The organism is Rhodococcus sp. 14-1411-2a, assembly GCF_002259485.1.
Taxonomy (GTDB): domain Bacteria; phylum Actinomycetota; class Actinomycetes; order Mycobacteriales; family Mycobacteriaceae; genus Rhodococcoides.
The window spans coordinates 1-230,686 of the sequence record NZ_NPGA01000014.1 but is presented as its reverse complement, the minus strand read 5'-3'; the positions used below and the strand labels follow the sequence as shown (position 1 = coordinate 230,686).

Genomic DNA, 230,686 nt, shown 5'->3' with positions numbered 1-230,686 from the left:
TCCAACGTGACGGCCAGGGTGCAGCCTTCGAGTCGCCAACCGTCACCGTGAACAGCCGCTGCTCGACGCAACGCGATCACTTCTGCATGTCCGGTGGGGTCGCCCGACGCCTCCCGCGCATTGCAGGCCCGGGCTATCTCACGTCCGGTGGCGTCGAACACGACGGCTCCGACGGGGACGTCAGCATCCGATGCCTCGGCCGCAGCAGACAGCGCTGCTCGGATCATGTCCGCGTCGGACATCGGCATCGGTTACCGCCGCAGCTTGTCCACCGCTGCGGCGAACTCGCTTTCGAAACCCAGTCGTTCGGCAATGGACTGCAGTTGCTCGTCCGGATAGTCGTCGGTCTCGGCGACGATGATGCCGAGCACGGCCTCGGGTAGTCCGAGGTCCGCCAATAGGGCGAGGTCGCCCTCTTCGTAGGGCTCGATGTCGTCGAGTTCATCGGGGTCGACGTCGGGGATCTCGATGTTCAACGCATCGAGAACATCCGCGGCGATTTCGTAGTCCACTGCGGCGACCGCGTCGGACAGCAGGAGTCGGGTGCCGTTCGGTGCGGGACGCAGGATGACGAAGAATTCCTCGTCGACGTCGAGCAGCCCGAACACAGCTCCCGAGCTGCGAAGTTCACGCAGTTCGGTCTCTGCCGCCGACAGGCTGGTCAATGCGTCGTCGGACAGCGGCGTGACAGTCCACTTGCCTTCCTCTCGGACAACTGCAACGCCGAATCCCTCGAGGTCGTCGTACTCCGGTGCGGATGCGCGGTTGTTGTTCGCGCGCTGTGCGGCCATGCGCGCAACGGTAGTCCGGTAGGGGCCTGTATTCGAAGTCCACCTCCCGTCGACGTCACCCACCTGTGCCAATCTGATCCGGTGACTTCTTCCTCGGTGTGCGTTCTGGGTCTCGGATTGATCGGCGGGTCGATCCTGCGCGCGGCTCACGATGCGGGTCGTCCGGTGTGGGGATGGAACCGATCGGCCGACGCGATCGCCGGTGCTATCGCCGATGGCTACGACGTCGGCACAGACCTGACAGCCGCTCTGAGCAGGGCCGCAGCACAGGACGCGTTGATCGTCATCGCGGTTCCGATGCCTGCCGTCGACTCCGTTCTGGCGGCAATCGCCGAGCACGCGCCCGCTGCTCCGATCACCGATGTGGTCAGCGTCAAAGCCGAGGTGGCCTCGGCAGTAGCGGCTCGCGGACTGCAGGCCCGCTACGTCGGTGGGCATCCGATGGCCGGCACCAACCAGTCCGGCTGGTCGGCCACCGATCCCACGTTGTTCGTCGACGCGGTGTGGGTGGTGGCCACCGACCCGGGAGTAGACGCCGACGTGTGGGTGCGGGTGGCCCGGCTCGCGCTGGATTGCGGTTCGGTGGTGGTGCCGGCCGAGAGCGTCGAGCACGATCGCGCCGTCGCCAGAATCTCGCACCTGCCGCACCTGCTGGCCGAGGCCCTGGCAATCGTCGGGGCGGCAGGAGGGCCGTTGGCGTTGGGCCTGGCTGCAGGCTCGTTCCGCGACGGGACGCGGGTGGCGTCGTCGTCGCCGAATCTCGTCCGCGCGATGACCGAGGGCAACGCGGCCGCTCTACGCACCGCGCTCGACGAGGCACTGCATGCGCTCACCGAAGCGCGCCAAGAACTGGACGAGAACTCGACGAAAACACTGGTCGACGCCGGAAACGCAGCGCGGCTGCAGTACGAGCAGCACCAGCGTTTCGAGATCACCGACATCACCCCGGGCGAGCCGGGGTGGCGAGAAAAACTGCAGGACGCGGGTCGGCGCGGTGGCGTCGTACGTCAGATCCGTTCGGCCAGTCCCGGGTAATCGAGGACGAATCCGTCGGCGTCGACCGTGACGGACGACGTCGACACCGGTGAGATGACGTGGATGCCCTCGGAACCGCTGCTGTAGGTCAGCGTGGCCTCTTGAATGCTGAGGTCGAGCACGTTCACGTAGACCGTGGGCACCTCGAGGTCCTGGACCTGAGTGTGCAGACCGAATCGACGGATCGGCAGAGTGTTGAAGAAGGGGCTGAGCACCATGTCGACGTCGAGTGCGCCACTGTAGGTCGAGCGCTGATGGCTGGTGCTGTTCTCCACCATCCAGTAGCCCTCGTCGTCGCGGCTGACGGACGCCTGCCGGTCACCGGAGGCGAGCGAGGTGCGCACCGAGAGCCGCTTGGTGACGCCGTATTCGTCGGTCACCAGGTCGTAGGACGCGCTGAAGGCGGGGTGATCGCTGCACGCAGCGCCGATGATGCGTCCGGCAGCCTTGATGCGATTGCCGGAGAGCTGTACTCGCACGGACTCCATGCGGGGAACATCGTGGGCTCGCCACGTCAGGATCGAGGGCCAGGTTTTCGCGTCGGTGGAATCGGACGCGGGGACGGAGGCATGCTCGGCACCCGATGCTTGAGTGATCACCCACCTACGGTAGGCGACGAGGCCCCCAGAAGATCAAGCGGACGTGCCTTTTCTCGCAGTTCATTAAGGTTGTGCCCGTGACGACAGAGAACACCGGCGGCGGTCAGTTCGATTTCGCGCATTCCGAACAGGCCGCGAAGAGTCGACAGGACAAGGCGACAGCCCTCGCGCGTTACGTGTGGGATCGCGGCATCACCGGTGCCGAGCTCCTCGACCTCACCGACGCCGTCCGTCGAAAGCTGGCCCGCGCCGCCGATCTGCATCCGCCCAGCACGATGGAGACGTGGACCATCGTGGCCGAGCTGCTCGACCGCAAATCGGCATGGGCGGCAGAGCACCCCGGTCACGACGGTGCGACGCCCCAGCATGCGGACGAGAAGATCATGTGGGTCAGGCCGCCGATCACTCCCTGGACCTAGACGAGCGAGTCCTCCCACGCCTCGTGCAGGTGTGCGAAGCGTCCCTCTCCCGCGATCAGGTCCTCGGGGGTTCCGTCCTCGACGATGTTTCCGTCGGCCATGACGAGCACTCGATCAGCGATGGCCACCGTCGACAGGCGGTGCGCGATGATCAGCGCAGTTCGTCCCTGCAGGATCGTCTCGAGTGCGCGCTGCACCAGCCGCTCGCTCGGGATGTCCAGACTCGACGTTGCCTCGTCCAGCACGATCACCGACGGCGCGGCGAGGAACACTCGTGCAAAGGCCACCAATTGCCTTTGGCCCGAGGACAATCGACCTCCGCGCTTGCGCACGTCGGTGTCGATTCCCTCCGGTAGCGTCGCGATGAACTCCGTCAGTCCGACGGCGTCGGCCGCTGCCCTTACCTCCGCATCGGTCGCGGTGGGGCGTCCGAGTCGGATGTTGTCCGCCACCGAACCGGAGAACAGGAACGACTCCTGTGTCACCATCACGACGTTGCGACGCAGGTCCTCGTCGCTGATCTCCCGCATGTCGATGCCGTCGAGTCGGACGGCTCCGGCCGTCGGATCGTAGAAGCGCGCCAACAGCTTTGCCAGTGTCGACTTGCCTGCTCCGGTGGCTCCGACCATCGCGACCACTTGTCCGGCGGGTACGTGCAGCGAGAATTCCGGCAGCACGACGCGTTCGGGGCCGTAGGCGAAGTGCACGTCGTCGAACGTGATGTCGCCCTTTGCCGTTCCGATCTGCACCGGGTTCTGCGGTGCTTTCACCGACGGCTCTTCCTCGAGCACACCGGAGATCTTCTCCAGCGCAGCGGCGGCGGACTGGTAGGCGTTGAAGACCATCGCCAACTCGTCGAGCGGTCCGTAGAACCGGCGCAGATACAGCACGTAGGCGGCGAGCACACCGATGTCCATGTGGCCGTTGATCACTCGCCAGCTACCGAACACCAGAATGATGGCGAGCGTGACGTTGCCGATCCAGCGCACGATGCCGGTGTAGCTCGCCATGCCGCGCAGCGCTGCGGTGGTGGCGTCCCGGTACTCCGAGTCCTCGGTACTGAGAATGGCGTCGTTGCGGCCCTCGCGTCGGAACACCTGCACCGCGCGGATGCCGCCCATCGACTCCACGAAATGGACCACCACGCGCGCGATCGCCACCCGTGTTCGACGGTAGCCCTGGCGTTGTCGGCGCTGTGACCAGCGGGTGACGAGGACCAGCGGAACGAAGCCGGCCAGCACGATCATCGCCATAGGAACGTCGAGGTACACCAGGATGATCGCGATCGACACCATCGACAGGATCGCCGTCAAGGCATCGTTGAGCGCGCTCTCGAGCAGTGTCTGCAGAGATTCGACATCGCTGGTCAGTCGCGAGATCAGCCGTCCCGAGGTGCACTTCTCGTGGAACGACAGACTCAGCTTCTGGGCATGGTCGAACACCCGTCCGCGCAGGTCGTACAGGATGTTCTGACTCAGCCGACCGGAGACGGTGAGAAACGCGTAGGTGGTGAGCATGCCGAGCAGACCGAAGCCGGTGTACCCGCCGACCGCCCACAGCAGCGGACCCCAATCGCCCTGTCCCGCAGCGCCGACGCCGTTGTCCAGCGCGTAGGCGATGAACAGCGGACCGGCGACGTAGGTGATGTTGTCGACCAGAATGATCAGGAACGACAGCAGGGCCTGCTTCTTGTACGGGCGCACCAACGAGACGAGCAACCGGCGAGAACGCCCGGCCAGCACCAGGTTTCCGGTCGCGTCGACCTCCGATTCCTCACCGCCGACGCCGCGCCAATCCGCAGCTGCAGTTTGCTCAGCCATGAATCGACCCCATCACCTCGCGGTACCGCGGCGACGACGCCAGCAGTCCCTCGTGTGTTCCCTGCTCCACAATTCTTCCGTTCTCGAGATAGAGCACGCGGTCGGCCAATGCAGCGGTCGACGGCCGGTGTGCCACCAGCACCGTCGTCGAATGCGCCAATACGCGTCGCAGTTCCTTCTGCACTTTCGCTTCGGTGTCCACGTCGAGCGCGGACAGCGGGTCGTCGAGCACCAGCACCCGCGGCTTGCCGAGCACCGCCCGCGCCAGTGCGAGCCGCTGCCGCTGCCCACCGGACAGACTCATGCCCTGCTCACCGATGCGAGTGGCCAGACCCCACGGCAACTGCTCGACGAAATCCGTTGCGTGCGCGATCTCCAACGCCTCGGCCACCTCGGCATCGGACGCGTCGGGTGAACCGAGCGCGATGTTCTCGCGCGCACTGGCCGAGAACAACACCGGATCCTCGAACGCCACCGTGACGATCGAGCGAAGATCGGCCAACCGCATCGAGGCCACGTCGATACCGTCGATCGTGATGGTGCCCTCGGTGGCGTCGAACAGTCGGGGCACGAGGTTCGTCAGCGCAGTCTTTCCGCTACCGGTGTTGCCGACCAGCGCGACGGTCTCCCCCGGCTCGACGACGAAGCTGACGTCGGTCAGAAGCGGCGAGGACGCGTCGGGAAAGGTGAATCCGACGCGATCGAATTGCACTCGGCCACAGATCTTTTCGGGTAAATCGACGGGATTGACCGGATCGGTCACGGTTTCGGAAGTGTCCATGATCTCCCAGTACCGATCCGCTGCCGTGCGCGCGTTGTTCAGCTCGGCCAGCAGGTACCCGAACGATTCGATAGGCCACAGCAAGAAGGTGACGATCGCAATGGCGGCGACGAGCGTGCCGACCGTCATCGTGCCCTGCACGATCGAGTACGTCCCCACCGCCAGGATTGCGCCGATGGTGATGGGCTGCAATCCGACGATCACCGCCCAGATGATCGCCAGGTAGCGCACCTTCTTCAGTTCGGTGCCGCGCAACGTACGAGCCTGACGGAGAAACTGCTTGCCCAAGTGCGCACTTCGACCGAATGCCTTGAGGACGCGAATACCCTGGATGGACTCCTCGACCGTCGTCGTGACGTCGCCGGCCTGATCCTGAGCGTCACGGGCCACGACGCGGTACAGCGTCTCGAACTTGGTGCAGGCGATCACCAGCGGCACCGACGTCACCAGCATGATCAGCCCCAATTGCCAGGACTGGACAAGCAGTACGCCGATACCCACGACGAGTGTCACCGCGTTGATGATGATGAACGGGCCGATGAAGGCCATGAACCGACGCAGCGAACCGAGGTCTGCGATGGCACGAGAGAGCAGCTGACCCGATTCCCAGCTCTCGTGAGCCGAGACCGACAGTCGCTGAAGCTTGTCGAATACCGTTGCCCGCGCTGATATCTCGAATTGGCTCGACGGCCGCGAGACCAGGTAGCGACGAACCCAGATGCCGAGTGCATCGATGGTGCCGAGCAGCAGGACGAAAGCGGCGGGCCACCAGACTGCCGAGAAATTGCGGTCGGTGATGGGGCCGTCGATGACACGCTGCATCACCAGCGGAATCACCAGACCGGTCAGAGTCGCGATCAGCGAGACCACGATCGAGGCGATGTAGAACCACTTGTACGGCAGCAGAAACGGCGCGAAACGGCGCAGTGAACTGGTCGTCCGCACTGGGTTCGGATATGGCTGATCGACCGTTCCGGTTTCGGGATCGAGCACACCCGTAGACACAGTTCTTCTCCTTATTGCTGTGCTCGAATGATTTCATTGCACAGGCTCAGTTTCCAACCGATTTTTGGGCCAGCGCATTCCAGTGTGAAACCTCGAGCAAGGTCGAGGTCAAGTTCAAGAGCCCTCGAGTAACGTAGGACCGTCGGGCGAGGGAAGGGCACACGTGAGCGCACGGTCGATGGTCGGGTTGTTCGCGGGGATCGGCGGGCTCGAGCTGGGTTTGGCCGAGGCGGGCTGGTCGACGCAGTTGCTGTGCGAGATCGATCCCGGAGCCGGGGCCGTCCTTCGAGCGCGTATGCCCGAGACACCGCTGCACACGGACGTCACCACTCTCCGCGGCCTGCCCGGCGACACCGAACTGGTGGCAGCGGGCTTTCCTTGTCAGGACCTGTCCCAGGCCGGACGCACTGCGGGCATCACCGGTGCCCGCTCCGGCTTGGTGGACGAGGTGTTTCGGCTCGTCACGCGGCGGCGGGGCCCGCGCTGGCTGCTGATGGAAAACGTGCCATTCATGCTGCAGCTCAGCCGCGGGGCTGCCATGCGACACATCACCGACGCGCTCGAGGACCTCGGCTACATGTGGGCCTACCGCGTCGTCGATGCCAGAGCGTTCGGATTGCCGCAGCGTCGCCAGCGGGTGGTGATGCTGGCCTCACGCACCGACGATCCGCGCGAGGTGCTGTTCTCCCAGGATGCAGGCCCGTTGCCCGACGGCGATCCGAGCACCCAACCGTGCGGCTTCTACTGGACCGAGGGCATTCGCGGTCTGGGCTGGGCGGTCAATGCGGTCCCGACGCTGAAGGGTGGATCGTCCCTGGGCATCGCCAGTCCCCCGGCGGTTCGTCTGCCGTCCGGGGAGATCGTCACGCCCGGCATCCTCGGGGCCGAACGTCTGCAGGGATTCGATCCCGACTGGACGCTGCCTGCTGTCCAGCAACCCGGCGTGCGCAGCGGGCATCGTTGGAAGCTCGTCGGCAATGCCGTCAGTGTGCGGATGGCGTCATGGGCCGCGCGTGCACTCGACGATCCGAAGCCGTACGACGCGTCGAACGATCTAGCTCTACTTCCAGGCCAGGCCTGGCCGACCGCCGCCTGGGGACGCGATCGAACGTCGTTCAAGGTCGCCGTGTCGACCATGCCGGTGCACGAACCCTACGAGGACCTCATCGACTTTCTGGACGACTCGAAGCTGCTGTCGGCGCGGGCCACCGCGGGATTCCTCAAGCGCGCACGCACCGGCAACCTTCGCTTCGCCGACGGTTTTCTCGACGACCTCGACGCCCACCTCGAGCGCATGGGCGGGTACGCCGAGCAGGTTCCGGTATGAGCGCAGACCGCCCCGTCACCGACGCGAAAACCAGTGCGCGCCTGAGCAAGCAGAAGCGACGCGACACCAAGCCTGAGGTGGCGCTGCGGCGAGCACTCCACCGGCGAGGCCTGCGATATTTCGTCGATCGCGCTCCGTTGAAGGGCATGAGGCGTCGAGCAGACCTGGTGTTCCCCAGGCGCAAGGTCGCGGTCTACGTCGACGGCTGCTTCTGGCACAGCTGCCCGATTCACGCGACCGCGCCCCGAAACAACGCGCAGTGGTGGGCCGACAAACTGGCCGCCAACGTGGCCCGCGATCGCGACACCGACGAGAAACTGCTCGCGGAGGGCTGGCGTGTGGTGCGAATCTGGGAACACGAGGACCCTGCCATCGCCGCCGACCGCGTGGTCGACGAACTTTCAGGAGCCTGAAACCATCTCGAGCCCCCGCGCGTCCAACCCCATGATCGGTCGAATCGAGTTCGGGGGAAAACGGTGCGTAGAAATTTGTTGCTCGCGGCGGTGGCGCTGGCGATGTCCGTATCGACGAGCGGATGCGCGGTGGTGTTGCTCGGCAACGCTTTTCCCGCAGGCAGTTCGTCGCCGCAGAGCCGGTACGGGTTCGAGATGTCGGAGGCAGACCGATATCTGGCCGATTCGGCAGAATTCGTGCGCAGTCTCGATCCTTGCGGCTTTCTCACCCAGAACGATCTCGCCGCCCTCGGCACAGTGGTGCAGCTGCGGCCCGACGGCGAATTGAGCACGTGCTCGGCCAGCCTGAATCCCGCGGGGTCGAGCGCCACCGACTCCATCTCCGTCGATCTGAACGGATATCGGCCGAGTTCCGACGACAAGGGCACCGAGCAGATCACGATCGGTGGCGAACAGGTGTATCGCGAGAACGCGTCGCACGGGTCGTGCCGCATCAGCTTCCCGCTCCGCGACGAGTTCGACGGTGCCACCGCGGGGGCCATGGACGGCTACCTCACCGAGTCCGGTCGTAGTTTCGCCGCCATCGAGGTGTTCCGCAGTGTGGGGGACGCGTGCCCCGCAGCGATATCCGTCACCGAGACAGCGCTCGCGCTGCTGGACGACCCACCACTGCGTGCCGATTCCAAGTACAACCTTCCGCTTGCCATGAAAGACCCGTGCGCGGTCCTGGAACACTTGCCCGCAACCTGGACGGTGGACCGCTGGAACCCTGCGTCCGATCCGTACCGTTGCCATTTCACGGCGTCCTCGGCAACATTCGAGGACAACTTGGCGATGCTCGACGTCTCGCTCGGCTACGTCGACGGCGACCTGCGTTCGACGGACCGCGAGCCCATCCAGCAAGGCGGCTACACCGTCGAAACACGCGGTTCCGACTCGGCGTGCTTCGCCGACATCGTGCTGGGCAACCCCGTGCTCGGCATGCCCGAGGAGGACAACACTGCCGCGCGCTATGCCCGCACAGTTCCCACCCTGACCGTCCTGGCCGACCACTGCGACTCCGCGGTCGCCCTGGCGGTGGCAACCGCCGATGTACTGACTGGCTAGCCTTGGTCGGTGCGTTCGAGAACCGAAGGCGTGGATATCCGCCGTGTCGTAGGGGCAATCTGCTTGATCCTCGCCGGACTGCTGTATTCCGCGTGGGTGGCCGAATTCTTTCTCGATACCGGACTCGACCCCACCACATCCTTCCTCAGCGAACTCGACGCCCGCGATCAGCCGTACCGCGAATTCTTCTCCACCGCAGACGTCGTCACGGGTTCGCTGATGATTCTCGCCGCGGTCCTCGGCTTCCTGGCAACCCCGCGTCGACGGCTCCTCGTCACCGGCTGGGTGGCGTCGGGCATCTTCGGTGTCGCGACCATCGCCGACGCGAAACTCCCCCTCGAGTGTGTCGCGGCCGACGATCCGAGTTGCCCGATCGAACCCAGCGGGCTCTTCCCGCAACTCCATCATCTTCATGCTCTGACCAGCACCGTCGCGGTGTTCGCGATCTTCACCGTCATGGTTGCGTTCACGCTGGCCGCGTTCCGCTACCGGCTGTACCCGCTGCTTCGCACACTGGGCCTTGCCGTCCTGATCCTCACGACGCTGGCCACCGCGTGGCTGTTGATCGCCGATAATCTGCCCGGTCAGTACGGTCTCGGCATCGCGCAACGGATTCAAGTGGGCGGCATGTCGGCGTATCTGGTGGTGCTGGGCTGTGCGCTTAGACTCGGCGTATGTCCTTCACCGCGACCGAACTGAACGGATCCAAGGTCGAGCAGTACCAGCAGCTCACCGAGCAGGCCCGCGGCCTGGTCTTCGAAGAACCGAATTTGATCGCGAACGCCGCCAATCTCTCCGCGTTGGTCTATCACGCTCTGCCCGAGGTCAATTGGGTCGGTTTCTACCTGTACGACGGCACCGAACTGGTGGTCGGGCCGTTTCAGGGTCAGCCTGCCTGCGTGCGCATCGCCCTGAGCAAGGGTGTCTGCGGAGCGGCAGCAACTACCCGTGAGACACAGCGCGTCGCGGACGTCCATGCCTTCCCGGGCCACATCGCGTGCGATGCCAACACTCGCTCCGAGGTCGTCGTACCGCTGTACCAGGGCGAGACCCTGATCGGTGTGTTCGATCTGGACAGCCCTGTCCCCGACCGCTTCGACGCCGACGATCAGGCCGGCCTCGAAGCGATCGCGGCGGTTTTTCTCAACTCTCTGGGGTAGAACCAGCTGCCGCCTCGAAGAACCAGGCCATGACCAGCGCACCGGGGTCGACGACGCCGCGTGCGGCCTCACCGACGTAGCTGGCGCGGCCGCGGTTGGCAGTGATGTCGTTCGTCGATTCGGCTCCGGATTTCGCCGCGTCGGCAGCGTCCTGCAGGGTGCCGCCGTCCTTCTCGAGCGCGTCGACGGCCGGGGCGATAGCGTCGACCATCGTCTTGTCGCCCACCCGGGCACCACCGAGTTCGGTGATGCTGTCGAGTCCTGCCCTGGCGGCCTGTCCGATAGCCGCGAGATCCGGCTCGGTTTCGAGCATCGTCCGGTAGAACTGGCGGAACCAGATGCCGAACAGCGCTCCGGACGTACCGCCTGCGTGGCCGAGGTAGGCCTCGCTCACCGCCTCGAATACCGTTGCTGCCGAGTAGCTTTCCTTCACAGCGTCCAGATCGAGCTGTTCGAGGGCGGCCACCATGTTGGTTCCGAAATCGCCGTCGCCTGCCTTGCGGTCCAGCTCGGTCAGGGCCGGTTCCTCGTCGAGTACCCGCTGCGCCCACGACCCGATCCACTCCGAGACGAACGCCGATCGGTCGCCGGTGTCGGACGGCGTGAAGGTCGGTCCGAATGCGCCGCGTTCGGCCACCGGTTTCGCACCACGGCTCGATGCGTTGGGCCAGCCGGGTGCGTCGGTGGGTGCATCCCAGAGTTCGAGCATCTCGTCGTCTGCGCGGACCAGGGTGATCGAGGCTCCGCCCATGTTCAGCGCGGTGACGAAGCTCCCGACCAGCGAGCGGGAAATCTCGATCCCTTTGCCGTGGAGGTATTCCGAGAGTTCGCCGAACAGTAGATGCAGTTCGAGCGGATGCGTTGCCCCGAGCCCGTTGACGATCGCGATCACCGTTTCGCCCGAGTTCAATCCGAGCGAATCCACGATGGGCTCGGTCAGCTTCTCCACGATTTCCCGAGCGGGCAGCTGGGACACACGGTCGGTGCCGCGTTCTCCGTGGATGCCGATGCCGAGTTCGATCTCCTCCTTGGGCAATTCGAAGGACGGTTCGTCTGCTCCCGGCAAGGTGGGCGGGTTCAGCGCGACCGCCATGCTGCGTGCGTTCTCCGCGGTTCGACGCCCCAGCGCGACCACCGCCTGCAGGCTGTCGCCGCGTTCCGCTGCTGCGCCGCACACCTTTTCGACGACGATGGTTGCTGCGGTGCCGCGTCGACCTGGACCGTCCTCGCTCTCACTGGCCACGTCGTCGTCGACGAGAACGACGTCGGCCGCAATACCGTCTTCCTGCAACAGCTCTCGGGCGATCATGAAGTTCATCACGTCGCCGGTGTAGTTCTTCACGATGTGCAGCACTCCGCCGCCGGAGTCCACGGCCTTCGATGCTTCGTGTACCTGGAGAGCGTTGGGTGAGGTGAAGATCAGACCCGGGCACGCGCCGGTGAGCATGCCGCGTCCGATGAAGCCGGCGTGCAGCGGCTCGTGGCCCGATCCCCCACCGGACAGCAGGGCGACCTGACCGTCGGAGATGCGGTAGCGGCGGGTCAGAAATCCGGGATCGGCATGCCACGTGACGTCGTCGGTGGCGGCGACGAAACCGCGGAGGGCGTCGGCGACGAATGTTCGAGGGGAATTGGAGAACATGGCTCCACCCTAACCACCTGCGCCGCGTCCCTTCATCGGTTCTGCAGGACCGATACAGTCGGGGCATGAGTACCGAGACCTGGACGCTCGACGCATCGCACGGCGGACAGTTGGCTGTCCGGACGGATGTCACCGGAAAGGCATCCAAGATGGGGCATCGCCTCACGATTGCGGTGACCTCCTGGACCGCCACCGTCGAGTGGTCCGGGGACGCACCCACCGCGGTCACCCTGGACGCCGAGGTGGGATCGATCGATGTGATCGACGGCGAGGGTGGACTGACGCCCTTGATCGGACCGGAGAAGATAGTAGCGAAAGCCAACGCGCTCAAGAGCTTCGACGCCGGCCGATACCCGTCGATCACATTCCGATCGACCGACATCACCGCCGTCGACGCCGGATTTCGACTGACCGGCATAACGGAGATCCACGGCGTTTCGAGGGAGGTCACCGTGGATGTGAACGTCACCGACCTCGGAGATCGGTGGCATCTCGTTTCGGAAACTGTTGTGCGTCAATCGGATTACAAGATCACTCCGTATTCACAGATGTTCGGAGCCATGAAAGTAGTGGATGAGGTCACCGTGACGTTCGACGCCGAGTATCGCAAGCCCTGAGTCTTTCCAATTCGCCTGTCATGGTGGACACTACGGCGATGAGTCGAAATCGATGGATGTTCGGATCGTGCGTGTCGGCCGTAACGCTGGCTGTGGCGTTGACCGCGGGCTGCAGCAGTCCAGCGACCTCGTCTGCCGATGGACCTCCCGGAGTGAACGTCAACGGCGTCGGAGAAGTGCAAGGTGCGCCGGACACGTTGACGACCCAGATCGGCGTCCAGGCCACGGCCGAGGACGTCACCGCCGCCATCGAACAGGCGAACGCGGCCGTGAGTGACGTCACGGACGCGGTTGTCGCGGCCGGTGTCGCCCGCGAGGACATCCAGACTCAACAGGTGTCGATCGATCCGCAGTACTCCGGCGCACTGCCGGGCGGCACCTCCGCGATTTCCGGTTATCAGGCCACCAACACCCTGCAGGTGACGGTTCGCGACCTGTCGAAGGCATCTGCAGTCCTGGGCGACGCCACGTCGGCCGGCGGAAACGCGACCCGCATCTCCGGGGTCTCCTTCAAGATCGACGACGATTCCGAGCTGATCGCCGATGCCCGGTCCAGGGCGTTCGCCGACGCCCGCGATCGCGCCGAGCAGTACGCGTCACTCGCAGGCGGAGAACTCGGGGACGTTCTGTCGATCACGGAGTCGATCACCGGCCAGGAGCAGCCGAGGTCGTTCGGCGAGTCCGCCACTTCGTTCGACACGGCAGTGCCCATCGAGCCGGGACAACAGACCGTCAGCGTGTCCGTGTCGGTGAAGTGGGCGTTGAACTAGGTCCCGGCCGGCGGTGGCAGGCGGTAGTTCACCGGGGTTGCCGAGAAATCCAGAGGATTGCGGACGCCCTCGGCCGCTGCTCCCGGAACCTGGACTCGCGGTTCGAGCCCGAGCGACTCCGCGAAGGCGAAGGCCTCGTCGATCGAATTGACCGGCCCCGCGGGGACGTTGCGGGCCATCAGTTCTCGGTACCATTCGTCGGCTGTACGTGATCGCAAAGCCGAGTTCAGGATGTCGACCAACTGATCTCGATGTTCGACGCGAGCAGAGTTGGACGAGAAGCGCTCGTCTGCAGCCAGTTTCGGCATAGCCAGCACCTCCGCAAGCTCCGAGAATTGCCGGTCGTTGCCCACTGCCAACGCGAGCGGACGGTCTGCGGTCTCGAACACCTCGTACGGTACGAGCGATGGGTGCTTGTTGCCCATCGGCCGCGGTACGACGCCTGCCCCGAGATAAGCCGAGGACTGGTTGCTCAACGCGGACAATACCGACGCCATCAGTGAGGTATGCACCTGCTGACCCGCACCGGTGCTCGATCGATGATGCAGTGCCGCAAGGATTCCGCTGAGTGCGTGCAGTCCGGTGACGATGTCGACCATCGCCACTCCCACTTTGGTGGGCGTCGAGGAATCGGGGCCGGTGACGCTCATCAGACCGCCGACGGCCTGCACCACCAGATCGTATCCGGGCAGGGCGGAGCCTCCACCGGTGCCGAAGCCGGTGATCGAACAGTAGATCAGACCGGGATTTGTTCGAGCCAGATCCGAGTAGCCCAGTCCGAGCCGGTCCATTGCACCGGCTCGGAAGTTCTCGATCAGAATGTCTGCGCCCGAAACGATCTCCCGCGCCTCGGCTACGCCGCCCTCGGATTGCAGGTCGATGAACCTCGACGTCTTGTTGCGATTGACCGAGTTGAAATACGTTGCCGTACCGGCAGAGTCGTACGGTGGTCCCCACGATCGGGTGTCGTCACCGATCCCGGGCCTTTCGATCTTGATGACCTCGGCGCCCATGTCGCCGAGCATCATCGTCGCGTACGGGCCTGCGAGTACGCGAGAGAAATCCGCGACGACAAGTCCTGCGAGCGGACCGGTGGCATCTGTCATCGGTCCACTGTATTGCGCGGCAGGCTGCAGTTCAGTTCAGGTCCGGAACAAAGGCTCCGAGCACGGCGACCATCGTCTCCACTATGCGCTCGATGGGCGGGCGGGGAGGGTCGGTGCGGGACCAGTCGGAGACGATCTCGGTGAGCGCACCGAGGAATGCCGTTGCGGCCAAATGATATCCACCTGGCGGAACGAAGTCGGAACCGATTTCGGAACGTAGCGTGTTCTCGAAGAAATCAACCCACTGTGCACGACGGCGTGTCCGGTGCTGTTCGACGGCGTCGCTGACGCCCAGCATCTCCAGATAGGAAATTCGCGCCCGTCGCGGGTCACCTCCGATCGATCCGACCAAGGCCGTCATCGCAGCGGCGACGAGCGCGCGGCGATCTCGATCGATGTGTCCGTCGAGCGCTGCAACGACTGCCGCCAGCGCATCGTCCTGGATCAGGTCGTACACGTCGATGAGCAGTGCCTCACGGTTGGCAAATTCGCTGTAGAACTGACTGCGCGCCAGACCGGCAGCAGTGCAGATATCCGCTACCGAGGTGGCTGCATAGCCACGTACCCCGATGACCTCGATCCCGGCGTGCAAGAACCGTGCGCGGCGATCGGCTTTTCGCGCGGCGGACGATTGTCCGGCGTACATGCGGCCCTTATCGTCGGCGACAGTCACCGGCGGAGTCTACCGCCGGTGACTCCGTCGCCCGCCGTGCGCCGATCGGTCTTTTCACGCCCCGATCGGCTTACCGAACAGTCCGGCAATTATCTCGCCTACCGCATCGACGAAGAGCGGGTGTGCATTCGTGTCGAGTGCCATCGAACCGACATCGTTCGTTCGGCAACCCGGTTCCACCGGAATACCGGCAAAGCGGTCGCGCATCCACAACACCGCGCTCGGAAAGGCGATCAACTCCAGAGTGATGTGCTCACTGAAATGATCGCGAGTGTAGGTGACATCGGCACCCGGACGGCTGCAGTACGAATCGACCATCGCATTGACCGGTCCTATCGGCACCAGCCAGTCCGGGTTCGAGTGGTAGACGTAGAGCGGCATGTTGGGAGTGGTGTCGCCGAGCCGCATCGCGGACAGCGCCTTTTTCACCACCGGTTGTTGGATCGGGTCGCCTTCGGTACGGAGGAATCCTTTGAGATTGAGAAACGGCAGTAGTGCAGAGGTGTATCCGACACAGAGATTGTCCTTGGCCGCGAACAGTGTCCTGCCGACCGGATCGATGTGTTCGTCGATGAATCGCGCCAGCTCGGGATCCTCACGACTGGCACCGATGATGCCGGCCGCGACGATGCCCGAGCCCAGGGTGTTGTTGGCGTTGTCGACCAGTGCCCCGAGCTCGGCGGGGGTCCCGCCCTCGGTGACTCCGACGATGTCGAGCTCGGGGGCATAGCTGCCGGCCAGTTCGGCCGCATGTCCGGTGGCTATCGCGCCGCCCGAGTAACCGCTCATCCCTACCTTGGTGGCCTCCCCCGCCAACTGCATAGGCGCGAAGTTCTCGGCCGCTCGGATGCCGTCGAGTGTGATCCGACCGGCCACCGGCCCTGCGGCGAACGAGTTGTTCGGCCCTTGATGATCGGGAACCGACACCGCCCAGCCCTGCGCCAACGCTGCCTGCACCTCGAGGAATTGAGCACCCGACGTGACCGCACCCGTGACCGGCCACGGAATTGCGCCCGCTCGCATCGCGTACGAGGGCGCGCAGTAGGCGGCGAGAGAATCCTCGGCCAATTGGATGGAGATCAACGGGCGCGGTGCGGCGGACGCGCCACGTGGCTTCATGACCGTCGTCACCGCCGCTATCGGCTCGTCGCGACCGTTGTTCGACCGAAACGACAGCTGCCACGCGTCGACCTGCGTGGGGATGACGTTGAGAGTAGCCAGCTCGACGGGTCGTGCGGCGATGATCTGGCCCGGGGCCGCCGCGGCCACCACGTCGGCAGGAGGGAGGTAGAAGTCGGTGTCGAATTCCGGAATCTTCGGCCACGTGAACGGTGCCAGAGGCGGCTGAATTTCCACCTCAGGCGAATCGGGTGCAGCAGCAGCGGGCGTCGTCATGGCGGCGAAAGCCGCTGCGGCGGTCATCACGCTGATCGCTGTACGCAGCGTCCAAGATCGGGCAGAAGACACGGGTGTACTCCTTCGCGCCGGAGGACGGGATCCACAGGAGGCGCGCCCGGCGACGGTTCGTACAGCGCATCCGACAATCTTGGACACCGATGTCCGAGATGGTGCTCAGAACTGTAGAGCGAAGTGGCGTGGATAACAATCCCCGAATCGAAAAAGACTCAGAAGTGAGCCGATTCCAGCTTCAACCGATCGCCTCTCCTGGTCAGGCGACCGCGAACGACCGCTTCGCCAAGCCGAATTGAAAGCCGGTGATGGCTGTGGTCACCGGCGCTTCCGGGTTCTCCGCGGCACCGAGCGTGACGAACAGAGGCGTGAAATGTTCGACGGTCGGGTGCGCATACGGCATTCCCGGTGCAGCGCTCCGGAAGTCCGCAAGTGTGTTGACGTCACCACGCGCCAACGCGTCGGCCGCCCAGAGATCGAAGTCCTCCGACCACGTCGGCACGGTGTTGGTAGCGAAGTTCTCCCGCGAGAGAAACGGCAGTCCGTGCGTCATGAATCCGGAACCGATGACCAGCACACCCTCCGCGCGCAATTCTTTGAGCGCTGCGCCGATGGCCATCAGCCGGTCGGGAGCATGCGTCGGCAGGCTCAACTGGAGAACGGGGACGTCGGCGTACGGGTACATGACCTTGAGCGGAACCCAGGCACCGTGATCGAGGCCGCGGGAGCTGTGGCGGTGCAGGTTCTCCGACGCCGGGAGTGCCGCGGCCACCCGTGCGGCCAAAGCCTCCGCGTCGGGCGTCCGGTATTCCATCGAGAAGTAGCGCTGGGCGAAACCGCCGAAGTCGTAGACCAGAGGGGGCGCAGCCGCCGATGCGGACAAGCTCAGCGGGGCCTCTTCCCAGTGCGCGCTGACGATGAGGATCGCCTTGGGCTTGGGCATCGACTGCGACCAGGTGAACAGCTGGTCCATCCAGAGTGCGTCGTCGAAGACCGGGGGTGCGCCGTGGCTGATGTACAGGGCGGGCATCGGACCGTCGCTCGGAGTCCACAGTTCCTGTGACCTGCTCGCGGGTGCGGTATCGGCGAGAAATGCATCGAACGCTGCACCGGCGACGGGCGGGTTGATCACGGATGTCATGGCGGGTCCCTCGAATGCTTAGGTTGAATCTTCAACTTAGCACCGATTGGGCCCTGCGGCCAGCATGGCTAGGCTCGAGTGCATGTCGGATGCCGTCTATCGCGCTCCCATGCCGAACGGTGTCGAACGCGCCCTCACCTACGGACTGTGTGGAATGGCGGCCGACGACGAACGCTCGATACGACGCGTCGAGCGCTTCGGGCAGGTTCCGGACGGATCTTTCGTCTGGACGCGCACAGAGCGTGGCGAGTTCTTTCTCGGGCGAATTTCCGGTCCTCTACGTGAAGATCGCAGCGCCGACGCGGTGGCGTCGAACATGATCTTCGTCTGGGACTGCCAGTGGACGAGCGAACCCGTTCCCGAGCGCGAGGTTCCCGCGGCGACACTGCAGACCTTCGCGCGCGGTGGCCGCAATTTTCAGCAGACTCACGACCCGCGGGTCGGTGCGGAGTCGGCTAGCGTGTGGCGAGCGCGAGGTCGTTGACCTGGGGATCTACCTGCACGACGGAGTAGCCCTGAATCTCGAACTTGTTCTCGCCCTCGGGCGGCCCGAGCACGGCACGGACGATCAGCGTCGCGGCGGCAGCGACGAGTGCGATCACGATGACCACTGCTGCCACGATCAGCAGGGTCCGGGGGCCGCCGAACAGGTTCTTCGAGCTCATGCGTCCATCATGACCCCTCCGGGATGAGACACGAATCGCGCCTGCCCAAGTAGTAAAGGTGTTGATCAGATGGGTTCGTGGCTACAGTGAATCCGTGACCGACGCACCCGAGCCCGATTTCTGGTCGTTCATCGACACCGCCAACTCCACGCTGGCCCGGGACTACGGGTTCGAGCATCAGCTGGCCACCGAGGTTCTACTGACGCTCAACCGGGCGTCGAACATCGTCACCTACGACCTGGAGGCGACGGTTCATCGCCCCCGAGGCTGGTCGTGGTCGTCGTTCCGACTGATGTTCGTCACGTGGTTGGCAGGCCCGATCGAACCGCGCCGAGCCGCAGAACTGACCGGCATGAGCCGGGCAGCCGTCTCGAACCTGTCCAAGACACTCATCTCCGGCGGCCTGCTCGCCAGTACGCCCGACGAGAAGGACGGCCGTTCGGTGCGCCTCGCCCTCACCGCGCAGGGGCACGACGAGATGGTCGAGGCGTTTGCGGAGCAGAACGAACGGGAGAACGCGTGGGCCAGCGCGCTCACCGAACCCGAACAGCGGATTCTGGTGATGCTGTTGACCAAACTCATCACTCACCGCAGCCAGTTCGACGTCCGGGGACGCAACTGAAGGTTGCGTAGATCACGTCAAAGTAGTTAATGTGTTTACTACAAGCGGTGAACACAACTCAGGAGCGATGACGTGGCCTACTACCGGCAGCTCGGATCGGTACCGCCGAAGCGGCACACCCAGCACCGAACCCCGGACGGCAACCTCTACTTCGAGGAGTTGATGGGTGAAGAGGGCTTCTCCTCGGACTCGTCTCTGCTCTATCACCGCCACATACCCTCGGCGATCGTCGATGCCACGGTCTGGGAACTCCCCGATCAATCGACGACGCCCAACCATCCGCTCGTGCCGCGGCACCTGAAGTTGCACGAGCTGTTTCCCGAATCCGCGGTGGCGGACACCGATGTCGTCACCGGCCGACGCCTCGTTCTCGGCAACGCCGACGTCAGACTGTCCTACGTCGTCGCGTCGAAAACCTCACCGCTGTACCGTAATTCGATCGGCGACGAGATGGTCTACATCGAATCCGGTTCTGCCATCGTCGAAACGGTGTTCGGTGCCCTCCAGGCACAGCAGGGCGATTACGTGCTCATTCCGCGCGCGACGACGCACCGTTGGATTCCCGACGGCCCCCTTCGTGCCTACGCCATCGAAGCCAACAGTCACATCGCGCCGCCCAAGCGCTTTCTGTCCAAGTACGGCCAGCTGCTCGAGAACGCTCCCTACTGCGAACGCGATCTGCACGGCCCCACCGAGCCTCTGGTCGTCGATGACGAAGACGTCGAAGTGCTTGTCAAACACCGCGGTTCGACGGGCATCGTCGGAACCAGATACGTCTACCCGCAGCACCCGTTCGACGTGGTGGGGTGGGACGGCTGCCTGTACCCGTACACCTTCAACATCTCCGACTACGAACCGATCACCGGCCGTGTGCATCAACCGCCACCCGCGCACCAAGCGTTCGAGGGGTCCAATTTCGTGATCTGTAATTTCGTTCCGCGCAAGGTCGACTACCACCCGCTGGCAATTCCAGTGCCGTACTACCACTCCAACGTCGACTCCGACGAGATCATGTTCTACGTCGGCGGCGACTACGAGGCCCGCAAGGGCTCGGGCATCGGGCAGGGTTCCATCTCGGTGCATCCGGGCGGTCACGCTCACGGGCCGCAACCCGGTGCGTACGAACGCAGCATCGGTGCCGAGTTCTTCGACGAACTGGCTGTCATGGTCGACACCTTCCGCCCCCTCGAACTCGGCGAAGGTGCCCGTGCATGCGAGGACACCGGGTACGCGTGGACCTGGGCCGGTCGGGGGCCGAATCGATGATCCCGGAGTTGTTCCGTCGCCTGTGCGACGACGCCGCCGCCTTCCCTCCCGGCAATGCGCCGCTCGATGTTGCTGTGGCACAACACCTCGAGTACCGGGCCAGTGCGTTCGCAGACCTCGTCGGCCCGTTGGTCGTTCCGATGGACCGGGTGAACGAGCTGGATCTGGGTGCTCGGATGGAGCTGGCGTTGACCGCACCCGCCGGGCCGGGAAGTGTGGAGGCAGGCCTGCGGGTCGCCGATCGTACAGCCGGCGTGACGGTCGTGTCCATCGAAGTGGCCATGCCCCACGGCACCGACATCGATGTGCTGCGCGGCATCACCCAGGACATCGACATCTATGTCGAAATTCCCCGAGACTCCCGAAAAGACGACATCTTCGACGCCGTCGACGAGTTCGGGTATCGCGCCAAGTTTCGGACCGGCGGCGTCACGGCCGACCAGTATCCGGACGAACACGAGCTCGCCGCGTCCATCTATCGGGCGGCCCAGCGCGAGGTCCACTTCAAGGCCACCGCGGGTCTGCACCATGCCGCCCGTAACACCGATCCCCACAACGGATTCGAGCAGCACGGTTTCCTCAACGTGCTCCTCGCCGCGCAGGCCGCACACAGTGGCGCACGGGTCGGTGAGCTCGAGAAGATACTGGCGATTCGAGACGCAGACGTCCTCGCCGGGCTCGTCGCCGGGATCGAGGGACAGCGCGCCTTTGCCTCCTTCGGCACCTGCAGCATTCGTGAACCCCTGCACGATCTCGTCCGACTCGGACTCGTCCCACCTCTGTGACCTAGGAGCGCCGCTCATGACGCACATCGACATTCCCGCCGATTCCGAGTTCGGAATCGACAACCTCCCCTACGGCATGTTCAGCACTCCGGGCACGAACGCCCGTGTCGGAGTCCGCTACGGCGACAACGTGATCGACCTGTATGCGGCTCTGGGTGACGCAGACTTCGCGTCGACGAGCCTGAACGCATTCATGGCTCGCGGACGCGGTCGGTGGGCGGAGGTCCGCTCGTCGGTCACCGACATGCTCACCGGTGGCACGACCCCCGCGGAAGCAATCGTGCCCGTTTCCGACGTGACGATGCACCGGCCGTTCGAGGTGGCCGACTACGTGGACTTCTACGCCTCCGAGCATCACGCAGCCAACCTCGGCCGACTCTTTCGCCCCGATGCCGAACCGCTGCTACCGAATTGGAAGCACCTGCCCGTGGCGTACCACGGTCGGTCCGGCACGGTCGTCGTCTCCGGCACCGACATCACCCGGCCTCGCGGCCAACGTAAGGCGCCCGACGAGGCGTCGCCCACCTTCGGTCCGAGTCGGCGACTGGACATCGAGGCCGAGATGGGCTTCGTCGTCGGCGTTCCATCGGACGGGCCCATATCGCCGGATCGGTTCTCGGACCACGTGTTCGGAGCCGTCATCGTCAACGACTGGTCGGCGCGCGACATCCAGGCCTGGGAGTATGTTCCGCTGGGGCCGAACCTCGGCAAGAGCTTCGCGACGTCCATCTCGCCCTGGGTCGTTCCGCTGCTCGCATTGGAGCAGGCACGAACCTCGACGCCGGTGCAAGACCCCGAGCCGCTCGAGTACCTCCGCGAATCTCGTTCCTGGGCTCTCGATATCGACTTGACCGTCGTGTGGAACGGGCATGTCGTCTCGCACCCGCCCTACAGTGCAATGTACTGGTCGCCCGCTCAGATGCTGGCGCACGAGACCGTCAACGGCGCGACATCGCGAACCGGTGACTTGTTCGCCTCGGGCACCATCTCCGGGCCGGAGAAGAATCAGCGTGGCGCGTTCATCGAATTGACCTGGGGTGGAGCCGAACCCGTGAGCCTCGGATCGGAGACCCGAACCTTCCTCGAGGACGGTGACGAGGTTGTCATCGCCGCCAGCGCCCCAGGACCCAACGGATCTCGCATCGGATTCGGTGATGTCCGGGGTCGCATCAAGCCGGCCTGAGTGACAGCTACCAGTCCGACCGCACGATGAGGGACTGCTCGATTTCGAGTGCTGCGTCGCGCACGGCCTGCCCCCACAACACGCCGGCCGAGGTCGACACACGCTCGATCGGTCCCGCGACGCAGACGGCGGCCACGATGCGCTCGTCTCGGCGAACCGGGGCGCTCACCGAGGTCAGTCCCGGGGTTCGCTCGGATACAGATTCCCACCACCCGAGTTCGCGGCTCTCGGAGTCGGCGTCGAGATCGCCGGCCAACACGTGACCGGCCGACCCCGCTCCGAGCGGAAGTAGCGCCCCCACCGGCAACGACGCGCGGAGTTCGTGCTGGGAATCCTCGGAGACCAGGCACAACCGATGCGATCCCCGCAATACCCACAGCTGGGCGGATTCTCCGGTCTCTTGCCGCAGGCGCCTGAGAATCGGTACCGCGAGCCCGCTGAGAGTGGAGGTGCCGAAGCGGTCACCGGGATGAAGAAGACCGTCGTTGTCCCGGCGGAGCATCGAGTACCGCACCATCTCGCCGACCAGTCGATAGACCGTCGATGCAGACAGGCCCAGTATTTTGGCGAGGTCACCGGTGGTTCGCGGACATGCCTCGACGGCATTGAGAATCGCCGCGGCCCGGGCCAGCACCCCGGTAGTGGTGTCGGCGCTACCGTCCGTCACTGCTGTCGACCTCCGTTTTCGATTCCCGTACAGCATCGGCTACATGGCCGACACTGCTTACGCAGCATAGGTGTCGGACCGGTCCGTGACGCTGTCAGCAGGGCCGAGCGCCACGATGGACGCCGGCCAGATCGCGGTAGGTGAGCGCGTTGGCTGTGCAGTGCTCCACCTCCTCGTCGGTCAGTTCCCGCCGAACCTTGGCAGGGACACCGGCGACCAATGATCTCGGCGGGATCTGTGCACCTTCCGTCACCAGTGCACCTGCGGCAACGAGACAGTCCTCTCCCACCACGGCACCGTTCATGATGACGGCAGCCATGCCGACCAAGGTTCCGTCGCCGACGGTGCAACCGTGCAAGACGGCATTGTGTCCCACACTCACGTTGCGTCCGATCGTAAGCGGGAAGCCCGGATCCACATGTGCGACAACACCGTCCTGAATGTTGGACCCACCACCGATTGTGATCTCCTCCGAGTCGGCCCGTAGAACGGCCTGGTACCAGACACTGCTGTCCGGACCGAGATTCACTCGCCCGACGAGCGTCGCAGTGGGGGCGAGCCACGCGGATGCGTCGACGGTAGGAGATCCGCACTCGAGCGCGAGCAGCATCGACCCTGGGTTCTTGTCGGTCATGAGTTCCTGTTTCCTTCCAGCGGCACGAATATCTGAGAAATCCACATCACAGTGGTTGTCATACGTGATCCAGCACACTATGGTCATTCCTACCAGAAGATAATGTCTTTATCAAATAATGATAATTGGCCATCTTCACTCTGACTTACTACGTACTGCAGGGAGTGACCACCGGTGTCCATCACCACTGAGAACGGCCCTTTGCACGGAATCCGTGTGATCGAGCTGGGCAATTTCATCGCTGCACCCTTCGCGAGTCGCCTTTTCGCCGACTTCGGTGCCGACGTCATCAAGATCGAGCGCCCCGGCGTCGGCGACGAACTTCGCGGCTGGCGTCGAAGCCGTGGAGACACCTCCATGATGTTTCGAACCATTGCTCGCAACAAGCATTCGGTGACTCTCGATCTGCGTACCGACGAAGGCCGCGATCTCGCGCTGAAGTTGGTCGAGACCGCCGATGTCGTCGTGGAGAACTTCCGGCCCGGCACCCTCGAGCGGTGGGGACTGGGACCCGACCGACTACAGGAAGCCAATCCCGACGTGGTCATGGTCCGTATCTCGGGCTACGGCCAAACCGGCCCGCATCGAGACCGGGCCGGATTCGGCGGGGTAGCAGAAGCATTCGGCGGATTGCGCCACGTCACCGGTCACGCGGATCGCGAACCCGTTCGGCCCGCAGCGCCCATCGGCGACGTACTGGCCGGATTGCACGGTGCCGTCGGCGCTCTCGTGATGCTCCTGGCTCGCGAACGAAGCGGAGATCATTCCCGGCCCAAGGTTGCCGACGTCGCACTCTACGAGGCGGTGTTCATGGCCATGGAATCGCTGGTCCCGGACTACGACGCATACGGCACGGTTCGCCAGCGCACAGCAGGCAATCTCCCCGGCGTGGTCCCCAGCGGCATCTATCCGTCCCAGGACGGCAGCGTCATGATCGCCGGAAACTCGAGTAGCGTGTTCGGACGGCTCATGACCGCGGTGGGCCGAGCAGACCTGGCCGCCGACCCGGAACTGGCGAACGGCGACAAACGATTTGCGCGCGAGGCCGAACTCGACGGAGCCATCTCCGACTGGACGTCGGTAAGGCCGACAGCTGTTGTCGTCGACGAACTCGGTGCCGCGGGCATTCCCGTCGGAGAGGTGTTCGACGCAGCTCAGATCGCCGACGACGAACACTTCGTTTCACGCGGGATGGTCCAACCTCTGAAAGTCTCTGTGGAACAGGGCAGTACCGAGGAAGTACGCTTTCCCGGAGTGGTTCCACGCTTCGGCGACGAACCCACCGCCGTGAAGTGGGCCGGACCGGACCTCGGCGAGCACACGGACGATGTTCTCGGCCGCATGCTCGGACTCACCGAGGAGCAGCTCGACGATCTCCGCGCCAGGAAGGTGATCTGACATGCCTCGCGTACACATCACCGACGTTTATCTCCGCGACGGACTGCAGGACGAGAAGTGCATCGTCCCCACGGAGGACAAACTCGCCGTACTCGACGCCACCCTCGCGTCGGGCATCACGACCGTCGAGATCGCCTCGTTCGTTTCCCCCACCCGAGTGCCACAGATGGCCGACGCCGAAGAGGTCGTTTCGCGTGCGCCGCGCCGATCCGATACCCGCTACACCGCATTGACATTGAACGGACGGGGAGTGCACCGGGCCGCCGAGACCGACATCGATGTGATCCAGGTCGTCACCTCCGCCAGTGAGAGCCACAGCCGCGCGAATGCCGGACGGTCGTCCGAGGACGCTCTGCAGGATCTGCACCGTGCAGTCGCGGCGCATCCGGATCGGACGTTCATCGGCGGAGTCAGTACCGCTTTCGTGTGCCCGTTCGATGGCATCATCACGCCCGCACGGCTCGTCGAGGTCTGCACGCGCATGGCCGACATCGGCGTATCGAGCCTCGGTCTCGCGGATACCCTCGGCATCGCGACCACCGACCAGGTACTGGCCGGAGCCGACGCCGTCCGAAAGGCGTTGCCCGAGTTGACGATCAGCCTGCACCTGCACAACGCCCACGACCAGGCCCTCGAGACAGCGGTACGTGCAGTGCTCGACCTCGAGATCGAGCACTTCGACAGCGCGCTCGCCGGTTACGGCGGTTGCCCCTTCGCCCCGGGCGCGCACGGAAACCTGGCCACCGAGCAGCTCGTCGACAGGTTCCATCGCGCCGGAATCGACACCGGTATCGACACGGCTGCTCTGGCCGCCGCTGCCGATCTCGCTCGTTCAGTGGTCGATCGCGCTCTCCCTCTCCCCACTTCTGCTTCCGCTCTCTGATCAGGCGGGCTCCGGTCCGCGCATCGCCGATTCCCCTACGGCACAACCTCATCCTCCGTCCGAAAGGCCAGCCATGGTCTACGCAATCTCGATCATCGCCCTCATCGCAATCTTCACGGTCGCGACGATCACTCCCATCAACATGGGCCTACTGGCCTTCGCCGGCGCCTTCCTCATCGGTGGCGCGATATCCGGCATACCTATCGAAGACATCATCGACGCATTCCCAGGTAGCACCTTCATCATCGTCGGTGGCATCACCTTGTTGTTCGCCATCGCCAAAGCCAACGGAACCATCGACGTCGTCATCGATCGATCCCTCCGGCTCGTGGGCGGACGGCGCTGGGCCATCCTGTGGATGATGTTCCTGCTGTCCGGCCTGTTGATGGCCCTCGGATCCGTGCTCGCCGTCGGCATGCTGGCACCGATCGCGATGCCGCTGGCCAAGCGCAACAACATCAATCCCTTCCTGATGGGCATGGTCGTCAGCCATGGCGCGCTCGCCTGCTGCTTCTCCCCGATCAACCTCTACGGCGCTTTCGTCAACGGCTTGATGGACTCCACCGGTGTGGGCTCACATCCGCTCGCGCTGTTCCTCATCCCGTTCGTTCTCAACACGCTGATCGCACTGGTGCTCTTCCTCGTTCTCGGCCGCGACCTGATCAAAGACCGCACGCGTGCGTTCGATGTCCAGGATCTCCGCGACCAGGAGGGCGGGCTGCCGGTGCCGTCAGGACCGCGTCCGGGCAACACCGGGTTGCCCGAGGGCAGCGGTGGCGGCACCGCCGTGCAAGTCGAAGCCGATCCGATCGAAGCAGCCTCGGTCACAACGGTTCCCGATCAAGCCGTTCCCCTGACTCGAGTGCGCGTACTCACGCTTCTCGGTATTGCCGCCCTGGTTCTGCTGTCCGTGACCTTGGGCGTCGACATCGGCGTCAGCGCGATCTGCGTGTCGGTCGTGTTGTTGCTGCTGGCACCGAAGACTCATCCGAAGGTGGTCGACAACATCGCCTGGCCTGCCGTGGTTCTGGTCTGCGGTGTTCAGACGTACATGGCGGTCATGACCCAGAACGGTACGCTGGGATTCCTCGGCGACGCCGCCTCCGCCCTGGGATCACCACTGCTGACGGCACTCATCCTGTGCTACGCGGTGGCCATCATCTCGGCGTTCGGATCGTCGATCGGCACCATCGGTATCGCCCTTCCACTCGCTGCACCCATGCTCGCCGCCGGCGAGCTGGGAGCCATCGGATTCGTTGCCGCCATTGCATTCTCGGCGACGGTGGTGGACGTGAGCCCGTTCTCCACCAACGGCGTGATGGTCCTGGCCGAAGCACGAGTGAACGACAAAGCCCGATTCCAGCGAAAGATGTTGGGTTACTGCGGACTCGTCGTTCTCCTCGCTCCGCCGACCGTATGGTTGCTGACGGTGGTCGGGCCCTCGATGACCTGATTCGAGAGCCACTTCGGCCCCTGCCTCGACGCGGACGTGCTCAGTCGCGCGTTCGTCGATAGGCAGGGGCCTTCGGCGTTCTCTCTGGCTCGGCGGTGTTCAGCAACGGCATCGCTCGAAACTCGACCAGTTCCGAGAGCACGACCACACTGGTGGACCGTGCGATCGTACGAGACTGGTTGAGCACGATCAGAGTTCGCTGCAGATCGTCGTGCGAGGCGGCCGCGACCCGGCACAGTACGTCGCCGGCACCGGTCGTTGCGAATGCTTCCAACACCCCGGGTATTTGCTCCAGAACAGCGACGACGTCACCGAGAGCGCCCTGGGCGATCTCCAACGTCACGAACGCCTGAACGCCGTAACCTGCTGCAGCCAAGCCGATTCGAGGTTGATACCCCCTGATGACACCGGTGTCCTCCAGTCGCTGCAGACGGGCCGACACAGTGGCACGCGCAACGCCGAGCGTCCGCGACAGCTCGAGCACGCCGATCCTCGAATTGTCATGCAGCGCAGCGAGCATCGCCCGGTCCAACTCGTCCAATGTGGATTCCATCGCGCACCTCCAGTTTTCTGTACGAATTGTATAGCACGCCGCGCATTCTCCTGGCCCATCTGTACAGCTCAGATAGCAGAAGGTCGGTCGATTGACACCTCTCACCGGCAATGTTTGAGTCATCAGGACAGTTCGCTCAGCTCGAACCGAAGGCGGCCGATCCCCTCGTCGCCGCGCCCGAGCCATCACACCAACCAGGGAGCCTTCATGAGCCTCGACAGCATCCTCAACGACGACGAAAGATTGGCCGATCTCGATGCAGATCAGCTTCGACAGCTCGTCGGCCTTGTCGAGTACGACGACAAGAAAGATCCCTTTCCGGTCAGCGGCTGGGACGCCATCGTGTGGGTCGTCGGCAACGCGACGCAGACCGCACACTTCTTCCAGTCCGCGTTCGGCATGGAGCTCGTTGCCTACTCGGGCCCGACAACGGGCCAACGTGACCACCACGCGTACGTGCTCAATTCCGGCGCAGTGCGTTTCGTCATCAAGGGAGCCGTCGATCCGGACAGCGATCTGGTCGCCCACCACACCCGCCACGGTGACGGCGTCGTCGACATCGCGCTGGCCGTACCGGATGTGGATCGATGCATCGAACATGCGCGGGCCCAGGGCGCTCGGGTACTGCAAGAGCCGACCGACATCTCCGACGAGCACGGCACAGTCCGCACCGCGGCCATCGCGACCTACGGCGACACCCGGCACACGTTGGTGGACCGCTCCCGCTATACGGGCACCTACCTCCCGGGCTATGTACCGCGAACGTCGACGTTGCAGCGACCGGAAGGCGCTCCCAAGCGCATCTTCCAGGCCCTCGATCACGTGGTCGGCAATGTCGAGCTCGGCAAGATGGACGAGTGGGTCGACTTCTACCACCGCGTCATGGGTTTCACGAACATGGCCGAGTTCGTCGGGGCCGATATCGCCACCGATTACTCGGCGCTGATGAGCAAGGTCGTCTCCAACGGCAATCACCGCGTGAAGTTCCCACTGAACGAGCCAGCCATCGCCAAGAAGCGTTCACAGATCGACGAGTACCTGGACTTCTACCGAGGCCCCGGAGCACAGCATCTGGCGCTCGCGACCAACGACATCCTGTCCTCGGTCGATGCCCTCCGCGCAGCGGGCGTCGAATTTCTCGCCACACCCGATTCGTACTACGAGGACCCGGAACTGCGGGCCCGTATCGGCAACGTCCGGGTACCGATCGAAGAGCTGCAGAAGCGCGGCATTCTCGTCGACCGTGACGAGGACGGGTATCTGCTGCAGATCTTCACCAAGCCACTGGTCGATCGCCCGACGGTATTCTTCGAGCTGATCGAACGCCACGGCTCACTCGGCTTCGGCATCGGTAACTTCAAGGCACTGTTCGAGGCCATCGAGCGGGAGCAGGACGCGCGCGGAAACTTCTGACTCGTGATCTGTTCGACGCCGCCCACTGTCAGCGTTCGGTGGGCGGCGTCGTGCGTCCCAGACCGCCTCGGTCCTCGTCGAAAATCAGCCATGTGCGGGTCGCCCGAACGCCGTCGAGCGATTGCAGGCCCTCGAGCACCACCAGCCGCAGGCTCTCGTTGTCGGGAGTCCTGATGAGTACCAATACGTCGAAATCCCCCCCGAGCAAGCTGAAATGGTCGACGAATTCCATCGCCCTCAGCCCCTCCGACACGGTCCGCCACGAATCCTGACGGATGGACAACGCGATGAACGCCGAGGTTCCGAGCCCGGACGCCGCGTGATCCACCTGCACGGTGAACCGTTCGATGACACCGGAATCCTTGAGTCTGTCCACCCGCGTATAGGTATGTGCCCGCGAGAGATTCAAACGATCGGCCAGTACCCGCATCGAGACCCGGCCGTCTGCGGTGAGCTCGGCGAGGATGCGACGATCCGTGTCGTCCAACTCCACACGCCTCGAAACGTCGTCCATTCGTCCGCTCCTACCTCGTGGTTTGTTGCGCCGATCGGACAGATTCTGGTTTCGCGCGGCGATCGGCGGCCATATGTCTGCAATTCTACGACCTTCGGGCTTGTTCATCACAAAATCGGCCAGAATCGCCGTACAAGCCGATTTCAGGAGAGTGCGTCATGACGACCGTCGAGAAGGTAGCGGCAACGTCCTACCAACAGTTCATGCCCGCCGACCGTCCCGTGCAGTATCTCGCGCCGGACGGGACGGGCGTGGACAGTGCCGCCCGCTACGCACACCCGTCCAACGAGCGCCTGCTCGAGATGTACCGCTCGATGGTGCACGGTCGCCGATTCGACCAGCAGGCAACAGCTTTGACCAAGCAGGGCCGTCTCGCGGTCTACCCGTCCTCGCGCGGACAGGAGGCCTGCCAGATCGCCGCAGCCCTCTGCCTGGGCGAGCAGGACTGGATGTTCCCCACGTACCGTGACTCGATGGCTCTCGCGGCGCGAGGCGTCGACCAGGTGGAGTTGCTCGGCATGCTCGCCGGCTACTGGCACTGCGGCTACGATCCGACCGCCTACAAGGTCGCTCCCCAATGCACCCCACTGGCAACACAATTGCTCCACGCGACCGGCTTCGCGTATGCCGAGGCCAAGCAGGGTCGCGACACCATCGCCCTCGCGTTCTGTGGAGACGGAGCCACCAGCGAGGGCGACTTCCACGAGGCCCTCAACTTCGCCGCGGTGTTCCGGGCCCCGGTCATCTTTCTGGTGCAGAACAACGGCTTCGCGATCAGCGTTCCACTGGCACGTCAGAGTGCGGCTCCGTCGTTGTCGCACAAGGGAGTCGGCTACGGAATCGGCAGCGAGCAGGTCGATGGCAACGACCCGATTGCCATGATGGCCGTGATGGACGAGGCCGTGAAGTACGTCAGAGCAGGCAAGGGACCGGTGGTCGTCGAGGCGCACACCTACCGCATGGACGCGCACACCAACGCCGACGATGCCACGCGCTACCGCAAGGCCGACGAGGTCGAAGGGTGGCTGGCCCGAGATCCGCTCTCGCGCCTCGATTCCTACCTCGAAGGCCAGGGGCTACTCACCAACGAGCTGCGCGAGCAGATGACGGTATCGGCCGACGCCGACGCCGCTGCGCTTCGCGCCGGCATGAACGTCGAGCAGGAAGTCGACCCCAAGGATCTGTTCCGGTTCGTCTACTCCTCCCCCACACCCGCCCTGATCGAACAACGCGATCAGGTTGCCGCCGAAATCGCTGCAGGAGAACTGTCATGACCACGATGACCATGGCCGGAGCACTGAACGCCGCCCTGCGCGACGCGTTGACCGAGGACGAGAAGGTCGTCGTGTTCGGCGAGGACGTCGGCACACTCGGCGGCGTCTTCCGCGTCACCGACGGACTGACCCGAGACTTCGGTGACGATCGCTGCTTCGACACCCCGCTGGCGGAGTCGGGTATCGTCGGATTTGCAATCGGAATGGCGATGTCGGGTTACAAGCCCGTCGTCGAGATGCAATTCGACGCCTTTGCCTACCCGGCCTTCGAGCAGATCGTGTCTCATGTGGCCAAGCTGCGCAACAGAACTCGTGGCTCACTCACCGCGCCGATGGTCATACGCATCCCGTTCGCCGGCGGTATCGGCGGCGTCGAGCATCACTGCGACTCGTCCGAGGCCTACTACGCCCACACCCCGGGCCTGAAGGTCGTCTCGCCGTCCACTGTCGCCGACGCGTACTCGCTCATGTGCGACGCCATCGCCGATCCGGACCCGGTGATCTTCCTCGAGCCGAAGCGGCTGTACTTCTCCAAGGACGACATCGAATTGACCAAGACCGAGCCGATCGGCACCGCCGTCGTCCGCCGTGCCGGTACCGACGTCACTCTTCTCGCCTACGGCCCCACCGTGTCGGTGGCCATGCAGGCCGCGGAGTTCGCAGCCGAGGACGGCCGGAGCGTCGAAGTGATCGATCTGCGATCGCTCAATCCGTTCGACGACGAGACCGTCGCGGCCTCGGTACGTAAGACCGGACGCTGCATCGTGATCCAAGAAGCGCAGGGATTCTCCGGTGTCGCCGCAGAGATCGCCTCACGCGTATCCGAGCGCTGCTTCCATCACCTGCACGCCCCTGTACTCCGCGTTGCCGGACTCGATATTCCCTACCCGGCACCGAAACTCGAGCACTTCCACCTGCCGTCCGCCGACCGTGTGCTCGACGCGATGGACCGGCTGCAGTGGAACGATGCTCCCGATCTCAGCAAGGCGGTCACGGTATGAGCATGCAGGTGTTCCTGCTCCCCGATCTCGGTGAGGGACTGACCGAGGCCGAGATCGTCGAGTGGAAGGTCAAGCCCGGCGACATCGTCACCATCGATCAGGTCGTCGTCGAGGTCGAAACTGCAAAAGCGTCCGTCGAGGTGCCCTGCCCGTTCGAGGGTGTGGTCGGCGAACTTCATGCGGCCGAGGGCACTTCACTGGCCGTCGGTGCTCCGCTGATCAGCATCACCGGCGGTGCTATTTCCGATACGCCTGCCGCCCATGAGCGGTACCGCGAGGAAGAACGCGCCGGCTCGGGCAATGTGCTCATCGGCTACGGCACAGGACACGGCCCGACCGGTCGTCGCAAGCGGAGTGCGGCTCCGCCGCAGCAGAGAGCGGCTGCGCCGCAGGTGAGCGGAAGCTCGACCCCGGCTACGAGTTTCCGCTCACATGCACCGAAGGTGCTCTCCCCCATAGTTCGGAGCATGGCGTTGCAGGGTGGGCTCGATCTGGCCAGTATCGAGACAGCCGGCGGCCACGGAGTTATCACCCGCGCGGACGTCGAGCGAGCCTTGGCCGGTTCGACGGTTACTTCCTCGCCGGAGGGCGTCACGCGAATCCCTATCACCGGCATTCGGAAGACCATTGCAGACAAACTCTCTCGCAGTCGATCGGAGATCCCCGAGGCCACAGTCTGGGTCGACGTCGACGCGACCGCTCTGCTGCAGGCCCGACGCGACCTCGATGCCTCCATCGACGGAGTCAAGGTCACGCTGCTGGCGGTCCTCGCCAAACTCACCATGATCGCGTTGGCCAAGTTCCCCGAGCTCAACAGCACGGTCGATACTGCCGCCGGCGAGATCCTGCGCTACGAGAACGTCGGACTCGGCATCGCCGCTCAGACCGATCGGGGATTGATGGTTCCCGTTGTGCCGCAGGCAGATAAGGCCGATCTGAAGGAACTCTCCGAGCGGCTGGCCGAATTGACCGAACTCGCACGGACCGGTTCCCTACCCGCCGCCCGCCTGAGCGGAGGAACGTTCACCCTCAACAACTATGGCGTGTTCGGGGTCGACGGCTCGGCCGCGATCATCAACCACCCCGAGGCCGCGATCCTGGGCATCGGCCGCATCATCGACCGTCCCTGGGTGGTCGACGGCCAATTGGCCGTCCGCAAGGTCGCGCAGTTGTCGTTGGCGTTCGATCACCGCGTGTGCGACGGCGGAGTGGCCGGCGGGTTCCTGCGCACCGTTGCCGATTTTGTCGAGAACCCCGTCGTGGCATTGGGATCCGTCCGATGAGCGACGTGGACGTTCTCATTCTTGGTGGAGGGTCGGGCGGCTATTCGTGCGCCCTGCGGGCCGAGCAACTCGGCCTGACGGTCGCGCTGGTCGAGGAAGACAAGCTCGGTGGCACCTGTCTGCATCGCGGATGCATCCCCACCAAGGCCCTGTTGTACACCGCCGAGGTTGCCGACGCGGTGCGCGGCTCGGCGCATGTCGGCGTCACCGCATCGTTCACTGGTGTGGACATGCCCGCGGCACTGGGCTATCAGCGCAGCGTCGTCGCCGGCCTGTACGCAGGTCTGCAGGGATTGCTGAAGCGTCCGGGTATCGAAATCGTGTCCGGTCGTGGACAGGTGGTCGGTCCTCGTACCGTCGAGGTGGAGGGTCGACGCATCACCGGGGGCTCGCTGGTTCTCGCCACCGGCTCGTATTCACGCACCATCCCCGGTATCGAACTGGGGCCGCGCGTGCTCACGAGTGACGGGGCATTGTCCCTGGATCGGGTTCCGGAGTCGGTCGTCGTGCTCGGCGGCGGTGTGATCGGTATCGAGTTCGCCAGTATCTGGGCATCGTTCGGCGCGAAGGTCACCGTCGTCGAGGCGCTCGATCGCATCGTTCCCGGTGAAGACGAATGGTCCTCGAAGCAGTTGACCAAGGCATTACGCAAGCGCGGCATCGACATTCGTACCGGCACCAAGGTCGAGTCCGTCACCGAATCTCCCGACGCAGTCTCTGTGTCACTGTCGTCCGGGGACACCCTCTCGGCCGACCTCGTCCTGGTGTCCGTCGGACGTGGACCCCGCACCGACGGTCTCGGTCTGGCTGAGCAGGGCATCGCCACCGAACGCGGCTTCGTAACCGTCGACGACAACCTCCTCACCACCGTGGACGGCGTCTATGCCGTCGGCGACATCGTGGCGGGGTATCAGTTGGCTCACCGCGGATTTCAGCAAGGCATCTTCGTCGCCGAACACATCGCCGGCCTGGCACCGGCACGCATCGACGGCGATCTCATTCCGCGCGTGACCTATTCACACCCGGAGGTCGCGTCGGTGGGACTCACCGAAAAGGCCGCGGAGCAGACATACGGCACCGTGACCTCCGTTGTCTACGACCTCGGCGGCAACGGCAAGAGCCGCATCCTGTCCACCGCCGGTGGAGTCAAAGTGATTCGAGCCCGTGACGACGGCCCGGTTGTCGGTGTTCACCTCCTCGGTGACCGCGTGGGCGAGCTGATCGGCGAGGCACAACTCGCCGTGGCATGGGAAGCACTGCCATCTGAAGTCGGGAGTTTCGTGCATGCTCACCCCACGCAGAACGAGGCACTCGGTGAGGCGATGATGGCGCTGTCGGGACGTCCGCTGCACGCGCATAGCTGAGCGGGAACGGCAGGTCCCAGGGCCATGGCCATTTCGAGGTGAGGATTCGGTCGGTGCCGGTCCGTAAACTCGCCGCCCATGCTGACTGCGTGGGGTGACGAGAGCGGGTCTCAGCCCGGCCGAGATCCTCACACCTATCTGATGGCGGCGGCCCTGTGCGACGAAAGTGATGTGCCGGAATGGCGCAACACCCTGGAACAGGTCCGCCTCGTGACCGAGCCCAAGGTGCACTGGCATGGAAGCAGTCCCGAGCGCCGCCACCTTCTCGTGGACGCAATCGCCTCACTGCCGATGATGGGCTTGGTTGTCGTACACACCACCGAAGCAACCGATCGACGGCATCGCCGAAAATGCTTGGAATTCCTGTTACCGAACCTCGCCGAGATGCAATGCGAACGCGTCACCCTGGAATCGCGAGGCAACCAGGACCGAAGCGATCTCGATCTACTTCAGAAGTTCCGCGCACAAAAAGTGGTTACCTCAGGTCTACGTCTGCATCACAGCGTCGGTCGAATCGAACCTGCGCTCTGGGTGCCCGACATCGTGTGCGGAGCGGTGGTACAAGACCGCGTGGGAAACAGCAGCTATCTGGACAAAATCAGCGATGCTGTCGAAATTCACCACCTCTGACCCTGAAACGACGCAAGCCACAGACCTCGTCATCCGGCGAGTGATTCTGTGGCTCACTTCCAGCCCCACCTCGATGGGGCGGCAAGAACTTCAAAGTATCAGGGCGAGTTACGTCGGCGCAACCATCGACAGCTGACACGAAGTCCCGCTGTCTCGATTATTCGACGTCGCTACTTCATCAGGAATCGCATCAGAGCAATTCTGCACCACGGTGGCCCGCTCAGTAAACAACGAAGGCCCCGAAACCGCGCCGGCTTCGGGGCCTTCGTCGATGCGACGTCAGACGTTCAGATCCTCGTCTTTACGGTTTTTGATTCGCGAGGTCGCAACGAAGGAGATCGCGGCCAGGATCATCAGGTAGATCGAGATCGACATCGAGGTGCCGGTTCCGTTGAACAGTGCCTCGGAGATGGTCGGGACGAATGCTCCACCGAGCACGGTTCCGATGGCATATCCGATGGACGCTCCACTGAATCGGACTGCTGCGGGGAACATCTCGGCGTACAGGGCCGGCTGTGGTCCGTAGGAGAGGCCGAGTCCGACGGCGAAGAGCCCGAGGGCCACGTAGATCCAGTGCAATTCACCGGTGTCGACGAGTAGGAAGAACGGGATGGCGCACAACACCATTGCCGCGTTTCCGACGTTCATGATCGTGGTTCGGGCGTAGCGATCGGACAGGTGCGCTCCGAGCAGAGTGAACACTCCCCAGACGATGGCCGCGAACAAACTGGCCACCAACACATCCACGCGAGCGAGTCCGTGTTCGCGCGTCGAGTACGCCACGATGAAACCGCCGACGATGATGTAGCCGTTTCCGTTGGTGCCGATGAACGACAGCGCAGCGAGCATGACCTGTTTCTTGTTGGTGCGCCACAGTGCACGAACCGGAGTGTGGTTGCGCTCCTTGCGTTCTGCGAGCTCCTTGAACACCGGAGTCTCCTCGACGCGGCGTCGGATGTAGAAACCGACGAGGATGAGCACGAAGCTGATCAGGAACGGGATGCGCCAGCCCCAGGCCTCGAACTGCTCCTCACTGAGCAAGCCGGTGCACAATGCCAACGTTCCTACCGCGATGAGCATGCCGAGCGGAACGCCCATCTGGGTTGCGGCACCGTAGATTCCGCGCCTGCCCTTCGGGGCATGTTCGACGGCCATCAGCGCCGCGCCGCCCCACTCGCCGCCGGTGGAGAATCCCTGCAGGATGCGCAGCACGATCAGAATGATCGGGGCCCAGATGCCGATGGTGGCATAGGTCGGCAGCAGTCCCATACCGACGGTGGCCGCACCCATCAATGTCAGGGTCGCGATGAGGACTTTCTTGCGGCCGATCTTGTCACCGAAGTAGCCGGCGACGATGGCCCCGAGTGGACGGAAGATGAAGCTGATGCCGATCGTGACATAGGCGACGAGCTGTCCGGACGAACCCATGGGCGCGAAGAACAGTTGCGCGAAGATCAGCGACGCCGCCTGCGCGTAGATGAAGAAGTCGTACCACTCGACGGTGGTGCCGACCATGCTGGCCATGGCGGCGCGGCGATGCTCACGCGACACCCCGGTGGGCGTCTCGACCTGGGTTGACATCGACTTGTCTCGTTTCGTTCGGGCTCCGGCACTCGGGCATCGAGCGGCAGTTCGGAGTGATGTGGGGCGGGGTTGTGATGGGTGAAGGTCGGTGATTCCTGCAACCGCAGAAGCGGATGAAACTCACCGTCCATTCGGTCGGTAATTACTGTGACCGGCGCCACCACAGTTTGTCAAGGTGGTAGCACGCATAACAAGACCGTTGACGCAGTTCGTCGGAAACTACCGATCCGAGCCCTCGGGTTCGTTCGAAACGACGCAGACATCCGAAGTGACGGAAGGTCATACTCGAACTCATGTCTGCACCGACGTCGACTCTCGTTCAGCGCTCTCCGATCATCGACGAACTGATGCGTGCGCTGGGTGCCGACGCGGTGATCACCGACCCCGATATCCTCGAGAGCTACCGTCACGACGCAGCCGCTCTGTGTGAATCCGCGCTTCCGCTGGCCGCGGTGCTGCCGACCACGGAATCGGACGTCCAGGCAATCATGAGCATTGCGTCGGCGCACCGCATTCCCGTTGTCCCGCAGGGAGCGTTGACCGGCTTGGCCGGAGCCGCGAACACCAGCGTCGGAGCCATTGCCCTCAACACCCGGCGCATGAACAAGATCATCGAGCTCGACGTCGTCAACCGCGTCGCCGTCGTGCAACCCGGCGTGACGAACAAGGAACTCAAAGATGCTGCCCTGCAGCAAGGGTTGACGTATCTACCCGACCCGTCCAGCTGGGAGGCGTCGACGATCGGTGGGAACATCGCCACCAACGCCGGTGGCCTGTGCTGCGTGAAGTACGGCGTCACAGCACGATTCGTGCGTGGACTGCGTGTTGTTCTCGCCGATGGCCGGGCGACCTTCGTCGGCCGACGCACCGTCAAGGGCGTGGCCGGGCTGTCGCTCGCCGATCTGTTCGTCGGGTCCGAGGGCACACTCGGCATCATCACCGAGGCCATCGTCGGCCTCGACTTTCCGGCTGCCACTCCGCTGACGATGGCCGCGACGTTTCCCTCGACCGTCGCTGCCGGAGAGGCGGTGACGCGGATTCGTGCCGCCGGTATCACCCCGAGCCTGTTCGAGCTGTTGGACCGCACCACCATCGCCGCGATCGACGCCTACGCCCGGATGGACTTCGGTACCGATGCCGCGGCCGTGCTGATCGCCCAATCCGACATCGGCGCAGGCGCTGTGGAGGAGCTCGAGGCCATCGCCGCACTGTGCACCGAATCCGGCGCGACCGATGTGGCCGTTGCCGAGGACGAGGTGGAGTCGGAGCAACTCGTGCAGGCCCGTCGGCTGGCGTACCCCGCACTCGAGCGTCTCGGTTCTCCGTTGGTCGACGATGTGTCCGTTCCGATTTCGCACCTCGCCGCGATGATCGACGAGGTCGGACGCATCGCCGAGCGCATCGGAATCGTCATCGGCGTCGTCGGTCACGCGGGGGACGGAAACATCCATCCCACGGTCATCGTGAACCCGACGGACCCACAGTCGTTGACGGACGCTCACCGCGCGTTCGACGAGATCGCAGCGTTCGCCCTCTCGCTCGGCGGAACCATCACGGGCGAGCACGGAGTCGGGCTGCTCAAGCGGGACCTACTCGAGACCGAACTCGATTCGGTTGCAGCAGAACTGCAGCGTGGCATCAAGGAATTGCTCGACCCGCACTACCTGCTCAACCCAGGAAAGGTCCTCACCGCCCGGACGTGAGCCGGAGCGCCATCCACACCAGCAGTCGGGTGTCCGCGTCGTCGAGATCGAGGCCGAACAGCTCCTTGGTACGCCGCAGTCGATAGCGAAAGGTGTTGGGGTGCAGATACAGCGATGCAGACGCGGCGGCAACATTGGACTCGTGCGCCAGCAGCGCCAGCACCGTCGCGGAGTACTCGGTACCTTCGGCTGCGTCGCAGGCGAGCATCTTCTCGACGGCCGGTATGGCCAACGGGACGTCCGACAGCGCATCAGACGCTCTACGTAGTGTGACCGACAGCCGACTCTGCCGAAAGGTCGTCGTCACACCGTCCCCGACCGCGTCGAGTACCCACTGCGCATGTCGACGTGCCACTGTCGGCCGGGCGTCCGGACCGCCGATCGCAAAGGTGACCGATACACCGAATGCGGCCTCCGCCTTGCGTCGAACATCCTCGGCCGCAACGGCGACACCGCGTTCGTCCTCGGCCGCCGTGACCAGCAAAACGGTGCGATCCTCGATGACACAGCCCGAATCCGCCGCAGTGCCGAACGTCAGCTCCAACAGATCGGCCAACTGCACCAGCTGAGCCTCCGATTGCGCAGACTCGACCCTCCCTGCCAGCACGACGTAGAGGCTGCCGGGCGGTGTGACGGTATCTGGGTCGGTCAGGAGCGCACGCGCCCTCGGATTGTCGGCACCGGCCGGATGACGCCGGGCCAGCAGCAGGGGCACCGCAGCTGCTGCCGCACGCGTCATGGCCGCCATCACGCTGGAGTCAGGCGGACATAGGGAAACCCCGGTGGCAATACTCCAGATGGAGCCGAGATACTCCCCGTCCACCGAGACGGCCACCGCCAGTCGCGGGAGCACTCCGGGAACGTCGACCACGTGCACCGTCGAGCTCCGCCGGAAGTCGGGGTCGAGGTGATGCACCATGTACTCGGCCGGAACCTGCTTCCCGAGGATCCCGTCTCGACGGACGTCGTCGATCGGCTGGCCCGGTACGGACGAGTAGGCGATGACGAAGCCGAGTGGATCCATCACCGACACAGCGCCGCCCACCGCGGTGGCGGTTGCGTCCGCCAGCGCCGAGAGATCCGCAGTGCTCACCGATTCACAGTACTTCCATGTGCGGTGCCGTTACCGGGCCACGGTGCGACTGTCACCTCGGAATTCGGCGATCAGCTCGTCTCGGCACGTGACCGACACGTCGTACAGACCGTTGCGGCCGAACCTCGCACGCTCGACGGCGTCGGCGACCAGGACGTCACCGGCCTTCGTCGGACGGAGATAGCGAATGTCGCATCGCGCTGCGACGGCCGAGTCCTCGTGTGAATTGCAGGCCATCGCGAACGTCGTGTCCGCCAACAGAAAGACATAGCCGCCGTGCGTGATGGCGTAGCCGTTGACCATGTCCTCGGTGACGACCATGGACATTCTCGCGTGCCCGGGTGAGAGCTCGATCAATTCGATTCCGAGCTTGCGGGACGCGGCGTCGAACTCGAACATCTCTCGCGCGATCATCGAATCATTCACGACTGCAACACCGATCGCTCATTCTGGGTGAACATGACGGCCCCACCGGTCGCGAAGTTGCGCAGATCTTTGCCTGCCGCCTTCATCTCGGGCGAGGACAGTCCTGCCTTCAGCGACGCCTCGTCCGCGAAGTACAGGCTGGCGATCGCGTAGTACGGCGGTGGTGAGTCGTCGAGCGAGTCCAGGGTGCCCCAGGTGAAGTCGACCAGGCCGGGAACGGCACAAGCGAGGGGCACGTGCACGTCGGCGTAGTGCCGATCGAATGCGGCAGGGTCCTCGGGCATTCCGTAACAGACGGCAACGCGAATACTCATGATGCGTCCTCGGGCTTCGCAACCAGGGTCAGCACGTCGTAGGTGGCGACCGATTCGTCGTTCTGGTTCACAACCACTGCGTCCCAACGCACCTCACCGTAGTCGGCGCTCTGACGCGGGGTGATCAGCTTGGCCGTGAGCGTCACCGTCAGCGAATCCTCGGCCTTGACGGGTGTGAGAAAACGAAGGTTGTCGACGCCGAAGTTCGCGAGCACGGGACCTGGTGCCGGGTCGACGAACAGTCCGGCTGCAAGCGAGACCACCAGGTAGCCGTGCGCGACGATACCGCCGAACAGCGGGTTGGCGGCTGCCGCTTCGGGATCGGTGTGTGCGTAGAACGTGTCGCCGGTGAACTCGGCAAAGTGATCGATGTCTGCTCGGGTGACCTGCCGGGGTCCACCGACGATGGTGTCGCCGAGCTTCAGCTCGCCCAGGTTCTTGCGGAACGGATGCACATCGCCGGTGATGCGCGCAGAACCGGCTACCCACTTGTTGCCCACCGCAGTCAGCACGTCCGGGGTTCCTTGAATTGCTGTGCGCTGCATGTGATGCAGTACGCCGCGGATACCGCCGAGTTCTTCACCGCCGCCGGCCCGTCCGGGACCGCCGTGCACCAGGACCGGCAGCGGAGATCCGTGGCCGGTCGATTCCTTCGCATCCTCGGAGTTCAACACCAGGATGCGCCCGTGGTACGGAGCGCACCCGAGTACGAGCTCGCGTGCGATGGCCGAATCTTTGGTCACGACAGAGGCGACCAGCGAGCCCCTGCCGCGGGCGACGAGATCGAGGAGGTCTGTGGTGCTGTCGTAACCGATGACGGTAGAGACGGGCCCGAAGGCCTCGATGTCATGCGGTTCGGTCGCGGTCTTGTCTCCGGCCTTCAGCAGCACCGGTGCCATGAACGCGCCGGCCCGCTGATCCACCGTCTCCGGATCGCCGAAGACCACCGAAGCGGACTTGGTCAGTCCACGAATGGATTTGAGTACCTCGTCGCGTTGTTCGATGCTCGCCAGCGCACCCATGGTGACGCCCTCGTCTGCCGGATCACCGACGACGACCTTCTCCAGCTTTGCCTTCAGCGCCTCGATGACGGGCTCGACCGAGTCCTGCGGGACCAACACGCGCCGGATGGCCGTGCACTTCTGTCCCGCCTTGGATGTCATCTCGGCGAAGACGCCCTTGACGAACAGATCGAACTCCGGATCGCCCTGCGCAACATCGGAAGCCAGAATCGACGCGTTCAGAGAGTCGGCCTCGGCCGTGAAGTGCAGTCCCTCGCCGACGACCTTGGGGTGCGAGCGCAGAGTCGCTGCAGTATCGGCACTTCCGGTGAACGCTACGGAGTCCTGACCGCCGAGGTGATCGAGGACGCCGCGGGCACTACCGCACAGCAGCTGTACCGATCCCTCGGGCAAGAGTCCCGATTCGATGATGCGGCGGAACACCAGCTCGGTGAGGTACGCAGTTTGGCTGGCGGGCTTGATGATCGACGGCACGCCGGCGATGAACGCGGGTGCCAGCTTCTCCAGGAATCCCCAGACGGGGAAGTTGAAGGCGTTGATCTGCACCGCGACACCGCGCCGCGAGGTGTAGATGTGCTGACCGAGGAAGGTGCCCTTCTTGCCGAGCTGTTCGATCGCACCGTCGAGATAGACAGTGTCGTTGGGCAGCTCGCGTCGAGCCTTGCTCGCGTAGCTCAACACGGTGCCGAAGCCGCCGTCGATGTCGACGCCGGAATCACGGACGGTGGCTCCGGTATGTCGGGAGAGTTGATAGAACTCCTCCTTGCCTGCCATCAGCGTCAGGCCCAACTGCTTCAGCAGCGCCGCGCGCTCGTGGAACGTCAAGGCGGCGAGGGCCGGGCCGCCGACAGTTCTGGCGTAGTCGACCATGCCGGCAACGTCGAGACCGCTGGAGGACACCCGAGCTATCTCGCTGCCGTCGACGGCGCTCAGCAGCGGCGTTCCCTCGTCGGTCGCGGAATACCACGCTCCCTGGGCATAGCTTTCCAGAAGTCTGCTCACAACGCCTCCATCTCACCGTACGTTCGGTCGGTAATTACCATCGCCGTCGAACGCCGAGATGTCAAGACTTGTCCGGCTACGTGCGACGCAACCCGTCGAAGGTCAGCGCCACGACCGCGTCGGCCAATTCCTCGACCGATCCGCCGGTGCGCGGGCGATACCACTCGATGAGCGAATTGACCGTGCCGAACACCAGCTTCGATGCCAGCGCCGGATCCACTCCGGGACGCAGATCGCCTTCTTCGGCCGCAGCCACCACGAGCCCGGTGACAAACGAGTCGAATTCGCGGCGACGGGCGAGGGCGCGCCGCTCGACATCCGTGTTGCCTCGCACGCGCAGCAGCAACGTCACGTAGGGCAGTTCCGCACACAGGATGTCCACGCTGCGTCGCACCAGGTATTCGAGGCGGTCGATGTATCGCCCGGTTGTCGCCCGATCCTCGGTCGTGACGGCGAACAGTGCATTGAGGGCCCGCGACAGCGCGAGTTCGAGCAACTCGGACTTGCCGGACACGTGGTGATAGATCGAGGACTTGGTGATACCGAGCCGCTTCGCCAGAACCTCCATGCTGGTGCCGTCGTATCCGCGGTCGTTGAAGACCTTGACCGCCACTGCCAGGAGGGAATCGAGGTCGTATCCCGGCCGCCCTGGCTGTCCGGTCTTGCGCGGCGCGCGTGCGGTTGTCATTGCCACATCTTCTCAGCCGATGGCCGATTCCACAGCACCACGGGCAGCAGACCTTGCCAAACGACCGAATGTTCGGTTATCAATGACGCAACCGTACGAAGGAGTTCGAAGTGGGCGAAGTATTTCTGGTGGCCGGCGCACGCACCCCGCACGGACGCTACGGCGGTGCGCTGTCGACCGTGCGCCCCGACGACCTGGCCGCGATCGTCGTCGCCGAGGCGGTCCGGCGCACGGGCGTTCCCGTCGACCGAATCGACGAGGTGATTCTCGGTGCGGCGAACCAGGCAGGCGAGGACAATCGCGATGTGGCCAGAATGGCAGTTCTGCTCGCAGGACTCCCCCACACCGTGCCGGGTTACACCGTCAACCGTCTGTGCGCGAGCGGACTGACCGCAGTCGCCAACGCCGCGAGCACCATTCGGAGCGGTGAGGCCGAGATCATCGTGGCCGGTGGCGTCGAGTCCATGACGCGCGCGCCCTGGGTCATGGCCAAGCCGGGAACCGCGTGGGCCAAGCCGGGCGAGATCTTCGATACCTCCCTCGGCTGGCGCTTCACCAATCCGACCTTCGCTTCCCACGACGCGGGGACCGACCCCAAGATCACCCTGTCGATGGGCGAAACCGCCGAGGAGGTCGCGCTCAGCGAGGGCATCACCCGCGAAGAGTCCGATGCCTTCGCATTCCGCAGTCAGCAGCGTGCCATCGCCGCCCAGGATGCCGGACGCTTCGCCGATGAGATCGTGCCCGTCACGACCAAGAACGGCGAGGTCACCGAGGACGAGACACCGCGACGCGGAACCACACTCGAGAAGCTCGGCACGCTGAAGACCGTGTTCCGCAAGAACGGCATCGTCACCGCCGGAACGTCCTCACCGTTCACCGACGGTGCGTCGGCGCTGGTGGTGGCCTCCGAGGAGGCCGTGAACAAGTACGGCCTCGAGGTACGGGGCCGCATCGTCACCAGTGCGAGCGCAGGCATCGCACCGCACATCATGGGACTCGGGCCGGTGCCGTCCACACAGAAGGCACTCGCTCGCGCCGGGTGGTCTGCCGACGATCTCGGTGCCGTCGAGCTCAACGAGGCCTTCGCGGCGCAGTCACTCGGCGTCATCCGCCAGTTGAAACTGAACGAGGACATCGTCAATGCCGACGGCGGGGCCATCGCCCTCGGCCACCCCTTAGGTTCCTCCGGTGCTCGAATCCTGTTGACGCTGTTGGGCCGCATGGAACGTGAGAAGGCGTCCCGCGGGCTCGCAACGCTGTGCGTCGGCGTCGGGCAAGGCGTGTCGATGTTGATCGAGGCACCGTGAACACACTTGTCGTGGAGGAGCTGACCGACCGGGTTGTCGTCACACTGAATCGCGAGAAGCAGCGCAACGCAATCGATTCCGAGATGATCGGCGAGTTGCACGAGGTGTGCGCGCTCGTGGAGCAGGATCCCAAGATCGTCATCCTGACGGGGCAGGGCGAGCATTTCGCCGGCGGTGCCGACATCAACCAGCTGCGCGCCCGCACCCGCGACGACGCATTGCGCGGCATCAACCGAAACCTGTTCGACCGCATCGCCGCACTACCCCTGCCGACGATCGCCGCAGTCCGGGGGTACGCCCTCGGCGGTGGAGCAGAACTGTCCTACGCCTGCGACATCCGTATCGCGTCGCCGACGGCGGTGTTCGGCAATCCCGAACCGGGACTGGGCATCATGGCTGCTGCCGGGGCCAGCTACCGGTTGCCGACTTTGGTGGGAGTGTCCGTCGCCAAGCAGGTACTCCTCGGTGGCCGCACGCTCGACGCCGAGGTGGCACTGCGCTCCGGACTGGTACTGGACGTCGTCGACGAGCCGTTGGCTGCGGCGCATTCCCTCGCGGATCGCATTGCCAAACAAGCACCGCTGGCACTGAAGCTGACCAAGAAAATTCTCGATGCGCCCGGTTCACACCCGTGGGCCGACGACATCGCGCAGGCTGTTCTGTTCGAGACCGAAGACAAACAACGCCGAATGACGGCATTTCTGGAGAAGAAGAAATGACAGCTCCATCAAAGGTGGCAGTGGTCGGTGGCGGCCGCATGGGTGCAGGTATCGCGCAGGTGTTCGCGGCCCTCGGTTCCACCGTCGTCATTGCCGAGGCCGTCGACCAAGAAGCAGCCCTCGGTCGAGTCTCGACCGGGTTGGATCGGGCGCACGAGCGCGGCAAACTCAGTGAGGATCCCGCTGCGATTCTCGCGCGGGTCTCCACCGTCGCCGGGCCCGCGGACCTACCCGCCGACCTCGACCTGGTGGTCGAAGCCGTGCCCGAGATTCCGGCGCTCAAGGTCGAGGTGTTGGCTCTGATAGACAAAGTCGCATCGGAAAATTCGGTCATCGCGTCGAACACGAGCTCTATCTCCATCGCCGAACTCGGCGCAGCACTGAGTGATCCGAGCCGCTTCATCGGGATGCACTTCTTCAACCCGGTTCCGGCGTCGACTCTCGTCGAGATCGTGCGCGCTCCCGCCACCTCCGCGGACGTGGTGCAGCGAGTACAGCAGTGGGTGTCGCTCCTGGGCAAGACCGAGGTGCTCGTCAACGACTCCCCCGGCTTCGCGACCTCGCGGCTCGGCGTCTGCCTCGGACTCGAGGCCATTCGGATGTTGGAGGAGGGCGTCGCCGACGCCGAATCCATCGACCGCGCCATGGAACTCGGCTACAAGCATCCGATGGGACCGTTGCGGTCGACCGATCTCGTCGGGTTGGACGTCCGGCTCGCCATCGCAGAACACCTGGCGTCGACCCTCGGCGACAGGTTCACTCCCCCGCAGTTGTTGCGAGACATGGTTGCTCGCGGCGACATCGGACGCAAGTCCGGTCGCGGCTTTCACGATTGGACGAACACATGACGGTACGGTTCGACATCACCGACGGCTTGGCGACCATCACCCTCGCGCGCTCCGAGGCACACAACGCCCTCGACGTCGCAACGAAGGTTGCGTTGGCGGAGGCCGTCCAGAACGCCGCTGCACCCGAGGTGCGCGCCGTGCTGATCACCGCAGAGGGGAAGAACTTCTGCGTCGGCCAGGATCTCGGCGAGCACGTCGCCGCACTCGAGGCCGATCCGGCCACGGCGATGGATACCGTCGGTGAGCACTACAACCCGGTGATTCGCGGACTGGCTGCGCTCGAGGTACCGATCGTCGTGGCCATCCCCGGTGCATGCGTCGGCGCAGGTCTCGGGATTGCCTTGGCCGGAGATATTCGGGTTGCGGGCACCAAGTCCTCATTCGCGACGGCCTTCACCGGAATCGGCCTGGCCAGCGACTCGGGGTTGAGCTACTCGTTGGTCGAGGCGCTGGGATCGAGCCGGGCCGCGGGTCTGATGCTGCTCGGTGACAGGGTCACCGCCGTGCAGGCCCTCGACTGGGGTCTGGTGCATCGCGTCGTCGAGGACGGGGACGTACTCGAGACCGCGAGCACGCTCGCCACCTCCCTCGCTGCAGGCCCCACCCAGGCCTACAAGCAGGTCAAGTCGCTGATCGCTCGATCCGGACTGTCCGACGCACTGGACCGCGAGGCGCAAGCGCAGACCGCTCTGGGCCAGACGCAGGACCACAAGGCCGCCGTCGACGCGTTCCTGGCGAAAAAAAGAGCCTCCTTCGTCGGCATGTGAGCGGGAGTGGAGCCTGCGGAACGACCCATGTGAACAGAAACTCGACCCCTGCTACGAGGTTTCGCGCACGTGCGGCGCAGCCGCTCTTGTGCCCGGGGTCACTTCGAGGCATACTGGTTACCAACCGATCATTCGGTAATGAAAGTAGGACTTATGACCACGTCAAACACCCTGTCCGCCGAAACGCTGCGGGACGGATTCGACGAGACCATTGCCCATGAGCAGCGCGTCGAGCCGCGAGACTGGATGCCCGACGGCTATCGCAAGTCACTCATTCGGCAGATCGCCCAGCACGCGCATTCCGAGATCATCGGAATGCAGCCGGAGGGCAATTGGCTCACCCGCGCGCCGTCGCTGCGCCGCAAAGCGATTCTGATGGCCAAGGTGCAGGACGAGGCCGGCCACGGCCTCTACCTCTACTCCGCCGCGGAGACGCTCGGAGCGGACCGCGCAGACCTGACGGTCAAGCTCATCGAGGGCAAGCAGAAGTACTCCTCGATCTTCAACTACCCCACCCTGACGTACGCCGACGTGGGCACCATCGGCTGGCTCGTCGACGGTGCGGCTATCTGCAATCAGGTTCCCCTGTGCCGCAGCAGCTTCGGTCCCTACGCACGCGCGATGATCCGCGTGTGCAAGGAAGAATCCTTCCACCAGCGCCAGGGCTACGAACTGCTGGCAACGATGATGCGCGGCACCGACGAGCAGCGGGCCATGGTTCAGGAGTCGGTGAATCGCTGGTGGTGGCCGGCACTGATGATGTTCGGTCCGCCGGACGACGAGTCTCCCAACACCGAGCAGTCGATGAAGTGGGGCATCAAGCGCCATACCAACGACGAACTACGCCAACGCTTCGTCGACATGTCGATCCCGCAGGCGAAGGCTCTGGGCGTCACATTCCCGGACCCGGATCTGAAGTGGAACGAAGAGCGTCAGTCGCACGATTTCGGCGAGCCCGATTGGTCCGAGTTCATGCAGGTAATCAAGGGCAACGGTGCCTCCAACGTCGAGCGCATCGCGAATCGTCGCGCAGCGCACGACGGCGGTGCCTGGGTCCGTGAGGCCGCAACCGCATTCGCAGCAAGGAACGCAGCATCATGAGCGAGTTCACCGCCGAGGGCGGCCACGGAGCAGTTCCCACCGACAACGTTCCGGTCGAGCCCAAAAGAGAAGCCGTCAAGGCTGATTGGCCGTTGTACGAGGTGTTCCTGCGCGGCAAGCGCGGCCTGAACCACGTGCATGTCGGATCACTCCACGCTGCCGACGACCACATGGCCCTGCGGCACGCTCGCGACGTCTACACCCGTCGCAACGAGGGCGTCAGCATCTGGGTGGTTCCGTCCAACTCGATCGTCGCGTCGTCCCCGTCGGAGAAGGATCCCTTCTTCGCACCGAGCGGCGACAAGGTGTATCGCCACCCGACGTTCTACGAGATCCCCGACAACGTCCCCCACATGTGAGACCCATTCTTCAAGAGGACAAGCACTCATGACTGATCACGACAGCGCCTACGAGGGCCTCGTCGACGAGGATTCACACGGGCAGTGGGCATTCGGAACGAGTTTCGACGACCCGCTCGCCGGAGTCGACACCACCGTCCCCGACGACGTCGACCTGAAAGCCCTTGCCGCATACTGCCTCATGCTCGGCGACGACGCGCTGATCAGCTCGCAGCGACTGGTGCAATGGAGCACCCGCGCACCGGAGCTCGAAGAGGAAGTGGCCCTGGCCAACGTCGGCCTCGATCTCCTCGGCCAGGCTCGGCTGCTGCTGGCCCGCGCCGCCAAAGCAGACCCGACGGTGGTGCCGTTCATTTCGGACACCTCCCCCGCACCGGCCGAGGATGCACTGTCGTTCTTCCGCGACGAGGCAGATTTCCGGTGCGTTCGACTCACCGAACTCGACAACGGCGACTTCGCGAAATCCCAGGTCCGCCTGCTGGTGTTCGCGACGTGGCGGCTCGCCGTCTTCACTCGTCTGCAGGAATCTCGCGATCCGGTTCTGGCCGCTGTCGCGAGCAAGGGCGTCAAAGAGCTGACCTACCATCGTGATTACGCCGCACGCTGGGTCGTGACGCTGGGTTGCGGAACCGATGAATCCAAGCAACGAGTGCGCGACGCCGTGACCAGAATCTGGCCGTATGTCTCCGAGCTGTTTCTCCCCACGGACGAGGAGATCGCCCTGGCCGAGGTCGGCGTCGCCGTCGACCCTCGGGATGTCCGCGAGGAGTTCGATTCCGTCCTCGCACAGGTCCTGCACGCCGCGGAGCTCGAGGCACCCGAAGGCAAGTCCGTCGGCACCATCGGCGGCCGCGGTGGTCGTCGCGGCGTTCACACCGAAGCATTCGGACCGCTGATCGCCGAGATGCAGGTCGTGGCGAGAGCGCATCCGGAGGGAGTCTGGTGACAACGATGGAACTCTCGGCACGCGAGATCGCGGCCACCGTCATGGACCCCGAGATGCCACTGCTCACGCTCGACGATCTCGGCGTCCTGCGCGACGTCGAGGTACGCGAGAACGGCAGTGTGCTCGTCACGATCACTCCGACGTATTCCGGATGCCCAGCCATGGCGACGATGCGCGACGACCTCGTGCACAAGCTCGAGGATCACGGTTACGCGGACGTCGAGATCGTCACCAGCCTCTCCCCCGCGTGGAGTACCGACTGGATCTCCGAGGAGGGCCTGCGCAAGCTACGCGAGACCGGTTACTCCACACCAGGACCGGCTCCCGCTCGCACATCCGGCCCGGTCCCGTTGACCCTCACCGTGAAGCCACGCCGAATCGACTGCCCTCAGTGCGGTTCCGCGAACACCCGTCTCACCTCCGAATTCGGTGCCACCCTGTGCAAGGCCCAGTATCGGTGCGACGACTGCCTCGAACCCTTCGACCACGTCAAGGAAATCTGATGACCGTCACCGCCGAGCCCGTACAGAAGACCCAGCGCAACAAGCCGTTTCACCCCCTGACCGTCGCCGATGTGGAATCACTGTGCGACGACGCAGTGGCCGTCACCTTCGACGTACCGGAGGATCTGCGCGAGGAATTCGACTTCAAGCCGGGTCAGTCGCTGATGCTCAGCCGCACGATCGACGGTGTGGAGCATCGTCGTTCGTACTCGATCTGTGCACCGGCGGGCTCGCGTCCACGCGTCGGCGTTCGCGAGGTCAGCGATGGCCTGTTCTCGTCCTGGCTCGTCCGCGAGGTCAAGGTCGGCGACCGCATCGACGTTCAGGGCCCGACCGGCAACTTTCACGCCGATCCCGCTGTGGCGGGCAGGCACGTTCTCATCGCGGCCGGATCCGGCATCACCCCGATGCTGTCGATCGCGGCCTCCGTGCTCGCCAACCCCGATGCCGAAGTGGTTCTGCTGTACGGCAATCGGCGCACACGCACGGTGATGTTCGCCGAGGAGATAGCCGACCTCAAAGACCAGTACGGCAGTCGATTCGACATCATTCATGTCCTGTCCCGCGAACCGCGTGAGGTCGAGTTGTTCAGCGGCAGGCTCGATGCCGAGCGCTTGCGCGAGATACTCGACACTGTCGTCGCCACACCGGACATCGATCATTTCTGGTTGTGTGGCCCGTTCGGAATGGTCAACGACGCACAGGACGTGCTGAAGGAACTCGGCGTCGCCAAGAGCAGCATTCACCACGAACTGTTCTACGTCGACGACGTACCGCCGCCGCAGGAGAAGCACCGCGAGCCCGGCGTCACCGGGCCCAGCAGCGAGGTCGCCATCATCCTCGACGGCCGTGAGGTGAAAGGCGCACTGCCTCAGGACGAGTCGATTCTCGACGCGGGCGAGCAGCTGCGCTCCGATCTTCCGTTCGCCTGCAAGGGCGGAGTGTGCGGCACGTGCCGCGCGAAGGTGACCTTCGGCGACGTCGACATGCGTCGCAACTATGCGCTCGAGGACAACGAGGTCGACGCCGGCTTCGTGCTCACCTGCCAAACCTTCCCCGTCAGCGACACCGTCACCGTCGACTTCGACGCCTGATCCCCCGGAGACTGCCATGACCAGCGTCTTGTCCACCCCCACCGACACCCCCGACATCGAGTTCGCTTCTCGCGACCGGATATCCGCTCTCCAGTTGGAGCGTCTGCGGTGGTCGCTGCAGCATGCCTACGACAACGTGGTGCACTACAAGAAGGCATTCGACGATGCCGGAGTGCATCCCAGCGATCTGAAGGACCTGAGCGATCTGGCGAAGTTCCCCTTCACGTCCAAGCAGGACCTGCGGGCCAACTACCCGTTCGGCATGTTCGCCGTGCCGCAGAACCAGGTCTCGCGCATTCACGCGTCCTCGGGCACCACCGGTCGTCCGACCGTCGTCGGCTACACCGCCAAGGACATCGACAACTGGGCCGATCTCATCGCCCGTAGTCTCCGCGCAGGTGGGGTCAAGCCGTCGGACAAGGTGCACGTGGCCTACGGGTACGGACTGTTCACCGGCGGGCTCGGCGCGCATTACGGCGCAGAACGACTCGGCTGCACGGTCATTCCGATGTCCGGTGGCATGACCGATCGTCAGATCCAACTGATCCAGGACTTCGAGCCCGACGCCATCCTGGTCACCCCGTCCTACATGCTGACGATCGTCGACGCCATGGTGAAGAAGGGGATCGATCCCGCGAAGATGTCGCTGAAGACCGGAGTGTTCGGTGCCGAGCCGTGGACCGAGGAGATGCGCACCGAAATCGAGAACACTCTGGCGATGGATGCCGTCGACATCTACGGCCTGTCCGAGGTGATGGGACCGGGTGTGGCGATGGAATGCGTCGAAACCAAGGACGGACTACACATCTGGGAGGATCATTTCTACCCGGAGATCATCGATCCGGTGACCGGCGAAGTTCTGCCCGACGGCGAGGAGGGTGAATTGGTGTTCACTTCCCTGTCCAAGGAAGCGATGCCGATCGTGCGGTATCGCACCCGGGATCTGACGCGTCTGCTGCCCGGCACGGCCCGCACGATGCGTCGGATGCAGAAGGTCACCGGCCGGACCGACGACATGATCATCCTGCGCGGCGTCAATCTCTTCCCGACGCAGATCGAGGAGCTCATCCTGGGTGTCCCCGCGCTCGCACCTCAGTTCCAGTGCGTACTCGATCGTGCAGGCCGAATGGATTCCCTGACGGTGCGGGTCGAGGCCAGGCCCGATGTGCCGTCCGATCAGTACGCCGGCCTTGGCGTGACGCTGCAGAAGCTGGTCAAGAATCGGATCGGTGTGACGGTGAACGTCGACGTACTGCCGCAGGCGGCGTTGGAGCGTTCGATCGGTAAGGCCCGCAGGCTGATCGACAACCGCCCGGCCGTATGACATGAGCCCGGTGGCACAGGATTTCGAGCAATGGCGCGAGAACGTCTCGACGGCGTTCGTGCCGCTGGACGCTGTGTCCACCGGGCAGTCTCCGTTCCAGGGCACCCTGGTGTCGTCGACGTTGGGATCGCTGCAACTGAGCGAGGTGGCGGGGCGCGAGGTGGACGTGCGGCGCACCCGCGCCACCATCAAGCGCGCCGATCCCGGCCTGATCAAGGTCGGACTGCAATTGACCGGCCGCGGCACGCTGGTTCAGAACGACCGCGAGGCCGTGCTGGAGCCGGGCGACTTCGCGGTGTACGACACCAGTGCCCCGTACGATCTTCATTTCGTCGGAGACTTCGAGATGTTCGTGGTGATGTTCCCCCGCGACGCGCTCCGCATCGATTCCCGTGAGTTGACGACTGTTGCCGCGCGTCGCATCGAGGGCGATCACGGCGTCGGCGCGTTGGTTTCGCCGTTTCTGTTCAATCTGCGCCGCAACGCCGCAGACGGAACACTGCCGGCGACGCCGATGCTGGAGAACGCGGTGCTCGACCTTCTCTGTGCTGCTCTCGACGACGCGGCTCCCCATGATGCGCCGGGTTCCACGCTCCTGATCGAGGCCAAGAGCCTCGTCGAGTCGCATCTGTCCGATCCCACACTGTCCACGGCGTCGATCGCTGCGCGACTCCATATTTCGACGCGCTACTTGCAGAAGTTGTTCGAGTCCGACGGCCGTACCGTGGCCGGCTGGATCAGATCCAGGCGACTCGAACGATGCCACCGCGAACTACGCGACCCCCGCTTCGCGGCAGACAGCATCGGAACCATCTGCGCGCGAAACGGTTTGATCGATTCCTCGAACTTCTCGAAACTGTTCAAGGAGACGTACGGCATGTCGCCGCGCGAGTATCGCGCCGGGTGAGGGCGTACCCGCCGCCCTCACCCGACCACGAATCACGCCCCGAGAATCAGATCCGAGGCCCGCTCGCCCACCATGATGGTCGGCGCGTTGGTGTTGCCCGACGGCACCGTCGGCATGATCGACGCATCCGCGACCCGTAGGCCGTCGACACCTCGCACTCGAAGATCAGCTCCCACAACCGCATTCGCGTCCGAATCGGCACCCATCTTGCAGGTCCCCACCTGATGGTGATACGTGCCGGCGGTCTGGCGAACGTAGGCTCGCAGGTCGTCGCGGGTACGCGCACTCGGTCCCGGAACCACCTCGGCCTTGCGCCACGGCGCGAACGCGTCGGAGGCACCGATCTCGCGGCAGATCTCCACCGCGTCGACCATCGCTTCGAGGTCGTACGGATCGGCCAGGATGTTCGGATCCGCCAGCGGTAGTTCGCTCGGGTCCGAGGACGCCAACCGGAGGGTGCCGCGCGAGCGCGGTGCGACGATGCCGGGTGCGATGGTGTAGCCGTTCTCGGGCACCGGGTATCCGTCGGCGGGATAGGGAATGTGCATGAACAACGGCTGCAGATCCGGTGCAGCGCCTTCCCATCCGGCACTGCGGGCGTACAACTGCGCCTCGAGCAGGTTGTTGGTACCGGCCGCGAGCGGCTCGAGTGCCTCGTAGATGTTGCTCAGTAGCAGATGGTCGTGCAGGTTCTCGCCGACGCCGGGCAGGTCCACCACCGTGTCGATACCGTGTGCACCTAGATGATCGGAGGGGCCGATTCCACTGAGCATCAACGTTTTCGGTGAGCCGAGGGCTCCACCGCACAGGATCACCTCGTGGTCGGCGAACGCACGCTGTACTTCGGAGCCGCCGCGACTGAACTCGATTCCCACCGCTCGTCCGTTCTCGAGCGCCACCTTGTGGACGAGCGCACCGGTGGTGACGGTGAGATCGGGATTGTTCAGCACCGGCCCGACGAAACTCTTCCACGCGCTCATCCGCTCACCGTCACGGGTGGTGGTGTGGTTGTAGCCCGCGCCGACCATCTCGTCGGCGTTGAAGTCGTCGATGAGCTTGTGGCCGTGCTCGACGGCCGCGTCGACGAAGGCAGCCGCCAGTGGATGCGGGGTGCCCATGATCGACACCGGCAGTGGCCCGTCGCCGCCGTGGAACTCGTTGGCCCCGAGCTCGTGTGACTCCGAGCGCTTGAACAGGGGCAGTACGTTCTCCCACGACCACCCGGCATCGCCTGTCGCGGACGCCCACCCGTCGTAGTCGCTGGAATGCCCTCGGACGTAGATCATTCCGTTGAGGGACGAGCTGCCGCCGAGTACGCGTCCACGCGGCCAGAAGATCCGCCGATCGTTGGCGTGCTTCTGCGGGGTGGTGAACAGTCCCCAGTCCTGCGGTCCGCCGAGCAGTGTCGGCCAGCCCTGGGGTGAGTGGATCGCCGGGTCGGTATCCACCGGTCCGGCTTCGATCACGTGCACGGTATGCCCGGCATCGAGCAAGCGCCGGGCGATGACGCTTCCTGCTGATCCTGCTCCCACTACGATGTAATCCGTCGACATGCGCTGCCTCTTTCTGTTGTGACCGTCGACACAACAGTGGCCGAATCCGCGAACGCAAACATGTCGCTGAGCGCACACATTCTGGGTCAGATGCGCACCGGGAGCGGAGCCGGCAGGAGCGACCACGTGGGGGAGTCTCCGTCAGAGGATCATCGGTGCCATTCCGAGGATCATCAGTGCGGAACCTGCCGTCACTCGTCGTCCGGGCGGGTTGGTGCGCAACAGGTGGATCGTCACGGCCATCCACCCCACCAGGAGCAGCGCGGCGATGATCCTCGGATCGGCCTCGACTCCGTGCCGGTGCCGCGTCGTCGCCTGCGATTCCGCGTGGGAGTGCATGGGCGGCAGCATCATCAGCAGCACGGCCATGCACGTCAGGTCCACCGCGCATGGAATAGATCGGGTTCTGTTCGGCACGTCTGCGGTGACGTGTACGGCAACCGCGACGAGAGCGAGTATCGATATCAGCGCCATGGATGGGTCGGTACCGAAGGCCACCATGGCTGCCATGACGGTGCCCATACAGAGGTGAGCCCACCGCACCCGCCCCGTGTGCTTGCCACGTCCGAGCAGCGGAAGAACAGCACCCACTGCACCGAGCGCCATCAGCACCGTCATGACCATCGGTGTCAGACCTCCGTCGTCTCGAGAGTTCGACTCCGAGTCGCTCGTGCCGTCATTGTTCCTCCCACGAAGAATGCCACGACGACGATCAACAGAAGGGCGGCGAGCACTCCCGAACCACCGATCAGCAGCGTGAAGTTGTCCAGCACGAGACCCAGAATCGCCACCAGCCCCACGGTTCCGAGTGCCGGGGCGACGACGGTGTGCCAGGTGCGCGCATCCACGGTCGATCGACGGAAGAACGCGATGATGGCGCCGCCGGTGAGGATCATCAGAACCAGGATGCTGACTGTAGCCAGTCCTGACATCCAGGTGAACAGTTGCAGCACCGGGTCTGCGCCTGCCACCGCGAATACCGCGAGAACCACCGCGGCCGAGCCGGTCTGGAACAGTGACCCCATGTGCGGGGAGCCGTGCCGAGAGTGGGTGCGCGCCAACAACGAGGGGGCGACGCCCTTCCGTGCCAGTGCGAAGACGTACCGCCCGATTGCGTTGTGGAACGCCAGCAGAGCGGCGAAGAGACTGGTGACCAACATGATTTCCATGATGTCCGCCGACATCGGGCCCAGATACTGGGCGGCAGCGGCGAAGGTCAATCCCGCCGTGTCGTCGGCAGCGGCCTGCGCGACGGACGCGCTGCCGAAGGCGAGCACGACGGCCCAACTCGACACCGCGTACACCAGTCCGATGGTGACGACAGCGGCGTAAGTCGCGATCGGAACGGTACGCGTTGGGTTACGCGCTTCCTCGCCGTAGATCGCGGTGGCCTCGAAGCCGATGAACGACGCGATGGCGAACATCAGGGCGATTCCCGGCGATCCACTGAAGAAGGCCGAGGGAGTGAACGATTCGACGTCGATGCCCGCGGCACCACCCTTGGCGAACACCGCGACCGACAGGATCACGATGATGCCGATCTCGAGCACCAGCAGCACCCCGAGCACCTTGGCACCGAGATCGATGCTGCGGTAGCCGAGCAGCGCCACGATCGCGACGAGACCGAGCGCCCACAACCACCACGGCAGGTCGGGTCCGCCGTACTTCACGACCAGGCTGTCGACGGTCGATGCGGCGAGGCCGTAGATGCCCGCCTGAATGGCGGTGTACGTCAGCAGCGCCAGACCCGCGGCACCGAGGCCCATGGTTCTCCCGAGCCCCTTCTCCACGTAGGCGTAGAACGCACCGGTGTCCACCATGTGTCGGCTCATGGCCGCGTACCCGACGCTGAAGATCAGCAGGACGACAGCCGCGACGATGTAGGCGAGCGGAGCGCCCGCTCCGTTACCTGTCGCGATCATGACCGGCAGGGCCCCACCGATGGCGGTCAGCGGCGCTGCAGCGGCGATGACCAGGAACACGATTCCGACGACGCCGATGGAACCGCGGAGCGCACCGGCCGTCGAATTCGATTGGCTATCAGACATTCTGTTCCCCGCCCGCGCAGCTCGAGACGGCACAGTGCGCAGAGGTCGTTCTGGGCACATCGAGGGTGGGGTTGCGATCGAAGAATCCCGCGGGCTTCAGTTTGAAGCCGGTGTAGTCCACCGGCATGATCGGCCAGTCCTCGGGTCTCGGGAAGTGGGTGAGCCCGAAGGTGTGCCACAGCACGATGTCCTCGTCGACGAGGCTACGGTTCGACGCCACGAACGCCGGCAGACCCGCTCCCCCATGATGCTGGTTGACGAAATCGCCTGCGGCATAACGTTCGCTTCGGTCGAACTGCGTCACCCAGAGATGCTTGGTGGCGAACGTGGCACGTCGCGCGATCGACGAGTTGTCGTCGGCCAGCAGCAATGGCTGGCCTTCGGGGTGCAGCGTGTATCCGACGGGCTTTCCGAGCCGGCTCAGCGAGGTCGGATTGGTGACGTGCCAGACGCGGCCCACCGTGCCGTCGGCGATACGTTGCGCCTCGGCTTCCGTGGCCAGTGGGGTGTGTTGCAGAGCAAAGGCGTTGCCGTGCAGGTTGTCCGGTCCCATCGGTACCCGGCGGGTCTCGATCTCCTCGACGGAGTTGCCGATACCGTCGACCATCATGTCGAGTCGCGCACTGAACAGATGCTGGTGGCACGGCGCTCCGAGTCCCGGGGCGATCTCTGTTGCGTAAGGGTAGTCACCACCGGGATGCCCGGACGTGAAGACGATTCCGGTTGCTTTGACCTCGAATTCGATGGTGCCGTCGAGGTAGAGGTACCAGAAGAATCCGTAGTCGTAGTTGCCGATGGTGGTGAAGAAGGAAATCACGAGTCGGCGCTGGCGGCGGGTCTCCTGCGAGCCCGACCACAGATCGGTGTGCTTCCACAGCACCCCGAAATCCTCCTCGTGCATGCACACGGCATTCGTCAGCGTTTTCGGATTGCCGAATTCGTCGGCGATCACGGCGTCGAAGTACGTGATATCGCCGACGCAGTCGCACCCGAGTTCGAGTGAGTTCGCGTACCGTCCCACCAGGTACTCACCGGTGTCGAAGTAGTTCTGCCACGACCGTACCGGGGAGGGATCACCATAGGGCACAACCATTTCAGCGATCGATGCACGGTGGATGATCGGACGCACGGCACCCCCGTCCTCGAAGCCGATCTGGTGCAGCACAAGACCTTCACGCACATCGAAGCCGACTCTGAACGACCACTTCTCCCAGTCGACGCGATTGCCTCGAACCGTGAAGCTCGGGCCGTCGGGTTGGGTGATCTCGATGGGCTTCTGCGTGCTGCGGAGCGGGCCGGTGACGGACAGATCGTCGAAGTTTCCCGACTCCTCCGGAATGGGAACCACACCCAGGTCGACGACCTTGTCCACCGTCCGATTCATCACGTCCACGAAGGCGACCAGGCCGTCGATGGGATGCGCCCACGCGTGATCGGCGGGGTAGTCCTGCCGAAAAGCCAAGCCGCGCAGTATGCGTCGACCATGCTCGCCCGGGTAGTCGAATACGCCTGCCGACAGGGGTGCCACTCGAACGTGTGCCACGTCCAGTCCGCGCGCGGCCAACGCGGCAAGCCAGTCCGGGTCGGTGGAGAGCACACTCTCGACGAGCTCGAATTCCTCGTCGAGCACCGGCATCTGGCCGTCGCGGATCGCGTCGAGCCGGATGGAGCCGATCACCTGACGCTCGTCGAGGGAGACGAGAAGGTCGACGGCATCGGGTGTCGAGATGTCGTGCAACAGCACCCGAAAGGTGCGTCGGGTGGACGGTTCGGCGACGTACAACTCGGCCTTGTCCGGTTCGTCCAGTCCGACGTAGACGAACCGCGTTGCAGCGGTGACGAATCCGGCGGCGTCGACGATGTCTCGAACCTGTGCGATCTCGTCTCCGGTGGGCAACGACAAGGCGTGGTCGATTGCGTGGGGCGTGAGGGTTGGCATGGATGTTCCTCGAGGTCGGGTGTTGGTTCTACATACGTTGAATAACGAAGGCATGCGGGACCGTGAGTCGCCCGCACACAGGGTGGTTACAGCTGAGCTATGAACCGGTCGAGCATCTCGAACTGCCGGCCGGCAGTGGTGTCATCGGGGGTGAGCACGCCCAGAATCTGCATACCCATCATCATGTTGAGCAGCATTTCGACAGCGAGATCGACATCGAAGTCGCCGGCGTCGCCTTCTGCGCGAGCCTGCTCGAGAAACTCCGCCATCCGCGCCCGCCACGACACCAGGGATCGATGGTTCGTGTCGTCCATGTGCTCGTCGTACATCGCGCGCTGCCAGAGCGAGACTGCAATTCTCGCCTCGAGCAGAGTCTCTTCGGTCGTCGGCATCACTTCTCGACAGAAGATGCGGAGGGCTTCGAATCCCGTTGCGTCGCCGAGAGCTTCGTCGATACGGCGGTTCGTTGCCTCGAAGACGTGCTCGAATGCGGTGCGGAGTATCTCGTCCTTGCCCGCGAAGTAGTGGCTCAGCGCGCCGTTCGTGTATCCCGCCTCGGTCGCGATGTCCCGCATGTTCGCGGCATCGATCCCCTTGGCAGCGATCAAACGCCAGGTTGCCGCGGTGATCGCGCGGCGGCGTTCGTCGTGATCCACGAGCTTCGGCACAGCCCTACGGTAGCGGCTCCCTGCTGGGACCTAGGGTTCGGGCATCGTCATCATCGCCTTCCGATCCGTTCGGACGTTGTTCTACGTCCGTTGAACTAAATCTTGCGACCTGCTCGTTACGAATCGCGTGTCCTTCCGTAAACACCGCGTTACCCCAGGTGAGCGGAAACTCGACCCCTGCTACGAAGTTCCGCTCACCTGGGTCGTTCCGCAGGCTCCACTCCCGCTCACCTGCGTCAGCTCTACAGAACGATCGTGACGACTTTTTCCTCGGTGTTGGCCTCGATACCGGCCCATCCGAGTTCACGGCCCGTGCCACTGGATTTCATGCCACCCCAGGGGAGGGCGGGATCGATTGCGGCCCAACCGTTCACCCACACCGCTCCGGAACGAACCTGCGCAGCAAGGGTGTGCGCCCTCGACACGTCTCGGGTCCAGATGCTCGCGGCCAGTCCGTACACCGTGCCGTTGGCGATGGCGATGGCCTCGTCGGCGGTGTCGAACGGAATCACCGTGCCGACGGGACCGAAAATCTCCTCCTGCGCGATCTTCATGTCGTTGTCGGCGTCGGTGAAGATCGTCGGCTCGACGAAATACCCTGCGCCGTCGGGCCGTCCGCCACCCGCCGCCACTCGTGCTCCGCCGTCGCGTCCGGCCTGGATGTACCCCAGCACGCTGTCGCGCTGCTTCGCGTTGACCAGCGCGCCCATCGTCGTCGACGGATCGAACGGGTCACCCAGGACCTGAGCCGACGCCGCAGCGGCCAGACCGTCGACCACCTGCGAGTACAGCGAGCGATGCACCAGGACCCGCGTACCGGCCGCACACACCTGGCCCTGGTTGAAGAACAATCCCATCGCGGTTCCGTTGATCGCCGCCTCGAGATCCGCGTCCTCGAGAATGATCTGCGGGGACTTGCCGCCGAGTTCGAGCGTGGTCCGCTTGAACGTATCGGCAGCTTTCTTGGCGATGAGCTTGCCGACCCGAGGGCTGCCGGTGAAGCTGATCTTGTCGACGTCCGGATGCCCGACCAACGCGTCGCCTGTCACTTCTCCAAGCCCTGGAACAACATTGACCACTCCGGCAGGCACGCCCGCCTCGTCGATCAGACGAGCCAGATGCAGGATCGACAGCGGCGCATCCTCCGGCGGCTTGATCACCGCGGTGTTTCCGGCGGCCAACGCGGGCGCGAGCTTCCACGCGGCGATCATCAACGGGGTGTTCCAGGGAACGATCATGCCGATGACGCCCACCGGCTCACGGACGGTGTACGAGTGCGTCGGCTGCCCGAAGTAGCCTGCAGTGGGGATGGAGCTGCCGGTGATCTTATCGGCCCAGCCGGCGAAGTGCCGGAACGTGGCTGCGGCATTGGGGATGTCGAGCATGGCCGGTTGACCCACGGGCTTGCCCACGTCGAGAGCCTCGAGCCGTGCCAGCAGGTCCCCGTCACGTTCGATGAGATCGGCAATCCGGTTGAGCAGCTTCCCGCGCACTGCTCCGGGCGTCGCGCCCCATTCACCACCGAGCTGGGCACGGGCGGCACGCACTGCTGCATCGACGTCCGACGCGGTGGCCGCCGCAACCTCGGCCAGCGGCTGTTCCGTCGTGGGGTTGATGTCGGTGAACGTGCCTCCGTCGGAAGCGCCGTGCCACTGCCCCGCGATGTAGAGCTCGGTGGCGGTGTCGGTCGGCAACGACGGTGCGGCCGATTCCTGGACTGCAGTCATGTGTGTTGGCTCCTTCTCGGGTGCCGTCGCGGCACCTGTGGCGTGTCCGGTCCAGACTGCGCCCGGACAGGCGAGAAGGTCTTGTGTGATCGCGCACACATTGTGCGGTAGATGCGCACCGCCGATCGACCTCCGCGCGTGACGATCGTGTGTCGACACACCGGGCCCCGGTTACCGCCGTGTTTCACCGCCCGGGCATGCGACGGAGAGTCAAATATCTCGACACTTCGAGGCCATCCATCGGCCTCTCAGCAGGCAAAACTGGTGCCCTCCCACACGAAAGGCCCGCAATGACACACCACCAGTTTCGCGCCGCGGCAGTCCAGGCCGCGCCGGTATTTCTCGATCTCGACGCGTCGATCGACAAGGCGATCGGCCTGATCGAGGACGCGGCCCGCGCCGGAGCCGAACTCATCGCATTTCCCGAGACCTACCTGCCCGGCTACCCCTGGTACATCTGGCTCGACGCACCGGCGTGGGGATTCCAGTTCACGCAGCGCTACTTCGACAACTCGCTGGAGTACGGAACACCTCAGGCGGCTCGAATTGCGCAGGCCGCCAAGGACAATCACATCATGGTCGTGATGGGCCTGAGCGAGCGATACAAGGCAAGCCTCTACATCGCCCAGTGGATCATCGACGCCGAAGGCAAGACCGTCGCGATGCGCCGCAAGCTCAAGCCGACGCACGTCGAACGCACCGTGTACGGCGAAGGTGACGGCTCCGACCTGTCGGTATACGACACCGACCTCGGACGCGTCGGCGCACTGTGCTGCTGGGAGCACCTGCAACCGTTGTCGAAGTACGCGATGTACGCCCAGAACGAGCAGGTGCACATCGGTGCCTGGCCCAGCTTCTCGCTCTACACCGGCGCGGCCTATGCCCTCGGGCCGGAGGTCAACACCGCCGCCAGCCGCATTTACGCCGTCGAAGGCGGCTGCTTCGTCATCAGTCCCTGCGCGACCGTCTCCCCCGAGATGATCGACATCATGTGCACCGACGACGCCAAGCGCGCGATGCTCACCGCAGGCGGCGGTCATGCCCGCATCTTCGCGCCCGACGGCCAACTGATGCACGAGCCGCTCGCACCCGACGCGGAAGGCATCGTCTACGCCGACATCGACACCAGCCTCATTTCGATCGCCAAGGCTGCCGCCGACCCGGCCGGCCACTACTCCCGCCCAGACGTGACACGGTTGTGGCTCGACAAGACGCCCGGCGACCGCGTCGTGTCGGGAGCGCAGCCCGTCGCGAACGCGCGGTACGACTTCACCGAGGACGTCGCGGCCGAGCTACGTCTGGAGATCACCGAACAGCTCGCTCGCGACGAGGACGCCGCCCGTGTCTGAACTCGAATCCGCGATCCCCGATCATCTCGTCGTTCCCCGGTCGTGTCCGCGTCGCACACCCGAGGGCTACCAGCCACCCTTTCCGTCCTACGTTGCCCGCTTTCCGGTATCCACCGAACGAGTAGTGATGGGCTACTTCGGAATACAGGGCCTGCCCGACGCCTCCCCGTGGGGTGACGAGGGTCCGTCCCGAACGGACCGGGCCCGCTACACCGACGAGGAGGGTATCGACACGACGGTGTTCATCGGCTACTGGGACGACGTCGCGGTGTTCGATCGCTGGTTCGATTCCGTCGGTCAGCACTGGACGAGCGTCAGAGGCCGTTTCGTCGAAATCATCAGACCGACCGTCGACCGCTACGAGACGCTCTTCTCCTCCACCGGCCGCATGGAAGGTGTTGCCACTCTGACGGATTCACTCAGTGGAACCATCGAAGAGCATGCCTACTGGGGCGGGGTCCGGGATCGAATCCCGTTGTCGCAGAGCGACTCACTTGCGCCCAGCGGGGAGCCTCAGGTCGTACGCGACGGCGACAGAGTCACAATTGTGCCGCAGGAGAACCTCTGCCTCATCCGATCCGGGCAGGATTGGGCCGATACGGCCGGGTCCGAACGAGAGATGTACCTGCGGGACGTCGAACCGGTGTTGCGCGCCGGCATGGACTTCCTCCGCGACGACGGACTGGCCATCGGTTGCTTCGCCAACCGATACATGACGGTGGTCGACGACAACGGCGTCGATACCGACAAGTCCTTCGGCATGAGTTGGTGGCGCAGTCTGAGCGACCTCGAAGCATGGGCCGAGTCGCATCCGACGCATGTCGCCATCTTCGGTGCCGCGCTGAAGTATCTGTCGACGATGGGGCCCGCGGCCTCCCTGAGGCTCTATCACGAGGTGACCGTCGCGGCGGCGGACGAACAGTACTTCGAATATTTCGGCTGCCACGACCGCACGGGTCTACTGCGTACCGCTGCGGAGCGTTCTACCCTGTGAGAAGACGGGAGGTACCTGACATGGTCGATCCGCTGCGCACCGACTCCGTCGACCTGGCCGACAGCGTCGACTTCTGGACCGCTGCGGTGAGTCGGACGTACGTCGATCTAGAGTGCACGATTCCCGAGAACGCGTCGGCCATCACCGGGCATATCGAGTCGACCGGACTTGCGACCCTCGGATTGTCGCGAGTGTCTGCGACAGCTCAGACCGTCCTACGAACGCCCGCAGGTATCTCCCGAACCAGTGACGACTACTTTCTGGTCAGCGTCCAGACGTCGGGAACAGGGTTCGTCGTGCAAGACGACCGAACGGCGGTCCTGCAACCGGGAGATTTCGCGCTCTACGACACCACCCGGCCGTACAGTCTTCGCTTCGACGATCCGTTTGCCCAGTACGTGCTGATGCTCCCCGGCGCAACGCTGCGAACGCTCGTCCGCGACACGGGTTCACTGACCGCACGGGCGGTGTCCGGACGGCAAGGGGCCGGGAAACTGCTCGTGAGCATGATCTCGTCGATCATGGACGACGCCGACATGAGTACCGCGTCGGCCGAGGCCGTGTCGCAGAGCGTCGAGTACATCCTGGTCGCAGGCCTGGTCGGGCTGACCGGGGTCGAGAAGCCAGCACCGTATGCCGCGTCCGAGAGACTCGGCGAAATCAAGCGTGCGATGACGGCGCGGCTGCGAGATCCGGATCTGACCGTGACGGAAGTGGCGGCCTCCCTGCACTTGTCGCTGAGTACGGTGCATCGAGCGTTCGCCGGTGAGCCGTGTACCGCCAGTGAGTGGATCTGGATGCAGCGACTCGACGGCGTCAAACGGGCTCTGTGCGAGCCACAGAATGCTCGCACCACGATCGGCGCCCTGGCGGCATCGTGGGGATTCACCGACCCGGCGCACTTCAGCCGCGCCTTTCGGGCGCGCTTCGGGTGCACTCCCAAGGAGTTTCGCGACACCAACCGCGGGTGAGCTCAGATCCCGAGCGACCTGGCCAGTGTCGGCCAGCTCTTGGGCAGTTGTTCCACCCAGTAGGGCCAGGAGTGGGTTCCGGTTTCGGTGAAGTCGAACGTCGCGGGGATGTTCAGCAGACTCAGTCGATCCGCCAGTCGATGGGTGCAGTAGTTCGCGCCCACCTCGATGAGACCACCGACCACCACCACGTCGAGCGCCGACGCGCTGTCGAAACTTTCGTGGCGACCCGGCGCTCCCGTTCCCACCGAGACGTACACGTCGGTGCCGCGCAGGCTTTCGGCATTGACCACCGAATCATGTTGCGCCCAGGCAGGATCGAGAGGACCGCCCCACATGTTGTCGGCATTTCCGCCGAATGCTCCGACGATCGCGCGGATACTCGCCTGCCCCATCGGCTCCGAGGAGGCGAAACACCCGCTGTACGACGCCACCCCGGAGTAGACATCGGGGTTACGTGCGGCCAGCATCATGGCCGACTGTGCCCCCATCGACAGCCCGGCAATCGCGTTGCGTCCGTTGCCGTCCACGGCCGCGTCGATCAGCGGCGGAAGCTCCTCGGTCAGGAACGTTTCCCATTGATAGCGGCCGAGTTTCGGATCGTCTCGTTGCCAGTCGGTGTAGAAGCTGCCCGGTCCGGCGAGCGGCAGTACGACGTTGACGTTCTTGTCGGCGAAGAATTCCGCTGCTCCGCCCTTGCGGAGCCACATGCTGTTGTTCGGATCCTCTTCGCCGATTCCGCTGAGCATGTACAGCGTCGGCCGCGATCCGGTCTTCGCTGCCGGAGTCAGCACCTGCACGTCGACAACGGCCCCCATCGCAGGCGATTCGACGCTCAGCGTGCGCAGGGTGTCGGACGCGATCGACGTGTCGACAATCCGTGCCGCCGAGACAACAGGATCGGCGGAGACAACGCCGACCGAGGACACGGACAGCGCGGCGGCGACGGCGAACGTGGTGAAAATGCGTCGACGACGCATGGCGATCCTCTCGGGATGTGTCACAGGGGAACGGCGAATTGCATGCAGCATTGCACAGCAACCGACCGGATGGAACGCCGTACGAACATCCACCCGATTCGGACCGACCGGGACTCTGACAACACATCACCGCACGAGCATTCACCCTTCTTTGCAACGCTTTTCGGGCATCCAGTTCCGTATTCTGAGCATCGCTTCGTCCACTAATAGTTAGTGCACTAACCAATACTGGTAGCCTTGGCACCGTGACGACCACCGAAGATCCACTCGCGCTAGACCGCCAGGTCTGCTTCGCGCTCGCCGTCGCCAACCGCGCCGTGCTGTCGGTGTATCGGCCACTGCTCGAGCCGATGGGACTGACGCATCCGCAGTATCTGGTGATGCTGGCGCTGTGGGGCGAATCGCCGATGTCGGTCAAAGCCATCGGATCGGCCCTGCAACTCGACTCCCCCACCCTCTCGCCGCTTCTCAAGCGTCTGGAGTCGATGGGGTTGCTCACCCGCAATCGAAGCACCGAGGACGAGCGCGTTCTACTCGTCGCGCTCACCCCGGCCGGGGCCGCGCTTCGCAAGAAGGCCGAGAAGATTCCACCCACCGTCGTTTCGAAGCTCGGAGCGTCACTCGCCGAACTCGACGAACTACGACGCGTCCTCACCCGCGTGAACGACGCGGCCATCGCAGCAGGAGCACTGTCGTGAACACTCGTCCTACCCGCACCCGCCCGCGCTTCGGTCAGTGGCTGGGCTACGCCGTCCTCGGCCGCAAACTGCCTGACTCCATGCAGGATTGGGTTCGACGCGACTTCGTCGGCCCAGGAGCGACACCGCGTCACATCCTGCGGTCGATGATCCCGTTCCTGCCGATATTCATCGGATTCTTCGTTCTGTTTCCGGGAGCGATCTGGCTACGCGCGTCGATGGTGTTGCTCAGTTTGCTGCTCGCGCTGTTCTACACCGCCGCCTACATGGATCAGAATCGCGCTCGACGCCTCGAGATCCACGGGCTACCGGCCGATCTGAAGAGCCCGAAGAAGATGGCCGAGATGGAACGCGAGCGAGAGAACTACCGCCGCAATCACTGACGCTCTCGGTCGAGCCCGGCGGTGAAATCGTCGGCGATCATCGCCGCCAAGTCGCGGGTCTTGCGGTTGGTGTTCTGTGAGAGCTCGGTCAGTTGTGCGAAGGCAGCGTCCGCGTCGATGCGGTACACCGACATCAGGATTCCGACGGCTCGGCCGATGGACCCGCGGGTGTCGAGCGCAGTCCGTAGTGTCGCGGCCTCGTTGCCGCTTTCTTGGATCAGTTGTTCGCGCACGCGCGAGAGTTCGAGATGCACTCGAATTCGAGCCACCAGCTCTCGATCGTGGAACGGTTTGACGATGTAGTCGTCGGCCCCGCGCCCGAGCCCGTCGAGCACGAAGTCGGTTCCCGCTCGCGCGGTCAGCAGGATCACCGGCACCCGCTGCAAGGCGTCGTCGCGGCGGATCTCGTCCACGAGTTCCAGACCGCTGCGTCCGGGCAGCAGAACGTCGGAGAGCACGAGGCCCGGCATCGTCGATCGAGCGCTGTCGAGTGCGGTCTCGATGTCGCCTGCGGTGGTGACGGACCAGCCCTCGTCGGTCAGCAGGCGCACCAGGTAGTTGCGCATGTCGACGTTGTCCTCGACGAGAAGAATGTCCGCGCGCTCGGTGGTCATCGCCGCCGAGTCGCTCGCAGCGAAGATCGCCGACACCGAATCGGCGGGGGCGGCCGGCAGATCGACGGCTGCAGCCGCCTCGGCGGGTAGCCGCGGAACCACGACGGTGAAGGTACTGCCACGGCCCGCCTCGCTCTCGACGTCGATACGACCGCGCAAGACGGTGAGCAGGTCCGACACCAGCGCCAGTCCGATACCGGATCCTTCGATGCTGTGGGCACCCGATCGTTCGACTCGATGGAATCGATCGAAGATCAGCGGCAGGTCCTCCGCGGGGATCCCGAGGCCGGTATCCGCAACGACCAAGCGGACGACGTCGCTGTCGGTCCGCAGGCGCACGGAGATCCGACCGACCGGCGTGTATTTGACGGCGTTCGCGACGAGGTTGAACACGATCTTCGTCCACATCTCACCGTCGGTGAGGACGACGACGTCGTCGGCTACGTCGACCACGAGCTCGAGACCCTTGCCCGACGCCACCGCCTCGAACAGCGACGCGCAGTCACGCGTCACCGCTCCCAGGTCGGTGGGTTCGAGCCGGGGACGCAGCTGACCGGCATCGGCGCTGACCACGTCCAAGAGATCGTCGACCAGTCGACGCAACCGAGTCGACGCACGATGAACGACGTCCAACGACTCACGATCGACGTCGGTCAGCGTCGAGTCGACACTCTCGCGTACCGAATCCAACGGGCCGGCGAGCAAGGTCAGCGGCGTGCGGAACTCGTGTCCGACGTTCTCGAGCAGCCGCGTCTTCGCCTCGTCGGCTTCGGCGAGTGCCGCGACGCGTCGCCTCTCCATCTCGAAGGCATGCGAGGCGGTCAAGGCCGTGGACACCCGCTCGGCCACCGCGATCGAGAAGGACACGACGGAGTCGTCGCGGGCGCGAAATTCGTCGACGCCGACCAACAGGGCCCCGATGGGCTGAGCATGTCCCGCGAGCGTCAGCGGAACGATGACCGCCTGCGCGACGGATCCGGCAATCTCGACCGTCGAGCAGGGAACGCGTCCGTCGCACACGTCGAGAACGTGGGCAAGGTCCCAGGTCGCGTCGTCGCAGCCGAGTGCGCCCGAGGTCGCGATGTGATCGAGTTGCCCGTCTTCGGCGAGGTCGCGGCGCAGGTAGGCCGCGACGAGGGGAAACTCGCGGGCCTCGTCACCCAGAGTCTGGACCGCTGCGCGACAGATGCCTACCGGCCCCTCGGTGCCGTCACCGGTCAGTGAGCCCAGGGCGAGCAGCGCGTGCATGCGGCGTTCGCCGAGTACCTGCATCGTGACCTCGGTCGTGGCGACGAACACGCCGAGCACCGTCCGTCCGGCCCCGAAGATCGGGCTGTACGAGAAGGTCCAGTACGTCTCCTCGGGGTAGCCGAAGCGATTCATGACGAACAGCTGCCGAACGCCGTGCACGGGCTTGCGGTCCTCGACCACGTGGGTGCAGAGACCGCCGACGTCGTCCCATATCTCGGACCAGCTCTCGCTGGCCCGCTGACCTGCGGCCTGCGGAAACTTGTCCCCGAGAAAATCGGTGTACGTGTGGTTGAAGATCTGCACCAGATGCGGGCCCCACCAGATCAACATCGGGATCGTCGACGGCATGACGGTGCGGACGGCGGTCACCAACTCCTGCGGCCAACTCTCCACCGGCCCCAGATCGGTCGCCGTCCAGTCCAGTTCCCGGAATCGCGCGTCGGTGGCGTTGTCACCCGGGAACAGCTCGTCCAGCTGGGCCGAACTGCCATCGGGTTGTGGGGAATTCATCGCCTCGTCCTTCGTACTGTCGTTCCGCTCCAGTCCGGCGGGTGCGATCTCGGCATCAATACTAGCCGAACGACCGGTATGCAGGCGTTTCGCTGATCCCTCACGGGGGTACTGCCGCGAGCATGCCCCTCTCATCAAGTCTCCCGTACCCCTTGGGCGTCTCGCGTCTGTCGAACGACGGTGCCAACCTTGCCGTCTACTCCGAAACCGCGGACTCGGTGTCCGTGGTCGTGCTGAACGACGACGGAACAGAGCGCAGTACAACGCCGTTGACGCTGCGTACCGGCCACGTTTTTCACGATCTGGTTCCCGACGTGACGCCGGGTGCACGCTACGGACTGCGCGTCGACGGTCCATGGGATCCGGCGTCGGGGCTGCGGCACAACTCGGCGAAGCTGCTCCTCGACCCGTATGCCACCGCCATCACCGGTCAGGTCGACTGGAACGAATCGGTGTTCAGCCACCTCCACGCCGAGCCGGAGACCCGCAACGACGAGGACTCGGCCCCGCACATGCCGTATTCCGTTGCCGTGGAGTCGAACTTCGACTGGTCCGGCGACGAGTCACCGCGCACACCACTCGATCGCACGGTCGTCTACGAGGTACACGTCAAAGGTTTCACTGCCACCAATCCCGATGTGCCCGAGGATATTCGGGGAACCTACGCCGGTCTGGCGCACCCCGCCGCGATCGCTCATCTCAAGCGCATCGGCGTCACCGCGGTGGAGTTGCTGCCCATCCACCAGTTCGTTCAGGACTCGCATCTGCTCGAGGAGGGGCGGCGGAACTACTGGGGCTACAACTCCATCGGCTTCTTCGCACCGCACAACGAGTACAGCAGCAGCGGCGACACCGGCGGCCAGGTGGAAGAGTTCAAGGCATTGGTCAAGGCCATGCACGAGAACGGCATCGAGGTCATTCTCGACGTCGTCTACAACCACACCGCCGAGGGCAATCATCTCGGACCGACGCTCTCGCTCAAGGGAATCGACAACGGCTCGCACTACCGTCTGGTCGACGAGGACCGCAGCGCGTACTACGACACCACCGGCACCGGCAACAGCCTCAACGTCGGCCACCCCGCTGCCCTGGCACTGATCCTGGACTCGCTGCGCTACTGGGTGACGGAGATGCACGTCGACGGGTTCCGCTTCGACCTCGCCAGCACGTTGACGCGTCAGGACTCGGACCTGGACGTGCACAGCGCATTCCTGAGCCTGGTACACCAGGACCCGACGCTCGCGCCGGTCAAACTGATCGCCGAACCGTGGGACACCCAGGGCTACCAGGTGGGCGGCTTCCCGGCCCGCTGGTCCGAGTGGAACGGCAAGTTCCGCGACGACGTCCGTGACTTCTGGCGCGGAGAGAGCGGCGCGCTTCCGGCACTGGCTCAGCGCGTCACCGGCAGCCCGGACGTCTACGAGAGCACTCGTCGACCCACGTTGGCCAGCGTCAACTTCATCACCGCACACGACGGCTTCACATTGGCCGACTTGAACTCCTACGACGACAAGCACAACGAGGAGAACGGCGAGGACAGTCAGGACGGCGAGTCCGACAACCGTTCGTGGGGTTGCGGAGCCGAGGGCCCGACCGACGACGAGGGCGTCAACGCACTGCGGGCCCGTCAGCAGCGCAATCACCTTGCGACGCTGTTGCTCTCGGCCGGCGTGCCGATGATCCTCGGCGGCGACGAACTCGGCCGGACGCAGAACGGCAACAACAATGCCTACTGCCAGGACAACGAGGTCTCCTGGTTCGACTGGAGCACAGCCGATCAGGACCTCATCGACTTCACCACCCACTTGATCGCGCTACGCGACGAACACCCGGCTCTGCGCCCCACGTGGTTCCGCCACGACAGCGATTCCGACGAGGAAGGAGCCGGACCGGACACCGTCGACTTCTACCGCGCCGACGGCGAGAAGCTCTCCGACGAGGATTGGTCGGACGGCAATGCTCACAGCATTCTGGTCCTCATGCGTGCCGGTGAGTCCGATGCGTCGTTCGCGTGGATGGTCAACGCCTCGCCCGGCACCGTGGAATTCACTCTGCCGAAGGGACATTGGACTCAGTCGACCTCGAGCGACCCCGATCAGGCATACGAGGCAGGCGGACCGTCGATTTTGATTCGCGAACACTCGTTCACGTTGCTGCAGGGCTGACCCCGCAACAGCCGACAATGGCGGCAGTCCTCGTCACGAGAACTGCCGCCATTGTTCGTCTCAGCTCACCCCGGCGCGCACGTCCGGTGCTCCGAGCCGAGCTGCATCGGCGGTGTCGTCGTCGGGCTGCTCCTGCGAATCCCGTTCTGCCAGAACACGGAGCCGGTAGTGCTCGATTTCCTCGGCAACATGCTGATCGTCCCACCCGAGGATGGGTGCAACCAGACGAGCCACCTCGATGGCCGCCGCTTCACCACGATCGGGAACTTCGATCGAGATTCGGGTCCGACGGGTCAGAATGTCGTCGAGATGCTGCGCACCTTCGTGACTGGCCGCATAGACCACCTCTGCCTTCAAGTACTCCGGTGCACTCTCGAGAGGCTTGCCGAGCTCTGGATCGGCGTCGATCAAGTCCAGCAGCTCACCCATCAGAGTGCCGTACCGACCGAGCAGATGCTCGACGCGTGAGACGCGCATACCGGTGCGTTCGGCCGTCAGAGCGCGGGAGTTGTACGCGCCGAGGTAGCCGTCGGCACCGACGAGCGGAATGTCCTCGGTGACGCACTTCGGTACCGTGCGTTCGAGTCCGTGCACCGCGGAATCGACTGCGTCCTTGGCCATCACGCGATAGGTGGTGTACTTGCCACCGGCGATGACCGTCAGTCCGCGGACCGGGCTGGACACCGCATGTTCCCGGGAAAGGGTGCTGGTGGAATCGGATTCGCCGAACAGCAACGGGCGGAGTCCGGCATACACGCCGACGACGTCGGTGCGGTCCAACGGATCGGCGAGCAACTTGTTCACGTGGCCCAGGATGTAGTCGATGTCGCTCTGGCTCGCGGCCGGGTGAGCCAGGTCGAGCTTCCAGTCGGTATCGGTGGTCCCGATGATCCAATGACTACCCCACGGGATGACGAACAGCAGACTCTTCTCGGTCCGCGTGATGATGCCGGTGGCACTGTTGATGCGGTTGCGCGGCACCACCAGGTGCACCCCCTTGGAGGCGCGAACCTGGAATTGGCCACGGCCACCGACCATCTGCTGCACCTCGTCGGTCCACACCCCGGCGGCGTTGATGACCTGCTTGGCCCGCACCTCGAAGGAACGGCCCGTTTCCAGGTCGCTCGCCACGACGCCGACGACCTTGTCGTCCTCCCGAAGGAAGCCCGTGACGCGAGTGCTGTTGGCACACAATGCGCCGTAGGCGGCCGCGGTACGAGCGAGCATCATCGTGTGCCGAGCGTCGTCGACCTGGCCCTCGTAGAACTTCACCGCACCGCGGATCGCCGAGCGCTTGCCCGACGGGAAGGACTCGAGCGTCTTCTTCTTGCCGAGGTGCTTGTGGTGACTCGGGACGCCGCGTCCGGCACCCATGACGTCGTACACGCCGATGCCGAGCCCGACGTACGGACGGTCGATCACCTTCTCGAGCGGATAGATGAACGGCACCGGGCGAGCGAGGTGCGGACACAGCTTGTTCAGTACCAGCGAACGCTCCTTGAGCGCCTCGAACACCAACGCGAAGTTGAACTGCTCGAGGTAGCGCAAACCGCCGTGGAAGAGCTTGCTCGAGCGGCTGGACGTGCCGGCCGCGTAGTCACGCGCTTCGAGCAGACCCACTTTCAATCCGCGGGTCACGGCGTCCAGTGCAGTTCCGGCACCGACGACGCCGCCGCCGATCACCAGAATGTCGAGCTCTTCGGCTTCCATCCTCGCCAGCGCATCTGCGCGTGCCTGAGGACTCATGGCCGTTGTGGTGGAACTCATTCTTCATCAACCCAATCGAGAGTTCGTGTTACTGCCTTCTTCCAGCCGGCGTACAACTTCGCCCGCTGGTCTTCGTCCATGGACGGGGTCCATGTCTTGTCCTCGGCCCAGTTCTGGCGAATGTCGTCTTCGCTCTCCCAATAGCCTACGGCCAGTCCGGCGGCGTAAGCCGCTCCGAGAGCAGTGGTTTCGGCCACGACGGGACGGACCACGTCCACGTTCAGGATGTCGGACTGGAACTGCATCAGCAGTTCGTTGACCACCATGCCGCCGTCGACCTTGAGCACCTCGAGATCGACACCGGAGTCGGCGTTCATGGCCTCGATCACCTCACGCGTCTGATACGCGGTGGCTTCGAGGACGGCACGCGCCAGGTGCCCCTTGTTGACGAAGCGCGTCAATCCCACGATGGCACCGCGGGCGTCCGATCGCCAGTGCGGGGCGAACAGGCCGGAGAAGGCGGGGACGAAGTAGGCACCGCCGTTGTCGTCCACCGACCGTGCGTCGGTCTCGATGTCCGCGGCCGAGGAGATCATGCCCAGGTTGTCGCGCAGCCACTGCACCAACGAGCCCGTCACGGCGATGGAACCTTCGAGCGCGTACACCGTCGGCTGGTCGCCGATCTTGTAGCAGACCGTGGTCAGCAGACCGTTCTTGCTCATCACCTTTTCGGTACCGGTGTTGAGAAGCACGAAATTGCCTGTGCCGTAGGTGTTCTTGGCTTCACCGGGAGACAGGCAGGCCTGCCCGAAGGTCGCTGCCTGCTGATCGCCGAGGATTCCGGCGATCGGCACTCCACTGAACGGTCCGCGCTCACGGCCGGTTCCGTACACCTCGGAGCTCGAGCGGATCTCGGGCAGCATCGACATCGGAATGCCCATGTCTGCACAGATGCTCTCGTCCCACTGCAGGGAGTCGAGATCCATCAGCAGGGTGCGTGAGGCGTTGGTCGGATCCGTGTAATGCAACCCGCCGTCGACACCGCCGGTCATGTTCCACAGCACCCAGGTGTCCATGTTTCCGAAACACAGTTCTCCCGCTTCGGCTTTCGCCCGTGCACCGTCGACGTTGTCGAGGATCCACTTGATCTTGGGGCCGGAGAAGTAGGTGGCCAGGGGCAGACCGGTCTTGGCGGTGTACTTGTTGGCATCGCCCCCGCCCAGCGCGGTGGCGATGCGATCGGTACGGGTGTCCTGCCAGACGATGGCGTTGTAGATCGGCTTGCCCGTTGCGCGATCCCACACCAGCGCCGTCTCGCGCTGGTTGGTGATTCCCACGGCGGCGATGTCCTCGCGCGTCAGATCCGCTGCGGCCATGGCACCGGCCGCGACGGCGCGCACGTTGTCCCAGATCTCCGACGCGTCGTGCTCGACCCAACCGGCCTGCGGAAAGATCTGCTGGTGTTCCTTCTGATCGACCGCGACGACGGTGCCCGCGTGATCGAAGATCATGCAGCGTGAAGACGTGGTTCCCTGATCGATCGCGGCGACGTACTTTCCTGCGAACTCGGTCATGGCTTCTCTCCTGTGGTCTGGGTGTCTGCTGGGAGTCGTGATGGCGGCTCGGGCGTCGAACCTTCTTGTTTGCGTAGGTTCTTTCCGATGAGCAGGTCGTACAGGAACACTCCTATCGGTCCGCCTACGAGAGGTCCGACGATCGGGACCCAGAAGTACAGGCCGCCGTATTGATCTCGCCAGGCTCCACCGTATCCGGTGATGTACGACGCCAGGCGAGGTCCGAAATCTCGGGCCGGATTGATCGCGTAGCCGGCGTTGGTGGCCCACGCGAAACCGATGGCGACGACGATGAGGCCGACGATCAGCGGTGCCATGTTGGCCATCGGCGCGGTGCCGAGCGAATCGGTCACGGCCACAATGAGGAACAGCAGGATCGCGGTGCCGATGATCTGGTCGATCAGCGCCGAGGACACGCTGACCGGCAGAGTTCCGTTACCGGGAAGCGTCGAGAAGATCGTCTGGGTGGCGGTGGTGTGGCCGGGGTCCACTGCGTTGATCATGTCGTTGTAGTTCCAGCGCACCAGCAGTGCGGCCACGAAGGCACCTGCGGTCTGCGCGAGGATGTACGGCGCAACCATCTTCCAGCTGAATCCGCGGAAGAGTGCGAACGTGATCGTGACCGCGGGATTGAGGTGCGCGCCGGTGATCCGACCCGCGACGTAGATGCCGAACATCACGCCGAGCCCCCAGGCCCAGGCGATCGAGTCGTGGTCTCCGAGACTTCCCGATTCACCGCCCGAGACGACCTGCGCGACGACGCCGACGCCGAACAGAATGAGAATCATGGTTCCGGCGAACTCGGCAGCCATGTGCGCCGGCAGTCCCCATTCCGGTTCCTTACGAGCCATTGTGTAGCCTCCGCAAAGTTGGTGATGCACGCCACATTGCGTGCTGTTTGCCACGGTAGACGGCCTGCACTGCGTTGCACAGCTGATGCACATATGTGCAAAGCGGTCGTACACTGGCGATGGTGACGGACCAACGCATCGCACCCGAATCGGATCTGCGGACCGGCCATGCCACCCAGGCAGCGCGCCTCTACTACTTCCAGGACATGACGATGGCGGCGATCGGTCGTGAGCTGGGCGTATCTCGTTCGACGGTCTCCCGGCTCATCACGTTCGCGCGGGCATCGGGACTGGTGGAAATCAAGATCTCCACCCCTTTGGGTCAGGCACCACGAATCGAGCGGGCTTTCGCCGACCTGTACGACATTCGTGCACATGTCGTCCCCGTATCGGAAACCGTCGACGAATTGCAGCGCCTCGACCGCGTCGCCACCTTCGCAGGCCGATTGCTGACGTCGTTCTTCGAGTCCGACATGGTGATGGGCGTCGCGTGGGGAACCACCGTCAGCGCCGTCAGTCGCAAGCTCGCACCCAAACGAACCCATAACTCGACCGTCGTGCAGCTCAACGGCGCAGCGAACACCCGCACCACCGGGGTCTCCTACGCCACCGACATCGTCCGAACCTTCGCCGACGCCTACGGCGCTGTGGCGCAGGGCTTTCCGGTTCCCGCGTTCTTCGACTACCCCGAAACCCGCCGACACCTGTGGCGCGAGCGGAGCATCAAGCGAGTACTCGAACTGCAGGACCGGATGAACCTCGCCGTGTTCAGCATCGGCGTCATGAGCAGTGCGGTTCCGAGTCACGTCTACAGCGCCGGCTATCTCGAGCGCGAGGATCGAGCCGAGCTACAGCGCGACGGCGTCGTCGGAGACATTGCCACCGTCTTCCTGCGCTCCGACGGCAGCCACGATCGAATTGCGTTGAACGACAGATCGAGTGGACCGAGCCTGGACCGACTCAAGGTGGTGCCACGCCGAGTCTGCATCGTCGCCGGGGCGTCGAAACTCGATGCCCTCACCGCCGCGCTGCGCGGCGGATTGATCACCGACCTCGTCATCGACGACATCAGCGCGGCCCAGTTGATTCTCCGCTCGCGCGGCTGACCCACGTGAGCGGGTAGGAGTGGAGCCTGCAGGAACGACCAAAAGACACCTCGACCCCTGTTACGAAGTTTCGTGCACGTGCGCCTTGCGCTCAGTGGATTCTCGTGTCACTCTTTTCTTCATGACAACCGGAAAGGCGGACACCGCCTCCCTCACGTGAGCGCCGTGCCGATGCCGTCGACATTTCCCCGTCGCGGCACATTCAGTGACAATCCCGAAGATTATGCCGAGAGCATTCGCGCAATCTGCGCGCAACGCGATCGATGGCTCGCCTACGGCCTGAAGGCCGGCCCCTCCGACAGAACAGCCGCGGAATCGGCTGTGGCACAACTGTATCGAAGATCGGGGCGTCCTGAGCCGAAATTCTCATGGGTGGCATCCCCTGTAGCCGCCGCGGAATTCATGACATCTCGACCGATAGCGGACAGCGCAGGTGCAGGCTCCCTCATCGCAACACTGCTGTCGAGTTCACGCCGACGAATGGACCAGCGAATCGATCGGCGACAGATCGAATGGCCACAGCAGTACTACTACTCCGACAACAATGCACAGCGTGATCTGCAGGCGCGTATCGATGTCGCACGCCGTTCACCGACAGACGCGGCCCGCGCCGACATCAGTCCCGATCCGATCATTCGCCGAACCGTACGAAAGTCTCTGCACACCAGCCTCTTCGACGGAGTGGCCACGGCTGTCCGAACCCTCGCTCCGCGCCCCTTCGGCACCGTCAGCTGGTACGGACAACAAGAAGCCCATCGCGTCGCCTACTACGACACCTATCGCTCTTTCGGCCTCATGACGTTCGGCCGCGAGGACAACGAGCTTCTCGACATTCAATCCGCCCTCATCGAGTCGACGGGATGGTGGTGGGCGTTCGACGACATCGCAGTGATGTCAGAACGGCCGACGGCTCTGCACACCGAACCGATTCCCGATCCGGTGCACGGCGAAGTGCGACTGCATCATTCGACCTCCCCCGCGGTGGAGTTCGGCGACGGCAGCGGTGTCCATGTCCTCAACGGGACGGTGATTCCCGCTTGGGTGATCCACGATCCGACCGTCGAACGCATAACCGTCGAACGCAACGTCGAGATCCGGCGAAGCGCCATCGAACGGATCGGCTGGGATTCGTATCTGGACCAGGCCGGTTTACGACTGATCGACACCGACGACGACCCGGGTAACCCCGGCTGCATCCTGCAACTGTTCGCCACCCCCGCAGGATGGGGCGACGAGGGTCGAATACTGCTTGCCGTCAACGGTTCTCGCGAACGGGACGGGGAGCGCCGACGCTACGGGCTTCGCGTTCCCGGCGCGTTCTCGTCCGCGGTCGACGCCGCGGGCTGGACCTACGGTCTGGCCGGAGCCGATTACGGCCGACTACTCCGCAGAACCTGACCCCACACCCCGACCACACACCCTTACAACACACCCAAGGTGACAAACATGAACTCGAACATCACGCTGTCTGCACTGACCGACCTCACCGGCCTCGACGTATTCGACTATCTCGACAAGGAGATCTCCGTGCCCGTCATCGACGGCCTGCAAGCCCAAGGCGATCTGATCGTCGTACCGTACGTACTGCTCGACGGCATAGTCGTCCCCACCGAGCAGACCCGTCGCGAGGATGTGCCCTTGACGGGAATCGAACTGTTGCGCAGCGCTGCGGGCGGCAACCCGCACAGCCTGGTCGCCGACGGCGGCATCTGCACGTGGCTCAGTCCCGTCCACGACGTCCGAGGTCTCGCCCTGGGAATTCTGGCCAACTCGCAGACGGCGTACCTCATTCACCCCGAACACGGAGCCACCGGAATCGCTCCCGGTCGATATGTCATCGGCCGTCAGCGTGAAGGCGGACAGGGCGGTTGGTTCCATGCACCTCAGTTGATCGCCGACTGAGAGCCAGTGGCTCGCATCACATTGTTGCCGAAGTGCTAGGTCCATCTCACAAAGCAATTTTCGGTAGTAAGTGTGACGTTGTGTACCACTAAGGTTCGCGACATGACTGCTGTCGTCGTTGCGACTCATCCATGACCGGATCCCCCTCACCGGTCCAGAACCGACTCCTCGGAATCGGTCTCGTCGTACTCATCGTCATGTTCGTCGGGTGGAGCGTCACCTCGTACAACAAGACGTTCAAGGACGTCGTGACGGTCTCCCTCGAGACCGATTCCGTCGGTAACGCGCTTCCCCGCAACGCAGACGTCAAGGTTCGCGGCATGATCGTCGGCGAAGTGCGATCGGCGACGACGGCCGGTGGCGTCGTGACCTCGGAGTTGGCCATCGAACCGGACATGGCCGAGATGATTCCGTCGAACGCCACCGCGCGACTGCTGCCGAAGACACTGTTCGGCGAGCGGTACGTCGCGTTGGAGTTGCCGGACGGCAGGCCCGGGTCGCCGATCACCGAGGGCACGGTGTTGAAGCAGGATCGCAGCGGCAACGCCATCGAGGTCGGACAGGTGCTCGACGGCCTGTTGCCGCTGCTCCAGGCCGTGCCGCCGGAGGATCTGTCGAACACCCTCGGTGCGCTGGCACAGGGTCTGAGCGGTCGCGGCGAGGAACTCGGCCTCACGATCGACCGACTCGAGAACATATTTGCCGGGCTCAACACCGAGCTTCCGGCCATCCAGGAGGACCTGCGCGGACTCGCCGACTTCTCGCAGACCTACGCCGACGCGGCACCCGAACTGATCGACGCGCTCGACAACCTGCGGACCACCGGCAACACCGTCGTCGAGAAGCGCCCGGCACTCGAAACGCTGTACTCCTCGGTCACGTCGGCCTCGAGCACGACTACTGACTTCCTCGACGCCAACTCCGCCGACATCATCGGACTGGCCGCGAACTCACGCGAGGCGCTCCAGGTGTTCGCCGAGTTCTCCCCGGCTGTCGGCTGCACCGTTGCCCAATTCGCCGAGGGTGCCAGACGCGGCCGAATCGTCACCGGCGTCGGCGACGAGTATCCCGGCATCAACGTCTCGATGCCCTTCGTCAACCCGAAGGGGCGGTACCTGCCGAACCAGGACGAACCGCGACTGTTCGAGCAGAACCGGCCCCCGAGCTGCCCCAGCCCCCTCGACCGTTCGGCGGGCGAATACTTCCCGCAGTACCCGGGCGGCTCCCCCAACGACGGCTCGTACCAGGTGCCGTCGAGAAACCCCGGGCAGCAGGACCTTCCGTCACTTCCGGCTCCGCAGCTCTCCCCCGTACCGGCTTCGTACGCGAACTCGGTCACCGAGCAACAGACCTTGGCCGTCGTCTACGGCGGGGCCACTGGAATCGAGCCCGACGCAGTGCCGTCCTGGACCACGACGGTCGGCGCTCCCGCACTCAGAGGAACGCAGGTCACGTTCAGGTAGGACCTACTGATTGAATGGACCGAAGACCCCGTCGACGAGCGCGGCGGGTAACGATTCAGGAGTACACACATGCCAGCCGATACGAACACCGCCGGATTTTCCATCCAGTCCAGCAACGACGGGCGCGCAGCCGTCATCGCGGTCGCCGGTGAACTCGACGTCACCACGGCCCCCGCGCTGTCGTCCGCGATCGAAGCGCAGATTTCCACCACACCGGCTGCCCTGATCGTCGATCTGAGCAAGGTCTCGTTCCTGGCCTCGGCTGCCATGACCGTGCTGGCGTCGACGCAGAAGGATCACGGAGACACCGTTGCCTTCTCGGTCGTCGCCGATGGGCCGACCACCAGCCGTCCGATCAAACTGATGGGTCTCGATCAGGAATTCGCGCTGCACGCCGATCTCGCGTCAGCCCTCGCCGCTCTCGACTGACTCCACTCCCAGCGCCATCACTGCTGCGTCGTCGGCCAAGCCGTCGCCGAAGCTGTTCAGCAGTACCCGTAGGTCCTCGACGATGACTGCAGGCGACGCCGGGGCGTGGGCAGTCGCGAATTCCAACAGCGCACCCTCGTCGTCGTATCGACCTGTGCCCACCTTGGCCTCGGTGAGGCCGTCGGTGTAGAGCATCAGGGTGTCGCCCGCGCTCAACGTCACGGTGGCAGGCACGAAGCGCGCATGACGCAGAATCCCGACGAGTTGCCCGCCCGTCATGTGGACGTAGTGCGCACTGCCGTCGGCACGCATCACCAGTGGCGGCGGATGACCGCCACTGGCCATGCACACCTCGAATCCATCGGCCGAACGACTGAGCACCCCGAACACCGCCGTGCAGAACTGCGCGTTGTTCTCGCGGAATTCCTGTCGCAGAACCGAATCCAGATTGTGCAGTACAGCGACCGGGTCGTGGTCGTACACCGCGGCAGCGCGCAGGGTGTACCGCGTCAACGACGTCACGGCCGCAGCCGATGCACCCTTGCCACACACGTCGCCGAGAAAGAATCCCCAGCGATCGTCCGACAGCGGGAACAGATCGTAGAAATCTCCACCCACCTCGTCGCTCGATGCCGCGTGATAGTGCGCGGCAGCGGTCATTCCCGACGGCGGCAGCAGGGCGGGCGGCAGCAGTGACCGCTGCAGTGTCTTGGCCAGCAGCTCCGCTCGCGTCCGGGACTCGAGCAACTCGCGTTCGTAGGTGCGACGGTCCCTGGCGTCGAGCGCGGTGATGCGAATGAGCACCGGCGTGTCCGACTCGTCGGTCTTGACGTTCGCGGTCATGAACACCGGCAGCCGACGTCGATCGGACGTCACGAAATCGAGCGCGATGCCGTCGAGCTGACCGTACATCCGCAGAATCGGACCGAAATGGGTCTCGTAGTGGATGCGGCCACCGGCGGTGAGAAGTTGGGTGAAGTCGGTCCCGATCAGGGCGTCGACCTCGAAGCCGAGCCAGCCCGCCAGCGTCGCGTTCAGCCTCGCGATCCGCATGTCGGGATAGACCGACAGGTAACCGCACGGCGCGTTCTCGTACAGATCCTCGATGTCGAGCTCGTGCATTACGCCGGTCTCACGAAGGCCGCAATCGCCTCGGCGGTCTGTTCGGGTTGGGTGACGTGCGGGCAGTGCCCGCTGGCGTCGAGCGTCTTCAGAGTGCTGCCGGCGATATGTTCGTGCACGTATCTGCCGACCTGAGGCGGAGCCAACGAATCGCGTGCGCAGTCGACGATCATCGTGGGCAGGGTGACCCCGGCCAGATCGGCGCGATTGTCGGACAGAAAGGTGGTGCGCGCGAACACCCGTGCGCACTCGGGGTCGGTTCGGCAGAAGCTCGCGGACCACATGTTCTCGAGATCCGGCCGATCCGGCGCATTGACCACGATCGGCGCCATCGAAGCGGACCAGCCCAGATAGTTGCTGTCCAACGACTCGAGCAGCTCGTCGATGTCCTCGCGGCTGAAACCCCCGCGATAGTCACCGTCGTCGATGTATCGCGGAGACGGCGTCAGGAGAAAGAGCTTGGAGAATCGCTCGGGTGCCGCCTGAACCGCGAGAACGCCCATCATCGACGCCACCGAATGCCCGACGAACGTGACGTCACGGAGGTCGAGTTCCCGGACGATGTCGATGATGTCGTCGGCATAGGCGTCCAGCGGCGCGTACTTGTCGGCATCCCAAGCAGCCGGGTCCGACGCTCCCGATCCGACGTGATCGAACAGCACGACCGAAAAATTCGGGGCCAGGATGTCGGTGACCGAGCGCCACAGCGTCTGGTCGCATCCGAAGCCGTGAGCCAACATCACCACGGGACCGTCGGCAGCCCCCACGACCTTGACGTTGTTCCTGATGCGCGCACTCACCCGCACAGTCTGTCACCTGGCTACGACAGCGGGGAGTGAGACTGCCCCGACCGGGTATGGCCTGTATCTACAGAAACGAGAAATCTCATGCGAGTACTGGTCACCGGTGCAACCGGATACATCGGATCCCGGCTGATCCCGGTCCTTCTCGAGCAGGGCCACGAGGTGCACGCGGCCATGCGCGATCCGAGCAAGAAGTCGCGTTTCGCCTGGGGCGCGCACGTCACCGCGGTGCACTTCGACCTCGACGATCACGAGACCTTCGACACCGCGACCGAGAATGTCGACGCCGTCGTCTACCTTGTGCACTCGATGGACGAGGGCGACTTCGTCGAGAAGGATCGCCACGCCGCGCAGTCCATGGCCGCCGCCGCCGAGCGCAACGGCCTGCGCCGGATCGTCTACCTCTCCGGCCTGATCCCCGACGACGGCACCCCGTTGTCGGATCATCTGCGCTCTCGCCTGCAGGTCGAGGAGGTGTTCCTCGACAGTGCGGTCGACGCCACCGTGCTGCGCGCGGCGATCATCCTGGGTTCCGGATCGACGTCGTTCGAATTGGTGCGTCGCATGACCGAGCGTCTACCGCTGACACCGATTCCGACGTGGATGCGCAGGCAGGTGCAGCCCATCGCCGTCGTCGACGTGGTCGCCATCATCGGCCGCGCCCTCGGCGACACCGCACGCCCAGGAACGTTCGACATCGGCGGAACCGAAACGATGAGCTACCCGGAGCTGCTGCGGGCGTACGGCAGCGTTGCCGGTCTGCGTCGCGCACAGATTCCAGTGCCGCTGTTGCCGACGGGATTGGTGGGGCGCGCCGTCGCCATCATCACCGGCATGCCTCCCGGCACGGTGATCTCGTTGGTCGACAGCCTCACCCACGACATGGTGGTGCGCCGCGGGAACGCGGCAACGGAGGTGTTCGCCGAACCCGGTACCTCACTGATGAGCGTCCGGGAGGCCCTGGAGCGTTCGATCACCGTGACCGCCGAGGAGGGCACCGATGCCCACGCCGATCCCCAGGCTGCCGCCGACACCGATCCCGAGTGGGCAGGAGGGGTCGTCGACATCGTCGACGGCCAGGTGCGGCAGCGGCCGTCGGGCATCCTCGGAAAGGCTCAGCTCGGGGCTACCCGCTGACCGATATCGGCATAGTGGTGAGCCCACGGCACGGCTCGTTCCAACTGTCCGGCCAGTTGGACGAGCAACGCTTCGCCGCCCAGCGGAGCGGTGAAGTGCGCACCCATCGGGAGTCCGCTCGGCGTCCAGTGCAGCGGAAGCGACAGCGCCGGGCGGCCGGTGACGTTGGCCAGTTGGGTGTACGGAATCCACGAGATGTTGTCGTCGATCATCTGGTCGACGATGCCGGTGTGCCGAAGCAGACCGGCGGTTCTACTGCGCAACAACAAGTCCGACGCTATTCCCAGTGGCTTCGCGAGATCGAATGCACCGATCTTCGGCGGTAGCTCGGCAATCGTCGGGGTCAGCAGCAGATCGTAGGTCTCGAAGTACGTGGCCAGAGCCCGCACGTGCACGTGGCGACCTTCCACCGCCTGGAGGTAGTCGACGCCACTGGCGGATCTTCCCAGCGCCGCCATGATCCGGGTATCTCGCTCGAAAGAGTCGTCACCGCAACCGGTTCGACGCTTGACCTCGTCCATCTCGTAGGCCAGATAGGTGAACCAGGCCAGCAGGAACTCGCGATTGAGGCTGGCATCGTCGTACGGCGGGGCGTCGAGAAGTTCGACGGTGTGGCCGAGTTCGGTCAGTGTCTTGGCGGCAGACTCCATCGCAGCGACGGCCTGCGGATCCGGACTCGGATTCACCGACGTCGCCGCATACATGCCGATTATCAAGGCCTTGGGGTCCTGCTCCGTCCGTGACAGGAAGCTCCCGTCCGGCCGGGCGGGCGAGTAACCGGATGTCGCCTCGCCACCGGCCAACACGTCGAGCATCGCGGCGGTGTCGCGTACCGATCTCGACACGACGCCCTGCACTGCCGCTCCGTGCATCGCCTCACCGAACGTCGGTCCCGACGGCACCAGCCCGCGGCCGGGCTTGAGGCCGACGAGCCCGCAGCACGACGACGGAATGCGAATCGAACCGCCACCGTCGCTCGCCCCTGCCACCGGGACGATCCCGGCCGCGACCGCTGCGGCAGATCCGCCCGACGAGCCACCGGGAGTTCTACTGTGGTCCCACGGGTTTCGAGCCGGGCCGAACACGGTCGGCTCGGTGATTCCCTTGGCACCGAACTCCGGGGTGTTGGTCTTGCCGAAGATGACCAGGCCTGCGTCGAGCCAGCGCTGCACCACCGTTGCGTGCTCGGGCATCGGCAGATTCGTCAACGAGCGGGATCCACTCGCGGTGGGCACCCCGGCATAGTCCTGCGAGAGATCCTTGATCAGAAACGGCACACCGGCGAACGGCCCGTCGAGCGTTCCCGCCAGTTGCTCGTCCGCCTGCTCCGACATGAGGCGAACGATCGAATTGAGCGACGGGTCGATCGATGTGGTCTGCGCAAGAGCACAATCGAGCAACTCGCGCGGCGTCACCTCACCGTTCGCTACCAGTTCCGCCAGGCCGAGGCCGTCGTACTTGCGATACTCGTCGATACGCATGGCGTCAGCCTAGGTCCCGGGACCGTCGCCGGAGTGCCGAACTCGCAGTTGTGCGGGGATTTCGGCCCAATATCGTGCACAACTGCGAGTTCGACGAGGCGGGAGGTTGATTTCACCCCGCGGCGATGTCCGACGGGTGCCCGGCGAGTGGAGTCACCTCGATGCTCATGTACGGAAACAGCGGCAGATTCCACAGAATCTCGTGGAGTCGCTCGTTGTCCCGCACATCGAAAATGCTCAGATTCGAGTACTGGCCCACCAGCCGCCAGATGTTCACCCATTCACCGTCGCGCTGCAACTGCTGCGAGTACGCCTTCTCTCGGGCGAGAGTGTCGGTTCGCACGTCCCCATCGAGATCCTGCGGGAGCGCGACGTCCATCTTCACTGCAAACAGCATGTCGCTCAGGCCTTGTCGAGAACGAAGTCGTAGGTGACTTCCTGTCCGCCGTCGACGTCGTGCGGGTCGAGAATGAGCTCGGGCTTGACCGCACTCGCGACGTCGTCGTCGTTGTGGGCGTCACCGGGGAAATAGAGCTGGGTGGTGATCTGCTGATGACCTGCTGCCGCGACCTTGAGGTGCAGGTGCGCGGGACGCCACGGATGCCAACCGGCAGCCGAGATCAGGTTTCCGCACGCTCCGTCGGTCGGAATCTGGTACGGCGCAGGCTTCATCGTGTGAATCCAGAACTGCCCCTGATCATCTGCAGTGACCGTGCCGCGCAGGTTCCACTCCGGGATGCCTGGTGCGAACTGCGAGTAGAAGCCGTCGGCGTCGGCATGCCAGATCTCGATGACTGCATGGGGCAGCGCGGCCCCGTCGACGCCGCGCACCTGCCCCTTGAACAGCAGCGGGGTGCCTTTCTCGCCGTCGCGGGTGGGAAGGATCGCCGCGGAACCGAGTTCGGGTGCATCGGGAACGTAGTAGGGGCCCTCGATGGTGCCCTTGCTGCCCTCGCGGGACTCTCCGGCCACCTCCTCGACGACGTGTTCCACCCATACGTCGAGGAAGAGCGGCCACTCTCCGGTCTGCCCGACGTTGATCAGCCATGCCTTGAGGGCGTTGTACTCGTCGTACGTGACCTTGTGTTCGCGGACGGTGTCGTGGATCGCCGAAATGACCTGGCGAGCAAGCAGACTCACGCGCTCGGGTGGGGTGTCGGCAGCGGCCTGCTTGTCGGAGGTGAAGCGCTGGGTGGCGTTCGCGCCGGACGCGGCGGCGGTGGCCACCTCCGCGGACAGATCTGTCGATGCTGCGTGGTCGATACTCATGGTGAAACTCCTCGTTCTCGGGGCTAGGTGTCGATGCGGTAGGTGGAGAGTTTGTGAGGGTCGATGTCGATGCCGTGACCGGAACCGGTGGGGACGGTGAGTTCTCCGTCGCGGATCTCGAGCGGCTCGGTCACCAGGTCGTCGCTCATGTCGAGGAAGTTCGAAAGTTCCCCGGCTCGACGCGACGTCAGGTCGAAGGCGGCCCCGAAGGCAACGGTGCAGGCCGAGCCGAGTTGACCGTCGATCTGATTGCCCATCACCACATCCAGGCCGAGGCCCTCGCACAGGTGATGGATGCGCGTCGAGTCGGTGAACCCGGTGCGGGCGGTCTTGATGCTGACCGCCGTCGCCGATCCCCCGAGGATCTCGCGAGTCACTTCGGCAGGCGTGGTGGCCGATTCGTCTGCGACGAAGGGGACATCGAGTTGCTGCACCAGCCAGCGGCGACCGAGAACATCGTCGGCCGGGCACAGTTCCTCGGCAAGGGTGAGTCCGAGATCGGCCATGTCCTTCATGGCGCGTGCCGATTCTGCAGCAGTCCAGCCGCGATTGCCGTCGACGTACAGTTCGACGCCCTCGCCGAGACCTTCCCTGAGCGCGCGCACGACGGCGGTGTCGAGGGCTACGGGTCGGCGACCGACCTTGATCTTGAACACCTCGATTCCGTAGGTCTCGCGCATTCGAGTCGCCTCGTCGACCATCGCTGCAGGAGTGTCGAATCCGAGCATATGGCTCACCCGCATCCGGTCGGTGTATCCGCCGAGCATCTCCGTGACGGACAGGTCGAGGGTGCGGCCGAGCGCGTCCCAGACGGCCATGTCGATCGCAGCCTTCGCCACCGGGTTGCCCACGGTGCGGGTCAGCCTGGAGCGGATCACTTCCCGATCGAGCAGGGTGAGTCCGAGAACTGCAGGGGTGAAAAGGCTTCCGACTACCGCGACGATTCCGCGCTGAGTTTCGCCGTAGGTGAAGGGACGTGGGGGCGCGTCTGCGGTGCCGACGATACCGTCGTCGGTGTGCACTCGAACCAGCACGTGATCGGCGGCATGCACCTCTCCGCTGGCGAACTTCAACGGCTTGACATACGGAATGCTGTACGGAATCGCCTCGACTGCAACGATCTTCATAGAACTGCCTTCGGGTCGGGTGGTGGAGAAAGTGTGTCGACGCGGGGCAGGACCCCGGCCTCTTCGAGAGCGCCGACCAATGCGTCGACGAGGGCCGACGGTCGGTCGCGATGCCAGGCCAATGCCAGATCTATGGTGCTTGCGCCCGCGATGTCCCGGAAGACGACCCCGGTGAGTTGCAGTGCTCGGACGGATTCCGGAACGAGCGCCACCCCGAGCCCGGCAGCGACCAGGGCCAGCAACACGGACGTGTCGGGGGCCTCGTGCTCACGTCGGGGGCTGAAACCCGCTGCGCGGCAACTACGTAGAACTGCCTCGTTGACCACCGAATGCGAGTCCGCGTACATCACGAAGTCCTCGTAGGCGAGGTCTGCTACCTCGAGTGCGGCCTCGGCGGCGTACCGATGGTCGACGGGCACTGCCAGCAAAAGAGATTCGGTGGTGATGGTGCGGATGACCAGATCGTCGCCCGCCACCGGCGGCCGCAGTACCGCCACGTCGAGTTGTTCGGAGCGCAGCCCCTCCACCTGAGCGGGAGTGAGCAGATCCCCGTGCACCTCGAGTGCGAGGCCGGGCAGGCGCTGCTTGATCGCTCTGGCGATCGGCGGCAGCTGATCGAAGGCAGCGGTACCGGTGAAACCGATACGAACCAGCCCGTAGCGCCCCTCGGCGATGCGTCGAACACCGTGGGTGCTTCGCTCGATGTACTCCAGGTTTCGGACCGTCTCGCGGTAGAAGAACTCGCCCGCGGGCGTCAGGCTGACCTGCCGTGTGGTGCGAGTGAGCAGCGTGACGCCGAGTTCTGCCTCGAGTTGACGAACCGACTGGGAGAGCGCCGGCTGCGCCAGATGCAGGCGCTTGGCAGCCTGACCGAAGTGGCACGTCTCGGCCACCGCCACGAACTGATACAGGTGCCGCAGCTCCACGGTGACTTCCTCTCCGATATTGCGTTCCGAGCCGATGTACTCCTCGGCGTGACCCTGCCCACAGTAAGCCGCACATCCATCGACGGCAAAGACCTATTTCCGGTCGATTGATAAGTGGACGCGATCAATAGGCACCCTGGTCGAGCCTAGACAAAGCCCTGGTGTGACCGATGCCACTCGGTGTCAGAGTCGGAGACAACCGCCACGCGACTTGCACCGCCGCGGAATCGAACGACAGCGAGGACACGACCATGACGGAAATCTTGGATCAGGCGCACGCCGCCATCGACGGAGCGGTGATCGACGATGCCGACGCCGGCATCTATCGAGCCAATCGGAGCATCTTCACCGACGAGGAGATCTTCGAGCTCGAGATGAAGCACATCTTCGAGGGCAACTGGATCTACATCGCCCACGAGAGCCAGATTCCGAACAACGGTGACTACTTCACCGTGCACATGGGTCGTCAGCCGGTGGTCATCACCCGCGACAAGGACGGGGAGCTGCACTGCCTGATCAACGCCTGTGCGCACCGTGGCGCGATGCTGTGCCGCCGGAAGACCGACAATCGCCCCACCCTCACATGCCCGTTCCACGGCTGGACTTTCCGCAACGACGGCACACTCCTCAAGGTCAAGGATCCCGAGGGTGCCGGCTATCCGGACACGTTCGATGTCGACGGCTCGCACAACCTCACCAAGGTGCCGAGGTTCGAGAGCTACCGAGGGTTCCTGTTCGCCAGCCTGAACGACGACGTCTCGACGCTCGCCGAGCACCTCGGCGACACCACCAAGGTCATCGACATGCTCGTCGATCAATCACCGGACGGTCTCGAAGTACTGCGGGGGTCCTCGACCTACACCTTCGACGGCAACTGGAAGGTGCAGGCCGAGAACGGTGCCGACGGATATCACGTCAGTGCCGTGCACTGGAACTATGCCGCGACCACCTCGCGGCGCAACAACGGCGAATCGAAGAACACCACCAAGGCCCTCGACGCAGGCGGCTGGGGCAAGTCCGGTGGCGGCTACTGGTCCTACCCCAACGGGCACCTGTGCCTGTGGACGTGGGCCGCCAACCCCCAGGATCGGCCGCTGTGGGACCAGATGGATGCGCTCAAGGAGCAGTTCGGCGATGCCAAGGGCGAATTCATGGTGAAGGGCTCACGCAACCTGTGCCTCTACCCGAACGTCTACCTGATGGATCAGTTCAGCACCCAGATCAGGCACTTCCGCCCGATCGCGCCGAACAAGACCGAGGTCACCATCTACTGCATCGCACCCAAGGGTGAATCGAAATCTGCTCGCTCGCACCGCATTCGGCAGTACGAGGACTTCTTCAACGCTTCCGGCATGGCCACCCCCGACGACTTGGAGGAATTCCGCTCCTGCCAGCTGACGTTCCAGGCGACCAATGCGCCGTGGAACGACATGAGCCGCGGTGCCGAGCACTGGCTGACCGGGCCGGATCCAGTGGCCGAGGCACTGGACATGCACGGGGTGATCTCCGCGGGAGTCAAGAACGAAGACGAGGGACTCTTCCCCGTTCAGCACGGCTACTGGCGCAGCACCCTGCTCGCTGCCATCGACAGGACAGCTACCGAGAGCCGGGTGAAATGACATGACCTCCACCGAAACTCGCATCACGCAGAGCGCGATCGAGCAGTTCCTCTACCGCGAGGCCCGATACCTCGACGACCGGGAGTTCGAACTCTGGCTCACCTGCTACGCCGACGACGTCGAGTACTGGATGCCCTGCTGGGGCGACGACGATCTGCTCACCGAGGATCCGCAGACCGACATCTCGCTGATCTACTACGAGAACAAGGGTGGCCTCGAGGACCGGGTGTTCCGCATCCGCACCGAGCGCTCCAGTGCCACCTCGATTCCCGAGCCGCGCACGAGTCACAACATCAGCAACGTCGAGGTGATCGAACGCCGAGGCGACCTGGTCGATGTGCGTTTCAACTGGCACACGATGTACTTCCGGTACAAGACGATCGATCCGTACTACGGGACGTCCTTCTACACCATCGACTTCTCGGGCGAATCCCCGCTGATCCGCCGCAAGACCGTGGTGCTCAAGAACGACTACATCCACCACGTCGTCGACATCTATCACTTCTGATCAGGAAAGGAGACCCCTCGTGAGCCATTCCGTCGCACTGTCCTTCGAGGACGGCGTCACCCGATTCATCACCTGTTCCGACGGCCAGACCGTCGCCGACGCCGCCTATCGGTCGCGAATCAACATCCCCCTCGACTGCCGGGACGGGGCGTGCGGAACCTGCAAGGCACTGTGCGAATCCGGCGACTTCGACGGCGGCACGTACCTCGACGACGCGCTCAGCGCCGGCGAATCGGAGCAGGGCTACTGCCTGCCGTGCAGCATGACTCCGAAGTCCGACCTCGTACTCCAGATCGCCAGCACCTCCGCGGTTGCGAAAACCCGAGCGGCGACGCACGAAACCGTGGTCACCGCAGTCGATCGACTCTCACCGACGACGGTCCGCCTGGCCGTCGAGGCACCGCAGGGCGACGAACTCACCTTCCTACCGGGCCAGTACGTCAACATCACCGTGCCCGGGTCGGTGCAGACCCGGTCGTACTCGTTCAGCTGCGTGTCCGGATCCGACGAGCTCGAGTTCCTGGTGAAGCTGACCCCCGACGGGTCGATGTCGACCTACCTGGCCGACGCCGCAGCCGTCGGGGACAAGATCTCGTTCACCGGGCCGCACGGCAGCTTCTTCCTTCGGGAAGCGCAACGGCCCGCGCTGCTGTTGGCCGGCGGAACCGGCTTGGCTCCCATCCTGTCGATTCTGCGCACCTTGGCGGCCGAATCATCCTCGCGTCCTGTGCATCTGGTCTACGGCGTCAGCACCGACGAGGACGTCGTACTCCTCGACGAGCTGGCCGCACTCGCCTCGCAACTCGATGCGTTCACTTTCGATCACTGTGTGTCGGATCCGAACAGCACGGCCGCGAACAAGGGCTATGTCACGTCGCTGCTGAGGGAGGAACACCTGTACGACGGCGATGTTGCCGTCTACCTGTGCGGTCCTCCGCCGATGGTGGAGGCCGTGCGTGCGCACTTCGCCGAGTCGGGAATCGAACCGACCGGCTTCTACTACGAGAAGTTCGCACCGTCTGCCCCGGCCGTCGAGCGTCCTGATCCCGTCGAGAAGCCGACTGCAGCGGACACCACGCCCGTTGCGGTCGAACGGGTTCCCGCGACGGGTGCGGAGGAGCACGACCTCGTCACCGAGGACCGGCCTGCCACCGACGCTCGATCCGTCTGCGGCCAAACGCTCTTCGATGCTCGCGACGAGAATCCCCTCCGCGCCGGCACTGCGATCTCGGCGAGCGACGAAGCCCTTGCCATCACCTCGATCGCCCGCCAGCGCATCGTCTCCCACGGCACCGGTAATGCCGACCCCCTCGACGAGGCATCGGACGGTCTCGCCGTCACACCCGATGCCCAGTCGGTCGCCGGTCAACGCATATGGCCGGACCGAGATATCGAGCCGTTGTTCGACCGGGTCGAGCCTGCCGCACCCACCGTCGACTACGAGATCGGCGAGGAACATCCTTCGGTGCACGAATCCGATGCGGTGTTCGAGGCCCGACGCGCACTCGAACTCGGCGCACTGGAGTTGGTCATCGGCAGGCTCAGCTCCCAGCAGATCGCGGGCTACCGATTGCTCGCGGAGGCCACCACGCGCTACGTGGACGGCGATCGCTTCGTCGACGCCGCCGCGTACACCGAAACCAACGCCGCCTTCCACGACTACCTGTTCACCCAGACACGCAACGAGCATCTGCTGCAGGCATATCGGGCCCTCGGGGTCGAAGCTGCAATGGAGGACGTGCTCCGCAATGCGACGTGGTGTGACCCGTTGTGCGCCCAGGATCACCTCGACATCGTCGACGCTTTCGAGGCAGGCGACCGAGAACGCGCCCGCACCTTGATCGCCGACCATGCCGACCGCTCCAAGACCACGATGAAGCGCGCCATGCACGACTCCGCCGCGAGCAAGCGGCCCAGATTCGTCAGCCCGGGCCGGTTCGCCGGGAAGGTCGTCCTGATCACCGGTGCGGCGCAGGGCATCGGAGAGTGCGTCGCACGCAGGATCGCCGCGGAGGGCGGCACCCTGATGCTGGCCGATCGATCCGAACTCGTCGAAGAACTGAGCGCCGAGCTCGGCCGCGACGGCACCGAATCATCCAGTGTGCTGGCCGATCTCGAAACGTGGGCCGGTGCGTCGAGCGCAGTGGACGCGGCGCTGGCAGCGCACGGACGAGTGGACGTGTCGATCCACGTGGTGGGCGGGACCATCTGGGCGAAGCCGTTCGCGGAATACCCACCGGAGCAGGTCGAGAAGGAGATCTCGCGCTCGCTGTTCCCCACACTCTGGTCGTGTCGCGCGGTGATCCCGCACATGATCTCGAAAGGCACCGGAACCATCGTCAACGTCTCCTCGGTCGCGACCCGCGGAGTGCACCGAGTTCCCTACGCCGCAGCCAAGGGTGGAGTCAACGCCATCACCTCCGCACTCGCACTGGAGGCGGCTCCGCACGGGGTCAGGGTGGTCGCGACCGCGCCCGGAGGGACCGAGGCACCGCCGCGCCGCGTCGCTCGCGGACCTGCGCCGAGCACCGATCAGGAACAGCAGTGGTACCAGGCCATCGTCGATCAGACCGTCGACTCGTCCCTGCTCAAGCGCTACGGGACGCTGGACGAGCAGGCCGCGGCGATCTGCTTCCTGGCTTCCGACGAGGCGTCGTACATCACCGGTACGGTGCTCCCCGTCGCCGGCGGCGACCCGGGCTGAGTGTGCGCGATGTCGGTTCGATTGCCGGACGTACCCGCACGTCACCGCTACGGTGAGCTCATGTCCCCCGCGCCGCTCGTTGCCCGTGGCGAGCTGCTCGATGCGCTGGTGGACGAGGTGCAGGACGCCGACGCCCGATCGAGGTTCGTCGTCGTGGACGGCGCGGCGGGTGTCGGCAAGACCGCTGTGCTGCGAGAGCTGGCTGCCCGCCTCGACGCGGCCGAGCCTCGCCCGCGCGTCCGGCAGGTGTCCGCCGTACCGTGGGAGACGAGCAGACCGTGGGAGATCGCGCATCAGTGCTTTCCCGAGATCGACGTCGCCGACGGCCGGACGCTGCCGGAGCGAATCGCAGGCAGCAACGGACCCTCGGTGACCGCCGTGTTGATCGACGACGCTCAGGACGCCGACGCGGATTCGCTTCGCGTGCTTGCCTCTACCGTCCGACGCCACCGCGACTCGAAGATTGCCGTGGTGTGCATCCGTCGAGTTCTGCCCGCGGGGAGCATCGAATCGCACGACATACTCGATCGCGCAGCCGATACCCGGTTCGTCGTCGAACCGCTGGGAAGCCACAACGTCGCAGAACTCGCTGCGCTGCGCGGCGTCATACTCTCACCGTCGTCGGCCGCGCACCTGACCGCGCACACGGGTGGCCGCCCGAAACAGGTGTCGGCGCTGCTGTCCGAACTGCCCGGCCACATGTGGACGGGCGTGCGGCCCGAACTACCCGCACCCGAGTACGTGCAGGCATCGGTGCGAGCGGCACTGAGCGAGAGCTCCGCGGAGACTCTTCGGTTGGTGCAGGCCGTGGCCGTGCTCGATGGCGCTCGACCGGTCTCGACGGTGTGCGAGGTAGCAGAGATCGACGATCCCAGTGCTGCACTCGATCTGGCGGAGGCATTGGGTCTTGTTCTCGTGCGCCGTCGATCGGGTGTCACTCTGCTCGAGTGCCCGGACGGGATGATTCGCGCAGCCGTACTGGCCACCATGAGCAGAACCGGCGTCGCCGACGTCCATCGAGCCGCGGCGTCCGCCGAATCCGACCCGGCCGATCGGCTTGCACACCGCGCCGAGGCGGCGCTCCTACCCGAGCCGCACATGGCCGGCGAGCTCGAATCACTTGCCGCAGAACGCGCGCGGACCGGAGAATGGGCTACCGCTGCCAGGCTCTTCATGCTCTCGAGCCGAGCGTCCGGCGACGCAGGCCTGCGCGAGGATCGACTCGTGCGCGGCGTCGACGCCCTCATCGGTGCCGGTGACGTTCGCGGAGCATCGGACTACATCGCCGAGATCGAGAGTCTGCACGAAACACCGAGCCGCAACGCCGTTCTCGGCTATCTCGCAATTCTGCGGGGCCGCCCGCAGGAGGCCGACGCCCGATTGACACGGGCGTGGCAGCTCGTCCGAACCCGCCACGATCGCGACGTCGCCGCCGTCATCTGTCATCGCCAGGTACTGCACAATCTCGCCCGTTGCGACGGCGGCGCACTGGTGTACTGGGCCGACCGCGCCGTCGAACTCGTCGGCTCGGACCATCCGACTGCCGTCGAAGCACAGGCCATCCGGGGGCTCGGCCTGGCCGGAACCGGCCGCGTCGCAGAAGCATTGGCCAGCTACGAGGATCTGTGGGGACAGGCCGGTACCGGAGCCGTGGGACAGCGAGTGCAAATGGGTGCCGGCTGGCTGCACCTGGCCACCGACTCGGTGGAGCTGGCGAGGTCCGAACTGGAAGCCGCGGCACCGACGGACTTCCTCGGCGGCTCCACCCGAATCGCACTGTGGGCCAACGCCTGGTTGGCCCGCACGTATTTCGTCACCGGAGAATGGGACGCGGCGCTGCGGATAGTCGGGCGCGCCTCCGACCTGGCCGACAGTTCCGGTGCCGCCCTCATCGTCCCGCTCCTGCAGTGGACGGCCATGCAGATCCACGCGCTTCGGGGTGACTGGGATGCCGCCGCGGCGAGTTCACGACGAGGTGAATCCGGCGCTCGAGATTACGAGATCATGCGCGTCCCCACTGCCCTGGGCCGCGCAGCGATCTCCGAGGCTCGGGCCGACTACGCCGGTGTCCTGCGCGCCCTGAGTCCGCTGACACAGCAATGGGCACACGCCGACGTCTCCGAGCCGGGCTTCTGGGCCTGGCCGGACGTGTACGCCAACGCGCTGATCGTGGAGGGCAGGCTCGACGAAGCCGATGCCTTCCTCACCCCCCACGAAGCCCGGGTGGCAGAGCGCGGCCACCGATCGGCACATGCCCGGCTCGCGTGTGCGCGCGGTAGATGGCACGGCGCAACCGGCGACATGGATTCTGCACGAGCCTCTTTCGAGGATGCACTGGATTCGCTCATGCCACTGCCCCTGGTGTACGACCGCGCCCGGGTGAACTATGCCTACGGCCAGACGTTGCGGCGGGCAGGCAAGCGACGCGAAGCCGACGTGGTGGTCACCGCGGCCCGCGACGACTACCTTTCCCTCGGCGCTACGACGTACGTCCGGCGGTGCGACCGCGAGCTCAAGGCAGGTGGAGTGCACGCAATCCTCAAGGACAGGCCGCACAACGCGCTGACGCCACAGGAGGACGCGGTATCCACCCTCGTCGCAACGGGTCTGACCAATCGAGAAGTGGCCGCGGAACTGTTCCTGTCGGTCAAGACCGTGCAATTCCATCTCACGCGTGTCTATGCCAAGCTCGGCGTTCGATCCCGTTCCGAACTCGCCGCGGCCCGCGCATCCGAGAGCACGCCACCATGATTGTGCAACAGCGCTTTTCGGCACGAACCCTGGGTCGATCCTAGGCATTTACCCGGTGTGACCCAGGGCACAGTGCGACACACTTGCCGTACTGCACCGACCGGGTGCCGCATTCGCCCGCCACGACGGGCCCTCTACCGAAGGACAGTCGATGACCTCACCGACAATTCCGACGCCCCGCAGCGCAGCCGCCGGCTGGGCCAGTGACCGTCACCGACGTAGCGTGATCTGGATCGTCGCACTCTCCACCGCAGCAATCGTTTTCGACGGATACGACCTCGTCGTGTACGGAACCGTCCTGCCGACACTGCTGGCCGATACGACCCAACTGGGTGCTCTCAGCCCCGAGCAGGCCGGTGCCCTCGGTTCGTACGCTCTCATCGGAGTCATGGTGGGTGCATTGACGGCCGGAGCCTTCGGCGATCGCATCGGGCGTCGGCGCACGATGCTGACGTGCATCGTGTGGTTCTCGGTCGGGATGGGGGCCACCGCACTGGCCCAGAACATCACCGCTTTCGGAATCCTTCGATTCGTCACCGGAATCGGAGTCGGCGGACTCGTCGCCACGGTCGGCGCGATGATCGCCGAGTTCGCACCGGCAGGCCGTCGAAATCTGTTCAACGCCATCGTCTACAGCGGTATCCCCGCCGGCGGCGTTTTGGCTTCTCTAGCCGCAATCGCCCTGCAGGACAGCATCGGCTGGCGCGGACTGTTCTGGATCGGAGCACTGCCGCTGGTCATCCTGCTGCCCCTCGCGGTGCTCCGTATGCCGGAATCACCGCGATGGCTGTTGGCGCACGGACGCGTCGCCGATGCCCAGCAGATCTGCGCGAAGACCGGAATCCCGATGCCCGAGCCCGAGCCCGCAGTCGCCGGCGATCGCGTCGGATTCGCCGCGCTCGCCCGCAAACCACTGCTGCGCCCGACGGCACTCCTCGGGTTGATGAGCTTCTCCGGCCTGCTGCTGACCTACGGACTCAATACTTGGCTCCCGCAGATCATGTCCGAGGCCGGATACAACGCCAAGGGGTCACTGTCATTCCTGTTGGTGCTCAACGGTGGTGCCATCATCGGTGGATTGATCGCCTCTCGCGTCGCCGATCGGACCGGACCACAGCGCGTCATCGCCGCCACCTTCTGCCTTGCCGCACTGTCGTTGGTGTTGTTGACGTTGAACTTCCCACTCGGCGTACTGCTCGTCGCCGTGGCCGGTGCCGGAATCGGCGCTATCGGCACCCAGGTGCTGATCTACGGCTTCGTCTCCAATTACTACCCAACGACCGCCAGGGCGGCGGGCGTCGCATGGTGCGCCGGTTTCGGACGCCTCGGCGGCATTCTCGGACCACTGCTCGGCGGTATCCTGCTCGGTGCGGGGATCGCGTCCTCACAGGCGTTCTACATCTTCGCCGTCGTTGCCCTGCTCGGAGCTCTCGTCACCACAGCCGTTCCTGCGGTTCGGGCACTGCGTCGATCCGATCCAGCAATCAAAGAACCGGTGAAAGTGGCTGAATGACAGATATTTTCCAGAGGCCGACCTCGAGCGACCTACCGGAACGTCGCCCGCCGAATCTGCGTGCTCTGCGCGCGGACTTCGGCGGGCTGTACGTCGGTGCAGGGGCGACCGGCGTGCTGTTCAGCGCGACCGGGCCCGTTGCGGTGATCATGGGTGCCGCGGCAGCAGGCTCGCTCACCGCCGCGCAGACGGCGTCATGGGTGTTCGGGGTGTTCGTGCTCAACGGCATTCTCACCGTGGTGGCAAGCTGGGTGTACCGAATGCCGTTGAGCTTTTTCTGGACCATTCCGGGCACCGTTCTGGTCGGTCAGTCGCTGGCGTCGCTGACCTGGCCCGAAGTCGTCGGGGCTTATCTCGCGACCGGGGTTCTCATCATCGTGCTCGGTGCCACCGGCGTCGTCGCGAAGCTGATGGCCTTTCTGCCGCACAGTGTGGTGATGGCGATGGTTGCCGGCGCGTTCCTGTCGTTCGGAACCGGACTGGTGCAGTCCGTTTCGTCGAACGTACTGGTCGCGGGCACCATGGTCGTGGCGTGGTTGGCCCTGACACGATCCGATGTCTGGTCGAGGCGCATACCTCCGGTGCTGGCGGCATTGGTGGCCGGTCTCGCTGCGCTGGCGGCGACCGGCGGATACACCCCACTGACCGGCCCCGCGGCCGAGCTCCCTCTGATCGGTCTGCCCGAACTCGTTGCGCCGTCGTTCAGTGGGGCGGCAATGGCGCAGTTGGTGATACCGCTCGCCATCACCGTGGTCGCGGTGCAGAACGGTCAGGGCGCTGCCGTCCTGAGCTCCGCGGGCCATCGACCTCCGATGACCGCTGTCACCATCGCGTGCGGGGTGTGGTCGCTTCTCGTCGCACCGCTCGGTGCGGTGTCGACGTGTCTCGCCGGTCCCACCAACGCACTGCTCGTCGCTGTGGGTGAACGGTCGCGGCAGTACATCGCCGGAATGACCTGCGGCGCACTGGCTGTCGTCGTGGGTGTACTGGCACCGGTGTTGGTGCGCGGACTGGCAGTGGTACCCGCAACGTTCATCGCCGCCCTCGCCGGTCTGGCCATGCTCGAGGCACTGCGCGGAGCCTTCACCGCCGCATTCTCCGACTCGACCGGCCGTCCGGTACTCGCGCCGCTGATCACCCTGCTGGTCACCGTCTCCGGAACCGACGTCGCGGGCCTGGGGGCTCCGTTCTGGGGACTGGTCGCCGGTGTGGCGGTGACCTACGTGTTGGATCGTCGACGGTAGTTCCCGCCGAACTCGAAGTTATGGATGGATTCCGGGCATATTCCGTCCACAACTTCGAGTTCGGCAGAGTTCGAAGGTCAGAATCCGATCGGCAGACCGGCGTAGTTCTCCGCCAGTCCCGTTGCCCCGGCCTCGCTGGAAGCAACCCATTTCAACTGCGAGAGCTGCAACTGCGCGTCGAACGGGTCGTCGCCGGTATGCAGCATCGTCGTCATCCACCAGGAGAAGTGCGTGCAGCGCCAGACGCGTCGGAGTGCGTCGTCACTGTAGGCATCGGCGGCGCGGGAATCGTTCTTGCCCAGCAGTGACGTCAGTGCCGGTGCCAGCAGGGCGACGTCCGCCACTGCGAGGTTGAGGCCCTTCGCCCCGGTGGGCGGCACGATGTGCGCGGCGTCGCCGGCCAGAAAGAGGTTGCCGTGTCGCATCGGCGTCTGCACGTAGCTGCGCATCGGCAAGACGCTCTTCTCGGTGATCGGTCCAGGAGTGAGCTCCCAACCGTCCTGACCATGACCGAGCCTGCGTGCCAACGCATCCCAGATTCGGTCGTCGGACCAGGTGGCGATGTCGGTCCCGTTCGGCACCTGCAGGTACAGCCGACTGACCGTCGACGATCGCATGGAGTGCATCGCGAATCCGTCCTGATGCCAGGCATAGATGAGCTCGTCGGTCGAGGGCGCGACGTCAGCCAGCACCCCGAGCCAGGAGAACGGATACGTTCGCTCCCAGGTGTTGCGCACCGAGTCCGGCATCGCAGCGCGGCTCGGACCGAACGAACCGTCGCACCCGGCAACGACATTCGCGTCGATCCGCATCGGAGTACCCGAGGCATCGGTGAACGTGACGTACGGGGAGTCGGACTCGACGTCGTGCAACGCGGTATCGGAGACGTCGTAGAAGATCTGCTGTCCTGCTTTCTCCCGGGCCGCAACGAGATCCTTGGTCACCTCGGTCTGCCCGTACACCCACACACTTCGGTCCACCAGGTCGCGAAAGTCGATGTGGTGCCGCTCTTCCGGCCACTGCAGATAGATTCCGCGATGCTCGTGGCCTTCGCGATGCAACCGCTCCCCCAGGCCGTGGTCGTCGAGCAGCTGAACCGTCGAGTGTTCGAGGATGCCGGCGCGAATGCGCGAGAGCACGTACTCCTGCGTGCGCGATTCGATCAGAACGGAGTCGATTCCCTGCTCCCCGAGCAGGTGGGACAGCAGCAGACCCGCGGGCCCTGCACCGATGATGGCGACCTGTGTACGCATGCATCGAGTACACCGCGCATCGGGGCCGCGAACAAGACCATGTTTCCACTCAGCGAAAACATCGATCTCATCCCTGCAGACTTCGCTCGATTCCTCGGGCGGCAACCTGCAGAGCGGCAACCAGTCTGGCTCGATCTCGTCCGATGCTCGGAACCACGATGCCCAACGCCGCCACCACTCGTTCGCCCTCGCCGCGGACCGGTACGGCCACCGAACACGCCCCCAGCGTCATCTCCTCGACCGTCTGCGCATACCCCTCGCGATGCACTCGGCGTAGTTCGCTGTCCAACTTCCCCGGATGAGTCACCGTGTACGAGGTGATGCGGGTCAGGTTCCTCAGCACGCGATCGTGCACCTCGCGCGGGGCGTAGGCCAACAACACCTTGCCGACTCCGGTCGCATACAGGGGCAGGCGCGCTCCGACCCGGCTGACCGCAGGCACCGACGCGTGCCCGGCAAGCCGGTCGAGATAGAGCACCTGGTCGCCGTCGCGAATGGCCAGATGCACCGTGGCGAGTGTCGCGCCGTAGATGTCGTGCAGAAACGGTGAGGCGATCTCCCGCAGATCGGCTTGATCCGGTGCCAGCAATCCCAGCTTCCACAGTCGACGCCCCACCACGTAGCGGCCGTCCTCGCCGCGAACGAGCGCGCCCCAGTCGACCAGTTCACGCACCATCCGATGCGCGGTGGCGATGGGCAGGCCTGCGCCGTCGGCCAGTTCGGACAGCGTCAGCGAAGGGGTCTTCTCGTCGAACACAGCCAGAAGCGCGAGCAGCCGCGAGGCCACCGACACCCCCGGATCCCGCGCATTGCCCGCCACCCGGACGACGATAGCCTCCCCGACCACCCGCCGAACTCGAAGTTATGGATACATTTCGGCCGAAAACCGTCCATAACTTCGAGTTCGGCGGGAATTACACCGCGGCCGCCGCGAAGCCGATTCTGTTGAATCGCTTCTCTCGGGCGATCATCCGCATCGACGGGTCCTGAGCGATCAGTTCGGCGAGCTCCCGGTGCAGTACCGCACCCACCCGGTCGCAGAACTGCTGCGATTCGTCTGCCGCGTCGGGCAATTCGGGAATGATGATGTCGACAACGCCGGCCCGGAACAGATCGAGCGAGCGCACTCCCTGCTTCGTCGCCATCTCCGCGGCATGGGCGGTGTCGCGGTGCACGATGGCCGACGCACCCTCGGGCGGCAGCGGCGAGAGCCACGCATGCTGAGCGGCGAGAACGCGGTCCGCGGGTACCAGAGCGAGTGCGCCGCCGCCGGTCCCCTGCCCCAACAGCAATGACAGCGTGGGGGTTTCGAGGTCGACCATGTCTGCGATGCACCGTGCGATCTCGCCGGCCAGGCCACCTTCCTCCGCCTCCTTCGACAGTGCGGCACCCGCCGTGTCGATGACGGTGACGAGCGGAAGCTTCAGATCCTGGGCCAGACGCATACCGCGTCGAGCCTCGCGGAGCGCTGCCGGACCGAGCGGCGTTTTCGTCGTCTGACCGCGTCGGTCCTGCCCGAGCAGAACACAGGGCATGTCGCCGAACCGGACGAGGGCAAGAATCAGACCCGGGTCCCACTCGCCCTGGCCGGTTCCGTTGAGCGGCAGCACATCTGCCGCGGTACTGAACAGCAGCTCACGGACCCCGGGGCGATCGGCTCTGCGCGAGGCCAGAATGGACGTCCACGCGGGTACGTCCTCGATCTTCCATTCGAGCGCCTCGACGGTGCGTGGGCGGTAGGGCGGGATGTCGGTCATGATCCGCAGTGCTCGATCGACGATCTCGCCGAGTTGTTCGGGCGGACGGATGGCATCGATGAGCCCGTGGGCCTGGAGGTTCTCCGACGTCTGCACACCGGTGGGGAACTTCGCGTCGTAGAGCGCCTCGTACACGCGGGGGCCGAGGAATCCGACGAGAGCACCGGGCTCGGCGACGGTGACGTGACCGAGCGATCCCCAGGACGCGAACACTCCGCCGGTGGTGGGGTGCCGCAGATAGACGATGTACGGCAGGTTCGCCGCCTTGTGCGCGGTGATCGCGGCGGTGATCTTGACCATCTGCAGGAACGCGACCGTGCCCTCCTGCATTCGGGTTCCGCCGGACGTCGGCAGCGCCAACAGCGGCAGCCGCTCGTCGGTCGACCGGTGTACGGCGTTGACCAGGCGCTCGCCCGCCGCGACCCCGATCGAGCCGGCCAAGAACGCGAACTCCCCGAGCAGGATGGCCACCTTGCGGCCGCGGATGGTCGCGGAGCCGGTGAGCACGGACTCGTCCAGGCCGGTCTTCTCACGTGCCGCGGCGAGTTCGCTCGCGTACTCGTCGTCGACGACGTAGTCGGCCGTCGGGGTGTCCCAGGGGGCGAAGCTGCCTGGATCGATCACCAGATCGAGGAGTTCGAGGGCGGTCATTCTGGTCATCGTGTCGCCTCTTTCAGCCAGTCGCGGACGAGCTCGTCGTCGGCACCGAGCACCGGCGGCGCCAGGTGATTGGTTTCGGTGACCTCGGTGCCGTCGGATTCGAAGAACCGCAGTGGCGGTCCCGGCAGTGTCACCGTGCCCAACGTCGCGTGTTCGACGTCCACCAGCAGGCCCTGGGATTTGGTCTGCTCCCACTCGTAGACTTCCTGGACGTTGCGCACTTTGCCTGCGGGAACACCGATCTCGTCGAGAAGGGCCAGCAGCGGCTCGGTCTCGTAGGTGCGGAAGATCTTGGACACCAGTTCGATGACGTCGTCGCGACTGTTCACCCGTTGCGGGTTGGTGGCCATGCCTTCCAGATCGGGGTCGATGCCGAAGCCCTCGCAGAACCGATGCCACAGTCCCTCGCTGCCCACCGAGATCTGCACTGCGCCATCCGATGTCGGGAACAGGCCGTACGGGCAGATCGACGGGTGGTGATTGCCCTGCGCCGCGCCGACCTCGCCTGCGACGGTCCATTTGGTGCCCTGGAAGGCGTGCACTCCGACGACGCTGGCGAGCAGCGAGGTACGGACGACCTTGCCGCGGCCGGTGCGGTCGCGTTCACGCAGTGCAGCGAGAACGCCGAAGGCTCCGTACATTCCGGCCAGCAGATCCGCGATGGGGACGCCGACGCGCTGGACGTCCTCGGGACCCGAGCCGGTGAACGACATCAGCCCGGCCTCACCCTGGGCGATCTGGTCGTAGCCGGAGCGGCCGCCCTCGGGTCCGTCGTGACCGAAGCCGCTGATCGACAGCACGACCGTGCGCGGGTTGATCTCGGCGATGCGCTCGGGTGAGAAACCGAGGCGGTCCAGCACGCCGGTGCGGAAATTCTCGAGCAGTACGTCTGCCCGTTCGATCATGTGCTCCAACGCTTCTCGGCCGTCGTCGGTCTTGAGGTCGAGCGCGATGGACCGCTTGTTGCGATTTGCCGAGAGGAAGTACGTCGACTCGCGCTCGGCATCGCGCGGAGTGACGAAGGGGGGACCCCAGACGCGGGTGTCGTCGCCGCCCTTCGGGGTCTCGATCTTGATGATGTCTGCGCCGAGATCGCCGAGCATCATCGCCGCATGCGGGCCGGCCAGGGCGCGGGTCAGATCGACCACCACGGTGCCTTCGAGCGGTCCGGTTCTGCCTGTCGTGTTGAGGGGCATCGAATTGATCCTTACGTCGAAGCGAGGTGGGAGCCGGACCCGAAGTCCGATTGGATTACTGGGCCAGTGGCCTAGCCAATTCAATTGGACCAGCGAACCACGGCGATGTCAAGTAACGATGTACGCGTCTTTGCCCAGCTCAGACGCGTGATGGCGGCACGTCGAACACACGTGCCGCCATCATCGAGCGTCTGTTCTGAGCTGCAGTGCCGCTACATCCAGCCGGGTACGACCAGCAATGCCCAGGCGATCAGCGGGCCGATGACCACCACCAGTGCGCTGTACTTGAGGATCTGCTTGTAGAAGACGTCGCGGTCGATGTCCTGGGCATTGGCGAGCACCAGGGCTCCGTTGGTCGAGAACGGACTGACGTCGACGATGGTCGATGCGATGGACAGAGCCACGATGACTCCAATGGCTCCCACCTCACCGGCGAGCAGGAACGGAACCGCCAGCGGGATGGTGACGCCGAGGATCGCGGTGGACGACGCGAACGCCGAGACGATGGCACCGATGTAGCAGAGCAGCAGCGCCACCAGAAGCGGGATGCCGATGCTGGCGACCGAATCGCCGACGTACTCGACGGTTCCGGCTTCCTGCAGCACCCCGACGAACGTGAGCACGCCACCGATGAGCAGCACCGTCGACCAACTGATCTGGTTGATCGCGCCCTTCTGGGCCTTGGGCGATGCGAGAGCGAGGATCACAGCCACCGTCATCGCGATGAATCCGACGTCGAGGTCGAGCACGAGGGCGAACAGAGCCAGCGAGGCCAGGCCGACGAGCGTGAGAATCTGATCGAAGGTGATGGCCTTGACCGCGGTGGCCAGAGGTGGCGCGTTCTCGACCGTGACCGTCTGACCGGACGGACGAGGCGTCGACGCACCGAAGCCGCGCATGACCGTCCGCGAACCCGAACCGCCGACTCCGCCGGTGTCACCGTCGGGACGCGTGCCGTCCTCGTCGTGCACGCTGCGTCCGATGAGGGAGCGGCCACCGAGGAACATGAACAGCAGCGCGCCGATCGCGGCGTTGAAGAACAGGCTGCCGAGGAAGAGTGTGAGCGGACTGTTGACGAGTCCCGCGTTGGCGGCGATGTTGTTGACCGTGACGCCGTAGATGCTGATGGGCGAGAATCCGCCTGCCTGCGCGCCGTGGATGACCATCATGCCCATGAGCAGGGCGTTGATCTTGTAGCGCGCGGCGAATCCGAGGGCGATCGGCGCGACGATGGCCACCGCGGCCGGTCCGAGCGCACCGATGGAGGTCAGGACTCCGGTGATGCCGAACATCACCCAGGGGATGAGTGCCACTCGGCCTCCCACGAGTCGAACGGCTCCGCGGACCAACAGGTCGACCGTGCCGTTGTTCTGCGCGATGGCGAACAGGTAGGTGATGCCGACGAGCGTGAGGAACAGACTGCTCGGGAAGCCGGCAATGATGTCGTCGGCACCCATGCCCACGGCAAGTGTTCCGACGAAGAACGCCGCCACGAACCCCAACGCGCCCATGTTCACGGGGAACACGGTTGCGGCGAGGAACATGACGACGAGCGCAAGGATGGGTATCAACTCGGTCGACATCGAAGGTCTCCGGTCCGTCTGTGGTGTCACCCGAGCGGTTGCCCAGGATCTCCAGTGGCTAATTGGACTGGCCACTGAGTCAATAGGGACTCAACCAGTGAAGTGGATCACTTGTCAACCCCCGATGTGTCCGCCGTTACGCGCATGGCGGCGACTAGGGTGGAGGTCCAGAGGAACAGAGAGCGAGTGACACAGTGGCTGAGCAAATTCGCCCCGTGACCCGACCACGGCTGTACGAGGTCATCGTCGAACAGCTGTGCAAGCACATCGCCGACCGCGAGATGAACCCCGGCGATCGACTTCCGCCCGAGCGCGAACTGGCCGGACACCTCGGGGTCAGTCGAGCATCCCTGAGCCAGGCCCTCGTCGCCCTCGAAGTACAGGGCATCCTGTCGGTCCGACACGGCGACGGCGCAGTGCTCGTACGACGGCCTGTGGGAGACATGGCAATTCGTGCTCTACGCGAGCACGCAGACCGGCTCCCCGAGGTGATCGAGGCCCGCGAGGCACTCGAGGTCAAGCTCGCCGAACTCGCTGCCACGCGTCGCAGCGACGCCGAGATGGCCGCGATCGACCACGCCGTGTCCGTCATGGCCACCGAGATCACCGACGGCGATCGAGGAGACTCCGGCGACGAGTTGTTCCATCACGCCATCACCGAGGCGGCACACTCACCGCTGCTCGCCCGGCTCATGGGGGAAATCGCCGGCCTCATTCGCGAGACCCGCATCGAATCGCTGTCGCAGTCCGACCGCCCCCAGGCCTCGCTCGAGCATCACCGCCGCATCGCCGAGGCCGTGCGCAATCAGGATCCGGCCGAGGCAGGACGGGCCATGGCCGACCACATCCGACTCGTCTCGGACGTGGCACTGCTGCGTTCGGTCGACAGCTAGAGCTCCGGAAGCGGTCCCCCGCCAGCACCCTGTGGTTGACATCCGCGGCAACCCCGCGCCATCATTATTGGCACAGCGCCAATAAACCACAGATGCGCTTCGAGCCAAGGACCCACCATGACTGCACTCGCAGACCGCACCCCCGGCGACCTCACCACCGAGCTCGCCGACGTGCGACAGCTCGCCCGAGGATTCTTCGAGAAGGAAGTCGCGCCCCACCGCGAGGAGTTCGCGGCTGCCGGACGCCCCAGCCGCGAGGTCTACCGCACCGCAGGCAGTCTCGGACTGCTCGGCATGTCGGTACCCGAGCAGTACGGCGGAGGCGGGGGCGACTTCCGCCACGAGGCGGTGCTGTTCTCCGAGCAGGTGCGCTCCGGCGACTCGTCCATGCAGCTCGGTGTGCACAGCGGCATCGTTCCGCACTACATCCTGGCCTACGCCTCCGAGGACAAGAAGCAGCAGTGGCTGCCGAAGCTGTGCTCGGGCGAGTGGATCGGTGCCATCGCCATGACCGAACCGGGCACCGGCTCGGACCTGCAGGGCATCACCACCCGCGCAGTGCGTGACGGCGACGACTATGTGTTGACCGGCGGAAAGACGTTCATCTCCAACGGAGCTCACTGCGATCTGATCATCATCGCCGCCAAGACCGATCCGTCCGCGGGAGCCCGTGGACTGTCACTGCTCGTCGCCGAGGTTTCCGACGACACCGAGGGTTTCCATCGCGGACGCGTGCTGCACAAGATCGGCCAGAAGGGCCAGGACACAGCCGAACTCACCTTCGACGGGCTTCGCGTCCCCGCCGCAAATCTCCTGGGCGAAACAGAAGGCCGCGGCTTCGCGCAATTGATGCAGCAACTCCCCCAGGAACGCCTCATCTGCGGCGTCGCCGCCGCCGCGATGATCGATGCCGCCGTCGCGCAGACCGTCGAATACACCAAGTCGCGCAACGCGTTCGGCAAGACATTGTTCGATCTGCAGAACACCAAGTTCGAGATCGCCGAATGCGCCACCATCGGCCGCGTCGTGCGTACCTTCGTCGACGACGCGATGGCACAGCACATCTCGGGCAGCCTCGACGTCACCACTGCAGCGATGGTCAAGTACTGGACCACCGACCGACAGTTCGAGGTGGTCGACCGCTGCCTGCAACTCTTCGGTGGGTACGGCTACATGGAGGAATACCCCATAGCTCGCATGTTCGTCGACGGCCGCATCGCGCGCATCTACGCCGGTGCCAACGAAGTCATGAAAGACCTCATCTCCCGTTCCCTGTAGAACTCGGCAATCTTGTTGCCCCAGAAAGGCACCCCATGGAGGCATTCCTCTACGACGCGGTTCGCAGCCCACGTGGCCGCGGCAAGAGCTCCGGCTCACTGCACACCGTCAAACCGGTCGATCTGGCAGCGAACACGTTGTCCACGTTGCTCTCTCGACACTCGCAGCTCGATCCGGCCCTGATCGACGACGTCGTGCTCGGTGTCGTCACCCCCATCGGCGATCAGGGCTGCGATATCGCCCGAACCGTCGCGATGGTTGCCGGCCTGCCGGACAGCGTTGCCGGCGTTCAGCTCAACCGCTTCTGCGGATCGGGTCTGGAGGCCGTCAACACTGCGGCGCAACGTGTTCGGTCCGGTTGGGATCAGCTCATCGTCGCAGGCGGCGTCGAATCGATGTCTCGGGTGCCGCTCGGCGCGGACGGCGGCGCCTGGCCGTGCGACCCGCTGACCAACTACGGCAGCTACTTCGTACCGCAGGGAGTCAATGCAGACCTCATCGCGACGATCGAGGGGTTCGACCGCGACGAGGTCGACGCCTTCGCGGTGCGCAGCCAGCAGCGTGCGGCGCATGCCTGGTCGATGGGCCACTTCGAGAAGTCGGTCATCCCGGTGTTCGACGCGAACGGACGGCTGATGCTCGATCACGACGAGATCATGCGACCCGAGACCACCACGGCCGATCTCGCTGCCCTGACACCGTCGTTCGCCCAGATGGGCGAGCTCGCCGGGTTCGACGCCGTCGCGATGCAGAAGTACACCGAGGTCGAGCGCATCGATCACGTCCACCACGCCGGGAACTCCTCCGGCATCGTCGACGGCACCGCGATGGTGCTGATCGGCTCCGAAGAAGCCGGGCGCGCAGGCGGATTGACCCCGCGTGGACGCGTCGTGGCCGGGGTCGTCGCCGGATCGGACCCGACGCTGATGCTCACCGGCCCGGTTCCGGCCACGCACAAGGTACTGGCTGCGGCGGGGCTCACTCTCGACGACATCGCGGTGTTCGAGGTCAACGAGGCATTCGCTTCGGTGGTACTCAATTACGCGAAGAAGCTGGACATCGACCACGAGCGCATCAACGTCAACGGTGGCGCGATCGCGATGGGCCACCCACTGGGCGCAACGGGCGCGATGCTCACCGGAATGGCCCTCGACGAGCTCGAGCGCCGGGGCGAGCGCTACGCACTGATCACGCTCTGCATCGGTGCCGGAATGGGCGTCGCCACCATCATCGAGCGCCTGTGACCATCACGCGAGAGAACAACGACCCGAGGACCTCGATGACCACAGCAACTCTGCGGACCCCCACGATCACCGGCGAGATCGGCACCGACCGCGTACTCGTGCTGACGATGGACGACCCTACGCAGTCCACCAACACGATGAACGCCGCGTTCGGAGAATCGCTCGAGCAGACGGTCGACTGGCTCGAGACCAACGTCGACGCATTCGACGGGATCATCGTCACCTCGGGCAAGGATTCGTTCTTCTCCGGTGGCGATCTGGAATTGCTGCGCGACGCCGGTCCGTCGGACCACGCGGCGATCGCCGACGCCCTCGATTTCACCAAGGACAAATTTCGTCGCCTCGAAAAGCTGGGCAAACCGGTCGTGGCTGCGCTCGGCGGCACCGCACTCGGCGGCGGTTTCGAGATCGCGCTGGCGTGCCATCATCGAATTGCGCTGAACAACAGCAGAGCTCGCTTCGGACTTCCCGAGGTCACTCTCGGGCTCCTCCCCGGGGCCGGCGGCGTCACCCGAACGGTTCGGATGTTCGGCATCGTCAAGGCTCTGACACAGGTGGTGGGCCAGGGCCAGCGGTACCGGCCGGCGCAGGCCCTCGAGCTCGGACTGATCGACGAGGTCGTCGACACCCACGAGCAGATGATGGCGAACGCACGTGCCTGGATTCTCGCCAATCCCGACGCGTCACAGCCCTGGGACAGGAAAGGATTCACGATTCCCGGCGGCACCGCAGCCTCACCCGCACTGGCTGCGCAGCTGCCTGCTTTCGCGGCGACGGTGCGCAAGCAGGTCAAGGGTGCCCCGATGCCCGCTCCGATCGCGGTGCTTGCTGCGGCCGTGGAAGGGTCGGTATTCGACTTCGAGTCGGCCTCGCTGGTGGAAACCCGGCATTGCACCTCGCTCGCCTGCGGAGCGGTCTCGGGCAATCTGATCCAATCGATGTTCTTCGATCTCGGATCGATCAACAAGGGTGGCTCTCGTCCGAGCGCCGAACCGCACCGGGTACCCGAGAAGGTGCTGGTGATCGGTGCGGGAATGATGGGTGCAGCCATCGCCTACGTCGTCGCCTCGGCCGGGGTTCCCGTTGTGCTGCGCGATGTCTCGATGGAGTCCGCCGAACGCGGTAAGGATTACGCGCGTTCGATTCTCGGCAAGGCCGTCGCGAAGGGACGCAAGACCCAGGCCGACGCCGATGCGGTGCTCGCGCTCATCACGCCCAGTTCCGACGCGGCCGATGCCGAGGGGTGCGATCTGGTCGTCGAGGCCGTGTTCGAGGATCCCGCCGTCAAGCAGGGTGCTTTCGAGGCTGTCGACAAGTACCTGACCGCCGACGCACTGCTGTGCTCGAACACCTCGACGCTGCCCATCACCGAGCTGTCGACGGGAGTCTCGCGCACCGCGGACTTCATCGGCACGCACTTCTTCTCCCCGGTGGACAAGATGCCGTTGGTGGAAATCGTTGTGGGAGATCACACCAGCGACTCCGCGCTCGCCCGCGCGTTCGACTTCGTTCGGCTGATCGGTAAGACTCCGATCGTCGTCGGAGACAGTCACGGCTTCTTCACCACCCGCGTCATCGGCCGGTTCGTGGACGAGGCGATCTCGTTGGTCGCCGAGGGCGTGCACCCGGCCACCGTCGAGCAGGCCGCCCTCCAGGCCGGCTACCCGTCCGGAGCGCTGGCTCTGATGGACGAAATTTCGTTGACCCTGTCTCGGCACATCCGCGAGGGTATGGCGCAGGCCGCCCGCGCCGACGGTCGACCGTGGATCGTCTCGAAGTCCTACGCACTGGTCGATCGACTGATCGACGAATTCGATCGCCCCGGGCGCAAGGCCGGACGTGGCTTCTACGAGTACACCGAGGACGGCACCAAGGCCCGATTGTGGCCGGGCCTGGTGGAGCACTGTCACCGTCCCGATCACGGAATTCCGTTCGAGGACATGATGGATCGCATGCTGGTCGCGCAGTCGCTCGACTCGATCGCATGCCTGGACGAGGGTGTTCTGCGGACCGTTGCGGATGCGAACATCGGCTCCATCCTCGGCATCGGCTACCCCGCGTGGACCGGTGGCGTGCTGCAGTTCGTCAATCAGTTCGACGGCGGCCTTCCGGGATTCGTCGAGCGGGCCGACCACCTGCGGGCACGGTACGGCGATCGGTTCGTCGTGCCGACATCACTGCGCTCACGCACCGAGCGGTACCTCTGACGCCTCACGACGTCGGTTCGGTGCAATCATGACAACCATGCCGGCTGCAAGTACACCCAAGTGGAATCGACTGGAACCGGACGAGCGACGGACGCAGATTCTGGCCGCCGCCGTTCGACTGTTCGGCGACAAGCCTTATGCCGAGGTCTCGATGTCGGACGTCGCTGCCTCGGCCGGCGTCGCACGCGGGCTCATCCACCACTACATCGGAAGCAAACGCGACCTGTACCTGGAGTGTGTTCGCTTCCTGGTCACCGTGCCGCCGATCGAGGACGTGCACCTGCCGACGGGCTCGCTCGAGGACCGGGCCCGGGGCAGCGTCCACTGGCTGGTCGGCGTCATCGAGACGCACGGTACGGCCTGGGTGTCGGTGGCGAGCGGCTCGGGTGTCGACGAGCAGGTTGCTCAGATTCTGGACGAGGCCGATGACCTGGCCGCCGAACGCGTCTTGGACGCAACAGCATTCGAGGGCAGGGGCGGTGACCGTCGAATCGCTACCTCGGCCGTGCGCGCGTTCGGCGGCATGGTCAAGGCCGCGGGCCGCGAATGGTTGGTGCGCGGCACACTGACGCGCGAGCAAGTCGAGATTCTGTTGACCGACGTGCTCGTCACCGTCCTCGGCACGGCGCGCTCCCTGGACGACGCCCGAGACCGTTAGCCGGACAATCCATTTCGGCGGTCCTTGCGAGCGGTAACCGCCTGTATCCACTATTGACACTGCGCCAACAAGGTGGAACTGTGGCGGTACTCACCTCGGGCACCCTCGCCCCCACTCGCACAAGGGACTCGCCATGTATCTCACTCAAGGCCTTCACCGCTCCGCGTCGAGCACACCGAACCGGGCAGCGACGGTGTTCGGCGATCGCGTTCGTACCTTCGCCGAGCAGCTCGACAGAGTGGCAAGACTGGCTGCGGGCCTGCACTCCATCGGCGTCGAGCCCGGCGATCGAGTTGCGATGCTGGCGTTCAACAGCGACCGGTACTCGGAGTACCTGCTCGCGGTGCCGTGGGCCGACGCCGTGCTCAACCCCGTGAACATTCGGTGGTCGCCCGTGGAGGTCGCGTACGCACTGAACGATTCCGACACCAAGGTCCTGCTGGTCGACGACACCTTCGGTGCCATCGTCCCGGCACTGCGCCCCGCATGCGCCGGCCTGCAGACCATCGTCTACTGCGGGGACGGGGCCACCCCCGAGGGCATGGTCTCGTACGAGGACCTCATCTCTTCCCACGATCCCGTTCCCGACGCGCGCCGCAGCGGCGACGCCCTCGCCGGCCTGTTCTACACCGGTGGCACCACCGGCTTCCCCAAGGGTGTCATGCTCTCGCACGCGAACCTCGTCACCTCGGGCCTGGGAACGGTGGCGACCGGACAGCTGCTCGACGACGCGTCGATCCTGCTCCATGCCGCGCCGATGTTCCACCTCGCCGATCTGGCCGCATGGGTGGGTCAGGTCATGCTCGGTGGCACCCACGTCATGGTTCCGTTCTTCGAGCCGACTGCCGTGCTCGGTGCCATCGCGACGCATTCGGTCACCGATGTGCTGCTGGTGCCCACCATGATTCAGCTTCTCGTCGACCACCCCACGCTGAGCGAATTCGATACCTCCTCCCTAAGCCGCGTGTTGTACGGAGGATCCCCGATCTCCGCGGGCGTCCTCGAGCGGACCCTCGCCCGGCTCCCGCAGGCCCGCCTCACTCAGGCCTACGGCATGACCGAGCTCGCACCGGTCGCCTCGCTGCTCTGGCCGGAACACCATGTGGGAGAACGCATCGGCTCGGCCGGTCGCGCGGCCCCGCACTCGGAGATCCAGATTCTCGGCCCGAACGACGAGCAGTTGGCCACCGGATCCGTCGGCGAGATCTGCGTTCGCGGTGGACACGTGATGCTGGGCTACTGGAACAAGCCGGACGAGACCGCCGCGGCCGTTCGCGACGGTTGGATGCACACCGGTGATGTCGGCTACCTCGACGCCGACGGATTCCTGTTCGTCGTCGATCGACTCAAGGACATGATCATCACCGGCGGCGAGAACGTCTACAGCGCCGAGGTCGAGAGCGCATTGAGCCTGCACCCCTCGGTGCTGGCGTGCGCCGTGATCGGTGTTCCCGACGGCGAATGGGGCGAGCGCGTCCACGCCTGTGTCGTGCTGGCCGAGGGCGCCGCATCGAGTGTGGAAGAGCTTCGCGATCACACCCGCAGCTACGTTGCCGGATACAAGACCCCACGCACGATCGAGTTCGTCACCGCACTGCCCATGAGCGGTGCGGGCAAGATCCTCAAGCGCGAACTGCGGGACGCCCACGTGGCGAGGGATGCACTCGGAGCTTCCCTGTGACCAGCCAGGTCCGTACGCGAGCCACCTTCGATTCGATCTCGTCCATCGACGACGGTCCGATCGCCTCGTTCACCGTCGATTCGGCGGAGTCCGTCGCGCGAACGGTCGGCCTCGCGCGGAGGGCGCAGCGCACCTGGGCGGCACTACCGCCGCGCACTCGCGCCCGGCACCTGCGGGCCTGGCGACACGAAATTTGGAGTCACCGCGCCGAATTCATCGATCTGATCCACCGCGAGAACGGCAAACCGGCCGACGATGCGCTACTGGAGATCGTCCTGACCCTCGAACACATCGCGTGGGCGGAGAAGCAGGCACCGCGGCTCATGCGATCACGCAGGGTGAACCCCGGCGTGCTGCTCGCGAACTACTCCGCACACGTGGACAAGGTCGCTCTCGGCGTCGTGGGCGTCATCGGCCCGTGGAACTACCCGCTCTATGCACCCAACAGTGCGATCGGTTCGGCTCTGGCGGCAGGCAATTGCGTGGTGTTCAAGCCCAGCGAGTACACCCCCGCGGTGGCGGCTCGCTACGTCCGCGCCTTCCACGAGGCCAATCCGGCTCTGCCACTGGGCATTCTGTCTCTGGTGACCGGATACGGCGACACCGGTGCCGCACTATGCCGCTCGGGTGTGGACAAGATCGCGTTCACGGGCTCGACGAGAACCGGATCGAAGATCATGGCCACCTGCGCCGAGACGCTCACCCCGGTGGTTCTCGAATGCGGCGGTAAGGATCCGGTGATCGTTGCGGCCGACGCCGATATCGCAGCGGCTGCCGAGGCGGTGGCGTGGGGTGCATTCACCAACGGCGGCCAGACGTGCGTCGGAGTCGAGCGGGTCTACGTCGAGCGCAGTGTCGCAGCCCAATTCACCGGGGCCCTCGTGCAGCACGCCCGTGCCATCGCGCCCGGTGGCAATGCGTCGGCCACCTACGGACCGATGACGATGCCCAGCCAGATCGACATCGTCCGACGCCACCTCGCCGACGCCGAGGCGGCCGGTGGACGAGCACTGATCGGCGGACTGTCGTCGATCGGCGACCGATTCGTCGGACCCACCGTGTTGGTGGACACGCCCGAGAGCTGCTCGGCCGTTCGCGAGGAAACGTTCGGCCCCACGGTCACCGTCCGTGCGGTCGACAGCATCGAGGAGGCGATCGAGCTGAGCAACGATCATCGGTACGCCCTCGGCGCATCGGTGTTCTCCCGCTCGCACGGCAAAGAGATTGCGGAGCAGCTGGTGTGCGGTCAGGTCACCGTCAACTCGGTGATCGCGTTCGCCGGAATGGGATCGGTTCCGATGGGCGGCGTCGGTGCCAGCGGCTTCGGCCGGGTACACGGCGACGAAGGGTTCGCCGAGTTCTGCCGCACGCACAGCCGTGTCACGAAGCTGTTCGATATCCCCGGATTCGAGTTGGTGACCCTGCGACGCCGACGGTGGGTCATGCCGCTGATCGACCGTGTGCTGGGCCTGCGTCACCGCCGCTGAGAGATCAGCGCACCGATTTCACCTGCCAGGTCACCGCTGCCCCGAGTGCGGCCAGTATCCCCACCGCCGCGAACAGTGCCGGGTATCCACCGACGGTGGAGAGGAACACACTCGCGAGCAGCGGAGCCAGGGCAGGTGGAACGATCGCCCCGATGTTCATCACGCCGAGATCGGTCGCCCGACTGTCGGCGGACGGAAGGACCCCGGTCACCAGCGCCTGATCGACGGCCATGTACGCGCCAAATCCGCCGCCCAGCAACGCCGCCGAGACGAACGTCGCATCCATCGTGGGATGTATCGCCAGGACGAAGCCTGCGACGGCCTGCATCGATGCCGCAACCGCCACGAAGATCTTTCGGCGACGCATCCGGTCCGACAACGGCCCGAAGGTGAACGTACACACCACACAGGCGATCAGGTAGACGACGGTCACCTCGAGCAGCGATCCCGTCGGATCGGCGACTCGAAGACCGTCGGTCAGGAAGAACAGCAGATAGCAGGTGCCGAGCGAGTTGGCCACGTTGACCAGGATTCGACCCCCGAAGGCCCACGCGAAGTCGCGGTGACGCAACGAATCGAGAAGTGAGGCAACGATGCTGCGCAGACTCAACAGCGCTGTCGGTGCACCGGTTTCGCGATACGTCAGCAGAAACGGCACCGAGCAGATCACCAGGGCGAGCGCCACGGCGAGGTACCCGCCCAACACCGACAGAGCAAGCGTGGACACCAGCGCCAGGCCCGCCACCACGCCCAGTGCCTGCGGCGCATAGATCGCGCTCGACACCGTTCCGCGCTGCTCGTCCGGCACGCGGTCGGCCACCACGGCCGTCAACCCTGCTGTGGCAGCACTCAATCCGAGCATCGCCACCGACCATGCCGTCCCGATTCCGAGGACGGTACTTTGCATACCCGTGACCACCAACGCACCGGCGAAGAACAGGACACCGCCGCCGAACCACACGCGCCGCCGCCCCAACCTGCTGCGCGTACGATCGCACAGCGATCCGCACACAGGCAGACCGATCAGGAGCACCACGGCGGAGACCGCGTTGATCACGGCGAAGTCGAACACCTTCGACTGCGGATCGATCTCCTGCAATCGCTCGGGTAGAAGCAGCTGCAGTGGAACCAGATTGGCCATCCAATAGCCCAGCCACGCCACGGAGAACACGACAATCCAGAGCGGGCGCACCCGGGTGGTCATCGGTCAGTCTCTTCGCACGGGTGCTGCTGTCCCGTATGCACGGCGCACCACCTCGTCGAGGGTCGCCGCCAGCTGCGCGTCGTCGAGGGTGCGTGGGGTCGCCACCGACGCAGCGGAAAGATAGACCCCGCAGAGCCATTCGAGCAGCTCGATGTTCGACAGCGCCGCCCCGAGATCGTGACCGGTGGCCACCGATCCGTGATGGGCCATGATCACCGCCGACCTCGAACGCATCGCCGCCACCACCGCGTCGGCGAGCTCGGCCGTACCGAACGGCGCGAACGGCACCACCGGGACGGTCCCACCCAGGGCGAGTTGCGCGTAGTGCACGGGCTGCAGTTCGTTCGCGACGAGCGAAAGAGCAACGGCCGCAGAAGAGTGCGCATGCACCACAGCCCGAACCTCGGACGACGCGTAGATGCCCAGGTGCAAGCCCAGTTCCGAGGTCGGTTCGCATGCACCGGCGCGCACGACGGCGTCCATACCGACAACCGTGATGTCCTCGATCGTCGCGTCCGCCAACACCAGCCCGGTCGCCGTCACCGCCACCACATCACCCGCGCGTGCACTGACATTGCCTGCGGTGCCGAGCACCAGGCCCCGTCGGCCCAGGTGCCGGGCGGTCGTTGCGACGGACTGCCGTAGCTCGTCGACGTCGGCCGGCATCAGATGGTCCTGCAGGTGCGCGCGAACTTGCGAACGAATTCGAGGTCGTAGGTGCCGAAGTCGGTTCCGAGGCCCTGTGCCACCTGCGCGGCGGTCGCATTGCCCAGTTCGGCAGCCTCGACGGCGTTCATGCTCAGGGACAGGCCCCGAACGAACCCGGCCGAGAACGCATCTCCGCATCCGCTGGTGTCCACCACGTCCACGGCATACGCGGGGACCTCGACGGCCGAGTCGTTCGTGACGACGAGAGTTGGCGAGGCCCCCGCGGTGGCCACCACGCAGGACGCTCCGAGCTCGAGCAGTCGACGACACCCGTCTTCGACGGTGGCGCAGCCGGTCCAGCCGAGGACCTGCTCGTCGTTGGGCAGCAGGTAGTCGACGTGGGGCAGCGCGGCGGCGAACGCGCCGAGTCCTTCCGGAACGGACGGTGCCAGGCTGTCGACGGTGACGACGACGCCGTCCTCGTGGGCGCGGCGCGCGATGTCGCGGGCGGTGTCCGGTCCGAAGAACTCGGGTCCGCCCAGATGCAGGAAGTCGACGTTGTGGAACAGGTTCCACGGAACATGCTGGGCAAGATAGCCGTTGGCTCCGATGACGTGCAGAGCCGGCCGCGATCCGTCCGGCCTGATCGGCAACACCGACGCCGAGGTCTGCACTCCCTCCATCCGATGGACGAGCGAGACGTCGATACCCTCGTCGGCGAAGAGCTGCAGTAGAAACGTACCTGCCGAATCAGCGCCGACGACTCCCGCGGTGTGCACCGCGGCACCCAGCCGGGACAGCACCAGTGCCGTTCCCGCGGCTGTGCCCGCGGCGGACATCGCGATCTGCTCCGCCAAAACCGCCGTCTGACCGTGCGGAATCTCGGTCACCGGCCGCACCAGGGTGTCGAGTATGTGCACCCCGAGGGTGAGGACTTCCGCGGGTTCCCTCATCGGATCGTCGCGGTTCGCTCGGAGAGGATCAGCGCCTCGAGGTTGCACATCGAGATGTCGAATCGTGCGGACATCCCGGCGGTGGCGATGGGTCGCACAATCCGTCCCAGCCAGCGCGGGGAGACGTCGAACCAGAACTCGAAGGTCATCGCGGTCGAGGTTCCGCCGCTGAGCGGTGCGAAGCGAAAGACGTTGGCCACGTTGGTGAGCGGCGCGAATCCCTGACCCGAGTCGACTCGCAGTCGGTTCGGTTCCAGATGCCGGACGGTCCACGTGGCGTTGGTGGTGAAGCGGCCGAGTGCCGCCACTTTCTCGGTGTAGACGCCACCTGTGCGTGCGGTGCCGTGATGAGCGGTGACGGCACGGACGTCGGACACCCATTCCGCATAGCGGCTGGTGTCACCGGTCAGTGCCCAGACCTCCTCGGGGCTCACCGAGAGTGTGCGATGAGCCGAGACTACGAAGCGTTGTTCCACGAGAGTTCTCCTTCGGTCGAAAGTATTTCTGCTGCGACCTTTTCACCCGATCGCACGGCACCGTCCATGTATCCGTTCCAATAGTCGGAGTGCTCGGCACCGGCCCATCGCACTCGGCCGAACGGAACATCGCGCCACCGTCCGAGCCCGGTCAACACTCCGGGGGTCAACACCGCGGTCGGCCCACCGCGCGTCCACTGTTCTTCGGTCCAGTCCAGTTCGATCCACTCCGTCGGTTCGAGTGCGCGCGGACCCACCACCGAGGCAAAAGCACGCAGCACCTCACCGCGGCGCTCGGATTCGTTGCCCTCGGACCAGTTTCGGCCGCCTCGATGGCGCGCGCCCCAGGTGCCGACGAATCCCATCAGCACTCCGTGGCTTCCGTCGGGAGGCGAGTTGTCGAACATCGAGGACACCGGTACGTCGCTGTCGCGAAAGAGTGCCTGGCCGGACAGCCCGCTCGTGCGCCAGAACGGTTCGGGATACACGGCCTCGCACTTGGCCAGTCCGCCGAAGTTCATCCGCTGGAACAGTGCTTCCTGCGCCGCGGGAAGCGAAGGGCTCCAGTCGATTCGGGTGGCCAGAACAGGCGGAATCGCGACGACGACCGATCGGGCCACCCACGACTCGGTATCGCCGTGCACCACCACGCGATCCGGATGCTGCTCCACGCGGCGCACGGGAGTATCGAGGCGGACCGAATCACCGAGTCGCGACGCCATTTCGATGCAGATCGCTTGTGAGCCACCGAGAAATCGCCACTGCTGCGCTCCACCGGCGACACTCATCAAGCGGTCGACGGTGCCGGGGGTGTACTCGTTGCCTGCCCCGGCCACGTACGCCAGGCCGAAGAGCGCCGACACATCGGCGGATGTGCCGCCGAACACCGAACCGAGCAGGATGTCGAGCAGTTCCACACCGCCGTCGGTGGCCGAGTGTTTTCGGGCCCAGGTGGCGAGAGTTTGCGTGTCCCACTCGGAGGCACGCGGTGCCGACCACGGTCTACCCACGGGGATCTGCCCGGCAGCCCGATCGATTCGCGCCACCAGCATCCCGACGTCGGGTAGCGCCGCCAGATCCGGCGGCACTCCGCCGTCGAAGCGTCGGGCGCGTCCGTTCTTGACGTAGACGCTCGATCCGATGTCGTACGCGGGGAACGTCCCGACGCCCACGGACGCGGCCAGGCGGAGAATGTGGTCCTGCGTCGGACCGACGAACTGTCCGCCGGTCTCCACCACCGCGTTCTCCCCGAGTGCGTGGTTGACCGTCCGTCCGCCCACCCGGTCTCTGGCCTCGAGAACCTGGACGGTCAACCCTGCGGCCGTCAGTTCCCTGGCGGCAGTCAGACCCGCGAGTCCTGCGCCGACGACCACCACGTCCACACGCGAGGCTTCCGAGATCTCGTTCATCGGTGCTCCTTTCCGGGCTGTTCGATGTAGCGGCGACAGTAACTCAATATTGGCCACTAGGCCAGGATTGAGGGAAAGTGCCTGCTGGAGAGCACTGCGATGGAGCTCAGCAACAACACCCCGGCTACGTTGTAGCCATGACCGAAGAGCGCCGGAAGACTCGATACGCGCGTGGCCAGGAGCGCCGCGACGCACTGGTCGACGCCGCCATCGGTGTGATCGGAACACGCGGACTCGAACGCGTCTCGTTTCGGTCCGTCGCCGACGCGGCCGGCTTCCCGCCGTCGACGACCAGCTATTTCTTCGGCTCGGTCGGCGAACTCATCGATGCCGCGATCACTCGAATCGCCGAGAACGTGACGGCCAAGGTCAACGCTCTACTCGACGTCGCGCAATCCGGTGGACTCACTCGCGACGATCTCGCCGACGCGATCATGGACCTCGTCTCGCTGCTGTCCTCCCCCGAGGACGACGACTCCCTCGTCCAGTTCGAGGCATACCTCGCCGTGCGTAGACGACCCGAGCTGGCGGATTCGGTGCACCGAATCATGCGGATGATCGAGGAGGCGGCCGAGGCCGCGCTGGGAGCATTCGGCATCGAGGAACCGCATCTACCGGCTCGGCACTTCCTGGCCCTGATCGACGGCTACACCCTGCACGAGATCGCCAGGCCGACACCGGGTGGCAATCGGGCCGAGCTGAAGGACGCTCTGCTCCGCGTACTCGACTCGTACGTGCCGCGGGCCTGAATTCGAGGAGGAACGCGTCAGGTGGTTCCGACGAGAAGCGGCACGATGCTGCGGTGCGCGAACGCCAATAGATCGTCGTAGGTATCGAGCGGGGCAGCGGCCGACGGGGTCAGCAAGATCGAATGCACGACGCGCACAACGATTTCCGGAGCATCGGGCACGGCAAAGGTGTCGGATTCCAGTTCACCCCTGGCAATGTGCGCGGCGGCGTTGATCGCGGACACGAGCAATGCCGATGCGTTCGTGGTCAATTGCTCGAGCACCAACGAACTTTCGGAATCGAACATCTTGATCAACACCGGATTGGTGCGCACCGAGTCGATCGTGGTCGCGAACCCGTGGGCGGCCCGATCCGCGCGTGACGTCTGTTCCGCAGCCGCTGCCGCCACCGCTACGAACAATCGCGACGACTCCCGCGCCATGACGGCTCGCACCAGGTCGTCCTTGGACCCGATCCGGCGATAGACGGTAACCCGGTTGATCCTGGCGCGCTTGGCGACGTCGCCGATGGTGGTCCGAGGAATTCCCACCTCACCGAACAGTTCCAGGGCGGCATCGAGGATCGGCCCGTCGTCACCATCTGGCTGCATCGTTCGATCCTATCGGCCGTCCAACACTCGACGAATGCAACGTTGCAACACAATGTGTTGCTATGTAGCATCACAGGACCATCCTGCAGAAACGGAGTTCGGAATGTCTCGGAACAAGGCGGTCGACGCGAACGAGCAGTACACGGACGAGTCCTATGCGATCGTCGCGCGCGCAGTGACATTCGACTGGTCCGGCGTTCCACTCCAGTACATCCCCCACGAGTGGTACGCCACCCACTTCTGGAACGTGATGCACCTGGTCCTGCCCGAGGGAGAACGAGCGATGGCGGACGTGTTCGCCCAGGCGCTGCCGTTCATCGACGACCGTCGACTGCACGAGGAGGTCGTGGGATTCGTGGGCCAGGAAGCAACGCACGCGTCCTCCCACGAGAGCTTCCGCAACTACCTCGTCGCACACGGAGTGGACATCGAACCGATCCTGCAACGCATTCGCTTCGCCGTGGGTGTGGTCTTCGGCGACCACGGCCTCACCGGCCGCGCCGGCAAAGCCTGGCTGAACGAACGCCTCGGAATTTATGCTGCAGCAGAGCATTTCACCGCCGTGGTAGGCGAGTGGCTGCTCGACAACACGGAATTCGACCGCATCGGCGTCGACCCCACGATGCTGGATCTGCTGCGCTGGCACGGCGCGGAAGAGCTCGAGCACCGCAACGTGGCATTCGACGCGTTCCAATACGTCGACGGTGGCGGATTCCGCCGTGCCCGAACGGCAGTCGTCGCCAGTGCCGGATTGGCCGTGCTGTGGTTCAGCACCGCCGCGTACCTGTACAAGAACTCCGTTGCCACGCCGCGTACCGGAAGACGCCGAATCCGGGCTCCCTGGCCGATCGCCTTCGCACGCGCGTCACGCAAGCACTTGATACCGGGTCTGTCGTTCCTGTTCGTACAACTCGCCCTCTACATCCGCCCGGGCTTCCATCCCTCGAACATGGGCGACATCGACAAGGCCGTGCAGTATCTGGCAATCTCCCCGGCGGCGCTGGCGGCCCAGCAGTGACGACCACAGCGCCTCCGGTACACCGCCATCTGGGCGAGGTCGCCGTGACCGCGCCCGGACTCGGACTGCGGGCCGTCGGTGCCGCGTCCCGCATCTACGCCAAACTCGTCACCGATTCGTCGATCGTGACGGCCCTGTCCCCCGCGCGGCCCCGCCGAAGCGTCGGATACGAATTCGAGACCGTCGTCGACGAGACGATCGACGAGGCCGAGGACGTTCTCTCACTGTTGTTGTCTCGCAGTGACGGTGCACCGCTTCCGACGTGGCTGCCCGGAGCGCACATCGACGTCACCACCCCGTCCGGCTCGGTGCGGCAGTACTCGCTCGCCGGTCGCCCCGGCGCAGGTGATCGCTACCGCATCAGCGTCCGCAAGATCCCCGGCGGCACGGCGTCCACCGAGATTCACACCCTCACCCGCGGCGATGTACTACGAGTTCGCGGACCCCGCAACGCCTTTCCGATGGCCGAGGCCGAGCACTACCTCTTCGTGGCAGCCGGAATCGGCATCACACCCATCCGGGCGATGATCGAACGCGCCGTTCAGGACGGGGCGCGGTGGACGCTGTACTACCACGGTCGGTCTCGGGCAAGTCTGCCGTTCGTCGCCGTGCTGCAGCAGTTGGCACTGACCTCGCGTGGCCAGGTGATCGTCAAGACCGACGATGTCGACGGATTTCAGATTCCGGCGGACATCGTCGATCTCGGGATGGGCAACTCCGCGATGTACGTCTGTGGGCCCGCGGCACTGTCGAGCAGGCTTCGCGCCGAGGCCCTCTCGAGTACCGCCGTTCGTGAGTTCCACGCCGAATTGTTCGCGCCCGCACCGGTGGTCGACGGCACGCCGTTCGTGTTGCGGCTCGACCGTTCCGGCGAGACCGTCGAGGTCGGTGCCCAGGAGACCGCTCTCGACGCCCTCCGTCGGTCGAGGCCGGACCAGCCCTATTCCTGCCGCCAGGGCTTCTGCGGAGCGTGCGTGGTCGGTCTCGTCGGCGGACGCGTCGATCACCGCGACCGCGTTCTCGATGCCTCCGAACGCGAGAAGTCGCTCACCCTGTGCGTCTCGCGCGGTGCCGTCGACGGCGAAGTTCTCGTCCTCGATCTGTAGAAGGAGCTCGAACTCTCATGACCGCAACACAATCCGGCACGGCAATCCCGCAGATCGACGTCGCTATCATCGGCGCGGGTTTCGGCGGTCTCGGTGCCGCAATCCGACTCGAGCAGGAAGGACGCGGCGACTTTCTGATCTTCGAGCGCGACACCGCCGTCGGTGGAACGTGGCACGTGAACACCTATCCCGGTGCGCAGTGCGACATCCCGTCCGCGCTGTACTCGTTCTCGTTCGCACCCAACCCGGACTGGACGCGGTTGTACCCGCTGCAGCCCGAGATCGAGGCGTACCTCAACGACTGCACCGACAAGTTCGGAATCCGGGATCGTATCCGCTTCGGTCACGAGGTACTGGACGCAACCTGGAACGACGAGCAGGCCCGATGGGTGGTGCGGACGAGTGCAGGAACGTGGTCGGCGCGCATCCTCATCGGAGCCCTCGGTCCGTTCAGTGAGCCGGCCACGCCCGAGATCGACGGCCTGGAATCGTTCTCGGGCAGTGTGTTCCACTCGGCGAAGTGGAACCACGAGCACTCCGCCGAGGGGCGACGCATCGCCGTCATCGGCACCGGAGCATCTGCGGTGCAGTTCGTTCCGCGTCTGGCCCCCGAGGCCGCACACCTGACACTGTTCCAGCGGACACCGACATGGATTCTTCCGCACCCCGACCGGCCGATCTCCGAATCCGGCAGATCCGTGCTCAGGAAGTACCCCCTGGCCCAGCGGGCCATGCGCCGCGTGTTCGATCTGTTCCAGGAAGCGTTGGTCCCCGGACTCATCGGCCATCGCTCGTTGCTGGCACCGCTCACGGCCATGGGGCGTGCCCACCTGCGCCGGCAGGTCAAGGATCCTGTTCTTCGCGAGAAGCTCACGCCCAATTACGAATTCGGCTGCAAGCGACCCACCTTCTCGAACAAGTTCTATCCCGCACTGTGCCGAGAGAACGTCACGGTCGAGACCACCGGCATCGCTCGGATCGTGCCCGAGGGCATCGTCGCCACCGACGGAACCGTGCACGAGGTGGATGCGATCGTTCTCGGGACGGGATTCACCGTGTCCGGCCACACCGGCTTTCGGCGCATCGTCGGCCGCGACGGACAGTCGTTGGCGGACAAATGGCCCAACGGCGAGATATTTTCGTACCGGGGTACCACGGTGCACGGGTTCCCGAACTTCTTCATGCTGCTCGGCCCCAACTCGGTGGTCTACACCTCGCAGGTGGTCACCATCGAGGCTCAGGTGAACTACATCCTCGCGGCGTTGCGCGCCATGGACTCCAACGCGATCACGGCGCTCGAAGTGAGCATGCGCGCGCAGTCGACGTTCGCCGAACACACCGACCGCACGCTCGCGGGATCGGTGTGGAACTCCGGCGGGTGCAGCAGCTACTACCTGAGCCCGTCGGGCCGAAACGTGACGTACTGGCCCGGTTCGGTACGCAACTTCACCCGGCGTATGTCCACGATCGATCTCGGCCACTACCACTGGCGCAGTGTGGATTCCCCGGCCGATACCGAGCTCGTGACGACGAAGGACCTCGCATGAAGAACCGAATCGACCTGCCCGGGAAGGTGGCGTTGGTGACCGGTGGAGCGCGTGGAATCGGAGCCGCGACGGTCGCGGAATTGGTATCCGCGGGAGCCGCCGTGGCTGTGGTCGATCGAGACTTTCCACCGGACGCTGCGCGTTCCGAGCGGATCCTGCTGCTCACCGGCGACGTCACAAATCCCGATGCGATGGCGGACTGCGTGGCCGCGACGGTGAGCGAATTCGGTGTTCTCGACATCGTGATCGCCAACGCCGGCATCACGCCCCCGCCCGCCACCATCAGGACCGTCGACCGCGCAGTGTTCGATGCGGTGATGGCCGTGAACTTCGGTGGTGTGCTCAACATCGTGCGCGCTGCGTCCGACGAGATCGTCGCGAGCGGTGGCCACATTCTGCTCGTATCATCCTGTGCCGCTTTCACTCCCGGCATGGGCGGGTCTGCTTACATGGTGAGCAAAGCGGCGGTCGAACAGCTCGGCCGCGCGCTGCGAATCGAACTGGCGGCCGTGGGCGCAACAGCGGGTCTGGCGTACTTCGGTGTGGTGGATACCGATCTGGCCCGCAACACCCTGGACAGCGATCCGATGGGCCGACGGATCGGCGAATTTCTGCCGTGGCCACTGAATCGGCGACTGCCCTCGCAACACGCCGCAGAGTTGCTCGTGCATTCGGTCCGCACGCGTCGGGCCCGCATCATCGCGCCGGCCACCTGGACACCGTACTTCTGGCTCCGCGGGGTTCTCAACCCGATTCTGGAACGCAGACTTGCGAAGGACCGCGCGATAGCCGAGATCATCCGGGACCTGGAGAATGCGCATGCCCACTGAGTCTCGCCGGCACGCGTTGGTGCTAGTCGCTGTCCCCGTCCACGCTCGGTACGTCACTCATGGGCGGTAGCGATCGCGCGCACAGGTCCCTGGCGTCGGTGTCGGGTACTCCGAGGGCGAGCAGAACACCGTAGGCCATCTTGTCGACGGACTCGATGTCGTCTCGATCGGGCTGCTCGAGCAACAACTGGCCGAGGCCGATCAGCGCGCCCGCCACCAACGCCAGAGACAGCTGGAGGTCCGGTACCCGAAAGTAGCCGGCGGCGACGCCGGCCTGGATGTCTCTGGCCGCGCGTGGACCGAGACCGTGTTGCGAGGTGATCAAGTCGGGGCCGGAATGGATGAGTACGCGGCTCAGCTCCGGCTGCAGCCGAAACAGGCGCCCTGCGATTCGGAAGGATCGGGTGAAGGCTTCCGCCGGATCGGCCGAGCTGTCGGTCAGCGAATCGAGATAGTTTCCCAGCAGTTCCAGGGCACCGTCGACCGCGGCCTGGAACAGTTGCTCGCGGCTGACGAAGTGGTTGTAGAAGGACCCCATCCCGACGTCGGCGGCCTGGGTGATCTCCGCGATCGGAGCGTTCAGTTCGCCGCGGGCGATGAATCCTTGTGCCGCTGCGATCAGCGCGCCGCGCGTACGCGCTTTGCGCCGCTCGAGCCGATTCGGGGTCTCTGTCATGTTCCCTACTTCTGTCTGCCGCTGGTCGACGCCCTGACTCTTCCTCACCGCTGACGAATTTGTCAATAATCTTGACTGACAGTGCTGTCATAGGTGACGATATTGTCACCAACGAGGGAGGGCTTCATGGGACACGACGTCGACGGCCACAAGGACATGCACGTGGACCAGGGCGCACTCCCCGGCGAGCACCCTGGTCGCGCGAAAGATCCGATCATCAAGGTTCGAGACATCGCCTGGCTGGAGTTTCGCAAGCCGGATCTGACCAAGGCCGAGGCGTTCGCTGTCGCCTTCGGTTTCACCGTCTCGCTTCGCACTCCGGAGGAGATCCATCTGCGCGGCACGCAGGTCGGCGCACCGTGTGTGATCATCCGCCGCGGCAAGCGAACACGCTTCGTGGGCGCAGCCTTCGCCGCCGCCGACGACGGCGACCTCATGAGATTGGCCGAGGCCACCGGGCAGCGGGTCCAACGGCTCCCCGAGACGCTCGGCGGTGTCGCGGTCACGCTCACCGATCCGGGCGGGCAGCCCGTCCAGGTGGTGTCCGGATACACCGAGCATCCCGAACTTCCCGGTCAGGAAGCGCACACCTACAACTTCGGTGACCCGCGCTTTCGACTCAACGCGACGCAGCGGCCACCGCGTCAGCCCGCCCGGGTCCAGCGCCTGGGACACGTGGTGCTCCAGCGCACCGGCTACCTCCAGAATCTGGACTGGTATCTGCATCACCTCGGCCTGATCGTCAGCGACTTCCTCTACTACGACGGTCAGCGCGATCGCGGTCCGGTGATGAGTTTCATCCGCTGCGATCGTGGCAACACTCCGTCCGATCATCACACTCTCGCAATGACTCTCGGACCGTCCAACCGGTACGTGCACTCCGCCTACCAGGTGTCCGATCTCGATGCCATCGCCGCGGGCGGCGAGTACCTGACCCAACGCGGGTACCGACATTCGTGGGGCATCGGCAGACACATCCAGGGCAGCCAGATCTTCGACTACTGGCGTGATCCCGACGGTTTCCTGGTGGAACATTTCAGCGACGGCGACATGTTCGACAACTCCCTCGAACCCGGTTGGGCCCCGATGACGGCGTCCGGGCTCGCCCAGTGGGGGCCGCCTGCGTCGAAGGACTTCCTCGGAATCGCTCCCAGCAGAGCGTCATTGCACGAACTGAAATCGATTTTTTCCTCACTGCGCAACGACAACGAGTTCGACACCGATCGCCTTCGCGGCCTGATGAAAGTGGCATCCTCATGAGCATCGCTGTACTCCGCACCGCCGACGCGTGGTGGGTCGAAACCCCCGCAGGCGCGTCACGCATCGACACCTCCGCGGTCAGCACCGCCGAGCTCCTCGCCGATCGGCCTGCTATCGAATCCGCGCGCAGTTCGACCGATGTCGTTGCCGTGGAAACACTGTCGTTGATCTCGCCGGTGACGGCACCCTGCCGCGTCATGGCGAACATGACCAACTACGTCTCCCACGTCAAGGACTCGGGGATGAACCCCGACACCGTTCCGCTGACGTTCTTTCGCAAGACCTCCGGTTCCATCAGCGGACCCACCGACGACGTGATCAAGCCGTCGCACGTGAAGCTGCTCGACTACGAAATCGAGATCGGACTGGTGTTCGGCAAGACGCTCACCGTCGGAACCAAGGTCGACGCCTCCAACGTGGCCGAGTACATCGCCGGGCTCGTGCTCACCAACGACGTCTCTGCCCGCGACGTCCAGCTGCCGAAAACTCAGTTCTACGAGGGCAAGTCGTATCCCACCTTCACTCCGGTCGGGCCGCGCCTGGTTCTGCTGGAGGCCGGCGAGTTCGATCGGTTCGGCGAACTCGCACTGACCCTGCGGGTCAACGGCTCCGTGCGACAGGACAGTACGGTCGCCGACATGATCTACCGCCCGGTCGAGTCGCTGAAGGCGCTGAGCAAGTTCCAGCGGATAGACCCGGGCGACCTGCTGCTCACCGGCACTCCCGGTGGAACCGCACTGAAGGCCCCCGCCAAGCCGATCGAGATGATCGGATCGTTGGTTCCTCCGTCGGTCAAGTGGAAGGTCTTCTTCAAGAAGCAGGCCAAGAATCCCGCGTTCCTGAAAGACGGCGACGTCCTCGAACTGACCTGCTCGACTCCCGACGGAGCCCTCGATCTGGGAGTCCAGCGCACCCGGGTCTCCTACCGATGACCGGTACCGAGTCCGACGGCAGACACTTTCCCGTGGTGATCGTCGGTGCCGGTCCGACGGGCATGACCGCGGCGTTGCTGTTGGGCCGGTACGGCGTGCCCTGCCTCGTGCTGGACCGGTGGGAGGACGTCTACCCTCAGCCGCGGGCAGTCCATCTCGACGACGAGGTGTACCGCATCCTCGGCGATCTGGGCCTGGCCGAGGACTTCGCGGCCATCTCGCGTCCCGGTCGCGGACTGAGGTTGTGCGACAAGCGGATTCACACGCTGGCCGAGTTCGAGCGGGATCCCGACGATCGACCGCACGGCTACCCGCAGGCCAACATGTTCGATCAACCCGAACTCGAGCGTCTGATGCGTTCCCACATCACGCGTTACGACTCCGTGCAGATGCGTGGCGGATGCGAGATCACCGATGTGCAGAACCTGAAGGATTCGGTTCGGGTCCGGTACGACTCGACCGAGGACGGGACGCCACATTGGGTGACCGCCGACTACGTCCTCGGCTGCGACGGTGCCAACAGTGTGGTGCGCAGGTCCATCGGCTCGAAAATGGAGGATCTCGGTTTCGAGCAGCGATGGTTGGTCGTGGACATCGAGACCGATGTCGATCTCGAACAGTGGGATGGCGTGCACCAGGTGTGCGATTCCGAGCGATCGGCGACGTACATGCGCATCGGCCCCACCCGCTACCGCTGGGAGTTCCGGATGCTCGACGGCGAGACCCTCGACGAGTTCACCGATCTCTCGGCCATCCACCCTTTCATCGCACCGTGGTTCGTTTCCGGCGAGATCCCGGACATGAAGCTGATTCGCAGCGCGGAGTACACCTTCCGTGCACAGGTGGTCGACCGATGGCGTGATCGCCGGGTGTTCCTGCTCGGCGACAGCGCGCATCTGACGCCGCCCTTCATCGGGCAGGGGATGGGCGCAGGACTCCGAGATGCGCGCAATCTGGTCTGGAAGCTCGTCGGCGTGCTCGACGGGCATCTGAAGGAGACCTCGCTCGACAGCTACGAGACAGAACGAAAGACGCACGCCAAGCAGATGATCGAGTTGGCAGTCGCGATCGGATGGGCCATGACCGGCGGCAGCCGGCTCACCGGCATCATGCGCGCGAACATCGCACCCGCCCTCGGCTATCTGCCGTTCATCGGCGAGAAGGTCACCGCCAGCACCACCCCGCCACTCGCTCGATCGCCGTACGTGCTGCGTTCACCCGTTCCGGTTCGCACACTGGCCGGAAAGCTCTGCCCCAACAGCCCGTTGGACGGCGGAGCTCGTCTGGACGACCTCGCACCGGGCCGGTTCCTGTTCGTCTCGTCGACACCCCTGGCCGTCGGGCACCGTCGAGAGATCGAACGCCGCGGAGCCGTCGTCGTCGAGGTTGCGGCGTCGTCGGAGCTGGGGGTCTGGCTGCGCCGCGGCCACGCTGTCGCCGCCATCGTGCGACCGGACCGCACGGTCATGGCGTCGGGCACCTCGGTTCCGTCCCTGCACACCAAAGTGCCGACCACAGCTTTTCGCAGGACAGAATGCCCGGCACCTGTCGCGACGAAGCCGGCACCTACCCGCACCGTGAACAAGAGGCGTAGATGAACACTGCAATAGTCACCGGAGCGACGTCCGGAATCGGCGAGGCCGTCGCCGAGGTTCTGATCTCTCGCGGTTACCACGTCATCGGAACGAGCCGCGACAGCTCCTCGGTGGCGAACCCGATACCCGGCGTCGACTACCGCGACCTGGACCTGACGAACCCGGCATCGCTCCGCGGGTTCGTGGACGGCATCGCCGACACCCCGGTGGATGTGCTGATCAACAACGCAGGCGAAAGCCAGTGCGGCCCAATCGAAGAGCTGCCCATCGAGGCGATCACCCGGCTCTTCCAGCTCAACGTCTTCGGCGCGATCGAGTTGACCCAGGCCGTGCTGCCGGGCATGCGAGATCGTGGCAGCGGAAAGATCGTCAACATCGGGTCGATGCTCGCGAGCTTTCCGCTGGCCTACCGCTCGTCGTACGCCGCCACCAAGGCTGCGATCAAGGGTTTTGCCACTGCCGCGCGCTACGAGCTCAAGCCCTACGGAATCGACATCACCACAGTCGAACCCGGCGCCATCGCCACCGGGCTCTCGGCCCGTCGAACCAAGTACTGCGGCCCGCATTCGCCGTATCTCCGTGACTTCACCACGGTGATCTCACAGCTGGACGCCAAAGAAGCCGAGGGGATCACGGCAGAGACCGTCGCTCTCACCGTCCTCAAAGCCGTCGAGGACAAGAAGACGCTGCCCATCTACGCGGTCGGCAGCAATGCTCCGGCGGTGTTCCTCGCCCAGCGATTGCTGCCGCGCACGGTGCTGGAACTGTTCACCGCTCGCGCCTACGGGCTGCCCAGCAAGCGGCCGGTGAACTAGCGAAACAGGTTCGCGACGAACGGAATCGTATCGGCCTGCGACTGCACGAAGGCTCCACTGTGGTCGGTGTTGTAGGCCCGGAACGTCACCGGCTGACCGTTGGCCGTCAGACGGGCGACGTAGGCGGCGGTTGTGGGGAACGGAACGTCGATGTCCTGCAGGCCGTTTCCCATGAAGAACGGCTTGTCGAAACCGGTCTCGGGCATCGCCATGTAGTCGTCGAGGACGGCGGTGAAGTTCGGCAGACCGGTCAGTGGTGCCGTGAAGAAGTCACCGATCGTCACACCGTCGAGTTGTGCCTCGAAGTCCGTCACACACGTCGTCTCGGCCAGATCTGCATACTTCTTCCCGAGCGGGGTCAGGATGTCGTCCAGCCCGAGCTCGGGATGCGCGTAGCGCAGTGACGCGCCGATGTACGCGACGTAGGCGGTCAGGCCCGACGGTAGTACCACCGGCGGTACGCCCGGTCCACCGATCGAGATCAACTTCTCGATGTACGCGGGAGTACCGGTTCCGACGGCCCCGCGGTAGTCGAGATCGGGGCCGCCGAACTCGGTCGCGTACCGAGCGGTGTAGATCGCAGCGCCACCGCCCTGCGATTGGCCGACGGCCACCCAGGATCGCGAGAGGTCCTCGCTGTAGTTGCGGCCCGCCTTGACCATGTCGACCACGTTGTGAGCCGTGGTTCGACCGTCGAGATACGTTGGCAATCCTGGTGTTCCGAGGCCGGCATAGTCACTGGCGACGATGGCGTAGCCCTGCGCGAGCCAGTTCGCCAGGTACGGCAGATCTCGCTCTGCGTAGGTCGGACCGATCAGAGACGGCGCACACGCGTCGCCGAGCCCGGAAGTGCCGTGGGCCCACGAGATCACCGGCCAGCCACCCTCCGGCGCAGTTCCGGGCGGTAGGAAGACGGTGCCGGTGCTCAGAGCCTTCTCACCGAAGGTATCGGTGGTGACGTAAGTGAGCACCTCGGCCGAGGCCGCGCCGGGAATCCAGAGGTTTCGGTCCAGATCGCGAGTCGAGACGACGTCACCGATCTTCTGAGTGATAGACGGTGCAGCGGAAGCAGGTACGGCCAGCAGCGCCGTCGCCATGCTCGACGCGAGCGCCGCGGCAACTGCGAGGACACCGATCCGACGCCGAGAGTTCACTGGTTCTCCATTTCGTTCGAGTGTGTGAAGCCACCGCGTTCGTCGATGCGCGCCACTTTGTAATACACGACCGCTCCGATCCACACGACGAAGAACGTGCCGACGACGAGTTGGCCGGCCAGATTGAGATCGATGACGGACAACGCGTCCCACAGTCCGCCGGTCAGCCCGTACTGCTCGGCGAGCAGGGTCAAGAGCTGCACCGTGCCGATCACCAGAGCAACGAAGACGGACAGTCCCGTCATCGTCATGTTGTAGTAGATCTTGCGCACCGGCGTCACGAACGCCCAGCCGTACGCCTTGGACATGAAGATGCCGTCGATGGTGTCCATGGTGGTCATGCCCGCGGCGAACAGAACCGGCAGGGCGATGATCGCCATCGGCGGAAGTCCGCCTGCCATGGCCGTCGTGCCTGCGATCGCGAGCAGACCGACCTGGGTGGCGGTATCGAATCCGAGCCCGAACAGCAGACCCAGCGGGTACATCTGCCACGAGTGGTCGATCAGCTTGTCGTAGCGACCTCGGAACAGTCGATTCATCAGCCCACGCTTGGCCAGCAACTCGTCGAGTCCGGCTTCGGTGAACTCACCTCGTTTCGCGCGTCGCCAGACTCCGACGATTCCCGCGAGCACTGCGATGTTCAACGCCGCGATGAGATAGAGGAACGTTCCGGAGACCAGTGTGCCGATGATGCCGCCGACTCCGGCGAACGCGTCCTGGAACGCCGTCGCCCGCGACGCGACGAACGCGATGGCGGCGACGAAGACGAACACGACGGTCGAATGACCGAGTGAGAAGAAGAGCCCGACGGCCAACGGCCGCTTGCCCTTCTGCAGCAGAAAGCGGGTGGTGTCGTCGATGGCGGCGATGTGATCGGCGTCGAAGGCGTGCCTGAGCCCGAGGGTGTACGCCAACACGCCGGCTCCGGCGTAGACCAGCGTGCCGTCCGCTCCGGTGAGGTTGTGGATACTCGGAATGGAGTTGTAATGGGTGAACAACCCCCACCCGATCACGTGCAGGGCGGCCACGACTCCGGCCATGGCCAGCAGGCGGGGGATCTCGTCGGGAGTGAATCGACTCTGCCGCCGGCCGACCTCGGCGCGCGATAGCTCACTCGTCATGAAGAACATTGTGACCGACGACAACGAATTACTCTTCCCGCGCAGCCTCGGCCAGGACGCGGGTCGAGTCGCGTTCCACGGACCAGTAGGCCAAGAGGGCGAACACTCCCCCGATCGCCAGCAGCGGAAGAAGCGGAATCAGGCCGACGGTGAGTGAATCCGCCGCGTCGGACACCACACCGACCATGAGTGGCCCGACGGCACCGCCCGCAGTCGCGGCGATCTGCAGCATGCCGAATCCGAGACCCCGATCGCGTGCCGGAACCACGTCGGCCACACAGGCGGTGAGCGTGGGAAGGGCGAAGGCCGAGAAAAAGGCGAACACGGTGAGCAGAACGACGAACATCACCGTGGAGTTCATGCCGAGCGCGATCGACATGAACACACTTCCCACCAGAATTCCGCTACCGCCCAGCAGTACTCGCCACTGCGCGAGGCTGGTGCCGACGACGGCTCGACGGGTTGCCATCGCCGCGACGAGCGTGCCGAACACGATTCCCAGCAGTGTCATTCCTCCGCCTGCCGTCGCGGCGGCCGATTCGGACAGGCCGTACCGGCGTTGCAGCAGGCTCGGCAGCCAGAAGGTCAGACCACCGATCGACAGACTCATGACCGTCAGGGCCGCGCCGGTGAACCACAGCGTTCGGATGGGCAGCAGTCGGCGTAGCTGGGTGGCAAGCGGTCCGGACGGCGTAGGAATCTGCGCACTCGGGTCTGCGCGGGCCGCCAACCGGTCTGCGTATCCGCGTTCGGGTTCTCTCAGACGTGAGACGAGCACTGCGACAAGCAGTCCCGGGATCGTCATGACCATGAACGCCCCGCGCCAACCCAGCCAGTCCGCCAGCACACCACCCAGGACTATGCCCGCCCCGCCCAGGTACGCCGAGGTTCGCCACCAACCGAACGCGGTGGATCGTGTTGCAGGCGGGTAGAAGTCGGCAAGAAGGCTCGCACTCGCCGGGTTGTCCACGGCCTCCGCGGCGGCAAGACCGACCCGCACGAGGTAGAAGATCAGGAAAGTGGGTGCCAGTGCCGAACCGAGAGTTGCCAGAGACCACAGAACGACGACCCAGGTCACGATCCTGCCGCGATCGTGACGGTCGGCAAGGTATGCAGCCGGTATCGCGAGGACACCCGCGGCGATCGCGGACGCACTGGGCAGCGATCCCGCCACCGCGTCGCCGAAACCCCATTCGTCCTGCAGCTGAGGAAGAACCGCGGCCACGAGGCTGAATTCGATACGGTCCACGAAGGCCACGAGCACCAACACGATCGCCGGTCCCCAGCCGAACGGAAGGAGTGCAGAACCGGGCCCGGTTCGCAACGTCCCGATGGTTCGCCAACGATTGCCGCGATCGACCGTCGTACCTCGATCGATACCGGTCGCCATGTGTCGTCCCCCGATTCAGCGTTGTGCGGCAAATGACGAGTGACCCCAGTGTGCACCTTTCCGGAAATTCTCAACATCGGTTGATGTCTCTGTAAATTCCCACGAACATGCTGACAGGTCACAACGCGGAAGCGGACATTCATGGCTCTCGCCACGGCACGATGAGACGGCCGGAAACGAAAAGAATTGGGACGGTGTTCATGTCACGGGTGAGAATCGCGATGTGCTTGCTCGCGGGGTTGGGTTCCTTCGCGATCGTCGTCGCTCTACTTCTGCCCACCCTCGTGTACGACCGCCTGGCGGTGACTCCACTCGACATCGACGCCACCACGGTGGCCACCACCACGGACGGTGCGGGCGGTGAGGTCCTCGACTCGACGACGATCACCGGACCCGGCCCTCTCTCCATCGCGACGGATGTACCCCTCGTTCTCCAGCGGTACATCACCGTCGAGGATCCCTCCGACGCAGACCGCGTCACCTTCCAGGTGGGAGCCACCGTGAGGCGCGCCGACCGCGACGGTGACGCGGGCCTGCTCACCGCCTCGGTGGATCGCGTGACGAGCGACCGGCGCACCGGACTACCCGTCGAGCCCGCCGGATCCTTGCAGACCACAGTCGACTCGCCGGCCATTCCTCTGCCGCGCAACGGCTTACAGCATCGCTTTCCCTTCGATACCCAGCCGATCACGTACACGGTCTACGACGCGACTGCGTGGACGAGCTTCGAGGCGAACTTCGTCGAGGAGCTCACCATGGAGGGGCTGCCGATCTATCACTTCCGATCGATCGTGACCGAGGCCGACCTCTCGACCACCACGCAGTCGCCGATCAACTCGGTGACCCTCCCGGCTTCGAAGTGGGGATTGGGCGACGGGGACGAGCCGATCACGATGAAGCGCTGGTACTCGAACGTGCGCGACATCTACGTCGAGCCCACGAGCGGGAGCCTGGTGTGGGGACAGGAAACGCCGTACCAGTACTTCGCGAGAGATCCGAAGGTCCCCGAGGTGACGATCTTCAAGGCGTCTCTCGCCCTGGACGAGACGGGTCGGCTCGAGCAGGTGGCCTCGGCTCGCGACGCGGCCAACAAGTTGGAGTGGGTGACCTCCCGCGGACCGCTCCTGGGATACGCGGTCGGTGGAGTGTGCCTCGTCGGTGCCGTTGCCGCCGGAGTGATCGGATCCCGTCGCGCTCGTCCGCCCGAGCCCACCCGCCGACATGCGGAGAAAGCCGAGCGCGCGTCGGTGTAGGTGGACGCTCAGGTCGATGCTGTGCGGCTCGGCGCAGCAACCCCCAACGCCCCCAGCGCCATTGCCCGCAGCACCGGACGAGCGTTCTTCGACGGAGTACGCCCCGCACTGTAGGGCGTCGAGTTGATCAGACCGAAGACCGCGTGCGCCGTGGTTCGCGCGTCGGACTCGTTCAATTCCGGGTCGACGGCACACAGCACCTCGACCCACAGTTCCACGTACTCGCGCTGCATTCGGCGCACCTTGCGGCGCGCACCCTCCGGAAGACTCTGCAGGTCGCGATCCTGGATTCTGATGAATGCCGGTGTGTCGAAGGCGAAGTCGAGGTGGAACTCGACCAATGCGGACACGGTGTCCGCGGCGACCTCACCACGATCGACCACCGCACGGCCACCGTCGAGCAGATACTCCGAGATCCCGACCATCAACTCGACGAGCACGGCCTCCTTGTTGGGGAAGTGCCGGTAGACGGCCGGTCCGCTGACACCGACGGCCGCGCCCAGATCCTCGAGTCGCACCGAGGTGAACCCGCGTTCGGCGAACAGTGATGCTGCAGCGCCCAGCAACTGCTGCCGACGCTCGGCCTTGCGTTGCTCACGCACGGTCGTCGGTTTCGCTTCCGACTCCTGCACCGTCACCTCCTCGACTCTGGACACTCAGTTAATCGTAGTTTACTATCGTGTCAGTTATCAACGATTAACTGAACTTTCGTGACATTGACGTCCAACCCCTTAAGGCGTGCACCTCATGGCGATCGACACAGCTGCCAACCGGGCAGATCACGAGCTTCTCACCAGTGAGCTCGCAGAAAAGCTGGCCACTGCTGCCCGCGGCGGGAGCGAGAAGTCTCGGGAACGGCACATCGCCCGCGGCAAGCTCCTCCCCCGCGACCGCGTCGACGAGCTTCTCGACCCCGGCAGCCCGTTCCTCGAGATCTCACCGTTGGCCGCCAACGGCCTCTACGACGACGAGTGCCCCGGTGCCGGCGTGATCGCCGGCATCGGCCGCGTCTCCGGTCGCGAATGCGTGATCATCGCCAACGACGCCACCGTCAAGGGCGGCACCTACTACCCGATGACGGTGAAGAAGCATCTACGCGCGCAGGAGATCGCACTGCAGAACACTCTGCCGTGCATCTACCTCGTCGACTCCGGCGGCGCATTCCTTCCGCGCCAGGACGAGGTCTTTCCCGACCGCGACCACTTCGGCCGCATCTTCTTCAACCAGGCGACAATGAGCGCCAAGGGAATTGCGCAGATCGCCGCCGTCATGGGCTCCTGCACCGCGGGCGGCGCCTACGTGCCGGCGATGAGCGACGAAGCGATCATCGTCAAGAATCAGGGCACGATCTTTCTCGGCGGCCCGCCTCTGGTGAAGGCCGCGACCGGCGAGGTCGTCACCGCAGAGGAACTCGGCGGCGGTGATCTGCACTCGAAGATCTCCGGCGTCACCGACCATCTGGCCGAGGACGATCGAGACGCGCTGCACCGCGTCCGCCGCATCGTCTCCACCCTCGGACCCCGCACTCCGCGGCCGTGGGACCTTCTTCCCACACGCGCACCCGTAGCCGACCAGACCGATCTCTACGACGTCGTCCCCACCGACCCACGCACTCCCTACGACGTGCGTGAGGTGATCGGCCGCGTCGTCGACGCGGGTGAATTCGACGAGTTCAAAGCCGAATACGGCAAGACGCTCGTCACCGGATTCGCCCACATCCACGGCCATCCCGTCGGAATCGTCGCCAACAACGGCGTGCTGTTCGCCGAATCCGCCATGAAGGGCGCGCATTTCATCGAACTGTGCGACAAGCGCAGCATTCCGCTGGTCTTCCTGCAGAACATCTCCGGCTTCATGGTCGGCCGCGACTACGAGGCAGGCGGCATCGCCAAGCACGGCGCGAAGATGGTCACCGCGGTCGCCTGTGCTCGGGTCCCCAAGATCACCGTCGTCATCGGCGGCTCGTACGGTGCGGGCAACTACTCGATGTGCGGCCGCGCATACTCTCCGCGCTTCCTCTTCATGTGGCCCAACGCGCGTATCTCGGTGATGGGCGGCGAGCAAGCGGCGTCCGTGCTCGCCACGGTGCGCAGCGAACAACTCGACGCTGCCGGTCGGCCGTGGAGTGACGAGGACCAGGAATCGTTCAAGGCTCCCATCCGTGACCAGTACGAAAGTCAGGGCAACCCTTACTATTCGACGGCCCGCCTGTGGGACGACGGCATCATCGACCCGGCCGATACCAGGCAGGTTCTCGGACTGGCCCTCTCGGCGTGCGCCAACGCGCCGCTCGAGCCGGTCTCCTACGGCGTTTTCAGGATGTGAGAGATATGACCACGATGATCGACACCGTTCTGATCGCCAACCGCGGCGAGATCGCCGTGCGGGTGGCACGAACACTGCGCCGCATGGGAATTCGTACCGTCGCCGTGTACAGCGATGCCGACGCCGATGCCCGGCACGTTCGTGAGGCCGACACCGCAGTCCGACTCGGACCCGCGAACGCTCGCGAAAGCTACCTCGACATCGCCAAGGTGATCGCGGCCGCGAAAAGTACAGGCGCTCAGGGCATTCACCCCGGATACGGCTTTCTCTCCGAGAACTCCGAGTTCGCAACCGCCTGTGCCGAAGCCGGAATCGCATTCCTCGGGCCCCCGGCGAAAGCCATCGAAGTGATGGGCGACAAGATCGCCGCGAAGGCTGCCGTCAGCGCATTCGGCGTACCCGTCGTTCCGGGAATCTCCCGCCCCGGCCTCACCGACGCCGACCTCGTCGCCGGCGCGCCGGACGTCGGATTCCCGGTGCTCGTCAAACCCTCCGCCGGTGGCGGCGGCAAGGGCATGCGTCTGGTCGAGCGTGCCGAGGATCTGCCCGCAGCGTTGACGAGCGCTCGCCGGGAGGCGGCCTCGTCATTCGGAGACGACACCCTCTTCCTCGAGCGATTCGTGTTACGGCCCCGGCACATCGAAGTACAGATCCTCGCCGACGGACACGGCAATGTCATCCACCTCGGCGAACGCGAATGCAGTCTGCAGCGCAGGCACCAGAAGGTCATCGAGGAGGCGCCGTCTCCCCTGCTCGACGACGCCACCCGCACGCGCATCGGCGAGGCCGCCTGCAACACCGCCCGCAGTGTCGACTACTCCGGTGCCGGCACAGTCGAATTCATCGTCTCGGCCGAGCGCCCCGACGAGTTCTTCTTCATGGAGATGAACACCCGCCTGCAGGTCGAGCACCCGGTCACCGAGATGGTCACCGGTCTCGACCTCGTCGAGTGGCAGGTTCGGGTGGCATCGGGCGAACCCCTCACTCTCGCGCAGGACGACATCAGGCTCACCGGACATGCCATCGAGGCCCGCGTCTACGCCGAGGACCCCGGCCGCGGATTCCTCCCCACCGGCGGTGCCGTCGTCGGATTGCGTGAGCCCTCTGCGCCGGGGATTCGCGTCGACTCCGGCCTTGCCGTCGGAACGGAGGTGGGCAGCAACTACGACCCCATGCTCTCCAAGGTCATCGCGCACGGCCCCGATCGCGCGACCGCATTGCGCAGCCTCGATCGTGCACTGGCCGACACCGCAGTACTCGGGGTGGTCACCAACATCGAGTTCGCACGGTTCCTGCTCGCCGACAACGATGTTCGTGCCGGCAATCTCGACACCGGCCTGCTCGACCGCCGCGTAGAGGATTTCGTGGCCGCCGAGGCCACCGACGAGGCGCTGATCGCCGCCACCGCAGTGCAGTGGCTCGACGCGTGGCAGACCGCGGATCAGGACATCTGGGCAGCACCGTCGGGCTGGCGAGTCGGCGCGCACGCGTCGTTCCATCGTCGCCTCGCGTCCGGAGGTCGGACGGCGCACGTAGCGATCACCGGCACAACAGCCGCGGCAACGGTCGTCGTCGACGACGGATCACCGCGCACCCTGCGGGTAACGGCCACCGAGAATTCGGTGGATCTGGTGATCGACGGCCTACGCGAGTCGATGACCTTCGCCCGAAGCGCCTCGGCAACATGGATTTCCAGCTCACGAGGCACCTGGCGAATCGACCGGATCGCCGAGGCGAGCGTCCGCGAGGACGACGCGCACTCCGGTGACGCCGAGATCCTCTCGCCCATGCCGGGCTCGATCATCGCGATCGGAACAACCACCGGCAGCGCCGTCAGCGCGGGTACGGCCATCGTCGTCGTCGAGGCGATGAAGATGGAACACACCCTCACCACCCCGATCGACGGCACCGTCGAACTGACTGTTGCAGTGGGAGATCAGGTCCGCGTCGACCAACTCCTCGCCCGAATCGTCCCCAACCACACCGAAGAGGACAAGCCATGACCGATCACCTGTCGTCCGCGAATCTGCCCGACGAGTACCAGCAGCTGGTCAAATCTGTTGCCGACTTCACCCGCACCGTCGTGGCACCGGTATCGGCGAAACACGATGCCGAGCATTCCTTTCCGTACGAGGTAGTTGCCGGCATGGCGGAGATGGGCCTGTTCGGCCTGCCGTTTCCCGAGGAGTTCGGCGGCATGGGCGGAGACTACTTCGCGCTGTGCCTGGCGCTGGAGGAGCTCGGCAAGGTCGACCAGAGCGTGGCGATGACGCTCGAAGCCGGTGTCTCGCTCGGTGCCATGCCCGTCTACCGATTCGGCAACGACGAGCAGAAGCAGCAGTGGCTGCCCAAGCTCACCGCAGGCAAGGCCCTGGCCGCGTTCGGTCTCACCGAGCCCGGCGCCGGCAGCGACGCGGGTGGCACCAAGACCACCGCCAAGCGCGACGGTGGTGACTGGATCATCAACGGTAGCAAGCAGTTCATCACCAACTCCGGCACCGACATCACCGAGCTCGTCACCGTCACCGCCGTGACGGGCGTCGACGAAGCGACGGGGCGCAAGCAGATCTCGTCGATCCTCGTCCCCACCGATACCCCGGGATTCGTCGCAGAGGCCGCCTACAACAAGGTCGGCTGGAACGCGTCGGACACACACCCGCTCAGCTTCACCGATGTGCGCGTGCCGCAGGAGAATCTGCTCGGCGAGGAAGGTCGCGGGTACGCGAACTTCCTGCACATCCTCGACGAGGGCCGGATCGCGATCGCCGCCGTCTCGGTCGGTGCCGCACAGGGTTGCGTGGACGAGAGCGTCAAGTACGCCAAGGAGCGTGAGGCCTTCGGTCAACCTATCGGCCGCAATCAGGCGATCTCGTTCAAGATCGCCCGCATGGAGGCCCGCGCTCACACCGCGCGAACCGCGTACTACGACGCGGCGGCATTGATGTTGGCGGGCAAGCCCTTCAAGAAGGCCGCGTCCATCGCCAAGCTCGTCGCCTCCGAGGCTGCGATGGACAACGCGCGCGATGCGACACAGATCCACGGCGGGTACGGCTTCATGAACGAGTACGTCGTCGCTCGCCACTACCGCGACAGCAAGATCCTCGAGATCGGTGAGGGTACAACCGAGGTTCAGCTGATGCTCATCGCGCGGAGCCTGGGGCTGTGAGCGACAAGCGAATTCGTCAACGTGGCCTGTGGTTCGAGGAGATGGAACTCGGCACCGTCTACGAGCACCGACCCGGCCGCACCATCACCGAGGCCGACAACACGCTGTTCACCACGCAGACGATGAACACCCAGGCCCTGCACCTCGACGCGGCCTACAGCGAGACAACGGCGTTCGGCCAGAGATTGGTGAATTCGATGTTCACCGTGTCCACCCTCGTCGGACTGTCGGTGACGCAGTTGACCCAGGGCACCATCGTGGCGAACCTGGGTTTCTCGGAGGTGTCGTTCCCCAAGCCGCTGTTCCACGGAGACACCCTCTACGCCGAGACCGTGATCTCGGACAAGCGCGAATCGAAATCCCGCCCAGGCGAGGGCATCGTGACGTTCACGCACACCGGTCGAAATCAGCACGGGGACGTCGTCGCGATTGCCGTCCGCAAGACGCTCGTCCGAATGCAACCACCGGAGGAGGCGTCGTGACCTGGGTTCCGCCGGGGCCCGCGTGGTTGTTCTGCCCGGCAGACCGCCCCGAGCGCTACGAGAAGGCAGCGGCACGAGCGGATGTCGTCATCCTCGACCTGGAGGATGCGGTCGGGGCGGCGGACAAGGCGGGTGCTCGTGAGTCCGTCCTGTCGACCCCACTGGATCCGGCGCGCACCATCGTCCGCGTCAACGCGCACGGTACCGACGATCAGGCTGCGGACCTCGCGGCGTTGCAGCAGGCCGAGTACACGACCGTGATGCTCCCCAAATGCGAATCGGCCGAACAGATTGCGGCACTGGCTCCGTTGAATGTCGTCGCGCTGATCGAGTCCCCGCTCGGCGCGATGACGGTGTTCGACTCCCTCGCCGCCGACAATGCGATCGGTGCCATGTGGGGTGCCGAGGATCTGGTGGCCGCCATGGGTGGCAACTCGAGCAGGCATTCCAATGGACAGTATCGTGCTGTGGCGCAGCATGTTCGGTCGCAGACGCTGCTTGCAGCCAAGGCACGCGGGGTGTTCGCGTTGGACTCGGTGTTCCTCGACATCCCCGATCTCGACGGTGTCCGCGCGGAGTCCGAGGATGCCGTGGCTATCGGCTTCGACGGAAAAGTGGCCATTCATCCGAGCCACATCCCCGTCGTTCGCCAGGCCTATGCGCCCACCGCCGAGGAACTCGACTGGGCCACCGACGTGCTCGACGCCGTAGCCCAGAACCGCGGCGTCTTCACCTTCCGTGGCCAGATGGTCGATGCCCCGGTACTCGCGCATGCTCGACGCATCGTCGCACGGAGGCCGTCGTAGGCCTGTCGTTGCAGACGCCGTTAATTGCCGGCGCGGTACGGTGGGTGGTCACGAGTATCGGTACCGAAAGGCACGACACATGAGCGCACACGACCCCGCGCTGACGGCGCTGGCGCAGAACTGGCTGGCGCTGGCGGTGCTGCACGGCCGGATCGAGGGTCGGATCGAACGCGCACTACAGGCCGAGCACAACCTCAGTGCTCGTGAGTACTGGCTGCTCGACGTCCTGGGCAGACAGCACGATGGGGAGGGCGGGCATCTGCAGATGAAGCAGGTGGCCGACGCCGTCGTACTGAGCCAGAGTGCGACGACACGCCTGGTCACCCGGCTCGAAGACCGCGGACTACTCACTCGGTACCTGTGCCCCACCGATCGCCGAGGCATCTACACCGACGTCAGCGAAGAAGGCCTGGCCCTGCTCGAGGCCGCACGCCCGACCAACGATGCGGCGCTGCGCGAGGCACTCGACGAGGCGTCGACCGAGCCGGATCTGATCCCACTGGTCGACGCCGTCCGCCGCGCCGACGGCTGATTCACTGCACCTGTTCCACGGCTGCCCTGGTCGCATCGGCCACCAAGGCGTTCATCGCCGGTGAATCTTCGGTGTCCGACGTCGTAGCGCTGAGGACGACTACGAGAATTCGCTGTCCGCCCGGTCCGAGCAACAGCCCTGCATCGTTCGAGACGCCGTAACTGCCCGTACCGGTCTTGTCGGCCGAAGTCCACCCATCGGGGATGCCGGCACCGAACCGGGCGTCGGAGGTCTGGGTATCGGCCATCCAGGCCAACAGCTGTTCGCGTGAGTCCGTGGTCAGCACATCGCCGTCGAGCAAGGTTCGGTAGCCGGCGGCCATCGAGTTCGGTGTCGTGGTGTCGCGTGGATCTCCGGGGATAGCGGTGTTGAGTTCGGGCTCGGTGCGGTCGAGCCGGAACTCGGTGTCCCCCAGCGACCTCGCGAACTCGGTGAGAGCCGCCGTGCCACCGGCCTCGCGAATCAACAGATTGCCGGAGGTGTTATCGCTCTCGGTCAATGCGGCCGAAGCCAAGTCTGCGATCGTGACTACCGACCCGGGTTCCCAATCGACCGCCGACTCGGGCACCTTGTCTTCCGCGGTGATCGTTCTGGTGTCGGTCAGCTGCAGAGTGCCTGCGTCGACGGCGGCGAGAACGGCACCGACGGCATACACCTTGAACGTCGAACAGAACGCGAAACGTTCGTCGCCGCGATGATTTTCGGTGGAATCGGAGGCGAGATCGACAGCACTGACGCCGAGTCGAGCATTATCCCTGGCCTCGAAATCGAGATAGACCTGTTCGGTACTGGACTGTTCATCGACGGACTGTTCGGTGGTGGTTGCAGCGGTCTGCGGTGGTTCTGCTGTGGTCGTCGCCGAACACGCGACGCCTGTGGAGAGCGTCAAAGTCACCGCTGCGATAGCGGTGATCAGTCGGGTGGAGGTCGAGGTACGCATGGGAGTCACCCGATCACATCCGGTTGCTCTCGAGCCATGCACCCAGGGTATTTCTTACCCCGCCCGCACCCGAGCGTTCACAATCGAACACATTGCGCGACTTCCCGCGTCGTCCGCACGATCCTGAACACTCAGGCCCACGGAAGTGACGGCTCAAGTGACCTCGACCGGCCTCGAAACAGATATTCGAGCCCTCACTCCGTTCGATCGTCGGGAGACTCGACGCGGGTATCGGAATTCCGTGCCAGGCTCGACGAGCGCACTTTCTCGGACTCGGTAGCGGTCGACTCGCCGTTGTGTTCGCGGAATTCCTCCCGGGTGAGCGGTTGCACCTTCACTCGCTCGGCGCGCAGTCCCATCACCAGAGCAATGATCATCAGCGACACCAGAATGAAGATCGGTAGCCCGATCACGGTGATGACCTGTTGCAGCGCCTGCAGTCCTGCCTCACCGCCGAGCACGATCAGGGTGGCAGCCACCGCGCCTTCGGTCACGCCCCAGAACACTCGCTGCCGCACGGGGCCCGCTTCACCGTCACCTGAGCACAGCATGTCGATCACCAGCGATGCCGAGTCGGACGAGGTTGCGAAGAACAGCGCCACGACGACCACGGCGATCCCTTGAACCAGGGTCGCGGCCGGGAAGTTCTCGAAGAACGTGAACATCGCCAATGGCACGCTCTCGGACACTGCTTCCGAGATCGAACCGCCGCTGCCACCGATTCCATCGATTCTCATTGCAGACCAGCCGAATACGACGAACCACACCAGTGTGAACAGCGACGGTGCGACCAGAACTCCGGCGACGAACTGGCGGATCGTGCGGCCCCGCGAGATCCGTGCGAGGAAGACGCCCATGAACGGGGCCCAGGTGACGGTCCACGCCCAGTAGAAGACGGTCCAACCACCCTGCCATCCCCACCCGCCGCCTGAGGTGAACTCGGCCATGGCGTCGTTCCAGAAGGACAGCGGAACGATGTCCTGTGCGTAATTGCCGAAGCTCTCGAACACCTGGCGCAGCAGAAAGACGGTGTCCGACGCGATCAGGACGAAGATCATCAAACCGACCGCGACGAGGATGTTCAGGTTGGAGAGGCGACGCACGCCCTTGTCCAACCCGACGGCAATCGAAATCGTCGCAACCACAGTGAGTACGCCGATGATCAGCACCTTCGCCCACACGGCATCGGGAAGCCCGACAAGCTCACTCAGTCCGGCGTTGATCTGAGAAGTACCGAGCCCCAACGACACTGCCAGTCCGAAGATCGTGCCCAATACTGCGAATACATCGATCGTCTTGCCTATCGGACCCGAAATGCGTTCCTTCAGAATCGGATAGAACACCGACGACACGCGCATCGGCAGCTTGTACCGGTAGATGAAGAAGCCGAATGCCAACCCTGGCAACGTGAAGATCGCCCAGGTGTGCAAGCTGAGGTGATAGAGCGAGATACTCATCGCATCCTGGGATGCTTCGACACTGTAAGGCTCCACGTCGTCGAACGGCGGCGCGGAGAAGTGCGAAATCGGTTCTGCCACACCCCAGAACATCAACACAGTGCCGATTCCGCCGGCGAAGAGCATTGCGAACCACGACAGGTTCGAATACTCGGGTCTGTCGTCGTCCTCACCGAGCCGCAGATGACCGTACTTGCTGACGGCAACCCAGATCAGGAACACCAGCCACACCGTGACGCCGATGATGAAGAACCAGCCGAGATTGGTGACGATCCACTCCCTCCCGACACCGAACGCGTTTCCCACCCAGTCCTGGAAGACGAGGAACAGAACCAGCAATGTGATCGTGAGGCCGGCCGACACGAAGAAGATGTGATTGTCGGTTCTGAGGCCCAGTTTGCGAGCAAGTGTGTCCACGGTTGCCGTCACCATCCTCGACGGCACGGTTCGTCGGATTCGGTTCCTGCGCGGTCGTTGGGGCGTGCCGTCGCCGACCTTTAACAATTCTTTACTCGAGCCGGCCTGTCCACCGCTGCAGCCGAGTTGTTACCTGCCCGAGACGGGCAACGCGCCGAGCTCGAACCAGGACCCGGCCCTCAGATGTCGAGCGCAAGTGCTCGGTGATCGGACACCTCCGGCGCGGCGACGACCTCGAAGCCGCGTACCGCGAACAGCGAGGACACCAGCAGATAGCTGGCACTGCGCACTTGTTTCGTGTACCTCGACGTTCGGGTATCTGCTTCTCCCACCATGTCGGTCATCCCATGCTCGGCCAGCAGCGTGAACGTCTCGCTCGACGGCAACAGATTCAGGTCTCCGCACAGGACGATTTCGTCACTCACCGGCCGAATGTGCTCGACGATCTCCGCTAACTTCTGGGCCTGCTCGAACCTAGCGGGACTGTCGCCCTTGCCGATCGGATCTCGCAGCCCGTGCACTTGGATGACAGAGATGAACCTTTCGGCAACGCGATCTCGAACGCTGACCGTCAGGGCAGCTCGCGGTCGGTCCTCCACGTTCCACTCCGCGTGATCGACGAACCGGGAGTGAACGAACCTGGCGTCGATTCCCACGACGGGGACGTCGTCACGCACCCAGGTGGCGATGCCGAAGTCCTGCCTCAGCTCGGTGCCGTCACCGTCGGTGACAGGCCCTGCGTCGTTCGCGACGAAATGCGGCGTATATCCGGGAAGCACCGCCGACACGTCGTCGAACAGGTTCAATCGCTGCGGCAGAGTGCGCTCACCGTCCGCGAACGTCGCCCAGCCCGATCGATGCGGAGTGCGAGTGACCTCCTGAAGACAAATGACGTCGGCATCAACGGTTTTCAGCCAGGCGACGAGCTCGTCGTACATGGCACCACCCCACGCATTGATCGACACGATCTTCACGGCGTCATGATGGCAGACGAGCTCGACCTGGAACAGTCGATTTCGATGCACCAGTGACGATCCACGAAACGTCGGAGCAGCACCCGACCCGGGACCTTGCACACAGCGTCGCGATGCACGAATTCCCCTTCACCGACGCCGCCGATGCACTCTATGGTTATCCATCACCCGACCAAGGACCGACAGGAGATCGAGCACCCGTGAGTGTGCAGTGGGCCGTCTTCTTGTCGTTGGTGTTGGCCAGCTACATCTCCCCCGGGCCCGACACTGTGATGATCCTGCGTTCGAGCGTGAAAGGACGGATCGTCGCGATGGCAGCAGCCGCCGGCGCATTGTGCAGCTTGGCCGTGCATATGCTCGTCAGCGCGGTTGGCCTGTCGGCATTGATCGTCGCGCTTCCCGGCATCCTCACCGTCCTTGCAACCCTTGGGGCCGTGTATCTCGCCTACCTCGGTATTCGGGCGCTTATGGCGAGCGTCAGCACGAGGCGTTCAGTCGGGAGTTCCCTCACCGTCGGCCCCGAGTCGGTATCCGGTAGCCATGCCCGTCGACGTGCCTTCCGAAGTACCTTCGTCACCAACTTGACCAACCCGAAGGTGATCCTGTTCTTCGTCGCCGTGTTGCCGCAGTTCGTCGACGGATCGTCCTCGTGGCCTGTCGCTATGCAACTCGGAGTCCTGGGTGCCGCCGACGTCCTGGTCGGGGTTCTTTATCTGCCGATACTGGTCCTCTTCGGCGTCAGGGCTTTTCGCAACCTCGGCCCGCGAGGACTGGCCAACCTCGAACTCGGAGTAGGTGTTCTGCTGCTGATCTTCGCCGGCGCCCTTGTCGTCGACGGCGTTCTGGGTTGAGCCCGACCGGCTGACTACGCGAACGACTTGTGAGAACGTGGGGTGGTGGAACCCATGCGCCCAGTCGACTATGTGGAGCGGGGACTTTCTTCGGCCGCTCGGCGCGAGCAGCGCTTTTGGCGAGTATTTTACGTATGCCTGTTTATCTGTCAGTTCGTCGCGCTTGTCGTGTACGACATCGGGTTCTGGTGGGTAGTCCTGGCCAGTGTCACCGCATGGGGCTCTACACACTGTTCTGGGCTGTGTTCATACGTGACCGCTCTCAGGACTGGCACCCATCGCTGCGTCGGACGGTGAACGCGGCAACCAGCGCGCCGACTACGAAAACGAACGCCGTCAGCATCATGTTCGACCACAGACTGAAGCGAGAGTCGAACGTGAACTGTTGCGGTACAAGGTTCTCCACGTTGTAGAGGTTCGACACCAGGCTCGCCGCGACGGCCACGACGCCCACCCCGATCACTACGCGCGATCGCAGGGCAACACCCCAGATCAACACCGCTACCGACATCGTCAACAGCGGTAGCAGTCCACGAATGGTCAAGTTGCTCAGGAAGAACAGCAGTCCGCTCCGCACGGCAACGACCGTGGCAACACACAATCCAACACTGACCGCGAGCCACAGACGAACGTGCAATTCGGCACCTGATCTACGTTCACGCCACGTGCAAAAGAGAGCAACTGCCCCGATGCACACCGGCAGTGCGATCAGCCAGTAGAGACCCGCTGCCGGTGATGCGAGATACCCAGATCCGCCGAACCACATCGGACTCGATACCGACTCCCCGGACCCGAGCGGCTGCCGAACGTAGAACGGCAGCGCGCCGATGAACAAAGCCGAGATGAGCAACAGAGGGACGGACAACCACCCGGTAACGGCATGCGGTCGAGAATCGGCACCGACGCCGTCCAGCCGAGCCCGTTCGTTCGAGATTCTGCCCGGTCGATCGCTCACGTGAACTCCCTCGACGACGTCACCAAACCTTCCGCCTGGTTTGTTTTGGTTGTCCAGATCAGAGCTGACCACCGCACCACTCGAGGCAGCGAAAAAGCCCCGAACCGCATTGTTGCAGTTCGGGGCTCCTTCTTCTGTGCGCCCGAAGGGATTCGAACCCCTAACCTCTTGATCCGTAGTCAAGTGCTCTATCCGTTGAGCTACGGGCGCATGTTCAGTTATCTAACTGGTCCAGCTGAACAGTAACGATCTACCGTTCGTGGCGGAGGCGAGAGGATTTGAACCTCCGGTCCCGGTGAAAGGACAAGTCATTAGCAGTGACTCCCATTCGGCCGCTCTGGCACGCCTCCTAGGCTGCCGGCCCTCTCGGACCGCCGAGGAAAGAGATTACCCACAGCGGAGGCCAGAAGGCAAAACGGCTGGTCGACGCCTGTGGTTCGCGCGTCGTTCGCGTCAAAGATGCTTGTTGCTCTTCAGCGCATGAAGCTGTCGAACCAGTCGAAGATTCTCGTCTGCGCGTCCACGAGCGCGGCCGCTGCTGGGTCGCTGTGGTCGGAGCTGCCGGGTTGTTCGCGGGGATGGTCGGCGCGATGCTTCAGCCCCGAATAGCTGACGACGTTCGTGGCCACTGAAGCGCGCGTAGCGGCGTCGCGAAGGGCTTCGATGTGTTCCGGTGGGGTGTGGGGGTCGTCCTCGCCGTAGAGACCGAGCCAGGGGGCCTGCAGCTTGGGTGCGGCCTCGACCAACGCGACAGCGTCGGAGTTGAGCGGTTCGACGATGCCGGCGGCAGCGACACTGACCGCCGCCCCGACCGGACGGCTTGTGGCCACGATCAACGCTGCTGTCCCTGCGTCGTCGAACCCGATCACTCCGACACAATCGGGATAGACACCGCGCTGGACGAGCCAGTCGGAGGTGGCGTCGAAGTCCGCGAAGAGGTCGTCGCCGAAGACTTCCTTGTCGTCGCCGTGACCTCGATGGAACAGGTTCGGCGCGACGGCGAGCCAGCCTTCCAGCGCGAGTGCGCGCAGCAGGTCGAGTAGAGACTCGGGCACCTCACGTGCCTCGTGCAGCACGACGATTCCACCGCGAGGTGGACCATCGGGTTCGACAGCCGTCAACGGCACTTTCTCGCGAGGGGGTGATTCGTGCGCGGTCGTGTCCACCACGTCGTCCGCACCGACCGTGGGCGCGGAGGCGGACCGAAGAACTGCGACGTCGCTCAATATTCCCGACATACTTATCGAAGATAGGACGATCGGTCCGGTCGTGCACAGCAATATCACGGACGCGCAGAAGTCAACCCCGAACCTGGGCGCATAATGGCAGCCGTGACCGCGCGCATCCGCCCCGACCTCGACGCCATCCCCGCCTACGTTCCCGGACGCACCTTTCCGGGTGCAATCAAACTGGCGAGCAACGAAACGACGCAGGGGCCGTTGCCGAGCGTGCGCGACGCGATCGCGGAGGCCGTCGGTGGCGTCAACCGCTACCCCGACAACCGAGCGACCGCGCTCGTCGAGTCACTGGCGAAGAAGCTCGGAGTCGCCGCGGAGAACGTGGCCGTCGGCAGTGGTTCGGTGTCGCTGTGCCAGGAGGTCGTACAGATCACCTGCGGTCCCGGAGACGAAGTGCTGTTCGCCTGGCGCTCGTTCGAGGCGTACCCCATCGTCACCAGCGTCGCCGGCGCGACACCTGTGCTGGTTCCGTTGACCGCCGACCACGTGCACGACCTCGACGCGATGCTTGGCGCCATCACCGACCGCACCCGGCTGATCTTCATCTGCAACCCGAACAACCCGACCGGAACCGTCGTTCAGCGCGACAAGCTCGAGGCGTTTCTCGATGCGGTGCCGTCGAACATTCTCGTGGTCCTCGACGAGGCCTACTTCGAGTACACCCGCCCCGACGCAGGCAACCACACCGACGGAGTCGAGCTGGCACGCGGACGACGCAATGTGATCGTGCTGCGGACGTTCTCGAAGGCCTACGGACTCGCCGGCTTGCGGGTGGGCTACGCGGTGGCCGATCCCGAGGTGATCACGGCACTGTCGAAGGTGCGGATCGCCTTCGCTGTCAGCACCGTTGCCCAGCAGGCTGCGGTGGCATCGCTGGAGGCGTCAGCAGAGCTGCTGGCCCGCACCGATGCCCTCATCGCGGAACGGGATCGTGTGCGCGACGCGCTCGTTGCGGGCGGCTACGACGTCGGCGCATCGCAGTCCAACTTCGTCTGGCTGCCGCTGGCCGAACGCTCGGGTGAGTTCGCTGCCGCTGCAGCCGAACAGGGCGTCCTGCTGCGCGCCTACGGGAACGACGGAGTGCGGGTCACCATCGGCGACCCGCACGAGAACGACGCGTTTCTGAAGTTCGCTCTACAGGCCTAGCGCGCGCTCGAGCGTCGGCCAGGATTCACGCAGGTCGTCCTGCCAGTACGGCCACTGATGGATGCCGTACGGGCGGTAGACGACTGTCGCGGGGATGTCGAGCGACCTGAGTCGAGTATCGAACACCGTTGTGCAGTAGAGCGCGGCAGCCTCGAGCGGTCCACCCATCAGGGCGCTCTCGACTCCGCTGCCACCGGGGCCTAGCTCGTACGGACCGGGTAGGCCGGTACCGACGGACAGGTAGACATCCTTGCCGCGGAGCGCCTCGGCATTACGCGACGGATCGTGCTCGACCCACTTGGGATCGGTGTTCTCGCCCCACATGTTGGTTGCGTTTCCGCCGTTGGTGGCGACGGTGGCGCGCACCGCGTCCTTGAAGTTGGTCTGCGAATTGTCGTAGCAACCGCTCAGACCGGCGACGCCCGTGTAGAGGCTGGGGTGACGTGTCATCAGGTCCATCGCGGCCTGGGCCCCCATCGAGACACCCGAGATCGCGTTGGTGCCGTTACCGGAGAAGCGCGCATCGATCAGCGGCGGCAACTCCGACGTCAGGAACGTCTCCCACTTGTTCACGCCCAGCACCGGGTCCGGCACGTTCCAGTCCGTGTAGTAGCTACTCGATCCACCGACCGGGAGCACGACGTTGACCTGCTTGTCGGCGAAGAAGTCGACGATGTCGGTCTTCTGCGTCCAGGTGCTTTCCTTGTAATCGGATTCCTTGCCCGCGCTCACACCGTCGAGCATGTACAGCGTCGGACGAGACACCGCCTGCGCGGCGGGAAGAAGAACCTGGACCTGGATGGCGCGGCCCATGGCCGGCGACTCCACCCACACGGCAGCGCGGCGGTCGGTCAACATGTCCACCCGATCGATGCGCGCCGAGGGCAACGGCTGGGACTGAGCTGCGATGCCAGGAGCCGCACCGGCGCCATCGGAACTGCCGGTATCAGGGAGCGGCTGCGCCCCGGCGAGACCCGACCCCAGCAGCGACACTGCCAGAGCAGTTCCCGCTACTGCCAACACTCGACGGTGCATCAGATTGCCCATCCTCCCCCGGCGCACCCTTACCGGGGCGCAACACAAACAACATCCGTCACTCAACGTACCCACCGATATGCGCGCACGCTAAAGCTGTGGGTTCGCTCACAATAGCCGCGGATACACGGGTACAAAAGTCCACGTGATCCTTTGTTACATGTACTCGAGACATAACGGTCTACCTGGTCGGATGTCCTCGCGGACACCGCTACCGCGAGGGCACTCGATGTGACATTCGGTGGACTTTTCGGGGGTCGATGTCACATCGAGTGGACCTTTGGGAGTCTCAGCCGCGGCCGGTTTCGCCCTGCAGCTTGTCGATCATTTCCGACGCCTGCGCCTTGTTGAGACCCTCGGGAACTTCCTCGCCCGCTTCCTGCGCAAGAGTGCTCAGGTAGCTCTTCTGCGGGCCTGTCATCGGCTCGTCGCCGGTGACCCAATCGTCGGGATCCTTCTCGGGGTTCTGGTTGACCTGCTCGTTTTCGCTCATACGTTCGTAGATACGCCGAATCGATGGGTTCCAAACACATTCGCCCGTGTGCGCTCGGGCGTAGGTCACTCGAATGACTTGATTGACAGTTCAATAATCAGCCGAGGATGCTCCACATCACATCCCCTCGATTGGAGTTCCATGAAAACGAAGAACCTGCTGGTCAAGATCGGTATCAGCGGCGCGATCGCTGCGGCCGCCCTGGTCACCGCCCCGGCCGTCGCCTCGGCCGACCCGATCACCGATTTCCTCTGCAGCAGTGGTTCGGCCCAGTTCTGCCCGGTTCTCCTGCCCCCACCCCCGGCCCCACTGGCAGCTCCTGCGCCCGCACCCCGTCAGGGCGGCACATTCCAGTACGAGAACTGCGACGCGGCGCGCGACGCCGGAGCCGACCCGGTCTATCGGGACGAGTACGGCTACGGACCTCATCTCGACCGCGACAACGACGGCATCGGCTGCGAGTAGCGAACTCGCACTTGTGTAGGCAGATGGCACTGATTCGTCTGCACAAGTGCGATCTCGGCGGGCGGATACGCTCATCCGGTGAGACGACGCCAGCAACCGCCCCTGGCGAAGCGGTACGGTCTCGATCCCGCCCGAATACGAATGCCAGAGGACGGCCCCTGGCGCACTGTTCGCGAGTTTCTGACAGCGACCGAGTCACGCATTCCTCCGCACCGGATCGACGCCATGCTCGCCGCCGGTGACATCGTCGACATGGCCGGCCCCATCTCCTTCGACGCACCGTACGTTCCCGGCGAGGCGGTCTGGTTCCACCGCGACCTACCGTCGGAAACCGTTGTGCCGTTCGATATCTCGATCGTGCACCGGGACGACGCGTTGCTCGTGATCGACAAGCCCCACTTACTGTCGACCATCCCCCGCGGCGGACATATTCTGCAGACCGCGCTCGTGCGACTGCGCCTCGAACTCGAACTGCCGCAACTGGTGCCCGCTCACCGGCTCGATCGTGTGACCGCGGGCCTGGTCCTGTTCGTCGTCGATCCGACACTGCGCGGCGCGTATCAAACGCTCTTCCAGGATCGCGAGGTCCACAAGGAGTACGAGGCAATCGCGCGCTACGACCCGTCGCTCACGCTGCCGACCGTCGTTCGCAGTCGAATCGTCTCGCAGAAGGGACAATTCACCGCCCACCAGGTCGACGGAGAACCCAACGCGCACACCACCGTCGAACTCCTGGAGCATCGAGACGGACTCGGCCGCTACCGATTGACACCGTTGACCGGCCGCACCCATCAACTGCGATTGCACATGAATTCACTCGGCGTGCCCATCCTCGGCGACGACCTGTACCCGACGGCAACCGGCCGAGCCGTCGACGACTTCACCGACCCGCTCCAATTACTCGCCAGTGCACTCGAATTCACGGACCCGATCTCGAAAGCCGTGCGACGCTTCGAGACCGGATTGGGCCTGGAGCGTTGGGTATCAGATGGCAGCCCGTGACTTCCGGCTCCGCTCGGCTACTCGGGATGTCGATCACGCTCGGACTTCACGAGTTCCTTCGTGCGCACCAAGCGCAGCGCAGTAACCAACACGACGCCCCCGATGATGTTGAAGAGCACTGTGTAGCCGAACCAATCGATCCAGTCTCGGTAACTCACGTCCGCACCCGCGTGGATGGCTCCGAAGATCAGCAGGGAATCGAGAATCGAGTGGAACAACTGCAATCCGGCCAGCAGGAACCCTGCCGCCATGGCAGCAATGATCCGTGCGACATCAGAGGTTGTTCCTTGCTGCATGCGAGTCAGCAACGTCATCGTGCTGCCGCCGAGAACGGCGAGGCAGATCGATTGGAGATTCAGCGGTGCGTCGACGAAATGATGTGCCGCCTCGGACAGCACCTCGAGCCACTCCGGGAACGCGTGTGCAATCAACCACATCACGAACCAACCGCCCAGCAGATTCGCAAGCAACGTTCCGACCCACAGCCTTGCCAGCTGCAGAGGTGTTCCGTCGCGGGCAACCACCGCCGCGATCGGCATCAGGAAGTCCTCGGTGAACAGCTCACCATGCGCGAGATAGATGGCCACCAGGCCGATGCCGAACGCCAGGCCCGCCAGCAGATGACTTCCGGTCTCGTCCAGCACTGCGAGATATGCCATCACACCCAGAGCAACTTCGAGCCCGCCGAAGAATCCGGTGATCAACACTGTGCGCACGGTCCGATGCAATCGCTCGGCACCTTCGGAGACGACAGCGTCGAAACTTTCCTCGAGTTCCTCTTCCAGAGGTCCCTCGTTGTCGCCGTCGTTGCGCCGCGCTTCTTCACTCATTCGCAGGTAGTACCCACTGAGCCGGTATCGATACCTGCTCGTCGACAATCGTCGCGGTGACGCTCGGCCATTGCAGCAGCACCCAGCCTGGTCAGGCCAACCGCATCACGCTGTCCGAGACTCGAACTGTCGCAGTGCGTCTCATCGCGATGAATGGTCCCGGCAGTCAGCTCGACGGACGGTCCGACGACATACTCAGTGACGACAAAGGTCCGCAACTCCGAGGCCAACGATGCCGCTCGGCTTGCTCCGTCACGAAAGAACCCGGCCCAACCTTGCGGGTGGACCGGGTTCGAACGACGAACATGTGGCGGAAGCGGAGGGATTTGAACCCCCGGACGCTTTTACACGTCTCTCGCTTTCAAGGCGAGTGCATTGGGCCGCTCTGCCACGCTTCCGTGTGCGATCTTAAACGGCCGAGCGCACCGAGGCCCAATCGCCCCTCATCGTCCAGCCCTCATCGCCGCGGTGTCGAGCCGGACGCGTCCATCGCGGCGTCGACCTTCTCGAAGATGTCGCCCAGCACCTCGAGTTCGTGGGGCGAGAGGATGTCGACGAGGTGCTGGCGGACGCCGCGGACGTGCGTGGGTGCCGCCTCCGACAATCGCCGACGCCCTTCTTCGGTGATCACCGCCAGCACGCCTCTGCCGTCGTTGACGCAGGTACTGCGAGTCACCATGTCCTGGAGTTCCATTCGCCTGATCTGATGCGTCAGGCGACTTCTCGAGGACAGGACACCGTCGGCCAGCTCGCTCATTCTGATGGAGCCGTCGACCGATTCCGACAACATCACCAGGATGCGGTACTCGGCCATCGACAGGTCGTGGCGATCCTGCAGATCCTTGTTCAATACCCCCATCAATCGTTGCCCGCCGTCCATATAGGCGCGCCATGCTTTCATTTCCGCAGTGTCGAGCCACTGCGGGTCCCCCCCGGGACCAATGGCTAATTCGGCCGTCACGCGTGTCATCTTAGGCGGGAAATCTACCCACGAGTAGGTTGACGCGGTTCGAGGCCCCGTTCGGCACAGCGCCCTATGGTCGAGGTATGACCGATCCCTACATCGACCCGCCGTACGTTGCCGCCGACGATCGCTACGAGTCCATGCTGTTCCGCCGAGTGGGCTCACGAGGGCCCCGACTTCCGGCGGTGTCATTGGGACTGTGGCACAACTTCGGTGACGACGTACCGCTGATGAACCAGCGCGCGATCCTGCGTCGCGCATTCGATCTCGGTATCACGCACTTCGATCTGGCCAACAATTACGGCCCGCCCTACGGCAGCGCGGAGAAGAACTTCGGCCGCATCTTCTCGGAGGATTTCGCCGGATATCGCGATGAGCTGATCATTTCGAGCAAGGCCGGCTGGGACATGTGGCCCGGCCCCTACGGCTTCGGTGGCTCTCGCAAGTACCTGCTGTCCTCGCTCGAGCAGTCGTTGACGCGGATGCGACTCGACCATGTCGACATCTTCTACAGCCACCGCCCCGACCACGACACCCCGATCGAAGAAACAGCAGGCGCACTGATCAGCGCTGTGCAACAGGGCAAAGCCCTGTACGCGGGCATCAGCTCGTACAAGCCCGAGGGCACACAGAAAATGGCAGACCTGCTCGCCGAAGCGGGCGTTCCCCTGCTGATCCATCAGCCCAGCTACTCGATGGTCAATCGGTGGATCGAACCCGAACTGCTCGCTACCCTCGACGCGGTGGGCGCGGGCGTCATCGCCTTCTCGCCTCTGGCCCAGGGCATGCTCACCGACAAGTACCTCGACGGTGTGCCCTCGAATTCGCGAGCAGCGCAGGGTAAATCACTGAATCCGGACTGGCTCACCGAGGACCACATCGGACATCTCCGGGCGTTGAACGACATTGCCGCCACCCGCGGCCAATCCCTCGCACAACTCGCGCTGAGCTGGGCCCTGCGCGACCCACGCGTGACCTCGGTACTGATCGGCGCATCGAGCGTCGAACAGCTAGAGAACAACGTGGCGGCTTTGAAGAACCTGGACTTCACCGACGCCGAACTCGCCGAGATCGACACGCATGCCGAGGACTTCGGAATCAATCTCTGGGACCTGTAAAGGTGCCTGCGGCAGTGGTGCAGTTAAGCGCTCCAGAGGGCACCTGACCGCACCACTGCGCCGGAGGCGCACTATGGAGACATGCGTGCCATCACACTGAAAGAATTCGGCGATCCCGACGTCATGGAATGGACAGAGGTCCCGGACCCAAGTCCCGGCCGCGGACAGGTGATCATCGATGTCTCGGCCACCGCCGTCAACCGCGCCGACCTGATGCAGCGTCAGGGCAATTACCCACCGCCTCCGGGGGCCAGCGACATCCTCGGACTCGAGTGCTCGGGCATCATCTCCGAACTCGGTGAGGGCGTCAGCGGCTGGAACGTTGGAGACAGGGTCTGTGCACTGCTGGCCGGCGGCGGCTACGCCGAGCAGGTCGCCGTACCCGCCACCCAACTCTTCCCCATTCCGCAGGGCCTCGATCTGCATGTCGCAGCGGCACTTCCGGAAGTCGCCTCGACCGTGTGGTCCAACCTGGTGATGGACGCGCACATGCGTTCGGGGCAGGTACTGCTCGTTCACGGCGGCGGCAGCGGAATCGGTACGCACGCAATCCAACTGGCCAAGCAGATGGGCGTCACCGTCGCCGTCACCGCCGGATCCAAGTACAAGCTGGACATGTGCGCAGACCTCGGAGCCGACATCCTGATCGACTACAAGAACCAGGACTTCGTCACCGAGATCCGTTCACAGACACAGGATCACGGAGCAGACCTGATCCTGGACAACATGGGCGCGAAGTACCTCGACCGCAACCTCGACGCATTGGCAATGGACGGCACCGTCGTCACCATCGGTATGCAGGGCGGAGTGAAGGGCGAGCTGAACTTCGGCAAACTCCTCGCCAAGCGCGGCTCGGTGCATGCAGCCGGATTGCGTGGCCGACCCGAAACCGGGCCGTCGAGCAAGGCGAACATTGTCGCAGACATGACCGCGCATCTGTGGCCGATGATCTCCGAGGGCCGCGTCACCGCCGTCGTGCACGCCGAGATCCCGATAACCGAAGCGGCGCAGGGTCATCGAATGCTCGACGAGGCCGAGACCATCGGGAAAGTGATCCTGCGAATTCAGTAGCGCGCAGGTCGGCGGTCGTGAGGGGAACCTCGTAGTGGGCTACGAGGCCGGAGTGGAGCCTGCGAAACGACCCGGAGGCTCCTCGTGCACATGCGGCGCAGCCGCTCTCAGAGGGCGAGGGCGGTGAGCGCTTTGACGAGCTGATCGATCTCGTAGCGGGTGGTGTACGGAGCCAGACCGATGGTGACGGCACCACCCTCGTCGTTGACGCCCAACGCGTCGAGCAACCGACTGCCGCCGTGGACTCCGCTGACACTGCCGATTCTGGCCTGCGCGAGTTGCTCGGACACCTTCACCGCGGGCATGCCCTCGACGGTGAAGCTCAGAGTAGGAATGCGTGTCGGTGCATTGCCCAGCACCATCACGTGGTCCAGCGAACCGAGCGCCTTCATCAGGTAATCGAACAGACCGTCGTGGTAGTGCTGCAGCGATCCGATCGACAGCTCGAGGCGCTCACGACGCGTCCCGGTCGCTGCGTCGTCGAGATTGGCCAGGTAGTCGATGGACGAGACCACGCCGGCCAACAACGCGTACTGGTGACTGCTGACCTCGAGCCGCGCTGGCCCCTTGGCCGACGGATTGAGCGACATCGACGGCAACTGCTCCAGCAGCGTCGGATCGCGGAAGATCAACGCACCGACCGAAGGCCCACCCCACGCGGCGGTGTCGATCGCGACGATGTCGGCCCCGAGTTCCTTGATGTCGACGTGGGCGTAGGGGGCAGCTCCGGCCGCGTCGACCACGATCAGGCCGCCGACCTCGTGCACCAGATCGGCCGCGACTCGAACATCGGGCGCACTACCGACGATCGGCGACGCAGCAGTGACCGCGACGAGCCGAGTGGTGGAGGTGATCAGATCGTCGAACTGCCAGGTGGGCAACTCGCACGTATCGATCTCGACCTCGGCCCAGCGCACATGCGCGCCCGACCGGCTGGCCACCCGCAGCCACGGTGCGACGTTCGCTTCCTCGTCCAGACGCGAGAGCACCAGACCGGTTCCCAGGCCCAGCCGCGAACTCATCGAATCCGCGAGCCAGGACAGCAGCGTCGCGCGGTCCGGACCGATGACGACACCGGACGGATAGGCACCGACAAGATCGGCGATCGCGACGCGGGCGGATTCCAGCAGAGCCGCACTGCGCTTGGCCGAAGTGTTGCCGGCCGAATGATTGGAGGCACTGTGCCGAAATGCAGTGGACACAGCGGTCGACACGCGGTCCGGGATCAGCATCCCCAGCTGAGGGTCGAGATGAATCCACCCGTCACCGAGCGAGGGGATGGAACCTCTCACTCGCGCGACGTCGTAACCCATGCCGGACACTCTAAGCGCCGACCGGTGAAGCATGTGTTCCACGTCCTGTTTCCCCAGGGAACGGTTGCCCACCTCGCACGCTCGATCCTCCCGGCCTCCACTGTTCCCGACGACCGAACCAGGATAATCGCCCCTGACGATCGCGCAACGGCGAGCGACGCGTAAAGATGGATACATGACTCAATCCGAGCCGAACAGCGCGCCCGATGACCATGTCGTTGTGATCGGCCCCAACGGGGAACCGCTCGCCCTGAGCCGCGAGGAAGCGACGGCCGCTGCGGCCCGCGCCGCCGGATCCTCCGCGAACGACGGATCGGACGATGGATCGGGCCTGTCGGAGATGGTCGAGCAGCCCGCGAAGGTGATGCGCATCGGCACGATGATCAAGCAGCTGCTCGAGGAAGTGCGCGCCGCACCGCTCGACGACGCGAGCCGGACGCGACTGAAGGAAATCCACAAGTCGTCCATCCACGAACTCGAGCAGGGCCTCGCCCCGGAACTGCGCGACGAGCTCGAGCGCCTGGTCCTGCCCTTCGGCGACGACGTGGTCCCTACCGACGCGGAACTGCGCATTGCGCAGGCTCAGCTCGTCGGCTGGCTCGAAGGTCTGTTCCACGGCATCCAGACGGCCCTGTTCGCTCAGCAGATGGCAGCGCGGGCTCAACTCGAACAGATGCGCCAGGGCGCGTTGCCTCCCGGTGTGATGGGCGCTCCGGGTGGCGGCCAGGGTGGCGGGGGCCACCGCGGCGGCGGTACCGGCCAGTACCTGTAGCAAGCTCGGAATGAGCTCAGTCTCCGAAGAGAGGTAGTGTCGACCGTCGTGTCGGCACCAGCGAAGGATCCCGAGAGCGAGGCAGGAGACCAGATGCCTGCTCCGGTTTCGGACTCACAGACTTATCGGCGCGCTTTCGGCGACCTGAAAACTGGTTTCAACCAGCGCGAGCTGTGGCTGCATCTCGGGTGGCAGGACATCAAACAGCGGTATCGCCGGTCGGTGATCGGTCCGTTCTGGATCACCATCGCCACCGGCGTGCAGGCCATCGCGATGGGTCTGCTGTATTCGGTACTCCTGGACATCGATCTGCGCTCGTTCCTGCCGCACGTCACCGTCGGGCTGATCATCTGGAACCTCATCAGTGCCGCGATTCTCGAAGGCGGAGACGTCTTCGTCGCGAACGAAGGCCTGATCAAACAGCTGCCCAGTGCGCTGAGCGTGCACGTCTATCGCCTGGTGTGGCGTCAGCTGCTGCTGCTCGGCCACAACATGCTGATCTACGTGATCATCATTGCGATCTTCTGGCCCGAGGGCGGGCTGCACTGGACCGTGATCTTCGCGATCCCCGCCCTGGTGCTGATTCTGCTCAACGCCGTGTGGGTGTCCATTCTGTTCGGCATCGTCGCCACCCGCTACCGCGATATCGCCCCGATCCTCGGCAGCTTCGTGACGCTGATGTTCTTCATGACACCGATCGTGTGGACCACCTCGGGACTCGAATCGATGGGCGGTGAGGCCGCGAACCGCGCCAAGCTCGTCGAGATCAACCCGCTCTTCCATTACCTCGACATCATCCGGGCCCCCCTGATCGGCGAGGATCAGCAGGCGTACCACTGGTACATCGTGCTCGGCTTCACCGTCGTCGGATGGGCACTGGCCATCGTCGCACTCAAGAAGTACCGGGCCCGCGTGCCCTACTGGGTTTAGGGGTATTCGAGTTGTCCATCAGCATCAGCACTCACGACGCGTGCGTCGATTTCCCTATTTTCGACGCCAAGACGCGGTCGTTGAAGAAGGCGTTCCTCGGCAAGGCCGGTGGTGCCATCGACCGCAACTCCTCCGACGTCGTCGTCGTCGAAGCTCTGAAGAACATCACGATGAACCTGAAGGACGGCGATCGCGTCGGACTGGTGGGTCACAACGGTGCGGGCAAGTCGACGCTGCTGCGGCTGCTCTCGGGCATCTACGAGCCGACACGGGGCAGCGCCACCATCCGCGGCCGCGTCGCGCCGGTGTTCGATCTGGGCGTCGGTATGGACCCGGAGATCTCCGGTTACGAGAACATCATCATCCGTGGTCTGTTCCTCGGCCAGACGCGCAAGCAGATGCTCGCGAAGATGGACGAGATCGCCGACTTCACCGAACTCGGCGACTACCTGGACATGCCGCTGCGCACTTATTCGACGGGCATGCGCGTGCGCGTCGCGATGGGTGTGGTCACCAGCATCGACCCGGAGATCCTGCTGCTCGACGAGGGCATCGGAGCCGTCGACGCAGAATTCATGAAGAAGGCACGTCACCGCCTGCAGGAGTTGGTGAAGCGCTCGGGAATCCTGGTGTTCGCCAGCCACTCCAACGAATTCCTGGCTCAGCTGTGCGACACCGCGATGTGGATCGATCACGGTCAGATTCGCCAACAGGGCGGCATCGAGGACGTGGTGCGGGCGTACGACGGTGACGACGCGGGAGATCACGTCGCGCAGATCCTGAAGGAGATCGAGCGGGAAGACGGACCTGATGGGCAAGCCGGTGGCTGACAAGATTGTCGGGGTCATCGTCACGCACAAGCGGCGTGAGTTGTTGGCTCTCTCCCTCGATGTCATCGGTGCGCAGACTCGTCCGCTCGATCATCTGGTCGTCGTCGACAATGCCGACGAGCCCGCCGTACGCGAACTGGTGGAATCGATCGACCTGCCGACGACGTATCTCGGTTCGCAGCACAATCTGGGCGGCGCGGGCGGGTTCGCACTCGGGATTCTGTATGCGCTATCACTCGGTGCGGATTGGGTGTTCCTCGCCGACGACGACGGCCGCCCCGAGGGCCCGAAGGTGCTCGAGACCCTCTACGACTGCGCTCTCACCCACGGCCTCGACGAGGTCTCCCCCGTCGTCTGCGACATCGACGATCCGGACCGGCTGGCCTTTCCGCTGCGCCGCGGCGTCGAATGGCGTCGGCTGCGGTCCGAATTGATCGACCCGGCGAACCCGGACGACGACCTTCTCGAAGGCATCGCCTCGCTGTTCAACGGTGCCCTGTTCAAGGCGTCGACGATCGACGCGGTGGGCGTGCCCGATCTACGGCTGTTCGTCCGCGGCGACGAGGTGGAAGTGCATCGTCGATTGCAGCGATCGGGCCTGAAGTTCGGCACCTGCCTCACCGCCGCCTACGTCCATCCCAACGGGGCCGAGGAGTTCAAGCCGATCCTCGGCGGCCGGATGCACACGCAGTACCCGGAGGACGCGACCAAGCGCTACTTCACGTACCGCAATCGCGGCTACCTCATGTCGCAGCCCGGCATGCGAAAGCTGTTGCCGCAGGAGTGGATTCGGTTCACCTGGTTCTTCCTGATCACCACCCGTAACCCGAAGGGTCTGGCCGAATGGTTCCGGTTGCGCGGGCTGGGGCGTCGGGAACACTTCCGCAGGCCCTGATGCTGCCGCCATGGGGTGCGCACACCCGCGTGGTACCGCTACCGTGTGCCCATGACGGAACCTCGGAAGCTCGCTGATCGCATCAAGTCGTCGGCACGGGAGAAGCTTCAACGAGCGATCGGCGAGGTTCTGGCTCAGCAGACCGCCCAGCTGGCCGAACAGACCAGCGATCAGCAGGCAAAATTGCTCGACGTCCTCGAACGCCAACGCCGTGAGATCGACGATCTGCACGCGTTCATCCGCGGCCTCGAGATGCGGATGCGTCGCGACATTCCGTACGCCTCCGACGTCGAAGCAGCCGCCCAGAGCGCGGAATTCGCCGAAGAGATGATGCCGCAGGCCCCTACGTTCCTGCGGCCGCACGCGACGCTGCGATTCGCCCTCGGCGAGGTCACCATTCGCGGCATGGCACTCGAATTCGGCGTCGCCAGCGGAACCACGCTCGAGATCATCGCCGAGGAGTTGAGCTCACGGAAGGACATCACCGTCGTCGCCGGATTCGACGTGTTCTCCGGCCTCCCCGAAACCTGGCGCACCGGTTTCCCGAAGGGTCTCTTCGAGCAGGACACCATCCCCGAAGTGCCGGGCGCACAGATCGTCCCCGGGTTGTTCGAGGACTCGCTGCCGGGCTTCCTGAAGGGCCATCACGAGAAGCTGGCGTTCTTGCACCTGGACGCCGACCTGTACTCGTCGACGGTCACCGTGCTGGATCTGGTGGCCGATCGACTCGCGGTGGGCACGGTGATCGTGTTCGACGAGTACTTCAACTTCCCCGGCTGGCGCAACCACGAGTACCGGGCGTGGACGGAATTCGTCGCACGCACCGGTACCGAGTTCGACTACCTCGGCTACACCGCCGACAACGAACAGGTCGTCGTACGCATTCGCACGGCCCCGACAGTTCGCGCGAAATAGCTACTGGCCGTAGAGGCGAGCCCAGTTCTCTCGGCTCGTCAGCTTCGGCACCGCTGCGCGGTACGACGCAGCGACCGTCGGGGTTTCGGTGCGCAGACGCTTGAGTGCGGTCACACCCCGCTTGAGCAGCTCGACCGCATGTTGCTTGTTGCGCTGGCGAACTCGGACGCCCTCCTGCGAGCGATCGGTGACGATCGCGTGGGAGAACAGCGAGACGTGCCACCAGTGGGCGTCGTCGGCGGAGATGGCGACCGGACCGGGGTTCACCGTGCCGCGCCACTGATTGAGCATCCGCTTGGCCAACACGGCGAATTCCATGCTCTTCTTCGGGTGCGGTCCCGCGGGGGTGATGAACATATCCGCCGGACGCACCCCGGGAACGTCGTTCGCGTTGTGCCGCTTCGTTTCTCCGTACGCAGCACGTTCGCGCCGGATGGAACCGGCAGCGTCCATGCCGCCGTCGAGCAGATTCTCCGGACCGGCCAGGAAGTCCTCGACGGCCTTGATCAGCGTGTACGCCATGCCGTACTGCATCGACACCAGGTACCGCAGCAGATCGGTGAACAGCTGCTTGGCGAGCGTCCTACCGTCGAGCTCGATGTGCAGGGCGGCGGTGATCATGCCGTTGCGCAGGTTGAAGTAGCGGTGCCACTCGTCCCAGTCCTTCCACGCGAAGTCGGCATGCCACACAGCTGCACCGGGCAGCGTGACTGTCGCGAAACCATTTGCACGAGAACGGTATCCGTACTCGATGTCGTCCCACTGGAAGAACAGCGGCAGCGGGTAGCCGACCTGACCGACGATCTCGGACGGGATGAGGCACGACCACCAGCCGTTGTAGCCGGCGTCGACGCGAACGTCCTGCTGGCGCTTGCGCTTGAACGCGCTCTTGTCCGAGATCGCATTCTTGACGTGCACTCCGGCTTCGAGCTTCTGCAGGTTCGCCACCTCGGCACCGACATGCACGCGATCGGGGTGCAAGAGGTAGAGCATCTGCGCGCCGATGATCGCCGGCTCGACGGTCATGTTGGCGAACGAGTTCATCCGCACGATCGCCTCGGGCTCGCACAGCACGTCGTCGTCCATGAAGATGACGTTGGCCGGATCGCCGCCCTTGCCCTGCACCTCGTAGAGCCCGCGGGTGAACCCGCCGGCACCGCCGAGGTTGGGCTGGGTGATGTAGACGAGCTTGTCGCCGAGCTCGGCCGCCACGCGCTGGAACTTCTCGCGCGTCTGCACCTGATCGGTGCCTTGATCGACGACATAGACGTTGTCGACCCCGAGCAGGGCGATGGGATCGTCGGCCATGGCAGCGACGGTGTTGGCGCAGTCGTCCGCGCGGTTGAACGTGCAGATCACCACCGAGGTGGGACGCAGCTTCTCCGGCGCGGCGACGGTCCACTCCGCGTCCTGTACCGACAACTCACTCGACGTGGTGGTGAAGCGGACGTACAGCGCGCCGCCGTCGAGGAACTGCGTCGTGGCGACGGGAACGGCCAACTGATTCGACGAGTTCGCTGAATCGACCGTTGTACTGGCCATCGTGCGCTCGTGACCTTTGTAGTCCGTGCCCACCAGATCGATCCGCCCGGCACCGGCGACGGTCGCCCGGAACACCACCTCGGTGACGGTGGTCCACCGCTGCCAGTAGCTGGCCGGGAACCGTCCGAAGTAGCTGTTGGTGTGCAGCACGCTGCGCTTGGCGATACGGACGCCCGTGCGGGTGCGCTCAGCATTTCCCTTACCGACAGAGCTGTACATATCGGCACTGACCAGGGGCGACGGGCCGTCGAACAGCAATCTCTGAACTGTCAGTTCGGGCTCACCGTCACCGCCGGCAACAGCCGACACATCCGATGGCGAGCCGAGACGATCGAGAGCAGTGCCGTCCATACCGAGAAGTACCCCATCCAGTTCGAGTAGTGGCTCTGTGCGGTCGTGGAGAGAAGAAGACCACTGACCATGGTTGCACAGGCCCCGACCGATCTGTCCGACGCTCGCCGTCTACTTCGCTTCCTGCACCCTCGCCATCAGCACGCGGGCGGCGTCGGCGGGGTGCGTGTACGGCCACCAATGGCCGGCATCGACTCGATCGACGCGCAGATCGGGAATCCATCGATCGAGACCGTCGGTGAGGTTGGTCGACAGCATGCGGTCTCGTGTAGGTACGACCACGGTGGTCGGGACCGCGCACCGTGGAGCAGGCCCGCGGAGCACACGCCGCAACACGTTCGCCCGGTACAGGGCGATGCCGCGCTGCTGGTCGGCCACCGTCGGGGTCGGCTCACCCTCGACATTCAGCCGTGCCAACAAGTCCGGTACCCGTCTGCCCAGAACGGGCACATGAAACCCGAAGACGTACCAGGACCGGGCCAACTGCCCCACCAACGACGGCCACCGATGCGGCCGCACAAGCCGCGCCCGTGCCACCTGCCGCAGATGATCCAGACTCGGCCCGGACACCGATGTGTACGACGCGAACACGGCCGATGCGCGAGGCGAGGCCATCGCCTCCCACATCTGGACCGACCCCCAGTCGTGGGCGAAGACGTGCACCTTCCCGGTGAGGTCAGGAATCGACTCGACCACCGCGAAGGCGTCGCGCGCCAGCTGCTCGATGGACACGTCCGCTGCGGGCTCGAGTGCGGATGCTCCACTGCCTCGCGTGTCGTAGACGATCACCCGAACCGTGTCGCCGAGCTCGGCGATCAGCGGATCGAACACGTGACGATTGTCGGGATAGCCGTGTACCAGTAGCACTGTGGACTTCGCCGCCGGGTCCCCGTATTCGAAGACGGGAAGCTCGGCACCCGGAGTGCGCACCGTCCAGTGGGTCATCCCGCGTCGCTCAGTGCGTACAGAGTGCCGCCGCGTAGCAAGTGGGCGATCATCCTCAGCCGCATGGCCTCCTGCTCGGGTTGCGGATGCACCACCGCGGCCATCGCCTCGCCGTCAAGCAGGTGGACGACGCTGAAGACCACCGTCTCCAGATGGCGTGGATCGATCACGCCGGCGACCGGTAGCGTGCGAGCGAGTTCGGCGATCTGGTCGTGATACCGAACTGTGAACGGCTGCAGCCTCTCTCGCAGCTCGTCGTCGCTACGGGCCGCGGTCAACAGCTCGTACCAGGCACCGTTGATCGGAGCGCGGCACGCAGCCCTGAGCAATTCGAGGCAGTGCTCGATCGACGCGCTCCCGAAACCGGACAGGCCACGGCGAAACTCCACGAACTGGCGTCGGCGAACCTCGTCTGCTGCAGCAACGATCAGGTCGAGCCTGGTGTCGAAATGCCGAAACATGGCACCGGAAGACACCCCTGCACGGCTGACGATCTCACTGACACTGGTTGCGGCATAGCCCTTCTCGCACAACGACTCGATGGTCGCGTCGAGCAACTTTCCGATCGTCTCGGTCCGACGCTGCAGTTGACTCGGGCTCACACACGCTCCCGGCGACGCGGAGCCGTAGGTGTGCCGGCCCGCAGGAAGCTACCTGCGCGCTCCGACACACCGAACCAGGGCGCAAAGGCACCAGCGGAGAACACCACTCGGCCTGCGACCAGGGTGGCGGCCACGGCCCGGTCGTTGCGGTTGACCATTCGACTCAGGCCTCCGAACTCCGGCATGGTCTCCTCCCGGTAGGCCAGGACCTCCTCGTCCAGACCCGCCGGATCGATCACCACGATGTCGGCGCGATCACCCACCCGCACGTGTCCGGCGTCGAGACCGTAGAAGTCGGCCAGCTCGCCGCTGAGCTTGTGCACGGCCTTCTCCACGGTCATGAAGGGTCGGCGGTCGTTTCGCGCGTCGTGCACACGGTGCAGCAACCGGATGCCGAAGTTGTAGAACGCCATGTTGCGCAGATGAGCACCGGCGTCGGAGAAGCCGACGGTCACCCCGGGCTGGTTGATCAGCTTGTCCATCTGCCGCTTGCGATGATTGGCCACCGTCGTGTGCCAGCGCAGCTTTCGGCCGTGCTCGACCACCAGATCGAGGAACGCGTCCACCACGTGCACACCGCGTTCTTCCGCGACCTCCGCGACGTTCTTGCCGACGACCGACGCGTCGGGACATTCGGTGATCTCGGCGTCCGCGAAGTCTCGATGCCAGACGCGCGAGCTGAACTTCTTCTCGAAATCGGCGCGGAACCAGCGGCGGTAGGCCTCGTCGGAGAGCAACTCGTTGCGGCCCAACTCTTCTCGCAGATGTAGCGCTGCGCGGCCCGAGCCGAACTCCTCGAACACCACGAGGTCGATGCCATCGGAGTACACGTCGAATGTGGTGGGCAGGTGCTGCCAGCGGAACTGTCCCTTGCCCGGCCCGTTGACGATGCGAGCGAGCGGGCCGAAGATCCGATGAATCCACGGCGAGGCCTTCGCGTCGGCCGCCGCCAGCAACGAGATCTTGAGCGGAGTGCGGCCGATTCCGGTGGCCGAGGCCAGGAAGAACAGCATGTCGTACTTGGTGTTCAAGTTCGGAATGCTCTGCAACAGACGGCCGCGCTTACGCAGGATCTTGTGCAGAGCACGGAATTCGCTCCACCGTGCGTACGAGGACGGCAGCGAACGAGATCGGTACCGATCTCCGTCCAGCTTGTCCCACGGGTTCGTCATCGTCGACATTCCGAGCAGCCCGGCATCGAGCGCCTTCTCGAGCGCGTCCGACATGGCGCGCCATTCCTCGCGGGTTGGCTTCTGACTGCGGTCGGTAGATCGGTCCAAGCCCATCACGTGCGCACGCAGATCAGAATGACCGACCAAGGCTGCGATGTTGGGGCCCAGAGGCAGGCGCTCGAGCGCTGCGATGTACTCGTCGGGGCTGGTCCACGTCTTGTGCGTATCGACGGCCTTGAGCACATGATCGCGCGGCAGCGCCTCCACCCGACTGAACAGATCAGCGATGTCGACCGGAGTGGAGTAGAGCGTCGACAACGAACAGTTCCCCAGTAGAACCGTCGTGACCCCGTGCCGAACGGATTCTTCGAGACCGGGCCCGACGAGCACTTCCGCGTCGTAATGGGTGTGTACGTCCACGAAGCCCGGGGTGACCCACTTTCCGGTGGCGTCGACCACCTCGGTCGCCGGGCCCGCCTCGAGCGGGGTGGAGGACACGGCCCGCACGACGCCGTCGACGATGCCCACATCGGCTCGAACTCCCGGACCGCCGGATCCGTCGTAGACAGTGCCGCCGGTGATGACGACGTCGAAAGAGATGTTCGAGTTCATGTGACCTCCGTCATAGAGTGAGGTCAATCTAACTTAGAGAGTGGTCACTCGCAATAGCCGTACCGAGTCGGCCGTCTCGCGATCACCTGCGTGTTTCGCGCGTCGACGTTTCGGTTCCTGGACACCTCGAGAGATACAGTCGAGTGTCTTTGCCCGAACTCACGGAGTTGACCCTTGACCCCCACGGATACCCACATCGCGCGCGCCGCCCTGCCCGACAGCAGGAGAGAGCGCCTCGCGTGGGGAGCAGCGGTCGCTGCAGTGGTGGTCCTCGGCTATCTCCTGGTGCTCAGCGTCGATCCCCGTTTCTTCTACATCGACGACACCGAATCGGGTGCCGTACCCAACTGGCTCCAACTCGGACGCATCATGCGCGACGGGCAATTCCCCTCGCTGGTGCTCGATCAGTGGATGGCCGGCAACTACCCGGTCGAGGGCCAGGGCGGCCTGTGGAATCCCGTGCAGATGGCGATCAACTACATCTCGCCGTCGATCGACAACCTGGTACTGCTGGCAACGGTCGTCAAACTGGGCTTCTCGATTCTGTTGGCCTGGGGCGTGTTTCGAGTCGCCCTGGCCTACGGAGCGCGAGCCAACTGGGCTGCGGTAGCGGGCGCGAGCGCACCGTTCGTCGGGTTCACGCTGTTCTTCGAGAACACCTCGTGGGTGACCGCGCTGATGGGCACGGCGTGGATCATGAACGCCTGGGCGAGCTCGGTGTCCTACGCCCGCGGTCGCAGCGGTCCGATCGTGCCGTTCGCCTTCCTCTACCTCGCCATCAGCGTGGGATACGTCCACGCCGCGGTGATGGCCGGAGTGATGATCGGATCCGTCGCCATCGGCGAACGACTGTTCCAGCGGCTGTGGCGTCCGGCACTGAAGGTCTGCGCAGTCGGCATCGCTGCCGCCGCGTGCGGGGCCGTCACCTTCCTGCCCGGAGTGCTCACGTCCGCGGTCACCTGGCGCAGTGGTGACGAGGGCACGTTCAACGACAACTTCCTGACGGCACCGTGGTCGGAATCGCTCACCGCGAGCATCCCGACCGCGGTGACGAGCATCGAATCCTGGGCGGGCGAGACCACCGAATCGCCGGTCACCTACATCGCCTGGTTCGTGGTCCCCGCGCTGGCGTTCATCGCGTGGCGCCGGGTACCCGCGGCTCTGCGCGAGCTGGCGGCACCACTGATCATGCTGGCGTTCGCCTTGATCTTCACCGCAGGTCCCAGCGACATCGGACCGATCCGCTGGCCCGCCCGCATTCTGCCGTTCGTCGCCCTCGTCGCACTGATTCTCGTGGTCACCCTGATCAGCCGGTACGGAACCCTCGACAAGCTGCGGCCGCGGCTGCTCGCGGCCGGCCTGCTGACGCTGGTACTGCTGCTTCGCGCCGGCTCGTCGGGCCCGGAATTCTTCGGTCGCCACGTCCTCGCTGCGCTGGTGATCCTGCTCGTCGGCGCGCTCGCTCTGCTGCTGGCCCACCGCTTCTCGACCCGGGCGACTGCGGCGCTGCTCCTCGTGACGATCGCGCCGGTCGCGATGTACCAGGTGGCCACATACGATCCGCCCTTCGCCAAGTGGTGGCTGCCCACGTCCCAATCCGAGGCCAAGGCCGAGTTCCCACAGTGGCAGGGCGCGACTCTGCAACTCGGTAGCCGTGCGCTCACCGAAACCGCAGCCGACGGACCCGACGACCCCCGGCTGCCCTGGCACTCCCAGGTGTACGGCAACTCCGCCAAGATCATGGGCCTGGACTACGTCAACGCGTACACCCCCGTCGGCTATCTCGACTTCGCCAACCTGCTGTGCTTCGAGCACGAGGGATCGACCTGCACGGACGCCTTCAGGCGCGTGTTCGAGATCGAGCCGTACACCGGCAAGACGTACGCCGACCTGATGCAACTCGATCGAATCGTGCTGCAGAAGAATCAATATCCGCTCGCGAACTCCCGGCCCGCACCCGCAGGCTGGATGTGGGTGACCGCTCCCACTCCCGACTCCGCTCGCCAGATCTACGTCCTCGAACGCATCGACGGGTTGCTTCCCGCGTCGTCGGGACGCGTCGTCGCGACCGTGAACGCCACGGCCGAACCCCGATCGTCCGATGCGGACTCGGAGCACGTCGACGTCAGCGCACCCAACGGTGGCAGCGTCGTGTTCTCGCGTCTGGCCTGGCCCGGCTACACCGCGACGCTGAACGGTGAGGAGCTGCAGACGAAGGGGCTGGCCGACATCTTCCTCTACGTCGACCTGCCGCCCGGCACCGAGAACGCGGACCTGCAGATCACCTTCCGACCGCCCGGCGAACGACTCGGACTGGCCGCGATGGCCGGCGGGACGCTGTTGCTGGTCGGCCTGGTGGTGCTCGATGTGCGACGACGCAGAAATTCGAGTTCTCGGGAGTTCGGCGCTGGGACGTCGAGCAGATAGGCTCAGACCTCGTGATGTCCGACGACTCTGCTGCTGATCCGCACCGCATCTCCATCGTGGTACCGGTCTACCAGGGCGAACGGACGCTCAGCGCGTTGATGGACGAGATCCTTCCGCTGACGCAGGTGACGCATACTCCCCTCGGGCGGCCGATGATCGTCGAGGAAGTTCTGCTCGTCTTCGATCACGGTCCCGACAACTCTGCCGCGGTGATTCGCCAGCTCACGGCCGCGCACACGTTCGTTCGCGGGGTGTGGCTGAGCCGAAATTTCGGTCAGCATCCCGCCACCCTCGCCGGCATGGCGTCCAGCGGCGGCGAGTGGATCGTCACGATGGACGAGGACGGACAGCACGATCCGGCGGCGATCGGCGGCATGCTGGATGCGGCCCTCGACCAGCAGTCCACCGTCGTCTACGCCAAGCCCACCAACGTCGCACCGCACGGGATGTGGCGCAACGCAGCCTCCAAGGGTTCGAAGTGGCTGATCGCCAAGGCGCTGGCCGGGGACAACACCATCGATTACCAGAGCTACCGCCTGGTGCTCGGTGAAGTCGGTCGCTCCGTCGCCGCCTACGCCGGTTCCGAGGCATACCTGGACATCGCACTCGGTTGGATCGCAGGCGACGTCACGACCAGCCCGGTGGCGTTGCGCGAAGAGGTGGACCGTCGATCGGGCTACCGACTGCGCACCTTGCTCTCGCACTTCTGGCGGATGGTGCTCTCGAGCGGCACCAAGGGCCTGCGACTGGTCAGCTTCATCGGCATCGCCTTCGCGATTCTCGGCCTCATTCTGGTGGCGTACGTACTGGTGTCGTACTTCGTCTTCGATTCGGGTGCCGAGGTACGAGGTTGGGCATCGACGATGGTGATCCTGTTGTTCGGCTTCGGAGCAACCCTGTTCTCTCTCGGTGTGGTGGCCGAGTACGTGGGCGTCAACGTCAAGACCGCCATGGGCAAGCCGCCGTACCTGATCGTCACCGACCCGGGAAACGGCCCGCTCGGGCGCACTGCGCCATCGACCGAACCTGCACCGCCGGCGTGACCGCGACGCACACGTGGATCGTCGGCAGCGGCGGGCTGCTCGGCGCTGCGGTGACCCGGGAGGCCGGTCGTCGTGGACATCGGGTGCACACCAGCACCATCCCGTGGTCGGACTCGGTGTCCGCCGAACAGGCTCTGCTGCAGCGCTGTTCGGAGTTCTTCGATTCCTTCGCCGACGGTACCTGGAACGTGATCTGGGCCGCGGGCGCGGGCGTGAACGGAACCAGTGCAGCACAATTCGCCGAAGAGAACGGCCTGATCCGCACCGTCCTGGCGCACATCGAGGCTGTCGCCGCCGACCGCGCGGGCACCGGAACCGTGTTCCTCGCCTCGTCCGCCGGAGGCGTCTACGCCGGCGCGACGGGTGCCCCACATCACGAGGGAACGAACCCGGTTCCGTTGGGCGACTACGGTTTCGCCAAGCTGCAGTCCGAGGCCATCGCGACCGAGTTCGGTGAACGCACCGGCATCAACGTGGCCATCGGCCGGTTCGCGAACCTCTACGGGCCAGGGCAGAACCTCGCGAAACCGCAGGGCCTGATCTCGCACCTGTGCCGGGGATACCTCATGGCCTCCCCCGTCTCCATCTACGTCCCGATGGACACGTTGCGCGACTACCTCTACGTGTCCGACGCGGCCGAGATGGTCGCCGACACCCTTGCCATGTCTGCCACGGAACGAATATCGCCGACGATCAAGATCTTCGCCTCCGGTGAGGCCGTGACCATCGGCTCGATTCTCGGAGCCTGCCGGACGGTGTTTCGCCGTCGACCGAACGTGGTGTTGGCGGCGTCCCCATTGGCGGTGTTCCAGGGTCGCGATCTACGGCTGCGGTCGACGGTCTGGCCACAGATCGATCGCCGAACGCACCGAACATTGCCGGCAGGTATTGCGTCCACCCTGTTCGCGACGCGTCAAGCACTGGCGGTGGGTCGATGACCGAACCACAGACTCCTGCTCCCCCGGCGGGCATGAACGGTGCGCCGGGGCCGCTGATGCGCATCGTCAAGAATCAGAAGATCGCGTTCCTGCTCGTCGGCGGCGTCAACACCGCATTGGGTACCGCGTGGTTCATCCTGTGGCAGTTGCTGATCGGCGAGCAGTACGGATACCACGCCGCGATCGTGCTCGGCTATCTCTGCAACGTGCTGTGCGCGTTCGCGATGTACCGCTACCTGGTGTTCCGCGTGCGGGGTCACTTCCTACGCGATCTGCTGCGGTTCTTCGTCGTGAACTTCGGCGCGTTCGTCGCCAACATCTCCCTGATGACGATCGCCGTGTCCGTCTTCCACTTCCCGCCCATCCCTTCACAATTGGTCGTCACAGCCGTGATGGCAGTCGTCAGCTTCTTCGGCTACCGCGACTTCTCGTTCCGCAGAAAGAGCCAGGCCCCCACATCATGACGCCCCGTGTTTCCGTAGTCGTCCCGGCGTACAACAACGCCGAGTATCTGGCCGAGACCATCGATTCGATTCTCGCCCAGACGTTCACGGACTTCGAACTGGTCATCGCCGATCATTCGTCGACCGACGGAACCCTCGCCGTCGCGCAGAAGTTCGACGACCCACGGATCCGCCTCCTGACCACCCCGGTCGGCGGCGGAGCGCAGGCCAACTGGAACCGCGTCACCGAGGAAGCCACGGGCGAGCTGATCAAGCTCGTCTGCGGTGACGACACCATCGCGCCCACCGCGCTGGACACTCAGGTGCGGGCGTTCGACGACAACCCGTCTGCCGTTCTGGTCGCCGCACAGCGGACGCTGATCGACGCCTACGGCAAGACGGTCATCGCCGCCCGCGGGCTCGGTGGACTGCACGGAACGGTATCGGGCCGAGTCGCCGCCAGAACCGCAGTTCGGGCCGGTGCCAACATCTTCGGCGAACCCGGCGGCGTCATGATGAAGCTGTCGGAACTCCGCGAGATCGGGTTGTGGGACAACAGCCATCCCTACCTGATCGACCAGGCCACCTTCATCGCGGTTGCGCTACGAGGCGACATCGTGGCAATTCCGCAACCACTGGCGTCGTTCCGAATCAACTCGGGACAGTGGAGCGTGGAACTGGCGACACAGCAGGCACGTCAGGCCGCGGACTTCCATCGCTCCCTGCAAGCAAGCGACCCGACACTGCTGTCCGACAACGACGTTCGCATCGGTAATGCCAAGGCTCTGATGACGTCGTTCATGCGTCGCGCGGTGTACCTGCTACTGCGCCATCGAATGTCACGCAGTAGTTAGTTCCGGCTTCAGGGCAGTACGGATTCTTTCGCCGCGTAGACCGCCTCGGTGGCGTCCTTCTGCGGCCGCCACCACTGCTCGTTCTCGCGGTACCAGTCGATGGTCGCTTTCAAGCCCGCCCGGAAGTCGACATACGTTGGCGTCCAACCCAATTCGGTACGCAGCTTGGTCGAGTCGATGGCGTAGCGCAGATCGTGGCCAGGGCGGTCGGTGACGAAATCGAACGCGTCGGATGGGTTGCCGGTCTCTTCGAGGATCGCTTCGAGGACGGTGCGGTTGTTCGCTTCGCCGTCGGCTCCGATGAGGTAGGTCTCGCCGATGCGGCCGCCGTCGATGATGGCCCAGACGGCGCTGTTGTGGTCTTCGACGTGGATCCAGTCGCGCACGTTCTGCCCTGCCCCGTAGAGCTTGGGCCGGGAGCCGCTGAGGATGTTGGTGATCTGGCGTGGGATGAACTTCTCCACGTGTTGGTACGGGCCGTAGTTGTTCGAGCAGTTGGAGATGGTGGAGCGGACGCCGAACGATCGGGTCCAGGCACGCACCAACAGGTCGCTCGAGGCCTTGGTGGAGGAGTACGGGCTCGACGGGTTGTACGGGGTCGATTCGGTGAACCGTGCCGGGTCGTCGAGTTCGAGGTCGCCATAGACCTCGTCGGTGGAGATGTGGTGGTAGCGGACGTCGTGCTCGCGGACCGCGTTGAGCAAGGTGGTGGTGCCGATGACGTTGGTGTGCACGAACGGCCACGGATCGGTCAACGAGTTGTCGTTGTGGGATTCGGCGGCGAAGTGGACGACCAGATCGGTCTCGCGGACGAGGCGGTCCACGAGATCGGCGTCGGCGATGTCGCCGTGCACGAACTCGATGCGATCCGCCACCGGGTCGAGGGAGGCCTTGTTGCCGGCGTAGGTGAGCTTGTCGAGCACGGTGACCTGGGAGTCGGGGCGCTGCGCGAGGGTCTGATGTACGAAGTTCGCGCCGATGAACCCGGCCCCACCCGTGACGAGAATTCTCATGTACCGGCACTTTACCGGTGCTGGTCGGCGACGGCCGTTCTTGTCGGGCGCGCGTGCTAGCTTCTCTTCGACTTCGGGGGGAGTGACGATGCGTCTTCGATACATACTGCTGCGTCTCGCGGCATCGGTGGTACTGCTGTTCGGAATCATGTGGGTAATCCCGCAGCTGGCACCGCAGGTGCCCGAGCCGTACGAGGGGGTACAGACTCTGCCGCCGGTGTCGCCGGAACCCAGGGGCTCGACGACAGCCCCGCCACCAATGCCGCCGGGGTTTCCGTCCATGAACCGGCCGCCACCGAAGATCGAGGTGCCCGACGGCCAACCGCAGCCCATCGCCACCAAATTCGGCTGGACCTACGACATTCCTGCGGACTGGGAAAATTGGAACGACGGTTTCTCGGAGTGGGTCGGCGAGGACGGGTCGACCGCAACGTACGGCGCAATGGGCCTCCACGGTCGATTCGATTGCGAGGGGGGTGAGTTCGAGTCTTCGGCGATCAGCGGAATGACCGGTCGACGTGCCGGGGACTTGACTGTCCTCGCCTATCAAGAAGCGCAGAAGGCGTCGATGATCTTCACCAACCGAGACGGTTCACTGGCACCCACTGTTCAGATCAGCGACCCCAAGTATCTACAGGTCGACGGAGTCCCGGCTGTCCGCTACACAGCCCTGGTGGAAGACATACCGGATTCGCCGTACTGCCCTCCTCCCCGCGCCACATTCGACGTTGTCACCACTACCGGTTTCGCCACGGCAGAGGTCGCGGTCTTCGTCGTACTTGCCGACCGTGATGTCGAGAACGCACTCTCCGATGAGGACGTCGACGGCCTCATCTCGTCACTGAGAAGGACCGCGACGCAATGACCGAACCGCTGATCGCCAGATCCTCGGAAATAGCCGGCCTCGGACATCTTCTCGATCGCGTCGGCGGCGACACTCTGGCCAGTCATCGTTATCTGCTCGATCAGGCGGGCCTGAGCGAGAACGTGGTTGGGCAGATTCTGAAACGACTTCAGCCGTACCTCGCACGGTTTCAGGAGATGACACGCACTCGGCAGGTTCACCTGTCCGCCAACTGCGGGGAAATGGGTGCAGAACTCAACAGAGCGGCATGGCTGTATGCCGATCAGGATCAGCGAAACTATGACCTGCTGAACGCTCACACAAGCGCGCCGCCACTACCGGGCATCGATCGTGGCAGCTCGGATCGTGCCGCCGTCGGCCACGTGGACGAATTCGACGAGGCAGCCGATTACGGACGGCCCACGGGATCGACTATTTCGCGCCGAATCCCGTCGTCGACGAAGTCCGAGAGTTACTCGACGATGCCGCGGGCTGGCTCGGAGAGATCGACACAACGATTTTCGAACTCTGCGGGTGGAGCCCCCTGAACGAGGCGACAATGCCGATCACCGGCAACTAAAACGAAATCAGGAGAATCGGCCACGCATATCAGATCGCAGGCGACGCCATGGAAGCCGCGTCGGAGTCGTTCGCGGCAGGTGTGGGGCGCGTGGACGCCTACTGGAACGGCGCTGCCGCACAGGCATTCACCGATTACGCCGACCGACAACTGGCCGCAATGCGATGGGAGGGGCCCGCAGGCCGCACGATTTCCGCGGTCTGTGCAGTGATATCCGAACAACTCCGTGACGCTGCGCTGGCAGTGGTTCGGAAAATCGTCGAACTTCTCGAATCGGAGGTCGCCGTCGACAACGCCCGCGGTGCGTTGAAGGTCATGATCAAGAAGGTACCGATGGTGGGCACGGCCTGGCAGGTCGAAAGTATCATCGAAATCTGCTGGACAGCAATGGATCTGACCAAGGAACTCATTGCGAAGATCGAGCAGGTGGTCGATGACTTCGGCGCGTTCCTCGACGCGCTCGGCGATCCCGAGAGCCAGGTGGGCAAGAAGATCGACGACACGTTACGCCCATTGAACGACTTCCTCGACTACGGCAAGCAGTCCGTCGAAGCGGGAAAGACCGCGGATATCCGACCGGTCCTCGACACTCCGGACGAGGACTTCTCCGTTGGCACCGGCGACGAACCCTGGCGGGACGCATGATCCAGTCACTGCCTCCACACGCCCGAGCCGCGTACGACCGTCTGATGACATCCTGCGGTGAGCTCGAGGCCGCGCGCACGCGGGCCCTGAACACCGATCTGAAAGCTCCGGCGGGAACCCGATACGTCACAGCGGAACTGCTGGCCCGCCTGGCGTCCTCACGCCGGGCATCGGCCGACCTGATCCACTACGCGACCCGCGTCGCGTCGGGTGAATGCAGTTGGGAACGTGTCGAGGTGGACGCAACTCCGGTGCCACCGGAAGTCGAAGAGCTCAAGGCCGATCCGCAGATCCTGTGGCCGGCCGAATGGCCGACTCCGATCGCCGAGACCGGAACTTCGCCGTACCGAATCCCGTGGGAGTGATCGGCCGCTGGAACTGTCAGGACCCTCGGACAGTGCGTCCGGCGAAGGCCGCCAACCGCTCGTACGCGTTTGCGCCGTCGGGTGCCGGCTGCTCAGGATCGAAAGCACCGCCTCGCCGTTCGTCGGTCATGTTGGCCGACATGAACACCATCCCCTCCTCCGCCACCGTCTGGTCGAGATCGTCCGTGCCGCGCCCGAGTGCGGTCGCGAGATCCCACGCGTGCACCGAGAGTTCCGCAGCCACCATGCCGAGCGGCAATGGTGAACCTGCATCGATCTCGGCCAGCAGTTCGCGAGTCCTCTCCTTCCACAGCGGAATCGGATCCGACGACGGTTCTGGCGACGCCGACCAATCGATCTCGCCACCCCGAGCCATGGTCACCAAGTTGGCCGCGGTGTTCACCAGGTGGTCCGTCAGCTCGGCGACGGTCCACTCGGTGCAGGGCGTGGCCGATGCGCGTTCGGCTTCGGTCACTGTGGAGAGCAGAGCGGTGACCTGATCGATACCGGTGGAGATCTGGTGCGTTGTCGTCACGTGGCTTGTCCTCGGTTCTCTCGGAAGGCTGGGTATGCGGCGAGCGTAGGTGCACCTCGGAGCTCACGCAGCAGAAACGGGGCAGGCACAAGCGAGCGGGTGATCCGAGGGTCTGGAAGACTTCGCGGTCATGCGGGGAATCATTCTGGCGGGCGGCACGGGCTCGCGTCTTCATCCGATCACGATGGGTGTCAGCAAGCAGCTGGTCCCGGTCTACGACAAACCGATGATCTACTACCCGCTCTCGACACTGATCCTGGCCGGGATCCGCGAGATCCTCATCATCACCACACCCCAGGACGCCGACCAGTTCACCCGCCTGCTCGGTGACGGCTCCCAGTTCGGCATCTCACTGACCTACAAGGTCCAACACGAGCCGAACGGTCTCGCCCAAGCCTTCGTATTGGGTGCCGAGCACATCGGCACCGACTCCGCGGCATTGGTGTTGGGCGACAACATCTTCTACGGCCCCGGCCTGGGCACCCAACTGTCGCGGTTCGATCACATCGACGGCGGAGCCGTGTTCGCCTACGAGGTTTCCGACCCCACCGCCTACGGCGTCATCGAATTCGACGCCGACCGCAAAGCCATCTCGTTGGAAGAAAAGCCCGCCGCCCCGAAATCGAACTACGCCGTCCCCGGCCTGTACTTCTACGACAACGACGTCATCGCCATCGCCCGCGACCTCACCCCGTCCGCCCGTGGGGAATACGAGATCACCGACGTCAATCGCCACTACTTGGAGGCCGGCCGCCTGCAGGTCGAGGTTCTGCCTCGCGGGACCGCCTGGCTCGACACCGGCACCTTCGACTCGCTGCTCGACGCCTCGAACTACGTGCGCACCATCGAACAACGCCAGGGCCTCAAGATCGGATCACCCGAAGAAGTGGCCTGGCGACGAGGATTCATCACCGACGACGAACTGCGCGTGCGCGCCGAGACGCTCGTGAAGTCCGGGTACGGCCGCTACCTGCTGGAATTGATCGACCGAGGGAACCGATGACCTTTCGTGAACTGAGCATCGCCGGTGCCTACGAGTACACCCCACGCCAGTTCGGCGACGACCGCGGAGTGTTCTTCGAATGGTTCAAAGCATCGGCGTTCGAGGCCACCACCGGGCGGTCGTTGGAGCTGCTGCAGGCGAACTGCTCGGTCTCCGCCGCCGGGGTCCTACGCGGGATCCACTTCACCACCAACCCACCCGGGCAGGCGAAATACGTCACCTGCGCCCGCGGAGCCTTCCTCGATGTCATCGTCGACCTGCGCGTCGGATCACCGACATTCGGGCAGTGGGACAGCGTGCTGATCGACGACATCGACCGCAAAGCAGTCTTCCTCTCCGAAGGACTCGGCCACGCCATCCTGTCGTTGGAAGACAACTCGACCGTCATGTACCTGTGCACCCTCGAATACACCCCGGCCTTGGACCGCGACATCAACCCACTCGACCCCGCCCTGGGCATCGACTGGCCCACCACCGCCCGCGACGGCACACCCCTGACCTACGAACTCTCCGACAAGGACAAAGCCGCCCCCACCCTCGCCGACGCCCTCGAACGCGGAGACCTGCCAATCTTCTCGTGAGCGGCGGCGACGCCACCAGATCCGGGCAAACGCGCTCGCATTCGCCAGACGCGCGCAGAATCGCCCCTGACCGTTGACGAGAATGCGCGCATTTGGCAAGTGCGCGCGCGTTTGCGAACCCCCGGCAAAGTCAAAGCCGCACCCACCCTCGCCGAAGCCCTCGAACGCAGAGACCTGCCGAACTTCTCCTGAGCGGCGGGACGAGGCGACGACGACGCCAAATCCAGGCAAACGCGCTCGCATTCGCCAGACGCGCGCAGAATCGCCCCCGACCGCTGACGAGAATGCGCGCATTTGGCAAGTGCGCGCGCGTTTGCGCACCTCACGGGGCGAACCCGCGCTGGCGAACCCCCGGGGGGCAAACCCGCGTTTGCGCACCTCACGGGGCAAACCCGCGCTGGCGAACTCTTGGGGCCGAACCCCGCGACTCAGCGGATTTTGAAGATCACGAATCGCTGGACGAGGAAGTTGATGACCGTCGCCGTACCCTGCGCGATGACGAAGGCCACGTTGGCGTACCAGAAGCCGTCGGGAAGAGCCTGGTAGAGCCAGGTGTAGATGCCCACCTGGACGGCGAAGGTGACTCCGTACAGCGCGACGACGGCGAAGAACCGAGCCCGTGACGGGGCCGCGTTGAACGTCCATCGACGATTGATCAGGTAGGCCGTCGTCGTTCCGAGTACGAAGCCGATGGCCTTGGCGAGGGTCACACCGACGCCGAACACGAAGTGCAGGATCAGGTTGACGCCCTGGTCGACGATGGCCGACAGCACACCGGTCGCCAAGAAACGCACCACCTGCGTCTTGAGATCGAGGGCCGCGTCGGCGATGTTCTCGGTCAGCGGCAACTCGACGGGTAGCGGGACGTGATGCTGCAACTCGTCGTTCTCGGGCGACCAGTCGTCGCCCGTGGAGCCTTCTTCTGCGGAGCGGTCGGGGGTGGACACGAGGACTGACACTAGCCGCTGCTGCGGTGCGGGTACCCTCTTGAGCGATGTCCACGACAGCCGACGACGCACTCTTCCCCCTGGAACCACAGGCCGGGAACACTGCGCCGCTACCCACGCAGACCCGCACACTCACCGGTTGGGGCCGCACCGCTCCCTCCACCGGAGAGGTGCTCTCGACCTCCGACCCCGAGCTCATCGCGAACGCGGTCAAGCAGGTCGCCGAGCAGAACGACTCCAAGCCGGCCCACCTCCGACGCGGCGTCATCGCCCGCGGCCTCGGCCGCTCCTACGGTGACAACGCGCAGAACTCCGGCGGCCTGGTCATCGACATGAATGCCTTGAACGGCATCCACAGCATCGACGCGTCGACGCGGATCGTCGACGTCGACGGTGGCGTCAACCTCGACCAGCTGATGCGTGCCGCGCTGCCGTTCGGCCTGTGGGTACCGGTGCTGCCGGGTACCCGCCAGGTCACGATCGGCGGGGCCATCGGCACCGACATTCACGGCAAGAACCATCACAGCGCGGGTAGCTTCGGCAACCACGTCCGCTCGATGGAACTGCTGACCGCGGACGGTCAGGTCCGCCACTTGACGCCGTCGGGCAAGAACGCCAAGCTCTTCTGGGCGACGGTCGGCGGCAACGGCCTGACCGGCATCATCCTGCGCGCGACGATCGAGATGACGCCGACGGAGACGGCTTACTTCATCGCCGACGGCGACGTCACCACCACCCTCGACGAGACCATCGCCCTGCACAGCGACGGCAGCGAGAACAACTACGACTACTCGAGTGCCTGGTTCGACGCGGTCGCCCCGCCGCCCAAGCTCGGCCGCGCGGCCCTCTCCCGCGGATCGCTCGCGACGTTGGACCAGTTGCCGGCCAAACTCCAGAAGGACCCGCTGCGGTTCAACGCCAAGCCGTTGGTGACGTTCCCGGACGTCTTCCCCAACGGCCTGGCCAACAAGTACACGTTCTCCGCCGTCGGCGAGGTCTGGTACCGCAAGGCCGGCAACTACCGGAACAAGGTCCAGTCCCTGACGGCGTTCTATCACCCACTGGACATGTTCGGTGAGTGGAACCGTGCCTACGGCTCCAAGGGCTTTCTCCAGTACCAGTTCGTTGTTCCGCCGGAGGCGGTCGACGAGTTCAAGAAGATCATCGTCGACATCCAGAAGTCCGGGCACTACTCGTTCCTCAACGTCTTCAAGCTGTTCGGGCCCGGAAACAAAGCGCCACTGAGCTTTCCGATTCCAGGGTGGAACATCTGCGTCGACTTCCCGATCAAGCCGGGCTTGAACGAGTTCGTCCGCGAGCTCGACAAGCGGGTGCTCGAATTCGGCGGTCGTCTGTACACCGCGAAGGATTCGCGCACCGACGCCGAGACCTTCCACTCGATGTACCCGCGGATCGACGAGTGGATCAAGGTCCGCCGATCCGTTGACCCCACAGGCGTTTTCGCCTCCGATATGGCTAGAAGGCTGGAACTGCTGTGACGATAGACGCCGTAGGTAACCCCCAGACGATTCTCGTTCTGGGCGGCACCAGCGAGATCGGTCTCGCGATCACCGAGGAGTACCTGTCGAAGTCTCCGGCACGTGTCATCCTCGCTGCGCTGCCGAACGACCCGCTTCGTGAGAGCGCGGTTGCCCAACTGAACGCCAAGGGCGCGAAGTCCGTCGACATCATCGACTTCGATGCACTCGACACCGCCTCGCATCCCAAGGTGATCGACGCGGCATGGGCCAAGGGTGACGTCGACGTCGCCATCGTCGCCTTCGCCGTCGACTTCGATGCCGAACAGCTCTGGCAGGACCAGCGCAAGGCCGTCCTCGCCGCGAACATCAACTACACCGCCTCCGTCTCGGTCGGCGTGCTGCTGGGCGAGAAGATGAAGGCGCAGGCCTACGGCCGCATAATCGTCATGTCCTCGGTGGCAGGCGAGCGGGTTCGTCGTTCCAACTTCGTCTACGGCTCCACCAAGGCCGGACTCGACGGTTTCTACCTCGGACTCGGGGAAGCGCTGCGCGAGTTCGGACCTCGGGTCACCGTCGTTCGCCCGGGCATGGTGCGCACCAAGTTCAGCGCGCACGTCAAGGAAGCCCCGATGACCGTCGACAAGGAGGTCATCGCGAAGCTCGCGGTGAACGCGTCACGCAAGGGCACCCCCTTGATCTGGACTCCCGCACCGTGGCGTCTGGTGATGATGGTGCTGCGGCACGTGCCGCGGCCGATCTTCCGCAAGCTGCCCATCTGATCTCGACGGCACTTCAGTTTTCATGACACAGCAGGTTGCACCGGCTCGCAGAACCGCCTCTGCCGTCGGGGAAATCGCTCTCGGTGTGCTCATCGCAGTGGTCGTGGCGACGGTCGGGTTGTACGCCTTCTCACTGGTTCAGTGGCCGGCGTTCAACTCGTCCAATGTCACCCGCGCCATCACGACGCTCGGGCAGGTGACCGCTGCGGCACTGTTCGCCGCGTCGATCTACCTGTACCGGATTCACAAGTGGCCGTGGGTCGCTCGGCTCGCGGCGTGGATCGGGCTGAGCGGATTCGTCACCGTCACCCTCGGGATGCCGCTGGCTGCAACCAAGCTCTATCTGTTCGGCATCTCCGTCGACCAGGAGTTCCGTACCGAATACCTGACGCGACTGACGGATTCGGCGTCGTTGCGAGACATGACGTACGCCGACATTCCGCCGTTCTACCCGGCCGGCTGGTTCTGGCTCGGCGGACGCGTCGGCAACCTCTTGGGCATGGACGGCTGGGAAGTGTTCAAGCCGTACGCAATCGGGCTGCTCGCCGTTACCGCCGTCGTTTCGTTCGTGCTGTGGAAGGCGCTGATTCGAGCAGACTGGGCCGTCGCCGTCAGCGCCGTCACCACCGCACTCGTCGTCGCCCACGCCTCCCCCGAGGCATACAGCGCCGTGATCGTGATGCTCTTCGCACCCGCGCTGGTCCTCGCCTGGGGAGCATTGCACCGGCCCGCCGGGATGAATGTGGCATCCAGTCAGTCAGAGTGCAAGAAAGGGACATTGATCCCGACTGGGGGGCGCACCGCATCGGGCGGATGGGGAGCGGTGGTCGGCACCGGACTCTTTCTCGGTCTGGCCGCGACGTTCTACACGCTGTATCTCGGCCTGGCGGCGTTCACCGTCGTACTGATGGCGCTGTTCGCCGCCGTCCTCGCCTATCGCGAGAAGAAGTCCTGGAACGTACTGGTTCCCATCGCGATCAAGGTCGCCGCGATCGCTGCGATATCGGGCGTCATCGCCGCGACCGTGTGGCTGCCGTACCTGATCGAATTCCTGCGTGGTGCACCCTCCACGTCGGGCACGGCATTGCACTATCTGCCCGAAGCCGGTGCGACACTTCCCTTCCCGATGTTCGAGTTCTCCCTGATGGGCATGCTGTGCCTCATCGGCACGGTGTGGGTGGCGGTGCGGTTCTCGTCCTCACGCCGAGCGCAGGCACTGGGCGTCGGCGTCGTCTCCATCTATCTGTGGACGCTGCTCTCCATGGCCGCCACGGCCGCGGGCACCACCCTGCTCTCGTTCCGCCTCGAAGCGGTGCTGATCGTATTGCTCGGCAGCGCAGGCGTTTTCGGCTTCCTCGAGGGCAGCCACGCGATCTATCAGGCCATCAACGAGCCACCGAAGTTCCGTATCGCCGCTGTCGTCGTAGCAGCCATCGGTGCGATGACCTACGCGCAGAACATCCCCCAGGTACTGCAGACCGAGATCACCGTCGCGTACTCCGACACCGACGGTGACGGCAACCGCGCCGACATGCGTCCGCCGAGCGCGGTCTCGTACTACCGCGAGGTCGACGCCGCCCTGACCGAGCAGACCCAGCGTCCGCGCGACGAAACCGTGCTGCTGACGGCGGACACGTCGTTCCTCAGCTACTACCCGTACTTCGGCTTCCAAGGACTGACCTCGCACTACGCCAACCCACTGGCGCAGTTCGATCAGCGAGCCGACGCCATCGAGCAGTGGACCGAGCTCGAGACGCCCGATCAGCTGGTCGACGCGCTCGACACCAGCCAGTGGCGCGCGCCGGATGCGTTCCTGTTCCGCCGCGGTGCCGACGGCTACACCCTGCGCCTGGCCGAGGACGTCTACCCGAACGACCCGAACGTGCGCCGCTACACCGTCACCTTCCCGCAGTCACTGTTCGAGGATCCTCGCTTCACCGTCACCGACATCGGACCCTTCGCGCTGGTCGTGCGCACGAATTGAACGATCGTCGACCGTGAACGCACTACCTCGGTGCTGCGGTGCGAGATCGAAACTCCCTCGGTGAGCGTCCGGTCCATCGCGTGAACGCATGCGAGAAGCTGGCGACGTCGCTGTAGCCGAGTTCGGCGGCGATCTCCCCTACCGTGACCGAACCGTCGAGCAGACGCACGGTCGCGCGCTCCTGAAGGAACGCCTGACGTAGCGCACGGAACGTGGCTCCCTCGTTGCCGAGTTTTCGTTTGAGGGTGCTGGTGGAGACGGCCATTCTCCGGGCACAGTGCGCACTGTTGGTGCACTCGCGGTCGGTGTCGAACAGCGCGCGCACGGTGTCCGTGTACGACTTCGTACGACGGCCGTCGACGGCCTTCTTCAGTTCCGCGATCCCCAGTTGATACGACAACGAATCGGAGAACCGGCATGCCTCGTCGAGGATGGCCGCCGGCACGAAGACGAACGGTGACGGCGCATGGAACACGATGCGCCGGATTTCGTCGTCGTCGAGCGTATCGCGCTCCGGGGCCGGGATATCGAGGTGAAGTTCGACCGCGTCCGCGAAGCCGGCGAGCATGTCGATCAGACGAAGAAGGCACGAACCGCCGTACGCGACAGCAATGCTGTCGAGCCCCTCGTCCCCCGTGCGCCCGGCGAGTCCGATGGTCAACCCTCGATCGGTGTGGTGGATGTGCACGGCGAGAGCCGTCGAGACCAGCGGGAGGAACTCCAGCAACTCGACCATCTCTGCCACCGATCCGGCACTGATCAGCGGAAGACTGAGGGGGCCGAACGACGTGGGCTGCACGTATTGCGCGAACGTCGCGCCGAGCCGGAAACCCTGTTGACGGTCGAGGTCCGGGTACACCTCCCGAAACCACCGCAGCGGCACCTGTCCGTCGCGGGTGACCAGCTCCGTCATGCTGACGCCCTCACGCTCCAGGATGCGTCGGAACGCCGCCTCGGCCCGCTCGCCCAGCGCGCCACTACCGAGCAGCTGCGCGAAGGCAAGCGGCGGCACTCCGGACTCCGTTGATCTCACCTGAGCCAAATTAACAACAAATCGACGCTTTCGAGCCTAGTTCGGAAAGCCCATCGCAGTGAGACTTGGAACACAGTTACTCAGCGAGGAGAACACCATGGCCAACGTCACTTTTGTCACGCACGACTGCGAGAAGCACGAGGCACCGCTGACCGAGGGCACATCCCTGATGCAGATTGCCGTCGACAACGCCATCCCGGGTATCGACGGGGACTGCGGCGGCGAGGCAGCCTGCGGAACCTGTCACGTCGTCGTCGACGACGCATGGAGCGACGTCGTCGGCACGAACGACGAGGTCGAGGAGGACATGCTCGCCATGAACCCCGAGCGTGAACCGACATCTCGGCTGTCGTGCCAGATGACCGCGCGCGAATCCTGGGACGGCTTGACGGTCCGCGTGCCCGAATTCCAGATCTGACCTGCGGACCGGAGGAGAGAGCCATGAGTATCGCCGACACCGTCGCGACCACCGCGAGATCCGTCATCCCGATGGAACTGCAGATCCGCGGCGCGCACCTCTACGACAAGACGCGTCGGATCGTGACCCGCACCGACGGCCAGGTCATGTTCACCGAGACACCGATTCCGCCGGTCGACGAGGTCGATCTCGCCGACATCGACCTGAGCAACCCGTTCCTGTACCGCCAAGGCCTCTGGAAGTCGTACTTCGAGCGCGTCCGCAACGAAGCGCCGGTGCACTTCCAGCCGAACAGCCCGTTCGGGCCGTTCTGGTCGGTCACCCGGCATGCGGACATCATCGCCGTCGACAAGAACCACAAGGTGTTCTCGGCGGAGCCGTTCATCATCATCGGCAAGCCGCCGCGCTTCATGGACATCGCGATGTTCATCGCGATGGATCCCCCGCGTCACGACGCTCAGCGCGCCGCGGTCCAAGGGGTGGTGGCCCCGAAGAATCTCCGCGAGATGGAGGACCTGATCCGGTCCAGGGTGCAGGAAGTTCTCGACGACCTTCCCGTGAACCAGCCGTTCGACTGGGTTCGCACGGTGTCCGTCGAACTCACGGCACGGATGCTGGCGACGTTGCTCGATTTCCCCTACGAGCAGCGACACAAGCTCGTCGAGTGGTCGGACCTGGCGACGGCAATGGAACAGACCAACGGTGGTCCTTCTGACAACGACGAGGTGTTCGGCGCCATGGTCGACGCAGCCAAGGGCCTGAGCGCTCTCTGGCACGACAAGGCCGCTCGAAAAGCAGCAGGGGAAGAGCCCGGCTTCGACCTGATCTCGCTGCTGCAGGCCAACGACGACACGAAGGATCTCATCGACCGGCCGCTGGAGTTCCTGGGGAATCTCACCCTGCTCATCGTCGGCGGCAACGACACCACGCGTAACTCGATGAGCGGTGGAGTGTTGGCGCTCAACGAGTTTCCCGATCAGTTCGAGAAGCTGAAGGCGAATCCCGATCTCGTGCCCGGCATGGTGTCCGAGATCATCCGCTGGCAGACGCCGCTGGCCTACATGCGCAGGATCGCGAAGGAAGACACGATCCTGAACGGCCAGTTCATCCGCAAGGGCGACAAGGTGGTCATGTGGTACGCCTCCGGCAACCGTGACGAGCGCGTGTTCGATCGGCCGGACGACTTCATCATCGACCGCAAGAACGCACGTAACCACATCGCGTTCGGGTTCGGCGTGCACCGGTGCATGGGCAACAGGCTCGCGGAGATGCAACTGCGAATCCTCTGGGAGGAGTTGCTGACCCGGTTCGAGAACATCGAAGTGGTCGGGAAGCCCGAGTACGTTCAGTCCAACTTCGTGAGAGGTATATCCAAGATGATGGTCAGCCTCACCCCGAAGCAGCAGGCCTAGGTGAGCGCCGAGCGCGCGGTGATCATCGGTGCCAGCCACGCCGGCGCTCAACTCGCCGCACATTTGCGACGCGAAAAGTGGGCCGGGGAGATAGTTCTCATCGGTGACGAGGGGACGTTGCCCTACCAACGTCCCCCGTTGTCGAAGGCCTATCTGGCCGGCACCTCGACGCTCGAGGCCATGGCGATCCGCGGGGCGGATTTCTACGACAAGCAGAACATCGAGCTGGTCGACGGTTCGGTGAGCAGCATCGATCGTGAGGCTCGCACGGTCACGTTCGATTCCGGAGTCACGCAGTCGTACAGCAAGCTCGCCCTGTGCACCGGCGCGCGAACTCGCCGATTGGCAACTCCCGGAGCAGATTTGGCGGGCATCCACTACCTGCGGACCGCCGCCGACTCCGCATCGCTACGCTCGGCCGCGACGCCGGGAACACGGGTAGTCGTCGTCGGTGGCGGTTACATCGGTTTGGAAACGGCAGCGTCCCTCCGGGCATCGGGTCTCGACGTCACCGTCGTCGAGGCCGCGGAGCGTGTTCTGGAACGCGTGACAGCACCGGTGGTCTCGACGTTCTTCACCCGAATACACCGCGAGGCGGGCGTGGAGATCCGGACGGGTGCGCTCGTGGAGGAGTTCCGCGGAGACAGCCGTGTGCGGGCGGTCGTGCTGGCCGGCGGAGACACGCTGCCAGCCGATCTAGTGGTCATCGGGGTGGGCATCGTCCCCAACACCGAACTCGCCGAAGCGGCCGGGATCACCGTCGACAACGGAATCGTCATCGACGATCGGACCCGCACCGACGATCTCGATATCGTCGCTGCCGGCGATTGCGCCGCCTACCACGTTGCCCGCTACTCGCGGCGCGTACGCCTCGAAGGAGTCTGCGCTGCAAACGAACACGCGAAGGTGGCGGCATCGACTTTGACCGGAGGGTCCTCCGCCATCACCGCGCTGCCGTGGTTCTGGTCCGACCAGTACGACCTCAAGCTTCAGATCGCCGGACTGGGCACCGGATACGACGAGGTCGTCGTCAACGGCGACCCGGAGCGCGATCGCGACTTCACCTGCTACTACCTCCGCGACGGCCAACTCATCGCCGCGGACTGCATCAACCGTCCGCGCGATTTCATGACCAGCAAGAAGAAAATCGCCGAGCACTCCACAGTCGAACTCGCGGAATTGATCGGATGAGAACTTCACGCCCCTGCACCACCACCTCGCTCACCGTGTGACGCCGGTCGTTCGAGTTTCCGCCCATCGTGATCTTTCTGTAACCTCGACGCGATGACCACCCACGACCAGAGTGTTCTCGAGCGGCAGCCGACAACGGCACCGGCTCGACACTCCGGCGTCGGGCGCGGTGACGTCGTTGCGGCGGTCGGATTTCTGGTCGCCGCCTTCTACGTCCTGCAAGGCCAGTGGCGCAATCTGGGCGGCGGCTACCTCTACAACAGCGGCCAGGATCAGACGATGTGGGAGTGGTTCTTCTCCGTCGCCGCCAATTCGGTCGCGCATCTGGACAATCCACTGTGGAGCGACCTGCAGAATTACCCGCTCGGGGTGAATCTGATGGCGAACACGGCGATGTTCGGAGTCTCGATCCCCCTGGCCCCGATCACGTTGCTCTTCGGACCGACGGTCACCTGGGCGATCGCTCTCACCGTCGGCCTGGCGGGGACCGCGTTCGCGTGGTTCTGGCTGTTTTCCCGTCAGCTCAATGCGTCCAAGGGCGCCGCGGCAATGGGCGGCGCGCTGTGCGGCTTTGCGCCCGGCGCGATCTCACACGCCAACGGGCACCCCAACTTCGTGGTGCTGTTCCTGCTTCCGGTGATCGCCATGCTGGTCACCCGCATCGCACACGGCGGCGGGACCACCAAGAACACCGTCGGACTCGGGTTGATCGTCGCGCTGCAGATCCTGCTCGGCGAGGAGCCGCTGCTCATCTTCGCGATGTCGTTCGCCATCTTCGCCGTCGTCTACTACGTGTCCAGGCCCCGTTCGCTGTGGCCTGCCGTCCGCAATGCCGTGCCCCGACTCGCGGTCTCGGCCGGCATCGCGTTGACGCTCGTGGCGTTTCCGCTGTGGTGGCAGTTCTTCGGCCCGCAGTCGTACTCGTTCCTCGAACACGGTGCCATGGGCAACGACGCCAAAGCACTGTTCCAATTCCCGACGCAATCGCTCGGCGGCGAGGCGACTCCGGGGCAGAACGTTCGCATCAATGCCACCGAGGAGAACGCGTACTTCGGCTGGCCGCTGCTGGTGCTGTCCCTGGTGGCAGCGGTGTGGATGTGGCGCGTCGCCTGCGCCCGTGCTGCTGCCGCGACCGCGATCGTCATGAGCGTGCTGTCACTCGGCGCGACGCTGGTGATCGGCAAGGACGACACCGGCATCACACTGCCGTGGACGAAGCTGGCCGAGTACCCACTCGTCGAATCCGTGCTCGAAACCCGCTTCGCGTTGGGCGCGGTGCCTGCACTGGCCCTGCTGGTCGTCCTGGCCACCGATCGCACGTTCCGCAACGGACTTCGCCCGTTGCCTGCGTTCTGGATCGCCGGACTCACGCTCGCACTCGTACCTCTGATCCCGACGCCGCTGGTGACCGTCGACAAGTCCCCGACGCCGGAGTTCTTCGCCGACGGCGAGTGGGAGAACTTCGTCGACGACGGTTCCGTCGTCACCGTGCCCCTTCCGCGGCCCGAGGACGCGCGCCCGCTGCGCTGGCAGATGGACGCCGACATGGGCTTCAAGCTGGCCGCCGGATACTTCGTCGGACCGAGCGACAAGGAAGAGAAGGTCGCCAAGTACGGGGCCGTGGACCGTCCGACGGCGCTGCTGCTCGGCTCGGTCTACGACTCGGGCACCGTCCCCGAGATCACCGCCGATCAGCGCAGCGACGCCGCCGAGGACATGGCGTTCTGGGAGGCCGACGTCGTCGTCCTGCCGCCGGGCAAGAACACTCTCGCTCTGCGGACCACCGTCACCGACCTCGTCGGCGTGGAGCCTCGGTACACCGGAGGCGTATGGGTGTGGGACGTGCGGACGCTCGTCCCTTAGCATCGTCGGCGTGCCCGAGACCGCTCCGAACTTCGCGACCGCCCGGCTGATAGCGATCGTCACTGGCATCATCGGTGCGGTTCTGGCCATCGCGACACCCCTGCTGCCGGTTCAGCAGGACGTTGCGACGCTGTCGTGGCCGCAGAGTTCGTTCGGCAGCGTCAACGCTCCGCTGGTGAGCTACTCGCCCGTCGACCTCGAGGCAACCGTTCCGTGCAGCGCCGCCACTGCTCTCACCGACGGCGGCACGCTGATCTCCACCGCACCCATCGAAGCTGCGAAGACCGAGCAGAAGGCACTGATCGTGCGGGTCGACGATGACCGGCTGCAGGTGCTGCTGCGTGATCGCGTTCTCGCCGAGGCTCCCGTGTCCGAGCTGTCCGCCGACTGTTCGCTGAGCATTTCGTCCAGCGCCACCAGTACGATCGTCGACCTCGACGGCGACACGAGCACGATGGACGGCGACGTCCGCCCGCAGGTCGTCGGCGTCTACACCGACCTCACCGCACCGGTCGACGGCCTGAACGTGCGCGCCGACATCGACTCGCGCTATTCCTCGAGCCCCACCACGTTCAAGTTGTTGGCCATGATCGTCGGCGCACTCGCTGTGATCGCGTCCCTGTTCGCGCTGCATCGCCTCGACAGCATGGACGGTCGACGCCACCGCCGATTCCTCCCCTCGCGCTGGAAGTCCATCACCGGCGTCGACGCCGTCGTGGTGGGCGTGCTGGTGCTGTGGCATTTCATCGGCGCGAACACCTCCGACGACGGTTACCTGCTCAACATGGCCCGCGTCTCCGAGAACGCCGGCTACATGGCCAACTACTTCCGCTGGTTCGGCGTCCCCGAAGCGCCGTTCGGCATGCCGTACTACGACATGCTCGCCGCCCTCGCCAAGGTCAGCACCGCCAGCATCTGGATGCGCCTGCCCGCCACCATCGCGGCGCTGCTGTGCTGGCTCGTCATCAGCCGCGAGGTCATCCCCCGCCTCGGTCGCGCAGTTCTCACCAACCGGGTCGCGCTGTGGACCGCCGGATTCGTGTTCCTCGCTTTCTGGCTGCCCTACGACAACGGCCTGCGCCCAGAACCGATCATCGCCCTCGGCGCACTGCTCACGTGGTGCTCGATCGAACGCGCCATCGCCACCGGACGACTCCTGCCCGCCGCCATCGGCACCCTGATCGCCGCGTTCTCCCTCGCCGCCGGACCCACCGGACTGATCGCCGTCGCCGCCCTGCTCGCCGGCCTGCGGCCGCTGGTGATGATCGTGGTCAAGCGAGCTCGCCAGGTGGGACTGCTCGCCGTTCTCGCGCCGCTGGTCGCGTCGGGACTGGCGGTGTTGATTGCGATCTTCGCCGACCAGACTCTTGCCACGGTCCTCGAAGCGACCCGAGTGCGCTCGGCCATCGGACCGAACGTGCCGTGGTTCGAAGAACGCGTCCGCTGGGACGCGCTGATGACCATTTCTCCCGACGGCTCGCTCGCCCGACGGTTCGGCATGTTCGCGATGCTGCTGTGCATCGTCGTGTGCATCGCGGTGATGCTCCGCAAGAACGGACGCATCCCCGGGACAGCCACCGGACCGTCGCGTCGGATCCTCGGAATCATTCTGGGCGCACTGGCTTTGATGATGTTCACGCCCACCAAATGGACCCACCACTTCGGTGTGTACGCCGGTCTCGCGGCGTCGTTGGCCGCGCTGGCTGCCGTTGCCGTCACCGCTGCAACCGTCCGATCTCCGCGCAACAGAACACTGTTCACCGCCGCTGTCCTGTTCCTGACGGCGGTGGCGTTCACCAGCTCGAACGGGTGGTGGTACGTCTCGAGCTACGGCATTCCGTGGTTCGACAAGCCGCCGTCCATTGCCGGCAAGGGCTTTTCGACGATCCTGCTGGGCCTGACGGTACTGACGCTGCTCCATGCGGCCTATCAGCACGTCCGATTGCCTTATCGCAGAGAAGAACCGACCACGCGTCGACGCTTCGCGCCGTCCGCGCTGACCATCGTCGCCGGCGGGGTCGTGGCCTTCGAGGTGCTCTCGTTCGTCAAAGGCGCTGTGGCGCAATACCCGGCGTACTCCATCGCCCGCTCGAACTTCTCTGCCCTCGCCGGAAACTCGTGCGGACTCGCCGGTGACGTACAAGTGGAGACCGACGTCAACGGCTCGGTCCTGCAACCGATCGATCCCGCAGCCGACGCACTCGGTGCCGGTGGGAGTACCGGATTCACCCCCGACGGCGTCGCCCAGGACCTGACGGCCGATTCCGAGGACACCGCGCAGGGCAGCGCGAACTCCATCCGCCCCGAGGACTCCGAACAGAGCGCGGCGGCCACTTCGTCGAACTCCGCGGGCACCTCCGGCGGAACCACCGAGAACGTCGGAATCAACGGCAGCACAGTCGCACTGCCGTTCGGCCTCGATCCGAGCACCACACCGGTACTCGGCAGCTTCGGAGCCACCGAGCCCGCATCCCTGACCTCCGGTTGGTACGCCTTGCCGGAGGAAGGCGACCTGATCGCCATCGCCGCCGCCGGCCGCATCCGATCGGTGGACGAGGACGGCATCGTCACGGAAGGCCAACGCGTCGAACTGGAATACGGACGCCGCGACGGCGGTGACGTGATCGCGCTGGGACGCATCACCCCGCTCGACATCGGTCCGTCGCCGTCGTGGCGCAACCTGCGCGTGCCGATGAACGACCTTCCCGCCGACGCGGACGTCGTGCGCATCGTCGCCGAGGACAACGACCTGGCCGGCGATCAATGGCTCGCCGTCACCCCGCCGCGCGTCCCGAAGACGCAGACGCTGAACTCACTGGTCGGATCGACCGATCCGGTAATGCTGGACTGGGCCGTCGGACTCGCGTTTCCGTGCCAGCGTCCGTTCGATCATCGCGACGGCGTCGCCGAGGTACCGAAGTACCGCATCCTGCCCGACCGCACCGGTGCCGAATCCACCAATGCCTGGCAGGACTCGATCGGCGGCGGCCCGCTCGGCTGGACCGAACTGCTCCTCGGTGCGGAGACACTGCCGTCGTACCTCGCCGACGACTACGCCCGAGACTGGGGATCCATCGAGAGATACACGCCACTCGATCCTGACGCGACAACGGCCGAGATCGCCGTCGAGCAGCAGTCTCGGTCCGGATTGGCCAGCGACGGACCGATGAAAACAGACTGATTCCCTGGTTCTGCATTTATTCCCGGGGACGGTGCCTGTGTGACCTCTTCGTCACGCTCGCATAACATCGACTCTCGTGCCCGACGTCGTGACAGATTCATCAGCTGGTCCACCCGTCCCCGCTCCACTGCGAGCCTCGGACGAACTTCGTGCTCAGGTGCGAGTTCCCCGGCTGATCGCCATGGTGGCCGGCGTGCTCGGTGTTCTGTTCGCGCTGATCACTCCGTTCGCACCCGTCACTCAGACAACGGCCACCATCGAATGGCCGCAGAACGGCCTCCTGCAGGACGTGGACGCCCCGCTGGTGTCCCAGGCACCCCTGAGCCTCACCGCGACCCTCCCGTGCTCTGCCGTCGCAGCACTCCCCGCGTCGGGCGGGCTACTGCTGGCGACTGCGCCCCCTCAGGGCGAAGGCGCGGCACTGAACAGTCTGTTCGTACGCGTGGGCGAATCGAACGTGGACGTTCTCGACCGCAACGTAGTCGTCGCGACGGCACCGCGCGCCGACGTCGAGAGCACCCGCTGCGCGGCCATCGAGATCACCTCGAACGACGAGTACACCTCCGCGGCCTTCACCGGACTGACCGACGACGACGGCCAGCCTCTGCAAGGCAGGCTCGACGGCGATCTACGCCCCCAGGTCGTCGGCATCTTCAGCGATCTCAGCGGCGCGGCCCCGGCCGACATGTCCGTCACCGTCGACGTCGACTCCCGCTTCTCGTCGTCGCCGACGTTGCTCAAGTCTCTGATCATGATCCTCGCGATCGCCTGCACATTGTTGGCCATCGGCGCACTCGGACGGCTCGACGGCACCGACGGTCGCGCGCACCGCCGCTTCTTCCCCTCCCACTGGTGGAGGTTCACCGGCGTCGACGTCACCGTCCTCGGCGTTCTGGTCGGCTGGCATTTCGTCGGCGCGAACACCTCGGACGACGGCTATCTCCTCACGATGGCTCGCGCCGCCGACCACTCCGGCTACATGGCCAACTACTTCCGCTGGTTCGGCGTACCCGAAGCCCCGTTCGGCTGGTACTACGACGTGCTCGCCGTGTTCGCGAAGATCTCTACCGCCAGCCCGTGGATGCGACTGCCCGCACTCATCGCCGGCGTCCTGTGCTGGATGGTGATCAGCCGTGAGGTGGTCCCGCGCCTCGGCCGCGCCGTGCGCAAATCCAACGTCGCCCTGTGGACCGGCGGACTGGTGTTCCTCGCCTTCTGGCTGCCGTACAACAACGGACTGCGTCCCGAACCGATCGTCGCCCTCGGCGCACTGCTCACCTGGTGCTCGGTGGAACGATCCATCGCCACCGGCAGGTTGTTGCCCGCCGCCGCAGCCTGTTTGATCGGAGCCTTCACCCTCGCCGCAGCGCCGACCGGATTGATGTGTGTGGCAGCACTTCTCGCCGGGGCCCGGCCCATCGCACGCATCGTCGTCCGACGCCACCGCCAGGTCGGCACCCTCGCGATGCTGGCCCCGCTGGCAGCAGCAGGCGTACTGGTACTCGTCGTCGTCTTCGCCGACCAGACGTACGCGACGGTCATCGAGTCCACCCGAGTCCGCACCATCATCGGCCCCAACGAGGCCTGGTACCAGGACTTCCTGCGGTACTACTACCTCTTCGTCCAAACCGTCGACGGCTCGGTCGCACGCCGCTTCGCGTTCCTGACGATGATCCTGTGCCTGTTCACCACACTGTTCGTGCTGCTTCGTCGACGACGCATCCCCGGCATTGCGAACGGGCCGGCGTGGCGTCTGCTCGGCGTCGTCCTCGGCACCATCTTCTTCATGATGTTCAACCCCACCAAGTGGACTCACCACTTCGGTTCCTACGCCGGAATCGCCGGTGGACTGGCGGCACTGACGGCCGTCGCCGTCTCGGCCAGTGCCCTGCGCTCGCGTCGCAACCGATCGCTGTTCGCCGCCGGACTGATGTTCGTTCTGGCACTGTCGTTCTCGGGCATCAACGGCTACTGGTACGTCTCGAGCTACGGCGTGCCGTGGTTCGACAAGACGGTCTCGCTGGGCGGCAACGAGTCGGGCACCCTGTTCCTCATCCTGTTCGGACTGGTCCTCGCCATTGCAGCTTTCCAGTACTTGCGTGAGGGATACGCTCCGCCGCAACCGAAACCGACGTCTGCGCGCGGTCAACGCATCCGTAAGTTCGCCGCCGCGCCGCTGACCGTCATCGCCGGAATCATGGTGCTGTTCGAGGTGCTCTCGCTCGTCAAGGGAGCCGTCTCTCAGTACCCCGCCTACTCGCTGGCCCGGTCGAACGTGCAATCGGTGCTGGGTAATTCGTGCGGACTCGCAAACGACGTCCTCGTCGAGTCGAACCCCAACGCAGGTGTACTGAGCCCACTGCCGGAAGAGTTCGACCCTGTCGCAGGCCCCCTCGGCGGATCGAGCAGCACACTGCGCAACTTCACCGCCAACGGTGTTCCCAGCGACCTCAGCGCCGACGCCGTGGAAGTCAAACCAGGGCAAGGCAATACCGATCAGCAGTCCGTCGGGCCAGCATTCGAGGAAGGCCAGAGTTCCGGAACCGCAGGCGGCACCGGCGAAGTGGGCGTCAACGGCTCCTCCGCCGCCCTGCCCTTCGGCCTCGACCCAGCCACCACCCCCGTCCTCGGCTCCTACCAGGAAGGCGTCCAGGAGCCCGCGGAGGCGACGTCGAGCTGGTACCAACTACCCGCTCGCAGCGACGACGCACCGCTGGTCGTCTTCTCCGCAGCCGGACGCATCTGGTCCTACGACGACACCGGAGCCCTCACCTACGGACAGTCGCTACTGCTCGAATACGGCAAGCGTCAGCCCGACGGTAGCGTCCAGGCCCAGGGCACCTACCTGCCACGCGACATCGGACCCGCACCCTCGTGGCGTAATCTCCGAATCCCGTTGGCGGACATCGCACCCGACGCCGACGCCGTCCGCATCGTCGCCAACGACCCCAACCTCACCGGCGACCAATGGCTCGCATTCACTCCGCCGCGGGTGCCCGTGATGGAAAACCTCAACACCATGATCGGCAGCGAACAACCCGTGCTGCTCGACTGGGCCGTCGGACTGCAATTCCCGTGCCAACGCCCCTTCGACCACCGAAACGGCGTCGCCGAGGTGCCCGGATACCGCATCCTCCCCGACCGCCCACTCGCCGTCAGCTCCACCGACACCTGGCAATCCGGCGAGAACGGCGGCCCACTGGGCTGGTCCGAACTACTCGCCAAGCCCGTCACCGTCCCCACCTACCTCGAAAACGACTGGGCCAGGGACTGGGGTTCATTGGAACGCTACGAGCAGTACTACCCGAGCGCAGTGCCCGCTGAACTCGACACCGCCGACGTCACCCGATCCGGTTGGTACCAAGACGGACAACTGCGCGTATTCGAGGACTGACCTCCCACCCGCCGCTCCGCGTCAATGGACCCTTGCACACGTCTCGACCGTGCAAGGGTCCATCCACGTTTCGGCCCGTAGTGGGTCAATGGACCGTTGCATACGTCTGAGCGCGTAGGTGGTCCATTCACCCTCCGGTGGGGGGCAAGGACCGCGGGCTTCATAGGACTCCATCTGCCGGCCCTAACATCCGAGCCCGACAATGTTTGGCAACTCGCGACTGGTGAAGGCCAATCCATCCACAGACTGGTCGACCATCCACAGAGAGGCTGCGACAGCACCTGAACGCGACAAACGTGTCGGTGCCGGATTTCACTCTTCGGGCATGAAAAGACGATTGTGGAACGCAGGTTCATTGTTCGACCTCAGCTCGACCGGCGTCGTGACGCGTCGGCAGCTTCGCGAGGCGGGCGTGAGTGACGCAGCGATCGACAGCAGATGCGCGGCCGGCGGTCCGTGGCAGCGATTGCTGCCGGGTGTCGTACTGCTGCGCAACGGTCATCCGTCGACGCTCGAACGCTCAGCGGCGGCGCTCGCATACGGCGGACCGACGAGCATGATCACCGGCTGCGTCGGACTCGATTCGTTCGGATACGGGACCAACGGATCCGCCGGGGAGGTTCATCTGCTGCTACCCGCAGAGATGCGTCGGGCATCGGTGTCTTTCGTCCGAGCAGAGCGGACGTGGCGGATTCCCGAGCCGATCACCAAGGGCAGCATACGAGTTGCTCCTCTGGTGCGTTCATTGGTCGACGCCACACGGGCCGCGAAGTCCGAGGCACGGTGCGTCGCCTTGCTGACCGAGGTGCTCCAACGAGGCGGCGTGTCCATCGACGAGATCGCCACCGAATTGGCCGAAGGGCCGCGCCGCTACAGCGCGCTCACCCGCCGCGTACTTCTGGAGTTAAGGGACAACGCGCACTCGGTGGCAGAACTCGAGGACCAACGCCTGTACCGAACCAGCGGGCTGCCAGCGATGACGCACAACTGCGACATCTATGCTCGAAGCGGAGAGTTCATCGCCAACACGGACGGCTGGATCGACGCCGTGGCGCTGGCACGTGAAATCGATTCCGTGACCCACCATCTGTCACCAGCCGACTACCAGCGCACACAAGCCCGACGCAATCGAATGCAGGCGCACGGCCTGATCGTCGTGTCCCATTCACCGCAAGACATCCGCGATCGGCCGACACAGGTGCTCGAAGACTTACGGAGGAACTTCCAGCACGCTCTCGCCAGACCACGACCGGATGTGGTGATGGTGCCGCGTGAATCTACCGGTGCCCGCGCGTGAATGAACCATCGCATGCGTCTCGGCAGTGCAATGGTCCATCGACGCCGAGTCCACCCCACGTGGATGAACCATTGCATACGTCTGGGCAGTGCAGTGGTCCATTGACGCGAACGGGAGCGAAGCGACCCCCGCGAGGGCTGGGGCACCACTTCAGTCCGCCTAAATCGGAAGCAACGAGTGTTTCCGTGGACTCTTGTGCACTTCCTTGTCTTTCAGGATGTGCAGGGCCTTGCGAATTTCGAGGCGCGTTTGCGAGGGCTCGATGACCGCGTCGATGTAGCCACGCTCGGCGGCGATCCAGGGCGTTGCCACGTGTTCGTTGTAGAAGTTGATGAGCTGCTTGCGCAGGGCCGGTGCATTTTCTCCGGCCTCGGCGAGTTGTTTGCGACTCATGATGTTGATGGCACCTTCGGCACCCATGACGGCGATGCGGGCGGTCGGCCAGGCGAGGTTGATGTCGGATCCGAGCTGCTTGGAGCCCATCACCGCGTATCCACCGCCGTACGACTTACGGATCACCACAGTCAGTTTCGGCACCGTCGCTTCGACGAACGAGAAGATGAAGCGGCCACCACGATGGATGACGCCGAGGGTCTCCTGGTCGACGCCGGGCAGGAAGCCGGGTGTGTCGACGAGGAAGATGATCGGAATGTTGTAGGCATCGCTGAGCCGGATGAAGCGGGCGCACTTGTCCGCTGCCTTGGCGTCGAGTGCTCCGGACAGGTGCATCGGCTGATTGGCCACGATTCCCACCGGCCGGCCGTCGACGCGGGCGAAACCTGTGATGACATTCGGTGCCGTCTGGCCCGAGAGTTCGTGGAATTCACCGTCGTCGAAGATGCGCAGGATGATGTCGTGCATGTCGTAACCGGCGTTGTCGGCGTCGGGCATGAACGAGTCGAGCTTGCGATCGGATTCGGTGATCTCCGGCTCGAGCCCCGGGTTGATCACCGGCGACTCTTCCTGGCAGCTCGACGGCATGTAGCTCAGGTAGTTCCGGATCCACTCGAACGCAGCCTTCTCGTCCGCTGCCACATGGTGCACGTTGCCGTTGACAGCCTGGACGCGCGCACCGCCCAGTTCGTCGAGGCTGACGTCCTCACCGGTGACGGACTTGATGACCTCCGGGCCGGTGACGAACATGTACGCCTCTTCGGTGGCGACCACGATGTCGGTGTTGATCGGCGCGTACACGGCCCCGCCGGCACACTTGCCGAGGATCAGGGAGATCTGTGGGCACAGACCGGACAACGCCTCGTGGCGTCGACCCAGCTCGGCGTACCAGGCCAGGGACGTCACCGCGTCCTGCACACGAGCTCCACCGGAGTCGTTGATGCCGACGACCGGGCAGCCCATCTTGATCGCGAAGTCCATGATGCCGGCGACCTTACGACCGAACATCTCGCCGACGGTTCCGCCGAACACGGTCTGATCGTGCGAGAACACCGCGATCGGGCGGCCGTCGACGGTTCCGTGGCCGGTGACGACGCCGTCACTGTAGAGCGCGCCGGGATCGTTCGGGGCCTTCACCAGTGCGCCGATCTCGACGAAGCTGCCGGGATCGAGCAACGAATTGACGCGATCGCGGGCACTGGGGATGCCCTTCTTCGCGCGCTTCGCTACGCCGATGTCGCCGGCCGGCTCCTTGGCCTGTTCGAGCTTCGTCCGTAGTTCGGCCAGCTTCTCCGCAGTGGTGCCACTCAAGATCTACGCTCCGGTTCTTGCAGACTCGATGTTCTCGAGCGTCTTCGACAAATGGGCCGCAATTTTTCCAATGTACGGCTCGTCGACGACGGCGAGGTGATCGCCTCCGACGTACACGATCTCGAGGTCCTCGACCACCGGTCCCCATCCACCGTGCTCTTCGCGGGTGGCGTACGCGGGCTCGAGGGCGATCGCGTCGTCGTGGTACTTGTCGGCCATGTACAGCGTCACGTGCCCGCCGTACTTCTTGAGCTCGGCCGTCTGGATCGCCCGATTGTCGAGCCACGACGTACGCTGGTGCTCGATGATGCCGCCGGGGATCTTCGCGCCGCTGAGCTTCACCAGATCGGTGATGATGCGGATCTGCCCCTCGTCGTCCGAGTCCACCAACTTGTCGTACGGAATCGGGTAATCGACGTTGTACGTCTTCTTCGCGAACGCCGCGTACCGCTCCCAGCGCTTACGCACCTCGTCCTTGGTGTCCGGGATCTGTGTGCCGGGCATGACGGTGTCGAGCAGCCCGACGTAGGCGACCTCGATGCCCTCTTCCTCCATCTGCCGCGCCACCTCGTAGGCGAGGATGCCGCCGAGCGACCAGCCGACGAACACGTACGGTCCTTCGGGCTGGATCGCCTTGATCAGCGGCACGTACTCCGCGGCTCGTACGGCGATGGGTCCTTCGACGCGCTCGAGTCCGTACATCGGAGTGCCCGCAGGCAGCTTCCTCAGCAAGGGCTCGTAGGCGACGGTGGAGCTACCGGCCGAGTGGAACGCGAACACCGGTGTGGCGGTGGATCCTTCGGGGCGGGCACGCAGATTGCGTACGACGCCGTCGATCTCACCGTCCTCGAGGTGCGGGCGAACCTTGTCTGCGAGCTGTTCGATGGTCTCCGAGTCCAGGACGTCGTCGAAGGTGATCTCGCCGCCGGCCCGCTCGGTCAGACGAGCAGCCAGCTTCTCGGCAGTCTCGTCGTCGAGGATCGGCAGGGTGTTGAAGATGCCCTTGGCCGATTCCTTCGTCACCACAGCCCATGTCGCGAACGTCATCCGCTCGGCATTGTCGCGCGGAGGCACGTCGGATCCGGCGGCCTCGGCGAAGGCTTCCTTGCCACCCAGGTCGGTCTGCGCGGCGGCAGCTACGGCCGGAGCAGGCTGATACTCGGCGCTCGGAACCGTTGCTTCCGGCGTTGCGATGGCAGTGTCCAGAGCTTCTTCACGAGCACCTGCGCCGTTCTCGGCAGCCTGCTCGGCCGCCTTCTCCGCCGCCTGCTTGTCGGCCAGTGCCTGCACCTCGTCGCGGTTCTCGATCGCGTAGCGCAGGTACTTCTCCACCTCACGCAGGTTCGCGTCGCGCACGGCCTGCAATTGCACTGTGGGGATATCGAATTCGTACTCGACCCGGTTCTTGATGCGCACGGCGCTGAGCGAATCGAGACCGAGTTCGATCAGCGGAACCTCGGGCGGCAGATCCTCGGGCGCGTAGCCCATGGACTCCGCGACGATGACGGCCAATCGATCTTCGAGCTTCTGGTTGCCGTTGGGATCCCAGCGATCCCCGAACGTCTCGACGACCTCCGGCAACTCCTCCATCGGTGACGAGCTCTGCTGTTCCACGGCCACAACGGGTTCCGGACGCACATCACCGGAGGTGACGACGGCCTCGTGCAGCAGCGTGAACGCCGAGCCCTCGTGCGCGTGCACCTGCACCGACGCGCCACCGAGGTGCGAGGCCAACGTGGTGACGACCGTGCCCGCCTTCGGCACGGCGGCGTGGGAGACCGAAACACCCAGGGCCACATCGGAGAACACCTGCGATGCGGCAGCCGTGACCAGTGCATCGAAACCGGCGACGGCCGACGCCTGGACCTCCCACACGTGGCGGCCGTCCGGCAATGCGACTCGGGCACCGGGAACTCGCGCGTTGCCGCCGGAGCTGACCTGCGAGTTCAGCCAGAACTCCTTGCGCAGGTACGCGGTACGCGGTATCGGCGCGTACGGGCCGGACTCGAACAGCGTGGCCAGTTCCAGGGCGTGCCCGTGGACGTAGAGCTGCGCCAGCGCGGAGAGAAAGGTCTCGGACTCGTCCTCCTTGCGCTTGAGCGTCGGGATCAGAGTCGAATCGGCGACGCCTGCAGCCCAGGCCGTGGCGGCGACGGACATCAGCGCGACAGGGTTGGGAGCAAGCTCGACGAACGTCGTGTGACCGTCTCCCACAGCGACATTGACGGCCTGAGTGAACCAGACCGGATGACGCATTCCCTTGGTCCAGTACTCGACGCCGTGAATCGCCGCATGCCCGACGCGATAGTGGGCCTCGCGATCGACCGACGAGTAGACCCCGGCAGTGAGCTTGCCGGGTTCGATTCCGGCGAGTTCGGCGGCCAACTCACCGAGCAGGACATCCACTGCCGCGGTGTGTCCGGCACCCTTGACGTCGAGCAGGCGGGCCATCTTGCCTGCGGCCTCGGCCATTTCGACGAGGGCCTCGACCTCGGCGCGTGGTCCTCCGACGGTGGTGTGCGTCGGTGCTGCGTAGACGCAGGGTTCGACGTTGGGGAATTGATCGGTGAGGGTCTTGACCTCGTCGGGGGTGTACTCGACGAGAGCCATGGCACCCTGCGATGCGGCTCCGAGTCCGTCCTGGCCCTCGGCCAGCAGGCGCGAACGGGCGTAGATGATGCGCACTGCGTCTTCGAGGTTCAGGCCACCGGCAACGTATGCCGCCGCGACCTCGCCCATCGAGTGTCCGATGACGGCAGCCGGCTCGGCACCGTGCGCGCGAAGCGTTGCCGCCAGGGCGATCTGGATGACGAAGATGGCGACCTGGGAGTTCTCGAACTCGTAGGTCTGCGAGTCGTCGAGGATGATCTCGCGGATGGAGTAACCGGCCTCGTCGACGAGCAGTTCGTCGACCTTGTCGACCTCGGCGGCGAACACCGCGTTGGTGCGGTAGAGCCGCGATGCCATCTTGCGGTGCTGCGAACCGAAGCCGGAGAACACCCACACCGCCCCGTTGGACGCGGGCGAATCTGCCGAGAACACACCGGGGCCCGGCTTGCCTGCGGCGATGGCGCGCAATCCGGCGATGGCCTCGGCTGTGGTCGACGCCAGAACCACTGCGCGCGAACGCCCGTGGTTGCGGCGAGCCAACGTGCGGCCCACGTCGACGAGAGGCGTCGTGCTGCCCTCTTCGGTTTCGAGCCAGTCGGCCAGTTCCGATGCGGCCCGCTTACGACGCGAGGGCAGGGCCGCGGACACAGCGAGAATCACTGTCTCCGAACCTGTTTCAGCGTCGGACAGTACGGTCTCGGCCTCGGCCACCGGATCCGTGGTCTCGACCTCCGACACGACGGGTTCGGGCTCGGCGACGATCGGCAGTTCCTCACCGGCCACATCGGTGAGGCCCTCGACGAGAACGGCTTCCGGATCCACAGCCGCCGGATCGAATGCGTCTGCGGTCTCGCCCGGGACGTACTCGCGGACGACGACGTGCGCGTTGGTGCCACCGAATCCGAAGCCGGAGACGCCTGCGACGGCCTTGCCGGTGTACCGCGGCCAGTCGGTGGCCTCCGGGATCACCTTCAGGTGCGCCTTGTCGAAGTCGATGTACGGGTTGGGGCCCACGTAGTTCAGCGACGCAGGCAGCTTGTTCTGCTGCATCGCCAGGACGACCTTGATCAAACCTGCTGCGCCTGCGGCCGATTCGAGGTGTCCGAAGTTGGTCTTCGCCGATCCCAGCAGGGCCGGCTTGTCGGCGTCGCGACCACGGCCGACCACACGACCGAGAGCGTCGGCCTCGATCGGATCGCCCAGAATGGTTCCGGTGCCGTGCGCTTCGATGTAGTCCACGCCCGACGGGTTGATACCGGCGTCGCGGTAGGCGAACCGCAGCGCGTCGGCCTGTGCGTCCGGGTTCGGTGCCAGCAGACCGTTGGACCGGCCGTCCTGGTTGATCGCGGAGCCGGCGATGACGGCAAGCACCTGATCACCGTCGCGCTCGGCATCCTCGAGTCGCTTGAGGACGACGAGTCCGCCGCCTTCGGAGCGGATCATGCCGTTCGCGTCCGAGGAGAAGGCCTTGATTCGGCCGTCCGGCGCGAGCACACCCGTCTGACCGAATCCGACGGTGATGGGCGGCGCGAGCAGCATGTTGACGCCACCGGCAACGGCCAGATCGGATTCTCCGGTACGCAGACTGCGTACCGCCTGGTGCACGGCGACGAGCGACGACGAGCACGCGGTGTCGACGGCGATCGACGGCCCGCGGAAGTCGTAGAAGTACGACACTCGGTTGGCGACGATGGCGGTGGACGTGCCGGTGAGGGCATACGGGTGCACGGCCGGGTCGCTGACGGCGATGAGCTGGTAGTCGTTGGAGGAGCTGCCGATGAAGACGCCCACCTGGCTGCCCTTGATCGAGCTGGCCGGAATGTGCGCGTGCTCCAACGCTTCCCAGGTCAATTCCAGCGCGAGCCGCTGCTGCGGATCGACGTTGACGACCTCGTTGGGCGACATCGCGAAGAACTCGGCGTCGAAGGTCTTGACGTCGTCGAGGTAACCGCCCTTGGTCACCGTCGCGGCCACCGCGGCAGCGATGACGGGATCGGAGGTGAATTCCTGCCAGCGGCCGTCGGGCAGATCGGTGATGCCGTCGCGGCCCTCGATCAGCAGCGACCACATCTCTTCGGGAGTCTGTCCGGTACCAGGGAACCGGGAGGACAGGCCGACGATCGCGACGTCGTGCGCATCGCCCGACTGTCCGCCGCTGGTGTAGAACGCGTCGTCCACGGTGCCGACGGGCTCGTCCGGCTCGCCTTCGATGATGATCTTGGCCAGCGACGCGATGGTGGGGTGCTGATAGACGACGGTGGCGGTCAGCGTGACCCCCACCAGCTCCTCGATCTCGCCGCTCAGTGCGACGGCATCGCGAGAGGACAGACCGAATTCCTCCATCGGGCGGTCGTCGGAGATGGCCGACGCCGGCTGCCCGGTCGCGTCCGCAACCCAGTTGCGCAGCCAGTCCCGCAGCTGCGCAACCGTGAGGTCCCCGCCGTCCACGCGCTCGATTTTGTCTGTCTCTTGTTCAGCCATTACTCACCAAGTCGTATCGGAGGAAGAACGGAGGATGCGTCCGTCAGTCGGGCAGTTCTGCATCCGGGAAGGCCGTCTGCTGGTAACCGCCACGCAGCGTGCCCTCGATGTACGCGGCCTTGCAGGCGCGTCGAGCGATCTTGCCGCTGGACGTACGCGGAATGGAACCGGCCGGGACGAGCAGGACGTCGCGCACGGTGACCCCGTGCCGTGCCGATACCGCGGTACGCACCTCGTCGGCGATCGGAGCCGGGTCTGCCTTGCCCGAGCCGGGTGCACGCTCGGCGACGATGACGAGCTGCTCGGAGCTGTCGTCGGAGTCCTTGGTCAGGGCTGCGCCGCTGAACTCGAACACGATGTCCGGGAGCTGGTTGAGCGGTACGGCGAAGGCCGCGACGAAGCCGGGACGCAGTGCCTTGCTGGCTTCCTGAGCCGAGAACTCGAGGTCCTGCGGGTAGTGATTGCGGCCGTCGACGATGACGAGGTCCTTGACGCGACCGGTGATGTAGAGCTCGCCGTCGTGGTAGACGCCGAAGTCGCCGGTACGCATCCAGTTGCCACCCTCGGGAGCGCCCTCTGCGTGCGAGCCCTCGGAGTTGCGGTGGACGAGCTTGTTGTGGAAGGTCTCCGTGGTCTCGGTCTCGCGGCCCCAGTAGCCCTTGCCGATGTTCTCGCCGTGCAACCAGATCTCGCCGACGTGCTCGTCGGCAACCTCGGTGGCGGTCTCGGAGTCGACGATGGCAGCCCACTGGCTGCGTGCGACGGTTCCGGTGGACACCTGCGGGATGGCACCGGGGGCGTCGGGGGCGACGACGACGAAGTTGCCTGCGTTGAGCTCGACGCGGTCGACGTAGACGACCTTGGCCTCGTCGGCGTGCTTGCTGGTCGAGACGAACAGGGTCGCCTCCGCCATGCCGTAGGACGGCTTGATCGCGGACTTGGGCAGTCCGTAGGGGCCGAACGCCTCGTTGAACTTCTTCATCGACGACGTGGTGACGGGCTCACTGCCGTTGATCAGACCGATGACGTTGGACAGGTCGAGGCTCTCGCCGTTCTTCGGCAATCCACGCTGGGCGGCATGCTCGAACGCGAAGTTCGGTGCTGCCGCGAAGGTGCCTGCGCCGTCGGAGACAGCTGCGAGTTCCTTGATCCAGCGCCAGGGCCGCTGCACGAAGGCGCGCGGGCTCATGATGGTGATGTACTTGCCGCCGAGCGCCGGGAGGATGACGGTCAGCAGGCCCATGTCGTGGAACATCGGCAGCCAGGTGACGCCGCGGGAGTCGTGGTTGATCTCCATGCTGTCGACCATCTGCAGCGCGTTGACGCCCACTGCGCGGTGCGTGATCTCGACGCCGGCCGGCGTCCGCGTCGAGCCGGAGGTGTACTGCAGATACGCAATGTCGTCGAGCCCGGCTTTGGGCTCGACCCATGTCTCACCGACGCTGTCCGGGACGGCGTCGACGGCGATGATCCGGGGACGCTCCGCGGCGGGCAGGGCGCGGAAGAACGCGCGCACGCCTGCGGCCGAGTTGCTCGCGGTGAGGATGGCGCTCGGCTTGCAGTCACCGAGGACGGCATGCAGGCGGTCGGTGTGGCCCGGCTCGTCGGGATCGAACAGCGGCACCGCGATGGTGCCCGCGTAGATCGCACCGAAGAAGGCGATGACGTACTCGAGGCCCTGCGGTGCCAGGATCGCCACTCGATCACCGGGCTGGGTGACCTGCTGCAGGCGAGCCGCGACCGCTTTGAGGCGAGTACCGAACTCGGCCCAGGTCAGCTCGTGAGCCTCGCCGTCACGTTCCCGGGAGTAGTCGACGAACCGGTACGCGAGCGTGTCGGAATTCTCCTGCACGTTCACCTCGACGTGGCGGACGAGCGTCTGCCCTTCCCCGATGGTGATGTGGCCGTTCTCATCGATGAAATCATCGAACGTGTGGCTCATTACTTCAATCTCCTCCGACACGAATCCGCTGCCACACAGCCTGCGTGACCTGGGCCCGCACCACCGGCTGCGTGCATGCAGACACCGAACAGCGTTTTATGTTACTGACTAGTAGCTCTTACGGTGTCGGTTTGGCACCTGGTTTGAAAGGCCAGCTACATGGTACCGACACGCGCCTGCGTCACTCGCCTTTCAGCAAGTCGACAACCGGCGCGAATGCTTCCATTTGAGTAGGGAAAACCCCGACATAGGACATCGTCGTCCGCGCGCGAACGTTACGGATCTGATCGGCAATTTCCTCGTATGTCCCGAATGCGAGGTACGGAGACGACAGGATGTCCTCGACGGTGAGCTTGACGTCGACGTCCACGTTCGGCGGATAGCCGTTGTCGAGTGCCGCCAGCGCCATCTCGGCCATCTGTTCACGGTCGTCGGTGACCACGATCGTGGTGATGGCCCAGTTCAGTTCGATGTCGTCGAACCGATCGCCCGCGGCCGCGCGAATGAGCTCGACTCGCTCGAGGGTCTTCTCGATGGTCATGCCCGAGAGCAACAGCTTGCCCTCCTTCGAGGTGCTCGGCACCACGGAGATGATGTCGGCATGCTTGGCCGCCAACGCGAGCATCTTCGGACCGCCACCGCCGATGCAGATCGGAGGACGCGGTCCCTGCCGCGGCCGAGGACTGCCCTTGAGACCGGTGATCGTGTAGTGCTTGCCCTCGAAATTGCATTCCTGACCGCGCAGCAGCACGTCGAGAATTTCGAGCGTCTCTTCCAACTTCTCGATGCGCACGCCCGGGCGGTCGTACGTGATGCCCGCCTTGTCGTACTCCTCACGCATCCAACCGGCGCCGAGACCGAGTTCGAGCCGCCCGCCCGACAGCACATCGATGGTGGCCGCGTCCTTGGCCAGCACAGCCGGATGCCGGAAGCCGTTGGCCAACACAGCGGTGCCGAGCCGAATCTTGTCGGTGGCGACGGCGAGCGCGCCGAGTGCTGCGATGGGACCGACCTGGTTGCCCAGGTGATCGGGAATCATGAAGCTGTCGTAGCCCAGTTCCTCGGCCTGCTGCGCCAGCTTGATGAACTTCCGAGCCCCGCCCTCCTCGGCGTTTCCCTCTCCGCCCGCAGCGAATCGGAATTTACGCGGCCCTGGGGTCGCGGCCTCGGCGGAACTCATCTATTGCTCTCCTCGGAGTGTGGAGCGGTCTTGTTTCGGGTGGCGAGAGCAGCCCGGCCGGGGCCGATCTGCGCAGGTCCAAGGCGCCACTCTAGCCGCTGGCCCGATGCGATCACACCGGCTGGGGGTTTCCGGACCCAGGTTTGTGCCCGGCAATAGATCGCCACACGTCGCGTTGTGACGTTTCCGTTATATAAGCGTCAGCGCTCACGAATGCGGGGGCGTCGGGGCGTTCTCGATCAGTCCGGCGGCCCACGAAGCGGTCCACTGAGTAGCCGTCGTACCGGATTCGTCGACGACGAAACTGTTGTACGACGCATGAACGGGGTTGCCTGCAGCACCGATCAGAATCTGGATGCTCTGCGGAATGTTGCGCAGCGACAATCCATCCGACGGCGACGAGCAGATCAGATCGCCGGCAGCACAGATCTGATTGGTCCGGTCGTCGAGCGCACCGAAGCCACCTTCCCGACGCCCCGTCATCGTGATACCGGGCAGGTCGAGTCCGCCGAGCGCAACCTCGGCACCGACGCCGTCGAGCGGGGCCGGAACATCGGTGCCGGAGACGCCGTCGCGTCGGCCATCGGCGATGAGGGTGACGCCGAGAACACGATCGGCGGAAATGGGACCGTTGCCCGCTCCGATGTCCGCTGCGATGTCGCCGGAGATGACCGCGCCCTGAGAGAAGCCGGCGAGGACGAAATTGGTCAACGGGCAACGCGCGCTGACATCGGTCATCTTCTGCACGGCGACGGCTTTGCCCTGGGTGCGGCTGTTGTTGTAGGACTCCTGGCCGTCCGGCGGCAGCGCGATGGGATTCGAGAACTGCGCCACGTACGGCACGGTGTAGACGTCCGCTCGCGAGCCGGGGAACTGCTCCTGCAACGGGCGAGTGACGTTGAGCATCAACGACACCGGATTGGCCGTCGGGTTGTACGGATCGTCGGTGGCAGACGACTCCCAGGTACCGGGGATGGCGATGACCTGAACGTCGGGGCAATCGGCCGGCTGCGACGTCGGCTCCTCGGGGCCCGGAGGCACCGGAATTCCCGGTTCCTTCGGCAGCCTTCCGGCAAGCAGGTACCAGAGGGCGACGATGATCAGACCGATGATCGCCGCAACGGCGATCACCGGAAGAATCCTGCGCTTACGCTTGGCCATCACCGTGGATCTCTACGGCCTGCAGTACGTCGCCTGCGCGGCGGCGATGTAGGTCTGAGCCGCCTGCTGAGCCTGCGTCTCGCTCATCTGGGTTCCGGAGGCGCTGGCCTCGACGCCGACGTTCGCCGTGACGAAGGTCGAGATCTCCTCGGCCGTGACGCCCTGCGCCTGCGCGGCACAGATGTAGTTGGCCGTCGAGACCGCGATGTCGCCGTTGCCGGCCGGGGTGATGCCCTGCTTCCTCAACTCGTCCAGGAAACTCTGACCGCGGTCGTCGATCTGACTTTCTGTCGGCCCCGGGAAATCGTCCGGGACGGGCTGAGGCTGCTCGGGCGGCGCAGTGGCCGCCTCCCCCGGACTCGTGGTCGGCGCAGCGGTGGTGGTGCTCTCTGCAGCCGACGTCGTCGAACTCGCCTCGGTCGTCGTCTCGACGGCCGAGGTGGTGCTCGTCGGCGCTCCGGTCGCCGTCGAGTCGTCACTCCCGCAGGCCACCAGCATCGAACTCGCCGCAACGGCGAACACACCGAGCGACAGAGTCCTGGTGAGGGAATTACGCGTCATCGATCGAAATCCTTCGGTCGTCGGGTTCGCAGGCGAGAGTACCGCCGCGCTCTGTGAGAACTCTGAGCTGCTGTCGGCAGGTTCTACGGCGCGATCGTGGCAACGCCATCCTTCAGCGTGATGATGCCGAACTGGAAGTTCTGCTGCTTGCCGCCACCGTCGATGTCGAACTGATCGCTGGTGGGGTAGCCGAGCCGGCCGCCCTCGTAGCCGACCGATCCCCACGCGTCGAAGATCGGACCGTACGGAGTGGACCAGGCACCGCTCAGAGGGCTCCAGTAGATGTTGCCCGTCTCGAACTGGTTGAAGCGTCCGCCGTCCCTGATCGGACCGAGCTCGTTGGACTTGGGGAACCCGAGAGGTCCACCCTCCCAACCCAATTCGCCGTACTTGCCCAGAATCATGCCCTGCACCGAGTGCACACCGGCCTCGGGCGAGGTGTAGATGGCACCGATCTCGAAGCCCTGCACCGATCCGGGCTTGGTCGGCGTTTCCACCTCGTCGAGCACCGGGTAGCCGAGCGGTCCGCCCTCGTAACCCTGGGCGGCCCACTCGTCGAGCACGGCACCCTTGACCGCGTGCGCGCCGGTCTGCGGCGTGAAGTAGACCATGCCGTTCTGGAAGGCGTTGAACCGTCCGCGACCGTCGGGGGTTCCGATCTCGCCGGTCGTCGGGAAGCCGAGAGCACCCTCGGGGCCCCCGTTGCCCTGATAGATGCCACCGATGGCACCGGCGACGACCTGCGCACCGGTGTCGGGAGTGAAGAAGACCCGACCGAAGGTGAAGTCCTGTGCGCGTCCGCCTGCCACGTTGTATTCGGCGGTCAAGCACGGGCCGAGCCACGAATTGGCACCGCTCGCGTTTCCGATCAGTCCGGCGGCGCTGCATGCGGGCTTGTCCACCTCGACGCCGAGCGCGGTGGCGAGCTGCGGCCACAGCTGATGCAACTCGAACTGCCAGTACGGCCACGAGTGCGTGCCCGACGGCCGGTAGTTGACCTGAGCGGGGATGCCGAGCTGGTTGAGCTTGGTGGCGAACGTCTGCGAGGTCAGTCGCGACAGAATCTCCAGACCCATACCTGCGTAGTTGGTGCTCACACCAGGAATGGGCGACGGCTGATCGTAGGGTCCGGCCGAGCCGTTGCCGCTCGAGATGTAGAGGCTGACGCCTTCGAGCTTGTCGGCCAGCACGTACGGATCGTGCTGAGCCCACAGCGAGTTCGACGGCGGTCCCCACATAGCGCTGGAGTTGAACCCACCGGCGTCGGTCATCGCGTACTGGATTGCCTGCGGCATACCCAGCGAGGTGGTGCTCAGGATGCCCGAGAGCGATCCGGCGAACTTGAAGAAGCCGGGGTTGCGCGCGGCGAGGAACATCGCGGACGTGCCGCCCATCGACAGTCCGACGACGCCGCGGTTGTCGGTGCTGCGCCAGTCGCGCTCGAGAATCGGCGGGAGCTCCTCGGTCAGGAACGTCTCCCACTGGTAGTTCTTGCCGTTGTCCTGATCGACCCAGTCGGAGTAGAAGCTGGACTGGCCGCCGATGGGCAGGACCACGTTGACGTTCTTGTCGGCGAAGTACGACTCGGCGTCGGTCTCGGCCGTCCAGCCGTTCTCCTGGTCGGTCGCGCGCAGGCCGTCGAGCATGTACACCTGCGGGAACGTCGCCTGAGGGTTGATGTTCCAGTCACGCGCGAGCAGCAGCTGAACCTGGATGGGCGTTCCCATCGAGGGCGACTGGATCCACAGCGCGACGCGACGATCGGAGAGCCAGTCCACCGAAGTGACGGTGGCACCGGATGTCTGCGTGTAGGCGGGGCCGGCCAGTGCAACAGGGGCCGTTCTGGCGACGGGGGCAGCGGAGGCAACGGTCGTCGTCGCGAAGGGGATCATCAGCGCGGAAGCGACGGTCAATGCTGCTGCCGCTCGCCGAGCCCGTGTACCGGCCGATGTAGTCCGACCGAACCGAACAAGCTCAGTGCGCATGATGGTGACTCTCTTTCGACGTGACATTCGAAGGTCTCCTATCGAGACATGCTTCGTATGTCTTTCTACACGTGCCCGCTGCCGACGAGAAGCAGACGCGCTGTGACTGGTGGTGCAATTGTGAACAGAGGTGCCGCTAACGATCCGCTGGAACAGAAATGCCGCCCGGCGTAGGGACGCGGGCGGCACTTCCGGAAAACATGAAGATGGTGAACGTCAGGCGTTCAGGGCTTCCAGGATCTGGCCGCGAGCCTTCCACAGCTCGGCTCCCCAGTACGGCCATGCGTGAATGCCGTTGGACGGGAAGCTGTAGGTGGCCGGGATGCCGAGGGTGTTCATGCGGATCTGGAATGCACGGGTGTTGGCGAGCGAGAGGGCCTCGAGCGCCATGCCGTTGGCGGTGTTGTAGAAATCGATCGGCGCGGCCGGTCGATCGAACTCGCCGGGCAGACCACTGGCGGCCGAGATGTACAGGGACATGCCCTCGAGCCTCGGTGCGAAGACGAACGGGTCGTTACGCAGCCACGCCGGGTTCCAGGGCGGTCCCCACATGGAGTCGACGTTGAAGCGTCCGGCATCGAGCATGGCGACGCGGATGGCCTCACGCATGCCGGGCGCGGAGATGTTGAGGTAGCCCGAGAGCGAACCGGCGAACTTGAACTGATCGCGGTGGTACGCGGCGAGCGTCAGAGCGGCCGAGCCACCCATGGACAGTCCGAGTACGCCGTTGTTGCTGCGCGAGACGCCGTAGTTCTCGAGGAACGCGGGCAGCTCCTGGGTCAGGAACGTCTCCCACTTGTAGGTGACTTCCTGGCCGTTGAAGTTCGACGAGGTGTACCAGTCGCTGTAGAAGCTCGACTGACCGCCGACGGGCATGACCAGGGTCACGTTGTCGTTGGCGAACTGATCCTGCGCGTTGGTCTCGAACGTCCAGGCGTTGCGGTCGTCGCGTGCGCGCAGTCCGTCGAGCAGGTAGAGAGCAGCGTTGCCACCGCGGGCCGCCCATTGGACCTGAACCTTGATGGGGCCCATCTCGGACGGAACGATCAGGTCCTCACGGCCACCGGCGGGCGTTTGGTGCACGACGGGAGCAGGCGCTGCAACAGCGACCGCTCCACCGACGACACCGGCTGCGATGGGAAGGACGAGCGCGGCAGCACCGACGCCGAGCAGGCGCTGACGCCAGCGTGAAGACGCCTTCGGGGTTCTGCTGAGGCCGGCAAATCGCATGAATCGTGCTCTCTCTCATCTACGCGGTCTCCGCGACATGCGGCCCCCGGCAATCGAACAGGGCTTTCTGGGTGGCCCCTCGAGGCCAGGGACGATGTGGTCCCGAAAAACTGAGGTTCTGCTGTGAAAACAGGCGAACCGCTCGATGGAGGTTATTCCATCGAGCGGTTCCAAGGCAAAACTGTGATCAGCGTCCCAGTTTCACCTCGACGTTTCCTTGAAACAGGAGACTATCCTGCCCGGCCCCCGCTGAACAGGCCTGAAAAGTCGTGAAGTTTCACGAAGGGCCGAAAAGCGGGCGAAACGACCGAAACGAAGTGTGGCCGGTCAGCCACCGATGTTGGCGCTCAGGTCCGGTGCCATGATGCGGATCTGCTCGCCCCAGTAACCCCACTGGTGGGTACCGACGGCCGGGAACGCATACGTGACGTTGTTGGCGCCGATGCTCGCCATCCGGATCTGGAACGCCCGGCTGTTCGCCAACGCGATGGCCTCGAGGCCCATGCCGTTGGCGGTGTTGTAGTAGTCGATGAAGCTCTGCGGGCGATCGAGTCCGCCGGGCAGACCGCTACCTGCGAACACCCACACACGGGTTCCGTTGTCGCGCAGACGAGGCGCGAAGACGAACGGGTCGTTGCGCAGCCACGCCGGATCCCACGGCGGTCCCCACATCGCGTCGATGTTGTAGCGGCCCGAGTCGAGCAACGCGAGACGCATGGCTTCACGCATGCCGGGAGCAGAGATGTTCAGGTAGCCGGACAGCGAGCCCGCGTAGCTGAACTGGTCCGGGTGGTAGGCGGCGAGCGTCAGAGCAGCCGATCCGCCCATGGAGATACCGATGACACCGTTGCGGTTGGGGTTGAAGCCCCAGTTGGCGCGCAGGTTCTCACGCAGGTTCTGCGTCAGGAAGGTCTCCCACTTGTACGTGGTCTGCTGGCCGTTGAAGTTCGACGGTGCGTACCAGTCGGAGTAGAAGCTCGACTGTCCGCCGACCGGCTGGACGACGTTGATGTTGTACCCGGCCAGTACGGCACCGGCGTCGGTCTCGTGCTCCCAACCGGAGATGTCGGTGGTGGCCCGCAGCCCGTCGAGGAGGTAGACGACGCGGTCGGTGTTACCGTCCGCGGCGCGCCAGACGCGGCTCTTGATCGGACCCATCGACGAGTCCGTCCATACGTCGATGGCATTGCCGTCGAAGGCCGCGTTTGCAGTCGCGCCACCGCCGGCTACAGCCAATCCCAGTGGTAGGACCACTGCCATCAGCATGGACGTGGCGGCGCGGCGTCCCCAGGACCCACCCCGCTTGTCCTCGGACCGGCTCTTCCTTCTACCCAGCATGCACTCGACCTCTCAGCTGCTTCGTCGTCACATCGGTTACGCAATCAACGCTTGATCTCGCAAGTCCATCATGTCTGCCGCCCGACCACACAGGTCGGACGCATACACATCCTCCGCACTTATCGCGCGAAGGACGACCCCCGTTACATGATCGAGATAGCTCATCTTGGCGTCGACACCAATTCGGCGCAACCCGGTGACCTTTTCGTGTTCGGACACCTAATTGTCCGCCTTCAATATCGGAGCCGGAAGATCACATCGTTGTATTTCGTACTTCGGCACCCGATCGAACCGATATCCAGCGTAGAAGAGCGAACGCTTGACATTCCGGACGAACAATTCCTTCGTCAACGGAGCTCGATACGAGGTGAGCAGTTCCTGGGTGTCGGGGCAGGTCAGCGCAACCTGAGCCTCGGTGACCCAGTCCTCGTCCATGTACCAGGGCAGGTACGGATGGACGGCGACGAGGCCGAGATCGGCCACCACCCAGTCCGGATACAGGTTCTTGTCGTGTCCGATCCGGCCGTTCTCGAGCCGCTCGGTGTGCGACGCCAACGGGTACGCCAGTCCCATCTGGTCGATGACCCGCACGTCGAGGCCGACGTTCATGCTGGTCATTCCGAGGTTCAGGAAGAAGACGGTGTGACCGAAGCCACCTTCCGGGATGGGGAGTGGTGGGGGAACGACATCCCAGTACGTGAACTGCGCCGACGGCAACAGCAGGCCGCCGTCCGGAGTGTCCTCGATCGCCTCGACCATCCCACGCATCCGCGGGTAGTCGAGGTAGTCCGAGGCCAGGATCGGGTGGGCGTGCCCGGTGTTGAGCGAGTAGAACGCCCGCTCGTCGACGATGCCACTGCGGCCGACGATCGAACCCTGCGGCATACCCGTCGTATTGGCAGCCACGACGGCCCAGACCACGATGCCGCCCCAGACGAAAAGATCGGCGAAGAATATCGCGGTGGCGCGGTCTGCAGACCATCGTTTCGGAAGGGCGACCGGCAGCACCGAAATCGGCAACAAAAGCGTGAACAATGCCGGCAACAATGTGCGGCCGTGCATGAAATCGCCGCCGACGCGAATCGCGTACAAAGCCAGCAGAAGGCCACTGATCAATACGAAGACGACCACGGCGGTCGGCGTCCGTAGCGCTGCGAGCCAGCCGCCGACGGTGCGGGGCAGGGACAACCGCACTCGGGAGGCCGACAGAACGGCACCGACGACGAGCAGTAGGAGTGGCAGCCACAGCAGGTACGGGCCCACGAGGTTGGACAGGTACTCGAACCCCTGCGACCACTTGGCTCCGCCGGCATCCTTCGACACCGCGGTGTTGGGGTACGGCAGGCCGTAGTAGCCCATGCGCCAGATCTGGTAGAGCACCGGCACGGCTCCGGCGAAAACGAACACTCGGAGCCTGGACGACCAACTCTGCGGGGCCAGGAAGATCATCGCCAGCGCGAGCACCGCCACGATGGACAGTTCCGGACGCACCAGCGGGCCGAGGCCTGCGAAGAACGCCAGCAGCAGCAGCTCGAAGCCGCCGCTCCGGCGCTGGCCCCAGCGAACCATCAGCAGCCACAGCATCGCCAGCCAGAAGATGACCAGGCAGGTCTCGAGGCCGGACGTCGCGAAGTCGCGGGCAGGAGGAACCGCGATGTAGACCAGGACGCCTGCGGGCAGGAACAGGGTCTTCGATGCGGTACGCCCTCGCAGCGCGAACGTGCCGATCATCGCGATGACGACGGCGGCCGTGGACAGCACGAGCGCGATCGTCAGGACGACGTACTCGAGGCGTCCCTCGCTCAGCCAACTGCCTGCGTAGACGAGGTACGTCCAGATGGTGCTGGTGTTGGTCTCGACTCGTTCGCCCGCGTTGAACACCGGTCCGTTGCCGGCCAGCAGGTTGCGGACGGTGCGCAGCACGATCAGCCCGTCGTCGGCGATCCAGCGGCGCTCCCACGCACCCCAGAGGAACAACGCCCCGGTGACCACGGTCCCGATCCAGAAGACGGGCCGGGTGATCGATGCCCGAGCGGAGTTCTCTTCTCGCGCGTCTCGCTGGTCAGGCGAGGTAGACAGCGACACCAACCACTCCGATCCACGCTATGGCGAGTAGCTGGAGAACCCTGTCTCCCAACGCGATCTCTTCGGGTTCGCCTGCCTCGCCGCCATCGACATCCACTGCGTATCGCAGGATTGCGATGGTAAACGGAATCATCGAGATCGCGAACCAGTTGGCGTCCGTGCCCGCGTCTTCCTGGAACGCCCACAGGCCGTAACAGATGACGACGGCCGTTGCCGACAGCGTCCAGACGAATCGCAGGTACGTGGTGGTGTAGTTCTCGAGCGATTTGCGGATCTTCGCTCCGGTGCGTTCGGCGAGCTGCAGCTCGGCGTAGCGCTTGCCGGCAGCCATGAAGAGCGATCCGAACGCCATGATCAGCAGGAACCACTGCGACAGCGGGATCGACGCGGCGACGCCACCGGCGATCGCGCGCAACAGGAAGCCCGAGGACACGATGCAGATGTCGAGCACGGCCTGGTGCTTGAGACCGAAGCAGTAGGCCAGCTGGATCACGATGTAGACACCGATGACCAGAGCCAGCTTCCAGTTCGCGAGGAACGACAGACCGATGGCGAGGGCGAAGGACACCACGGCCATCGCGTAGGCGATGTTGACGGGCAGCACGCCCGCGGCGATCGGCCGGAACCGCTTGGTGGGGTGTGCGCGGTCGGCCTCGACATCGAGGGCGTCGTTGACGAGGTAGACCCCGGACGCGGCGAAGCAGAACACGACGAACGCGAGCGCGACGGACAGCAGCACGTCGGGGTCGGTGACCGAGCCCGCGGCCAGCGGTGCAGCGAGCACCAGGACGTTCTTGACCCACTGACGCGGACGAAGCGCCTTGACGATGCCGTCCGCCAGGTTCTTCGGCGGCGCGCCTACGGGTGCGGCATCCTCGCTCATTTGTCTCCTTCGAACTTCACGACGGCCGCAGCCGTCAACGCGCCGAGTGCAGATCCTGCCAGCACATCGGTGGGGTAGTGGACTCCGAGCACCAAGCGCGAGAGCAGCATGGGTGGGACGAGGACCGCCGGTAACGGTAGCCCGGTCACCCGGCCGAGGAGAACCGCGGCGGCTGTGGTGGATGTCGCATGCGAGGACGGAAAGCTCAGCTTGCTGGGCGTCGAGACGTTGATGCGCACGGCCGGATCGTGGGGACGTGGCCGGCGCACGATTCGCTTGATGACGATCGACGCGGCGTGGGAGCCCACTGCCCCGACTGCCACCGAGGCCCACTGACGCCGACGCGGCTTGTCCAGCGCAGCACCGATACCGGCGATCGCGACCCAGCCGAGTGCGTGTTCGCCGAAGTGCGACATGCCGCGGGCGACGGTGATCGCGCCCGGTGCACTGCCGACGGTGCTCTGCACCTTCTCGAGGATCCTGACTTCCGTCGGGGCCTCGGTCTGGCCCTTACGCCTGGTAACGAAAGACACGTTCCCACGTTTCCTTACTGGTCAGGTGCGGCACGGCATCGCGATACCGAGCCTTGAGGGCGGGGAATTCGGCCGCCAACTGCTTGCGCAGCGACAGTGCTTCCTTGAGCAACGCCGCGGCCTGAGCGCGGTCTCGCTTGCGGTAGACGACGCCCCGGCCGTCGGCGGTGGTGACGGTGACGCCGTCGACCTGGGAGAGCAGGAACCAGCGCGCGTCGAGAGTCGGGACGTTGAGCTGTGGGCGGTCGTGATGCTGAGTGTGCGCAGGCTTTGCGTTGTGCAGCAAGCCTTTTGCCAATCGGCTGATCTTGGCGAGCGGGTTGGTCGGCAGCCCGACGGCTCCCACCTCCTCACCGGACGCGAGGGGCAGCTCCGTGGAACTGCCCACGACGACGGCGTCGGGAAATTCCTTGCGCAGTGCGTGCACGGTCGGCAGCGCGGTGGGGAGGATCTCGAGGATGTGCTCGGGGCCGGCCAAGAAGTCGCGGATCGCGAGGTTCTGAATGGCGACCGTCGAGTATTCGAGGCACAGCAGATGCTTGACCGTGGCCTTGATCGTGTCGAGCACCAGGCCCTTGCCGTCGCCCGGCATGTGCAGCGATGCGACCACGAGGCGGTTGCGCAGATGGAAGTACGCCTGCCAGTCGATGGCGTCGTCCTTGTCGCTCCACGCCATGTGCCAGATGGCCGCGCCCGGCAGTGTCACCGTCGGGTAGCCGGCTTCCCGTGCGCGCAACCCGTATTCGGCGTCGTCCCACTTGATGAACAGCGGCAGTGGCTGCCCCAGTTCCTCGGCGACGACGCGGGGGATCATGCACATCCACCAGCCGTTGTAGTCGACGTCGATGCGGCGGTGTAGCAGTTTGCTGGTGCGCAGCGGATCCTCGGAAAAGTCGTGGTCGTACTCCACGTTCTGCGCGCCGGTCCACATGAAGTTGCCGCGATCGATCACTTCGCCCATGACGTGCAGGTGGCTGCGCGCCTGCAGGTTGAGCATCTGGCCACCGACGAGAGTGGGGACCTTGGCGAACCGAGACATGGCCAGCGCACGCAGGATCGAGTCGGGCTCGATCTCGATGTCGTCGTCCATGAACAGAATGTGTTGGCACGAGGTGTTGTTCAGTGCCTCGTACATGATGCGGCTGTAGCCACCGGAGCCACCGAGGTTGGCTTGGTCATGGATGGCGAGTCGCCCACCGAGGGCTGCTGCCGCCTCGTCGAACCCTGGCTCGTCCTTGGCCTTGCGGGTGCCCTGATCCGGCATGATGACGGCTTGGATCACGTCGAGCACCAACGGATCCGAGCCAAGGGCCACAAGGGCTTTGACTGCGTCGGTCGGGCGGTTGAACGTGGGGATACCGACGGCAACGGTGGCCTCACCGGGAGCCTCGATCGGCGCGTACCAGCCCGCACTCTCGAGAACCACCTCGGAATCGGAGGTGATGTCGAACCAGATCCAGCCGCCGTCCTCGAACGGACCGAGATCGATCAGAAACTCTTGCGCCGCATCGCCGTCCACGGCTTCACGGCCCTCGACGTGGATGCGCGACGCGTCGGCCTTGGACCGGTAGACGTCGATTCGGCAGTGTCCGGAGACCTCGACGCGCAGCACCACGGACTTCAGGACGCTGTAGCGCCGCCAGTAGCTCGCCGGGAACGCGTTGAAATAGGTACAGAACGACACCTCGGACTCGGAGCCGATCGTGACCGAGGTCCGCGAGAGCGAGTGTGCCCGTTTGGCGTTGGTGAGCGCCTCTTCGAGGTACAGCGTGCGCACGTCGAGCGGTTCACCGGAGCGCGGCAGCAATACTCGCTGCAGCAGTGACTTGCCGAGAACCGGCGCGGCGTCGGCGATGCCGTCCTCGAGGAGGTGCTTGGCGGTCACTTGTCGCCTGCCAGGGGTGCACCGGTCTCGAAGTGCGGAGCCAGGGTGTTCTCGTACATGTTCAACGCGCTCGCGATGGCCATGTGCATGTCCAGGTACTGGTAGGTGCCGAGTCGGCCACCGAACAGCACTCCGCTCGCGGCGGCTTCGGCCTTGGCGCGGTCGCGGTAGGCCTCGAGCTTCTGCCGATCGTCGGGGGTGTTGATCGGGTAGTACGGCTCGTCGCCGCTCTTGGCGAAGCGGGAGAACTCGCGCATGATGACCGTCTTGTCGGTCGGGTACTGGCGCTCGGGGTGGAAGTGACGGAACTCGTGGATCCGGATGAACGGCACGTCGCCGTCGTTGTAGTTCATCACCGGGGTGCCCTGGAAGTCACCCGTCGGAAGTACCTCGGTCTCGAAATCGATTGTGCGCCAACCCAGTTCGCCCTCGGAATAGTCGAAGTAGCGGTCCAGTGGGCCGGTGTAGACGATGGGAGCGTCGGGGCTCTCGGCCACGAGCTCGGCCTTGACGTCGAACCAGTCCGTGTTCAATCGGACCTCGATCTTCTCGTCGGCGGCCATCTTCTCGAGCCACGCGGTGTAGCCGTCGACCGGCAGCCCCTCGTAGGTGTCGTTGAAGTAGCGGTTGTCGAACGTGTACCGCACCGGCAATCGGGTGATGTTGCCCGCGGGCAGGTTCTTCGGATCGGTCTGCCACTGCTTGGCGGTGTAGTCCTTGATGAACGCCTCGTACAGCGGGCGCCCGATCAACGAGATCGCCTTCTCCTCGAAGTTCTGCGCATCCTTCGAGTCGAACTCGTCGGACTGCTCTTCGATGAGTGCCCGCGCCTCGGCAGGCGAGAAGTACTTGCCGAAGAACTGCGAGATCAGGCCCAGGCCCATCGGGAACTGATACGACTGGCCCTTGTGCAGGGCGAAGACACGGTGCTGGTAGCTCGTGAAGTCGGTGAACTGGTTGACGTAGTCCCAGACCCGCTTGTTCGAGGTGTGGAACAGATGCGCGCCGTACTTGTGGATCTCGATACCCGTCTCGGGCTCGGCCTCGGAGTACGCGTTGCCACCCAGGTGGTGCCGCCGATCCAGCACGAGGACACGCTTGCCCAACTGGGACGCCGCCCGCTCCGCCACGGTCAGTCCGAAGAACCCGGATCCGACGACGATGAGGTCGTATCGGCCGGTCACGGAGGCGTCGGAAGAGGTGGTCTCGGGGCTTACAGCAGTCACGGGCAACCAGGGTATCCGACGATCGTGACCGCTCTGCCCCGCCAGGCGTCGGTCGGCCGGTCGGATGTCAACCGGGCAGGCGTCGAAGCAGGTAGGTATCCATCACCCAGCCGTGCCGGGACTTGACCTCCTCGCGGGCGCGGCGAATCTCGCCCAGCACGTCGTCGAGCGGACCCGACACCAGCTTCTCGTCCGCCGTCCCCAGGTTGGCACCCCAGTGGATGCCCCACCCTGCGCCGGTCAGCGCGCTGCAGGCCAGATTGCCGTCGAGCACGACCACGAGGTTGTCGAGACCGGCCGCGACATCGCCTGCCAGGTTGCGGCCGGTGGTGATGACGATCGGCCCGCCGATGCGGTTGAGCACGAGGCGGTGACTCGCCGCCAGCATCGACACGCTGGAGATACCGGGTGTGACATCGAACTCGATGTCACCGCGCAACGCGGCCAGTCGCTCGACGACGCGGATCGTGCTGTCGTACAGCGCGGGGTCTCCCCAGACGAGAAATCCGACGACGGTGCTGTCGGCGAGGCCGTCGAGCACATCGGCGTAGGCGCGGGCGCGGGCGTCGTGCCAATCGAGGACAGCGGTCTCGTACTGCCGGGGCGATCGGTCGCGTGGCGGGTCGGGCACCTCGATCACCCGGTAGCTACCGCCGTGGTGGCGTTCGAGGATCTCCTGCCTGGCTGTTGCGAGATCGCCGACGGACGCACCCTTGTCTGCGACGATGAACACGTCGACGGCCCGCAGTTTCTCGACGGCCTGGACGGTCACCTGATCCGGGTGTCCACCGCCGATGCCGATCAGATGGATTCTCACGAGCGGTCCCGGCACGCGTCGTACAGGTGGGATTCGGTGACGACGCGTCGAGCCAGGGCTGGCCCCACCAGAATCACCGCCGCCTGTCGTAGGTCGGCGGCCTCGACCTGATCTGCGATGTCGGCCAAAGTGCCGCGCAGGATCAGCTCGTCCGGCTTGCTGGCGTGGAAGACGACGGTGGCGGGGCACTCGGGACCGTAGAACTCGGTCAGTTCGTCGGCGATGATGCGGGTGCGGGTGATCGCCAGGTGCAGCGCGAGCGTCGCCCTGGTGGCGGCGAAGTTCTTCAGCGCCTCGGTATCGGGCATCGCCGTCGAGCGGGCCTGTGCGCGGGTGAGCACCACCGACTGCGTCACTTCCGGAACCGTCAGCTCGACGCCCAGTGCGGCGGCTGCGGCCGCGTAGGCAGGAACGCCCGGGGTGACGTCCCAGGGCACGCCTGCGGCGTCGAGTCGAGCGGACATCTCCGCCAACGCGGAGTAGAGGGACGGGTCGCCCGAGCACAGGCGCGCGACGTCCTCGCCGCGCTCGTGGGCAGCGACCAACTCTTCGGTGATGGCGTCGAGGTCGAGCTTCGCGGTGTCGACCAGCCGGGTACCCGCGGAGCAATGTTCGAGGATCGCGTCGTCGATGTAGGTGCCGGCGTAGACGCAGACCGGGCTCGATCGCAGGAGCTCGACGGCTCGCAGCGTGAGCAGGTCGGCAGCGCCCGGTCCGGCTCCGATGAAGTGCACAGTCACAGCTCGAAAGCGTAGGTGGGCAGGAGTGGAGCCTGCGGAACGACCCAGGAGTGCAAGCCCCGACGCGCCGCGCCACTCGAACTTCCCGCCGATGGCTAACTGTCAAGCTAAGGTTTAGCCTTGTGTCTGATGGGACTCATGTTGCTGATGTGATTCATGTTGTTCAGTAGCTGGAGATCCTACGACGCGTACCTACCAACAACCAGGGAGTACCGCCTTGCCGAACCGTCGAACGAAGCCGTCGATCGTTCTCGGTGCTGTCGCACTACTGGCCGTCGCAACCCCCTTTGCGGTCGCAGGCCTCACCGACAGCACGACAACCGGAGTTCGACCGGCCAACGAGACAACCCCGGTCACCGTGCCGACCAAGATCGTCGAGACCGCGCTGAGCTCCGCACCGGACATCGTCATTCCGTTGCAGGAACTCACCGGACTGCCGTTGCCGGATCTGCGGCTCTCCGATCTGAAGTACCTACCGCTGCCGGATTCCATCGTGATCCCGCCGATCGAAATCCCGGACATCCCGGGCCTGACCACGCCCGCGCCGGGCAACGCGACAGCACAGGCACCCGTTCCCCGGGTCGATGCATCCGCGCCGGTCAGTCCCCTGCCCGTGAATCCGGAAGCTGCCGATCCGACCGGCCCGCCGCTCGGTGCCGCCGTCAAGGAAATCAAGCAGGACACTCCCTTCAGCATGGTGGCCCTGACCTCCGAGCAGCTCGACGGTGCAGCCGCTCAGGTTCGCCGGCAACTCGAGGACGGATCCTGGGGTCCGTGGCTCGAGACCGCGCCGGTGGACACCACTGCGAGCGACGCCGTTCCCGCTGCGGAAAAGCAAGGCACCGAACCGATCTTCGTCGGACTGACCAATGCAGTGCAGGTGCTGCTGACGCCGCTGACGAGTAGTGCAGCTCCCGAAAGCTTCGCAACTGCACCGGTTCCCGAGGTTCCGGTCGTCGAGCTGCCTGCTGCCGACGCCCCGGCCGAGGTGCCCGCTGCTGCCGAACAGCCGTTGGGCTACACCCCGGCGTCGTCGAGCACGCCTCTGCGTCAACAGGATCCGGCACCTGTCGATCCCGCGGCACCGGCACCTGCAGTCGAGGCACCTGCAGCAGATCCCGCCCAGCCCGAAGCCGCGCCGGAAGGCACGGCGGATCAGTTGGCTGCTGCGGTCGATGACATCAGTGCCGTACTCATCACCCCCGGCACGTCGCCGGTCGACTCGGCATTGAACGACATCGCCACGCCCGTCGCCGGTGACGCAGGCCCCAAGGTCATCACCCGCGCTCAGTGGGGTGCCGACGAGTCGATCCGTTGCGCCACACCGACTGTCGACGACTTCCTCGGCGGTGCCACAGTGCACCACACCGCAGGCAGCAACGACTACTCCAAGTCCGAATCGGCCGAGATCGTCCGCGCCATCTACGCATACCACGCGCAGACACTCGGTTGGTGCGACATCGGCTACAACGTCCTCGTCGACAAGTACGGCCAGATCTTCGAGGGCCGCGCGGGCGGCTTGGACAAGCCGGTCCAGGGCGCACACTCGGGCGGGTTCAACGAGAACACGATGGGCATCGCCATGATGGGCGACTACTCCAACGAGGATCCCTCGCAGGAGACCATCGATTCGGTCGGCAAGTTCCTCGGATGGCGACTCGGCAAGGCCGGTCTCGACCCGAAGGGCACCACCACGATGACCTCGGAGGGAACGGATTTCACGTTTGTCGGCCGCGGCCAGAGCGTCGACCTGCCGGTGATCTTCGGCCACCGCGATGTAGGCAACACCGAATGCCCCGGTGACGCCGGATACGCACGACTCGGAGAAATCCGCGACATCGCTGCGGCAAACCTCGGCGGCGGCGGAGATGCCACTCCGGTATCGCCCGACGCTCCCGATACCGCACCCGACACCGCGGTGACCGACCCGGCACCGTCACGCCCGGGCACCGACGCCAGTTCCACTCTGGGCGAGAACATCCCGGCCCTGGTCGCCGAGCTGCAGCGACTGGCGTCGACCAGTCCCGTCGCACAGAAGTGGTTGGAATCGGGCGGAGAAACCGGCTCGCTCGGCGTTCCGGTGAGCGGCCTGGTGCAGGTGAGCGGCGGCCGCGAGAAGGCGCAATTCGCCAACGGCGAGATCATCACCAACATGGCCGGTCAGGCCGTGGCCGTCATCGGCAAGATCTTCCAGCAGTACGTGCAGCAGGGTGGCGTAGACGGCATCCTCGGCCTGCCGATCACCGACGAGTTCCGGGTGCCGGAGGGCTTCCGTACCGACTTCGAGAACGGTTCGCTGATCTTCAACGAGCTCACCGGAATCGTCACCACCGTGATCAAGACGTACAACGACACCTACAACGCGGAGATGCAGAACCCCGTCGCGGCGCCGGTGGAACCGGCTCCTGTGCCTGAGCCTGCTCCCGCACCGGAGCCCGCACCCGCGGGCTGAGTTCCAACAGTCGACCAGGGCCGAGTCACCGCGGTGACTCGGCCCTTGTCGTGTTCGGATATGCCGGGAGACCCGAGGGTCACCACCAGCGTTCGAGAACCTGTGCCACTCCGTCTTCTGCGTTGGTGACGGTCACCTCGTTCGCCGCCGCGACGGCAGCGGGATGCGCGTTGCCCATCGCCACGCCCAGTCCCACCATCGACAGCATCGGCACGTCGTTGGGCATATCGCCGAAGGCCACGATGTCCTTGACGTCCACCGACAGCGTCTCGGCGACCTTGGCCAAGCCCGATGCCTTGGTGATGCCCGGTGCCGACAGCTCGATGAGTCCGTTGTCGGTGGAGAACGTCAGGTCGGCTCGACCGGAGATCAGCGGGGACAGGATGTCGGCCATGTGTCCGCTGGTGGAGCCGGACAACCGGATCAGCAGCTTGACGGCCGGAACGTCGACCACGTCGTCCTCGGTCATCTCGACGTTGTCCGGGTTCAGCCAGGCGTGCTCGTATCCCGGGGAGCTGACGAACTGCGGTGTGGCCGAGTCGTGCGCCGTCCGGCCCACTCGCTCGGCGGCAAGTCCGCAGCCGGGCAGCGCGCGATACGCGACGTCGGCCAACCACTGCAGCGTCTCGACTGACAGCGTCTCGGCGCTGAGCACGCGATCGTTGGCGGCGTCGTAGATCACCGCACCGTTGGCGCACACCGACATCGGCGCGTATCCCAGCTGATCGACGACGGGGTGGATCCACCGCGGCGGCCGGCCGGTGGACAGCACGAACGGAACTCCGTCGGCCACGACGGCCGAGACGGCGCGCTTGGTGCGCTCGGTGACACGTTCATGCTGGTCGAGCAGGGTGCCGTCGACGTCGCTTGCGACGAGTCGGGGGGCGAGGCGGGTGGTGTTCGGCGCGTTGGTCATCGTGACGTCATTCTGCCCTAGTGTCGAAGCACCCTGTTTTCGACATGCACGTCTTCGATGTGGAAGGAACGGTAGATGACATCTGTGAACCGTCAGATCCGGCTGGCCCAGCGCCCGGTGGGACGTCCCGACGAATCGACGTGGAACCTCACCGAGGAACCGATTCCCACTCCTGGCGACGGCGAATTCGTCGTCACCGTCGACTACGTCTCTCTCGACCCGGCCATGCGCGGCTGGCTCAACGATGCGCGCTCGTACGTGCCGCCCGTCGGCATCGGCGAGGTGATGCGAGCGCACGCCGTGGGCCGGGTGCTGGAATCCCACCATCCCGATTATGCAGTCGGAGAGATCGTTTCGGGTTCGTTCGGCGTCACCGAGCATGCACTGTCGGACGGCACGGGGGTACAGAAGGTCGACGAATCCATCGCGCCTGCTCCCACCTGGCTCGGAGCACTCGGATTTCCCGGGCTCACGGCCTATTTCGGTCTGATGGACGTCGGCAAGCTCACCGAAGGCGATACCGTGGTGATCTCCGGAGCCGCCGGTGCCGTGGGCAGTATCGCGGGACAGATCGCGAAAGCCAAGGGAGCCACTGTGATCGGCATTGCCGGTGGACCCGAGAAGTGCGCGTGGCTCACCGAAGAACTGGGCTTCGACGCGGCGATCGACTACAAGAACGAGTCGGTGTACAAGGGCCTGAAGGCGGCTGCACCGAAGGGCATCGACGTGTATTTCGACAACGTCGGCGGCGAAATCCTCGACGCGGCCCTCTCCCGACTGCGCAAGGGAGCGCGAGTGGTGTTGTGCGGAGCGATCTCCGGCTACAACGCGACGGACCCGCAGCCCGGCCCGGCGCACTACCTGTCGCTACTGATCAATCGGGCATCGATGACGGGGTTCATCATCTTCGACTACCTCGATCGCTACCAGGAGGGCATCGAGGCCCTGTCCGAACTGCTCACCAGCGGCAAGATGACCGCACGCGAGCAGATCGAGATCGGCGGAGTCCCCGCCTTCGGGTCGACCCTGAACCTGCTGTTCGACGGGGCGAACACCGGCAAGCTGGTTCTCGAGGTCGGCGAACGCACCCACGACTCGGAATTATGACGCCGCCTCGTTCGTTGAACCCCACGTATCGACCGATAAAGAACTAGGAGAGCAACGATGTCTGCAGCCACCGAAACCGCCATTCTCGCCGGAGGATGCTTCTGGGGAGCCGAAGAGCTCGTCCGCAAGCTCCCGGGAGTGATCTCGACCCGCGTCGGCTACACCGGCGGCGAGGTCCCCAACGCCACGTACCGCAACCACGGCAATCACGCCGAGGGCCTCGAGGTCGTCTACGACCCCACCCAGACGACATACCGGGACCTGCTGGAGTTCTTCTTCCAGATCCACGACCCCACCACCAAGAACCGTCAGGGCAACGACATCGGAGCCAGCTACCGCTCGGCGATCTTCTACCTGAACGACGAGCAGAAGCGCGTCGCCGAGGACACCATCGCCGACGTCGACGCGTCGGGACTGTGGCCCGGCAAGGTCGTCACCGAGGTGACCCCGGCCGGCGATTTCTGGGAGGCCGAGCCCGAGCACCAGGACTACCTGCAGAAGTACCCCGAGGGATACACCTGCCACTGGGTGCGTCCGGAGTGGAAGCTGCCGCGTCGGGCCAACGCCTAGGAGCGGCTGCGCCGCAGGTGAGCGGAACCTCGTAGCCTGCTACGAAGTTCCGTTCACATGGGTGGCGTAGCAGCGGTCGAACTACCGCGCACTCGGGAGCCGAACTTGCGACACTGATCCGGTGACCTCCGACAGAACCCCTCGGTCGATGGCCGACGTCCTACGTTCGCCGCGTTTCTGGCTCGCTCCGATCCTCGTGGTCTCGGCGCTGATGTCCTTTCTGGCTGCCTTGTATCTGGGCGGAGTCCTCGACCCGCGAGGCAATCTGCACGACCTTCCCATCGCGATCGTCAACCAGGACGAGGGCGACACCCTTGCGGGCGAGCAACGCAACATAGGCAACGACATCGTCGAGGGTCTGCTGCAGAACGTCGATCCGGAGAAGGTCGATTTCAGGGAAGTCGGCCCGGCGCGGGCACAATCGCTGCTGTCGACGGCCGAGGCCTACGGTGCCATCGTCATCCCCAGCGATTTCACCAAGAGAATGGGAATCCTCGCCCAGGCCAGTGTGATTCCCGGGGACGTCGAGAAGCCGATCATCACGGTCTACACCAACCCACGTGCCGGCAGTTTCGGAATGTCGCTCGTGACCGGAGTGGCGACACCGGCGTTCGAGTCGGTCAATGAAACTGTGGGACAGCAGATCACCGAACAGGTACGCCAACAGCTCGGCGAGACTCAGCTCGCCGGTGCAAGTGCTCTCACCCTCGCGCAGCCGATCGATGTGATCGTTGCACAATACGATCCTCTGCCCGACGGCACCGGCGGTGGCCTGTCCGCCTTCTACTACGCGCTCTTGCTCGTCCTGGCGGGCTTCACCGGTGCGACCATCGTCAGCGCACTCGTCGACGGCCTACTCGGATTCACGCCCACAGAGATCGGTCCCAAGTACATCCATCGGGGACCGACCCTGATCAACCGCTTCCAGACGCTGCTCGTGAAGTGGCTCGTCATGGTCGTACTGGCCATGCTGGTGTCTGCCCTGTATCTGCTGATCAGTCATCTGCTCGGTATGCCGATCACCCACGCCTGGACCCTGTGGATGTACGGCGCGTTCGCGATCACCGCGGTCGGCATCACGGCATTGGCGGTGATGTCCGCGTTCGGCACCGCAGGACTGCTGATCAATTTGATCGTGTTCATCATCCTGGCGTTGCCGTCCTCGGGTGGCACCATTCCCCTCGAAGCCAGCCCGCGGCTCTTCACCTGGCTCGCGCAGTTCGAGCCGATGCACCAGATTTTCCTCGGCACCCGCTCGATCCTGTACTTCAACGCCTCACTCGACGCAGGGCTGCTGCACTCGGTGGGCATGACGTCTCTCGGACTGCTCATCGGGCTCGTGTTCGGTGTGGTGTTCACCCGCATCTACGACCGCAAAGGCCTCGACCGAAGCCTCGATTCACCGGGCGCTCACAGCTGACGCCAGTACACTCGATCCAATGCTTGCTGTGAATCCGGCCGGGAGCGTGGCACCCCGACGCGCCTTCCACGCTTACCTCGACGTCGCCATCGTCGTCCTCGTACTCGTGGGCACCAACCTCATCGCGCACTTCACCACGGTGTGGGCCAGCATCGCGACGGTTCCGATCGCCGCGGTTCTGCTGGTAGTCCTGGCGAACCGGCGCGGTCTGGGGTGGGCCGAACTGGGACTCTCTCCGAAGCAATGGAAGACCGGATCTCTGTACGCACTCGGAGCCGTCGGGGTCGTCCTGACCGTCGTCGCGATCGGTGCGTTGCTGCCGCTGACTCGGCCGTTCTTCATGGCCGACCGATACGCAACCGTTTCTGCAGCCATCGTCGCATCGATGATCGTCATTCCGCTGCAGACCGTCATCCCGGAGGAACTCGCATTCCGCGGGGTGCTGCACGGCACGCTGGGGCGCATCTACGGAGCTCGAGGCGTGTTCGCTGCAGGATCCCTGCTGTTCGGTCTGTGGCACATCGCGTCGTCGCTGGGGCTGACGGCGGGCAACGTGGGGCTGAGCGGATTTCTCGGTGGCGGGCTGTTCGGGCAGATCGTCGGTATCGCGTTGGCCGTCGTGGCGACTGCGGCGGCGGGTGTGGTGTTCACGTGGCTGCGCAGCCGCAGCGGAAGTTTGATCGCCCCCATCGCCCTGCACTGGTCGTTGAACGGACTCGGCGCGCTGGCCGCTGCTCTGGTCTGGCACGCGTCGGTGAGCTGACGAGCATGACCGAGCCGACCAGCATGAAAGACGACCTGCACCAGTACCTGCGGATCGCCCGCGAGAACATGCTGTGGAAGCTCGACGGCCTCACCGAGTACCAGAAACGACGGCCGATGACGCCGACGGGGACGAACCTCCTGGGGCTGATCAAGCACCTGGCGATCGTCGAATACGGCTACTTCGGCCCCACCTTCGGACGTGAGTTTCCAGCTCGGTTCGCGGAATTGGAGGCAGCGGCCATGGCCCGGCTGAACTCCGACATGTGGGCCACTGCCGACGAATCGACCGAATCCATTGTCGCCCTGTATCGCGAGGCCTGGAAGTACGCAGACAGGACCATCGAAACGAACGACCTCGACACTGTCGGACGCGTCCTGCACTGGCCCGTCGAGAAGCAGGAAGTAACCCTGCACCGCGTGCTCGTGCACCTCGTGGCCGAAACCAACCGGCACGCTGGGCATGCGGACATCGTGCGCGAACTCATCGACAACGCCGTAGGCCTACGACTCGGCAACGAAAATATGACCGACGGCAACGAAGCCTGGTGGGCCGCATATCGAGCCGAGCTGGAAACCGTTGCCAGAGACGCCGACTGAGCGCATCGCCTGACGTCAGGGTCCACCAACGCCTATCACACCCCACCGACAGGTTCCGATTCGCGAATCCTCATGCAGGACAACAGTTTTCTGTTCAACTTTGGTTGCCAGTCGAACGTGCGTTCGATACACTGGCTTCCATGACCACGGAGATCTGGCAACTGAGCGAGAGCGAACTGCTCGCCGACGCCGCCGCGGTCTCCCATCAAATCCAGTTGCTCGAAGCCCGGCGGATCGCTCTCGTCGCCGAGATCGACACCCGCGTGAGCCGGGAGAAA

At 64.8% G+C, this 230,686-nt stretch carries 204 protein-coding genes and 3 tRNA genes (1 of these 207 cut by a window edge); 114 read left to right on the top strand and 93 right to left on the bottom strand.

The features are described 5' to 3' along the window. Together CH291_RS12000 and CH291_RS11995 are read right to left on the bottom strand one after the other, a co-directional pair. On the bottom strand, positions 1-242 hold the 5' portion of the coding sequence (locus CH291_RS12000) for a nucleoside deaminase (protein ID WP_094668655.1). 208 nt of this gene lie to the left of the window's left edge; 242 of the gene's 450 nt are visible here — the first part of the coding sequence; the start codon lies at positions 240-242; the stop codon falls past the left edge of the window. 9 nt (positions 243-251) lie between these two features. Further along, positions 252-791, bottom strand: coding sequence for a tRNA adenosine deaminase-associated protein (locus tag CH291_RS11995; protein WP_068054716.1), 540 nt, complete (start codon positions 789-791; stop codon positions 252-254). Between the two features lie 63 nt (positions 792-854). Between CH291_RS11995 and CH291_RS11990 the strand changes: the two genes are divergently transcribed. Next, positions 855-1,826, top strand: a complete 972-nt coding sequence (locus tag CH291_RS11990; RefSeq protein WP_094687582.1) for a prephenate dehydrogenase — start codon at positions 855-857, stop codon at positions 1,824-1,826. Here the strand turns inward: CH291_RS11990 and CH291_RS11985 are convergent. Then, positions 1,799-2,314 carry a putative glycolipid-binding domain-containing protein gene (locus tag CH291_RS11985; protein WP_068054710.1) on the bottom strand — a complete coding sequence of 172 codons (516 nt, stop codon included), beginning with the start codon at positions 2,312-2,314 and terminating at the stop codon, positions 1,799-1,801. The genes CH291_RS11990 and CH291_RS11985 overlap by 28 nt on opposite strands. Before the next feature lie 188 nt (positions 2,315-2,502). Here CH291_RS11985 and CH291_RS11980 point away from each other — a divergent pair, with 188 nt between their 5' ends. Next, entirely contained in the window at positions 2,503-2,844 is a 342-nt protein-coding gene (locus CH291_RS11980) for a hypothetical protein (RefSeq protein ID WP_094687732.1), read from the top strand. Here CH291_RS11980 and CH291_RS11975 read toward each other — a convergent pair. Continuing rightward, positions 2,841-4,664, bottom strand: a complete 1,824-nt coding sequence (locus CH291_RS11975) for an ABC transporter ATP-binding protein (RefSeq protein WP_094687581.1) — start codon at positions 4,662-4,664, stop codon at positions 2,841-2,843. The genes CH291_RS11980 and CH291_RS11975 overlap by 4 nt on opposite strands. Continuing rightward, entirely contained in the window at positions 4,657-6,450 is a 1,794-nt protein-coding gene (locus CH291_RS11970) for an ABC transporter ATP-binding protein (RefSeq protein ID WP_094687580.1), read from the bottom strand. The genes CH291_RS11975 and CH291_RS11970 overlap by 8 nt, the downstream gene beginning before the upstream one ends. A gap of 178 nt (positions 6,451-6,628) precedes the next feature. Between CH291_RS11970 and CH291_RS11965 the strand changes: the two genes are divergently transcribed. The 5 genes from CH291_RS11965 (at position 6,629) to CH291_RS11945 (ending at position 10,457) form a co-directional block, all read left to right on the top strand. Further along, positions 6,629-7,777: a DNA cytosine methyltransferase gene (locus CH291_RS11965; protein WP_179276531.1), complete on the top strand. Its 1,149-nt coding sequence runs from the start codon at positions 6,629-6,631 to the stop codon at positions 7,775-7,777. Continuing rightward, positions 7,774-8,190, top strand: coding sequence for a very short patch repair endonuclease (locus CH291_RS11960; protein ID WP_094687578.1), 417 nt, complete (start codon positions 7,774-7,776; stop codon positions 8,188-8,190). The genes CH291_RS11965 and CH291_RS11960 overlap by 4 nt, the downstream gene beginning before the upstream one ends. Positions 8,191-8,253: 63 nt before the next feature. Beyond that, positions 8,254-9,297, top strand: a complete 1,044-nt coding sequence (locus tag CH291_RS11955) for a hypothetical protein (protein WP_143545920.1) — start codon at positions 8,254-8,256, stop codon at positions 9,295-9,297. Between the two features lie 9 nt (positions 9,298-9,306). After that, positions 9,307-9,996, top strand: a complete 690-nt coding sequence (locus CH291_RS11950) for a DUF998 domain-containing protein (RefSeq protein ID WP_256980819.1) — start codon at positions 9,307-9,309, stop codon at positions 9,994-9,996. Next, positions 9,972-10,457 (top strand): GAF domain-containing protein, encoded by a 486-nt coding sequence (locus CH291_RS11945; protein ID WP_068054645.1) that lies wholly within the window; start codon positions 9,972-9,974, stop codon positions 10,455-10,457. The genes CH291_RS11950 and CH291_RS11945 overlap by 25 nt, the downstream gene beginning before the upstream one ends. On the opposite strand, the gene CH291_RS11940 is transcribed toward CH291_RS11945, so the two are convergent. Next, on the bottom strand, positions 10,441-12,099 hold the full coding sequence (locus CH291_RS11940) for a dihydroxyacetone kinase family protein (RefSeq protein WP_094687575.1): 1,659 nt from the start codon (positions 12,097-12,099) through the stop codon (positions 10,441-10,443). The genes CH291_RS11945 and CH291_RS11940 overlap by 17 nt on opposite strands. Positions 12,100-12,164: 65 nt before the next feature. On the opposite strand from CH291_RS11940, the gene CH291_RS11935 reads away from it, so the two are divergent. Together CH291_RS11935 and CH291_RS11930 are read left to right on the top strand one after the other, a co-directional pair. After that, entirely contained in the window at positions 12,165-12,716 is a 552-nt protein-coding gene (locus tag CH291_RS11935; RefSeq protein ID WP_094687574.1) for a YceI family protein, read from the top strand. Positions 12,717-12,754: 38 nt separating this feature from the next. After that, a complete protein-coding gene (locus CH291_RS11930; RefSeq protein ID WP_179271954.1) occupies positions 12,755-13,486 on the top strand; it encodes an SIMPL domain-containing protein in 732 nt (243 codons plus the stop codon). Here CH291_RS11930 and CH291_RS11925 read toward each other — a convergent pair. The 4 genes from CH291_RS11925 to CH291_RS11910 all read right to left on the bottom strand — a co-directional run bounded on the left by CH291_RS11925 (position 13,483) and on the right by CH291_RS11910 (position 17,816). Next, on the bottom strand, positions 13,483-14,592 hold the full coding sequence (locus CH291_RS11925) for a CaiB/BaiF CoA transferase family protein (protein ID WP_094668646.1): 1,110 nt from the start codon (positions 14,590-14,592) through the stop codon (positions 13,483-13,485). The two genes, CH291_RS11930 and CH291_RS11925, sit on opposite strands and share 4 nt — an antisense overlap. A gap of 31 nt (positions 14,593-14,623) precedes the next feature. After that, positions 14,624-15,265: a TetR/AcrR family transcriptional regulator gene (locus CH291_RS11920; protein ID WP_255183181.1), complete on the bottom strand. Its 642-nt coding sequence runs from the start codon at positions 15,263-15,265 to the stop codon at positions 14,624-14,626. Between the two features lie 54 nt (positions 15,266-15,319). Beyond that, a complete protein-coding gene (locus CH291_RS11915; RefSeq protein ID WP_094638791.1) occupies positions 15,320-16,687 on the bottom strand; it encodes a lipase family protein in 1,368 nt (455 codons plus the stop codon). Positions 16,688-16,934: 247 nt separating this feature from the next. Continuing rightward, entirely contained in the window at positions 16,935-17,816 is an 882-nt protein-coding gene (locus CH291_RS11910; RefSeq protein ID WP_094668645.1) for a dioxygenase family protein, read from the bottom strand. An 82-nt stretch (positions 17,817-17,898) separates the two neighbouring features. On the opposite strand from CH291_RS11910, the gene CH291_RS11905 reads away from it, so the two are divergent. Beyond that, entirely contained in the window at positions 17,899-18,300 is a 402-nt protein-coding gene (locus CH291_RS11905; RefSeq protein WP_094687573.1) for a hypothetical protein, read from the top strand. On the opposite strand, the gene CH291_RS11900 is transcribed toward CH291_RS11905, so the two are convergent. Next, a complete protein-coding gene (locus tag CH291_RS11900; protein ID WP_094634107.1) occupies positions 18,272-18,481 on the bottom strand; it encodes a hypothetical protein in 210 nt (69 codons plus the stop codon). The genes CH291_RS11905 and CH291_RS11900 overlap by 29 nt on opposite strands. A gap of 94 nt (positions 18,482-18,575) precedes the next feature. Here CH291_RS11900 and CH291_RS11895 point away from each other — a divergent pair, with 94 nt between their 5' ends. The 4 genes from CH291_RS11895 (at position 18,576) to fahA (ending at position 22,337) form a co-directional block, all read left to right on the top strand. After that, complete coding sequence (locus tag CH291_RS11895) at positions 18,576-19,103, top strand: MarR family winged helix-turn-helix transcriptional regulator (RefSeq protein WP_094687731.1); 528 nt, start codon at positions 18,576-18,578, stop codon at positions 19,101-19,103. A gap of 72 nt (positions 19,104-19,175) precedes the next feature. Next, entirely contained in the window at positions 19,176-20,369 is a 1,194-nt protein-coding gene (locus CH291_RS11890) for a homogentisate 1,2-dioxygenase (RefSeq protein WP_094687572.1), read from the top strand. After that, positions 20,315-21,154 (top strand): hypothetical protein, encoded by an 840-nt coding sequence (locus CH291_RS11885; protein ID WP_256980818.1) that lies wholly within the window; start codon positions 20,315-20,317, stop codon positions 21,152-21,154. The genes CH291_RS11890 and CH291_RS11885 overlap by 55 nt, the downstream gene beginning before the upstream one ends. A gap of 16 nt (positions 21,155-21,170) precedes the next feature. After that, the gene (fahA, locus tag CH291_RS11880; protein WP_094687571.1) at positions 21,171-22,337 is read left to right on the top strand and encodes a fumarylacetoacetase; all 1,167 of its coding nucleotides are present in this window, start codon (positions 21,171-21,173) and stop codon (positions 22,335-22,337) included. A 7-nt stretch (positions 22,338-22,344) separates the two neighbouring features. Here the strand turns inward: fahA and CH291_RS11875 are convergent, their stop codons facing one another. Together CH291_RS11875 and CH291_RS11870 are read right to left on the bottom strand one after the other, a co-directional pair. Next, the gene (locus CH291_RS11875) at positions 22,345-23,004 is read right to left on the bottom strand and encodes an IclR family transcriptional regulator (RefSeq protein ID WP_068054581.1); all 660 of its coding nucleotides are present in this window, start codon (positions 23,002-23,004) and stop codon (positions 22,345-22,347) included. 94 nt (positions 23,005-23,098) lie between these two features. Beyond that, positions 23,099-23,638, bottom strand: coding sequence for a gamma carbonic anhydrase family protein (locus CH291_RS11870; protein ID WP_094638798.1), 540 nt, complete (start codon positions 23,636-23,638; stop codon positions 23,099-23,101). Positions 23,639-23,812: 174 nt separating this feature from the next. On the opposite strand from CH291_RS11870, the gene CH291_RS11865 reads away from it, so the two are divergent. The 3 genes from CH291_RS11865 to CH291_RS11855 all read left to right on the top strand — a co-directional run bounded on the left by CH291_RS11865 (position 23,813) and on the right by CH291_RS11855 (position 27,372). Further along, positions 23,813-25,036, top strand: coding sequence for a CaiB/BaiF CoA transferase family protein (locus tag CH291_RS11865; RefSeq protein ID WP_256980817.1), 1,224 nt, complete (start codon positions 23,813-23,815; stop codon positions 25,034-25,036). Between the two features lies 1 nt (position 25,037). Further along, complete coding sequence (locus CH291_RS11860) at positions 25,038-25,919, top strand: hydroxymethylglutaryl-CoA lyase (RefSeq protein WP_094687570.1); 882 nt, start codon at positions 25,038-25,040, stop codon at positions 25,917-25,919. A gap of 73 nt (positions 25,920-25,992) precedes the next feature. Further along, complete coding sequence (locus CH291_RS11855; protein WP_094687569.1) at positions 25,993-27,372, top strand: SLC13 family permease; 1,380 nt, start codon at positions 25,993-25,995, stop codon at positions 27,370-27,372. 40 nt (positions 27,373-27,412) lie between these two features. On the opposite strand, the gene CH291_RS11850 is transcribed toward CH291_RS11855, so the two are convergent. Then, entirely contained in the window at positions 27,413-27,925 is a 513-nt protein-coding gene (locus CH291_RS11850; protein WP_094687568.1) for an Lrp/AsnC family transcriptional regulator, read from the bottom strand. A gap of 207 nt (positions 27,926-28,132) precedes the next feature. Between CH291_RS11850 and hppD the strand changes: the two genes are divergently transcribed. Then, positions 28,133-29,338 (top strand): 4-hydroxyphenylpyruvate dioxygenase, encoded by a 1,206-nt coding sequence (gene hppD / locus CH291_RS11845; RefSeq protein WP_094687567.1) that lies wholly within the window; start codon positions 28,133-28,135, stop codon positions 29,336-29,338. A 28-nt stretch (positions 29,339-29,366) separates the two neighbouring features. Here the strand turns inward: hppD and CH291_RS11840 are convergent, their stop codons facing one another. Further along, a complete protein-coding gene (locus tag CH291_RS11840; RefSeq protein WP_094668637.1) occupies positions 29,367-29,852 on the bottom strand; it encodes an Lrp/AsnC family transcriptional regulator in 486 nt (161 codons plus the stop codon). 158 nt (positions 29,853-30,010) lie between these two features. Between CH291_RS11840 and pdhA the strand changes: the two genes are divergently transcribed. The 5 genes from pdhA (at position 30,011) to CH291_RS11815 (ending at position 35,404) form a co-directional block, all read left to right on the top strand. Further along, positions 30,011-31,126, top strand: a complete 1,116-nt coding sequence (gene pdhA / locus CH291_RS11835) for a pyruvate dehydrogenase (acetyl-transferring) E1 component subunit alpha (protein WP_094687566.1) — start codon at positions 30,011-30,013, stop codon at positions 31,124-31,126. Next, on the top strand, positions 31,123-32,127 hold the full coding sequence (locus CH291_RS11830) for an alpha-ketoacid dehydrogenase subunit beta (RefSeq protein ID WP_094687565.1): 1,005 nt from the start codon (positions 31,123-31,125) through the stop codon (positions 32,125-32,127). The genes pdhA and CH291_RS11830 overlap by 4 nt, the downstream gene beginning before the upstream one ends. After that, a complete protein-coding gene (locus tag CH291_RS11825) occupies positions 32,124-33,410 on the top strand; it encodes a dihydrolipoamide acetyltransferase family protein (RefSeq protein WP_094687564.1) in 1,287 nt (428 codons plus the stop codon). Before CH291_RS11830 ends, CH291_RS11825 begins: the two co-directional genes overlap by 4 nt. Then, entirely contained in the window at positions 33,407-34,774 is a 1,368-nt protein-coding gene (gene lpdA / locus CH291_RS11820) for a dihydrolipoyl dehydrogenase (protein WP_094687563.1), read from the top strand. The genes CH291_RS11825 and lpdA overlap by 4 nt, the downstream gene beginning before the upstream one ends. 78 nt (positions 34,775-34,852) lie before the next feature. Then, positions 34,853-35,404, top strand: a complete 552-nt coding sequence (locus CH291_RS11815) for a hypothetical protein (protein ID WP_094687562.1) — start codon at positions 34,853-34,855, stop codon at positions 35,402-35,404. A gap of 279 nt (positions 35,405-35,683) precedes the next feature. Here CH291_RS11815 and CH291_RS11810 read toward each other — a convergent pair whose 3' ends face one another. Next, positions 35,684-36,985 (bottom strand): MFS transporter, encoded by a 1,302-nt coding sequence (locus tag CH291_RS11810; protein ID WP_094687561.1) that lies wholly within the window; start codon positions 36,983-36,985, stop codon positions 35,684-35,686. Between the two features lie 296 nt (positions 36,986-37,281). Here CH291_RS11810 and CH291_RS11805 point away from each other — a divergent pair, with 296 nt between their 5' ends. Beyond that, a complete protein-coding gene (locus CH291_RS11805) occupies positions 37,282-38,691 on the top strand; it encodes an FAD-binding oxidoreductase (RefSeq protein WP_094687560.1) in 1,410 nt (469 codons plus the stop codon). On the opposite strand, the gene CH291_RS11800 is transcribed toward CH291_RS11805, so the two are convergent. The 5 genes from CH291_RS11800 to CH291_RS11780 all read right to left on the bottom strand — a co-directional run bounded on the left by CH291_RS11800 (position 38,675) and on the right by CH291_RS11780 (position 43,236). Continuing rightward, the gene (locus CH291_RS11800) at positions 38,675-39,784 is read right to left on the bottom strand and encodes a PucR family transcriptional regulator (RefSeq protein WP_094687559.1); all 1,110 of its coding nucleotides are present in this window, start codon (positions 39,782-39,784) and stop codon (positions 38,675-38,677) included. The two genes, CH291_RS11805 and CH291_RS11800, sit on opposite strands and share 17 nt — an antisense overlap. A 30-nt stretch (positions 39,785-39,814) precedes the next feature. Next, positions 39,815-40,183: a hydroxyphenylacetyl-CoA thioesterase PaaI gene (gene paaI / locus CH291_RS11795; protein ID WP_373455128.1), complete on the bottom strand. Its 369-nt coding sequence runs from the start codon at positions 40,181-40,183 to the stop codon at positions 39,815-39,817. 23 nt (positions 40,184-40,206) lie between these two features. Beyond that, positions 40,207-40,524, bottom strand: coding sequence for an EthD family reductase (locus CH291_RS11790; protein WP_094687558.1), 318 nt, complete (start codon positions 40,522-40,524; stop codon positions 40,207-40,209). Continuing rightward, positions 40,521-42,548 carry a phenylacetic acid degradation bifunctional protein PaaZ gene (gene paaZ, locus CH291_RS11785; protein ID WP_094687557.1) on the bottom strand — a complete coding sequence of 676 codons (2,028 nt, stop codon included), beginning with the start codon at positions 42,546-42,548 and terminating at the stop codon, positions 40,521-40,523. Before paaZ ends, CH291_RS11790 begins: the two co-directional genes overlap by 4 nt. 76 nt (positions 42,549-42,624) lie before the next feature. Beyond that, a complete protein-coding gene (locus CH291_RS11780; protein WP_032380646.1) occupies positions 42,625-43,236 on the bottom strand; it encodes a TetR/AcrR family transcriptional regulator in 612 nt (203 codons plus the stop codon). 110 nt (positions 43,237-43,346) lie between these two features. Between CH291_RS11780 and CH291_RS11775 the strand changes: the two genes are divergently transcribed. The 11 genes from CH291_RS11775 (at position 43,347) to CH291_RS11725 (ending at position 53,114) form a co-directional block, all read left to right on the top strand. After that, the gene (locus CH291_RS11775) at positions 43,347-44,546 is read left to right on the top strand and encodes a thiolase family protein (protein ID WP_094687556.1); all 1,200 of its coding nucleotides are present in this window, start codon (positions 43,347-43,349) and stop codon (positions 44,544-44,546) included. Further along, positions 44,543-45,265 (top strand): enoyl-CoA hydratase/isomerase family protein, encoded by a 723-nt coding sequence (locus CH291_RS11770; protein WP_094687555.1) that lies wholly within the window; start codon positions 44,543-44,545, stop codon positions 45,263-45,265. The genes CH291_RS11775 and CH291_RS11770 overlap by 4 nt, the downstream gene beginning before the upstream one ends. Beyond that, positions 45,262-46,113 carry a 3-hydroxyacyl-CoA dehydrogenase family protein gene (locus CH291_RS11765; RefSeq protein WP_094687554.1) on the top strand — a complete coding sequence of 284 codons (852 nt, stop codon included), beginning with the start codon at positions 45,262-45,264 and terminating at the stop codon, positions 46,111-46,113. The genes CH291_RS11770 and CH291_RS11765 overlap by 4 nt, the downstream gene beginning before the upstream one ends. Then, positions 46,110-46,880 carry an enoyl-CoA hydratase/isomerase family protein gene (locus CH291_RS11760; protein WP_094687553.1) on the top strand — a complete coding sequence of 257 codons (771 nt, stop codon included), beginning with the start codon at positions 46,110-46,112 and terminating at the stop codon, positions 46,878-46,880. Before CH291_RS11765 ends, CH291_RS11760 begins: the two co-directional genes overlap by 4 nt. A gap of 153 nt (positions 46,881-47,033) precedes the next feature. After that, positions 47,034-47,981, top strand: a complete 948-nt coding sequence (gene paaA / locus CH291_RS11755) for a 1,2-phenylacetyl-CoA epoxidase subunit PaaA (RefSeq protein ID WP_094638825.1) — start codon at positions 47,034-47,036, stop codon at positions 47,979-47,981. After that, complete coding sequence (gene paaB, locus CH291_RS11750) at positions 47,978-48,340, top strand: 1,2-phenylacetyl-CoA epoxidase subunit PaaB (RefSeq protein ID WP_094638826.1); 363 nt, start codon at positions 47,978-47,980, stop codon at positions 48,338-48,340. The genes paaA and paaB overlap by 4 nt, the downstream gene beginning before the upstream one ends. A gap of 28 nt (positions 48,341-48,368) precedes the next feature. Beyond that, positions 48,369-49,286, top strand: coding sequence for a 1,2-phenylacetyl-CoA epoxidase subunit PaaC (paaC, locus tag CH291_RS11745; RefSeq protein WP_094687552.1), 918 nt, complete (start codon positions 48,369-48,371; stop codon positions 49,284-49,286). A gap of 5 nt (positions 49,287-49,291) precedes the next feature. Further along, positions 49,292-49,789 carry a 1,2-phenylacetyl-CoA epoxidase subunit PaaD gene (gene paaD / locus CH291_RS11740; protein WP_094687551.1) on the top strand — a complete coding sequence of 166 codons (498 nt, stop codon included), beginning with the start codon at positions 49,292-49,294 and terminating at the stop codon, positions 49,787-49,789. Next, positions 49,789-50,883 carry a 1,2-phenylacetyl-CoA epoxidase subunit PaaE gene (gene paaE, locus CH291_RS11735; protein WP_094687550.1) on the top strand — a complete coding sequence of 365 codons (1,095 nt, stop codon included), beginning with the start codon at positions 49,789-49,791 and terminating at the stop codon, positions 50,881-50,883. The genes paaD and paaE overlap by 1 nt, the downstream gene beginning before the upstream one ends. Before the next feature lie 16 nt (positions 50,884-50,899). Then, complete coding sequence (paaK, locus tag CH291_RS11730) at positions 50,900-52,207, top strand: phenylacetate--CoA ligase PaaK (RefSeq protein ID WP_094687549.1); 1,308 nt, start codon at positions 50,900-50,902, stop codon at positions 52,205-52,207. 1 nt (position 52,208) lies between these two features. Continuing rightward, entirely contained in the window at positions 52,209-53,114 is a 906-nt protein-coding gene (locus tag CH291_RS11725) for a helix-turn-helix domain-containing protein (protein ID WP_094638831.1), read from the top strand. A 32-nt stretch (positions 53,115-53,146) separates the two neighbouring features. Here the strand turns inward: CH291_RS11725 and CH291_RS11720 are convergent, their stop codons facing one another. The 6 genes from CH291_RS11720 to styD form a co-directional block, all read right to left on the bottom strand. After that, positions 53,147-54,667 (bottom strand): GMC family oxidoreductase, encoded by a 1,521-nt coding sequence (locus tag CH291_RS11720; RefSeq protein ID WP_094687548.1) that lies wholly within the window; start codon positions 54,665-54,667, stop codon positions 53,147-53,149. Positions 54,668-54,808: 141 nt separating this feature from the next. Then, positions 54,809-55,291: a DUF5134 domain-containing protein gene (locus tag CH291_RS11715; protein WP_094638833.1), complete on the bottom strand. Its 483-nt coding sequence runs from the start codon at positions 55,289-55,291 to the stop codon at positions 54,809-54,811. A 5-nt stretch (positions 55,292-55,296) separates the two neighbouring features. Then, positions 55,297-56,715: an APC family permease gene (locus CH291_RS11710; RefSeq protein WP_094687547.1), complete on the bottom strand. Its 1,419-nt coding sequence runs from the start codon at positions 56,713-56,715 to the stop codon at positions 55,297-55,299. Further along, the gene (locus tag CH291_RS11705) at positions 56,708-58,654 is read right to left on the bottom strand and encodes a primary-amine oxidase (protein WP_094687546.1); all 1,947 of its coding nucleotides are present in this window, start codon (positions 58,652-58,654) and stop codon (positions 56,708-56,710) included. Before CH291_RS11705 ends, CH291_RS11710 begins: the two co-directional genes overlap by 8 nt. Before the next feature lie 86 nt (positions 58,655-58,740). Further along, positions 58,741-59,310: a TetR/AcrR family transcriptional regulator gene (locus CH291_RS11700; protein WP_082323530.1), complete on the bottom strand. Its 570-nt coding sequence runs from the start codon at positions 59,308-59,310 to the stop codon at positions 58,741-58,743. Between the two features lie 254 nt (positions 59,311-59,564). After that, positions 59,565-61,049 (bottom strand): phenylacetaldehyde dehydrogenase StyD, encoded by a 1,485-nt coding sequence (gene styD, locus CH291_RS11695; RefSeq protein ID WP_094687727.1) that lies wholly within the window; start codon positions 61,047-61,049, stop codon positions 59,565-59,567. Positions 61,050-61,339: 290 nt separating this feature from the next. Here styD and CH291_RS11690 point away from each other — a divergent pair, with 290 nt between their 5' ends. From CH291_RS11690 to CH291_RS11680, 3 genes are read left to right on the top strand one after another with little or no spacing between them, the layout of a single operon-like run. Further along, positions 61,340-62,398, top strand: coding sequence for a carbon-nitrogen hydrolase family protein (locus CH291_RS11690; RefSeq protein WP_094687545.1), 1,059 nt, complete (start codon positions 61,340-61,342; stop codon positions 62,396-62,398). Next, complete coding sequence (locus CH291_RS11685) at positions 62,391-63,392, top strand: phenylacetaldoxime dehydratase family protein (RefSeq protein WP_094687544.1); 1,002 nt, start codon at positions 62,391-62,393, stop codon at positions 63,390-63,392. Before CH291_RS11690 ends, CH291_RS11685 begins: the two co-directional genes overlap by 8 nt. A 20-nt stretch (positions 63,393-63,412) precedes the next feature. Continuing rightward, positions 63,413-64,363 carry a helix-turn-helix domain-containing protein gene (locus CH291_RS11680; protein WP_094638839.1) on the top strand — a complete coding sequence of 317 codons (951 nt, stop codon included), beginning with the start codon at positions 63,413-63,415 and terminating at the stop codon, positions 64,361-64,363. 2 nt (positions 64,364-64,365) lie between these two features. Here CH291_RS11680 and CH291_RS11675 read toward each other — a convergent pair whose 3' ends face one another. Further along, positions 64,366-65,343, bottom strand: a complete 978-nt coding sequence (locus tag CH291_RS11675; RefSeq protein ID WP_094687726.1) for an alpha/beta hydrolase — start codon at positions 65,341-65,343, stop codon at positions 64,366-64,368. A 245-nt stretch (positions 65,344-65,588) separates the two neighbouring features. Between CH291_RS11675 and CH291_RS11670 the strand changes: the two genes are divergently transcribed. Further along, positions 65,589-66,041 (top strand): MarR family winged helix-turn-helix transcriptional regulator, encoded by a 453-nt coding sequence (locus CH291_RS11670; RefSeq protein ID WP_094668610.1) that lies wholly within the window; start codon positions 65,589-65,591, stop codon positions 66,039-66,041. Next, positions 66,038-66,424: a DUF5313 family protein gene (locus tag CH291_RS11665; RefSeq protein ID WP_094687543.1), complete on the top strand. Its 387-nt coding sequence runs from the start codon at positions 66,038-66,040 to the stop codon at positions 66,422-66,424. The genes CH291_RS11670 and CH291_RS11665 overlap by 4 nt, the downstream gene beginning before the upstream one ends. Here CH291_RS11665 and CH291_RS26545 read toward each other — a convergent pair. Then, the gene (locus tag CH291_RS26545) at positions 66,418-68,799 is read right to left on the bottom strand and encodes a response regulator (protein WP_179276520.1); all 2,382 of its coding nucleotides are present in this window, start codon (positions 68,797-68,799) and stop codon (positions 66,418-66,420) included. The genes CH291_RS11665 and CH291_RS26545 overlap by 7 nt on opposite strands. Before the next feature lie 122 nt (positions 68,800-68,921). Between CH291_RS26545 and glgX the strand changes: the two genes are divergently transcribed. Next, on the top strand, positions 68,922-70,964 hold the full coding sequence (gene glgX / locus CH291_RS11645; RefSeq protein ID WP_094687542.1) for a glycogen debranching protein GlgX: 2,043 nt from the start codon (positions 68,922-68,924) through the stop codon (positions 70,962-70,964). A 60-nt stretch (positions 70,965-71,024) separates the two neighbouring features. On the opposite strand, the gene CH291_RS11640 is transcribed toward glgX, so the two are convergent. From CH291_RS11640 to CH291_RS11630, 3 genes are read right to left on the bottom strand one after another with little or no spacing between them, the layout of a single operon-like run. Continuing rightward, complete coding sequence (locus tag CH291_RS11640; RefSeq protein WP_094687541.1) at positions 71,025-72,731, bottom strand: glycerol-3-phosphate dehydrogenase/oxidase; 1,707 nt, start codon at positions 72,729-72,731, stop codon at positions 71,025-71,027. Next, the gene (gene glpK, locus CH291_RS11635) at positions 72,728-74,245 is read right to left on the bottom strand and encodes a glycerol kinase GlpK (RefSeq protein ID WP_094687540.1); all 1,518 of its coding nucleotides are present in this window, start codon (positions 74,243-74,245) and stop codon (positions 72,728-72,730) included. Before glpK ends, CH291_RS11640 begins: the two co-directional genes overlap by 4 nt. Beyond that, positions 74,242-75,096 (bottom strand): MIP/aquaporin family protein, encoded by an 855-nt coding sequence (locus tag CH291_RS11630; RefSeq protein WP_032379865.1) that lies wholly within the window; start codon positions 75,094-75,096, stop codon positions 74,242-74,244. Before CH291_RS11630 ends, glpK begins: the two co-directional genes overlap by 4 nt. A gap of 122 nt (positions 75,097-75,218) precedes the next feature. On the opposite strand from CH291_RS11630, the gene CH291_RS11625 reads away from it, so the two are divergent. From CH291_RS11625 to CH291_RS11605, 5 genes are all read left to right on the top strand, one after another. Beyond that, positions 75,219-76,202, top strand: coding sequence for a sugar-binding transcriptional regulator (locus CH291_RS11625; RefSeq protein WP_094638970.1), 984 nt, complete (start codon positions 75,219-75,221; stop codon positions 76,200-76,202). A gap of 156 nt (positions 76,203-76,358) precedes the next feature. Continuing rightward, a complete protein-coding gene (locus tag CH291_RS11620; protein ID WP_441347264.1) occupies positions 76,359-77,600 on the top strand; it encodes a DUF6745 domain-containing protein in 1,242 nt (413 codons plus the stop codon). Between the two features lie 48 nt (positions 77,601-77,648). Further along, a complete protein-coding gene (locus tag CH291_RS11615) occupies positions 77,649-78,104 on the top strand; it encodes a hypothetical protein (protein ID WP_068054403.1) in 456 nt (151 codons plus the stop codon). 131 nt (positions 78,105-78,235) lie between these two features. Continuing rightward, positions 78,236-79,567 carry an MCE family protein gene (locus tag CH291_RS11610; protein ID WP_094687539.1) on the top strand — a complete coding sequence of 444 codons (1,332 nt, stop codon included), beginning with the start codon at positions 78,236-78,238 and terminating at the stop codon, positions 79,565-79,567. A gap of 69 nt (positions 79,568-79,636) precedes the next feature. Then, the gene (locus CH291_RS11605; RefSeq protein ID WP_068054398.1) at positions 79,637-79,996 is read left to right on the top strand and encodes an STAS domain-containing protein; all 360 of its coding nucleotides are present in this window, start codon (positions 79,637-79,639) and stop codon (positions 79,994-79,996) included. On the opposite strand, the gene CH291_RS11600 is transcribed toward CH291_RS11605, so the two are convergent. Both CH291_RS11600 and CH291_RS11595 read right to left on the bottom strand, forming a co-directional pair. Beyond that, on the bottom strand, positions 79,973-81,118 hold the full coding sequence (locus CH291_RS11600; protein ID WP_094668554.1) for a PP2C family protein-serine/threonine phosphatase: 1,146 nt from the start codon (positions 81,116-81,118) through the stop codon (positions 79,973-79,975). The genes CH291_RS11605 and CH291_RS11600 overlap by 24 nt on opposite strands. Continuing rightward, positions 81,118-81,918, bottom strand: a complete 801-nt coding sequence (locus tag CH291_RS11595) for an alpha/beta fold hydrolase (RefSeq protein WP_094668553.1) — start codon at positions 81,916-81,918, stop codon at positions 81,118-81,120. The genes CH291_RS11600 and CH291_RS11595 overlap by 1 nt, the downstream gene beginning before the upstream one ends. 87 nt (positions 81,919-82,005) lie before the next feature. Between CH291_RS11595 and CH291_RS11590 the strand changes: the two genes are divergently transcribed. Next, positions 82,006-83,058 (top strand): NAD(P)H-binding protein, encoded by a 1,053-nt coding sequence (locus CH291_RS11590; RefSeq protein WP_094687538.1) that lies wholly within the window; start codon positions 82,006-82,008, stop codon positions 83,056-83,058. Here the strand turns inward: CH291_RS11590 and CH291_RS11585 are convergent. From CH291_RS11585 to CH291_RS11565, 5 genes are all read right to left on the bottom strand, one after another. Continuing rightward, positions 83,037-84,539 (bottom strand): amidase, encoded by a 1,503-nt coding sequence (locus CH291_RS11585; RefSeq protein ID WP_094687537.1) that lies wholly within the window; start codon positions 84,537-84,539, stop codon positions 83,037-83,039. The two genes, CH291_RS11590 and CH291_RS11585, sit on opposite strands and share 22 nt — an antisense overlap. A gap of 112 nt (positions 84,540-84,651) precedes the next feature. Continuing rightward, a complete protein-coding gene (catC, locus tag CH291_RS11580) occupies positions 84,652-84,936 on the bottom strand; it encodes a muconolactone Delta-isomerase (protein WP_094687536.1) in 285 nt (94 codons plus the stop codon). A gap of 5 nt (positions 84,937-84,941) precedes the next feature. Then, positions 84,942-85,808, bottom strand: coding sequence for a catechol 1,2-dioxygenase (gene catA, locus CH291_RS11575; RefSeq protein ID WP_068054380.1), 867 nt, complete (start codon positions 85,806-85,808; stop codon positions 84,942-84,944). Positions 85,809-85,831: 23 nt separating this feature from the next. Then, complete coding sequence (locus CH291_RS11570; protein ID WP_094687535.1) at positions 85,832-86,935, bottom strand: mandelate racemase/muconate lactonizing enzyme family protein; 1,104 nt, start codon at positions 86,933-86,935, stop codon at positions 85,832-85,834. Continuing rightward, complete coding sequence (locus tag CH291_RS11565) at positions 86,932-87,861, bottom strand: LysR family transcriptional regulator (RefSeq protein ID WP_094687534.1); 930 nt, start codon at positions 87,859-87,861, stop codon at positions 86,932-86,934. The genes CH291_RS11570 and CH291_RS11565 overlap by 4 nt, the downstream gene beginning before the upstream one ends. A gap of 251 nt (positions 87,862-88,112) precedes the next feature. On the opposite strand from CH291_RS11565, the gene benA reads away from it, so the two are divergent. The 6 genes from benA (at position 88,113) to CH291_RS11535 (ending at position 98,200) form a co-directional block, all read left to right on the top strand. Beyond that, the gene (gene benA, locus CH291_RS11560) at positions 88,113-89,480 is read left to right on the top strand and encodes a benzoate 1,2-dioxygenase large subunit (RefSeq protein WP_094687723.1); all 1,368 of its coding nucleotides are present in this window, start codon (positions 88,113-88,115) and stop codon (positions 89,478-89,480) included. Between the two features lies 1 nt (position 89,481). After that, entirely contained in the window at positions 89,482-89,988 is a 507-nt protein-coding gene (benB, locus tag CH291_RS11555) for a benzoate 1,2-dioxygenase small subunit (protein WP_094638854.1), read from the top strand. Then, positions 89,978-92,692: a benzoate 1,2-dioxygenase electron transfer component BenC gene (benC, locus tag CH291_RS11550; RefSeq protein WP_218829031.1), complete on the top strand. Its 2,715-nt coding sequence runs from the start codon at positions 89,978-89,980 to the stop codon at positions 92,690-92,692. Before benB ends, benC begins: the two co-directional genes overlap by 11 nt. A 60-nt stretch (positions 92,693-92,752) precedes the next feature. Then, positions 92,753-95,443 (top strand): LuxR C-terminal-related transcriptional regulator, encoded by a 2,691-nt coding sequence (locus CH291_RS11545; protein WP_094687722.1) that lies wholly within the window; start codon positions 92,753-92,755, stop codon positions 95,441-95,443. Positions 95,444-95,594: 151 nt separating this feature from the next. Then, complete coding sequence (locus CH291_RS11540; protein ID WP_094687532.1) at positions 95,595-96,956, top strand: MFS transporter; 1,362 nt, start codon at positions 95,595-95,597, stop codon at positions 96,954-96,956. Then, positions 96,953-98,200, top strand: a complete 1,248-nt coding sequence (locus CH291_RS11535) for a benzoate/H(+) symporter BenE family transporter (RefSeq protein ID WP_143545918.1) — start codon at positions 96,953-96,955, stop codon at positions 98,198-98,200. The genes CH291_RS11540 and CH291_RS11535 overlap by 4 nt, the downstream gene beginning before the upstream one ends. A gap of 77 nt (positions 98,201-98,277) precedes the next feature. Here CH291_RS11535 and CH291_RS11530 read toward each other — a convergent pair whose 3' ends face one another. The 5 genes from CH291_RS11530 to CH291_RS11510 all read right to left on the bottom strand — a co-directional run bounded on the left by CH291_RS11530 (position 98,278) and on the right by CH291_RS11510 (position 104,649). After that, entirely contained in the window at positions 98,278-99,453 is a 1,176-nt protein-coding gene (locus CH291_RS11530; protein WP_094638858.1) for a 4-hydroxybenzoate 3-monooxygenase, read from the bottom strand. 67 nt (positions 99,454-99,520) lie between these two features. Continuing rightward, on the bottom strand, positions 99,521-100,273 hold the full coding sequence (locus CH291_RS11525) for an IclR family transcriptional regulator (RefSeq protein WP_094687721.1): 753 nt from the start codon (positions 100,271-100,273) through the stop codon (positions 99,521-99,523). A 94-nt stretch (positions 100,274-100,367) separates the two neighbouring features. Then, a complete protein-coding gene (locus tag CH291_RS11520) occupies positions 100,368-101,870 on the bottom strand; it encodes a carboxyl transferase domain-containing protein (protein ID WP_094687531.1) in 1,503 nt (500 codons plus the stop codon). Further along, on the bottom strand, positions 101,867-103,066 hold the full coding sequence (locus CH291_RS11515) for a CaiB/BaiF CoA transferase family protein (protein WP_094687530.1): 1,200 nt from the start codon (positions 103,064-103,066) through the stop codon (positions 101,867-101,869). The genes CH291_RS11520 and CH291_RS11515 overlap by 4 nt, the downstream gene beginning before the upstream one ends. A gap of 212 nt (positions 103,067-103,278) precedes the next feature. Continuing rightward, entirely contained in the window at positions 103,279-104,649 is a 1,371-nt protein-coding gene (locus CH291_RS11510; RefSeq protein ID WP_068054349.1) for an SLC13 family permease, read from the bottom strand. A gap of 194 nt (positions 104,650-104,843) precedes the next feature. On the opposite strand from CH291_RS11510, the gene CH291_RS11505 reads away from it, so the two are divergent. From CH291_RS11505 to CH291_RS11475, 7 genes are all read left to right on the top strand, one after another. Continuing rightward, positions 104,844-105,542, top strand: a complete 699-nt coding sequence (locus tag CH291_RS11505; RefSeq protein ID WP_094638861.1) for a FadR/GntR family transcriptional regulator — start codon at positions 104,844-104,846, stop codon at positions 105,540-105,542. A 117-nt stretch (positions 105,543-105,659) separates the two neighbouring features. Then, the gene (locus CH291_RS11500) at positions 105,660-106,820 is read left to right on the top strand and encodes an acyl-CoA dehydrogenase family protein (RefSeq protein ID WP_094687529.1); all 1,161 of its coding nucleotides are present in this window, start codon (positions 105,660-105,662) and stop codon (positions 106,818-106,820) included. Positions 106,821-106,855: 35 nt separating this feature from the next. Beyond that, positions 106,856-108,064, top strand: a complete 1,209-nt coding sequence (locus tag CH291_RS11495) for an acetyl-CoA C-acetyltransferase (protein ID WP_094687528.1) — start codon at positions 106,856-106,858, stop codon at positions 108,062-108,064. A 35-nt stretch (positions 108,065-108,099) separates the two neighbouring features. Next, complete coding sequence (locus CH291_RS11490; protein WP_094687720.1) at positions 108,100-110,271, top strand: 3-hydroxyacyl-CoA dehydrogenase NAD-binding domain-containing protein; 2,172 nt, start codon at positions 108,100-108,102, stop codon at positions 110,269-110,271. Between the two features lie 28 nt (positions 110,272-110,299). Beyond that, complete coding sequence (locus CH291_RS11485; protein WP_306437437.1) at positions 110,300-110,929, top strand: TetR/AcrR family transcriptional regulator; 630 nt, start codon at positions 110,300-110,302, stop codon at positions 110,927-110,929. Between the two features lie 133 nt (positions 110,930-111,062). Further along, positions 111,063-112,610: a long-chain-fatty-acid--CoA ligase gene (locus CH291_RS11480; RefSeq protein ID WP_094687527.1), complete on the top strand. Its 1,548-nt coding sequence runs from the start codon at positions 111,063-111,065 to the stop codon at positions 112,608-112,610. Then, positions 112,607-114,097: an aldehyde dehydrogenase family protein gene (locus CH291_RS11475; RefSeq protein WP_094687526.1), complete on the top strand. Its 1,491-nt coding sequence runs from the start codon at positions 112,607-112,609 to the stop codon at positions 114,095-114,097. The genes CH291_RS11480 and CH291_RS11475 overlap by 4 nt, the downstream gene beginning before the upstream one ends. A gap of 4 nt (positions 114,098-114,101) precedes the next feature. On the opposite strand, the gene CH291_RS11470 is transcribed toward CH291_RS11475, so the two are convergent. Genes CH291_RS11470 through CH291_RS11450 form a run of 5 tightly spaced genes read right to left on the bottom strand, consistent with a single transcriptional unit; the run spans position 114,102 to position 118,787 of the window. Further along, positions 114,102-115,301, bottom strand: coding sequence for an MFS transporter (locus CH291_RS11470; RefSeq protein ID WP_094687525.1), 1,200 nt, complete (start codon positions 115,299-115,301; stop codon positions 114,102-114,104). Between the two features lie 3 nt (positions 115,302-115,304). Beyond that, positions 115,305-115,967 carry a class II aldolase/adducin family protein gene (locus CH291_RS11465; protein ID WP_094669678.1) on the bottom strand — a complete coding sequence of 221 codons (663 nt, stop codon included), beginning with the start codon at positions 115,965-115,967 and terminating at the stop codon, positions 115,305-115,307. Beyond that, entirely contained in the window at positions 115,967-116,902 is a 936-nt protein-coding gene (locus CH291_RS11460) for a carbohydrate kinase family protein (RefSeq protein ID WP_094687524.1), read from the bottom strand. Before CH291_RS11460 ends, CH291_RS11465 begins: the two co-directional genes overlap by 1 nt. Further along, positions 116,899-117,378, bottom strand: coding sequence for an SRPBCC family protein (locus tag CH291_RS11455; RefSeq protein ID WP_094687523.1), 480 nt, complete (start codon positions 117,376-117,378; stop codon positions 116,899-116,901). The genes CH291_RS11460 and CH291_RS11455 overlap by 4 nt, the downstream gene beginning before the upstream one ends. After that, positions 117,360-118,787 carry a flavin monoamine oxidase family protein gene (locus CH291_RS11450; protein ID WP_094687522.1) on the bottom strand — a complete coding sequence of 476 codons (1,428 nt, stop codon included), beginning with the start codon at positions 118,785-118,787 and terminating at the stop codon, positions 117,360-117,362. The genes CH291_RS11455 and CH291_RS11450 overlap by 19 nt, the downstream gene beginning before the upstream one ends. Positions 118,788-118,924: 137 nt before the next feature. On the opposite strand from CH291_RS11450, the gene CH291_RS11445 reads away from it, so the two are divergent. Beyond that, on the top strand, positions 118,925-119,536 hold the full coding sequence (locus tag CH291_RS11445) for a TetR/AcrR family transcriptional regulator (RefSeq protein ID WP_094687521.1): 612 nt from the start codon (positions 118,925-118,927) through the stop codon (positions 119,534-119,536). 17 nt (positions 119,537-119,553) lie between these two features. Here CH291_RS11445 and CH291_RS11440 read toward each other — a convergent pair whose 3' ends face one another. Further along, the gene (locus tag CH291_RS11440) at positions 119,554-120,126 is read right to left on the bottom strand and encodes a TetR/AcrR family transcriptional regulator (RefSeq protein ID WP_094687520.1); all 573 of its coding nucleotides are present in this window, start codon (positions 120,124-120,126) and stop codon (positions 119,554-119,556) included. Positions 120,127-120,229: 103 nt separating this feature from the next. Between CH291_RS11440 and CH291_RS11435 the strand changes: the two genes are divergently transcribed. Genes CH291_RS11435 through CH291_RS11420 form a run of 4 tightly spaced genes read left to right on the top strand, consistent with a single transcriptional unit; the run spans position 120,230 to position 124,627 of the window. Further along, entirely contained in the window at positions 120,230-121,144 is a 915-nt protein-coding gene (locus CH291_RS11435) for a metal-dependent hydrolase (protein WP_094687519.1), read from the top strand. After that, on the top strand, positions 121,141-122,250 hold the full coding sequence (locus CH291_RS11430; protein ID WP_256980815.1) for a PDR/VanB family oxidoreductase: 1,110 nt from the start codon (positions 121,141-121,143) through the stop codon (positions 122,248-122,250). The genes CH291_RS11435 and CH291_RS11430 overlap by 4 nt, the downstream gene beginning before the upstream one ends. 17 nt (positions 122,251-122,267) lie before the next feature. After that, positions 122,268-123,797, top strand: coding sequence for a flavin-containing monooxygenase (locus CH291_RS11425; protein ID WP_094687518.1), 1,530 nt, complete (start codon positions 122,268-122,270; stop codon positions 123,795-123,797). Continuing rightward, on the top strand, positions 123,794-124,627 hold the full coding sequence (locus CH291_RS11420) for an SDR family NAD(P)-dependent oxidoreductase (RefSeq protein WP_094687517.1): 834 nt from the start codon (positions 123,794-123,796) through the stop codon (positions 124,625-124,627). The genes CH291_RS11425 and CH291_RS11420 overlap by 4 nt, the downstream gene beginning before the upstream one ends. A gap of 22 nt (positions 124,628-124,649) precedes the next feature. On the opposite strand, the gene CH291_RS11415 is transcribed toward CH291_RS11420, so the two are convergent. Next, positions 124,650-125,303, bottom strand: a complete 654-nt coding sequence (locus CH291_RS11415) for a TetR/AcrR family transcriptional regulator (RefSeq protein WP_094638877.1) — start codon at positions 125,301-125,303, stop codon at positions 124,650-124,652. 126 nt (positions 125,304-125,429) lie between these two features. On the opposite strand from CH291_RS11415, the gene CH291_RS11410 reads away from it, so the two are divergent. The 4 genes from CH291_RS11410 to CH291_RS11395 are packed head-to-tail and all read left to right on the top strand — an operon-like array spanning position 125,430 to position 129,905. Further along, a complete protein-coding gene (locus CH291_RS11410) occupies positions 125,430-126,563 on the top strand; it encodes a VOC family protein (RefSeq protein ID WP_094638878.1) in 1,134 nt (377 codons plus the stop codon). Further along, on the top strand, positions 126,560-127,495 hold the full coding sequence (locus CH291_RS11405; protein WP_094638879.1) for a fumarylacetoacetate hydrolase family protein: 936 nt from the start codon (positions 126,560-126,562) through the stop codon (positions 127,493-127,495). The genes CH291_RS11410 and CH291_RS11405 overlap by 4 nt, the downstream gene beginning before the upstream one ends. Further along, a complete protein-coding gene (gene mhpA, locus CH291_RS11400) occupies positions 127,492-129,093 on the top strand; it encodes a bifunctional 3-(3-hydroxy-phenyl)propionate/3-hydroxycinnamic acid hydroxylase MhpA (RefSeq protein ID WP_094638880.1) in 1,602 nt (533 codons plus the stop codon). Before CH291_RS11405 ends, mhpA begins: the two co-directional genes overlap by 4 nt. Then, positions 129,090-129,905: an SDR family oxidoreductase gene (locus CH291_RS11395; protein ID WP_094687516.1), complete on the top strand. Its 816-nt coding sequence runs from the start codon at positions 129,090-129,092 to the stop codon at positions 129,903-129,905. Before mhpA ends, CH291_RS11395 begins: the two co-directional genes overlap by 4 nt. Here the strand turns inward: CH291_RS11395 and CH291_RS11390 are convergent. The 3 genes from CH291_RS11390 to CH291_RS11380 are packed head-to-tail and all read right to left on the bottom strand — an operon-like array spanning position 129,902 to position 133,570. Then, positions 129,902-131,002 carry a lipase family protein gene (locus CH291_RS11390; protein WP_255183216.1) on the bottom strand — a complete coding sequence of 367 codons (1,101 nt, stop codon included), beginning with the start codon at positions 131,000-131,002 and terminating at the stop codon, positions 129,902-129,904. The genes CH291_RS11395 and CH291_RS11390 overlap by 4 nt on opposite strands. A gap of 53 nt (positions 131,003-131,055) precedes the next feature. Beyond that, positions 131,056-132,180: a HoxN/HupN/NixA family nickel/cobalt transporter gene (locus CH291_RS11385; RefSeq protein WP_094638977.1), complete on the bottom strand. Its 1,125-nt coding sequence runs from the start codon at positions 132,178-132,180 to the stop codon at positions 131,056-131,058. 28 nt (positions 132,181-132,208) lie between these two features. Beyond that, on the bottom strand, positions 132,209-133,570 hold the full coding sequence (locus tag CH291_RS11380) for an MFS transporter (RefSeq protein ID WP_094687515.1): 1,362 nt from the start codon (positions 133,568-133,570) through the stop codon (positions 132,209-132,211). Between the two features lie 200 nt (positions 133,571-133,770). Here CH291_RS11380 and CH291_RS11375 point away from each other — a divergent pair, with 200 nt between their 5' ends. After that, positions 133,771-134,823, top strand: a complete 1,053-nt coding sequence (locus CH291_RS11375) for a DUF3068 domain-containing protein (protein WP_176460217.1) — start codon at positions 133,771-133,773, stop codon at positions 134,821-134,823. 8 nt (positions 134,824-134,831) lie between these two features. On the opposite strand, the gene CH291_RS11370 is transcribed toward CH291_RS11375, so the two are convergent. Then, the gene (locus CH291_RS11370; RefSeq protein WP_094687514.1) at positions 134,832-135,479 is read right to left on the bottom strand and encodes an SACE_7040 family transcriptional regulator; all 648 of its coding nucleotides are present in this window, start codon (positions 135,477-135,479) and stop codon (positions 134,832-134,834) included. Between the two features lie 91 nt (positions 135,480-135,570). On the opposite strand from CH291_RS11370, the gene CH291_RS11365 reads away from it, so the two are divergent. The 6 genes from CH291_RS11365 to CH291_RS11340 all read left to right on the top strand — a co-directional run bounded on the left by CH291_RS11365 (position 135,571) and on the right by CH291_RS11340 (position 142,134). After that, positions 135,571-137,148 (top strand): carboxyl transferase domain-containing protein, encoded by a 1,578-nt coding sequence (locus tag CH291_RS11365; RefSeq protein WP_094671240.1) that lies wholly within the window; start codon positions 135,571-135,573, stop codon positions 137,146-137,148. A gap of 5 nt (positions 137,149-137,153) precedes the next feature. After that, positions 137,154-139,151 (top strand): acetyl/propionyl/methylcrotonyl-CoA carboxylase subunit alpha, encoded by a 1,998-nt coding sequence (locus CH291_RS11360; RefSeq protein WP_094687513.1) that lies wholly within the window; start codon positions 137,154-137,156, stop codon positions 139,149-139,151. After that, the gene (locus CH291_RS11355; protein ID WP_068054906.1) at positions 139,148-140,314 is read left to right on the top strand and encodes an acyl-CoA dehydrogenase family protein; all 1,167 of its coding nucleotides are present in this window, start codon (positions 139,148-139,150) and stop codon (positions 140,312-140,314) included. The genes CH291_RS11360 and CH291_RS11355 overlap by 4 nt, the downstream gene beginning before the upstream one ends. Further along, a complete protein-coding gene (locus CH291_RS11350; protein ID WP_331712071.1) occupies positions 140,311-140,796 on the top strand; it encodes a MaoC family dehydratase in 486 nt (161 codons plus the stop codon). Before CH291_RS11355 ends, CH291_RS11350 begins: the two co-directional genes overlap by 4 nt. Further along, on the top strand, positions 140,793-141,602 hold the full coding sequence (locus CH291_RS11345; RefSeq protein ID WP_094687512.1) for an HpcH/HpaI aldolase/citrate lyase family protein: 810 nt from the start codon (positions 140,793-140,795) through the stop codon (positions 141,600-141,602). The genes CH291_RS11350 and CH291_RS11345 overlap by 4 nt, the downstream gene beginning before the upstream one ends. Before the next feature lie 79 nt (positions 141,603-141,681). After that, a complete protein-coding gene (locus CH291_RS11340) occupies positions 141,682-142,134 on the top strand; it encodes a MarR family winged helix-turn-helix transcriptional regulator (RefSeq protein WP_094687511.1) in 453 nt (150 codons plus the stop codon). Between the two features lies 1 nt (position 142,135). Here the strand turns inward: CH291_RS11340 and bla are convergent, their stop codons facing one another. The 3 genes from bla to CH291_RS11325 form a co-directional block, all read right to left on the bottom strand. Further along, positions 142,136-143,074: a class A beta-lactamase gene (gene bla, locus CH291_RS11335; RefSeq protein WP_094687510.1), complete on the bottom strand. Its 939-nt coding sequence runs from the start codon at positions 143,072-143,074 to the stop codon at positions 142,136-142,138. A gap of 194 nt (positions 143,075-143,268) precedes the next feature. Beyond that, a complete protein-coding gene (locus CH291_RS11330) occupies positions 143,269-144,948 on the bottom strand; it encodes a BCCT family transporter (protein WP_256980814.1) in 1,680 nt (559 codons plus the stop codon). A 179-nt stretch (positions 144,949-145,127) separates the two neighbouring features. Next, entirely contained in the window at positions 145,128-145,922 is a 795-nt protein-coding gene (locus tag CH291_RS11325; RefSeq protein WP_094687718.1) for an endonuclease/exonuclease/phosphatase family protein, read from the bottom strand. Positions 145,923-146,122: 200 nt separating this feature from the next. Here CH291_RS11325 and CH291_RS11320 point away from each other — a divergent pair, with 200 nt between their 5' ends. Continuing rightward, a complete protein-coding gene (locus CH291_RS11320) occupies positions 146,123-146,773 on the top strand; it encodes a LysE family translocator (protein WP_179276519.1) in 651 nt (216 codons plus the stop codon). A gap of 262 nt (positions 146,774-147,035) precedes the next feature. Here the strand turns inward: CH291_RS11320 and CH291_RS11315 are convergent, their stop codons facing one another. The 4 genes from CH291_RS11315 to CH291_RS11300 all read right to left on the bottom strand — a co-directional run bounded on the left by CH291_RS11315 (position 147,036) and on the right by CH291_RS11300 (position 148,966). After that, positions 147,036-147,728 carry a hypothetical protein gene (locus CH291_RS11315; RefSeq protein ID WP_094687507.1) on the bottom strand — a complete coding sequence of 231 codons (693 nt, stop codon included), beginning with the start codon at positions 147,726-147,728 and terminating at the stop codon, positions 147,036-147,038. A gap of 137 nt (positions 147,729-147,865) precedes the next feature. Continuing rightward, positions 147,866-147,938, bottom strand: a tRNA-Arg gene (locus CH291_RS11310). Positions 147,939-147,988: 50 nt separating this feature from the next. After that, positions 147,989-148,078 (bottom strand) — tRNA-Ser (locus CH291_RS11305). A gap of 123 nt (positions 148,079-148,201) precedes the next feature. Next, complete coding sequence (locus tag CH291_RS11300; RefSeq protein WP_068054886.1) at positions 148,202-148,966, bottom strand: dienelactone hydrolase family protein; 765 nt, start codon at positions 148,964-148,966, stop codon at positions 148,202-148,204. 93 nt (positions 148,967-149,059) lie between these two features. Here CH291_RS11300 and hisC point away from each other — a divergent pair, with 93 nt between their 5' ends. Next, on the top strand, positions 149,060-150,112 hold the full coding sequence (gene hisC / locus CH291_RS11295) for a histidinol-phosphate transaminase (protein WP_094687717.1): 1,053 nt from the start codon (positions 149,060-149,062) through the stop codon (positions 150,110-150,112). Here hisC and CH291_RS11290 read toward each other — a convergent pair. Both CH291_RS11290 and CH291_RS11285 read right to left on the bottom strand, forming a co-directional pair. Next, entirely contained in the window at positions 150,101-151,147 is a 1,047-nt protein-coding gene (locus tag CH291_RS11290; RefSeq protein ID WP_094638980.1) for an alpha/beta hydrolase, read from the bottom strand. The two genes, hisC and CH291_RS11290, sit on opposite strands and share 12 nt — an antisense overlap. A gap of 289 nt (positions 151,148-151,436) precedes the next feature. Next, positions 151,437-151,640 (bottom strand): DUF3072 domain-containing protein, encoded by a 204-nt coding sequence (locus tag CH291_RS11285; RefSeq protein ID WP_032395510.1) that lies wholly within the window; start codon positions 151,638-151,640, stop codon positions 151,437-151,439. Positions 151,641-151,781: 141 nt separating this feature from the next. On the opposite strand from CH291_RS11285, the gene CH291_RS11280 reads away from it, so the two are divergent. After that, positions 151,782-152,105, top strand: coding sequence for an excalibur calcium-binding domain-containing protein (locus tag CH291_RS11280; RefSeq protein WP_094638902.1), 324 nt, complete (start codon positions 151,782-151,784; stop codon positions 152,103-152,105). 78 nt (positions 152,106-152,183) lie between these two features. Continuing rightward, the gene (locus CH291_RS11275) at positions 152,184-153,107 is read left to right on the top strand and encodes a pseudouridine synthase (protein WP_179276518.1); all 924 of its coding nucleotides are present in this window, start codon (positions 152,184-152,186) and stop codon (positions 153,105-153,107) included. Between the two features lie 17 nt (positions 153,108-153,124). Here the strand turns inward: CH291_RS11275 and CH291_RS11270 are convergent, their stop codons facing one another. From CH291_RS11270 to CH291_RS11260, 3 genes are all read right to left on the bottom strand, one after another. Further along, positions 153,125-153,937, bottom strand: coding sequence for a formate/nitrite transporter family protein (locus CH291_RS11270; protein WP_094687505.1), 813 nt, complete (start codon positions 153,935-153,937; stop codon positions 153,125-153,127). Positions 153,938-154,245: 308 nt separating this feature from the next. Further along, positions 154,246-154,335, bottom strand: a tRNA-Ser gene (locus CH291_RS11265). Between the two features lie 59 nt (positions 154,336-154,394). Next, on the bottom strand, positions 154,395-154,907 hold the full coding sequence (locus CH291_RS11260; RefSeq protein WP_373455125.1) for a MarR family winged helix-turn-helix transcriptional regulator: 513 nt from the start codon (positions 154,905-154,907) through the stop codon (positions 154,395-154,397). 77 nt (positions 154,908-154,984) lie between these two features. Between CH291_RS11260 and mgrA the strand changes: the two genes are divergently transcribed. Both mgrA and CH291_RS11250 read left to right on the top strand, forming a co-directional pair. Continuing rightward, positions 154,985-156,019: an L-glyceraldehyde 3-phosphate reductase gene (gene mgrA, locus CH291_RS11255; protein ID WP_094687504.1), complete on the top strand. Its 1,035-nt coding sequence runs from the start codon at positions 154,985-154,987 to the stop codon at positions 156,017-156,019. Positions 156,020-156,100: 81 nt separating this feature from the next. Further along, positions 156,101-157,090 carry an NAD(P)H-quinone oxidoreductase gene (locus CH291_RS11250; protein ID WP_094687503.1) on the top strand — a complete coding sequence of 330 codons (990 nt, stop codon included), beginning with the start codon at positions 156,101-156,103 and terminating at the stop codon, positions 157,088-157,090. Positions 157,091-157,197: 107 nt separating this feature from the next. On the opposite strand, the gene CH291_RS11245 is transcribed toward CH291_RS11250, so the two are convergent. Next, the gene (locus CH291_RS11245) at positions 157,198-158,403 is read right to left on the bottom strand and encodes a cysteine desulfurase-like protein (RefSeq protein WP_068054866.1); all 1,206 of its coding nucleotides are present in this window, start codon (positions 158,401-158,403) and stop codon (positions 157,198-157,200) included. Positions 158,404-158,578: 175 nt separating this feature from the next. Between CH291_RS11245 and CH291_RS11240 the strand changes: the two genes are divergently transcribed. From CH291_RS11240 to CH291_RS11220, 5 genes are read left to right on the top strand one after another with little or no spacing between them, the layout of a single operon-like run. After that, entirely contained in the window at positions 158,579-159,175 is a 597-nt protein-coding gene (locus CH291_RS11240) for a bacterial proteasome activator family protein (protein WP_094687502.1), read from the top strand. Between the two features lie 48 nt (positions 159,176-159,223). Then, positions 159,224-160,105, top strand: coding sequence for a galactan export ABC transporter permease subunit Wzm/RfbD (gene wzm / locus CH291_RS11235; RefSeq protein WP_094638981.1), 882 nt, complete (start codon positions 159,224-159,226; stop codon positions 160,103-160,105). A gap of 17 nt (positions 160,106-160,122) precedes the next feature. Next, positions 160,123-160,935, top strand: coding sequence for a galactan export ABC transporter ATP-binding subunit Wzt/RfbE (gene wzt, locus CH291_RS11230; protein ID WP_179276530.1), 813 nt, complete (start codon positions 160,123-160,125; stop codon positions 160,933-160,935). Next, on the top strand, positions 160,916-161,830 hold the full coding sequence (gene glfT1, locus CH291_RS11225; RefSeq protein ID WP_179276517.1) for a galactofuranosyltransferase GlfT1: 915 nt from the start codon (positions 160,916-160,918) through the stop codon (positions 161,828-161,830). Before wzt ends, glfT1 begins: the two co-directional genes overlap by 20 nt. A gap of 51 nt (positions 161,831-161,881) precedes the next feature. Further along, positions 161,882-162,745: a TylF/MycF/NovP-related O-methyltransferase gene (locus tag CH291_RS11220; RefSeq protein ID WP_094687500.1), complete on the top strand. Its 864-nt coding sequence runs from the start codon at positions 161,882-161,884 to the stop codon at positions 162,743-162,745. Here the strand turns inward: CH291_RS11220 and CH291_RS11215 are convergent, their stop codons facing one another. The 4 genes from CH291_RS11215 to CH291_RS11200 form a co-directional block, all read right to left on the bottom strand. Beyond that, positions 162,746-164,638, bottom strand: coding sequence for a glycosyltransferase (locus CH291_RS11215; protein ID WP_094687499.1), 1,893 nt, complete (start codon positions 164,636-164,638; stop codon positions 162,746-162,748). It abuts the gene before it with no gap. Positions 164,639-164,749: 111 nt separating this feature from the next. Next, complete coding sequence (locus tag CH291_RS11210; RefSeq protein ID WP_094687498.1) at positions 164,750-165,583, bottom strand: alpha/beta fold hydrolase; 834 nt, start codon at positions 165,581-165,583, stop codon at positions 164,750-164,752. After that, positions 165,580-166,185 (bottom strand): TetR/AcrR family transcriptional regulator, encoded by a 606-nt coding sequence (locus CH291_RS11205; RefSeq protein ID WP_094687497.1) that lies wholly within the window; start codon positions 166,183-166,185, stop codon positions 165,580-165,582. Before CH291_RS11205 ends, CH291_RS11210 begins: the two co-directional genes overlap by 4 nt. After that, positions 166,182-167,969 (bottom strand): N-acyl-D-amino-acid deacylase family protein, encoded by a 1,788-nt coding sequence (locus CH291_RS11200; RefSeq protein ID WP_094687496.1) that lies wholly within the window; start codon positions 167,967-167,969, stop codon positions 166,182-166,184. Before CH291_RS11200 ends, CH291_RS11205 begins: the two co-directional genes overlap by 4 nt. A gap of 174 nt (positions 167,970-168,143) precedes the next feature. Here CH291_RS11200 and CH291_RS11195 point away from each other — a divergent pair, with 174 nt between their 5' ends. The 5 genes from CH291_RS11195 to CH291_RS11175 are packed head-to-tail and all read left to right on the top strand — an operon-like array spanning position 168,144 to position 173,674. Then, a complete protein-coding gene (locus CH291_RS11195; protein WP_256980813.1) occupies positions 168,144-170,396 on the top strand; it encodes a hypothetical protein in 2,253 nt (750 codons plus the stop codon). Positions 170,397-170,410: 14 nt separating this feature from the next. Then, positions 170,411-171,439 (top strand): glycosyltransferase, encoded by a 1,029-nt coding sequence (locus tag CH291_RS11190; protein ID WP_179276529.1) that lies wholly within the window; start codon positions 170,411-170,413, stop codon positions 171,437-171,439. Next, positions 171,436-172,377: an NAD-dependent epimerase/dehydratase family protein gene (locus CH291_RS11185; protein ID WP_094687495.1), complete on the top strand. Its 942-nt coding sequence runs from the start codon at positions 171,436-171,438 to the stop codon at positions 172,375-172,377. The genes CH291_RS11190 and CH291_RS11185 overlap by 4 nt, the downstream gene beginning before the upstream one ends. Then, positions 172,374-172,841 carry a GtrA family protein gene (locus tag CH291_RS11180; protein ID WP_068054828.1) on the top strand — a complete coding sequence of 156 codons (468 nt, stop codon included), beginning with the start codon at positions 172,374-172,376 and terminating at the stop codon, positions 172,839-172,841. The genes CH291_RS11185 and CH291_RS11180 overlap by 4 nt, the downstream gene beginning before the upstream one ends. Next, a complete protein-coding gene (locus tag CH291_RS11175; protein WP_094687494.1) occupies positions 172,838-173,674 on the top strand; it encodes a glycosyltransferase family 2 protein in 837 nt (278 codons plus the stop codon). Before CH291_RS11180 ends, CH291_RS11175 begins: the two co-directional genes overlap by 4 nt. An 8-nt stretch (positions 173,675-173,682) precedes the next feature. Here the strand turns inward: CH291_RS11175 and rfbB are convergent, their stop codons facing one another. After that, positions 173,683-174,687 (bottom strand): dTDP-glucose 4,6-dehydratase, encoded by a 1,005-nt coding sequence (gene rfbB / locus CH291_RS11170; protein ID WP_094687493.1) that lies wholly within the window; start codon positions 174,685-174,687, stop codon positions 173,683-173,685. Positions 174,688-174,775: 88 nt separating this feature from the next. Here rfbB and CH291_RS11165 point away from each other — a divergent pair, with 88 nt between their 5' ends. From CH291_RS11165 to CH291_RS11155, 4 genes are all read left to right on the top strand, one after another. Then, a complete protein-coding gene (locus CH291_RS11165) occupies positions 174,776-175,552 on the top strand; it encodes a hypothetical protein (protein WP_094687492.1) in 777 nt (258 codons plus the stop codon). Beyond that, positions 175,549-176,079: a hypothetical protein gene (locus CH291_RS27175; protein ID WP_256980812.1), complete on the top strand. Its 531-nt coding sequence runs from the start codon at positions 175,549-175,551 to the stop codon at positions 176,077-176,079. The genes CH291_RS11165 and CH291_RS27175 overlap by 4 nt, the downstream gene beginning before the upstream one ends. Before the next feature lie 80 nt (positions 176,080-176,159). Then, the gene (locus CH291_RS27170) at positions 176,160-176,756 is read left to right on the top strand and encodes a hypothetical protein (protein ID WP_256980811.1); all 597 of its coding nucleotides are present in this window, start codon (positions 176,160-176,162) and stop codon (positions 176,754-176,756) included. Beyond that, positions 176,753-177,121 carry a hypothetical protein gene (locus CH291_RS11155; protein ID WP_256980810.1) on the top strand — a complete coding sequence of 123 codons (369 nt, stop codon included), beginning with the start codon at positions 176,753-176,755 and terminating at the stop codon, positions 177,119-177,121. Before CH291_RS27170 ends, CH291_RS11155 begins: the two co-directional genes overlap by 4 nt. Before the next feature lie 16 nt (positions 177,122-177,137). On the opposite strand, the gene CH291_RS11150 is transcribed toward CH291_RS11155, so the two are convergent. Continuing rightward, on the bottom strand, positions 177,138-177,656 hold the full coding sequence (locus CH291_RS11150) for a maleylpyruvate isomerase family mycothiol-dependent enzyme (RefSeq protein ID WP_068054773.1): 519 nt from the start codon (positions 177,654-177,656) through the stop codon (positions 177,138-177,140). A 130-nt stretch (positions 177,657-177,786) separates the two neighbouring features. Between CH291_RS11150 and rfbA the strand changes: the two genes are divergently transcribed. Next, positions 177,787-178,659, top strand: a complete 873-nt coding sequence (gene rfbA / locus CH291_RS11145; protein ID WP_094687491.1) for a glucose-1-phosphate thymidylyltransferase RfbA — start codon at positions 177,787-177,789, stop codon at positions 178,657-178,659. Continuing rightward, on the top strand, positions 178,656-179,240 hold the full coding sequence (locus CH291_RS11140; protein WP_094687490.1) for a dTDP-4-dehydrorhamnose 3,5-epimerase family protein: 585 nt from the start codon (positions 178,656-178,658) through the stop codon (positions 179,238-179,240). The genes rfbA and CH291_RS11140 overlap by 4 nt, the downstream gene beginning before the upstream one ends. 428 nt (positions 179,241-179,668) lie before the next feature. Here CH291_RS11140 and CH291_RS11135 read toward each other — a convergent pair whose 3' ends face one another. Next, positions 179,669-180,187, bottom strand: coding sequence for a GtrA family protein (locus CH291_RS11135; protein WP_082899055.1), 519 nt, complete (start codon positions 180,185-180,187; stop codon positions 179,669-179,671). 47 nt (positions 180,188-180,234) lie between these two features. On the opposite strand from CH291_RS11135, the gene CH291_RS11130 reads away from it, so the two are divergent. From CH291_RS11130 to CH291_RS11120, 3 genes are read left to right on the top strand one after another with little or no spacing between them, the layout of a single operon-like run. Next, entirely contained in the window at positions 180,235-181,686 is a 1,452-nt protein-coding gene (locus CH291_RS11130) for an FAD-binding oxidoreductase (RefSeq protein ID WP_037187223.1), read from the top strand. Beyond that, the gene (locus CH291_RS11125) at positions 181,683-182,447 is read left to right on the top strand and encodes a decaprenylphospho-beta-D-erythro-pentofuranosid-2-ulose 2-reductase (protein ID WP_094638921.1); all 765 of its coding nucleotides are present in this window, start codon (positions 181,683-181,685) and stop codon (positions 182,445-182,447) included. The genes CH291_RS11130 and CH291_RS11125 overlap by 4 nt, the downstream gene beginning before the upstream one ends. A gap of 22 nt (positions 182,448-182,469) precedes the next feature. Further along, positions 182,470-184,431 (top strand): galactan 5-O-arabinofuranosyltransferase, encoded by a 1,962-nt coding sequence (locus CH291_RS11120; RefSeq protein WP_179276516.1) that lies wholly within the window; start codon positions 182,470-182,472, stop codon positions 184,429-184,431. Positions 184,432-184,453: 22 nt separating this feature from the next. Here the strand turns inward: CH291_RS11120 and CH291_RS11115 are convergent, their stop codons facing one another. Then, the gene (locus CH291_RS11115) at positions 184,454-185,464 is read right to left on the bottom strand and encodes a helix-turn-helix domain-containing protein (RefSeq protein ID WP_179276515.1); all 1,011 of its coding nucleotides are present in this window, start codon (positions 185,462-185,464) and stop codon (positions 184,454-184,456) included. A gap of 97 nt (positions 185,465-185,561) precedes the next feature. On the opposite strand from CH291_RS11115, the gene CH291_RS11110 reads away from it, so the two are divergent. The 7 genes from CH291_RS11110 (at position 185,562) to CH291_RS11080 (ending at position 198,220) form a co-directional block, all read left to right on the top strand. Then, positions 185,562-185,882, top strand: coding sequence for a 2Fe-2S iron-sulfur cluster-binding protein (locus CH291_RS11110; RefSeq protein ID WP_094687710.1), 321 nt, complete (start codon positions 185,562-185,564; stop codon positions 185,880-185,882). A 23-nt stretch (positions 185,883-185,905) separates the two neighbouring features. Continuing rightward, complete coding sequence (locus CH291_RS11105) at positions 185,906-187,294, top strand: cytochrome P450 (protein ID WP_094638922.1); 1,389 nt, start codon at positions 185,906-185,908, stop codon at positions 187,292-187,294. Further along, positions 187,295-188,485 carry an NAD(P)/FAD-dependent oxidoreductase gene (locus tag CH291_RS11100; protein WP_094687489.1) on the top strand — a complete coding sequence of 397 codons (1,191 nt, stop codon included), beginning with the start codon at positions 187,295-187,297 and terminating at the stop codon, positions 188,483-188,485. A gap of 93 nt (positions 188,486-188,578) precedes the next feature. Further along, complete coding sequence (locus tag CH291_RS11095; protein WP_068054622.1) at positions 188,579-190,348, top strand: glycosyl transferase; 1,770 nt, start codon at positions 188,579-188,581, stop codon at positions 190,346-190,348. Between the two features lie 10 nt (positions 190,349-190,358). Then, entirely contained in the window at positions 190,359-193,529 is a 3,171-nt protein-coding gene (locus tag CH291_RS11090; RefSeq protein WP_256980809.1) for an arabinosyltransferase domain-containing protein, read from the top strand. A gap of 76 nt (positions 193,530-193,605) precedes the next feature. Next, positions 193,606-196,923: an arabinosyltransferase domain-containing protein gene (locus tag CH291_RS11085; RefSeq protein WP_068284288.1), complete on the top strand. Its 3,318-nt coding sequence runs from the start codon at positions 193,606-193,608 to the stop codon at positions 196,921-196,923. Positions 196,924-197,248: 325 nt separating this feature from the next. Then, positions 197,249-198,220: a hypothetical protein gene (locus tag CH291_RS11080; RefSeq protein ID WP_068054628.1), complete on the top strand. Its 972-nt coding sequence runs from the start codon at positions 197,249-197,251 to the stop codon at positions 198,218-198,220. Between the two features lie 159 nt (positions 198,221-198,379). Here the strand turns inward: CH291_RS11080 and CH291_RS11075 are convergent, their stop codons facing one another. The 16 genes from CH291_RS11075 to cobM all read right to left on the bottom strand — a co-directional run bounded on the left by CH291_RS11075 (position 198,380) and on the right by cobM (position 222,581). Beyond that, positions 198,380-199,924, bottom strand: coding sequence for an acyl-CoA carboxylase subunit beta (locus tag CH291_RS11075; protein ID WP_094638927.1), 1,545 nt, complete (start codon positions 199,922-199,924; stop codon positions 198,380-198,382). 3 nt (positions 199,925-199,927) lie between these two features. Further along, positions 199,928-205,015, bottom strand: a complete 5,088-nt coding sequence (pks13, locus tag CH291_RS11070) for a polyketide synthase Pks13 (protein WP_094687487.1) — start codon at positions 205,013-205,015, stop codon at positions 199,928-199,930. Positions 205,016-205,058: 43 nt separating this feature from the next. Further along, complete coding sequence (gene fadD32 / locus CH291_RS11065) at positions 205,059-206,957, bottom strand: long-chain-fatty-acid--AMP ligase FadD32 (RefSeq protein ID WP_068054333.1); 1,899 nt, start codon at positions 206,955-206,957, stop codon at positions 205,059-205,061. A 181-nt stretch (positions 206,958-207,138) separates the two neighbouring features. Further along, positions 207,139-208,137, bottom strand: coding sequence for an LLM class F420-dependent oxidoreductase (locus CH291_RS11060; RefSeq protein WP_094687486.1), 999 nt, complete (start codon positions 208,135-208,137; stop codon positions 207,139-207,141). A gap of 207 nt (positions 208,138-208,344) precedes the next feature. After that, the gene (locus CH291_RS11055) at positions 208,345-209,298 is read right to left on the bottom strand and encodes a cutinase family protein (protein ID WP_094671288.1); all 954 of its coding nucleotides are present in this window, start codon (positions 209,296-209,298) and stop codon (positions 208,345-208,347) included. Between the two features lie 12 nt (positions 209,299-209,310). Continuing rightward, positions 209,311-209,859: a DUF732 domain-containing protein gene (locus CH291_RS11050; protein WP_094671290.1), complete on the bottom strand. Its 549-nt coding sequence runs from the start codon at positions 209,857-209,859 to the stop codon at positions 209,311-209,313. A gap of 83 nt (positions 209,860-209,942) precedes the next feature. Beyond that, a complete protein-coding gene (locus CH291_RS11045) occupies positions 209,943-211,844 on the bottom strand; it encodes an alpha/beta hydrolase-fold protein (RefSeq protein WP_094687485.1) in 1,902 nt (633 codons plus the stop codon). Between the two features lie 216 nt (positions 211,845-212,060). After that, positions 212,061-213,074 carry an alpha/beta hydrolase gene (locus CH291_RS11040; protein ID WP_068054320.1) on the bottom strand — a complete coding sequence of 338 codons (1,014 nt, stop codon included), beginning with the start codon at positions 213,072-213,074 and terminating at the stop codon, positions 212,061-212,063. A gap of 327 nt (positions 213,075-213,401) precedes the next feature. Beyond that, the gene (locus tag CH291_RS11035) at positions 213,402-214,412 is read right to left on the bottom strand and encodes an alpha/beta hydrolase (protein ID WP_176460222.1); all 1,011 of its coding nucleotides are present in this window, start codon (positions 214,410-214,412) and stop codon (positions 213,402-213,404) included. 219 nt (positions 214,413-214,631) lie between these two features. After that, positions 214,632-216,497 carry a flagellar motor control protein ZomB gene (gene zomB, locus CH291_RS11025; RefSeq protein WP_094687484.1) on the bottom strand — a complete coding sequence of 622 codons (1,866 nt, stop codon included), beginning with the start codon at positions 216,495-216,497 and terminating at the stop codon, positions 214,632-214,634. After that, positions 216,475-217,380 carry a decaprenyl-phosphate phosphoribosyltransferase gene (locus CH291_RS11020; protein ID WP_068054311.1) on the bottom strand — a complete coding sequence of 302 codons (906 nt, stop codon included), beginning with the start codon at positions 217,378-217,380 and terminating at the stop codon, positions 216,475-216,477. The genes zomB and CH291_RS11020 overlap by 23 nt, the downstream gene beginning before the upstream one ends. Continuing rightward, positions 217,377-217,913 carry a phosphatase PAP2 family protein gene (locus tag CH291_RS11015; RefSeq protein ID WP_052047296.1) on the bottom strand — a complete coding sequence of 179 codons (537 nt, stop codon included), beginning with the start codon at positions 217,911-217,913 and terminating at the stop codon, positions 217,377-217,379. The genes CH291_RS11020 and CH291_RS11015 overlap by 4 nt, the downstream gene beginning before the upstream one ends. Further along, entirely contained in the window at positions 217,891-219,798 is a 1,908-nt protein-coding gene (locus CH291_RS11010) for a glycosyltransferase (protein WP_094687483.1), read from the bottom strand. Before CH291_RS11010 ends, CH291_RS11015 begins: the two co-directional genes overlap by 23 nt. Beyond that, positions 219,795-221,024, bottom strand: a complete 1,230-nt coding sequence (gene glf, locus CH291_RS11005; RefSeq protein WP_176460223.1) for a UDP-galactopyranose mutase — start codon at positions 221,022-221,024, stop codon at positions 219,795-219,797. The genes CH291_RS11010 and glf overlap by 4 nt, the downstream gene beginning before the upstream one ends. Positions 221,025-221,091: 67 nt before the next feature. Next, complete coding sequence (cobF, locus tag CH291_RS11000; RefSeq protein ID WP_179276514.1) at positions 221,092-221,841, bottom strand: precorrin-6A synthase (deacetylating); 750 nt, start codon at positions 221,839-221,841, stop codon at positions 221,092-221,094. After that, positions 221,838-222,581, bottom strand: coding sequence for a precorrin-4 C(11)-methyltransferase (cobM, locus tag CH291_RS10995; protein WP_094687481.1), 744 nt, complete (start codon positions 222,579-222,581; stop codon positions 221,838-221,840). The genes cobF and cobM overlap by 4 nt, the downstream gene beginning before the upstream one ends. Positions 222,582-222,798: 217 nt before the next feature. Here cobM and CH291_RS10990 point away from each other — a divergent pair, with 217 nt between their 5' ends. Then, the gene (locus CH291_RS10990; protein ID WP_094687480.1) at positions 222,799-225,033 is read left to right on the top strand and encodes an N-acetylmuramoyl-L-alanine amidase; all 2,235 of its coding nucleotides are present in this window, start codon (positions 222,799-222,801) and stop codon (positions 225,031-225,033) included. Positions 225,034-225,112: 79 nt separating this feature from the next. Here CH291_RS10990 and CH291_RS10985 read toward each other — a convergent pair whose 3' ends face one another. Next, entirely contained in the window at positions 225,113-225,949 is an 837-nt protein-coding gene (locus CH291_RS10985; RefSeq protein ID WP_094638937.1) for an HAD family hydrolase, read from the bottom strand. A gap of 75 nt (positions 225,950-226,024) precedes the next feature. On the opposite strand from CH291_RS10985, the gene CH291_RS10980 reads away from it, so the two are divergent. The 5 genes from CH291_RS10980 (at position 226,025) to CH291_RS10960 (ending at position 230,408) form a co-directional block, all read left to right on the top strand. Further along, positions 226,025-227,056, top strand: coding sequence for an NADP-dependent oxidoreductase (locus CH291_RS10980; RefSeq protein WP_094671294.1), 1,032 nt, complete (start codon positions 226,025-226,027; stop codon positions 227,054-227,056). 57 nt (positions 227,057-227,113) lie between these two features. Next, positions 227,114-227,626, top strand: coding sequence for a peptide-methionine (S)-S-oxide reductase MsrA (gene msrA / locus CH291_RS10975; protein ID WP_068054290.1), 513 nt, complete (start codon positions 227,114-227,116; stop codon positions 227,624-227,626). 148 nt (positions 227,627-227,774) lie between these two features. Next, a complete protein-coding gene (locus CH291_RS10970; protein WP_094687479.1) occupies positions 227,775-229,046 on the top strand; it encodes a YhgE/Pip domain-containing protein in 1,272 nt (423 codons plus the stop codon). 19 nt (positions 229,047-229,065) lie between these two features. Then, the gene (locus CH291_RS10965) at positions 229,066-229,809 is read left to right on the top strand and encodes a CPBP family intramembrane glutamic endopeptidase (protein ID WP_037187130.1); all 744 of its coding nucleotides are present in this window, start codon (positions 229,066-229,068) and stop codon (positions 229,807-229,809) included. Positions 229,810-229,814: 5 nt separating this feature from the next. Then, positions 229,815-230,408, top strand: a complete 594-nt coding sequence (locus CH291_RS10960) for a DinB family protein (protein WP_094687478.1) — start codon at positions 229,815-229,817, stop codon at positions 230,406-230,408. The last annotated feature ends 278 nt before the right edge of the window (positions 230,409-230,686 follow it).

Bases quoted from the DNA above. Each gene is read 5' to 3' on its own strand.
- CH291_RS11995 (WP_068054716.1), bottom strand. From the start codon at position 791: ATGGCCGCACAGCGCGCGAACAACAACCGCGCATCCGCACCGGAGTAC.
- CH291_RS11985 (WP_068054710.1), bottom strand. From the start codon at position 2,314: ATGGAGTCCGTGCGAGTACAGCTCTCCGGCAATCGCATCAAGGCTGCC.
- CH291_RS11975 (WP_094687581.1), bottom strand. From the start codon at position 4,664: ATGGCTGAGCAAACTGCAGCTGCGGATTGGCGCGGCGTCGGCGGTGAG.
- CH291_RS11965 (WP_179276531.1), top strand. From the start codon at position 6,629: ATGGTCGGGTTGTTCGCGGGGATCGGCGGGCTCGAGCTGGGTTTGGCC.
- CH291_RS11960 (WP_094687578.1), top strand. From the start codon at position 7,774: ATGAGCGCAGACCGCCCCGTCACCGACGCGAAAACCAGTGCGCGCCTG.
- CH291_RS11945 (WP_068054645.1), top strand. From the start codon at position 9,972: ATGTCCTTCACCGCGACCGAACTGAACGGATCCAAGGTCGAGCAGTAC.
- CH291_RS11940 (WP_094687575.1), bottom strand. From the start codon at position 12,099: ATGTTCTCCAATTCCCCTCGAACATTCGTCGCCGACGCCCTCCGCGGT.
- CH291_RS11935 (WP_094687574.1), top strand. From the start codon at position 12,165: ATGAGTACCGAGACCTGGACGCTCGACGCATCGCACGGCGGACAGTTG.
- CH291_RS11930 (WP_179271954.1), top strand. From the start codon at position 12,755: ATGAGTCGAAATCGATGGATGTTCGGATCGTGCGTGTCGGCCGTAACG.
- CH291_RS11925 (WP_094668646.1), bottom strand. From the start codon at position 14,592: ATGACAGATGCCACCGGTCCGCTCGCAGGACTTGTCGTCGCGGATTTC.
- CH291_RS11915 (WP_094638791.1), bottom strand. From the start codon at position 16,687: ATGACCGCCGCAGCGGCTTTCGCCGCCATGACGACGCCCGCTGCTGCT.
- CH291_RS11910 (WP_094668645.1), bottom strand. From the start codon at position 17,816: ATGACATCCGTGATCAACCCGCCCGTCGCCGGTGCAGCGTTCGATGCA.
- CH291_RS11905 (WP_094687573.1), top strand. From the start codon at position 17,899: ATGTCGGATGCCGTCTATCGCGCTCCCATGCCGAACGGTGTCGAACGC.
- CH291_RS11900 (WP_094634107.1), bottom strand. From the start codon at position 18,481: ATGAGCTCGAAGAACCTGTTCGGCGGCCCCCGGACCCTGCTGATCGTG.
- CH291_RS11885 (WP_256980818.1), top strand. From the start codon at position 20,315: ATGCGAGGACACCGGGTACGCGTGGACCTGGGCCGGTCGGGGGCCGAA.
- fahA (WP_094687571.1), top strand. From the start codon at position 21,171: ATGACGCACATCGACATTCCCGCCGATTCCGAGTTCGGAATCGACAAC.
- CH291_RS11870 (WP_094638798.1), bottom strand. From the start codon at position 23,638: ATGACCGACAAGAACCCAGGGTCGATGCTGCTCGCGCTCGAGTGCGGA.
- CH291_RS11860 (WP_094687570.1), top strand. From the start codon at position 25,038: ATGCCTCGCGTACACATCACCGACGTTTATCTCCGCGACGGACTGCAG.
- CH291_RS11855 (WP_094687569.1), top strand. From the start codon at position 25,993: ATGGTCTACGCAATCTCGATCATCGCCCTCATCGCAATCTTCACGGTC.
- CH291_RS11850 (WP_094687568.1), bottom strand. From the start codon at position 27,925: ATGGAATCCACATTGGACGAGTTGGACCGGGCGATGCTCGCTGCGCTG.
- hppD (WP_094687567.1), top strand. From the start codon at position 28,133: ATGAGCCTCGACAGCATCCTCAACGACGACGAAAGATTGGCCGATCTC.
- CH291_RS11840 (WP_094668637.1), bottom strand. From the start codon at position 29,852: ATGGACGACGTTTCGAGGCGTGTGGAGTTGGACGACACGGATCGTCGC.
- pdhA (WP_094687566.1), top strand. From the start codon at position 30,011: ATGACGACCGTCGAGAAGGTAGCGGCAACGTCCTACCAACAGTTCATG.
- CH291_RS11830 (WP_094687565.1), top strand. From the start codon at position 31,123: ATGACCACGATGACCATGGCCGGAGCACTGAACGCCGCCCTGCGCGAC.
- CH291_RS11825 (WP_094687564.1), top strand. From the start codon at position 32,124: ATGAGCATGCAGGTGTTCCTGCTCCCCGATCTCGGTGAGGGACTGACC.
- lpdA (WP_094687563.1), top strand. From the start codon at position 33,407: ATGAGCGACGTGGACGTTCTCATTCTTGGTGGAGGGTCGGGCGGCTAT.
- CH291_RS11815 (WP_094687562.1), top strand. From the start codon at position 34,853: ATGCTGACTGCGTGGGGTGACGAGAGCGGGTCTCAGCCCGGCCGAGAT.
- CH291_RS11810 (WP_094687561.1), bottom strand. From the start codon at position 36,985: ATGTCAACCCAGGTCGAGACGCCCACCGGGGTGTCGCGTGAGCATCGC.
- CH291_RS11805 (WP_094687560.1), top strand. From the start codon at position 37,282: ATGTCTGCACCGACGTCGACTCTCGTTCAGCGCTCTCCGATCATCGAC.
- paaI (WP_373455128.1), bottom strand. From the start codon at position 40,183: ATGTTCGAGTTCGACGCCGCGTCCCGCAAGCTCGGAATCGAATTGATC.
- CH291_RS11790 (WP_094687558.1), bottom strand. From the start codon at position 40,524: ATGAGTATTCGCGTTGCCGTCTGTTACGGAATGCCCGAGGACCCTGCC.
- CH291_RS11780 (WP_032380646.1), bottom strand. From the start codon at position 43,236: ATGACAACCGCACGCGCGCCGCGCAAGACCGGACAGCCAGGGCGGCCG.
- CH291_RS11765 (WP_094687554.1), top strand. From the start codon at position 45,262: ATGACAGCTCCATCAAAGGTGGCAGTGGTCGGTGGCGGCCGCATGGGT.
- CH291_RS11760 (WP_094687553.1), top strand. From the start codon at position 46,110: ATGACGGTACGGTTCGACATCACCGACGGCTTGGCGACCATCACCCTC.
- paaA (WP_094638825.1), top strand. From the start codon at position 47,034: ATGACCACGTCAAACACCCTGTCCGCCGAAACGCTGCGGGACGGATTC.
- paaB (WP_094638826.1), top strand. From the start codon at position 47,978: ATGAGCGAGTTCACCGCCGAGGGCGGCCACGGAGCAGTTCCCACCGAC.
- paaC (WP_094687552.1), top strand. From the start codon at position 48,369: ATGACTGATCACGACAGCGCCTACGAGGGCCTCGTCGACGAGGATTCA.
- paaD (WP_094687551.1), top strand. From the start codon at position 49,292: ATGGAACTCTCGGCACGCGAGATCGCGGCCACCGTCATGGACCCCGAG.
- paaE (WP_094687550.1), top strand. From the start codon at position 49,789: ATGACCGTCACCGCCGAGCCCGTACAGAAGACCCAGCGCAACAAGCCG.
- paaK (WP_094687549.1), top strand. From the start codon at position 50,900: ATGACCAGCGTCTTGTCCACCCCCACCGACACCCCCGACATCGAGTTC.
- CH291_RS11725 (WP_094638831.1), top strand. From the start codon at position 52,209: ATGAGCCCGGTGGCACAGGATTTCGAGCAATGGCGCGAGAACGTCTCG.
- CH291_RS11720 (WP_094687548.1), bottom strand. From the start codon at position 54,667: ATGTCGACGGATTACATCGTAGTGGGAGCAGGATCAGCAGGAAGCGTC.
- CH291_RS11715 (WP_094638833.1), bottom strand. From the start codon at position 55,291: ATGGTCATGACGGTGCTGATGGCGCTCGGTGCAGTGGGTGCTGTTCTT.
- CH291_RS11710 (WP_094687547.1), bottom strand. From the start codon at position 56,715: ATGTCTGATAGCCAATCGAATTCGACGGCCGGTGCGCTCCGCGGTTCC.
- CH291_RS11705 (WP_094687546.1), bottom strand. From the start codon at position 58,654: ATGCCAACCCTCACGCCCCACGCAATCGACCACGCCTTGTCGTTGCCC.
- styD (WP_094687727.1), bottom strand. From the start codon at position 61,049: ATGACTGCAGTCCAGGAATCGGCCGCACCGTCGTTGCCGACCGACACC.
- CH291_RS11690 (WP_094687545.1), top strand. From the start codon at position 61,340: ATGACACACCACCAGTTTCGCGCCGCGGCAGTCCAGGCCGCGCCGGTA.
- CH291_RS11680 (WP_094638839.1), top strand. From the start codon at position 63,413: ATGGTCGATCCGCTGCGCACCGACTCCGTCGACCTGGCCGACAGCGTC.
- CH291_RS11675 (WP_094687726.1), bottom strand. From the start codon at position 65,343: ATGCGTCGTCGACGCATTTTCACCACGTTCGCCGTCGCCGCCGCGCTG.
- CH291_RS26545 (WP_179276520.1), bottom strand. From the start codon at position 68,799: ATGAATTCCCCACAACCCGATGGCAGTTCGGCCCAGCTGGACGAGCTG.
- glgX (WP_094687542.1), top strand. From the start codon at position 68,922: ATGCCCCTCTCATCAAGTCTCCCGTACCCCTTGGGCGTCTCGCGTCTG.
- CH291_RS11640 (WP_094687541.1), bottom strand. From the start codon at position 72,731: ATGAGTTCCACCACAACGGCCATGAGTCCTCAGGCACGCGCAGATGCG.
- glpK (WP_094687540.1), bottom strand. From the start codon at position 74,245: ATGACCGAGTTCGCAGGAAAGTACGTCGCCGCGATCGATCAGGGAACC.
- CH291_RS11630 (WP_032379865.1), bottom strand. From the start codon at position 75,096: ATGGCTCGTAAGGAACCGGAATGGGGACTGCCGGCGCACATGGCTGCC.
- CH291_RS11615 (WP_068054403.1), top strand. From the start codon at position 77,649: ATGAACTCGAACATCACGCTGTCTGCACTGACCGACCTCACCGGCCTC.
- CH291_RS11610 (WP_094687539.1), top strand. From the start codon at position 78,236: ATGACCGGATCCCCCTCACCGGTCCAGAACCGACTCCTCGGAATCGGT.
- CH291_RS11605 (WP_068054398.1), top strand. From the start codon at position 79,637: ATGCCAGCCGATACGAACACCGCCGGATTTTCCATCCAGTCCAGCAAC.
- CH291_RS11600 (WP_094668554.1), bottom strand. From the start codon at position 81,118: ATGCACGAGCTCGACATCGAGGATCTGTACGAGAACGCGCCGTGCGGT.
- CH291_RS11590 (WP_094687538.1), top strand. From the start codon at position 82,006: ATGCGAGTACTGGTCACCGGTGCAACCGGATACATCGGATCCCGGCTG.
- CH291_RS11585 (WP_094687537.1), bottom strand. From the start codon at position 84,539: ATGCGTATCGACGAGTATCGCAAGTACGACGGCCTCGGCCTGGCGGAA.
- catC (WP_094687536.1), bottom strand. From the start codon at position 84,936: ATGCTGTTTGCAGTGAAGATGGACGTCGCGCTCCCGCAGGATCTCGAT.
- catA (WP_068054380.1), bottom strand. From the start codon at position 85,808: ATGAGTATCGACCACGCAGCATCGACAGATCTGTCCGCGGAGGTGGCC.
- CH291_RS11570 (WP_094687535.1), bottom strand. From the start codon at position 86,935: ATGAAGATCGTTGCAGTCGAGGCGATTCCGTACAGCATTCCGTATGTC.
- benA (WP_094687723.1), top strand. From the start codon at position 88,113: ATGACGGAAATCTTGGATCAGGCGCACGCCGCCATCGACGGAGCGGTG.
- benB (WP_094638854.1), top strand. From the start codon at position 89,482: ATGACCTCCACCGAAACTCGCATCACGCAGAGCGCGATCGAGCAGTTC.
- CH291_RS11545 (WP_094687722.1), top strand. From the start codon at position 92,753: ATGTCCCCCGCGCCGCTCGTTGCCCGTGGCGAGCTGCTCGATGCGCTG.
- CH291_RS11540 (WP_094687532.1), top strand. From the start codon at position 95,595: ATGACCTCACCGACAATTCCGACGCCCCGCAGCGCAGCCGCCGGCTGG.
- CH291_RS11535 (WP_143545918.1), top strand. From the start codon at position 96,953: ATGACAGATATTTTCCAGAGGCCGACCTCGAGCGACCTACCGGAACGT.
- CH291_RS11530 (WP_094638858.1), bottom strand. From the start codon at position 99,453: ATGCGTACACAGGTCGCCATCATCGGTGCAGGGCCCGCGGGTCTGCTG.
- CH291_RS11520 (WP_094687531.1), bottom strand. From the start codon at position 101,870: ATGACCAGAATGACCGCCCTCGAACTCCTCGATCTGGTGATCGATCCA.
- CH291_RS11515 (WP_094687530.1), bottom strand. From the start codon at position 103,066: ATGCCCCTCAACACGACAGGCAGAACCGGACCGCTCGAAGGCACCGTG.
- CH291_RS11510 (WP_068054349.1), bottom strand. From the start codon at position 104,649: ATGTCGACCGAGTTGATACCCATCCTTGCGCTCGTCGTCATGTTCCTC.
- CH291_RS11500 (WP_094687529.1), top strand. From the start codon at position 105,660: ATGACTGCACTCGCAGACCGCACCCCCGGCGACCTCACCACCGAGCTC.
- CH291_RS11495 (WP_094687528.1), top strand. From the start codon at position 106,856: ATGGAGGCATTCCTCTACGACGCGGTTCGCAGCCCACGTGGCCGCGGC.
- CH291_RS11490 (WP_094687720.1), top strand. From the start codon at position 108,100: ATGACCACAGCAACTCTGCGGACCCCCACGATCACCGGCGAGATCGGC.
- CH291_RS11485 (WP_306437437.1), top strand. From the start codon at position 110,300: ATGACAACCATGCCGGCTGCAAGTACACCCAAGTGGAATCGACTGGAA.
- CH291_RS11480 (WP_094687527.1), top strand. From the start codon at position 111,063: ATGTATCTCACTCAAGGCCTTCACCGCTCCGCGTCGAGCACACCGAAC.
- CH291_RS11470 (WP_094687525.1), bottom strand. From the start codon at position 115,301: ATGACCACCCGGGTGCGCCCGCTCTGGATTGTCGTGTTCTCCGTGGCG.
- CH291_RS11465 (WP_094669678.1), bottom strand. From the start codon at position 115,967: ATGCCGGCCGACGTCGACGAGCTACGGCAGTCCGTCGCAACGACCGCC.
- CH291_RS11460 (WP_094687524.1), bottom strand. From the start codon at position 116,902: ATGAGGGAACCCGCGGAAGTCCTCACCCTCGGGGTGCACATACTCGAC.
- CH291_RS11450 (WP_094687522.1), bottom strand. From the start codon at position 118,787: ATGAACGAGATCTCGGAAGCCTCGCGTGTGGACGTGGTGGTCGTCGGC.
- CH291_RS11445 (WP_094687521.1), top strand. From the start codon at position 118,925: ATGACCGAAGAGCGCCGGAAGACTCGATACGCGCGTGGCCAGGAGCGC.
- CH291_RS11440 (WP_094687520.1), bottom strand. From the start codon at position 120,126: ATGCAGCCAGATGGTGACGACGGGCCGATCCTCGATGCCGCCCTGGAA.
- CH291_RS11435 (WP_094687519.1), top strand. From the start codon at position 120,230: ATGTCTCGGAACAAGGCGGTCGACGCGAACGAGCAGTACACGGACGAG.
- CH291_RS11425 (WP_094687518.1), top strand. From the start codon at position 122,268: ATGACCGCAACACAATCCGGCACGGCAATCCCGCAGATCGACGTCGCT.
- CH291_RS11420 (WP_094687517.1), top strand. From the start codon at position 123,794: ATGAAGAACCGAATCGACCTGCCCGGGAAGGTGGCGTTGGTGACCGGT.
- CH291_RS11415 (WP_094638877.1), bottom strand. From the start codon at position 125,303: ATGACAGAGACCCCGAATCGGCTCGAGCGGCGCAAAGCGCGTACGCGC.
- CH291_RS11410 (WP_094638878.1), top strand. From the start codon at position 125,430: ATGGGACACGACGTCGACGGCCACAAGGACATGCACGTGGACCAGGGC.
- CH291_RS11405 (WP_094638879.1), top strand. From the start codon at position 126,560: ATGAGCATCGCTGTACTCCGCACCGCCGACGCGTGGTGGGTCGAAACC.
- mhpA (WP_094638880.1), top strand. From the start codon at position 127,492: ATGACCGGTACCGAGTCCGACGGCAGACACTTTCCCGTGGTGATCGTC.
- CH291_RS11395 (WP_094687516.1), top strand. From the start codon at position 129,090: ATGAACACTGCAATAGTCACCGGAGCGACGTCCGGAATCGGCGAGGCC.
- CH291_RS11390 (WP_255183216.1), bottom strand. From the start codon at position 131,002: ATGGCGACGGCGCTGCTGGCCGTACCTGCTTCCGCTGCACCGTCTATC.
- CH291_RS11385 (WP_094638977.1), bottom strand. From the start codon at position 132,180: ATGACGAGTGAGCTATCGCGCGCCGAGGTCGGCCGGCGGCAGAGTCGA.
- CH291_RS11380 (WP_094687515.1), bottom strand. From the start codon at position 133,570: ATGGCGACCGGTATCGATCGAGGTACGACGGTCGATCGCGGCAATCGT.
- CH291_RS11375 (WP_176460217.1), top strand. From the start codon at position 133,771: ATGTCACGGGTGAGAATCGCGATGTGCTTGCTCGCGGGGTTGGGTTCC.
- CH291_RS11365 (WP_094671240.1), top strand. From the start codon at position 135,571: ATGGCGATCGACACAGCTGCCAACCGGGCAGATCACGAGCTTCTCACC.
- CH291_RS11360 (WP_094687513.1), top strand. From the start codon at position 137,154: ATGACCACGATGATCGACACCGTTCTGATCGCCAACCGCGGCGAGATC.
- CH291_RS11355 (WP_068054906.1), top strand. From the start codon at position 139,148: ATGACCGATCACCTGTCGTCCGCGAATCTGCCCGACGAGTACCAGCAG.
- CH291_RS11340 (WP_094687511.1), top strand. From the start codon at position 141,682: ATGAGCGCACACGACCCCGCGCTGACGGCGCTGGCGCAGAACTGGCTG.
- bla (WP_094687510.1), bottom strand. From the start codon at position 143,074: ATGCGTACCTCGACCTCCACCCGACTGATCACCGCTATCGCAGCGGTG.
- CH291_RS11300 (WP_068054886.1), bottom strand. From the start codon at position 148,966: ATGTCGGGAATATTGAGCGACGTCGCAGTTCTTCGGTCCGCCTCCGCG.
- CH291_RS11290 (WP_094638980.1), bottom strand. From the start codon at position 151,147: ATGCACCGTCGAGTGTTGGCAGTAGCGGGAACTGCTCTGGCAGTGTCG.
- CH291_RS11285 (WP_032395510.1), bottom strand. From the start codon at position 151,640: ATGAGCGAAAACGAGCAGGTCAACCAGAACCCCGAGAAGGATCCCGAC.
- CH291_RS11280 (WP_094638902.1), top strand. From the start codon at position 151,782: ATGAAAACGAAGAACCTGCTGGTCAAGATCGGTATCAGCGGCGCGATC.
- CH291_RS11270 (WP_094687505.1), bottom strand. From the start codon at position 153,937: ATGAGTGAAGAAGCGCGGCGCAACGACGGCGACAACGAGGGACCTCTG.
- CH291_RS11260 (WP_373455125.1), bottom strand. From the start codon at position 154,907: ATGACACGCGTGACGGCCGAATTAGCCATTGGTCCCGGGGGGGACCCG.
- mgrA (WP_094687504.1), top strand. From the start codon at position 154,985: ATGACCGATCCCTACATCGACCCGCCGTACGTTGCCGCCGACGATCGC.
- CH291_RS11250 (WP_094687503.1), top strand. From the start codon at position 156,101: ATGCGTGCCATCACACTGAAAGAATTCGGCGATCCCGACGTCATGGAA.
- CH291_RS11245 (WP_068054866.1), bottom strand. From the start codon at position 158,403: ATGGGTTACGACGTCGCGCGAGTGAGAGGTTCCATCCCCTCGCTCGGT.
- CH291_RS11240 (WP_094687502.1), top strand. From the start codon at position 158,579: ATGACTCAATCCGAGCCGAACAGCGCGCCCGATGACCATGTCGTTGTG.
- glfT1 (WP_179276517.1), top strand. From the start codon at position 160,916: ATGGGCAAGCCGGTGGCTGACAAGATTGTCGGGGTCATCGTCACGCAC.
- CH291_RS11220 (WP_094687500.1), top strand. From the start codon at position 161,882: ATGACGGAACCTCGGAAGCTCGCTGATCGCATCAAGTCGTCGGCACGG.
- CH291_RS11215 (WP_094687499.1), bottom strand. From the start codon at position 164,638: ATGGACGGCACTGCTCTCGATCGTCTCGGCTCGCCATCGGATGTGTCG.
- CH291_RS11210 (WP_094687498.1), bottom strand. From the start codon at position 165,583: ATGACCCACTGGACGGTGCGCACTCCGGGTGCCGAGCTTCCCGTCTTC.
- CH291_RS11200 (WP_094687496.1), bottom strand. From the start codon at position 167,969: ATGAACTCGAACATCTCTTTCGACGTCGTCATCACCGGCGGCACTGTC.
- CH291_RS11190 (WP_179276529.1), top strand. From the start codon at position 170,411: ATGTCCGACGACTCTGCTGCTGATCCGCACCGCATCTCCATCGTGGTA.
- CH291_RS11180 (WP_068054828.1), top strand. From the start codon at position 172,374: ATGACCGAACCACAGACTCCTGCTCCCCCGGCGGGCATGAACGGTGCG.
- CH291_RS11175 (WP_094687494.1), top strand. From the start codon at position 172,838: ATGACGCCCCGTGTTTCCGTAGTCGTCCCGGCGTACAACAACGCCGAG.
- rfbB (WP_094687493.1), bottom strand. From the start codon at position 174,687: ATGAGAATTCTCGTCACGGGTGGGGCCGGGTTCATCGGCGCGAACTTC.
- CH291_RS11165 (WP_094687492.1), top strand. From the start codon at position 174,776: ATGCGTCTTCGATACATACTGCTGCGTCTCGCGGCATCGGTGGTACTG.
- CH291_RS27175 (WP_256980812.1), top strand. From the start codon at position 175,549: ATGACCGAACCGCTGATCGCCAGATCCTCGGAAATAGCCGGCCTCGGA.
- CH291_RS27170 (WP_256980811.1), top strand. From the start codon at position 176,160: ATGGAAGCCGCGTCGGAGTCGTTCGCGGCAGGTGTGGGGCGCGTGGAC.
- CH291_RS11155 (WP_256980810.1), top strand. From the start codon at position 176,753: ATGATCCAGTCACTGCCTCCACACGCCCGAGCCGCGTACGACCGTCTG.
- rfbA (WP_094687491.1), top strand. From the start codon at position 177,787: ATGCGGGGAATCATTCTGGCGGGCGGCACGGGCTCGCGTCTTCATCCG.
- CH291_RS11140 (WP_094687490.1), top strand. From the start codon at position 178,656: ATGACCTTTCGTGAACTGAGCATCGCCGGTGCCTACGAGTACACCCCA.
- CH291_RS11130 (WP_037187223.1), top strand. From the start codon at position 180,235: ATGTCCACGACAGCCGACGACGCACTCTTCCCCCTGGAACCACAGGCC.
- CH291_RS11120 (WP_179276516.1), top strand. From the start codon at position 182,470: ATGACACAGCAGGTTGCACCGGCTCGCAGAACCGCCTCTGCCGTCGGG.
- CH291_RS11110 (WP_094687710.1), top strand. From the start codon at position 185,562: ATGGCCAACGTCACTTTTGTCACGCACGACTGCGAGAAGCACGAGGCA.
- CH291_RS11105 (WP_094638922.1), top strand. From the start codon at position 185,906: ATGAGTATCGCCGACACCGTCGCGACCACCGCGAGATCCGTCATCCCG.
- CH291_RS11095 (WP_068054622.1), top strand. From the start codon at position 188,579: ATGACCACCCACGACCAGAGTGTTCTCGAGCGGCAGCCGACAACGGCA.
- CH291_RS11080 (WP_068054628.1), top strand. From the start codon at position 197,249: ATGAAAAGACGATTGTGGAACGCAGGTTCATTGTTCGACCTCAGCTCG.
- pks13 (WP_094687487.1), bottom strand. From the start codon at position 205,015: ATGGCTGAACAAGAGACAGACAAAATCGAGCGCGTGGACGGCGGGGAC.
- fadD32 (WP_068054333.1), bottom strand. From the start codon at position 206,957: ATGAGCCACACGTTCGATGATTTCATCGATGAGAACGGCCACATCACC.
- CH291_RS11060 (WP_094687486.1), bottom strand. From the start codon at position 208,137: ATGAGTTCCGCCGAGGCCGCGACCCCAGGGCCGCGTAAATTCCGATTC.
- CH291_RS11055 (WP_094671288.1), bottom strand. From the start codon at position 209,298: ATGGCCAAGCGTAAGCGCAGGATTCTTCCGGTGATCGCCGTTGCGGCG.
- CH291_RS11050 (WP_094671290.1), bottom strand. From the start codon at position 209,859: ATGACGCGTAATTCCCTCACCAGGACTCTGTCGCTCGGTGTGTTCGCC.
- CH291_RS11045 (WP_094687485.1), bottom strand. From the start codon at position 211,844: ATGCGCACTGAGCTTGTTCGGTTCGGTCGGACTACATCGGCCGGTACA.
- CH291_RS11040 (WP_068054320.1), bottom strand. From the start codon at position 213,074: ATGCGATTTGCCGGCCTCAGCAGAACCCCGAAGGCGTCTTCACGCTGG.
- CH291_RS11035 (WP_176460222.1), bottom strand. From the start codon at position 214,412: ATGCTGGGTAGAAGGAAGAGCCGGTCCGAGGACAAGCGGGGTGGGTCC.
- CH291_RS11020 (WP_068054311.1), bottom strand. From the start codon at position 217,380: ATGAGCGAGGATGCCGCACCCGTAGGCGCGCCGCCGAAGAACCTGGCG.
- CH291_RS10985 (WP_094638937.1), bottom strand. From the start codon at position 225,949: ATGACCAACGCGCCGAACACCACCCGCCTCGCCCCCCGACTCGTCGCA.
- CH291_RS10980 (WP_094671294.1), top strand. From the start codon at position 226,025: ATGACATCTGTGAACCGTCAGATCCGGCTGGCCCAGCGCCCGGTGGGA.
- msrA (WP_068054290.1), top strand. From the start codon at position 227,114: ATGTCTGCAGCCACCGAAACCGCCATTCTCGCCGGAGGATGCTTCTGG.
- CH291_RS10970 (WP_094687479.1), top strand. From the start codon at position 227,775: ATGGCCGACGTCCTACGTTCGCCGCGTTTCTGGCTCGCTCCGATCCTC.
- CH291_RS10965 (WP_037187130.1), top strand. From the start codon at position 229,066: ATGCTTGCTGTGAATCCGGCCGGGAGCGTGGCACCCCGACGCGCCTTC.
- CH291_RS10960 (WP_094687478.1), top strand. From the start codon at position 229,815: ATGACCGAGCCGACCAGCATGAAAGACGACCTGCACCAGTACCTGCGG.